Source organism: Pseudomonas sp. Tri1, from assembly GCF_017968885.1.
GTDB lineage: Bacteria > Pseudomonadota > Gammaproteobacteria > Pseudomonadales > Pseudomonadaceae > Aquipseudomonas.
This window is the reverse complement of the sequence record NZ_CP072913.1, coordinates 1,304,819-1,533,038: the sequence shown is the minus strand read 5'-3', so window position 1 is coordinate 1,533,038 and position 228,220 is coordinate 1,304,819. Positions and strand designations below refer to the sequence as shown.

223 protein-coding genes, 2 tRNA genes and 2 pseudogenes (2 of these 227 cut by a window edge) are annotated in these 228,220 nt (G+C 60.7%); 89 read left to right on the top strand and 138 right to left on the bottom strand.

The window, feature by feature from the left end; all coding sequences use genetic code 11:
* A protein-coding gene (gene emhB / locus J9870_RS06810; protein ID WP_210643232.1) for an efflux RND transporter permease subunit EmhB crosses the window boundary here: on the top strand, positions 1-374 show its 3' portion. Its footprint begins 2,791 nt before the window's first position; 374 of the gene's 3,165 nt are visible here — the last part of the coding sequence; its start codon lies off the left edge, out of view; it ends in the stop codon at positions 372-374.
* Positions 371-1,828, top strand: coding sequence for an AdeC/AdeK/OprM family multidrug efflux complex outer membrane factor (locus tag J9870_RS06805; protein ID WP_210643231.1), 1,458 nt, complete (start codon positions 371-373; stop codon positions 1,826-1,828). Before emhB ends, J9870_RS06805 begins: the two co-directional genes overlap by 4 nt.
* 76 nt (positions 1,829-1,904) lie before the next feature.
* Here the strand turns inward: J9870_RS06805 and J9870_RS06800 are convergent, their stop codons facing one another.
* Positions 1,905-2,255, bottom strand: a complete 351-nt coding sequence (locus J9870_RS06800) for a DUF6124 family protein (protein ID WP_210643230.1) — start codon at positions 2,253-2,255, stop codon at positions 1,905-1,907.
* Between the two features lie 442 nt (positions 2,256-2,697).
* On the opposite strand from J9870_RS06800, the gene J9870_RS29670 reads away from it, so the two are divergent.
* Both J9870_RS29670 and J9870_RS06795 read left to right on the top strand, forming a co-directional pair.
* Complete coding sequence (locus tag J9870_RS29670) at positions 2,698-2,826, top strand: hypothetical protein (RefSeq protein WP_281728957.1); 129 nt, start codon at positions 2,698-2,700, stop codon at positions 2,824-2,826.
* An 888-nt stretch (positions 2,827-3,714) separates the two neighbouring features.
* Positions 3,715-4,968: an OprD family porin gene (locus J9870_RS06795; RefSeq protein ID WP_210643229.1), complete on the top strand. Its 1,254-nt coding sequence runs from the start codon at positions 3,715-3,717 to the stop codon at positions 4,966-4,968.
* Between the two features lie 399 nt (positions 4,969-5,367).
* On the opposite strand, the gene pcaC is transcribed toward J9870_RS06795, so the two are convergent.
* The 11 genes from pcaC to pcaR all read right to left on the bottom strand — a co-directional run bounded on the left by pcaC (position 5,368) and on the right by pcaR (position 16,256).
* The gene (gene pcaC, locus J9870_RS06790) at positions 5,368-5,760 is read right to left on the bottom strand and encodes a 4-carboxymuconolactone decarboxylase (RefSeq protein ID WP_011059667.1); all 393 of its coding nucleotides are present in this window, start codon (positions 5,758-5,760) and stop codon (positions 5,368-5,370) included.
* Between the two features lie 10 nt (positions 5,761-5,770).
* Positions 5,771-6,571 (bottom strand): 3-oxoadipate enol-lactonase, encoded by an 801-nt coding sequence (pcaD, locus tag J9870_RS06785; protein WP_210643228.1) that lies wholly within the window; start codon positions 6,569-6,571, stop codon positions 5,771-5,773.
* 12 nt (positions 6,572-6,583) lie between these two features.
* Positions 6,584-7,948: a 3-carboxy-cis,cis-muconate cycloisomerase gene (locus J9870_RS06780; RefSeq protein ID WP_210643227.1), complete on the bottom strand. Its 1,365-nt coding sequence runs from the start codon at positions 7,946-7,948 to the stop codon at positions 6,584-6,586.
* A 45-nt stretch (positions 7,949-7,993) separates the two neighbouring features.
* Positions 7,994-9,289 carry an MFS family transporter gene (locus J9870_RS06775; protein WP_210643226.1) on the bottom strand — a complete coding sequence of 432 codons (1,296 nt, stop codon included), beginning with the start codon at positions 9,287-9,289 and terminating at the stop codon, positions 7,994-7,996.
* 189 nt (positions 9,290-9,478) lie between these two features.
* Positions 9,479-10,045: a protocatechuate 3,4-dioxygenase subunit alpha gene (pcaG, locus tag J9870_RS06770; RefSeq protein ID WP_210643225.1), complete on the bottom strand. Its 567-nt coding sequence runs from the start codon at positions 10,043-10,045 to the stop codon at positions 9,479-9,481.
* A 1-nt stretch (position 10,046) separates the two neighbouring features.
* The gene (gene pcaH, locus J9870_RS06765) at positions 10,047-10,751 is read right to left on the bottom strand and encodes a protocatechuate 3,4-dioxygenase subunit beta (RefSeq protein ID WP_210643224.1); all 705 of its coding nucleotides are present in this window, start codon (positions 10,749-10,751) and stop codon (positions 10,047-10,049) included.
* Positions 10,752-10,788: 37 nt separating this feature from the next.
* Complete coding sequence (gene pcaF, locus J9870_RS06760) at positions 10,789-11,994, bottom strand: 3-oxoadipyl-CoA thiolase (RefSeq protein WP_210645126.1); 1,206 nt, start codon at positions 11,992-11,994, stop codon at positions 10,789-10,791.
* Positions 11,991-12,773, bottom strand: a complete 783-nt coding sequence (locus tag J9870_RS06755; protein WP_210645124.1) for a CoA-transferase subunit beta — start codon at positions 12,771-12,773, stop codon at positions 11,991-11,993. Before J9870_RS06755 ends, pcaF begins: the two co-directional genes overlap by 4 nt.
* Positions 12,770-13,627 (bottom strand): CoA transferase subunit A, encoded by an 858-nt coding sequence (locus J9870_RS06750; RefSeq protein ID WP_210643223.1) that lies wholly within the window; start codon positions 13,625-13,627, stop codon positions 12,770-12,772. The genes J9870_RS06755 and J9870_RS06750 overlap by 4 nt, the downstream gene beginning before the upstream one ends.
* Before the next feature lie 284 nt (positions 13,628-13,911).
* A complete protein-coding gene (locus J9870_RS06745) occupies positions 13,912-15,258 on the bottom strand; it encodes an MFS transporter (RefSeq protein WP_210643222.1) in 1,347 nt (448 codons plus the stop codon).
* 155 nt (positions 15,259-15,413) lie between these two features.
* Positions 15,414-16,256: a pca regulon transcriptional regulator PcaR gene (pcaR, locus tag J9870_RS06740; RefSeq protein ID WP_210643221.1), complete on the bottom strand. Its 843-nt coding sequence runs from the start codon at positions 16,254-16,256 to the stop codon at positions 15,414-15,416.
* Between the two features lie 598 nt (positions 16,257-16,854).
* Between pcaR and J9870_RS06735 the strand changes: the two genes are divergently transcribed.
* Positions 16,855-17,055 (top strand): hypothetical protein, encoded by a 201-nt coding sequence (locus tag J9870_RS06735; protein ID WP_003184509.1) that lies wholly within the window; start codon positions 16,855-16,857, stop codon positions 17,053-17,055.
* A gap of 364 nt (positions 17,056-17,419) precedes the next feature.
* Complete coding sequence (locus J9870_RS06730; RefSeq protein ID WP_109755785.1) at positions 17,420-18,895, top strand: inorganic phosphate transporter; 1,476 nt, start codon at positions 17,420-17,422, stop codon at positions 18,893-18,895.
* A 249-nt stretch (positions 18,896-19,144) separates the two neighbouring features.
* On the opposite strand, the gene ccoM is transcribed toward J9870_RS06730, so the two are convergent.
* The 3 genes from ccoM to J9870_RS06720 form a co-directional block, all read right to left on the bottom strand.
* Positions 19,145-19,261, bottom strand: a complete 117-nt coding sequence (gene ccoM / locus J9870_RS29665; RefSeq protein WP_281728956.1) for a cytochrome c oxidase subunit CcoM — start codon at positions 19,259-19,261, stop codon at positions 19,145-19,147.
* 145 nt (positions 19,262-19,406) lie between these two features.
* Entirely contained in the window at positions 19,407-19,568 is a 162-nt protein-coding gene (locus tag J9870_RS06725; RefSeq protein ID WP_210643220.1) for a hypothetical protein, read from the bottom strand.
* Positions 19,569-19,662: 94 nt separating this feature from the next.
* A complete protein-coding gene (locus tag J9870_RS06720; RefSeq protein WP_210643219.1) occupies positions 19,663-20,004 on the bottom strand; it encodes an aspartate-semialdehyde dehydrogenase in 342 nt (113 codons plus the stop codon).
* A gap of 249 nt (positions 20,005-20,253) precedes the next feature.
* Between J9870_RS06720 and rapA the strand changes: the two genes are divergently transcribed.
* The gene (gene rapA, locus J9870_RS06715; protein WP_210643218.1) at positions 20,254-23,100 is read left to right on the top strand and encodes an RNA polymerase-associated protein RapA; all 2,847 of its coding nucleotides are present in this window, start codon (positions 20,254-20,256) and stop codon (positions 23,098-23,100) included.
* Between the two features lie 150 nt (positions 23,101-23,250).
* Here the strand turns inward: rapA and J9870_RS06710 are convergent, their stop codons facing one another.
* The 4 genes from J9870_RS06710 to J9870_RS06695 form a co-directional block, all read right to left on the bottom strand.
* Complete coding sequence (locus J9870_RS06710) at positions 23,251-24,093, bottom strand: cache domain-containing protein (protein WP_210643217.1); 843 nt, start codon at positions 24,091-24,093, stop codon at positions 23,251-23,253.
* A 283-nt stretch (positions 24,094-24,376) separates the two neighbouring features.
* On the bottom strand, positions 24,377-25,252 hold the full coding sequence (locus J9870_RS06705) for an ATPase (RefSeq protein ID WP_210643216.1): 876 nt from the start codon (positions 25,250-25,252) through the stop codon (positions 24,377-24,379).
* A gap of 107 nt (positions 25,253-25,359) precedes the next feature.
* On the bottom strand, positions 25,360-26,352 hold the full coding sequence (locus tag J9870_RS06700) for an NAD-dependent epimerase/dehydratase family protein (RefSeq protein ID WP_210643215.1): 993 nt from the start codon (positions 26,350-26,352) through the stop codon (positions 25,360-25,362).
* An 86-nt stretch (positions 26,353-26,438) separates the two neighbouring features.
* Positions 26,439-27,338, bottom strand: a complete 900-nt coding sequence (locus J9870_RS06695; RefSeq protein WP_210643214.1) for a LysR family transcriptional regulator ArgP — start codon at positions 27,336-27,338, stop codon at positions 26,439-26,441.
* A 98-nt stretch (positions 27,339-27,436) separates the two neighbouring features.
* On the opposite strand from J9870_RS06695, the gene J9870_RS06690 reads away from it, so the two are divergent.
* The 4 genes from J9870_RS06690 (at position 27,437) to J9870_RS06675 (ending at position 32,785) form a co-directional block, all read left to right on the top strand.
* Positions 27,437-28,039, top strand: coding sequence for a LysE/ArgO family amino acid transporter (locus tag J9870_RS06690; RefSeq protein ID WP_210643213.1), 603 nt, complete (start codon positions 27,437-27,439; stop codon positions 28,037-28,039).
* Between the two features lie 175 nt (positions 28,040-28,214).
* The gene (locus tag J9870_RS06685) at positions 28,215-28,811 is read left to right on the top strand and encodes a Fe-Mn family superoxide dismutase (RefSeq protein WP_210643212.1); all 597 of its coding nucleotides are present in this window, start codon (positions 28,215-28,217) and stop codon (positions 28,809-28,811) included.
* A 305-nt stretch (positions 28,812-29,116) separates the two neighbouring features.
* Positions 29,117-31,168 (top strand): bifunctional diguanylate cyclase/phosphodiesterase, encoded by a 2,052-nt coding sequence (locus J9870_RS06680; RefSeq protein WP_210643211.1) that lies wholly within the window; start codon positions 29,117-29,119, stop codon positions 31,166-31,168.
* Between the two features lie 273 nt (positions 31,169-31,441).
* On the top strand, positions 31,442-32,785 hold the full coding sequence (locus J9870_RS06675; protein ID WP_210643210.1) for an imelysin family protein: 1,344 nt from the start codon (positions 31,442-31,444) through the stop codon (positions 32,783-32,785).
* A 298-nt stretch (positions 32,786-33,083) separates the two neighbouring features.
* Here J9870_RS06675 and J9870_RS06670 read toward each other — a convergent pair whose 3' ends face one another.
* The 4 genes from J9870_RS06670 to J9870_RS06655 all read right to left on the bottom strand — a co-directional run bounded on the left by J9870_RS06670 (position 33,084) and on the right by J9870_RS06655 (position 35,660).
* Complete coding sequence (locus J9870_RS06670; RefSeq protein ID WP_210643209.1) at positions 33,084-34,319, bottom strand: RNA polymerase sigma factor; 1,236 nt, start codon at positions 34,317-34,319, stop codon at positions 33,084-33,086.
* Complete coding sequence (locus tag J9870_RS06665) at positions 34,319-34,795, bottom strand: SRPBCC family protein (RefSeq protein WP_210643208.1); 477 nt, start codon at positions 34,793-34,795, stop codon at positions 34,319-34,321. Before J9870_RS06665 ends, J9870_RS06670 begins: the two co-directional genes overlap by 1 nt.
* 27 nt (positions 34,796-34,822) lie before the next feature.
* Positions 34,823-35,167: a YciI family protein gene (locus tag J9870_RS06660; RefSeq protein ID WP_210643207.1), complete on the bottom strand. Its 345-nt coding sequence runs from the start codon at positions 35,165-35,167 to the stop codon at positions 34,823-34,825.
* 67 nt (positions 35,168-35,234) lie between these two features.
* A complete protein-coding gene (locus tag J9870_RS06655; RefSeq protein WP_210643206.1) occupies positions 35,235-35,660 on the bottom strand; it encodes a nuclear transport factor 2 family protein in 426 nt (141 codons plus the stop codon).
* Positions 35,661-35,802: 142 nt separating this feature from the next.
* Here J9870_RS06655 and J9870_RS06650 point away from each other — a divergent pair, with 142 nt between their 5' ends.
* On the top strand, positions 35,803-36,288 hold the full coding sequence (locus tag J9870_RS06650) for a GNAT family N-acetyltransferase (RefSeq protein WP_210643205.1): 486 nt from the start codon (positions 35,803-35,805) through the stop codon (positions 36,286-36,288).
* A gap of 128 nt (positions 36,289-36,416) precedes the next feature.
* On the opposite strand, the gene J9870_RS06645 is transcribed toward J9870_RS06650, so the two are convergent.
* Positions 36,417-36,905 carry a GyrI-like domain-containing protein gene (locus J9870_RS06645; RefSeq protein ID WP_210643204.1) on the bottom strand — a complete coding sequence of 163 codons (489 nt, stop codon included), beginning with the start codon at positions 36,903-36,905 and terminating at the stop codon, positions 36,417-36,419.
* Positions 36,906-36,983: 78 nt separating this feature from the next.
* Positions 36,984-37,646 (bottom strand): LysE family transporter, encoded by a 663-nt coding sequence (locus J9870_RS06640; RefSeq protein ID WP_210643203.1) that lies wholly within the window; start codon positions 37,644-37,646, stop codon positions 36,984-36,986.
* A 208-nt stretch (positions 37,647-37,854) separates the two neighbouring features.
* Here J9870_RS06640 and alaC point away from each other — a divergent pair, with 208 nt between their 5' ends.
* Entirely contained in the window at positions 37,855-39,072 is a 1,218-nt protein-coding gene (gene alaC, locus J9870_RS06635) for an alanine transaminase (protein WP_210643202.1), read from the top strand.
* Between the two features lie 138 nt (positions 39,073-39,210).
* Here alaC and J9870_RS06630 read toward each other — a convergent pair whose 3' ends face one another.
* Together J9870_RS06630 and J9870_RS06625 are read right to left on the bottom strand one after the other, a co-directional pair.
* Positions 39,211-40,563, bottom strand: a complete 1,353-nt coding sequence (locus J9870_RS06630) for a GntP family permease (protein WP_210643201.1) — start codon at positions 40,561-40,563, stop codon at positions 39,211-39,213.
* Between the two features lie 91 nt (positions 40,564-40,654).
* Positions 40,655-41,188, bottom strand: a complete 534-nt coding sequence (locus J9870_RS06625; protein ID WP_135844080.1) for a gluconokinase — start codon at positions 41,186-41,188, stop codon at positions 40,655-40,657.
* A 215-nt stretch (positions 41,189-41,403) separates the two neighbouring features.
* On the opposite strand from J9870_RS06625, the gene J9870_RS06620 reads away from it, so the two are divergent.
* From J9870_RS06620 to J9870_RS06610, 3 genes are all read left to right on the top strand, one after another.
* Complete coding sequence (locus tag J9870_RS06620; RefSeq protein ID WP_210643200.1) at positions 41,404-42,435, top strand: LacI family DNA-binding transcriptional regulator; 1,032 nt, start codon at positions 41,404-41,406, stop codon at positions 42,433-42,435.
* Between the two features lie 158 nt (positions 42,436-42,593).
* Positions 42,594-43,148 (top strand): hypothetical protein, encoded by a 555-nt coding sequence (locus tag J9870_RS06615; protein ID WP_210643199.1) that lies wholly within the window; start codon positions 42,594-42,596, stop codon positions 43,146-43,148.
* Positions 43,149-43,447: 299 nt separating this feature from the next.
* Positions 43,448-43,852, top strand: coding sequence for a GNAT family N-acetyltransferase (locus tag J9870_RS06610; RefSeq protein ID WP_210643198.1), 405 nt, complete (start codon positions 43,448-43,450; stop codon positions 43,850-43,852).
* Between the two features lie 126 nt (positions 43,853-43,978).
* Here the strand turns inward: J9870_RS06610 and def are convergent, their stop codons facing one another.
* From def to J9870_RS06595, 3 genes are all read right to left on the bottom strand, one after another.
* A complete protein-coding gene (def, locus tag J9870_RS06605; RefSeq protein ID WP_210643197.1) occupies positions 43,979-44,518 on the bottom strand; it encodes a peptide deformylase in 540 nt (179 codons plus the stop codon).
* Positions 44,515-45,465 carry a YihY/virulence factor BrkB family protein gene (locus J9870_RS06600; protein ID WP_210643196.1) on the bottom strand — a complete coding sequence of 317 codons (951 nt, stop codon included), beginning with the start codon at positions 45,463-45,465 and terminating at the stop codon, positions 44,515-44,517. The genes def and J9870_RS06600 overlap by 4 nt, the downstream gene beginning before the upstream one ends.
* A 175-nt stretch (positions 45,466-45,640) precedes the next feature.
* A complete protein-coding gene (locus J9870_RS06595) occupies positions 45,641-45,832 on the bottom strand; it encodes a CsbD family protein (protein WP_210643195.1) in 192 nt (63 codons plus the stop codon).
* A 195-nt stretch (positions 45,833-46,027) separates the two neighbouring features.
* Here J9870_RS06595 and J9870_RS06590 point away from each other — a divergent pair, with 195 nt between their 5' ends.
* Positions 46,028-46,405 (top strand): hypothetical protein, encoded by a 378-nt coding sequence (locus tag J9870_RS06590; protein WP_030139341.1) that lies wholly within the window; start codon positions 46,028-46,030, stop codon positions 46,403-46,405.
* Positions 46,406-46,629: 224 nt separating this feature from the next.
* Here the strand turns inward: J9870_RS06590 and fadD1 are convergent, their stop codons facing one another.
* Together fadD1 and fadD2 are read right to left on the bottom strand one after the other, a co-directional pair.
* Entirely contained in the window at positions 46,630-48,321 is a 1,692-nt protein-coding gene (gene fadD1 / locus J9870_RS06585) for a long-chain-fatty-acid--CoA ligase FadD1 (protein ID WP_210643194.1), read from the bottom strand.
* 366 nt (positions 48,322-48,687) lie between these two features.
* A complete protein-coding gene (fadD2, locus tag J9870_RS06580; protein WP_210643193.1) occupies positions 48,688-50,376 on the bottom strand; it encodes a long-chain-fatty-acid--CoA ligase FadD2 in 1,689 nt (562 codons plus the stop codon).
* A gap of 235 nt (positions 50,377-50,611) precedes the next feature.
* On the opposite strand from fadD2, the gene J9870_RS06575 reads away from it, so the two are divergent.
* Both J9870_RS06575 and J9870_RS06570 read left to right on the top strand, forming a co-directional pair.
* On the top strand, positions 50,612-51,556 hold the full coding sequence (locus tag J9870_RS06575) for an alpha/beta hydrolase (protein ID WP_210643192.1): 945 nt from the start codon (positions 50,612-50,614) through the stop codon (positions 51,554-51,556).
* A 41-nt stretch (positions 51,557-51,597) separates the two neighbouring features.
* Positions 51,598-52,068, top strand: coding sequence for a MaoC family dehydratase (locus tag J9870_RS06570; RefSeq protein WP_003184579.1), 471 nt, complete (start codon positions 51,598-51,600; stop codon positions 52,066-52,068).
* 146 nt (positions 52,069-52,214) lie between these two features.
* Here J9870_RS06570 and J9870_RS06565 read toward each other — a convergent pair whose 3' ends face one another.
* The 4 genes from J9870_RS06565 to J9870_RS06550 all read right to left on the bottom strand — a co-directional run bounded on the left by J9870_RS06565 (position 52,215) and on the right by J9870_RS06550 (position 55,983).
* Positions 52,215-53,075: an HlyD family secretion protein gene (locus tag J9870_RS06565; protein WP_210643191.1), complete on the bottom strand. Its 861-nt coding sequence runs from the start codon at positions 53,073-53,075 to the stop codon at positions 52,215-52,217.
* A 9-nt stretch (positions 53,076-53,084) separates the two neighbouring features.
* Positions 53,085-53,291 carry a DUF1656 domain-containing protein gene (locus J9870_RS06560; protein WP_003198565.1) on the bottom strand — a complete coding sequence of 69 codons (207 nt, stop codon included), beginning with the start codon at positions 53,289-53,291 and terminating at the stop codon, positions 53,085-53,087.
* Entirely contained in the window at positions 53,278-55,278 is a 2,001-nt protein-coding gene (locus J9870_RS06555) for an FUSC family protein (protein ID WP_210643190.1), read from the bottom strand. Before J9870_RS06555 ends, J9870_RS06560 begins: the two co-directional genes overlap by 14 nt.
* 237 nt (positions 55,279-55,515) lie before the next feature.
* The gene (locus J9870_RS06550) at positions 55,516-55,983 is read right to left on the bottom strand and encodes a PA2169 family four-helix-bundle protein (RefSeq protein ID WP_210643189.1); all 468 of its coding nucleotides are present in this window, start codon (positions 55,981-55,983) and stop codon (positions 55,516-55,518) included.
* A 206-nt stretch (positions 55,984-56,189) separates the two neighbouring features.
* Between J9870_RS06550 and J9870_RS06545 the strand changes: the two genes are divergently transcribed.
* Together J9870_RS06545 and J9870_RS06540 are read left to right on the top strand one after the other, a co-directional pair.
* Positions 56,190-56,426, top strand: coding sequence for a DUF3820 family protein (locus tag J9870_RS06545; RefSeq protein WP_025212254.1), 237 nt, complete (start codon positions 56,190-56,192; stop codon positions 56,424-56,426).
* Positions 56,427-56,444: 18 nt separating this feature from the next.
* Entirely contained in the window at positions 56,445-57,632 is a 1,188-nt protein-coding gene (locus J9870_RS06540; RefSeq protein ID WP_210643188.1) for an aminotransferase class V-fold PLP-dependent enzyme, read from the top strand.
* 103 nt (positions 57,633-57,735) lie between these two features.
* Here J9870_RS06540 and J9870_RS06535 read toward each other — a convergent pair whose 3' ends face one another.
* The 3 genes from J9870_RS06535 to zwf are packed head-to-tail and all read right to left on the bottom strand — an operon-like array spanning position 57,736 to position 60,588.
* Complete coding sequence (locus J9870_RS06535; RefSeq protein ID WP_210643187.1) at positions 57,736-58,401, bottom strand: bifunctional 4-hydroxy-2-oxoglutarate aldolase/2-dehydro-3-deoxy-phosphogluconate aldolase; 666 nt, start codon at positions 58,399-58,401, stop codon at positions 57,736-57,738.
* 17 nt (positions 58,402-58,418) lie between these two features.
* On the bottom strand, positions 58,419-59,132 hold the full coding sequence (gene pgl, locus J9870_RS06530; protein WP_210643186.1) for a 6-phosphogluconolactonase: 714 nt from the start codon (positions 59,130-59,132) through the stop codon (positions 58,419-58,421).
* Positions 59,119-60,588 (bottom strand): glucose-6-phosphate dehydrogenase, encoded by a 1,470-nt coding sequence (gene zwf, locus J9870_RS06525; protein WP_210643185.1) that lies wholly within the window; start codon positions 60,586-60,588, stop codon positions 59,119-59,121. Before zwf ends, pgl begins: the two co-directional genes overlap by 14 nt.
* Before the next feature lie 196 nt (positions 60,589-60,784).
* On the opposite strand from zwf, the gene J9870_RS06520 reads away from it, so the two are divergent.
* Positions 60,785-61,645: a MurR/RpiR family transcriptional regulator gene (locus J9870_RS06520; protein ID WP_171061416.1), complete on the top strand. Its 861-nt coding sequence runs from the start codon at positions 60,785-60,787 to the stop codon at positions 61,643-61,645.
* Positions 61,646-61,803: 158 nt separating this feature from the next.
* Here the strand turns inward: J9870_RS06520 and J9870_RS06515 are convergent, their stop codons facing one another.
* The 11 genes from J9870_RS06515 to edd all read right to left on the bottom strand — a co-directional run bounded on the left by J9870_RS06515 (position 61,804) and on the right by edd (position 75,539).
* Entirely contained in the window at positions 61,804-62,658 is an 855-nt protein-coding gene (locus J9870_RS06515; protein ID WP_210643184.1) for a D-hexose-6-phosphate mutarotase, read from the bottom strand.
* Positions 62,659-62,893: 235 nt separating this feature from the next.
* The gene (locus tag J9870_RS06510) at positions 62,894-64,240 is read right to left on the bottom strand and encodes a carbohydrate porin (protein ID WP_210643183.1); all 1,347 of its coding nucleotides are present in this window, start codon (positions 64,238-64,240) and stop codon (positions 62,894-62,896) included.
* Between the two features lie 162 nt (positions 64,241-64,402).
* Complete coding sequence (gene ugpC / locus J9870_RS06505) at positions 64,403-65,563, bottom strand: sn-glycerol-3-phosphate ABC transporter ATP-binding protein UgpC (protein WP_210643182.1); 1,161 nt, start codon at positions 65,561-65,563, stop codon at positions 64,403-64,405.
* Between the two features lie 2 nt (positions 65,564-65,565).
* Positions 65,566-66,411 (bottom strand): carbohydrate ABC transporter permease, encoded by an 846-nt coding sequence (locus J9870_RS06500; RefSeq protein WP_210643181.1) that lies wholly within the window; start codon positions 66,409-66,411, stop codon positions 65,566-65,568.
* The gene (locus J9870_RS06495) at positions 66,404-67,312 is read right to left on the bottom strand and encodes a sugar ABC transporter permease (RefSeq protein WP_210643180.1); all 909 of its coding nucleotides are present in this window, start codon (positions 67,310-67,312) and stop codon (positions 66,404-66,406) included. Before J9870_RS06495 ends, J9870_RS06500 begins: the two co-directional genes overlap by 8 nt.
* A 152-nt stretch (positions 67,313-67,464) precedes the next feature.
* The gene (locus tag J9870_RS06490; protein WP_210643179.1) at positions 67,465-68,766 is read right to left on the bottom strand and encodes an ABC transporter substrate-binding protein; all 1,302 of its coding nucleotides are present in this window, start codon (positions 68,764-68,766) and stop codon (positions 67,465-67,467) included.
* 116 nt (positions 68,767-68,882) lie between these two features.
* Positions 68,883-70,142, bottom strand: coding sequence for an AGE family epimerase/isomerase (locus tag J9870_RS06485; RefSeq protein ID WP_210643178.1), 1,260 nt, complete (start codon positions 70,140-70,142; stop codon positions 68,883-68,885).
* A 246-nt stretch (positions 70,143-70,388) separates the two neighbouring features.
* Complete coding sequence (locus tag J9870_RS06480; RefSeq protein ID WP_210643177.1) at positions 70,389-71,858, bottom strand: ATP-binding protein; 1,470 nt, start codon at positions 71,856-71,858, stop codon at positions 70,389-70,391.
* Complete coding sequence (locus J9870_RS06475) at positions 71,848-72,579, bottom strand: response regulator transcription factor (RefSeq protein ID WP_135844055.1); 732 nt, start codon at positions 72,577-72,579, stop codon at positions 71,848-71,850. The genes J9870_RS06480 and J9870_RS06475 overlap by 11 nt, the downstream gene beginning before the upstream one ends.
* A gap of 177 nt (positions 72,580-72,756) precedes the next feature.
* The gene (locus tag J9870_RS06470; protein WP_210643176.1) at positions 72,757-73,716 is read right to left on the bottom strand and encodes a glucokinase; all 960 of its coding nucleotides are present in this window, start codon (positions 73,714-73,716) and stop codon (positions 72,757-72,759) included.
* Entirely contained in the window at positions 73,713-75,539 is a 1,827-nt protein-coding gene (edd, locus tag J9870_RS06465; RefSeq protein WP_210643175.1) for a phosphogluconate dehydratase, read from the bottom strand. Before edd ends, J9870_RS06470 begins: the two co-directional genes overlap by 4 nt.
* A gap of 219 nt (positions 75,540-75,758) precedes the next feature.
* Here edd and gap point away from each other — a divergent pair, with 219 nt between their 5' ends.
* The 7 genes from gap (at position 75,759) to J9870_RS06430 (ending at position 83,878) form a co-directional block, all read left to right on the top strand.
* Positions 75,759-76,760 (top strand): type I glyceraldehyde-3-phosphate dehydrogenase, encoded by a 1,002-nt coding sequence (gene gap / locus J9870_RS06460; protein WP_210643174.1) that lies wholly within the window; start codon positions 75,759-75,761, stop codon positions 76,758-76,760.
* A gap of 201 nt (positions 76,761-76,961) precedes the next feature.
* Entirely contained in the window at positions 76,962-77,486 is a 525-nt protein-coding gene (locus tag J9870_RS06455) for an RNA polymerase sigma factor (protein WP_210643173.1), read from the top strand.
* Between the two features lie 86 nt (positions 77,487-77,572).
* Positions 77,573-78,535, top strand: coding sequence for a FecR domain-containing protein (locus tag J9870_RS06450; RefSeq protein WP_210643172.1), 963 nt, complete (start codon positions 77,573-77,575; stop codon positions 78,533-78,535).
* Between the two features lie 119 nt (positions 78,536-78,654).
* Entirely contained in the window at positions 78,655-81,249 is a 2,595-nt protein-coding gene (locus tag J9870_RS06445; RefSeq protein WP_210643171.1) for a TonB-dependent receptor, read from the top strand.
* A gap of 82 nt (positions 81,250-81,331) precedes the next feature.
* On the top strand, positions 81,332-81,922 hold the full coding sequence (locus J9870_RS06440) for a biliverdin-producing heme oxygenase (RefSeq protein ID WP_210643170.1): 591 nt from the start codon (positions 81,332-81,334) through the stop codon (positions 81,920-81,922).
* Between the two features lie 133 nt (positions 81,923-82,055).
* On the top strand, positions 82,056-82,475 hold the full coding sequence (locus tag J9870_RS06435; RefSeq protein WP_210643169.1) for a YbaN family protein: 420 nt from the start codon (positions 82,056-82,058) through the stop codon (positions 82,473-82,475).
* Between the two features lie 56 nt (positions 82,476-82,531).
* On the top strand, positions 82,532-83,878 hold the full coding sequence (locus J9870_RS06430; RefSeq protein WP_210643168.1) for a CoA transferase: 1,347 nt from the start codon (positions 82,532-82,534) through the stop codon (positions 83,876-83,878).
* 110 nt (positions 83,879-83,988) lie between these two features.
* Here J9870_RS06430 and arcD (J9870_RS06425) read toward each other — a convergent pair whose 3' ends face one another.
* Positions 83,989-85,416 carry an arginine-ornithine antiporter gene (gene arcD / locus J9870_RS06425; protein WP_210643167.1) on the bottom strand — a complete coding sequence of 476 codons (1,428 nt, stop codon included), beginning with the start codon at positions 85,414-85,416 and terminating at the stop codon, positions 83,989-83,991.
* A 381-nt stretch (positions 85,417-85,797) separates the two neighbouring features.
* Between arcD (J9870_RS06425) and arcD (J9870_RS06420) the strand changes: the two genes are divergently transcribed.
* The 6 genes from arcD (J9870_RS06420) (at position 85,798) to J9870_RS06395 (ending at position 91,537) form a co-directional block, all read left to right on the top strand.
* Positions 85,798-87,225: an arginine-ornithine antiporter gene (gene arcD, locus J9870_RS06420; protein WP_210643166.1), complete on the top strand. Its 1,428-nt coding sequence runs from the start codon at positions 85,798-85,800 to the stop codon at positions 87,223-87,225.
* Between the two features lie 33 nt (positions 87,226-87,258).
* Complete coding sequence (arcA, locus tag J9870_RS06415) at positions 87,259-88,515, top strand: arginine deiminase (RefSeq protein WP_210643165.1); 1,257 nt, start codon at positions 87,259-87,261, stop codon at positions 88,513-88,515.
* 84 nt (positions 88,516-88,599) lie between these two features.
* Positions 88,600-89,610, top strand: a complete 1,011-nt coding sequence (locus J9870_RS06410; RefSeq protein ID WP_210643164.1) for an ornithine carbamoyltransferase — start codon at positions 88,600-88,602, stop codon at positions 89,608-89,610.
* 165 nt (positions 89,611-89,775) lie between these two features.
* On the top strand, positions 89,776-90,705 hold the full coding sequence (gene arcC / locus J9870_RS06405) for a carbamate kinase (RefSeq protein ID WP_210643163.1): 930 nt from the start codon (positions 89,776-89,778) through the stop codon (positions 90,703-90,705).
* Positions 90,706-90,769: 64 nt separating this feature from the next.
* Complete coding sequence (locus J9870_RS06400) at positions 90,770-91,129, top strand: DUF5064 family protein (protein WP_210643162.1); 360 nt, start codon at positions 90,770-90,772, stop codon at positions 91,127-91,129.
* 231 nt (positions 91,130-91,360) lie between these two features.
* Positions 91,361-91,537 (top strand): hypothetical protein, encoded by a 177-nt coding sequence (locus J9870_RS06395; protein ID WP_210643161.1) that lies wholly within the window; start codon positions 91,361-91,363, stop codon positions 91,535-91,537.
* Between the two features lie 7 nt (positions 91,538-91,544).
* Here J9870_RS06395 and J9870_RS06390 read toward each other — a convergent pair whose 3' ends face one another.
* Positions 91,545-92,438 (bottom strand): helix-turn-helix domain-containing protein, encoded by an 894-nt coding sequence (locus tag J9870_RS06390; RefSeq protein WP_210643160.1) that lies wholly within the window; start codon positions 92,436-92,438, stop codon positions 91,545-91,547.
* Positions 92,439-92,602: 164 nt separating this feature from the next.
* Between J9870_RS06390 and pobA the strand changes: the two genes are divergently transcribed.
* Together pobA and J9870_RS06380 are read left to right on the top strand one after the other, a co-directional pair.
* On the top strand, positions 92,603-93,793 hold the full coding sequence (pobA, locus tag J9870_RS06385; protein WP_210643159.1) for a 4-hydroxybenzoate 3-monooxygenase: 1,191 nt from the start codon (positions 92,603-92,605) through the stop codon (positions 93,791-93,793).
* A 51-nt stretch (positions 93,794-93,844) separates the two neighbouring features.
* Complete coding sequence (locus tag J9870_RS06380) at positions 93,845-95,380, top strand: MDR family MFS transporter (protein ID WP_210643158.1); 1,536 nt, start codon at positions 93,845-93,847, stop codon at positions 95,378-95,380.
* A gap of 45 nt (positions 95,381-95,425) precedes the next feature.
* Here the strand turns inward: J9870_RS06380 and J9870_RS06375 are convergent, their stop codons facing one another.
* A complete protein-coding gene (locus J9870_RS06375; RefSeq protein ID WP_210643157.1) occupies positions 95,426-96,775 on the bottom strand; it encodes an MFS transporter in 1,350 nt (449 codons plus the stop codon).
* Between the two features lie 366 nt (positions 96,776-97,141).
* Here J9870_RS06375 and J9870_RS06370 point away from each other — a divergent pair, with 366 nt between their 5' ends.
* The gene (locus J9870_RS06370) at positions 97,142-99,319 is read left to right on the top strand and encodes a hypothetical protein (RefSeq protein ID WP_210643156.1); all 2,178 of its coding nucleotides are present in this window, start codon (positions 97,142-97,144) and stop codon (positions 99,317-99,319) included.
* Between the two features lie 299 nt (positions 99,320-99,618).
* Here the strand turns inward: J9870_RS06370 and J9870_RS06365 are convergent, their stop codons facing one another.
* Entirely contained in the window at positions 99,619-99,924 is a 306-nt protein-coding gene (locus J9870_RS06365) for a DUF2288 domain-containing protein (protein WP_210643155.1), read from the bottom strand.
* A gap of 339 nt (positions 99,925-100,263) precedes the next feature.
* On the opposite strand from J9870_RS06365, the gene J9870_RS06360 reads away from it, so the two are divergent.
* From J9870_RS06360 to J9870_RS06320, 9 genes are all read left to right on the top strand, one after another.
* Positions 100,264-101,391, top strand: a complete 1,128-nt coding sequence (locus J9870_RS06360) for a branched-chain amino acid ABC transporter substrate-binding protein (RefSeq protein ID WP_210643154.1) — start codon at positions 100,264-100,266, stop codon at positions 101,389-101,391.
* A gap of 230 nt (positions 101,392-101,621) precedes the next feature.
* Positions 101,622-102,545: a high-affinity branched-chain amino acid ABC transporter permease LivH gene (livH, locus tag J9870_RS06355; protein ID WP_210643153.1), complete on the top strand. Its 924-nt coding sequence runs from the start codon at positions 101,622-101,624 to the stop codon at positions 102,543-102,545.
* Entirely contained in the window at positions 102,542-103,798 is a 1,257-nt protein-coding gene (locus J9870_RS06350) for a high-affinity branched-chain amino acid ABC transporter permease LivM (protein WP_210643152.1), read from the top strand. The genes livH and J9870_RS06350 overlap by 4 nt, the downstream gene beginning before the upstream one ends.
* On the top strand, positions 103,795-104,562 hold the full coding sequence (gene livG, locus J9870_RS06345; protein WP_025212221.1) for a high-affinity branched-chain amino acid ABC transporter ATP-binding protein LivG: 768 nt from the start codon (positions 103,795-103,797) through the stop codon (positions 104,560-104,562). The genes J9870_RS06350 and livG overlap by 4 nt, the downstream gene beginning before the upstream one ends.
* A complete protein-coding gene (locus J9870_RS06340) occupies positions 104,563-105,264 on the top strand; it encodes an ABC transporter ATP-binding protein (RefSeq protein WP_063322663.1) in 702 nt (233 codons plus the stop codon). It abuts the gene before it with no gap.
* A gap of 234 nt (positions 105,265-105,498) precedes the next feature.
* The gene (locus J9870_RS06335; RefSeq protein WP_210643151.1) at positions 105,499-105,804 is read left to right on the top strand and encodes a DUF2282 domain-containing protein; all 306 of its coding nucleotides are present in this window, start codon (positions 105,499-105,501) and stop codon (positions 105,802-105,804) included.
* Positions 105,805-105,829: 25 nt separating this feature from the next.
* Positions 105,830-106,699, top strand: a complete 870-nt coding sequence (locus tag J9870_RS06330; RefSeq protein WP_210643150.1) for a DUF692 domain-containing protein — start codon at positions 105,830-105,832, stop codon at positions 106,697-106,699.
* Complete coding sequence (locus J9870_RS06325; RefSeq protein WP_210643149.1) at positions 106,696-107,466, top strand: DNA-binding domain-containing protein; 771 nt, start codon at positions 106,696-106,698, stop codon at positions 107,464-107,466. The genes J9870_RS06330 and J9870_RS06325 overlap by 4 nt, the downstream gene beginning before the upstream one ends.
* Entirely contained in the window at positions 107,463-107,939 is a 477-nt protein-coding gene (locus tag J9870_RS06320; RefSeq protein ID WP_210643148.1) for a DoxX family protein, read from the top strand. The genes J9870_RS06325 and J9870_RS06320 overlap by 4 nt, the downstream gene beginning before the upstream one ends.
* Positions 107,940-108,075: 136 nt before the next feature.
* Here J9870_RS06320 and J9870_RS06315 read toward each other — a convergent pair whose 3' ends face one another.
* The gene (locus tag J9870_RS06315) at positions 108,076-109,005 is read right to left on the bottom strand and encodes a LysR family transcriptional regulator (protein WP_210643147.1); all 930 of its coding nucleotides are present in this window, start codon (positions 109,003-109,005) and stop codon (positions 108,076-108,078) included.
* A 104-nt stretch (positions 109,006-109,109) separates the two neighbouring features.
* Between J9870_RS06315 and J9870_RS06310 the strand changes: the two genes are divergently transcribed.
* The 3 genes from J9870_RS06310 (at position 109,110) to J9870_RS06300 (ending at position 112,132) form a co-directional block, all read left to right on the top strand.
* Positions 109,110-109,709: a short chain dehydrogenase gene (locus tag J9870_RS06310; protein ID WP_210643146.1), complete on the top strand. Its 600-nt coding sequence runs from the start codon at positions 109,110-109,112 to the stop codon at positions 109,707-109,709.
* A gap of 61 nt (positions 109,710-109,770) precedes the next feature.
* Positions 109,771-110,445, top strand: a complete 675-nt coding sequence (locus tag J9870_RS06305; RefSeq protein ID WP_210645122.1) for a hypothetical protein — start codon at positions 109,771-109,773, stop codon at positions 110,443-110,445.
* 73 nt (positions 110,446-110,518) lie between these two features.
* A complete protein-coding gene (locus J9870_RS06300) occupies positions 110,519-112,132 on the top strand; it encodes an NAD(P)/FAD-dependent oxidoreductase (RefSeq protein ID WP_210643145.1) in 1,614 nt (537 codons plus the stop codon).
* 174 nt (positions 112,133-112,306) lie between these two features.
* Here the strand turns inward: J9870_RS06300 and J9870_RS06295 are convergent, their stop codons facing one another.
* Positions 112,307-113,401 carry a PLP-dependent cysteine synthase family protein gene (locus tag J9870_RS06295; RefSeq protein ID WP_210643144.1) on the bottom strand — a complete coding sequence of 365 codons (1,095 nt, stop codon included), beginning with the start codon at positions 113,399-113,401 and terminating at the stop codon, positions 112,307-112,309.
* Between the two features lie 268 nt (positions 113,402-113,669).
* Between J9870_RS06295 and nhaA the strand changes: the two genes are divergently transcribed.
* Complete coding sequence (gene nhaA / locus J9870_RS06290) at positions 113,670-114,857, top strand: Na+/H+ antiporter NhaA (RefSeq protein ID WP_210643143.1); 1,188 nt, start codon at positions 113,670-113,672, stop codon at positions 114,855-114,857.
* A 124-nt stretch (positions 114,858-114,981) separates the two neighbouring features.
* Here the strand turns inward: nhaA and J9870_RS06285 are convergent, their stop codons facing one another.
* Positions 114,982-115,446: a glycine zipper 2TM domain-containing protein gene (locus J9870_RS06285; RefSeq protein ID WP_063322674.1), complete on the bottom strand. Its 465-nt coding sequence runs from the start codon at positions 115,444-115,446 to the stop codon at positions 114,982-114,984.
* A gap of 170 nt (positions 115,447-115,616) precedes the next feature.
* Between J9870_RS06285 and J9870_RS06280 the strand changes: the two genes are divergently transcribed.
* Positions 115,617-115,898, top strand: coding sequence for a hypothetical protein (locus J9870_RS06280; RefSeq protein ID WP_210643142.1), 282 nt, complete (start codon positions 115,617-115,619; stop codon positions 115,896-115,898).
* Here J9870_RS06280 and pdxH read toward each other — a convergent pair.
* The 4 genes from pdxH to dinG form a co-directional block, all read right to left on the bottom strand.
* A complete protein-coding gene (pdxH, locus tag J9870_RS06275) occupies positions 115,846-116,493 on the bottom strand; it encodes a pyridoxamine 5'-phosphate oxidase (RefSeq protein ID WP_210643141.1) in 648 nt (215 codons plus the stop codon). The two genes, J9870_RS06280 and pdxH, sit on opposite strands and share 53 nt — an antisense overlap.
* A 24-nt stretch (positions 116,494-116,517) precedes the next feature.
* Positions 116,518-117,630 (bottom strand): OmpA family protein, encoded by a 1,113-nt coding sequence (locus J9870_RS06270; protein WP_210643140.1) that lies wholly within the window; start codon positions 117,628-117,630, stop codon positions 116,518-116,520.
* A 119-nt stretch (positions 117,631-117,749) separates the two neighbouring features.
* The gene (locus J9870_RS06265) at positions 117,750-118,895 is read right to left on the bottom strand and encodes a serine hydrolase domain-containing protein (protein WP_210643139.1); all 1,146 of its coding nucleotides are present in this window, start codon (positions 118,893-118,895) and stop codon (positions 117,750-117,752) included.
* Positions 118,896-119,047: 152 nt separating this feature from the next.
* Positions 119,048-121,192 (bottom strand): ATP-dependent DNA helicase DinG, encoded by a 2,145-nt coding sequence (dinG, locus tag J9870_RS06260; protein ID WP_210643138.1) that lies wholly within the window; start codon positions 121,190-121,192, stop codon positions 119,048-119,050.
* A 99-nt stretch (positions 121,193-121,291) separates the two neighbouring features.
* Between dinG and J9870_RS06255 the strand changes: the two genes are divergently transcribed.
* Positions 121,292-121,756, top strand: a complete 465-nt coding sequence (locus J9870_RS06255; RefSeq protein WP_210643137.1) for a CopD family protein — start codon at positions 121,292-121,294, stop codon at positions 121,754-121,756.
* A gap of 124 nt (positions 121,757-121,880) precedes the next feature.
* On the opposite strand, the gene J9870_RS06250 is transcribed toward J9870_RS06255, so the two are convergent.
* From J9870_RS06250 to J9870_RS06235, 4 genes are all read right to left on the bottom strand, one after another.
* The gene (locus tag J9870_RS06250; protein WP_210643136.1) at positions 121,881-122,639 is read right to left on the bottom strand and encodes a collagen-like protein; all 759 of its coding nucleotides are present in this window, start codon (positions 122,637-122,639) and stop codon (positions 121,881-121,883) included.
* A complete protein-coding gene (locus J9870_RS06245; RefSeq protein WP_210643135.1) occupies positions 122,632-122,904 on the bottom strand; it encodes a DUF1145 domain-containing protein in 273 nt (90 codons plus the stop codon). Before J9870_RS06245 ends, J9870_RS06250 begins: the two co-directional genes overlap by 8 nt.
* 144 nt (positions 122,905-123,048) lie before the next feature.
* On the bottom strand, positions 123,049-123,774 hold the full coding sequence (locus J9870_RS06240; RefSeq protein WP_210643134.1) for an OmpA family protein: 726 nt from the start codon (positions 123,772-123,774) through the stop codon (positions 123,049-123,051).
* A 90-nt stretch (positions 123,775-123,864) separates the two neighbouring features.
* On the bottom strand, positions 123,865-124,560 hold the full coding sequence (locus J9870_RS06235; protein ID WP_210643133.1) for an OmpA family protein: 696 nt from the start codon (positions 124,558-124,560) through the stop codon (positions 123,865-123,867).
* A gap of 192 nt (positions 124,561-124,752) precedes the next feature.
* On the opposite strand from J9870_RS06235, the gene J9870_RS06230 reads away from it, so the two are divergent.
* From J9870_RS06230 to J9870_RS06215, 4 genes are all read left to right on the top strand, one after another.
* A complete protein-coding gene (locus J9870_RS06230) occupies positions 124,753-125,250 on the top strand; it encodes a DUF6231 family protein (protein ID WP_210643132.1) in 498 nt (165 codons plus the stop codon).
* Positions 125,251-125,264: 14 nt separating this feature from the next.
* Complete coding sequence (locus J9870_RS06225) at positions 125,265-125,741, top strand: YchJ family protein (protein WP_210643131.1); 477 nt, start codon at positions 125,265-125,267, stop codon at positions 125,739-125,741.
* Positions 125,742-125,809: 68 nt separating this feature from the next.
* Positions 125,810-126,295 carry an LEA type 2 family protein gene (locus tag J9870_RS06220; protein ID WP_210643130.1) on the top strand — a complete coding sequence of 162 codons (486 nt, stop codon included), beginning with the start codon at positions 125,810-125,812 and terminating at the stop codon, positions 126,293-126,295.
* Positions 126,296-126,300: 5 nt separating this feature from the next.
* The gene (locus tag J9870_RS06215; RefSeq protein WP_034154967.1) at positions 126,301-126,504 is read left to right on the top strand and encodes an SEC-C metal-binding domain-containing protein; all 204 of its coding nucleotides are present in this window, start codon (positions 126,301-126,303) and stop codon (positions 126,502-126,504) included.
* 146 nt (positions 126,505-126,650) lie between these two features.
* Here the strand turns inward: J9870_RS06215 and J9870_RS06210 are convergent, their stop codons facing one another.
* Positions 126,651-127,208 (bottom strand): cysteine hydrolase family protein, encoded by a 558-nt coding sequence (locus J9870_RS06210; RefSeq protein ID WP_210645120.1) that lies wholly within the window; start codon positions 127,206-127,208, stop codon positions 126,651-126,653.
* Between the two features lie 198 nt (positions 127,209-127,406).
* Here J9870_RS06210 and J9870_RS06205 point away from each other — a divergent pair, with 198 nt between their 5' ends.
* The 10 genes from J9870_RS06205 (at position 127,407) to pdeM (ending at position 140,563) form a co-directional block, all read left to right on the top strand.
* The gene (locus J9870_RS06205) at positions 127,407-129,857 is read left to right on the top strand and encodes a penicillin acylase family protein (protein WP_210643129.1); all 2,451 of its coding nucleotides are present in this window, start codon (positions 127,407-127,409) and stop codon (positions 129,855-129,857) included.
* Between the two features lie 139 nt (positions 129,858-129,996).
* Entirely contained in the window at positions 129,997-131,022 is a 1,026-nt protein-coding gene (locus J9870_RS06200; protein ID WP_210643128.1) for a ligase-associated DNA damage response exonuclease, read from the top strand.
* Entirely contained in the window at positions 131,019-132,707 is a 1,689-nt protein-coding gene (locus J9870_RS06195; RefSeq protein ID WP_210643127.1) for an ATP-dependent DNA ligase, read from the top strand. Before J9870_RS06200 ends, J9870_RS06195 begins: the two co-directional genes overlap by 4 nt.
* Positions 132,708-132,966: 259 nt before the next feature.
* Positions 132,967-133,749 (top strand): transporter substrate-binding domain-containing protein, encoded by a 783-nt coding sequence (locus J9870_RS06190; RefSeq protein ID WP_210643126.1) that lies wholly within the window; start codon positions 132,967-132,969, stop codon positions 133,747-133,749.
* A gap of 57 nt (positions 133,750-133,806) precedes the next feature.
* Positions 133,807-134,535 (top strand): ABC transporter permease, encoded by a 729-nt coding sequence (locus tag J9870_RS06185; RefSeq protein WP_025212190.1) that lies wholly within the window; start codon positions 133,807-133,809, stop codon positions 134,533-134,535.
* Entirely contained in the window at positions 134,532-135,242 is a 711-nt protein-coding gene (locus tag J9870_RS06180; protein ID WP_210643125.1) for an ABC transporter permease, read from the top strand. The genes J9870_RS06185 and J9870_RS06180 overlap by 4 nt, the downstream gene beginning before the upstream one ends.
* 27 nt (positions 135,243-135,269) lie before the next feature.
* Positions 135,270-136,388, top strand: a complete 1,119-nt coding sequence (locus tag J9870_RS06175; RefSeq protein ID WP_210643124.1) for a succinylglutamate desuccinylase/aspartoacylase family protein — start codon at positions 135,270-135,272, stop codon at positions 136,386-136,388.
* A 13-nt stretch (positions 136,389-136,401) separates the two neighbouring features.
* Positions 136,402-137,166, top strand: a complete 765-nt coding sequence (locus tag J9870_RS06170; protein ID WP_210643123.1) for an ATP-binding cassette domain-containing protein — start codon at positions 136,402-136,404, stop codon at positions 137,164-137,166.
* Positions 137,167-137,420: 254 nt separating this feature from the next.
* Complete coding sequence (locus tag J9870_RS06165) at positions 137,421-139,907, top strand: ligase-associated DNA damage response DEXH box helicase (protein WP_210643122.1); 2,487 nt, start codon at positions 137,421-137,423, stop codon at positions 139,905-139,907.
* Positions 139,907-140,563, top strand: a complete 657-nt coding sequence (pdeM, locus tag J9870_RS06160) for a ligase-associated DNA damage response endonuclease PdeM (RefSeq protein ID WP_210643121.1) — start codon at positions 139,907-139,909, stop codon at positions 140,561-140,563. Before J9870_RS06165 ends, pdeM begins: the two co-directional genes overlap by 1 nt.
* A 25-nt stretch (positions 140,564-140,588) precedes the next feature.
* Here the strand turns inward: pdeM and J9870_RS06155 are convergent, their stop codons facing one another.
* On the bottom strand, positions 140,589-140,804 hold the full coding sequence (locus tag J9870_RS06155; protein WP_210643120.1) for a hypothetical protein: 216 nt from the start codon (positions 140,802-140,804) through the stop codon (positions 140,589-140,591).
* Positions 140,805-140,903: 99 nt separating this feature from the next.
* Entirely contained in the window at positions 140,904-141,470 is a 567-nt protein-coding gene (dcd, locus tag J9870_RS06150) for a dCTP deaminase (protein ID WP_003184751.1), read from the bottom strand.
* A gap of 354 nt (positions 141,471-141,824) precedes the next feature.
* Between dcd and J9870_RS06145 the strand changes: the two genes are divergently transcribed.
* On the top strand, positions 141,825-142,034 hold the full coding sequence (locus tag J9870_RS06145) for a cold-shock protein (RefSeq protein ID WP_002554837.1): 210 nt from the start codon (positions 141,825-141,827) through the stop codon (positions 142,032-142,034).
* A 190-nt stretch (positions 142,035-142,224) separates the two neighbouring features.
* On the opposite strand, the gene J9870_RS06140 is transcribed toward J9870_RS06145, so the two are convergent.
* Positions 142,225-143,232, bottom strand: coding sequence for a DUF481 domain-containing protein (locus tag J9870_RS06140; RefSeq protein WP_210643119.1), 1,008 nt, complete (start codon positions 143,230-143,232; stop codon positions 142,225-142,227).
* Between the two features lie 154 nt (positions 143,233-143,386).
* Here J9870_RS06140 and J9870_RS06135 point away from each other — a divergent pair, with 154 nt between their 5' ends.
* The 4 genes from J9870_RS06135 to J9870_RS06120 all read left to right on the top strand — a co-directional run bounded on the left by J9870_RS06135 (position 143,387) and on the right by J9870_RS06120 (position 148,160).
* Positions 143,387-143,740, top strand: a complete 354-nt coding sequence (locus tag J9870_RS06135; RefSeq protein WP_210643118.1) for an MGMT family protein — start codon at positions 143,387-143,389, stop codon at positions 143,738-143,740.
* 44 nt (positions 143,741-143,784) lie between these two features.
* Complete coding sequence (locus J9870_RS06130; RefSeq protein WP_210643117.1) at positions 143,785-145,344, top strand: AmpG family muropeptide MFS transporter; 1,560 nt, start codon at positions 143,785-143,787, stop codon at positions 145,342-145,344.
* 129 nt (positions 145,345-145,473) lie between these two features.
* Positions 145,474-147,189, top strand: coding sequence for a proline--tRNA ligase (locus tag J9870_RS06125; protein WP_210643116.1), 1,716 nt, complete (start codon positions 145,474-145,476; stop codon positions 147,187-147,189).
* A gap of 17 nt (positions 147,190-147,206) precedes the next feature.
* A complete protein-coding gene (locus tag J9870_RS06120; RefSeq protein WP_210643115.1) occupies positions 147,207-148,160 on the top strand; it encodes a hypothetical protein in 954 nt (317 codons plus the stop codon).
* 75 nt (positions 148,161-148,235) lie between these two features.
* Here the strand turns inward: J9870_RS06120 and dinB are convergent, their stop codons facing one another.
* Entirely contained in the window at positions 148,236-149,297 is a 1,062-nt protein-coding gene (gene dinB, locus J9870_RS06115) for a DNA polymerase IV (RefSeq protein ID WP_210643114.1), read from the bottom strand.
* 282 nt (positions 149,298-149,579) lie between these two features.
* Between dinB and J9870_RS06110 the strand changes: the two genes are divergently transcribed.
* From J9870_RS06110 to J9870_RS06095, 4 genes and pseudogenes are all read left to right on the top strand, one after another.
* Positions 149,580-149,656 (top strand) — tRNA-Met (locus J9870_RS06110).
* A gap of 207 nt (positions 149,657-149,863) precedes the next feature.
* Positions 149,864-149,940 (top strand) — tRNA-Met (locus J9870_RS06105).
* A gap of 151 nt (positions 149,941-150,091) precedes the next feature.
* Positions 150,092-152,733: pseudogene (gene mprF / locus J9870_RS06100) on the top strand (bifunctional lysylphosphatidylglycerol flippase/synthetase MprF).
* Complete coding sequence (locus J9870_RS06095) at positions 152,733-154,022, top strand: virulence factor family protein (protein ID WP_210643113.1); 1,290 nt, start codon at positions 152,733-152,735, stop codon at positions 154,020-154,022. The pseudogene mprF and the gene J9870_RS06095 overlap by 1 nt, the downstream one beginning before the upstream one ends.
* A gap of 259 nt (positions 154,023-154,281) precedes the next feature.
* On the opposite strand, the gene J9870_RS06090 is transcribed toward J9870_RS06095, so the two are convergent.
* On the bottom strand, positions 154,282-156,183 hold the full coding sequence (locus J9870_RS06090; protein WP_210643112.1) for a potassium transporter Kup: 1,902 nt from the start codon (positions 156,181-156,183) through the stop codon (positions 154,282-154,284).
* Between the two features lie 277 nt (positions 156,184-156,460).
* Here J9870_RS06090 and rimO point away from each other — a divergent pair, with 277 nt between their 5' ends.
* The 5 genes from rimO to tsaA all read left to right on the top strand — a co-directional run bounded on the left by rimO (position 156,461) and on the right by tsaA (position 160,631).
* Complete coding sequence (gene rimO, locus J9870_RS06085) at positions 156,461-157,801, top strand: 30S ribosomal protein S12 methylthiotransferase RimO (protein ID WP_014336847.1); 1,341 nt, start codon at positions 156,461-156,463, stop codon at positions 157,799-157,801.
* A gap of 177 nt (positions 157,802-157,978) precedes the next feature.
* A complete protein-coding gene (locus J9870_RS06080; protein WP_210643111.1) occupies positions 157,979-158,452 on the top strand; it encodes a GNAT family N-acetyltransferase in 474 nt (157 codons plus the stop codon).
* A gap of 82 nt (positions 158,453-158,534) precedes the next feature.
* On the top strand, positions 158,535-159,245 hold the full coding sequence (locus J9870_RS06075) for an rRNA pseudouridine synthase (protein WP_210643110.1): 711 nt from the start codon (positions 158,535-158,537) through the stop codon (positions 159,243-159,245).
* A gap of 57 nt (positions 159,246-159,302) precedes the next feature.
* Positions 159,303-159,764: a DUF1456 family protein gene (locus J9870_RS06070; protein WP_014336844.1), complete on the top strand. Its 462-nt coding sequence runs from the start codon at positions 159,303-159,305 to the stop codon at positions 159,762-159,764.
* A gap of 168 nt (positions 159,765-159,932) precedes the next feature.
* Positions 159,933-160,631 (top strand): tRNA (N6-threonylcarbamoyladenosine(37)-N6)-methyltransferase TrmO, encoded by a 699-nt coding sequence (gene tsaA, locus J9870_RS06065; protein ID WP_210643109.1) that lies wholly within the window; start codon positions 159,933-159,935, stop codon positions 160,629-160,631.
* Between the two features lie 203 nt (positions 160,632-160,834).
* On the opposite strand, the gene fpr is transcribed toward tsaA, so the two are convergent.
* Positions 160,835-161,614: a ferredoxin-NADP reductase gene (fpr, locus tag J9870_RS06060; protein ID WP_003198368.1), complete on the bottom strand. Its 780-nt coding sequence runs from the start codon at positions 161,612-161,614 to the stop codon at positions 160,835-160,837.
* 122 nt (positions 161,615-161,736) lie between these two features.
* Between fpr and J9870_RS06055 the strand changes: the two genes are divergently transcribed.
* Complete coding sequence (locus J9870_RS06055) at positions 161,737-162,663, top strand: LysR family transcriptional regulator (RefSeq protein WP_210643108.1); 927 nt, start codon at positions 161,737-161,739, stop codon at positions 162,661-162,663.
* Positions 162,664-162,667: 4 nt separating this feature from the next.
* Here J9870_RS06055 and J9870_RS06050 read toward each other — a convergent pair whose 3' ends face one another.
* The 3 genes from J9870_RS06050 to J9870_RS06040 all read right to left on the bottom strand — a co-directional run bounded on the left by J9870_RS06050 (position 162,668) and on the right by J9870_RS06040 (position 164,716).
* The gene (locus tag J9870_RS06050) at positions 162,668-163,030 is read right to left on the bottom strand and encodes a diacylglycerol kinase (RefSeq protein WP_210643107.1); all 363 of its coding nucleotides are present in this window, start codon (positions 163,028-163,030) and stop codon (positions 162,668-162,670) included.
* Between the two features lie 71 nt (positions 163,031-163,101).
* Complete coding sequence (erdR, locus tag J9870_RS06045) at positions 163,102-163,755, bottom strand: response regulator transcription factor ErdR (RefSeq protein ID WP_210643106.1); 654 nt, start codon at positions 163,753-163,755, stop codon at positions 163,102-163,104.
* Positions 163,756-163,969: 214 nt separating this feature from the next.
* Complete coding sequence (locus J9870_RS06040) at positions 163,970-164,716, bottom strand: tRNA-uridine aminocarboxypropyltransferase (protein ID WP_210643105.1); 747 nt, start codon at positions 164,714-164,716, stop codon at positions 163,970-163,972.
* A gap of 182 nt (positions 164,717-164,898) precedes the next feature.
* Between J9870_RS06040 and J9870_RS06035 the strand changes: the two genes are divergently transcribed.
* Positions 164,899-165,321 (top strand): quorum-sensing-regulated virulence factor family protein, encoded by a 423-nt coding sequence (locus tag J9870_RS06035; RefSeq protein WP_210643104.1) that lies wholly within the window; start codon positions 164,899-164,901, stop codon positions 165,319-165,321.
* Here the strand turns inward: J9870_RS06035 and J9870_RS06030 are convergent, their stop codons facing one another.
* Positions 165,322-165,516 carry a hypothetical protein gene (locus J9870_RS06030; protein ID WP_210643103.1) on the bottom strand — a complete coding sequence of 65 codons (195 nt, stop codon included), beginning with the start codon at positions 165,514-165,516 and terminating at the stop codon, positions 165,322-165,324. It abuts the gene before it with no gap.
* 135 nt (positions 165,517-165,651) lie between these two features.
* Between J9870_RS06030 and J9870_RS06025 the strand changes: the two genes are divergently transcribed.
* Entirely contained in the window at positions 165,652-165,867 is a 216-nt protein-coding gene (locus J9870_RS06025) for a hypothetical protein (protein WP_210643102.1), read from the top strand.
* Positions 165,868-165,942: 75 nt separating this feature from the next.
* Positions 165,943-167,061 carry a TIGR00730 family Rossman fold protein gene (locus tag J9870_RS06020; protein WP_210643101.1) on the top strand — a complete coding sequence of 373 codons (1,119 nt, stop codon included), beginning with the start codon at positions 165,943-165,945 and terminating at the stop codon, positions 167,059-167,061.
* A 46-nt stretch (positions 167,062-167,107) separates the two neighbouring features.
* Here the strand turns inward: J9870_RS06020 and recX are convergent, their stop codons facing one another.
* The 39 genes from recX to J9870_RS05825 form a co-directional block, all read right to left on the bottom strand.
* Positions 167,108-167,575: a recombination regulator RecX gene (gene recX / locus J9870_RS06015; RefSeq protein ID WP_210643100.1), complete on the bottom strand. Its 468-nt coding sequence runs from the start codon at positions 167,573-167,575 to the stop codon at positions 167,108-167,110.
* Positions 167,576-167,583: 8 nt separating this feature from the next.
* Positions 167,584-168,636, bottom strand: a complete 1,053-nt coding sequence (gene recA, locus J9870_RS06010) for a recombinase RecA (protein WP_003198351.1) — start codon at positions 168,634-168,636, stop codon at positions 167,584-167,586.
* Between the two features lie 83 nt (positions 168,637-168,719).
* Positions 168,720-169,220 (bottom strand): CinA family protein, encoded by a 501-nt coding sequence (locus J9870_RS06005; RefSeq protein WP_210643099.1) that lies wholly within the window; start codon positions 169,218-169,220, stop codon positions 168,720-168,722.
* Positions 169,221-169,290: 70 nt separating this feature from the next.
* The gene (locus tag J9870_RS06000) at positions 169,291-169,827 is read right to left on the bottom strand and encodes a lysis system i-spanin subunit Rz (RefSeq protein WP_210643098.1); all 537 of its coding nucleotides are present in this window, start codon (positions 169,825-169,827) and stop codon (positions 169,291-169,293) included.
* Complete coding sequence (locus tag J9870_RS05995; protein ID WP_210645119.1) at positions 169,809-170,372, bottom strand: glycoside hydrolase family 19 protein; 564 nt, start codon at positions 170,370-170,372, stop codon at positions 169,809-169,811. Before J9870_RS05995 ends, J9870_RS06000 begins: the two co-directional genes overlap by 19 nt.
* Before the next feature lie 22 nt (positions 170,373-170,394).
* Entirely contained in the window at positions 170,395-170,835 is a 441-nt protein-coding gene (locus J9870_RS05990; protein ID WP_210643097.1) for a phage tail assembly chaperone, read from the bottom strand.
* 7 nt (positions 170,836-170,842) lie between these two features.
* The gene (locus J9870_RS05985; protein ID WP_210643096.1) at positions 170,843-171,754 is read right to left on the bottom strand and encodes a phage tail protein; all 912 of its coding nucleotides are present in this window, start codon (positions 171,752-171,754) and stop codon (positions 170,843-170,845) included.
* Positions 171,755-171,865: 111 nt separating this feature from the next.
* Positions 171,866-172,426: a tail fiber assembly protein gene (locus tag J9870_RS05980; protein WP_210643095.1), complete on the bottom strand. Its 561-nt coding sequence runs from the start codon at positions 172,424-172,426 to the stop codon at positions 171,866-171,868.
* Between the two features lie 7 nt (positions 172,427-172,433).
* Complete coding sequence (locus J9870_RS05975; protein WP_210643094.1) at positions 172,434-173,528, bottom strand: phage tail protein; 1,095 nt, start codon at positions 173,526-173,528, stop codon at positions 172,434-172,436.
* A gap of 10 nt (positions 173,529-173,538) precedes the next feature.
* Positions 173,539-174,138 carry a putative phage tail protein gene (locus tag J9870_RS05970; RefSeq protein ID WP_210643093.1) on the bottom strand — a complete coding sequence of 200 codons (600 nt, stop codon included), beginning with the start codon at positions 174,136-174,138 and terminating at the stop codon, positions 173,539-173,541.
* The gene (locus J9870_RS05965) at positions 174,126-175,166 is read right to left on the bottom strand and encodes a baseplate J/gp47 family protein (protein ID WP_210643092.1); all 1,041 of its coding nucleotides are present in this window, start codon (positions 175,164-175,166) and stop codon (positions 174,126-174,128) included. Before J9870_RS05965 ends, J9870_RS05970 begins: the two co-directional genes overlap by 13 nt.
* The gene (locus J9870_RS05960) at positions 175,156-175,554 is read right to left on the bottom strand and encodes a phage GP46 family protein (RefSeq protein WP_210643091.1); all 399 of its coding nucleotides are present in this window, start codon (positions 175,552-175,554) and stop codon (positions 175,156-175,158) included. The genes J9870_RS05965 and J9870_RS05960 overlap by 11 nt, the downstream gene beginning before the upstream one ends.
* Positions 175,554-176,063 (bottom strand): phage baseplate assembly protein, encoded by a 510-nt coding sequence (locus tag J9870_RS05955; protein WP_210643090.1) that lies wholly within the window; start codon positions 176,061-176,063, stop codon positions 175,554-175,556. Before J9870_RS05955 ends, J9870_RS05960 begins: the two co-directional genes overlap by 1 nt.
* Before the next feature lie 263 nt (positions 176,064-176,326).
* Positions 176,327-177,367 carry a phage baseplate assembly protein gene (locus J9870_RS05950; protein WP_210643089.1) on the bottom strand — a complete coding sequence of 347 codons (1,041 nt, stop codon included), beginning with the start codon at positions 177,365-177,367 and terminating at the stop codon, positions 176,327-176,329.
* Positions 177,368-177,370: 3 nt separating this feature from the next.
* Entirely contained in the window at positions 177,371-178,609 is a 1,239-nt protein-coding gene (locus J9870_RS05945; protein ID WP_210643088.1) for a DNA circularization N-terminal domain-containing protein, read from the bottom strand.
* Positions 178,596-180,170, bottom strand: coding sequence for a phage tail protein (locus J9870_RS05940; protein ID WP_210643087.1), 1,575 nt, complete (start codon positions 180,168-180,170; stop codon positions 178,596-178,598). The genes J9870_RS05945 and J9870_RS05940 overlap by 14 nt, the downstream gene beginning before the upstream one ends.
* A 130-nt stretch (positions 180,171-180,300) precedes the next feature.
* Positions 180,301-180,597 (bottom strand): phage tail assembly protein, encoded by a 297-nt coding sequence (locus J9870_RS05935; RefSeq protein ID WP_003198316.1) that lies wholly within the window; start codon positions 180,595-180,597, stop codon positions 180,301-180,303.
* Positions 180,594-180,941, bottom strand: coding sequence for a phage tail tube protein (locus tag J9870_RS05930; RefSeq protein ID WP_134923017.1), 348 nt, complete (start codon positions 180,939-180,941; stop codon positions 180,594-180,596). The genes J9870_RS05935 and J9870_RS05930 overlap by 4 nt, the downstream gene beginning before the upstream one ends.
* Positions 180,942-181,007: 66 nt before the next feature.
* On the bottom strand, positions 181,008-182,504 hold the full coding sequence (locus tag J9870_RS05925; RefSeq protein ID WP_210643086.1) for a phage tail sheath subtilisin-like domain-containing protein: 1,497 nt from the start codon (positions 182,502-182,504) through the stop codon (positions 181,008-181,010).
* On the bottom strand, positions 182,504-182,686 hold the full coding sequence (locus J9870_RS05920) for a DUF2635 domain-containing protein (RefSeq protein ID WP_039594435.1): 183 nt from the start codon (positions 182,684-182,686) through the stop codon (positions 182,504-182,506). Before J9870_RS05920 ends, J9870_RS05925 begins: the two co-directional genes overlap by 1 nt.
* Positions 182,683-183,249 carry a hypothetical protein gene (locus J9870_RS05915; protein WP_210643085.1) on the bottom strand — a complete coding sequence of 189 codons (567 nt, stop codon included), beginning with the start codon at positions 183,247-183,249 and terminating at the stop codon, positions 182,683-182,685. The genes J9870_RS05920 and J9870_RS05915 overlap by 4 nt, the downstream gene beginning before the upstream one ends.
* 159 nt (positions 183,250-183,408) lie before the next feature.
* A complete protein-coding gene (locus J9870_RS05910) occupies positions 183,409-184,425 on the bottom strand; it encodes a contractile injection system protein, VgrG/Pvc8 family (RefSeq protein ID WP_210643084.1) in 1,017 nt (338 codons plus the stop codon).
* A gap of 9 nt (positions 184,426-184,434) precedes the next feature.
* Positions 184,435-184,647 (bottom strand): tail protein X, encoded by a 213-nt coding sequence (locus J9870_RS05905; RefSeq protein WP_210643083.1) that lies wholly within the window; start codon positions 184,645-184,647, stop codon positions 184,435-184,437.
* A complete protein-coding gene (locus J9870_RS05900) occupies positions 184,640-185,023 on the bottom strand; it encodes a phage tail protein (RefSeq protein ID WP_210643082.1) in 384 nt (127 codons plus the stop codon). The genes J9870_RS05905 and J9870_RS05900 overlap by 8 nt, the downstream gene beginning before the upstream one ends.
* On the bottom strand, positions 185,023-187,080 hold the full coding sequence (locus J9870_RS05895) for a phage tail tape measure protein (RefSeq protein WP_210643081.1): 2,058 nt from the start codon (positions 187,078-187,080) through the stop codon (positions 185,023-185,025). Before J9870_RS05895 ends, J9870_RS05900 begins: the two co-directional genes overlap by 1 nt.
* A gap of 128 nt (positions 187,081-187,208) precedes the next feature.
* Positions 187,209-187,775, bottom strand: coding sequence for a phage tail assembly protein (locus tag J9870_RS05890; RefSeq protein ID WP_210643080.1), 567 nt, complete (start codon positions 187,773-187,775; stop codon positions 187,209-187,211).
* A gap of 183 nt (positions 187,776-187,958) precedes the next feature.
* The gene (locus J9870_RS05885; RefSeq protein ID WP_135843954.1) at positions 187,959-188,465 is read right to left on the bottom strand and encodes a phage major tail tube protein; all 507 of its coding nucleotides are present in this window, start codon (positions 188,463-188,465) and stop codon (positions 187,959-187,961) included.
* Complete coding sequence (locus J9870_RS05880) at positions 188,465-189,631, bottom strand: phage tail protein (protein WP_072387869.1); 1,167 nt, start codon at positions 189,629-189,631, stop codon at positions 188,465-188,467. The genes J9870_RS05885 and J9870_RS05880 overlap by 1 nt, the downstream gene beginning before the upstream one ends.
* A gap of 2 nt (positions 189,632-189,633) precedes the next feature.
* Complete coding sequence (locus tag J9870_RS05875) at positions 189,634-189,843, bottom strand: hypothetical protein (protein WP_210643079.1); 210 nt, start codon at positions 189,841-189,843, stop codon at positions 189,634-189,636.
* Between the two features lie 89 nt (positions 189,844-189,932).
* Positions 189,933-190,337, bottom strand: coding sequence for a phage tail assembly chaperone (locus J9870_RS05870; RefSeq protein WP_246883081.1), 405 nt, complete (start codon positions 190,335-190,337; stop codon positions 189,933-189,935).
* A gap of 10 nt (positions 190,338-190,347) precedes the next feature.
* Entirely contained in the window at positions 190,348-192,459 is a 2,112-nt protein-coding gene (locus J9870_RS29410; RefSeq protein WP_246883080.1) for a phage tail protein, read from the bottom strand.
* Positions 192,460-193,095 carry a phage tail protein I gene (locus J9870_RS05860; protein WP_210643077.1) on the bottom strand — a complete coding sequence of 212 codons (636 nt, stop codon included), beginning with the start codon at positions 193,093-193,095 and terminating at the stop codon, positions 192,460-192,462.
* A complete protein-coding gene (locus J9870_RS05855; protein ID WP_210643076.1) occupies positions 193,092-194,087 on the bottom strand; it encodes a baseplate J/gp47 family protein in 996 nt (331 codons plus the stop codon). The genes J9870_RS05860 and J9870_RS05855 overlap by 4 nt, the downstream gene beginning before the upstream one ends.
* On the bottom strand, positions 194,084-194,416 hold the full coding sequence (locus J9870_RS05850; RefSeq protein ID WP_210643075.1) for a phage baseplate protein: 333 nt from the start codon (positions 194,414-194,416) through the stop codon (positions 194,084-194,086). The genes J9870_RS05855 and J9870_RS05850 overlap by 4 nt, the downstream gene beginning before the upstream one ends.
* 10 nt (positions 194,417-194,426) lie before the next feature.
* Positions 194,427-195,038 carry a phage baseplate assembly protein V gene (locus J9870_RS05845; protein ID WP_210643074.1) on the bottom strand — a complete coding sequence of 204 codons (612 nt, stop codon included), beginning with the start codon at positions 195,036-195,038 and terminating at the stop codon, positions 194,427-194,429.
* Positions 195,039-195,041: 3 nt separating this feature from the next.
* Positions 195,042-195,554, bottom strand: a complete 513-nt coding sequence (locus J9870_RS05840) for a hypothetical protein (RefSeq protein WP_210643073.1) — start codon at positions 195,552-195,554, stop codon at positions 195,042-195,044.
* Positions 195,555-195,590: 36 nt separating this feature from the next.
* Entirely contained in the window at positions 195,591-195,941 is a 351-nt protein-coding gene (locus tag J9870_RS05835) for a phage holin family protein (RefSeq protein WP_123342521.1), read from the bottom strand.
* A gap of 90 nt (positions 195,942-196,031) precedes the next feature.
* Positions 196,032-196,451: a tail fiber assembly protein gene (locus J9870_RS05830; RefSeq protein ID WP_210643072.1), complete on the bottom strand. Its 420-nt coding sequence runs from the start codon at positions 196,449-196,451 to the stop codon at positions 196,032-196,034.
* 511 nt (positions 196,452-196,962) lie between these two features.
* Complete coding sequence (locus J9870_RS05825) at positions 196,963-197,697, bottom strand: XRE family transcriptional regulator (protein WP_210645117.1); 735 nt, start codon at positions 197,695-197,697, stop codon at positions 196,963-196,965.
* A 753-nt stretch (positions 197,698-198,450) separates the two neighbouring features.
* On the opposite strand from J9870_RS05825, the gene J9870_RS05820 reads away from it, so the two are divergent.
* The 3 genes from J9870_RS05820 (at position 198,451) to fdxA (ending at position 202,578) form a co-directional block, all read left to right on the top strand.
* A complete protein-coding gene (locus tag J9870_RS05820) occupies positions 198,451-198,807 on the top strand; it encodes a DUF6124 family protein (RefSeq protein WP_210643071.1) in 357 nt (118 codons plus the stop codon).
* A gap of 738 nt (positions 198,808-199,545) precedes the next feature.
* On the top strand, positions 199,546-202,113 hold the full coding sequence (mutS, locus tag J9870_RS05815) for a DNA mismatch repair protein MutS (RefSeq protein WP_210643070.1): 2,568 nt from the start codon (positions 199,546-199,548) through the stop codon (positions 202,111-202,113).
* A 141-nt stretch (positions 202,114-202,254) separates the two neighbouring features.
* Positions 202,255-202,578 carry a ferredoxin FdxA gene (gene fdxA, locus J9870_RS05810; protein WP_210643069.1) on the top strand — a complete coding sequence of 108 codons (324 nt, stop codon included), beginning with the start codon at positions 202,255-202,257 and terminating at the stop codon, positions 202,576-202,578.
* A gap of 490 nt (positions 202,579-203,068) precedes the next feature.
* Here fdxA and rpoS read toward each other — a convergent pair whose 3' ends face one another.
* The 8 genes from rpoS to J9870_RS05770 all read right to left on the bottom strand — a co-directional run bounded on the left by rpoS (position 203,069) and on the right by J9870_RS05770 (position 210,210).
* Positions 203,069-204,076 carry an RNA polymerase sigma factor RpoS gene (rpoS, locus tag J9870_RS05805; RefSeq protein ID WP_003198289.1) on the bottom strand — a complete coding sequence of 336 codons (1,008 nt, stop codon included), beginning with the start codon at positions 204,074-204,076 and terminating at the stop codon, positions 203,069-203,071.
* Between the two features lie 106 nt (positions 204,077-204,182).
* Positions 204,183-205,031 (bottom strand): peptidoglycan DD-metalloendopeptidase family protein, encoded by an 849-nt coding sequence (locus J9870_RS05800; protein ID WP_210643068.1) that lies wholly within the window; start codon positions 205,029-205,031, stop codon positions 204,183-204,185.
* Between the two features lie 226 nt (positions 205,032-205,257).
* Positions 205,258-205,893, bottom strand: coding sequence for a protein-L-isoaspartate(D-aspartate) O-methyltransferase (locus J9870_RS05795; protein WP_170862085.1), 636 nt, complete (start codon positions 205,891-205,893; stop codon positions 205,258-205,260).
* 41 nt (positions 205,894-205,934) lie between these two features.
* Entirely contained in the window at positions 205,935-206,684 is a 750-nt protein-coding gene (surE, locus tag J9870_RS05790) for a 5'/3'-nucleotidase SurE (RefSeq protein WP_210643067.1), read from the bottom strand.
* Complete coding sequence (gene truD / locus J9870_RS05785; RefSeq protein ID WP_210643066.1) at positions 206,672-207,730, bottom strand: tRNA pseudouridine(13) synthase TruD; 1,059 nt, start codon at positions 207,728-207,730, stop codon at positions 206,672-206,674. The genes surE and truD overlap by 13 nt, the downstream gene beginning before the upstream one ends.
* Positions 207,727-208,200 (bottom strand): 2-C-methyl-D-erythritol 2,4-cyclodiphosphate synthase, encoded by a 474-nt coding sequence (gene ispF, locus J9870_RS05780; RefSeq protein WP_063322748.1) that lies wholly within the window; start codon positions 208,198-208,200, stop codon positions 207,727-207,729. The genes truD and ispF overlap by 4 nt, the downstream gene beginning before the upstream one ends.
* A gap of 43 nt (positions 208,201-208,243) precedes the next feature.
* A complete protein-coding gene (fghA, locus tag J9870_RS05775; RefSeq protein WP_210643065.1) occupies positions 208,244-209,089 on the bottom strand; it encodes an S-formylglutathione hydrolase in 846 nt (281 codons plus the stop codon).
* 8 nt (positions 209,090-209,097) lie between these two features.
* Positions 209,098-210,210 (bottom strand): S-(hydroxymethyl)glutathione dehydrogenase/class III alcohol dehydrogenase, encoded by a 1,113-nt coding sequence (locus J9870_RS05770; RefSeq protein WP_135843934.1) that lies wholly within the window; start codon positions 210,208-210,210, stop codon positions 209,098-209,100.
* Between the two features lie 107 nt (positions 210,211-210,317).
* On the opposite strand from J9870_RS05770, the gene J9870_RS05765 reads away from it, so the two are divergent.
* Positions 210,318-211,214 (top strand): LysR substrate-binding domain-containing protein, encoded by an 897-nt coding sequence (locus J9870_RS05765; RefSeq protein ID WP_210643064.1) that lies wholly within the window; start codon positions 210,318-210,320, stop codon positions 211,212-211,214.
* A gap of 166 nt (positions 211,215-211,380) precedes the next feature.
* On the opposite strand, the gene ispD is transcribed toward J9870_RS05765, so the two are convergent.
* The 15 genes and pseudogenes from ispD to bamA all read right to left on the bottom strand — a co-directional run.
* Positions 211,381-212,088, bottom strand: coding sequence for a 2-C-methyl-D-erythritol 4-phosphate cytidylyltransferase (ispD, locus tag J9870_RS05760; protein WP_210643063.1), 708 nt, complete (start codon positions 212,086-212,088; stop codon positions 211,381-211,383).
* Positions 212,085-212,363 carry a cell division protein FtsB gene (gene ftsB, locus J9870_RS05755; protein WP_025212129.1) on the bottom strand — a complete coding sequence of 93 codons (279 nt, stop codon included), beginning with the start codon at positions 212,361-212,363 and terminating at the stop codon, positions 212,085-212,087. Before ftsB ends, ispD begins: the two co-directional genes overlap by 4 nt.
* Positions 212,364-212,534: 171 nt before the next feature.
* Positions 212,535-213,824, bottom strand: a complete 1,290-nt coding sequence (gene eno / locus J9870_RS05750) for a phosphopyruvate hydratase (protein ID WP_210643062.1) — start codon at positions 213,822-213,824, stop codon at positions 212,535-212,537.
* Positions 213,825-213,978: 154 nt separating this feature from the next.
* Positions 213,979-214,824 (bottom strand): 3-deoxy-8-phosphooctulonate synthase, encoded by an 846-nt coding sequence (kdsA, locus tag J9870_RS05745; protein WP_003198268.1) that lies wholly within the window; start codon positions 214,822-214,824, stop codon positions 213,979-213,981.
* Between the two features lie 4 nt (positions 214,825-214,828).
* Positions 214,829-216,460, bottom strand: a complete 1,632-nt coding sequence (locus tag J9870_RS05740; RefSeq protein ID WP_210643061.1) for a CTP synthase — start codon at positions 216,458-216,460, stop codon at positions 214,829-214,831.
* Between the two features lie 274 nt (positions 216,461-216,734).
* Positions 216,735-218,062: pseudogene (gene tilS, locus J9870_RS05735) on the bottom strand (tRNA lysidine(34) synthetase TilS).
* Positions 218,063-218,196: 134 nt separating this feature from the next.
* Positions 218,197-219,144 (bottom strand): acetyl-CoA carboxylase carboxyltransferase subunit alpha, encoded by a 948-nt coding sequence (locus J9870_RS05730; RefSeq protein WP_210643060.1) that lies wholly within the window; start codon positions 219,142-219,144, stop codon positions 218,197-218,199.
* Between the two features lie 149 nt (positions 219,145-219,293).
* A complete protein-coding gene (dnaE, locus tag J9870_RS05725) occupies positions 219,294-222,815 on the bottom strand; it encodes a DNA polymerase III subunit alpha (RefSeq protein ID WP_210643059.1) in 3,522 nt (1,173 codons plus the stop codon).
* A 146-nt stretch (positions 222,816-222,961) separates the two neighbouring features.
* The gene (gene rnhB, locus J9870_RS05720) at positions 222,962-223,621 is read right to left on the bottom strand and encodes a ribonuclease HII (RefSeq protein ID WP_210643058.1); all 660 of its coding nucleotides are present in this window, start codon (positions 223,619-223,621) and stop codon (positions 222,962-222,964) included.
* Positions 223,618-224,748: a lipid-A-disaccharide synthase gene (lpxB, locus tag J9870_RS05715; protein WP_210643057.1), complete on the bottom strand. Its 1,131-nt coding sequence runs from the start codon at positions 224,746-224,748 to the stop codon at positions 223,618-223,620. Before lpxB ends, rnhB begins: the two co-directional genes overlap by 4 nt.
* 2 nt (positions 224,749-224,750) lie before the next feature.
* Positions 224,751-225,527: an acyl-ACP--UDP-N-acetylglucosamine O-acyltransferase gene (gene lpxA, locus J9870_RS05710; RefSeq protein ID WP_210643056.1), complete on the bottom strand. Its 777-nt coding sequence runs from the start codon at positions 225,525-225,527 to the stop codon at positions 224,751-224,753.
* On the bottom strand, positions 225,524-225,964 hold the full coding sequence (fabZ, locus tag J9870_RS05705) for a 3-hydroxyacyl-ACP dehydratase FabZ (RefSeq protein WP_003184897.1): 441 nt from the start codon (positions 225,962-225,964) through the stop codon (positions 225,524-225,526). Before fabZ ends, lpxA begins: the two co-directional genes overlap by 4 nt.
* Positions 225,965-226,069: 105 nt before the next feature.
* Positions 226,070-227,125 (bottom strand): UDP-3-O-(3-hydroxymyristoyl)glucosamine N-acyltransferase, encoded by a 1,056-nt coding sequence (gene lpxD, locus J9870_RS05700; protein WP_210643055.1) that lies wholly within the window; start codon positions 227,123-227,125, stop codon positions 226,070-226,072.
* 3 nt (positions 227,126-227,128) lie between these two features.
* The gene (locus J9870_RS05695) at positions 227,129-227,632 is read right to left on the bottom strand and encodes an OmpH family outer membrane protein (RefSeq protein WP_024779019.1); all 504 of its coding nucleotides are present in this window, start codon (positions 227,630-227,632) and stop codon (positions 227,129-227,131) included.
* 45 nt (positions 227,633-227,677) lie between these two features.
* Positions 227,678-228,220, bottom strand: partial view of an outer membrane protein assembly factor BamA gene (gene bamA / locus J9870_RS05690; protein ID WP_210643054.1) — the 3' portion only. 1,833 nt of this gene lie beyond the right edge of the window; the window shows 543 of its 2,376 coding nt (coding positions 1,834-2,376); its start codon lies beyond the right edge, outside the window — the gene reads right to left on this strand; its stop codon occupies positions 227,678-227,680.

Below are 228,220 nucleotides of genomic sequence, written 5' to 3'. Positions count from 1 at the left end.
AGGTAGGCTTGTTGACGACCATCGGTTTGGCGGCGAAAAACGCCATCCTGATCGTGGAATTCGCCAAGGAACTCCACGAACAGGGCCGAACCCTGGTGGAAGCCGCCATCGAAGCCTGTAGGATGCGTTTGCGACCGATCATCATGACCTCCCTGGCGTTCATCCTCGGCGTGGTCCCACTGGCGATTTCCACCGGTGCCGGCTCGGGCAGCCAGCACGCCATCGGTACGGGCGTGATCGGCGGCATGTTGACCGCTACGATCCTGGCTATTTTCTGGGTACCGTTGTTCTTCGTGACCGTGTCGTCGATTGGCCGCCGCAAAAATGCCGACCAGGATGACACTTCTGAAACTTCTAAAGAGGCTGGCCAATGAGCAAGTCGCTCCTTTCCCTGACCATCGCCGCCATCGTGCTCAGCGGTTGCTCGCTGATCCCCGATTATCAGCGGCCCGAAACACCGGTCGCGGCGCAATACCCGCAAGGCCCGGCCTACGAAGCGGCCAAGGCCCCGGGCCAGGCCGCCGCCGAGCAGGGCTGGAAACAGTTTTTCCATGATCCGGCACTGCAACAGCTGATCCAGGTCGCCCTGGAAAACAACCGCGACCTGCGGGTCGCGGCGCTGAACATCGATGCCTACGCCGCGCAATACCGCATCCAGCGGGCGGACCTGTTCCCGGCGGTCTCGGCCACCGGTTCGGCCAGCCGTCAGCGGGTGCCGGCGCGCGCGTCGCAAACCGGTGAAGCAGCCATCAGCAGCTCCTACTCGGCCACCCTGGGCATCAGTTCCTATGAGCTGGACCTGTTCGGCCGGGTTCGCAGCCTGAGCGAACAAGCGCTGCAAAGCTACTTCGCCACCGAAGAAGCCCGCCGTAGCACCCAGATCAGCCTGGTGGCCAACGTGGCCAACGCCTACCTGACCTGGCAGGCCGACAAGGAACTGCTCAAGCTGACCCAGGAAACCCTGGGAGCCTACGACCAAAGCCTCAAGCTGACCTCGCGCAGCGCCGAGGTCGGCGTGGCCTCGGCCCTGGACCTGAGCCAGGCGCGCACGGCGGTAGAAAACGCCCGCGTGCAATTGGCGCGCTACACCCGCCAGGTCGCCCAGGATGAAAACAGCCTGACCCTGCTGCTGGGCACCAACCTGCCGGCCAACCTGAACACAAAACCGCTCAGCGATGACCTGCTCAGCGAAGTACCGGCCGGGTTGCCATCTGACCTGCTGCAACGTCGTCCGGACATCCTCCAGGCCGAACGCAACCTGCTGGCCGCCAACGCCAACATCGGCGCCGCGCGGGCCGCGTTCTTCCCGAGCATCAGCCTGACGGCCAACGCCGGCACCTTGAGCCCGGACCTGTCCGGCCTGTTCAAGGGCGGCTCGGGCACCTGGACCTTCGCCCCGCAAATCAACCTGCCGATCTTCAACGCCGGCAGCCTGCGGGCGAGCCTGGATTACGCCAAAATCCAGAAAGACATCAACGTCGCCAATTACGAGAAGGCCATTCAGACGGCATTCCAGGAAGTCTCCGACGGCCTGGCCGCACGCCGGACCTACAACGAACAGTTGCAGGCCCAGACCGCCTACGTTGCCTCCAACCAGGACTACTACCGCCTGGCCGAGCGCCGCTACCGCATCGGCGTCGACAGCAACCTGACCTTCCTCGACGCCCAACGCCAGCTGTTCAGCGCCCAACAATCGCTGATCACCGACCGCCTTTCGCAATTGACCAGCGAGGTCAATTTGTATAAGGCACTGGGGGGCGGCTGGAATGCCGATACCGGTAAGAACGAACCGGTGAAAGAAGAAGCGCCAGAGACGAAGCTGTTCTGATAGATGCCTGAACGCTGAACATGAAGCCCACCGAAAGGTGGGCTTTTTGTTTGTGCGTGTTTTAACAGCGACTGGGTTAACGCAGGTCGACGATATCCAGCGCTCGATTGGCCAACAACTCACTCAATTCAATCATCTGTGCCACGCCTAGTGCGACATGCCGCCGAGAGCCTTTCAGATCGAACGCCAGGTCGCTGACCATGGCACTGGCCGAGGCCAGGGTTTCGCTGAGGTTCGCCAGTAGACACTCGGTGTCGAGGGTATCGATGACAGTGAAAACTTGAGTTGAGGTTTTGGGTTTGGGATCAGGGTGGGTGCCCAGATGGTAATCGAGTGCTCGGTCTGCGGCCTCTTGGAGCTTTTCTGGATCGGGGTCGTTGTAGGGGAAGGTGCTCTCTGACGGCGAAGAAGGGTGATGTTTTTTCATAACGGCGCTCCTGCATCAATTGGATGCCCGAAACGTTGGGTCCGGGCGCTGGCGCCTAACAAATTCGGCGGGCTTGCAGTCCCGGTCGCTGGATGGGCAGCGACACGAACAAGCTAGAGATGCCGCTTCCGAGCAGCAACCTTAAAACCTCGTCGGAAAAATCGCCGCGTCTGTCAGACCGGCCACAAAACTTGTGGGAGCGAGCTTGCTCGCGATGGCGGCCTGACAGCCGGCCTGAATGTTGTTGACTGAGTACATATCCGTTTTCGCGATAACGGCGACTTATGGTTTCGCTTTTACAGCGACTCACTTTCGAAAAGCGCGGAAGCCGGCCCAGTCGAAAGTAAGCAAAGCGCTTCTGCCCCACCACTCGGTGCCTCGCCTAGGCTCGGCATGCCCGCACTCCGGCATTGCTCCGTGGGCCCGCCGCGAAGGGCCATCCATGGCCCAGCGCGGCTACCTCGGCATCCATGCCGAGGTGCCCACTGCGCAATGCCTGCGTGCGGCCATCGTGGTTAACGGGGCGCCCGAGATCAACGTCCACCACGAGGCGGCCTTAGAGCCGACCTGATTCTTGGTGGGACCGCGTTTCTCCTGTGGGAGCGGGCTTGAACGCGAAGAGGCCAGCACATCCAACATCGCCGCAAACTGACCCTACACTATCGCGAGCAGGCTCGCTCCCACATAGGTTTGCGGGTGTTCACAACATTCGCACACGATACAAAAACCTGTGGGAGCGAGCTTGCTCGCGATGACGCCAGCACATCCAACACCACCACAAACTGACCCTCCGCTATCGCGAGCAGGCTCGCTCCCACAATGGGATCGGAGTACGACCGGGAGAACTAGGCCGGCTGTCAGGCCGCCTCGCGGTGGACGTTGATCTCGGGCGCCCCGTTAACCACGATGGCCGAACGCAGGCATTGTGGAGTGGGCATCCCGGCATGGATGCCGGGATAGCCGCGCTGGGCCATGGATGGCCCTTCGCGGCGGGCCCACGGAGCAATGCCGGAGTGAGGGCACACCGAGCCTAGGCGAGGTGCCGAGTGGTGGGGCAGAAGCGCTTTGGTTACTTTCGCGCTTTTCGAAAGTGACTCGCCGTAAGGGCGAAACCCTAAGTCGCCGTTACCGCGAAAACGGATATGTACTCAGTCAACAAGAGCAAGGCCAACTGACAGGCCGCCATCGCGAGCAAGCTCGCTCCCACAGGTTCTTCATCCAGCCAATCGGCCTTTTTTTGCCGTTCGATAATCGCCCAAAACCCGCAAACAGCAATTGAACCGATCCCAGGCGGCCCTTCACCATCGCTCGCACAAAACTAATAACAACAGGTTCGACGCCATGCCCACACGCCCTACTTCGTCCGGCTGATCAACAGAGCGCCCAGATCCACCGCACCGTCTGCAACCCAAGGTTGCGGCAACGACTCGCTTCGCCCACAACAATTAGAGACACGCCCATGAAACCCACACAGCACTTGTTCCCCAGCCTCATTGCCGTAGCCCTGACCAGTACCGCCCTGCCCGTCCTGGCCGCAGAGTCGGGGTTTGTCGAAGATGCTAAAGCCACGCTGAACCTGCGCAACTTCTACTTCAACCGCAACTTCACCAACTCGAATGCCACCCAGGGCAAAGCCGAGGAATGGACGCAGAGTTTCATCCTCGACGCCAAGTCTGGCTTCACCCAGGGCACGGTCGGCTTCGGTGTCGATGTGCTGGGCATGTACTCGGTCAAGCTTGATGGTGGTCGCGGCACCGCCGGCACCCAGTTGCTGCCCGTGCATGACGACGGTCGCCCTGCCGATGACTTCGGTCGCCTGGGCGTGGCCCTCAAGGCCAAGGTATCGAAGACTGAGCTGAAGGTCGGCGAATGGATGCCGGTGCTACCGATCCTGCGCTCCGACGACGGTCGTTCCCTGCCACAAACCTTCCGTGGCGGCCAGGTCACCTCCACGGAAATCAGCGGCCTGACCCTGTACGGTGGTCAGTTCCGCGCCAACAGCCCGCGCAACGACGCGAGCATGGAAGACATGTCAATGAACGGCCGTGGCGCGTTCACCTCCGACCGTTTCAACTTTGGCGGCGGCGAATATGCCTTCAACGAAAAGCGTACCCAGGTCGGCGTCTGGTATTCGGAACTGTCCGACATCTACCAGCAACAATACTTCAACCTGACCCACAGCCAGCCCATCGGCGACTGGACCCTGGGCGCCAACCTTGGCTACTTCATCGGCAAGGAAGACGGCAGCGCCCTGGCCGGCGACCTGGACAACAAAACCGCGTTCGCCCTGCTCTCGGCCAAATACGGTGGCAACACCTTCTACGTCGGCCTGCAGAAAGTCAGCGGCGATGATGCCTGGATGCGCGTCAACGGCACCAGCGGCGGCACCCTGGCCAACGACAGCTACAACTCCAGCTACGACAACGCCAAGGAAAAATCCTGGCAACTGCGCCATGACTTCAACTTCGCCGCCGTCGGCGTGCCGGGCTTGACCCTGATGAACCGCTATATCAGCGGCGACAACGTGCACACCGCCACGGTTGACGATGGCAAGGAATGGGGCCGGGAAAGTGAGCTGGCTTATACCGTGCAGAGCGGTGTGCTGAAGAGTCTGAATGTGAAGTGGCGTAACTCGACGATGCGCCGGGATTACGGCACCAATGAGTTCGATGAAAACCGGTTGATCGTCAGCTATCCGATCAGCTTGCTGTAAAAACCAACATGGGTGGAGGCTGTACCGGTGTGGGAGCGAGCTTGCTCGCGATGGCGTCATCTCATTCAAGATCGATGCAAGATGACCCAGCGCTTTCGCGAGCAAGCTCGCTCCCACAGGGGATTTTTGGGGTGGATGCAGATCCGGTGACCAGATCAATGTGGGAGCGAGCCTGCTCGCGATGACGTCATCACATTCAACATCGTCGCAAGCTGACCCAGCGCTTTCGCGAGCAAGCTCGCTCCCACATGGGATTTTTGGGGTGGATGCAGATCCGGTGACCAGATCAATGTGGGAGCGAGCCTGCTCGCGATGACGTCATCACATTCAACATCGTCGCAAGCTGACCCAGCGCTTTCGCGAGCAAGCTCGCTCCCACAGGGGATTTGTGGGTGGATGTTAAGACCGTGATTCGATACCCAGTTCGTCCCACACCGATTCGGCCAGGTGGAAGGTGGCGTTGGCCGCCGGAATGCCGCAGTAGATAGCGCTCTGCATGATCACTTCCTTGATCTCGCTGCGGCTCACGCCGTTGTTGGCGGCGGCGCGTAAATGCAGTTTGAGTTCTTCGTTGCGGTTCATGCCGATCAGCATGGCAATGGTAATCAGGCTGCGGGTATGGCGCGGCAGGCCCGGGCGGGTCCAGATGTCGCCCCAGGCATGGCGGGTAATCATTTCCTGGAATTCGCTGTTGAACTCAGTCAGGGCATTGAGGCTACGGTCAACGTGGGCATCGCCCAGCACCGCGCGGCGCACTTGCATGCCTTCGTCGTAACGTTGTTTCTCGTCCACAGAAAACTCCTCAGGCGCGGCCAGAATCAAGCAGGAAATCCAGCACCCGCGCGCTGAACGCGGCGCCGGCCTGGACATTGGACAGGTGCGCGGCGTAGAACTCGGCGTACTCGGCACCGCTGACCCGCTCCTGGATAAAGTGCCCACCCGACGGCGGCGTCACGGCATCTTCGGTGCCAGCGATCACCAACAGCGGTACGCGGATCGACGACAGTTGCTCGCGAAAATCGGCATCACGCACCGCTGCACAGTTGGCCGCATAACCCTGGGGCGAAGTGGCGGCGAGCATGTCGGTGATTTTTTTCGCCGTCGCAGGCTGCGCCTCGGCAAAGTCGGGGGTAAACCAACGGGCAATCGAGGCATCGCGCAACGCTACCATCGCGGCCTGGCCATCACGCAGCACGGCTTCGATGCGTGGGTTCCACACCGAGGGATCGCCGATCTTGGCGGCAGTGTTGCACACCACCAGTTTGTGTAGCCGCTCACCGGCATTGATCCCCAGCCATTGGCCGATCAACCCGCCCATGGACAAACCACAGAAATGCACCTTGTCGATGTTCAACTGATCAAGCATCGCCAGCACATCGCGCCCCAGTTGTTCGATGCTGTACGGTCCTTCGGTGACCAGCGACTGGCCATGGCCGCGGGTGTCGAAGCGCAACACACGAAAGTGTTCGCTGAAGGCCGGGACCTGTGGGTCCCACATGTGCAGGTCGGTGCCCAGGGAGTTGGAGAGCACCAGCACCGGGGCGTCTTGCGGCCCGTCCAATCGGTAATTCAGATCGCCTTCGGCGAGTTTGACGAATCCCACAACAATCTCCTTTCAGGCGTTCAAGGCAAGGTGTTCGGCCACCGCCCGGGCGACCCAGGTCTGGGCCTGGCCGAGGTAGTGGGCGGGGTTGAGTAGATGATCGATTTCGGCGGCGGACAGCTGCGCGGTGACCTGGGGTTCATCCCCCAGCACGGCGCGCAAATGCCGTTGCTCGGCCACCGCGCGCTTGCAACATTGCTCCAACAGATGATGCGCAGTGTCACGCCCGACACGCTGGGCCAGGACGATGCTCACCGCTTCGGCCAGCACCAACCCCTGGGTCAGTTCCAGGTTGCGGGCCATGCGCGCTGCGTCGACTTCCAGCCCATCAGCCAACAACCGCGCCTGTTGCAGGGCACCGGATACCAGGCAGCAGATCTCCGGCAAGGTTTCCCATTCGGCGTGCCACAGGCCCAGGCTGCGCTCATGTTCCTGAGGCATGGCGCTGAACAACGTCGACAACAAACCAGGCACCCGCGTCGCCGCGCCGATCAGCACCGCCGCGCCCACTGGATTGCGCTTGTGCGGCATGGTCGAGGAACCGCCCTTGCCCGGCGCCGACGGTTCGAAGGCTTCGCCGGCCTCGGTTTGCATCAATAGGCTGATGTCGCGCCCCAACTTGCCCAAGCTGCCGGCGATCAAACCCAGCACCGAACCGAACTCCACCAGACGATCGCGCTGGGTGTGCCACGGCTGTTCCGGCAGGCTCAGTTGCAGCTCGGCAGCCAAGGCTTCGGCGATGGGCAGGGCCTGCTCACCCAATGCGGCGAGCGTTCCGGAGGCGCCACCAAATTGCAGCACCAGCAAGCGCGGCTTGAGCTCTTTCAGACGTTGGCGGCTGCGAGTGATCGCCCCCAGCCAACCGGCGATTTTCATCCCCAGTGTCACCGGCGTGGCATGCTGCAGCCAGGTGCGCCCGGCCAGCGGCGTGGCAGCGTAACGTTCGGCTTGGCGGGCCAGGGTGACGGCCAGTTGCGCCAGCTCGTCCTCGATCAGCGTCAAGGCTTGGCGCAGTTGCAGTACCAGCCCGCTGTCCATCACGTCCTGGCTGGTAGCGCCCAGGTGCACATAGCGCTCGGCTTCGGCGTCCTCGCTGGCGATGCGCTTGCCCAACGCCTTGACCAAGGGGATCGCCGAATTGCCGGCGCTGGCAATCGCTTCGCCCAACGCCGAAAAATCGTACAACTGGGCACGACAGGCATTCTCGATCGGCGCCACCGCGCGCTGGGGAATCAATCCCACCCGCGCCTCGGCCCGAGCCAATGCCGCCTCGACATCCAGCATAGCCTGGACCCGGCCCGCATCGCAGAACACCTCGCGCATGTCGCGGGCGGTGAAGTAGGCATCGAACAGCTGATTGCCCGGTCGTTCGCTCATAAACAGTCCTTGGGTGCGCCGGCCTTACGGCCCGGCGCGGTTGGTTCAAAGGTCGTGATGCAAATACGCCGGTTGCTTGGGCAGGCGCAGGCTGAACAGGAATGCCACCACCATCATCACCGTGACATACCAGTAAAAGGCGTTTTCCATGCCTTGGGCTTTCAAGCTCAGGGCAACCCACTCGGCCGAACCACCAAAAATCGCATTCGCCACCGCGTAGGCCAACCCTACGCCCAGCGCCCGCACTTCGGGGGGAAACATCTCGGCTTTTACCAGACCGCTGATGGAGGTGTAGAAACTGACGATCGCCAGCGCCAACGTGATCAGGATAAATGCCAGAAATGGGCTGCTGATGCTTTTGAGAGTCAGCAGGATCGGCACTGTGCACAACGCACCCAGGGCACCGAACCAGAGCATGGAATTACGTCGGCCGATCTTGTCCGCCAGCATGCCGAACAGCGGCTGCATGCACATATAGAGGAACAACGCGCCGGTCATGATGTAGCTGGCGGTCTTGGCGTGCAGGCCGGCGGTGTTCACCAGGTATTTCTGCATGTAAGTGGTGAAGGTGTAGAAAATCAGCGAACCGCCGGCGGTGTAACCCAGTACGGTGATGAACGCCGCCTTGTGGTTGCGAAACAGCGCGGCGATGCTACCGGCATCCTTGTTCTCGCGCATTTCCTTGCTGCTGGTTTCCTTCAGGGAGCGACGCAGGAACAAGGAAATCAATGCGGCCACGGCGCCCACCGCGAACGGGATCCGCCAGCCGTAGGCGCGCAGTTCGTCTTCGTTGAGGAATTGTTGCAGGACCACCACCAGCGACACCGCCAGCAGTTGCCCGCCGATCAACGTCACATACTGGAACGAGGCAAAAAAGCCGCGCTGGCCCTTGAGGGCGACTTCGCTCATGTAGGTGGCCGTGGTGCCGTATTCGCCGCCCACCGACAGGCCTTGCAGCAAACGCGCGAGCAACAGCAGCACTGGCGCCCAGACGCCGATGTCCTTGTAAGTGGGCAGGCAGGCGATGAGTAACGAGCCGAAGCACATCATCAGCACCGAAATCATCATCGAGTTCTTGCGCCCGTGACGATCCGCCACCCGACCGAAAATCCAGCCACCGATGGGCCGCATCAGGAATCCGGCGGCGAACACGCCCGCGGTGTTGACCAGTTGCACCGTGGGGTTGTCCGACGGAAAAAACGCCGGCGCGAAATAGATCGCGCAGAACGCATAGACGTAGAAGTCGAACCATTCGACCAGGTTACCGGATGAGGCGCCGACGATGGCGAAGATGCGTTTGCTGCGTTCTTCGCCGGTGTAGTGACTGATTGGGATAGCCATGGGTTACTCACTCGTTGGGGACTTAACAAAGTCTAGACACACTTCGTAACAGCCCCGTTCCACAGTTTGTGTTGCCTGTGGCGCAGCCATGTGGGAGCGAGCCTGCTCGCGATGAAGGCAGCTATTCAAAATGGATGCAAGCTGACCCACCGCTATCGCGAGCAAACTCGCTCCCACAGGTGTAATCACTCAATAATCGAAGAACACCGTCTCGGCATCGGTGCCCTGCAGGACCACGTTCCACTGATACACACCCGAAGCATCGGGCTTGCTCACAATAGTGGCGCGACGTTCCTCAGGCACACAGGCCAGCAGCGGGTCGCTTTCGTTGGCCTGTTCGCCATCGAAGTAAATGCGTGTCAGCAGATGCTTGACCAGCCCGCGGGCAAACACCAGCACCACCAGGTGCGGTGCCTGGGTCGTGCCACCCAGTCCCGGCACGGTGCCCGGCTTGATGGTGGTGAACCGAAAGCGCCCTTCGGCGTCCACCGGCACCCGGCCGAAGCCTTCGAAGTTCGGATCCAGGGGTTTGTCCTGATCGTCTTCAGGGTGGGCGTATTTACCGGCGGCGTTGGCCTGCCAGACTTCCAGCATGGCGTCGTTGACGAACTGGCCATTGCCGTCGATTACCTGCCCGGTGATCGCCACGCGCTGGCCAAGGGTTTGGGCGACGGTCAGGTCTTCGCGGTTCAGCCAGGTCAGGCCAATGTGGTAATAGGGGCCAACGGTGTGGGACGTGGTGGCGGTAAGCGTCATCTTATTTCTCCATCGGCGTGGCATCGCGGCCGCGCAAAACGATGTCCCAGCGATAACCGAGGGCGTAATGAGGGACGGTTTTTTCCAAGTCGAAACTGGCGATCAGGCGTTCCTTGGCGCGAGTGTCCGGTACGCAGTTGTAGATCGGGTCGTAAGCCAGCAGCGGGTCCCCGGGGAAATACATCTGCGTCACCAGGCGCGTCAGAATACTCGGCCCGAACAGCGAGAAATGGATATGCGCTGGGCGCCAGGCATTGTGATGGTTGCCCCACGGATAGGCGCCGGGCTTGATGGTCTGGAACTGATACCAACCGTCAGCATCGGTGACGGTACGGCCGGTGCCAGTGAAGTTCGGGTCCAGCGGCGCGTCGTGGTTGTCGCGGTCATGGTTGTAGCGCCCGGCGGCGTTGGCCTGCCAGATCTCCACCAGGATGCCCGGCACGGGCTGACCGTGCTCATCCAGCACGCGTCCGTGGATAATGATCCGCTCCCCCTGTGGCTCGCCGGCATGCTGGGCGGTCAGGTCGTTGTCCTTTTCCTGCACGCGGTCGGCGCCTATGGTCGGACCGGTGATTTCCGACAGCGAGTGAGGCAGATACACCAACGGCTTGGACGGCGAGCGCAGGTTGGTGGACTGGTACGGTGGGTGCAAATACTCCGGCTGAGTGCCCGCTTGGGGGCGACGATAACCAGGCTTGTCAGTCATGCAGCGTTCCTCGGTTTCTTATTAGTAGAACGACGGGTCAGACGCGTTCGATCGCCAGCGCCAGCCCTTGGCCGACACCGACACACATGGTCGCCAGGCCTTTTTTGCCGCCGGTCTTTTCCAGATGATGCAGCGCCGTCAGCACCAGCCGCGCCCCGCTCATGCCCAACGGGTGGCCGAGGGCAATGGCGCCGCCGTTCGGGTTGACCTGTGGCGCATCGTCCGCCAGACCCAGCTCGCGCAGCACCGCCAAGCCTTGGCTGGCAAAAGCTTCATTGAGTTCGATCACATCGAAATCGGCGACCGCCAGCCCCAGGCGTTCAGTGAGCTTGCGCACCGCAGGTACCGGGCCGATGCCCATCACCCGAGGAGCCACGCCGGCACTGGCCATGCCCAGCACTTTGCCTCGCGGCGTCAGGCCATGTTTCTTGACCGCTTCGGCGGACGCCAGGATCAACGCGGCCGCCCCATCGTTGACGCCCGAGGCGTTGCCAGCCGTAACGGTCTTCTCCGGGCCGTTGACCGGCTTGAGCTTGCTCAAGATCTCCAGCGTAGTGTCGGCGCGAGGGTGTTCGTCCTGCTCGACCACGGTTTCGCCTTTCTTGTGGGCGATGCGCACCGGCACGATTTCCTCGGCGAAAAATCCTGCGGCCTGAGCCACCGCCGTGCGCTGTTGGCTGCGCAAGGCGAAAGCGTCCTGGTCGGCGCGAGACACGGCGTAATCATCGGCCACGTTGTCCGCTGTCTGCGGCATCGCATCCATACCGTACTGGGCTTTCATCAATGGGTTGATGAAGCGCCAGCCAATGGTGGTGTCTTCCAGTTTCATGTTGCGCGAGAACGCCGCGTCGGCCTTGCCCATCACGAACGGCGCGCGGGACATCGACTCCACACCGCCAGCGATAGCCAATTCCATTTCGCCGCTGGCGATGGCGCGGAACGCCGTACCGATGGCGTCCATACCCGAGGCACAGAGGCGGTTGAGGGTCACGCCGGGAATGCTCTGCGGCAAGCCCGCCAGCAACAGCGCCATACGCGCTACGTTGCGGTTGTCTTCGCCAGCCTGGTTGGCGCAGCCGAGGAACACCTCGTCCACGGCATTCCAGTCCACCGACGGGTTACGCTCCATCAGCGCCTTGATCGGCACGGCCGCCAGGTCATCGGCGCGCACGGCGGACAAGCCGCCGCCGAACCGGCCAATGGGGGTTCGAATCGCATCACAGATATAAACGTCACGCATCAGGCTTCTCCCGGTGCCTGGCCATGGGCCTTGGCAGTGCGAGCCTCCAGATCGCGCAGTGCGCGCAGCTCCAGTTCGGTCGGCTCGGCGGTGGTTTGCACCTGGTCGGCGAAACGAATCGCCCATCCGGTGGCGGCTATGACTTGCTCGCGGGTCACGCCCGGGTGCAGCGCAGTGACCACGAATTCGTGAGTGCCGGCTTCCGGTTCCATAATGCACAGGTCGGTGATGATACCCACCGGACCAGCACCCGGCAGGCCCAGGCGCTTACGGGAATCACCGCCCTCGCCGTGCCCGACCGAGGTGATGAAATCCAGTTTGTCGACAAATGAACGCGCCGACTGCTTGAGGATGATCAATACGCTCTTGGCCGAACCGGCGATTTCCGGCGCGCCACCGGCGCCCGGCAAGCGGACTTTCGGCTGATGGTAGTCGCCCACCACCGTGGTGTTGATGTTGCCGAACCGGTCGACCTGGGCCGCGCCGAGGAAACCGACGTCGATGCGCCCGCCCTGCAACCAGTAGCGAAAAATCTCACCGGTGGGTACGACAGTGTCCGCGGTTTCCGCCAGTTCACCGTCACCGATGGACAGCGGCAGTACGCTGGGCTTGGCACCAATCGGACCGGACTCGTAGATCAGGACCACATCCGGCGCCGAAGTCAGCCGTGCCAGATTGGCCGCTTTCGACGGCAGGCCGATACCCACGAAGCAAACGGCGTTGTTCTTCAACCGACGGGCCGCGGCAACGGTCATCATTTCATTGGTGGAGTACGTCATTATTTCGCCTCCGAAGCGGCTGCCAGTCTGGCCTGGAACTCACTGAAGTCTTTAGTGCCGTGGATGTATTCGTTGATCCACGCGGTAAAGGTCTCACGATCCCGGGCGATGGGGTCCCACGCTTGGTAGAAACGATTGTCACGTTCGGTGTAGCCGTGGGCGTAGGACGGATGCGCGCCGCCCGGGACGTGGCAGACCGCGCTCAAGGCCCAGGTCGGCAGCACGCAGGCGTTCATCGGCGCGTTCAGGTCGTCGACGATTTCCTCCACAGTGACGATGCAGCGCTTGGCGGCCAGGGCCGCTTCTTTCTGCACACCGAGAATGCCCCACAGCAGCACGTTGCCCTTGCGGTCGGCTTTTTGGGCGTGGATCACTGTGATGTCCGGGCGCACCGAAGGCACAGCGGCCAGGACTTCACCGGTGAAAGGACAAGTCACGCTTTTGATCAGCGGGTTGACCTTCGGCAGGTCAGAGCCGGCGTAGGCCCGCAGCACCGCGAACGGTAGGCCAGAGGCCCCGGCAACGTAGGCATTGGCCAGGTCGGCGTGGCTGTGTTCCTCGATCTCCAGAGGGTGCGGCCATTGCTTCTCTACCGCATCGCGCAGACGGTGCAACGAACCCACGCCAGGGTTGCCACCCCAGGAAAAAATCAACTTGCGAGCACAGCCGGCGCCGATCAACTGGTCGTAGATCAGGTCAGGCGTCATCCGAACCAGGGTCAGATCTTTCTTGCCCTGACGAATGATTTCATGACCCGCCGCCGTCGGAATCAGGTGAGTAAAGCCTTCGAGCGCGACGGTATCGCCGTCGTTGACGAATTGCTTCACCGCGTCGTGCAGCGAAAGGATTTCAGCCATGGGGCAGGCTCCCGTTTTTCAGTAGACCGACATGAAGAAAAAGGCGCGAGGTTAAGCGCCGGAGTGACTGAAGATTAAGCTGCGGAAAAAGACCAAACAATCCGATAATCGACTGAGTGTTCGTTTATCGAACAGATTGTTGTTTGGCTATCGATTCCCTCGAACACGCAGAACACCTGTGGGAGCGAGCTTGCTCGCGATGGCGGTCAGTCAGCACCAGATAGGTTGACTGACACACCGCTATCGCGAGCAAGCTCGCTCCCACAAGGGATCATGTTCCCGCCTCAGGTCGCATCCGCATGGCTGACCATGCCCTTGATCACCACCGCAGTGGTCGCCAGCGCAGCCGGGATCACCAGGGCGGTCAGGACCTGTTCGAAGTTCCAGCCCAGGCCTAGCAAGGTCGCGCCCATCCAGGCGCCGAGGATCGCGCCGAAACGACCAATGCCCAGCATCCACGACACACCCGTGGCCCGCCCTTGGGTTGGATAGAAACGCGCCGCCAGGGACGGCATCGCCGATTGCGCGCCGTTGACGCACATGCCGGCCACCAGCACCAGGGTGGCAAGCAAGGTAATGTTGCCCAGGCTCTGCCCTACCGCGTAGGCAAATATCCCGGCCATCAAATAGAAAAGTCCGATGACCTTGTGCGGATTGAACCGGTCCATCGCCCAACCCACCCCGACGGCGCTCAACACACCACCAAATTGGAACAACGCACCGATAAACGCCGCCTGCTCCATGCTCGCGCCGCTGTCGCGCATCAGGGTCGGCAGCCAGCTGGTCAGTAGGTAAACAATCACCAGGCCCATGAAATAGGTCAGCCACAGCAACAAGGTACCGGCGCTGTAGGTGCCGGAGAAGATCACTGCCAGCACGTTGCGGGCCTTCACGGTTTTCTGTTCCGGCACGCTGAAGCTCGCTGCTTGGGCGATGGCGGCCGGGTCAATCGGCGCCAGGGCCTTGCGCACTTTGTCGGTGCCACGATTGCGCACCACCAGATAACGCGCCGACTCCGGCAGCCACAACAACAGAGCGACCGCCAGGATCAACGGCAGGATCCCGCCGATCAGCAACAGGCTGTGCCAGCCGAACGCCGGGATCAGCTTGGCGGAGATGAACCCGCCACCGGCCATGCCCAGGTTGAAGCCGCAGAACATGCTGGTCACCAGCAGGGATTTCTTACGCTCCGGGGTGTATTCCGACAGTAAGGTGGTGGCGTTCGGCATTCCGGCGCCCAACCCCAGGCCGGTGAGGAAGCGCAACACCAACAATTGATCGACGCTGGTGCTATAGGCCGACGCCAGGCTGAACGCGCCAAACAGCAGGACCGCGCCCACCAGTACGACTTTTCGTCCGAAGCGGTCAGCCAAGGGGCCGGAACCCAGCGCACCGAAGACCATGCCGATCAGCGCGGCACTCATCACCGGGCCAAGACTGGCGCGATCGATACCCCAATCCTGGGACAGGGCCGGGGCGATGAAGCCCATGGCCGCTGTGTCGAGGCCGTCGAGGAAGACAATAAGGAAGCAGAGAATCACCACCCGCCACTGGTAACGCGAGATAGGCTGGGCATTGATAAAGGATTGCACATCGAGGCAGTTGCCTACGGAGGTCTGGGGCTGGTTCATTTTATTTTTATTCCACGCGAAAAACGCAGGCGAACGGGATCGCCATCCGGTCGAGCCTGGCTCGATTCACGCCGGATGACGCTGGCGCGACATTAATGAGGCGCGACAAACACCGTCAATTCCGCGGAGCCGACTCTGTGCGTTTATCGAACAGCTTAAGTGAACAGCTGCGCGCTCAAGTCGCGGCTTGCCGCCAGCAGGCCTGGCAGGAAGCGCTGCTCCAACTCGCTGCGGCTGACCCGACCGGCATGGGTACTGACGTTCAGCGCCGCCACTACCTGGCCGGAAGCGTCATACACCGGCACGGCAATCGAACGCAGGCCCTGCTCCAGTTCCTGGTCGACGATGCACCAGCCTTGCTGCCGGACTTGTTGCAGGCATTCGAGCAATGCCTCGGGCGTGTGCAGGGTCCGACTGGTCTTGGCCTGCAAGTCAGCGTGGTCGAGGTAATCACGCAGCGAGGCGTCGTCCAGGGCGGCCAGAAGTATCCTGCCCATTGACGTGCAATAGGCCGGCAGGCGCCCGCCGACCGAGAGGTCCACGGAAATCAGTCGCTGGGTGGTGGCCGATCGGGCGATATAGAGGATATCGTCGCCTTCGAGCGTCGCCATGTTGCAAGCCTCATGCAACTGTTCGCTCATGCGGTCCAGGTACGGCTGGGCAGAAACGGCCAAGGGTGTCGATGACAGATAAGCGTGACCGAGGGTCAGCACTTTGGGCAACAGAGAATAGGTTCGTCCGTCAGTCGTGGCGTAGCCGAGCTTGATCAAGGTATGCAGGCAACGCCTGACGGCGGCGCGGGGGATTTCCGTGCGGTGGCTGATCTGGGCGATCGTCAGGTGCCGCTTGCGCTCCTGGAACGCCTGGACCACCGCCAGCCCCCGGGCCAGGGACGTCATGAAGTCCGGGTCACCGGTCAGGGCCTGGATTCGCTTGGCCGGCGAGGCGACGATTGGAGGCGCTACTGATGCGAAGGCGTTGCGCAGTTGGTCGTTCATGTCTGGTCCTTCCCGGCGAATGACGGCTATTACAAGCGGTTGCCCAATGGACAGACAAGGGCTTGGCCGCCAAGATCGTTCGATTATCGAACCAGCAACCGATAATCGCAATCAGGCTGATCTGCGTAACAATCCACATCGCCTGCCGAGACGACTCGATAAAAAGTTGAAGATCTTCCAGGCGGTTTGACTTGAACACAGTGCACCGGATATTGAACTTGTCACCTTTGATGGCGTCAGCATACCGGCACTTGTCGGATAGGTCCTGTAACCTAACGGCCATAAGTTGCGCATACAAAACATGGATTCACACAACAACGGATACTTTTAGTTTTTCCCGGTAGTGTTCTTCAAGTGGACCGCTATAATGCACTTCAGTGACGCAACGGCCAATCGACCGTTCTCGTCCGCAGGCACTGCGCTTATCCCGCAGTGTCAGCAACAGGTGCCCGAAGCCCCTTAAAGGCCGCTTCCCCTGTATTGGCAACAACACGAAGCCCTGATGCTACGTCAGCTGTCAGCTCTGGTGCCGTGGCCGTCTGCGTGTCTACCATGCAGTGCGTATCACCGGATGCATTTCAATTTATTAGGTAAAACTGTGACGAAAGACGAACTGCGCGCGGAACTTGAGCGCCAGGAACAACGTTACAAGGAAGTTTACGGCGGGGAAGTCACCACCTACGCCGCGCAGCCTGAACCAGAACGCAAACCCTGGCGTAAACGCGCCACCGTTCAGGACCAGGCATTCACCCAGGAACTTCAGAAAATGGAAAAAGAACTTAAAGCCGAAGAGCAGTGACGCTTTAGGCTTGATGTTCTTGTGAAGCGGTATCCGGCCAACACCCTGGCCGGAAGCCGAGACTGGACGCCCGTCATGAGCGGGCCGCCCTCTCCTCCGTCAATGGTCGAGGAATGGTCATTGCCGAACTTTTTTCAGATATTTCATACAACCACCTGAGGCCTCCACCAGCTTCGGGACGATCTTGCCGTTCGCGCTTTCCACCCCGGAATCAATGGGTTGCAAGCCCCTCCGAGAACCTCGGTCCAGAGGGCTTCTTACAAATTATTTCGTTGAAGAATGTTACCGATGAGCAGGCAATGCATCGATTGCCATGGTTTTCTGGCATAATCGCGCCCCCTTACGACCGGGTCAGAAAACCTTCATGATCGATTTATTCAGCGGACTGGATGCTTGGGTGCTTGTGAGCCTCTTGCTCGCCCTGGCTTTTGTCCTCGCCTTCGAGTTCATCAACGGCTTTCATGACACCGCTAACGCGGTTGCCACTGTTATCTACACCAAAGCCATGCCGCCTCATCTGGCGGTGTTCTTTTCCGGTGTGTTCAATTTCCTCGGTGTACTGCTGGGTGGCGTGGGAGTGGCGTATGCCATCGTCCATCTGCTACCCGTGGAGCTGCTGATCAATGTGAACACCGGACACGGGCTGGCCATGGTGTTTTCGCTGCTCGCAGCGGCCATCACCTGGAACCTGGGCACTTGGTACTTCGGTATCCCGGCTTCCAGTTCCCACACGCTGATCGGCTCGATTCTCGGGGTCGGCCTGGCCAATGCGTTGATCAACGATATTCCGTTGGCCGACGGGGTGAATTGGCAGAAGGCGATCGATATCGGTGCCTCCCTGGTGTTCTCGCCAATGGCCGGTTTCCTGATTGCCGCCCTGGTGCTGATCGGCCTGAAATGGTGGCGCCCGCTGTCGAAGATGCACAAGACGCCGGAACAGCGCCGCAAGATCGACGATAAAAAGCACCCGCCGTTCTGGAACCGCCTGGTGCTGGTGATCTCGGCCATGGCCGTCAGCTTCGTCCACGGCTCCAACGATGGTCAGAAAGGCATCGGCCTGATCATGCTGGTGCTGATCGGTATCGTGCCTTCACAGTTCGTACTCGACCTGAGCAGCACCACCTATCAGATCGAGCGAACCCGCGATGCGACCTTGCACCTGAGCCAGTTCTACCAGCGCAACAGCGAATCGCTGGGTGAATTCCTGGCGTTGGGCAAAAGCGTGGAAGGCGATCTGCCGGAAAAATTCCGTTGCAACCCGCAGCAGACCGAACCCACCATTGACGCCCTGCTCAGCACCCTCAAAGGTGTGGCGGATTACCATTCGCTGCCTTCGGAAAGCCGTATCGAAGTACGTCGCTACCTGCTCTGCCTGGACGACACAGCGAAGAAAGTCGGCAAGTTGCCAGGCCTGGCCGCCCGTGAGAAAGACGACCTGAACAAGCTGCGCAAGGACCTGACCGGCACCACCGAATACGCCCCGTTCTGGGTGATCCTGGCGGTCGCCCTGGCGCTGGGCCTGGGCACCATGGTCGGCTGGAAGCGTGTGGTGCTCACCATCGGTGAGAAGATCGGCAAGCAAGGCATGACCTACGCCCAGGGCATGTCAGCCCAGATCACCACCGCGTGCATGATCGGCATGGCGAACATTTTCAGCCTGCCGGTCTCCACCACCCACGTACTGTCCTCGGGCGTGGCCGGCACCATGGTCGCCAACAAGAGCGGCCTGCAAGGTGGCACCGTGCGTAACATCCTGCTGGCCTGGGTGCTGACCCTGCCGGCAACGGTGGCACTGTCGGCCGGGTTGTTCTGGCTGGCGTCCAAAGCCCTGGGTAGCTGATTCCCACGGTTTACAAAGAAGGTGCGATCCTTGCGGGTCGCACCTTTTTTTTGCCCAAACACCCGACAACTGTGGGAGCGAGCTTGCTCGCGATAGCGGCGTGTCAGCCACTATATACATTGGCTGACTGACGCCATCGCGAGCAAGCTCGCTCCCACATGGTTTTATGTGGAACAGAAAAAATCGCAAAAAAAAAGGGCGACCGAAGTCGCCCAAAATGCCTTGCGTGCTCGTTGTCGCTGGAAAGACCTACGGCTTTTTGCGCTTGTGCGCGTCTCTCCAGATAAATAATCCAAAAACCGCGAAAAATACGAACATGAGGCCGACCGTCAACACTCCGGCAAACACCACATTATCGAAAAACATGACTAGCCTCCTGGTCTTGCCCCTGTTGCGATGGGTTCAAGTTAACCAATCAGGCCTGGATGAAAATTGACCGGGGTCAATAACGCCCGCAACGGGGCGCAAAGGTGGGGGAATAACTGATCTGCATCAATGGATCGAGGGGGGTTCAGCGTTTTTTCGGTTTGTTTTTCGACTTTTTCTTGGGTTTGCCCAAAGGCATCGCTTGCTCGAAAGCCAGGCGGACTTCGTTGAGGCGTTTTTCGTTGAGGTCGTGAACGCGCTTGGCGCGCTCAGCGTTGAGGTCGATCAGTTTGTCGTCTTGGCTCATGGCGTGTCGGCATCGTGCAGTGAAGTGCGGATGCGCCCATGATGCGGGCTGTTGACGACGTTGACCAGCCTGCGTACGTCGGCAAACGCCTGAATCAGATCTGGATATCGACCCACAGGCCCTGGCGCGACTCTTCTTCCATCAGCGGCACCACCGGTACGGTGTTATCGGCATTGAGTTCGGTACCCGGTACGGCCAGGTGCTCTTCGGGGTCCTCATCGGCTTCGCGGTGGCGCTTGTCGCGCTCCTGTCGACGACGCTGTTCCTCGCGCAGCAGCAGCGCGGCCTCTTCTGGATCACGATTTTGCAGGTCGATAGTGCTTTCATTGGAGCTTTGCTGCACCGGGACCACGGGCGGTATATCCGGTCGCTGGCGGATCGGATCCTGTTGAGCCGTAATGGGGACGGCGCTCAAAGGAAGCATGGGTGGCAACATAAAGGTCTCCTGTCTTCAGGTTGTCGGCTGCAGTAATGGCGACTTGAACCGCCGGTCTGAAACTTGTGACCCAGTTGGCATTGCAGCAATAGCCAGGGCCGAGCTTGTTTGATCGCTGAACAAACTTAAGTTCCGTGCCACCGGGTGACGAATCAGCCCCTATGCCAGCATAGTGCGTACGTAAATCCTTTGGTCTGAGGGATCATTCCGTTAAGATAACCGGCTTTTTCAAGGCGGGAGTCAGGCAGCATGGCGCAGCAGTATCAACCGGGGCAACGCTGGATCAGTGACAGCGAAGCCGAGCTGGGTTTAGGCACCGTTCTGGCACAGGACGGCCGCTTGTTGACCGTGCTCTACCCGGCCACTGGCGACACTCGCCAGTACGCGCTACGGAATGCGCCCCTCACCCGTGTACGGTTTTCGCCGGGCGATGTGATCACTCACTTCGAAGGCTGGAAAATGACCGTGCGCGAAGTCGATGATGTCGACGGGCTGCTGGTCTACCACGGTCTCAACGGGCAGAACGAAGTCGTCACCCTGCCGGAAACCCAGCTCTCGAACTTTATCCAGTTCCGCCTGGCCAGCGACCGTCTGTTCGCCGGCCAGATCGACCCACTGGCCTGGTTTTCCCTGCGCTACCACACCTTGGAACACACCAGCCGCCAGTTGCAGTCTTCGCTCTGGGGCCTGGGTGGTGTCCGTGCCCAGCCGATCGCCCACCAGTTGCACATTGCCCGTGAAGTGGCCGACCGCATTGCACCGCGGGTGTTGCTGGCGGACGAAGTCGGCTTGGGCAAGACCATCGAAGCCGGCCTGGTGATCCACCGCCAACTGCTGTCCGGCCGCGCCAATCGCGTACTGATCCTGGTGCCGGAAAACCTTCAGCATCAGTGGCTGGTGGAAATGCGTCGGCGGTTCAACCTGCAAGTCGCGCTGTTCGACGAAGAACGCTTCATCGAAAGCGATGCCAGCAACCCGTTCGAAGACACCCAGTTGGCCCTGGTGGCGCTGGAGTGGCTGGTGGACGACGAGAAGGCCCAGGACGCGCTGTTCGCCGCCGGCTGGGACCTGATGGTGGTCGACGAAGCCCACCACCTGGTTTGGCACGAGGATCAGGTCAGCCCGCAATACGCCCTGGTCGAACAGCTTGCCGAGACGATCCCCGGCGTGCTGCTGCTAACCGCAACCCCGGAACAACTGGGCCAGGACAGCCACTTCGCCCGTCTGCGCCTGCTGGACCCGAACCGCTTCCATGACCTGCAGGCCTTCCGTGCCGAGAGCGAAAATTATCGCCCGGTGGCCGAAGCCGTGCAGGAGTTGTTGGACAAGGGCCGTCTCTCGCCCGAAGCCCACAAGACCATCCACGGCTTCCTGGGCAACGAAGGCGAAGCGTTGCTGACTGCCGTCAACGACGGCGATGTCGAAGCCAGCGCCCGCCTGGTCCGCGAACTGCTGGACCGCCATGGCACTGGCCGCGTGCTGTTTCGCAATACCCGGGCCGCGGTGCAAGGCTTCCCGGAGCGCAAGCTGCACGCCTACCCGCTGCCATGCCCGGATGAATACCTCGAGCTACCGTTGGGCGATCACGCCGAGCTGTACCCGGAAGTCAGCTTCCAGGCCCAGCCGGACGCCAGCGAAGAAGAACGCTGGTGGCGTTTCGACCCGCGGGTCGAGTGGCTGATCGACACCCTGAAGATGCTCAAGCGCACCAAAGTGCTGGTGATCTGCGCCCATGCCGAAACCGCCATGGACCTGGAAGACGCCCTGCGCGTGCGTTCCGGCATCCCGGCCACGGTGTTCCATGAAGGCATGAACATCCTGGAGCGCGACCGCGCGGCAGCCTATTTCGCTGACGAAGAATTCGGCGCCCAGGTGCTGATCTGCTCGGAAATCGGCAGTGAAGGCCGCAACTTCCAGTTCGCCCATCACTTGGTGCTGTTCGACCTGCCGTCCCACCCGGACTTGCTGGAGCAGCGCATCGGCCGTCTGGACCGAATCGGCCAGAAACACACCATCGAACTGCATGTGCCTTACCTGGAAACCAGCCCCCAAGCGCGCTTGTTCCAGTGGTATCACGAAGCCCTGAACGCCTTCCTCAACACCTGCCCGACCGGCAACGCCTTGCAGCATCAGTTCGGCCCACGCCTGCTGCCGCTGCTGGAAGAAGCCGACGATGGCCAGTGGCAAGCGCTGATCGACGAAGCCCGCACCGAACGCGAACGCCTGGAAGCCGAGCTGCACACCGGTCGCGACCGTCTGCTGGAGCTCAACTCCGGCGGTGCGGGTGAAGGCGATGCACTGGTGGAGGCGATTCTCGAGCAGGACGACCAGTTCGCCCTGCCGATCTACATGGAAACCCTGTTCGACGCCTTCGGCATCGACAGCGAGGACCATTCGGAAAACGCGCTGATCCTCAAGCCGAGCGAAAAAATGCTCGACGCCAGCTTCCCGCTGGGCGACGACGAAGGCGTGACCATTACCTACGACCGCAACCAGGCACTGTCTCGCGAAGACATGCAGTTCATCACCTGGGAGCACCCGATGGTGCAGGGCGGCATGGACCTGGTGCTGTCCGGTTCCATGGGCAACACCGCCGTGGCGCTGATCAAGAACAAGGCCCTCAAGCCGGGCACCGTGTTGCTGGAACTGCTCTACGTCAGTGAAGTGGTAGCCCCACGCTCACTGCAACTGGGCCGCTACCTGCCACCGGCCGCTCTGCGCTGCCTGCTGGACGCCAACGGCAACGACCTGGCCGCCCGGGTCTCGTTCGAAACCCTGAACGACCAACTCGAAAGCGTGCCCCGTGCCAGCGCCAACAAGTTCATCCAGGCCCAGCGCGATCAGCTCACGCCACGGATCAATGCTGGTGAGGAAAAGATCGCCCCGCGTCACGCTGAACGCGTGGCCGAGGCCCAGCGTCGCCTGGCCGCTGACACCGACGAAGAACTGGCGCGCCTGACCGCCCTGCAAGCGGTCAACCCGACTGTGCGCGACAGCGAACTGGTGGCCCTGCGCCAACAGCGCGAGCAAGGCCTGGCAATGCTTGAGAAGGCGGCGCTGCGCTTGGAAGCGATTCGGGTATTGGTGGCGGGCTGATTGCCTTGGCAACCTAACAAGAGGCCCGCAGCGATGCGGGCTTTTTTGTGGAAAGCTGCCGAACACAGAACTGTTTAGGCCGGGGACATGGACAACTGTGGCGAGGGGATTCATCCCCTCGCCACAAGTACACGCGCCTCAGTGTCAGGCTCAAGGGCTGTAATACCCCACCGCCACTAAAAAATGCCCGACTTTCTTCAAGTAAGCGTGCTTGTCCTCGACCTTGCCGGTCACCGGGTTCTTCCAGCGATACTCGTACTCCCCCTCATCCTGTTTGCCGATCATGGCCAGGATCGGCTCGCCCACCGGCTTGCCATCCGGGTCCTTGACCTTGGCGAAATCGGTATTGATCAACCGCAGGTTGGTGCCGTGGCCGACATAGCGCCGGGTATTGAGGTCTACGACGAAGACATACAGGTCATCCTGCAGGTAACCGCCCTTGAGGGAATTGATTGCGGTCAGCGTGGCCTTCTCGTTCTTCGACAAGTCGCTCGAAGCCTTGCCCAACAGCGCCCTGGCCTGTTCGGCTGAGGCCCGTGGCAAGTAGTAGCCGACGGCCAGGATCCGTTCACCGACCCGCTGGAAATACACATGCTTGCGCTCGACCTTGCCGTCGGCCCAGTTCTGCCAGCGATACTCGGCCTGCTGGATGCCACTGGCTTCAGGGGTTTTCAGGGCGTCCTTGAAGGCTTTGCGCAAGTCCGGCCCCAGCACCTCGGAGACGTCTCGACCTATCAACGCCGAAGAGGGACCGCCGCTGGCGAGCATGACACCCTGGGTATCCACCACGAACACGTAGCGGTCCTTGTCGACGAACTCCCCTTGGCGGCTGAAGGCGGCAAACGCTTTGTCACCGTTGTCGTGGTAATAGGCCAGGGCCTTTTCCAGCAGTGCCCGGGCCGCCTGGCCATCGTCAGGTGTCGCGGCGTGAACCGGTGCCAACCCCAGCACAAGCATTGCACCTAGCCAGGCCATCTTATGCAAAAACCCCATACGTGCGCCCCTCGTTCTTGTTGGTGTTTCAAGAGCGTAGACGGCGTGGGGTGATGTGGGAGCATTCAGGGGATTGCTGGCGCGCGGCATATGGAAAATCGAGTGAGCTCAGCCCATATCTGACTGTCAGGCCGCCATCACGAGCAGGCTCGCTCCCACACTGGATCTTCAGCGAACCCAAATCTTGAGTTATCAAAGATCAAATGTGGGAGCGAGCCTGCTCGCGATAGCCGACCGTCAATCACCACCTTCAGCGAGCGTTAGACCGCTATCCACAGGTATGTCATTGAGCCCGGCTGCTCAACTGCTGCTGCAAATACTGGATCTGCGATTGCAGGGTATTGATGTTGCGGGTGACCTGACCACGGAAGGCGTCGAACTCGGCCGTGTTGCCGCCCTTGTCCTGCTGGCTCTTGAGCACGATCACTTCCTGCTCCAGGCGGTCGATGGCAGAGTTGGAGGTGGCTCTTTTCAGGGCGGTGATGTCGGCACCGATGCTCTTGAGCTGGGCATCCAGGGCACCACTCTCGCCCTGGTTTTTCAGGACGGAAACTTCCGCCGCCAGCGCCTTGACCTGGGCTTGGAGGTCCTTATTGGAAGCTTGCAACTGAGTGCTGGCGTTCTGCTGTTCAGTGGTCTGGGCAATGAGCTGGGCCAGCTCCTTGTCCAGGTCGGCGGACGGACCGAACGCGCCTTGCAGCTGTTTGTGCTGCTCCAGCAATTTGCTGTCGAATTGCCGAGCTTGATCCTGCAGCTTGTTGTCCAGCTGTTTGATCTGCAATTTCAAGGCTTCACTGTCGCTCATCACATTGGACTGGCCAGCAACGACCTTGCCGGAAATGTCCTGCAAGCGTCCCGCCGCATCCTCACTGATCCGGGCGAAGCTTTCCTGGGTGGCTACCAGTTGCTGTTCCATCAGCGAAATCTGCTGGAAGCTCCACCAGGCCAGGAAACCGAACGCACACAGCAATGCGCCGACCAATGCCCACAGTGGCCCGGTGCTGGGCCCCTTGACCTTCGCCGCGGCAACGGGCGCCGGGCGCGCTTGCACATGAGGCTGGCGGTTGGGCAAAAAGTCATCGTCATCGGGAATGTCGGCTCGCATCCGCAGGCTCGGTACATCATCGAAGTCGTCGTTGGCATCGTTACGCATGGGCATGGGTTCAACCTTTGGGAAACCGGTGATGGCTTGATGCGGCGAGTATAACCCCCTCGCCCGCCGCACCGATTGACCCCGAACATGGCACTCGGTTCATGACGGACCGATCAGTGGGCATTTTGGACCCTCCACCAGGCGCAGAATTCATCGAGGGCGGCCCACAAGCTGACCTGTGGATCGTAGTCGAGATAATGCCGGGCCCGGCTGATGTCCAGGGTGAAATTTTTGTTCATGACCTGCATGCCCAGACGCGTCAGCGTCGGTTCGGGGCGACCTGGCCATACTTTGCAGAACCCCTCGTTCAGGGCGGCGATGCTGTAGGCCAAGCCGTAGGAACGATAACGCCTGACCTGTGGGACTTCCATCTGTCGCATCACGTAATTGACCACATCCCACAACGGAACCGGCACCCCGTTGCTGATGTTGTAGGCCTTGCCCAAGGCGGCACCCGTGGCCAGCAAGCCGCTGAACAGCGCTTCGTTGAGGTTCTGCACACTGGTGAAGTCCACTTTGTTCAACCCGTTGCCGACAATGGCCAGTCGGCCCTTGCGCTGCATTTTCAACAAGCGCGGGAAAATGCTCATGTCGCCGGCACCGGTTACGAAACGCGGGCGCAGGGCCAGCACTTCAAGGCCAAACTCCTGGGCACCGAAGACCTTCTGCTCGGCCAGGTACTTGGTCGCGGCGTAAGGATGCTTGAAGCGCTTGGGTACTTGTTCTTCCGTCAGCCCGAGGTGGTCACGGCCATCAAAGTAAATGGAGGGCGACGACAAATGAACCAGGCGCCGGACCTTCTGTTTGAGACAAGCCTCGACGATATTTTCCGTGACCTGGACATTGCCCTGGTGAAAATCCTGATAGCGCCCCCAAAGCCCCACGGCACCGGCGCAATGCACCACGGCATCAACGTCCAGGCACAGATCGCGAGCCAGCAACGGATCGCTCAGATCCCCCTGCATGAACTGCGCACCGCGACGCACCAGATGCTCCACGCTCTCGGCCCGGCGACCGTTGACCCGTACATCCAGGCCCTGCTCCAGGGCGAAACGCGCAAAGCGCCCGCCAATGAAGCCGCTCGCGCCGGTGACCAGAATTTTCATGAATGCTCCTAAGAAGTGCAGTTACGAGCCTCAAGCTACAACCTGCAAATTAATCTGTGCGCTGCTTATTACCTGCAGCTTGACGTCTATTGCGGCTCCCAAGGCACCAGCCATTGCCGGGAGGAGCGGATCAACTGTTCGGTCAATAAACCGAGCAACTGCCCGCCATTGCGCCAATAATGCCAGTACAGCGGCACATCAATCGGTTTATCTGCCAACAGTTCCACCAGTTCGCCTCGCTCCAGTTGCCCACGCACTTGCAGCTCCGGCGCCAGCCCCCAGCCGAGTCCGACCTCAGCAAGACGGATAAATCCTTCGGACGACGGGCACAGGTGGTGTTCGAAACCGCCCTCCACCCCCAAGGACGCAAGGTAGCGGTGCTGCAGGAAATCATCCGGGCCAAATACCAGTGCCGGCGTGCTGGCCAGCTGATCGGCGCGCACCCCATCGGGGAAGTGCCTGGCGATGAACGCCGGGCTGGCCAGGGCCCGATAACGCATGGCCCCCAGTAGTACGCTGCGGGCACCGGCCACAGGGCGCTCACTGGCACAGACGCACGCCGCCACTTCGCCGGCGCGCATGCGCTTGAGGCCGACGTTCTGGTCTTCCACCACCAAGTCGAGCAACAGATGCTGCTCGGCGCAAAAATCGCCCACAGCCGCCGCCCACCAGGTCGCCAGGCTGTCGGCATTCAGGGCGATGCGTAAGCGTTCGGGCAAACCCTCTTCATCCAGCGCTGGCACCAGGCTTTGCAGGTCACGCTCCAACAGACGCACCTGTTGCACATGGTTGAGCAAGCGGCGACCGATTTCGGTCGGCGCAGGCGGCGTAGCACGCACCAATACGGGCTGACCGACCCGCGCCTCGAGCAGCTTGATCCGCTGGGAAATAGCCGATTGCGACAGCCCCAGCACCTGGGCGGCCCGCTCGAAACCGGCTTGCTCGACGACCGCCGCCAGGGCGGAAAGCAATTTGTAATCGAACATCAGTTTTCCTAATGAGCAATCAGCAGGATTGGTTTTTCTTATACAGCTTCCCACCAGAGAATGACCAGCATTCAAGCATCGACGGGGGAGTAAAAAACATGTGGCAAAGCTACGTTAACGGACTGCTGGTGGCACTTGGACTGATCATGGCTATCGGCGCGCAGAACGCGTTTGTGCTAGCACAGAGCCTGCGCCGCGAGCATCACCTGCCGGTGGCCGCACTGTGCGTCACCTTTGATGCGCTGTTGGTGGCCGCCGGCGTGTTCGGGCTGGCGACCCTGCTGGCTCAGAGCCCGTTGCTGCTGTCGATCGCACGCTGGGGCGGCGCGGCATTCCTGCTCTGGTATGGCAGCCTGGCGCTGCGTCGGGCCTGTTCGAATCAGAGCTTGCAACAGGACGGAAAACAGGTCGTGCGCTCGCTACGGGCAGTACTGCTCAGCGCACTGGCGGTGACGCTCCTCAATCCTCATGTGTACCTGGACACCGTGCTGCTGATCGGTTCCCTCGGTGCCCAGCAAAGCGTGCCTGGGGCTTATGTCGTCGGTGCGGCCAGCGCCTCGCTGCTGTGGTTCTTCACCCTCGCCCTTGGCGCCGCATGGCTGGCTCCGTGGCTGGCCCGGCCAAGCACCTGGCGGATACTGGACGTACTGGTGGCGGTGATGATGTTTACCGTCGCGCTGCAGTTGATCGTCTCGGGTTGATTATTCCAAACCGCTCTGGAACCTCTATCCCACACAGTTGTTGCGTGGTTATGCCGCACCCCCGGTGCTATGATCCGACTCCTGCGCCGCAAAGAGTACAAACTCCCCGGCGCTAGTCTGGCCGCCCGTGATCGGCCTTGCGCTCACCGCAACTGACCTGATTAGGAGAATCACCATGGCTTTCGAATTGCCGCCGCTGCCCTATCCACACGACGCACTGGCGCCGCACATCTCCAAAGAAACTCTGGAGTTTCACCACGACAAGCACCACAACACCTACGTCGTGAACCTGAACAACCTGGTGCCTGGCACCGAGTTCGAAGGCAAGACCCTGGAAGAAATCGTCAAGACTTCCTCGGGCGGTATCTTCAACAACGCCGCTCAGGTCTGGAACCACACCTTCTACTGGAACTGCCTGGCGCCAAACGCTGGCGGTCAACCAACCGGCGCACTGGCTGAAGCCATCAACAACGCCTTCGGTTCGTTCGACAAGTTCAAGGAAGAGTTCAGCAAAACCTCCATCGGCACCTTCGGTTCCGGCTGGGGCTGGCTGGTGAAGAAAGCTGACGGTTCCCTGGCCCTGGCCAGCACCATTGGCGCCGGCAACCCGCTGACCAGCGGCGACACCCCGCTGCTGACCTGCGACGTGTGGGAACACGCTTATTACATCGACTACCGTAACCTTCGTCCAAAATACGTCGAAGCGTTCTGGAACCTGGTCAACTGGAAATTCGTGGCCGAGCAGTTCGAAGGCAAGACCTTCACCGCTTAAGTCCCGATGCCAGACAAAAGAACCCGGCGCCTTGCCGGGTTTTTTTTACCTTATACCCCGTGGTCGACCATCGATTCCGAAGCATGGCCTCACATCTGAAACCCAACAAAAAATCCCGCCAGGCCTCAAGTTGCGGCCCTTCCCAACCGACATAATGACCGTAGAGCAATAGCTCGGAAAAAACTGTGGATCAGCCAGGCATCAGACGAAAACCCTTGTGTTTGATTGTCCCTTTGACTGACATCACAGGATTGCCAATACTCATGGCAACTTGACGCTACCCGCACGGAACAAGGAACCCCTCTTTGAAGCTGGAACTCAAGAACAGCTTGTCTGTGAAGTTGCTCCGGGTCGTGCTCCTCTCGGCATTGATCGTTGGCATGGTCTTGAGCTGTGCGCAGATCGTGTTCGATGCCTACAAAACCGACCGGGCCGTGGCCAGCGACGCCCAGCGGATTCTCGATATGTTCCGCGACCCTTCGACCCAAGCTGTCTACAGCCTGGACCGGGAAATGGGCATGCAAGTGATCGAGGGACTGTTCCAGGACGACGCCGTGCGCATGGCCTCCATCGGCCACCCTCGCGAAACCATGCTCGCCGAAAAGACCCGCCCCTTGCAGAAGTCCGAAAGCCGCTGGCTGACCGACCTGATCCTGGGCAAGGAGCGCACGTTCACCACGCAATTGGTGGGACGCGGCCCCTACAGTGAATATTACGGCGACCTGAGCATTACCCTCGACACCGCCACCTACGGCCAGAGTTTCATCGTCAACTCCGTGATCATCTTCATATCCGGGATGCTACGAGCCCTGGCCATGGGCCTGGTCCTGTACCTGGTCTACCACTGGATGCTGACCAAGCCGCTGTCGCGAATCATTGAACACCTGACCGAAATCAATCCCGACCGCCCCAGCGAGCACAAGATCCCGCAGCTCAAAGGGCACGAGAGAAACGAGCTGGGCCTGTGGATCAATACCGCCAACCAGCTGCTCGAATCCATCGAGCGCAACACGCACCTGCGCCACGAAGCGGAAAACAGCCTGCTGCGCATGGCTCAATACGACTTCCTCACCGGCCTGCCAAACCGTCAACAGTTGCAACAGCAACTGGACAAGATCCTGGTGGACGCCGGACGCCTGCAACGGCGGGTGGCGGTGCTGTGTGTAGGGCTGGATGATTTCAAGGGCATCAACGAACAGTTCAGCTATCAGACCGGCGACCAGTTGCTGCTGGCCCTGGCGGACCGGTTGCGGGCCCATAGCGGACGTCTCGGTGCCCTGGCGCGACTGGGAGGCGACCAGTTCGCCCTGGTCCAGGCCGACATCGAGCAGCCTTATGAAGCCGCCGAGCTGGCCCAAAGCATCCTGGATGACCTGGAGGCGCCGTTCGTCATCGACGATCAGCAAATCCGCCTGCGGGCCACCATTGGCATCACTCTCTTCCCTGAAGACGGCGACAGCACCGAGAAGCTGTTGCAGAAAGCCGAGCAGACCATGACCCTGGCCAAGGCCCGCTCGCGCAATCGCTACCAGTTCTACATTGCCAGCGTCGACAGTGAAATGCGCCGCCGTCGCGAATTGGAGAAAGACCTGCGCGAGGCCCTGGCCCGTGAACAGTTCACGCTGGTCTACCAACCGCAAATCAGCTACCGCGACCTGCGCGTGGTGGGCATCGAAGCCCTGATCCGCTGGCATCATCCCGAACACGGCCTCGTGCCGCCGGACCTGTTCATTCCCCTGGCCGAGCAGAACGGCACCATCATCGCCATCGGTGAATGGGTACTGGACCAGGCCTGCAAACAGTTACGCGAATGGCACGACCAGGGCTTCGTCGACCTGCGCATGGCGGTCAACCTGTCGACGGTGCAACTGCACCACGCCGAACTGCCGCGGGTGGTGAACAATCTCTTGCAGATGTACCGTTTGCCGCCGCGCAGCCTGGAGCTGGAAGTCACCGAAACCGGCCTGATGGAAGATATCACCACCGCCGCCCAGCACTTGCTGAGCCTGCGCCGCTCCGGCGCGCTGATCGCCATCGATGACTTCGGGACCGGTTATTCGTCCCTGAGTTACCTCAAGAGCCTGCCGCTGGACAAGATCAAGATCGACAAGAGCTTCGTCCAGGACCTGCTCGATGACGAGGACGACGCGACCATCGTTCGGGCCATCATCCAGTTGGGCAAGAGCCTGGGAATGCAGGTGATCGCCGAAGGCGTCGAGACGGTCGAGCAAGAGGCCTACATCATCGCCGAGGGCTGTCACGAAGGTCAGGGCTATTACTACAGCAAACCGCTGCCGGCACGGGAGTTGGGCATTTATCTGAAGCAGGCGCAGCGCAGCAAGGTCTCCATCATCTGAGTTTCCCCCCCTTGGTTTTCACGCCTCTGTAGGAGCTGGCAAAGCCTGCGATCCTAGGATTGTTCCCTTGAGACTCAAGCGCTTGGGGAAAGATCGCCGCCTCGCTTCGCGAGTCAGCTCCTACAGACGCCGCTCAAAGCGGTGATCTGAATTATTAAATAAGAAATATTTACAGCTACAACCCTTTACACATAATGCAAATCTTTCGCATTATGTCGCAGCTTTGCGCACCTCGCGCCTGTCCCATCCAATTACCGAAGCAGGATGTTCGCCATGATTCGTATGCCTCTGGCCACCGCCAGTCTGCTGGCCATTGCTATTTCCCTCGCCGGTTGCGGCGAAGGCAAAGACAAGGCCGCCGCGCCGCAGGCGCCAACGCCAGCCGCCAGCACTGCGGCGCCGGCCGCACCGGCTGCCAGCGGCAAAATTGACGAAACCGCTGCCAAGGCCGTTGTCGCGCACTACGCCGAAATCGTCTATGCCGTCTACAGCGATGCCGAATCCACCGCGAAAACCCTGCAAACCGCCGTCGACGCGTTCCTGGCCAAGCCGAACGCCGAGACCCTGAAAGCCGCCCGGGCTGCCTGGGTCGCCGCCCGCGTGCCTTACCTGCAGAGCGAAGTGTTCCGCTTCGGTAACACCATCATCGACGATTGGGAAGGCCAGGTGAACGCCTGGCCCCTGGACGAAGGCCTGATCGATTACGTCGACAAATCCTATGAGCACGCCCTGGGTAACCCGGGTGCTACCGCCAACATCATCGCCAACACCGAAGTCCAGGTTGGCGAAGACAAGGTCGACGTGAAAGACATCACCCCGGAAAAACTCGCCAGCCTCAACGAGCTGGGCGGTTCCGAGGCGAACGTCGCCACCGGCTACCACGCCATCGAATTCCTGCTGTGGGGCCAGGACCTCAACGGCACCGGCCCTGGCGCGGGCAACCGCCCGGCTTCGGACTACCTGCAAGGCGCTGGCGCCACGGGCGGCCACAACGACCGTCGTCGTGCCTACCTCAAGTCCGTGACCCAATTGCTGGTCAGCGACCTGGAAGAAATGGTCGGCAACTGGAAGCCGAACGTGGCTGACAACTACCGCGCCACCCTGGAAGCCGAACCGGCCGAAAGCGGCCTGCGCAAAATGCTGTTCGGCATGGGTAGCCTGTCCCTGGGTGAACTGGCGGGCGAACGCATGAAGGTGTCCCTGGAAGCCAACTCGCCAGAAGACGAGCAAGACTGCTTCAGCGACAACACCCACAACTCGCACTTCTACGATGCCAAGGGCGTGCGCAACGTCTACCTGGGTGAATACACCCGCGTCGACGGTACCAAGATGACCGGCGCCAGCCTGTCGTCCCTGGTGGCCAAGGCCGACCCTGCTGCCGATACCGCGCTCAAGGCCGATCTGGCCGACACCGAAGCCAAGATCCAGGTCATGGTCGATCACGCCAACAAGGGTGAGCACTACGACCAACTGATCGCCGCTGGCAACACTGCCGGTAACCAGATCGTACGCGATGCCATCGCCGCACTGGTCAAGCAGACCGGTTCGATCGAACAGGCTGCGGGCAAACTGGGCATCAGCGACCTGAACCCGGACAACGCTGATCACGAGTTCTGATCAACGTGGGCTGACTGGCGCGGATTAATCCAGTCAGTCAGCCACAAAAACCTGTGGGAGCGAGCCTGCTCGCGATAAGGGCATGTCAGCCAACATCGATGTTGGCTGATCCAGCGCTATCGCGAGCAAGCTCGCTCCCACAGTTGATTTCGGCTGTTCAAAAATGTGATGCCAACCATTATTCCCTGTGGGAGCGAGCCTGCTCGCGATGGAGGCATGTCAGCCAACATCGATGTGATTGATCCACCGCTATCGCGAACAAGCCCGCTTCCACGGGAGTTCGTCGCTTGGTGGCTCATCACGCCAACCCCGCAAGTCGCCCCTCGATAAACCGCCGTTCCGGCAATTGCTGCGTCAGCTCAAGCGCACGGCGATACGCCGACCTCGCCTCGTCCAATCGTCCCAACTGCCGACAGAATTCTGCCCGTGCCGCGTAGGCCAGGTGATAGTCGAGCAATTCACCACGCCCCAAGATCGCATCGACCAGGCGCAACCCTGCTTGCGGGCCATCGCGTTTGGCCATGGCAGCGGCACGATTGAGTTCGATCACCGGCGATGGCATGGCACGCAGCAGCACGTCATAGAGCCCGACGATCTGCGGCCAGTCGGTGTCCTGCGCCGTCGGCGCTTCGGCATGCACCGCGGCAATCGCCGCTTGCAGGCAATAAGGCCCGAACCGTCGGGTACTCAGAGCGGCTTCCACCAAGGCACAACCTTCGGCAATCATTTCGGCGTCCCACAGGGAACGGTCCTGCTCATCCAGCAGAATCAGCTCACCGGTTGTGGAGGTTCGCGCTCGGCGCCGGGACTCGTGCAGCAGCATCAACGCCAGCAAGCCCATGACCTCGGCTTCGGGCAACAGCTCCATCAACAGTCGCCCGAGGCGGATCGCTTCGCGGGTCAGTTCTTCGCGGGTCAGCTCAATGCCCATGGACGCCGAATAACCTTCGTTGAATACCAGGTAAATCACCCGTAACACACTGTCCAGTCGATCAGGCAACTCCGCCCGGGAGGGCACTTGATAAGGAATCTTTGCATCACGAATTTTCGCCTTGGCCCGCACGATGCGCTGGGCGATGGCCGCCGGGGCGGCAAGGAACGCCCGGGCGATTTCCTCGGTGGTCAGATCGCACACTTCCCGCAGCGTCAGTGGCACCTGGGCATCGGCGGCCAGGGCCGGGTGGCAACAGGTGAAAATCAGCCGCAGACGATCGTCTTCCACGTCTTCGTCACTCCAATCGCTCTGCTCCAGCTCTTGCAGTTGGGCGATCAGCAGCGGCTGGGCCGCGTTGAATCGCGCCCGTCGACGCAAACTGTCGATGGCCTTGAAGCGCCCGGCAGACACCAGCCACGCCCGCGGGTTATCCGGCACACCGTCGCGTTGCCAGCGCTCGACCGCAATGAAGAACGCCTCGTGCAAGGCTTCCTCTGCCAGGTCGAAATCCCCCAGCAGACGAATCAGCGTCGCCAGGATCCGTCGCGAGTCTTGCCGATACACCTGCTCGACCCGCGCCTTGACCTCTTCGGCCGACATCAGTCGGGCATGCCTTGGGTCACCAGGGCTTCCAGCCGGTCCAGGCTTTGCCCCCAGCCATCATGGAAGCCCATGGCCTCGTGGGCCTGGCGGTCTTCTTCGTTCCAATGCAAGGCGCGAGCGGTATAGAGGGTTTTACCGCCCTGCTCCTCAAGCAGCACTTCGGCGGTCATGAAGGCTTTGCCTGAAGGTATCCAGCCGGGCACGAACGCATCGGTAAATACCAGACGGCGCGGGGCGACGATTTCCAGGAACACGCCCATGGTCGGGTATTCGCTACCGTCGGGAGCGCGCATCAGCGTGCGAAACTGGCCGCCGACCCAAAGATCCATTTCGCACTCCGGCGTGGTCATGCCGTGGGGCCCCCACCATTGGACCAGTAGGGTCGGCTCGGTCCAGGCACGGAAAATCTTCTGGCGCGGGGCATCGATCACCCGGCTGATGGATAACTCGAAAGGCGCAGGCTTGAGGTTCATGGATGGAATCCTGTTTGTGATTATTGTTCAGGGGTTCAGTTGGCGTACGGGACGGACTTCGACGCAGCCGACCCGGGCTGCCGGAATGTGGCCGGCGACCTGGATGGCTTCGTTCAAGTCCTTGGCGTCGATCAGGTAGAAGCCCGCCAGTTGCTCCTTGGTTTCGGCGAACGGACCGTCGGTGATGGACAACTTACCGCCGCGCATGCGCACCGTGGTGGCGGTCTGCACCGACTCCAAGGCCTCGGCGGCAAGCATTCGCCCGCTGCCCTGGATCGACTCGGCATAGGCCATGCACTCGGCATCTTCCGGGCTGTCCGGTGAGCTGTGCAGCAGCTGTTCGTTGCTATAGACAAGGCATAAATACTTCATGGAAAGCTCCGTGATCGAACTGATCAACTATGGACGGCTGCAAGACGCTTGGCGAAAAAACCGACGATCAGGGTTGCAGGTCGAACAGTGTCGTACCGGCCATCGGGTCGAACGGTGCGGACCAGTGCTCATGAACGATCTTCCAGTGCCCGGCTACCCGTTGGTAGCAAGCCGTCACGCGCATCCAGCAGGCCTGCTCCTCACCTTTGTCGTTGGTGCCGCCGCAATAAGCCAGCCAATGGGCGAAGGCGATGTTGTCGGCAGGGGTGATCTTGAGTTCATGGAAATCGAACTTGTGCGGGCCGGGGCACATTTGCATGCAGTCCTGCCAGTGTTTGCGGTAGGCGGTCTTGCCCTTGAATTGCAGGGCCTGGATGGCATCGAAGGAGACGATGTGCTCATCGTAAAGCGCCATGACCTTTTCGATGTCCTTGGACATGACCGCCTGGCGATAAGTGTCGATCAGGGTCCGGATTTCGGTTTCAGTGCTCATGATGATTCTCCGCGTTTTTTTGTTGAAGACACCCTTGGTCGTTTGGAGAAACGGCGAATCGACAACCAAACAAAAATAATTCAAGCAAAGAAATTCGCTAGAATTCCAGGCCCATCCCGTCGACAGACACCGGACGTTTTTTGTGACCGCTCAGTTGGTACCTTACGAAGCGCTCACCACGCTTCAACGCAAGCAGGTCGAAGCCATCGAAATCACCCCCGAACAGGTCAGGTTCGCCGGCGATATCCATGGTGCGCTGCATATGCTGCTGTCCAGGCCTGGCCCGGGGGTCAAGGGCTTCGCGCTGTTGGCTGACGACGTGCCAGTGGCGTTCCTGCTGCTCAAGCGCCCGCCAGTACTACCCGCCTGGGCCAATGAGCACAGCGCCACCCTGCACGCGCTGCAAGTCGACTATCGGGCCCAGGGCAAGGGGTACGGCAAGGCCTGCCTGCAGGCGCTGCCCGACGTGGCCCGCGCGATCTGGCCGGAAATCAGGGGGCTGGAGCTTTCGGTCGACGCCGATAATGATTCGGCCATTGGCTTGTACACCCGGTTGGGCTGGGTCGACAGCGGCGAGGCGTACAAGGGGCGCGTTGCCTATGAGCGGCGAATGGGGTTGGTGTTCTAGAGTCTCAATGGTCAACGCGCCCCAATGCGGGAGCGAGCCTGCTCGCGAAAGGGTCGTTCGGCATGCACATTGCTGAATGTGCCGCAGCCATCGCGAGCAAGCTCGCTCCCACAGGGAATCTGCGTTGGTCAGCTCGGCTCGAGGGGTATCCAGATCTCCAAGGTGCCTTCGCCAGTCTTGGGATTGAAGTCTTCGCTATAGCGCTCGAATTCCGGCGCCTGCGCAGCGGTGTGGCCGGAACGCGGCAACCACACCTTCCAGATGTACTGGAACGTGTCCGGCAGGCTTTTCAACGGGCCTTTGTGTTCGAACACCGCGTAGTACCCAGGCTGGATTTCGATCCAGCGGTATCGTTCAGGCAGGTCGTCGAGCCGACTGATTTCCACCCCGGCGATGTAGTCGAACCCGCCCTTCCCGTCTGCATTGCAACACACACCGTAGGTCACCTCATCTTTCTGCCCTGGCACCTTGCCGAGCCAGGGCAAAAACTTTTCCCAGAGCAGCGGGATGTCCTGGGCGGTTTCCTGGGTAAAACTGGCGCCAAAACCGGCGATGAGCTGAAAGCGTCCGTGTTCAAAGCGTGGTTCGGCTGCGTTACCGCGTTCGTGCTTTTCCATGCGTCAACACTCCGGAAAACGTGAAGTCGGGCTTGGCAGTATAGAAGCCAAACCGTGATTGCCAGGCCGTTTCGCTTATCAGAATCCAGGCAGCGCCGTCGTAGCGGCTTTTCCGACAAACTCGTTGTACCCAGAAACAATCACATAGACAGCGAAATAACAGAAGATCGCCGCCGATGCCCAATAGGAATAACGCAGCAGCTTATCCCCCAGCAACTTGCCACCCTGGGTTGCCGCCAGGCACAGGGCTGCGCACCACAGCAGCCCGGCGCAAAGAAAACCGCTGAGGAACAGTGCCGAGCTGAGCAAGGTTCCGCCGCCCGATCGAGCAATGAGTGTGCCGCCTACAGCGGCGAACCACAGAATGGCACTGGGCGATGACATGGCCAGGAAAATCCCGCGAAAGAACTCCTGCCGTGAAGAATTGCCCTGAATTTCACCCGCCTGCGCCAGCACCGCGCTGTGATAGATCGCCGAGTGGATCATTTTTGCCGCGAAATACAGCAGCAGCACCGAACCACCGATCCACAGCACCCAGCGCACCGCTTCGTATTGCAGCAGCACGGTCATGCCGGCCAAGGCCAGGACGGCGTAGATCAGATCCCCCACGCAAGTGCCCAGGCCCAGGGCGAAGCCCTGGAAATAGCCGCGCTGCATCGCCAGGGTGATCATCGCGATATTGGCCACGCCAATGTCCAGGCACAGGGAGAGGCTCAGCAAGAAACCGCTGGAAAATTCCATCATCATTCCGTTCGAGTTTTGGCTATGGCGAATTGAGGCGCCCGCAGGCGTGGATAAGGTCGCACGTGCGCCTCGACAGTGTCATCGAAAATAGTTCAGCGCCGCTACTGGACAATTGGCTATTTGCCCCTTTATCTTGCGCCGCAGGCCACCGCAGTGGCCAACGTCGCTCGGACGGTTCCGGGCGCTCACGTATCTCGAGGCAACAATGGCCGAACAAGGTTCGCCGCGCCGCTTTGCGCGTATCGATAGACTCCCCCCGTATGTATTCAATATCACTGCCGAGCTGAAGATGGCTGCGCGTCGGCGCGGCGAAGACATCATCGACTTGAGCATGGGTAACCCCGACGGTGCCACCCCCCCGCACATCGTGGAAAAACTGGTTACCGTCGCCCAGCGTGAAGACACCCACGGCTATTCCACCTCCAAAGGCATCCCGCGCCTGCGCCGCGCCATTTCGCGCTGGTACAAGGATCGCTACGAAGTGGACATCGACCCGGAAACCGAGGCCATCGTCACCATCGGTTCCAAGGAAGGCCTGGCACACCTGATGCTGGCGACCCTGGACCAGGGTGACACGGTGCTGGTGCCCAACCCCAGCTACCCGATCCACATCTACGGCGCAGTAATCGCCGGCGCCCAGGTACGTTCGGTACCGCTGGTGCCCGGTGTGGATTTCTTCGACGAACTGGAGCGGGCCATTCGCGGCTCGATTCCCAAGCCAAAAATGATGATTTTAGGCTTTCCGTCCAACCCGACCGCGCAGTGCGTGGAGCTGGACTTCTTCGAGCGGGTCATCGCCCTGGCCAAGCAGTACGACGTGCTGGTGATCCACGACCTGGCCTACGCCGACATCGTCTACGACGGCTGGAAAGCCCCGTCGATCATGCAGGTGCCCGGCGCGAAAGACATTGCCGTGGAGTTCTTCACCCTGTCCAAGAGCTACAACATGGCCGGCTGGCGCATCGGTTTCATGGTGGGCAACCCGGAACTGGTCAACGCCCTGGCGCGAATCAAGAGCTACCACGACTACGGCACCTTCACCCCGCTGCAGGTGGCCGCCATTGCCGCCCTTGAAGGCGACCAGCAATGCGTGCGTGACATCGCCGAGCAATACCGCCAGCGGCGCAATGTGCTGGTCAAGGGCCTGCATGAACTGGGCTGGATGGTGGAAAACCCCAAGGCGTCGATGTACGTCTGGGCCAAGATCCCCGAGGCCTATGCCCATCTGGGCTCACTGGAGTTCGCCAAGAAGCTGTTGGCCGAAGCCAAGGTCTGCGTCTCGCCGGGGGTTGGGTTCGGGGAATATGGGGATGATCACGTGCGCTTTGCGCTGATCGAAAACCAGGACCGGATCCGCCAGGCTGTCCGTGGGATCCGCGGGATGTTTCGGGCCGATGGGTTGATACAAAAACCTGGCGCCTGACACCAAACCAGGCTGATCGCCAGAAACCAATGTGGGAGCGAGCTTGCTCGCGATAGCGGTATAACAGTCAGCGAAGGTATCGACTGTCAGTCCGCCATCGCGAGCAAGCTCGCTCCCACAGTTGTTATGGGGTGTTTTTTAGACCACCAGCGACAGCAGCAGGATAAAGATCAAGCCCACCACGGACAGGATGGTTTCCATCGCGGTCCAGGTCTTGAAGGTTTCCGCCACGGTCATGTTGAAGTACTGCTTGACCAGCCAGAAGCCCGCATCGTTGACGTGAGACAGGATCAACGAACCGGCACCGGTCGCCAAGACCAGCAGCTCACGGTTCACACCCGGCATCATCCCCACCACCGGCACCACGATCCCGGCACCGGTAATGGTCGCCACCGTCGCCGAACCGGTAGCAATGCGGATCACCGCCGCCACCAGCCAGGCCAGCAGGATCGGGGAAATCTGTGCACTCACGGCCATGTGCCCGATCACGTCGCCCACGCCGCTGGTCACCAGCATCTGCTTGAAGCCACCACCGGCACCGATGATCAAGATGATCGCGGCGGTCGGCGCAAGGCTCGCATCCAGCCATTTGAGCATCTGGCTGGAACCAATGCCCTGCTTGTAGCCGAAGGTATACAGCGACAGCAGCAACGCCAACAGCAGCGCGGAAATCGGATGCCCGATCAAGTCCATGAGCGTGCGGAAGAAATTGCCGTCCGGCAGCACAACGTCAGCGAAGGTCTTGAGCAGCATCAGGAACACCGGCAGCAGCACGGTGATCAGGGTGATGGAGAAGCTCGGCAAAACGGCGGAATCGTTCTCACGCGCCAGTTGATCCACCAACTCCTGATTAGGATGACCAGGGATGTGCTTGGCGATGAACGTACCGAAAATCGGCCCGGCGATAATGGCCGTTGGCAGCGCCACAATCAGACCGTAAAGAATGGTTTTACCGATGTCGGCACCGAACACGCCAATCGCCAGCAACGGCCCCGGGTGCGGTGGCACCAGGCCGTGGACCGCGGAAAGCCCCGCCAGCAGCGGGATACCGATCTTGATAATCGAAACACCGGTGCGGCGCGCGACGATGAACACCAGCGGGATCAGCAGCACGAAGCCGATTTCGAAGAACAGCGGAATGCCCACCAGGAACGCGGCGAACATCATGGCCCACTGCACTTTATCTTTGCCGAAAGCACGGATCAGGGTCTGGGCGATCTGATCGGCCCCGCCCGATTCGGCCATCATTTTGCCGAGCATGGTGCCCAGCGCGAGGATGATGCCGACAAAGCCCAATACTCCACCGAAGCCGTCCTGGAACGCCTTGATGATGGTGCCGATCGGCATGCCCGACGTCAGGCCGAGAAAGGCGGCGGCGATAGTCAGCGCAATGAACGGGTGGAGCTTGAATTTGGTGATGAGGACGATGAGTCCAATCACCGTGACCACTGCATCGAGCAGTAGAAACGACTCGTGGGACATGCCAAACATGGGGGGTGTCTCCTGATTTGTTGTTGTTATTGAAGCAGTTATTTGTGAGCCATCGGGACAGCGCTATCTTTCTGGCGCAAATTTTTCAAACTCAACTCGCCAGCTTCAAACCATGGTCCAACCACCAGACGTAAGCCTGATGAGCCAATTCATCGACGCTGTGGCTGGAGGCGTCCAGAGCCAGGGTCAGGGGCTCGCCGACAGGGGATTGAAGGGTGGCAAACTGGCTGTCGATCAAGGTCGACGGCATGAAATGGCCGGGCCGATGGGAAACCCGGTCGGCGGCCACCTCGGGGGTCAATTCAAGAAACACGAAGCCCAGGCCAGGCAAGGCACTGCGCAGACGCTCGCGATAACTGTGCTTGAGGGCCGAGCAGGTCAGCACCGGGCGCTCGCCCAGGGCATCGACGCGGCGCAACTCATCGCACAGGCTGTCGAGCCAGCCGGCACGGTCGTCGTCGTTCAAGGGGATACCGGCGCTCATCTTCTGGATGTTGGCCGCAGGGTGGAAAGTGTCGCCTTCGATGGCGGTGGCGCCGCTCAACTGGCACAGGGCCTGGCTGACGCAAGTTTTGCCGCAACCGGCAACGCCCATGATGACCAGGGCGGTGATGGGATTATTCATGTAACACCTCAGCGCGCAGACAGCGCTACCTTTGCCAGTTATGACACCGCAGCAAAAGCAGAAGTTGCCGACGCCTTCTTGTCATTTTTGTGGTTGCAGCATGTTCGTTCACGACGACAACGGACGGGGCTCAGGCAAACCCCACTCACGCATTTGCAGACGCGTCGAGACAGCGCTACCTTAGTGCCTTGATTTTTGTTTGGCAAGCCGCCCTGATGACCGTCCCTAAAAACGATAAGAATACTCGCACCACCGGCCGCCCTACGCTCAACGAAGTCGCACGCTTGGCCGGTGTCAGCCCCATCACCGCCTCCCGTGCCCTGCGTGGCGTCAGCACCGTCGCCACCGAGCTGGTGGAAAAAGTCCGTCAGGCCGCCGTGGAGCTCAACTACGTCGTCAACCCCGCTGCCCGTGCCCTGGCTTCGGCCCAGAGCCATTCGGTGGTGGTGCTGGTGCCGTCGTTGTCCAACCTGTTGTTCATCGACACCCTGGAAGCCATTCATCGGGTGCTGCGCCCCAAGGGCTTCGAAGTGGTGATCGGTAACTACCACTACTCCCGCGACGAAGAAGAAGACCTGCTGCGCAACTACATGGCCTATCAGCCCCGTGGTTTGTTGCTGACCGGTTTCGACCGCACCGAAAGCGCCCGACGCATGATCGAGGCCAGCAACATTCCCTGCGTATACATGATGGAACTGGACCCCGGCGCGGGCCTTAATTGCGTCGGGTTTTCCCAGCTCAAGGCTGGTGAGACGGCGGCCGAGCACTTGATTTCCAAGGGGCGCAAGCGCCTGGCCTACATCGGCGCGCAACTGGATCAGCGCACCTTGCTACGCGGCGAAGGCTTTCGTCGTGCCCTGCAGAACGTCGGGTTGTACGATCCGGACCTGGAAGTGCTGACACCGCGTCCCTCATCGGTGGGCCTGGGCGGCGAACTGTTCCTGCAACTGCTGGCCAGCCATCCGGACGTCGATGCGATTTTCTTCGGCAACGATGACCTGGCCCACGGCGCCCTGCTCGAAGCGTTGCGCTGTGGCATCAAGATCCCCGAGCGCGTCTCGATCCTTGGCTTCAACGACCTGCCCGCCTCGGCCCACATGGTGCCGCGCCTGAGCAGTATCAGTACCCCACGGGAAGCCATCGGTCGTCGTGCCGCGGAACAGATGCTGACGTTGATGGCCGGTAACCGCATTGCGCAGCCGGTGGTGGACATGGGCTTTGAACTCAAGGTTCGCGAAAGTACCTGAGCCTCCACGCTCAAGCGGTCGATCCATGCCGTCCGACGGCAAGAGTTGGCCGCCAGGCTCGCCCTCCTCGGGCCCAGCCCCTTGGAATCCGTGGCCTGCGGCGACGGCATGGGAATTGCTCCTGCCCATCGCTCAGTCATTACCTACAGGTACCCATCATGTTGGTCAGTGCCAAACAACAATCGATGATCTTGCCGCTCAAACGCCCGGGCGAGGATCCCACCGCCGAAGCCGCCAGCGGCCTGCAAAGTGCTGCGTTGCAGGCATTGCGCGATAACGTCCAGGCCCAGGCCAGCCAAGGCAGCGCCAAAGTCGAGGATTCCTTCACCCGACGAGCCACGCAACAGGTCAATGCGAGCACCGCCATCAGCGACAATGTCGACGAGGCGTTCGCCAAGACCCGCGTGCAACTGCAGACCGTGGCATCGTCAGCGTCTGAAGACACCACGACGCTTGGCGGCTCCGCGACGGCAGAATTCAAGGACTACATGAGCAAGACGCCTGAAGAGCGCCTGCGCGACAGCATCCTTGAAGAAATGGGCATTACCGAGCAAGAGTTCGAGGCGATGCCACCCGAGAAGCAAATGGCGGTCAACCAGGAGATTGCCCAGCGCATGCAGGACAAGTCGGCGATGGCTCAGGTCGAGAAGGCCCAGCAAAGCCACACGAGCGACAAAGACCCGTCTGTGGACAAGTTCCTCGCCTCTCTCTGAGCTTGCCAGCGATAGAATGTGCAGCGGGTTTGAGCCGGGGTTACAGCCCCAGCTCAAACCCGGGGCCAACCAAGGCAGTACCGGTTCAATGACCGAACAGGTTCACCTTCTTGGTTTTTTTGTCGGCGCGCTTTTCATCAGCGGTCTTCGCCGGCTTTTTCTTTGCCGCTTTTTTTGAATCCATGCCTTTGGCCATGATACGTACTCCAGTCATACGGGATGTGAAGTCAGGTATACACCTATCGCCGTGCCTGCGTTCTTTTATAATCGCCCTCCCCTTGCCCCTCGCGACCCCTGCCATGGCCGAAATCCACTACTCACAGCTCGAAGCACCGCTGTGGCCGCTGATGAACAAGTTCTATCGCGCCCACCAATCCTCGATGAAAGCAGTGCGGGAGGCGCAGTTGTGGGTGGCGCGGCGGGATGAAATCGTCGCGGCGCTGTGTTTGCGACCGGTATCGGGCGGGCATTGGTTGACGGGGTTGTTCGTCGACCCGGCATGCCGCGCACAGGGCATCGCCGCGCGGTTGATCGCCGAAGCGGTGAAAGGCGTGAATGAGCCAGTCTGGCTGTTCTGCCACCCGGATTTGCGCGGCTTTTATGAGCGGCGCGGTTTCAGCTTCGACCCCGAATTGCCCTATGCGATGGCCGAGCGCCTGAGCCGGTATGCGCGTAGCAAGCCGATGATTGCGATGGGGTTATGAAGTGCAGCCCAGATCCCCGTGGGAGCGAGCTTGCTCGCGATAGCGGTGTGTCAGCCACCAGTGATGCGATTGAGCCGACGCCATCGCGAGCAAGCTCGCTCCCACAAGGGTTGAGTCAGCTAGGCGTTAGTCATCCGCTGTCGGATCCAGATCCGGAAACATCACCTCGGTAAACCCGAACTTGCTGAAATCGGTAATCCGCGACGGGTACAACCGCCCAATCAGGTGATCGCACTCATGCTGTACCACGCGAGCATGAAAACCTGAAGCGGTGCGCACGACCGGCTCGCCCTTTGGATCGAAACCTTCGTAGCGAATGTGCTGGTAGCGCTCGACCGCCCCGCGCAGGCCCGGCACCGACAGGCAGCCTTCGAAGCCCTCCTCCATCAGTGGGCTTAGCGGGGTAATCAGTGGATTGATCAGGATGGTCTGGGGCACGGCTTCGGCGTCGGGATAACGCTCGCTGTGCTCGAAGCCAAAGATAACCAGCTGCAGGTCAACTCCGATCTGCGGCGCTGCCAGACCGACGCCGCCGACGCTTTCCATGGTCTGGAACATATCGTCGATCAACTGCCACAACTCTGGGCTGTCAAACATTTCCGTTGGCACCGGCGGGGCGATGCGCAGCAGGCGTTCGTCGCCCATTTTCAGGATTTCGCGAATCATGGTCGGGCTTCGTCAGGGTGGGGATGGGGAATGGAATGGTCGCGGCCCAGGCCCGACACATGTTGTTTTTCGTGCTCGCCCGCGCTCTTTTCGCCCGGGTTCTTGCCCTCGGCGGACATGTGCTCGATCACCGCGTTCATTTCCGCGCCGAGCAACAGCACCGCCGAAGAAATATAGAAGTACAGCAGCAACACAATGATCGCGCCGATACTGCCATACATGGCGTTGTAGTTGGCAAAGGTCTTGACGTAGAACGCAAAGCCCAGGGAAGCGACAATCCACACCACCACGGCCAGCACCGAGCCCGGCGTGATGAAGCGAAATTCCTGTTTCACGTCGGGCATCACGTAGTAGATCAACGCCACGGCCACCATCATCAAAATCACGATCACCGGCCAGCGCACAATCGTCCAGAGCGTGACGATAAACTCCTCCAGCCCGACCTGGGCCGCAATCCAACCCATCACTTGCGGCCCGAGCACCATCAACGCAGCAGCGGCCAGCAGCATGCCAGCGATGCCGATGGTGTAGAAAATCGACAGTGGAAAACGCTTCCAGGCCGGCCGGCCCTCGACCACATCGTAGGCGGCATTCATCGCGCTCATCATCAACCGGACACCAGCCGAAGCCGTCCATAACGCAATGACGATACCCACCGACAACAACCCGCCCTTGGATTGCTGGAGCTGGTCTATTACCGGATTGACCTGTTCCAGGGCCTGGGGCGGCAGCACCAGTTCCGATTGCAGGCGCAGCCAGGAAAAGAAGTCCGGCAGGTGCAGGAAACCAATCAGCGCGATCAGGAAAAGGATGAAGGGGAACAGCGAAAACAGCATCTGGTAAGCCAACGCCGAGGCGTAGGTCGACATCTCGTCGTCGAGAAACTCGGTCACGGTGCGCATCATCACACGATGCAAGGGCAAGCCTTTCAAGGCCGGGAACATCATGTGCGTCTCCTTTCACCGCAAAAAAGGAAGGTCGCCTGGCGACTCACGGGGTTGCTATCCAAGACAAAAGTAACCTGTTTGGCGACTTTGGAACAATTTCCCCGGTGCAAGTTCGAGCCGACATGAAAACGGCCATCCGCGGATGGCCGTTCCAATCGTTTTTTCAACAGGCCAGTTATGCCTCGTTAACGCCTTTCTTGACTGCATCCTTGACCTTGCCCACGGTTTGCTGGGCCTCACCTTTTTTCTCCTGGACCACGCCCTCGGCGCGCATGCGGTCATTGTCGGTGGCCTTGCCGACGCCTTGCTTGATGTTACCGACGGCTTCGTTGGCAACGCCCTTCACTTTATCGCTCGTGCTACCCATGATGTCTCTCCTGTGAACAACGGTACGAAAAGTCATTACATAAGGGTTGACCGAGGCCGTTTGCGGGGAGTTTCATTTTTTCAGCAGCGCATTTCATCGTCAGATGCAGGTTGCGCTTTATGTTTGCCGATCCACCCCCGAGAATGCCCCACGTATTCAGGCTGCGGCCTGAGGCTCCAATCCCGTAGGAACGTTATGAAACTCGATAAAAAGCAGGCCATCGCCCGCAGAAACCAGGAACTGGGCGGCGCCGTACTGGGCGTCAATAACTGCCACTTCAGCGAATTGAACCGCAACCGCAACATCTTCTGGTTCGATATCCCGGTGGCACGCCTGGCCATCGGTCAGTACGAATGGATTCATCTGTTGCTGCACACACCGGCCACCGATGAGCTGCTGCATTTGAAAGTGCCCACGGTGTTCCTGCGCGAGAAAATGGAAGGCCTGGAAGTACGCAACCAGGGCAAACGCAAGGCCGCCCTGAGCCTGGAACTGAGCGCCGATAAAGACTCGTACCTGCAGGACATGCGGCCCGGTGGCACCAACCTGGATTTTGCACAGTTCAGGCTGTAACCCGATTTCCAAGGACCAAAACGCTCTCTGTAGCGAAGGGATTTGTCCCGGCGGGGTTACGAAGCGGCCCCACGGTTCGTCAGCCACTGCGATGTGCCAGACAGGATGCAGGGATTGCTGCGCAACCCAGCGGGGATAAATCTCCTCGCCACAGGTTTTGTGCTTGGCAAGGCGATCCGCATAAAAAAGCCCCGCGTTCGCGGGGCTTTTGGTTTGTTGCGGTCTTACTTCTTCAGGCCCAGCTTCCTGAGCTCTTCATCTCGCAACTCGCGCCGCAGGATCTTGCCCACGTTGGTGGTCGGCAACGCGTCGCGAAACTCTACGGCCTTGGGCACTTTGTAGCCGGTGACGTTGGCACGCATATGCTCCATCACTTGCTCCTTGGTGAGCGTGACACCCGGCCGGGCAACGATGAAGATCTTGATCGCCTCGCCGGATTTTTCGTCCGGTACGCCGATGGCCGCGCATTGCAGCACCCCTGGCAGGGTTGCCAGCACGTCTTCCAATTCGTTGGGGTACACGTTGAAACCGGAGATCAGGATCATGTCTTTCTTGCGATCGACGATGCGCATGTAGCCATCCGGCTGGATCACCGCGATATCACCGGTCTTGAGCCAGCCTTCGCTGTCGAGGATCTCGTCGGTGGCGTCCTGGCGCTGCCAGTAGCCCTTCATGACCTGCGGACCTTTCACACACAGTTCACCGATTTCGCCCAATGGCTGTTCGACGCCTGCGTCATCGATCACCTTGCACAGCGTCGATGGCACCGGAATGCCGATGGTGCCGATCTGGATATTCTGGATCGGGTTGACGGTGGCCACCGGGCTGGTTTCAGTCATGCCATAGCCTTCGCAGATCGGGCAGCCGGTCACTGCTTTCCAACGCTCAGCCGCGGCCAGTTGCAGGGCCATGCCGCCGGACAAGGTGACTTTCAGCGCCGAGAAATCCAGCTTACGGAAAGCTTCGTTGTTGCACAGGGCCACGAACAGGGTGTTGAGGCCAACGAAACCACTGAACTTCCACTTCGACAGCTCCTTGACCATCGCCGGCAGGTCACGCGGATTGCTGATCAGGATGTTGTGGTTGCCGATCAGCATCATCGCCATGCAATGGAAGGTGAAGGCGTAGATATGGTAAAGCGGCAGCGGCGTGATCAGCACTTCGCAACCTTCGTTGAGGTTGGAGCCCATCAGCGCCTTGCACTGCAACATGTTCGCCACCAGGTTGCGGTGGGTGAGCATCGCGCCCTTGGCCACGCCGGTGGTGCCGCCGGTGTACTGCAGCACCGCCACATCGTCACTGGTGGGGTTGGCTTCGCTCACGGGCTGGCCGTGCCCCTTGCTCAGCACATCGTTGAACTTGATGGCCTTGGGCAGGTGATAGGCCGGGACCATTTTCTTGACGTACTTGATCACGCTGTTGATCAACAGGCGCTTGAACGGCGACAGCAGGTCGGCGACTTCGGTGACGATGACATGCTTGACGCTCGTCTTGGGCACCACGTTCTCGGCCAGGTGCGCCATGTTCGCCAGGCAAACCAGTGCCTTGGCGCCGGAGTCGTTGAACTGGTGTTCCATTTCCCGCGCGGTGTACAGCGGGTTGGTGTTGACCACGATGAGGCCGGCGCGGATCGCCCCGAACACGGCCACCGGGTACTGCAGAACGTTGGGCAATTGCACGGCGATTCGATCGCCCGGCTGTAAATCGGTATGCTGTTGCAAATACGCGGCAAAGGCACCGGACAATTCGTACAGTTCACCGTAGGTGATTGTCTTGCCGAGGTTGCTGAATGCCGGCTTGTCGGCAAAGCGTTGGCAGGACTGCTTCAACACCGCCTGAATATTCGGATACTCATCTGGATTGATGTCGGCAGCAATCCCAGCTGGGTACTTATCCTTCCAAAAGTCTTCAATCATGGAAGCCCACTCCTCAGCAACGCGAATTTCTCACCGCATTTGATGCGATTATTATTGGTGTGTTTATTGGTGAATCTGGCTTGAATCAAGGCCGAGAAGTCACAAAAGCGCGCCGAGAGTAGCAGCTTTGCCAAGGGTCGCCTAGAGCCAAAATCAGCCCCTACAGTCACAAACATGACTTAAGAATATTTCATGGTCATTTTTAGAGTAAAAATTCTAAGCTCCTGCTAAATCCCCCTGAATACACAAAAAACTGTGGGAGCGAGCTTGCTCGCGATGGCGGTGTATCAGTCACATCTCTGGTCACTGACATAACCGCCATCGCGAGCAAGCTCGCTCCCACAGAGTTTCCATAAGGCCAACGCCTCAAGCGATATCGCGCAACTCCCGCCGCAGAATCTTGCCTACCGGGGTCATCGGTAGCGTTTCGCGCAACACGATGTGCTTGGGTACCTTGTAGCCGGTGAAGTTTTCCTTGCAGTAGGCCTTGAGCTCCTCGAGGCTGATGCCCGCCTCGCGTGCCACCACAAACAGTTTCACCGCCTCCCCCGAACGTTCATCCGGCACACCGATTACCGCGCAGTTGGCGACTTTCGGGTGGGCCATCACCACGTCTTCGATCTCGTTGGGGTACACGTTGAAACCCGAGACGATGATCATGTCTTTCTTGCGATCGACAATGCGCACAAAACCATCCGGGTCGATCACCGCGATGTCTCCGGATTTGAACCAGCCCTCGCTGTCCAGAACTTCGGCCGTGGCTTCAGGCTTGTTCCAATAGCCTTTCATGATCTGCGGGCCCTTGATGCACAGTTCGCCGCGCTCGCCGAAGGGTTGCTCGACACCATCATCGCTGATCACTTTCATGAGCGTACCCGGCACCGGCAACCCCACTGTGCCCAGCCGGGACCTGCCGCCGTAAGGATTGGCGCAGGCCACCGGCGAGGTTTCGGTCAGGCCATAACCTTCGGCGATGCTGCAACCGGTGATTTGCTCCCAGCGCTCGGCCGTGGCCTTGATCAGCGCAGTACCGCCGGAGTTGGTGACCTTGAGGTTAGAGAAATCCAGGGTCTTGAAATCCGGATGGTCCATCAACGCCACGAACAGTGTGTTGAGTCCCAGCAACACCGAGAAACGCCAGTTCTTCAGCTCCTTGATGAAGCCTGCGATGTCCCGCGGGTTGGTGATCAGCACATTGTGGTTGCCGGTGACCATCATGCACATGCAGTTCGCCGTAAACGCATAGATGTGGTACAGCGGCAGCGGCGCGATCATCACCTCCTGGCCTTCGCGCAGCAAGGGGTGGCCGTCGTCGCCGAGCTGACCCAGGCACGCACGGGTCTGTTGCATGTTGGCCACCAGGTTGCCATGGGTCAGCATCGCCCCCTTCGCCAAGCCGGTGGTACCGCCGGTGTATTGCAGCACCGCAATGTCATCGAGGCTGACCTTCAGCGGCTTGATCCCATGGCCGCGCCCCAGGCGCAAGGCGCTCTTGAAAGAAACGGCCTGGGGTAATGAATAGTCCGGGACCATCTTCTTGACCTTGCTGATCACCGTATTGACCAGCCAGCCCTTGGCGGTGGGCATCAAGTCGCCCATCCTGGCTTCGATCAGGTATTGCAGGTCCGTGTCGGGTAGCACCTCCTGGACCTTCTGCCCGAACAGGTTCATGTACACCAGCGCCCGGGCGCCGGAGTCCTTGAACTGGTGGCGCATTTCCCGAGGGGTGTACAACGGGTTGGTATTGACCACGATCAGACCGGCGCGCAAGGCCCCGAACACGGCAATCGGATATTGCAGGACATTGGGCATCTGCACCGCGATACGGTCGCCGGGAACCAGATCGGTGTGGGCTTGCAGGTAGCCGGCGAAGGCGGCGCTGTAGCGCTCGAGCTGGGCATACGTGAGGGTCACACCCATGTTGCTGAACGCCGGCCGATCGGCAAATTTCTTACAGGAACGCTCGAACACCTCGATCACCGACTTATAGGCCCCCAGGTCTATCTCCGAGGGCACGCCGGCCGGGCGTTTGTCATTCCAGAAATCAGGCTGCATTGTTTTTGTCCTCTTTACCTGAGCGTATCCGGGCCGCTTCTGTGTCACTTGCAGAGGCGGAGCTCTTGGGACACTAGCAGCTATGGCCCATCAGGCAAATATGGCGACCTGCGTCATAGATTGTGTGAATCTTCCTGCCTCGGCGTAGCCTGATCAGACGAGACGCAACGGATGGGCTATACAATGCAGCAACACTGCGCACGCCTCTGTGATGCTCCTGGGTAAAGGAATCGACATGATCCACCAAACGTTCATGCTGACCGCGACCGACCACAGCCACCTGTTCGTCAATCAGTGGTTGCCCGAAACCGAGCCTGAAGCGCTGATCATGCTGGCCCACGGTATGGCCGAACACAGCGGGCGCTATGGGCGCCTGGCCCAGGCCCTGTGCGCTGAAGGCTACGGCGTCTATGCCCCAGACTTGCGCGGCCACGGCAAAACCGGTGAAAAAGCGATTCTCGGCCACTTTGCGGACGAAGACGGCTGGACCAAAGTGGTGGGCGATCTGGCCAATCTTAACCAGCACATCGGCCAGCAACATCCCGAAATACCCATCGTGTTGCTGGGTCATAGCATGGGCAGCTACATCGCCCAGGGTTACCTGCTTCACCACAGTGCCAGCCTGCATGGGGCGATTCTCAGTGGTTCCAATTTCCAGCCGGTGGCGCTTTATCGCGCTGCTCGCCTGATCGCCCGCTTCGAACGCTGGCGCCAGGGTGCCACGGGGCGCAGCGCCTTGATCGAGTGGCTGTCGTTCGGCAGTTTCAACAAAAAATTCAAACCGACACGTACCGCCTTCGACTGGCTCAGCCGTGACCCGGACGAAGTCGACAAATATGTCCGCGACCCGCTGTGCGGCTTTCGCTGCACCAATCAGTTGTGGATCGACCTGCTCGGCGGCTTGCAGCAAATCAGCAAAGCGTCCAATCTCGCCCAGATCGATCCAGGCCTGCCGCTGCTGGTAATCGGCGGCGAATGTGATCCGGTGAGCGAAGGCGAGCGTCTGAAGGATCTGGCCGACGCCCTGCGCGAGGCCGGCAGCCGGTACCTGCAATTGACGATTTATCCGCAGGCCCGGCACGAACTGTTCAATGAGACCAACCGCGACGAAGTGACGGCCGACGTACTCGCCTGGATTGCCCAGGCCCTGAGCCACAAGCGGCCGCCGCGCAGCGAGTAGATTTTCAGCGTTTTCCTTTATCCTCACAGGATTTGAGACAGATGACCCAGGTTACCAACATTCCTTACGAAGCCCTCGAAGTCGGCCAGACCGCCAGCTACAGCAAAACCGTCGAAGAGCGCGATATCCAGCTGTTCGCCGCCATGTCGGGCGACCACAACCCGGTGCACCTGGACGCCGAATTCGCGGCGGCGAGCATGTTCAAGGAGCGTATTGCCCACGGTATGTTCAGCGGTGCGCTGATCAGCGCGGCAGTGGCCTGCGAGTTGCCTGGGCCAGGAACCATCTACATCGGCCAGCAGATGAGCTTCCAGAAACCGGTGAAAATTGGCGACACCCTGACCGTGCGCCTGGAGATCCTGGAAAAACTGCCGAAGTTTCGTGTGCGTATCGCCACGCGTGTGTTCAACCAGCGCGATGAGTTGGTGGTGGATGGCGAGGCGGAAATCCTTGCGCCGCGCAAGCAACAGACCGTGACCTTGCCGACGTTGCCGGCGATTACTGTCGGCTGAAGATCGTTCCCACGCTCTGCGTGGGAATGCATCCTGTGACGCTCTGCGTCACCTTCCAAGAGCGGAACGCGGAGTGTCCCTGGCGACATTCCCACGCAGAGCGTGGGAACGATCGACAATCAAAAGATCGCAGCCCTCGGCAGCGCCTACAGGTCTTCACGCACCTGAACACTCGCCGTCATCCCCGCACTCAGGCTCACTCCTTGCGGCACCCCGTCCAGTTTGATTCGCACCGGAATCCGCTGGGCCAGGCGCACCCAGTTGAAGGTCGGCTCGACCTCTGCCAGTAATTGCGCATCTGGGTTGGTATTACGGTCGGTGATACCGCGGCTGATGCTTTCGACGTGGCCTTCCAGTGCATGGTCGGCGCTCATCAGCCAGACTTTGACCGGGTCGCCCACGCGAATCCTCGCAAGCTTGGTTTCTTCGAAATAGGCCTGCACATAAAACGTCGAATCGTCGATCAGCGCCATGACTGGCTGCCCGGCATTCACGTAGTTGCCTTCGGCCAGGCGCAGGTTGGTGATGTGACCGCTGCGTGGAGCCAGGACCTGGCTGCGAGCCAGGTTGAGCTCGGCGACCTTGGCCTCGGCCTGGGCCTCACGCAATTCGCCCCGGGCAATACCGGCGTTGATCTGCGCGTTTTCCCGTAGCTCGGCACTGATGGCCTGGGGCCCCAGGGCGGCGCGGCGACTCGCTTCATGTTCACGCAGGCTCAATTGCTGCTGACGGGTCTGGACCACCGCCCGGGCTTTCTCCAGCGCGGCCTCGAAACGCTCGCGGTCGATGCTGAGCAATAAGTCGCCAGCCTTGACCGCCTGGTTATCCACAGCCTTGAGCTCGCGCACCCAACCCGAGACGTCGGGTGCGATCACCACCACATCGGCGCGGATTCGCGCATCGCGGGTCCAGGGCGTGAGCATGTAGTACTGCCACAAATGAAACCCGGCGAAGATCGCCACAGCCACCACGCCCAGCGTAATGGCGACACGTACGGAGGTACGCATGTTCAACTCCTATAGCGGCCCGAGGACCACGGTAATAACAGTCAGGACACAGACATACAGGGCGCAGTCGAACAACGCTTCATGCCAGATCCAGCGCCCGGCCGGCACAAGGCTGAGCAACAGGCGCAGCGCACCGGTCACCAGCAACGCCAGCACCACGTAAATCAGGAACGGGCTGAGCAACACCCCGCCGATCGACCACTCACGCAAGCCCATGGCTGTGCTCCTGTCGTTCAGGTTCATGCTGGCGACACCAGGCGTGCCAGCTGTTTTGCAATTGCAACACCGCGCCTTGGGCCAGTTTCAATGCATCACCGGGCGGCTGCGCCGACAACACCTGCAAAAATTCAGTGCTCGCTGGGGCCAGTGCATCAGCCTGGCTACCGACCGGGCCTTGCTCGAGCACCTGCTGCAGCGCTTCGAAATAGCGGCGTTGAGCCTGGCTATCGGGCAATTGGGCGACAGCCAGGCTCAGACGTAAATGCAGTAGCTCGTCGCCAACGTCCAGGCCTAACAATCCGTCGTCCCAACGGCTGCGAGCCGGTACCGGCAGCTCGGGATAGTGTCGTGCCAGTTGCAACAACCGGTCAGCCATGCGCCCGCCAAACCAGCTCTCGGCCCCGCGCAGATTGCGGTGGGTCAGCCGCACCAGGTCGTCGAGGGTCGCGGCCAGCAAACGACGACTGTGCCAAGCCGGATCGCGCAGAATCAGCAGATTGAACGCCAGCACCGCCGAACCGACACCGATCATCATCGCCTGGGCATTATTGAAGAATGCCGCGACGTCGTACTTCATGGCATTGAGCGGCGAGATCAGCACGACAAAATGCAGGCAGAACGACGTGGCCGTGGCGAATATCTGTGGCTTGGCCATGCCCAGTGCCCCGAAAAACAATGGCACGCCCATGGCCATGCAGAGCATCGCGAAGCTGCTCCACTGCGGCAGCACGATCTCACCGATCACAAACGCCGTCGGCACCGCCAAGAGAATGCCGCGCAGGAAGCTCATGCCAATCTGCGCACCGTTTTCGCGACTGGCAAACAGGCTGCACACCACGCAGGTAAGCACCAATGCGCCCGAGGCGGCGGGCCAGGCAGTCGCCAGCCAGAAACAGGCGACCGCCAGGAACGCCAAGGCGCTGCGGGCACCGAACACCATGGCCAGGGACAGATCACGGTGAGGCGTCAAGGTACGTGGAGGGTCCGCCGCCTCTGTACCCTCTTGCACAGCCGTCAGCGCAGCGCAGGCGGCCAGGGCGGTATCGAGCAATAAAGCGAAACGGGCCAGGCAATAACTTTGCGCCGAGCTGATCAGGGGATCGTGAGATGCATCCCATACCCGCGGGCGCAAGGCTTGCAGGGTCGTGCTGTCGGCGTCGAGGGCTTGCTGCACCTCGTTCATCCACGGCTGAAGGGCCTCGGCCTCTTCGGGGGCGAGCTGTTTCCACTGCCGACGCACCGAGCGGGAAATGCGCAGCAGCATCAGCAATTTCTGGCTCAAGCCACTGATGGCGCGGGCCCGCTGCCGGCCAAGGCTGCCTTCGAACCAGGCATGTTCACGCTGGGCATCCACCGCGACGATCTTGCCAAGGATTTCCAACAGCCCTTTACGGGCCTGGGCGTCGCCAGCCAGGGTGGCACGGGCTGCCTGCATGCCGCTCTGCCAGGCGGCACGGGCCTGACCGGCCAATTGCCGCTCGACCCGCAACGGCCAGAGCAAGGCGCTGGCAGCCGTGGCACAGACAATCCCCAGGCTGATCTCAGTACAACGCGCCACGGCCTGATCGAACACCCCCAGCGGATGAGAAATAGCCGGTAATGCGATGATCGCCACCGTGTAGCCGGCCAGCACAAATGAGTAGGACCAGGCGCTGCGCAACAGTGTGGAACAGGCCGTGCACAGGCCCAGCCACAGCGCCAGCGCCAGCAGGAACAACCAGGGCGCCTGGGCGAACAGGCCCATGAACACCACCGACATGACCGTACCCACCAACGTACCTAGCAGGCGCGCCAGCCCCTTCTGCACCACCATCCCGGACAGCGGCTGGGCCACGATGAACGCCGTCATCAGCGCCCATGACGGCTGCTCCAGCCCCCAGCGCAACGCCAGCCACAGCGCCAGTCCGCCGCCAAGCACGGTCTTGATGGCGAACTGCACAGCGAGGCGGTCGGGGGCGAACAAGGCCTGGAAGGTTATGGGCACGCGAGAAACTCTTATGGAGACGCTGTAACGATAGATGCAATAAAGACGGATGAACGGACGCAATTATTAGCTAGCTACCTAACTGAGTCCAGAGGTGATTTTTGATGGATTTCACAACACACTGTTGTGGCAACGGGATTTATCCCCTCGCCACAGCAGTGCTCAACTTCAATCTGATTTGCCTCCCACAAAAAAACGCCAGGCAAGCTGGCGTTTTTTTGCATCCGGACCCGTTGTTTAACTGGCTTTGCGCGCCTGGTTGCGCAGCGCCTTGACCTGGTCATGGTTGCGTTGCACGCCATGGTACTGACGCTCTACCAGGTCACGAATGCCCACCAGGTTGTGCTTGTTGATCTTCTCCAGGGCTTCCTTGTAGGCCTTCAGCGCATGGTCTTCACCGCGCTCGGCTTCGTTGAGCACCGCTTCTTCGCCCTTGCCGGTGAACATGGCTTTCACGTCCACCCAACGGCGGTGCAGGTCACCGGCTACGCTGGTAGAAGTTTCCGGATCACCACCCAGCGCGCGAACGGCCGCTTGCAGTTCGGTTGCGGCAGCGGCGCAATCAGCGGCGCGCTGGACGAACAGAGTCTTGAGCTCAGGGTGCTTGATGTCTTCAGCGCAAGTCTTGAAACCTTCCTGGCCATCTTTGCTGGTCTCGATCAGGTCGTTCAGGACGGAGATGGATTCTTTATTGATGTCGGTCATTTTTCAATTCCTTTGCTTGGTGAATAAAAAACCTGCAAGGAATATTGCATCGGCCGTGCCAGCCCCAACCAAAAAACAAAATCATTAAAAATCAATAAGTTACAAAAACATATAAAAACTGTATCCGCGTTATTTGCATGATCTGTCATTTGGCCTGCATGCAGAATGCCTGTATTTTCCAAGCTGTTTGAATCAAGACGATTGCCATGAACCCGGAAAAGCTCGAACTGCTGGTCACGCGCCAGATGCCCTTTGGTAAATACAAGGGGCGAATCCTCGCCGACCTCCCCGGCCAATACCTGAACTGGTTCGCCCGCGAAGGCTTTCCCCACGGAGAACTGGGCGGTCTGCTGGCACTTATGCAGGAAATCGACCATAACGGCCTGTCGGATCTGCTCGACCCTTTGCGCGCCAAACACGGCAAACCCAAGCCTCGCCACTAATTGATTGAGCCTGCGTCCATGCCCGAAAACACCCTGCGCGCCCACGATGAAGCTTTCTGGCAGACCTACGCCGGCCGCTATGAGGTCGACACCGAGGGACCGCTCAATCTGGAAAACGGCTATTTCGGCCGTATGTCACGGACCGTGGTCGAGGAATACCAGCGCAATATCGCATTCATCAACCGCAGCAACTCGGTGTACGTACGCCAGCATTTCGACCGGGAACATGACGATGCGATTCGCCGCCAAGTGGCGCAGCTGGTCCGCGTTCCCCCCAACAGCGTGGCGATGGCCACCAGTGCGGTGGACGCCCTGCAATCGCTGATTCGCAACTACAACAAGCTCAAGCCGGGCGATCAGGTGCTGATCTGTGATTTGGAATACGCGTCGGTCAAAAGCGCGATGCGCTGGCTGGCTCGACAGCGTGGTGCAGAGGTGATCGAACTGGTCCACTCGCACCCCGCCAGCCTTGAAAGCCTGGTGGGCAGCTACCGCAACGCGTTCATTCGCCACCCTCGCGTGAAGCTGATGGCGCTGACCTACGTCAACCACCTCACTGGGCTGGTGATGCCGGTCCAGGCCATTGCCGAGACCGCTGATGAGTTTGACGTCGATATCATTCTCGACGGCGCCCATGCCCTGGGCCAGATCGACTTCGACCTGAAAAAACTCGGCATCCAGTTCGCGGGGTTCAACCTACAGAAGTGGATCGGCGGGCCTCTGGCCCTCGGGTTCTTGTACATAGATCCGCAGCGGCTGGCCGACATCGACCCGGACATGGACGAAGGGCATTATCCCGCCACCGATATCCGCTCGCGCACGCCCCACAGCACGCCAAACATCCCGGCCTTACTGACACTGCCGCTGGTGTTCGAGGAACACTATGCCCTGGGCGGCGCTTCGGCCAAGGGCGCGCGACTCAACTATCTGCGGGACCTGTGGGTGAGCACTGTGCGTGAAGTGCCGGGTATCGAAGTCATGACCCCGGACGATCCGAACCTGTACTGCGGCATCACGTCAATGCGCTTCACCGCCCATACCGACCAGCAGGCGATGGCCGATCGATTGCTCGATGACTATGGGATCTTCACCGTGGTGCGCCATACGAGTGTCGGGCCATGCATTCGCATTACACCGGGGCTGACCACCCTGGCGAGCGATATTGAGCGGTTGACCGAAGCACTGATCGCCTTGAGCCGAACATAATTAGGTCCAGTGTTCGGACTAAAACCCGGGGCAAAAAAAAACGGCGCGCCGACCAAGCGCACCGTAAAGCCGTAGAACACCCAACGAGGTTTCGGTAAAGCAATCAGTCCAGCAGCGCCAGTGCCTCGGCGGTGCATTCCTGGATGCGGCCCCAGTCGCCGTTCTTGATCCACTCCGGATCAAGCATCCAGCTGCCGCCCACGCACATCACGTTTTTCAACGCCATGTAGCTCTTGATGTTGGCCGGGCTCACGCCGCCGGTCGGGCAGAATTTCACTTCACCGAATGGGCCGCCCAGGGCCTTGATAGCCGCGACGCCGCCACTGACTTCCGCCGGGAACAATTTGAAGCGGCGATAGCCCAGGCCGTAGCCTTCCATGATGCCGGAGGCGTTGCTGATGCCCGGCAGCAATGGGATCGGGCTGCCAACGCTGGCCTCGAGCAGGTCACGGGTGATGCCTGGGGTGACGATGAACTGCGAACCCGCGGCTTCAGCGGCGGCCAGCATGTGGCGGTCGAGTACGGTGCCAGCACCGGTCACCAGTTCAGGACGCTGCTCGCGCAGGACCTGGATAGCCTTGAGGCCATACTGGGAACGCAAGGTCACTTCCAGCGCCGTCAGGCCACCGGCAGCCAGGGCATCGGCCAGCGGCAGGATGTCCTGTTCGCGGGCGATGGTGATCACCGGCAGGATCCGCGCCTTGGCGCAGAGGCTGTCGATCAGGGTAACTTTGTCCGCCATGGAAACGGTCGGGGATGGGTTTGTCATAGCGGCTGATCCTTGGTTCATGGGCACCAGTAAATCTCTAGCGTGGGTTGCAAAAACGCGCGGATCGGCATTTCGGCGACATCGTCACCCGCCACCGCAGCGTTCAGAGTGGTCAATTTCGACTGACCGGAAATCGACAGCACTTTGTGTTGCGCCGAAGCCAGCAAGGCGCGGCTCATGGTCAAGCGCTGGTGCGGCACGGTCGGCGCCAGCATCGGCCAGCAACGGCGAGCACCGTTGGCATCCAGGGCTTGGGCGAGGTTCGGGCTGTCGGGGAACAGCGAGGCGGTGTGCCCGTCATCGCCCATGCCCAATACCAATACGTCGATTGGCGGCAGCTCGGCCAGCAAGCGATCAGCCTGTTCGGCCGCCGCATCCAGGTTGGCGCTGGCGCTGTAAAGGCTGAGGAATTGAGCCTTGGCTGCTGCACCTTGCAGTAGATAGCGCTTGAGCAGGCCGGCGTTGCTGTCGGCATGTTCGACCGGCACCCAGCGTTCGTCGGCCAGGCTCACCACCACTTTCGACCAGTCCAGCGCCTGTTTTGCCAGGCTCTGGAAGAACGCCACTGGGCTACGCCCGCCGGACACCACCAGGACAGCCGTGCCACGCGCATCGAGCGCAGCACGCAGTTGCTCGGCCACTTTCAACGCCAAGCCTTCAGCCAGCAGCACTGGGCTTTTGAATTCCAGGGCGCTGACGCCCTGTGGCAGTTTCAATTCAGATATCGCCATACCATGACCTCCCATCCCGCGTGATCAGTGCAATAGAGCTCATCGGCCCCCAGGACCCGGCCGCATACGGCTTGGGCGCATCGCCGGACTTCTTCCACCCGGCGATCAACTGGTCACACCACGTCCACGCGGCTTCAATTTCATCTTTACGGACAAACAGGTTCTGATTGCCGTTCATGACTTCCAGCAACAACCGCTCGTAGGCATCGGGGATCCGTGCGCTGCGATAGGTGTCGGAAAAGTTGAGTTGCAACGGACCGCTGCGCAATTGCATGCCCTTGTCCAGGCCTTGCTCCTTGGTCATCACCCGCAGGGAAATCCCTTCGTCCGGTTGCAGGCGGATGATCAGCTTGTTGCTGATCTGCAGGCGCTGCTCTGGGGCGAAGATGTAGTGGGACGGTTCCTTGAAGTGAATGACGATCTGCGACAGCTTCTGCGGCATGCGCTTGCCGGTACGCAGGTAAAACGGCACCCCGGCCCAACGCCAGTTGCGAATGTCGGCGCGCAGGGCGACGAAGGTTTCGGTGTCGCTCTGGGTATTGGAGTTGGGCTCTTCGAGGTAGCCCGGTACCGCCTTGCCTTCACTGTGGCCGGCGATGTATTGGCCCCGCACCACCTGGGTGGTCAGGCCTTCCGGGCTGATCGGCGCCAGGGCCTTGAGCACCTTGACCTTCTCGTCCCGAATGCTGTCGGCGGACAAGTCGGCCGGCGGATCCATGGCGATCAGGCACAGCAACTGCAGCAAGTGGTTCTGGATCATGTCCCGCAGCTGGCCGGCCTTGTCGAAATAGCCCCAGCGGCCTTCGATGCCGACTTTCTCGGCCACGGTGATTTCCACGTGGGAAATGTAATTCTGGTTCCACTGGGTTTCGAACAGGCTGTTGGCGAACCGCAGTGCGATCAGGTTCTGTACCGTCTCTTTGCCCAAGTAGTGGTCGATGCGATAGGTGCGGTTTTCCGGGAAAAACTGCGCCACGGCGTCGTTGACCTTGCGCGAGGACTCCAGGTCCGAACCGATGGGTTTTTCCAGCACGACCCGGGTGTTTTCGCTCAAGCCGACCTTCGCCAGGTTCTCGCAAATCGCGCCGTAGACCGCCGCTGGAGTGGCAAAATAGGCAATGACCTGTTGCGCCGAACCGGCCAGTTCGGCCAGGGCGACGTAATCGTCGGCCTTGAGGAAATCCACGTGCAGGTAAGTCAGGCGCGCCAGGAAGCGCTCGACCACGGCTTCGTTCAGGTCCTTCTCACCCACGTAGCGGCGCAGTTCAGCGGCGATGAACGCCAGGTGCTGCTGCGCGCTGCCGGGTTCACGGGCCAGGGCGATGATCCGCGTATCCTCATGCAGCAGGTCCGCGCCATCGAGTTGATAAAGGGCAGGAAAAAGCTTGCGCAAGGCCAGATCGCCCAACGCACCGAACAAGGCAAATGTGCACGGTTCAACCGTAATCGAAGGCATGATGTTTGTTCTTTTATCAAGTTAAGCTACAAATACCTTTTTTCAAGGTATCACTCAAGGAAAAATGTAGTAATAACCACAACATTTTTCGAAAATTCCGATTCCGAGTGGTGGTCCGTCAGAGCCATCAGTAGGATAGGCCACCGCAAAGGGTCGTATCAAAGACCCGTCTTTCTAGGAATCTTGTATGGACCGCGTGCGAAATTTACTGGAGCAGATCCAGAGTCGCCTTGAAGACCTGAACAAGGCCGAACGCAAGGTGGCCGAGGTGATCCTGCTCAACCCACAGCAGGCTACCCGTTTCAGCATCGCTGCCCTCGCCCAGGCCGCGTCGGTCAGCGAGCCTACGGTCAACCGTTTCTGCCGTTCATTCGGCGTCAGCGGCTACCCGGAACTCAAGCTGCAACTGGCCCAGAGCCTGGCCAGCGGCGCCGCTTACGTCAGCCGTGCGGTAGAGGCCGATGACAATCCGGAAGCTTACACCCGGAAAATCTTTGGCAGTGCCATTGCCTCGTTGGACAGCGCCTGCCAGGCCCTTGATCCCAACCTGATCAGCCGCGCCGTCGATTTGCTGATCCAGGCCCGACAGATCCACTTCTTCGGCCTCGGTGCCTCGGCCCCGGTGGCGCTGGATGCCCAGCATAAATTTTTCCGTTTCAATCTCGCGGTGACGGCCCACGCCGATGTACTGATGCAACGCATGATCGCGTCGGTGGCCCATACCGGCGAGCTGTTCGTGATCATTTCCTACACCGGCCGTACCCGTGAGCTGGTGGAAGTGGCGCGCATCGCCCGAGAAAACGGCGCTTCAGTACTGGGACTGACCGCCGAAGGCTCGCCGCTCGCCAAAGCCAGCACCCTGAGCCTGAATATTCCACTGCCCGAAGACACCGATATCTATATGCCGATGACCTCGCGGATCATCCAGCTCACTGTGCTGGATGTGCTCGCCACCGGCATGACCCTGCGCCGGGGCGTGGACTTCCAACCGCATTTGCGCAAGATCAAGGAAAGCCTGAATGCCAGCCGGTATCCGGTGGGGGATGAGTTCAACTGACTCGACCTTGGTATCTTGTCGCCTGATAAACCGCTATCGCGAGCAAGCTCGCTCCCACATTGGTTTTGCATTGGATACACATGTTGTGTCTATCCAGATCCCATTGTGGGAGCGTGCTTGCTCGCGATGGGGCCAGCAGCAACACTCCAGATCCTGAACTAAGCCCCCATCCACGCCTGCAAACTCAAATGCGCCCGCTCCCCCGGCGCCAGGCACAAGCTGTCGGTGCCGCCACTGGCGGCTTCGACGCAGACGAACTCGCTGACCTCATCCCAACTCACCCCCAGCAATGGCCGGGCGCCGGGATGCCAGACCACGGTGTCGGCACTGTCGCCGGTATCGATGCGCAATTCGCGCTGCCAGGCATGGTCTTTGAGTTGCAATTCCCCTTCGTGCTGGAACACCCGCTGACAACCGCCCTCGAGCCGCAACTCGCCCTCCTGCTGGCAAGTCTCACGGCTGAGCTGATCGTAACCTTGCGCACCTTCAAGCCCAGACAGCGCTACCTCACCGATGTCACCGATACGCCAGTAGGCGTGCAAGGCCTGGCTCAACTGGCACGGCAGGCTGTCTTGATGCTCGGTGCTCAAGCGTAATTCCATGCGTTCGCCCAGGTCGGCATGCAGGTCGACCTGCCAATCGCACAACTGCAATTGCCAATGCAGGTGCACGCCTTCGTCATCACTGCGGCTGTCGAGCAGCTTCCAATCGATCAACCGCGCCCAACCATGGGACGGCCAGGCGTTTTCGCTCGGATGGCGGCCATACCACGGCCAGCACACCGGCACCCCACCGCGTATTGCGCCGACATGCGGCCACTTGGCTGCACACCATAGCCAGGGCTTCTGGCCGCGCGGCTGAAAGTGCAGCAACTGCGCACCTTGGCGACTGAACACCGCCTGGCACAGCGGATGATCGATCACCAGCACATCGCGCTGTCGATAGCGCTCCCACGCAAACACCGGGCGCTCGCGCAAGGATCTGAAAAAGCGTTGTAGCGGATGCTCATGCATAGGCCGCGGTCCTGGAAATCATGGAACTCTCAATTGATGCGACAGTTTTGTGGCGAGGGGATTTATCCCACAGGCCTGCGGGAGCAAAGCTTGCTCGCGATGCAGGCGGCTCGGTGCCCTGGAAGACTGCGTCATCTTCATCGCGGGCAAGCCTTGCTCCCACACCCCAAAAAAAGCGGACAGCCTTGGCCATCCGCAAATATGCGCACATAGAGGGGAGCTTATCGCAACAGCGTTAGAACACCGACTGAATTTTCAGGCCGGCCACCAGCGCGTTGTCGACTTCATCCACACCGCCTGGGTGAGTGATGTATTGCAGGTTGGGACGTACGGTCAGCCAGTTGGTCACGTGAACACCATAGTTGAGCTCGTAGTTGTACTCAGTGGTACGCAGCGGCGCGAACAGTGGATCGTTGTAGTCGGTGACGCCATTGGCAGCGTTGGTCAGCTCAGCGTTTTTCTTCACGTCATCGTTGACATGGATACGGGAAAAACCGATGCCGATGTCATCTTTAGGACGTGCATCGAACGGCCCCTTGTACACGAACATCAACGACTGGTAGTTGTCGACGAAGTTGGTGTCCTTGTCATGGAAAGTGGCGTTCGCCGCAATGTTCAGACCGCGCGAAGCATCACCGTTGTGGGTGGTGAGTTGCTGCTGCGCGACGAACCAGTAACCGTGCTTGCTGTTGTGGCTGCGATAGGCATTACCGGTGGTCGCGGCATCATCGCCGTTGTCATCTTCACGGACGTCATTGGCATCGGCCGTGCTCTTGTAGTAACCGACACGGTATTCGCCCGGCAGGCTATTGACCTTCGGCGACCAGACCAGCTCGACCGGGATGACGGTACCCTTGGTACCACTGCCGCTGAGCTTGAAGCCGTTGCCGTGCTCCAGTTGCGACGGGTTCTGGTTGTATGCACCGATCTGCGCATAGAACTCAGGCGTGATGTTGTACTTCACGCGAAGCGCGGCCTGCATGACCGGCCAGTTGTACCAGATGCCGGTCGCCCAGTTACCCGCCTGGGAGCCACAGAAGGCCAGGTTCTGGAACTCGCAAGGGAAGGTGTTGAAGTCTTCGCCTTCACCGAAGTAACCGGCCTTGACGTCCAGTTTGCCGTCGAGGAACTGGTGCTTGATCCACAATTGGGTCAGACGGACCATGTGGCCACGACCGTAGACTTCCTGGGAAGAACTCAAGGTGCCGGCACGCGGGTCGCCGACACGGTCGTTGGAGATGTTCTCGCCATTACGATTGGTGAGTTGGATCTTGGCCTGGGTGTTATCCCAGCCCCACAGCTTTTCCAGGTCCAACGCCACGCCCAGACCAAACTGGTCGGAGTAACGCGCCGTCTTGTCGTTGTTGTAGCCGCCATGCAGGTTGGCGCCCATTTCGCCGACGTAGTCAGCCTTGATGTCGATACCTTGCTCGATCAGCTTGGTCCGTTCGCCACCCCAGTCACCCGTCATCCACTGCGAGTCGGCGCTGAACGCGTCGGCCGCGTGTGCACTACCGGCCAGCATCATCGCCGCAACGGCTGACAACTGGCAGATAAGCTGGGCATTGTTTTTCTTCTTCATCCCTACATCCTCGTCTTTATTGTTATTAACTGTTTTTATCTAACGCGGTTTACAACGATTGCGATGGATGTCCCCATCCACCGCATACTCCTTTTTTCTGGGGGCGGACTTGTGCGACTGACACTCCGCCATCGCGAGCAAGCTCGCTCCCACATTCGTTCTTCATCGACCCTTGAATTGCGCCACGTTGGCGCTCCGGGCGTCGACTTGCGGCTGGCCTGCCACACCCAGGCGCTCGCCGGACTTGGCGTCGAACAGCAGCACTTTCGACGGATCGAATTGCAGCGTCAGGGTTTCCCCCGGCTGTGGTGCCACGTCCGGCGCCAGGCGGCAGCAGACCTTGGTGTCATTGAGGTTGACGAACACCAAGGTGTCCGGACCGGTGGGCTCGGTAACCTGGACCTCGGCGCGAATGGTCGGCAAACCATTGGCCTCGTTGCCCGCCAGCGCAATCTGTTCCGGGCGCAGGCCAAGGATCACTTCGCGGTCTTCCAGGCCAGCGTCCTGCATGCCCATTGGCAGCTCGCAGCGGGCCTGGCCGCTGTCGAGCAGCGCCAGCAGGCGACCGTCCTTGCGTTGCAGGCGCAGAGGGATGAAGTTCATCGGCGGCGAACCGATGAAGCTCGCCACGAACAGGTTGGCCGGGTTGTTGTAGATCTCTTTCGGCGTGCCGAACTGCTGGATGATCCCGTCCTTCATCACCGCCACTTTGTCGCCCAGGGTCATGGCTTCGATCTGGTCGTGGGTCACGTACACCGTGGTGGTCTTCAAGCGCTGGTGCATCAGTTTCATTTCGGTGCGCATCTCGACCCGCAGCTTGGCGTCGAGGTTGGACAGCGGTTCGTCGAACAGGTAGATCTTCGGCCGCCGCGCCAGTGCCCGGCCCATGGCCACGCGCTGTTGCTGGCCGCCGGAGAGTTCGCCAGGCTTGCGGTTGAGCAGGTGCTCGATCTGCAACAGCTTGGCCACGCGGGTGACTTCTTCGTCGATGGCGGACTGGCTCATCTTGCGGATTTTCAGACCGAATTCGATGTTCTCGCGCACGCTCATGGTCGGGTACAGCGCGTAGGACTGGAACACCATGGCGATGTCGCGATCCTTCGGGCTCATGCCGCTGACATCCTGGTCACCGATCATGATCGCGCCACCGGTGATGGTCTCGAGACCGGCGATGCAGTTCATCAGCGTCGACTTGCCGCAGCCCGAAGGGCCGACGAGGATCAGGAACTCACCGTCCTTGATCGACAACTCGATGTTCTTCAGGGTGTCCGGCAGGCCGGCACCATAGGTCTTGTTTACATTGCGAAGTTCGAGCGTTGCCATGATTACCCCTTGACTGCGCCGGCCGTGAGGCCGCGCACGAAATACTTGCCTGCGACCACATAGACCAGCAGGGTCGGCAGCCCGGCGATCATCGCCGCCGCCATATCAACGTTGTATTCCTTGGCCCCGGTACTGGTGTTGACCAAGTTGTTCAGCGCCACCGTGATGGGCTGCGAATCACCGCTGGAGAACACCACGCCGAACAGGAAGTCGTTCCAGATCTGCGTGAACTGCCAGATCAGGCAAACCATGATGATCGGGGTGGACATCGGCAGGATGATCCGCCGGAAGATGGTGAAGAAACCCGCACCGTCCAGCCGCGCAGCCTTGACCAGCGCATCGGGAATGCTGACGTAGTAGTTACGGAAGAACAGCGTAGTGAACGCCAGGCCATAGACCACGTGCACGAACACCAGGCCGGTGGTGGTACTGGCCAGGCCCATCTTGCCGAGGGTGAACGAAGCCGGCAGCAGGACGGTCTGGAACGGCAGGAAGCAACCGAACAGCAACAGCCCGAAGAACAATTGCGAACCGCGGAAGCGCCACATCGACAACACGTAGCCGTTCAACGCACCGATAGCGGTAGAGATCACGACCGCTGGCACGGTGATCTTGATCGAGTTCCAGAAGTAGCCGTCGACCGTAGCCCAGGCCTTGACCCAGCCGATGCCGCTGACCACGGTCGGCCAGCTCAGCAGGTTGCCGGTGTTGATGTCTTCCGGTGTCTTGAAGCTGGTCAACAACATGACCACCAACGGCACCAGGTACAGCAATACAGCGAGGATCAGGACCGCGTAGATCGCGATTCGACTCAGGCTGATGGAAGGTTTGGCAGCGAGACTAGTCATGACGCTTGGTCCTCAGCTCGGAGTACAGGTAAGGCACGATGATTGCGAGAATCGCACCGAGCATCAGAATCGCACTGGCCGAGCCCATGCCCATCTGGCCACGACTGAAGGTGAAGGAATACATGAACATGGCTGGCAGGTCGGAGGAATAGCCCGGGCCGCCGGCCGTCATCGCCGCCACCAGGTCGAAACTCTTGATCGCGATGTGAGCCAGGATCATCACGGCACTGAAGAACACCGGACGCAGGCTCGGCAGCACCACTTTCCAGTAGATGCGCGGCATGCTCGCGCCATCGATCTGCGCGGCACGGATGATCGATTGATCAACCCCGCGCAGGCCAGCCAGGAACATCGCCATGATGAAACCCGAGGCCTGCCACACTGCCGCGATCACCAGGCAATACACCACACGATCCGGGTCGATCAGCCAGTCCAGACGGAAGCCTTCCCAGCCCCAGTCACGCAGTAATTTGTCCAGGCCCATGCCCGGGTTGAGCAACCATTTCCAGGCCGTACCGGTGACGATCATCGAAAGCGCCATCGGGTACAGGTAAATGGTGCGGATAAAACCTTCACGACGAATACGCTGGTCAAGAAACACCGCCAGCAGCACGCCGATCACCAGGGTGATGCCGATGAACATGCCGCCAAAGAGCGCCAGGTTCTTGCTCGCCACCCACCAACGGTCGTTCTCCATCAGTCGCGCGTATTGCGCCAGACCTGCCCACTTGTAGGTCGGCAAAAAGGTCGAGGTGGTGAACGACAGGACGAACGTCCACAAGATATAGCCGTAGAAGCCCACCAGTACGATGAACATGCTCGGCGCCAGCACCAGTTTTGGTAGCCAGCGCTGCAATGCATCGAACGGCGAGGCCTTGCTGAACACAGCAACAGAACTCATGGGAAGATCCAGTACAAAGGGTAATGATTACAAGGGCATTCCCTTGTGGGAGCGAGCTTGCTCGCGATGACGGTATGCCAGTGACTCAACTGCTGCCTGACACTCCGCCATCGCGAGCGAATGCGCTCCCACACAAGGGACCACGGTGCTAATTACTTGGCTGACTGCACCGCTGCGCCAAGTTTCTTGGCAGCATCGGCAGGATCGGCTTTCGGGTCGTTGATGTAGTTGGTCACCACGTCAAAGAACGCACCCTGTACCGCCAGCGTGGTCGCCATGTTGTGCGCCATGCTCGGTTGCAGGCCGCCGGTCTTGGCGTCCGCCAGGAAGTCCTTGGCGGCGGTCTGGGCGCAGGAATCGAAGCCATACTTGGCCATGTCGCCGAGCATGTCGTTGCGCACCGGGATCGAGCCCTTGTTGATGCTGAAGACCTTCTGGAAGTTCTCGCCCAGCACGACCTTGGCGATATCCTGCTGGCCAGCGGCTGTGCCTTTGTCCTTCTGCTTGAACACCGCCAGGGAGTCGATGTTGTAGGTAAAGGCCTTGTCAGTGCCCGGGAAAGCTACGCACTGGTAGTCCTTGCCGGCGACTTTCTTCGCGGCAGTCCACTCGCTCTTGGCCCAGTCACCCATGATCTGCATGCCGGCCTTGCCGTTGATGACCTTGGCCGCTTCCAGGTTCCAGTCCTGGCCCTTGCCGTCGGCGTCCATATAGGTCGCGACTTTCTTCAGCTCGGTCAGCGCCTTGACCATTTCCGGACCGGTCAGGGCCTTGTTGTCGAGATCGACCAGAGCCTTTTTGTAGCCATCAGCGCCCATGACCGAGAGCACCACGGCTTCGAACACAGTGCTGTCCTGCCATGGCTGGCCACCGTGGGCGAGCGCAATGAAGCCCGCGGCCTTGAGTTTGTCGCCGGCGGCGTAGAATTCTTCGAGGGTGGTCGGGGCTTTTTCGATGCCGGCTTTCTTGAAGACTTCCGGGTTGATCCACAGCCAGTTGACGCGGTGAATGTTCACCGGCACGGCAACGTAGTCACCTTCGTACTTCACGGTATCGGAGACTTTCTTATCGAGCAGGCTGTCCCACTTCTCAGCTTTGGCAACGTCTTTCAAGACATCGGTGTCGAGCAGCCCGGTGGACGCCCATTCCTGGATGTCCGGCCCCTTGATCTGGGCGACACCCGGTGGGTTGCCGGCCACGGCACGGCTCTTGAGCACGGTCATGGCAGTGGAACCGCCACCACCGGCGACAGCGCCGTCCTTCCAGGTAAAGCCGTCTTTCTCTACCTGGGCCTTGAGCACATCGACCGCGGCTTTTTCGCCACCCGACGTCCACCAGTGGACGACTTCCACGGAACCTTTGGATTCGGCGGCAAGAGCGCTGACAGGGAATGCTGCGACGGGAAGCAGGGAAGCAAGAGAAATGACAGTAGCGAGGCGAGAAATCGCATTCATCTAGAAGTACCTTTCTTGTTGTTATGCATGCAAGTCTGGTGCTTGCGCTGCATGGATTCTAAACAGGGGAAATCCCTTCGCAGGTAACGAAGGGACGCGTAAATGTCACGACATGGTTACACAGGCGCCGGACTGGAAAGTTTCGCCAGGGCCGTGGCCATGCTCGGTGCCAGTGGCAAGCGCGGAATCAGCACTGCCTGCCAGGCGTGATACAGGTCCGGCTTGCCCGGCCAGATGTCGGCGCTGGGGCGGTTTTGCGGGTCGAGTTCGTGATGCCAGCTGCCGTTGCAGCGGTCGATGAAGTGTTTGTCACAGAACTCCCAGAAGCGCCGGTACCAGGCTTCGTACTTCGCCTCGTCGGTGCGCTTGAGCAGGGCGCTGGCAGCCGCCGCCGCTTCAGCGTGGACCCAATGCAGGCGATGGCGAACCACGGCGCGGTTGTCCCAGTCCAGGGTGTAGACAATACCGGGCGCGCCATCGACGTCCCAGCCATGGCGACAGTTCTGGTCAAAGAGTTTTTGTGCATCCTGGGCCAGCCAGCCAGGGGTCAACATGCCGATCTGCACCCGCGCCGCTTCGAGATGCAGCAGCAGGCGCGCCCATTCGAAACCATGGCCGGGGGTGGTGCCGTAGGGGCGAAAACCGTCGGCGGGATTGTCGTGGTTGTACTCACGCAACGGCTGCCACTGGCGGTCGAAATGCTCCACCACCAGGTAGTCGTTGGCGGCGGCATGGCCGTGGATCACGCGCTCGACGATGTGCAGGGCGCGGGCCAGCCAGCGAGGATCGTCGGTGGCATCGGCCAGGGCCAGGAAGGCTTCGGTGGCGTGCATGTTGCTGTTGGCGCCGCGGTAGGCCTCTTCGACGCTCCAGTCGCGGTTGAAGGACTCGCGCAGGGCGCCCTCTTCTTCGCTCCAGAAATGCGTGTCGATGATCCGCACCGCTTCGTCCAGCAACGCCTGGGCGCCAGGACGCTGGGCCACCACCGCGGAACTCGCGGCCAGGGCAACGAACGCATGCAGGTAGGCAGCCTTGTCGGCGCCGTCCTCATCGGGCCGCGTGGTGGCAAACCAGCCACCGTACTCGGCGTCCCGCAGGGGGCCGTTGAGGGCCTGGATACCGTGGTCCACCAGCTCGGCGAACCCCGGCAAGCCCTGGATGTGGGCCATGGCGAAGCTATGGGTCATGCGCGCGGTGTTCATGGTTTCGGCCCGGGCAGCGGCCGGCAGGTGACCATGCTCGTCCAGGTTGCCAAAGCCATCCGGCAGCTTCGATGCCTTGGCGAACGCCAGCAGGCGCAAGCCTTCGGCGGCGAGCCACTGCTGGTGGGCAGGAGCGTTCAGCCAACTGCTGAAGGCCGGTTGAAAGGTGTCCATCGGGCTTACCTTTTTTGTTGTTTTGACGCAGGGAGTCTAAACAAGGGATGGCGAGGGGCAGGTAACGAAAGGGACGAGTTATGTCACCGAGTTGTGACATTCACTTGAGAGATATGTTGCGACTGATGGCGTCATCGCGAGCAGGCTCGCTCCCACATTGAGCGTCAGGGCGTACACAACTTTTGTGTCCGCCACCGCCCCCTGTGGGAGCGAGTTTGCTCGCGATGAACGATAACGCGGGTCCGGCTAATCCACACTGCGAGGCAACTGCAACGTCACCCGCAACCCACCCTCACGCAGGTTCTGCAGGCTCACCTCCCCCCCATGGCTGTGGGCAATGTTGCGGGCGATGCCCAGGCCCAGGCCATAGCCCTGCTGTTGCCCGGCCAGGCGGAAGTGCGGTTCGAAGACTTGTTCCAGGCGCTGTTCCGGCACACCCGGCCCTTCGTCATCGACATGCAGGATGAACGCGGTTTCATCGTCGTCGATGTGCAGGTGGGCGTTTTGCCCATACTTCAAGGCGTTGTCGATCAGGTTGCCGATGCAGCGCTTGAGAGCCAGCGGTTTGCCGGGATACGGTGCCAGCGCCCGGCCATCCTGGGTCACCCGACCGTTGCCGTTGGGCGCCAGGTAGGGTTCGACCAGGCAATCGAGCACATGATTGAGATCCACTGGCTCGATGTTTTCGTGAATGTCAGTGTCCTTGACGCATTGCAACGCGCCTTTGACCAACAACTCCAGTTCGTCCAGGTCGCGACCGAACTTGGCTTGCAGGTTTTCGTCCTCCAGCAGTTCGACCCGCAAGCGCAGCCGAGTGATCGGTGTGCGCAAGTCGTGGGAAATCGCGCTGAACAATTGGCTGCGTTCGGTCAGGTAGCGGCTGATACGCTCACGCATGGCATTGAACGCCCGGCCCACCTCCACCACTTCGCTGCCGCCACCCTCGGCCACCGGTTCCACTTCGGCACCCAGGGACATGTCCCGCGCCGCCCGGGCCAAACGCTTGAGAGGCCGGCTCTGCCAGTGCACCAGCAAACCGATGAACAGCAACAACAGGCTACTGGTGAGCACGATGAAACCGACCTGTTGCTTGGGCAGGTCTTGCTCTTCGAGGCTGGTGTAGGGCTCGGGCAGCAACGAGGCGATGTACAGCCATTCGCCCGGCGCCATCTGAATCTGTGTGACCAGCACCGGCGGATTCACCGGTTCCAGGGTCAAGGCATAGTGGGCCCACGAACGCGGCAGTTCATCGAGCTTGAGCCCGGCGTTGAAAATCCGCAGGTCGTCGGGGCTGACAAAATTGACGGAGATATCGGCGTTGTTGCCCAGGGACCGGCGCAGCACATCGTCCACCGCCTTGAGCACCGCCAGCTTGCGCGGCGTGATCGGCAGCACGTCCATGCCCAGGGGCTTATCGTTGAGCGTCACGACAAACCGCGTACCGCCCATGCTGCGTAGTTGATCCAGCACCAATGGCCGGTAAGCCACCGGCAGCGAACGCAAATAACTGACGCTGGCAGTCATCGAGTGGGCCAGGCTGCGGGCGCTGGTGACCAGGCCTTCGAGCTGGGTGGCGCGCAGTTGCGAGACCCAGATCAGGCTGGACAGGGTCTGGGCAAAGAGCACCACCAGCAAGGTCAGCAACAGCATCCGTCCCAGCAGCGAACGCGGCACTGGCACCCGCCGAGCGACTTTCTTGATCCAGTCAATGACCATTGCTGGCAACCACACTGGCCGCCAGTTGATAGCCACTGCCGCGCACCGTTCGGATCAGCCGCGGTGGCTTGTCAGTGTCGCGCAGGCGCTGGCGCAGGCGACTGACCGCCATGTCGACGATCCGATCCAGGGGCATCAGATCACGACCACGGGTCGCATTGCCGATGGTGTCGCGGTCGAGGATTTCCTGGGGATGGTCGAGAAACAGCTTGAGCAGAGCGAAATCGGCACCGGAGAGAATCACCTCTTCGCCGTCGGTGTGGAACAGCCGATGGCTGACCATGTCCAGTCGCCACTCGTCGAAGGCCAACACCTCGCCGCCGGAGCGCTCCTGACCGAACTGCGCCCGGCGCAGCAGAGCCTTGATGCGCGCCTGCAACTCGCGGGGACTGAAGGGCTTGCCCAGGTAATCATCGGCGCCCAATTCAAGGCCGATGACCCGGTCGGCCTCGTCGGAACTGGCAGTGAGCATGATGATCGGCACATGGGCCTGGCGGGGGTGCTGGCGAACCCAGCGACAAAGGCTGAAACCGTCCTCGTCCGGCAGCATCACGTCGAGGATCACCAGGTCGCTCGGCGCCTCGTTCAGGGCCTGGCGAAAGCCGGCGCCATCGGGCGTGGTGCGCACCTGGAAACCCGCACGGCTGAGGTAAGTGTCCAGCAGTTCGCGAATCTCCTGGTCATCGTCGACCAACAAAATCGATTTGTTCACTGAACTCACGGGCCTCGTCCTTGTTGTTTGGATTGGGGCGATTATGCCTGATGGATGAGGACTACAAACACACGACAAAAAACCTGTGGGAGCGAGCGTGCTCGCGATAGCGGTGTATCAGTCAACATCAATGGCGACTGACACTCCGTCATCGCGAGCAAGCTCGCTCCCACAGGGGATCACATTTCAAACTGGAGTCGATTGCTCCAACGCCACACCCGCGCCCATCAGGCCGGAGTATGGCGCGGTCACCAGCCAGACCGGAATGCCCTTGAAGTAACCGCTCATGCAGCCCTTGTCGGCGAAGCAGCGGGCGAAGCCACTTTCCAGGAAAAAATCGGCGAACCGCGGAACCACCCCGCCGACGATGTAGACACCGCCGCGGCCACCCAGCGTCAGCACATTGTTGCCGGCCACGCGCCCCAGCCAACAGCAGAACTGCTCAAGCACTTCCAAAGCGATGGGGTCGCCGGCAAGGCCAGCTGCGGTGATGGATTCCGGGGTATCGAGTACCGGCACATGGCCGTCCACCGCGCAGATGGCCCGGTACACCCGCGGCAAACCGCTGCCGCTCAGGGCGGTTTCGGCACTGACGTGGCCGATTTCGTTGTAGATGTGCTGCCAGAGCTGGGTTTCCCGTGGGCTGCTCATGGGCAGGTCGACATGGCCGCCCTCCCCCGGCAACGCCGCGAAACGGCCCTCACCCAGGTCCAGCAACGTACCGACGCCCAACCCGGTGCCCGGGCCGATCACCACCGCCGGGCGCATTGGCTCCGGAGTGCCTTCGCAGACGACCCGGTATTCATCGGGACGCAAACACGTCATGCCCAGGGCCATGGCCGAGAAGTCATTGACCAGCAGCAGCTTCTCCACCTGCAGGGTCTCGCAGAACGCCAGGTTGCTCAGGCGCCAGTGATTGTTGGTGAAACGAAACTCATCGCCGCTCACCGGGCCTGCCACCGACAGGCACACCGAACCAATGGCGCCCGGTTTCATGCCCAAGCCGCTCAGATACACCTTGATGGCGTCTTCGGGGCAGGCGTAATCCGCCGTAGCCAGCACCTGGATGTTTTCCAGGTTGTGGTTCTTCCACAACGCGAAACGTGCGTTGGTCCCACCGATATCACCGACCAAAGCCAGTTTCAATTAAGCGTCTCCAGGGCAGAAGTGAAGGCGCTGGCGCCCTGCTCTGCCGAGCTGAAGGCCATGCGCATGAAACCGAACAGCTCACGACCGGTGCCAATGTTGTTGCCCAACAGGCCCTTGGCAGGTGTGCGCGCGGCGAACTCTTCGGCGTCCACCTTCAACTCCAAGGTGCCTTTGACGCCATCGACGCGGATGATATCGCCCTCCTGCACCCGGGCCAACGCACCGCCGACATAAGCTTCGGGGCTGACGTGAATAGCCGCCGGGATTTTCCCCGATGCGCCGGACATGCGCCCATCGGTCACCAGTGCCACTTTGAAGCCACGGTCCTGCAATACGCCGAGGAACGGCGTCATCTTGTGCAGCTCGGGCATGCCGTTGGAACGCGGCCCCTGGAAGCGCATCACCGCGACAAAATCCTTCTCCAGCAGGCCGGCCTTGAATGCATCGGCCAGGTCCTGCTGATCCTGGAACACCATCGCCGGCGCTTCGACGATCTGGTTTTCCAGGGCCACGGCGGAAACCTTCATCACCCCGCGCCCCAGGTTACCTTCCATCACTCGCAGGCCACCTTCGGAGGAGAACGCGCGGGCCACTGGACGCAGGATGTTTTCGTCGAGGCTTTCGATCGGGCCGTCGCGCCACACCAGCTCGCCATCCTCCAGGAACGGTTCCTGGGTGTAGCGGCTCAGGCCGTGACCGAGCACAGTGTTGACGTTTTCGTGGAGCAAACCGGCTTCCAGCAGTTCGCGGATCAGGAACGACATACCGCCGGCTGCCTGGAAGTGGTTGATGTCGGCTTTGCCGTTCGGGTAGACGTGACTCAAGGTCGGCACCACCTCGGAAAGGTCGGCCATGTCCTGCCAGGTCAACTGGATGCCTGCCGCCATGGCGATGGCCGGCATGTGCAGCGTGTGATTGGTGGAGCCGCCGGTGGCATGCAGTGCGACGATGGAGTTGACCAGCGACCGTTCGTCGACGATCTCACCGATGGGCATGAAATTGCCGCTCTGCTTGGTCAGGCGCGTGACCTGGAACGCCGCCTCACGGGTCAGGGCGTCGCGCAGCGGGGTGTTCGGGTTGACGAACGAGGCGCCCGGCAAGTGCAGGCCCATCACTTCCATCAGCAACTGGTTGGTGTTGGCGGTGCCATAGAACGTGCAGGTGCCCGGGCTGTGGTAGGACTTCATCTCCGACTCCAGCAGCTCCTCGCGGGTCGCCTTGCCTTCGGCATAGCGCTGGCGCACGTCGGCTTTCTGCTTGTTGGAGATACCCGAGACCATCGGCCCACCGGGCACGAAGATCGTAGGCAAGTGACCGAAGCGCAGCGCGCCCATCATCAGGCCCGGCACGATCTTGTCGCAGATACCGAGCATCAGCGCGCCATCGAACATGTTGTGGGACAACGCCACTGCCGTGGACAACGCGATCACCTCACGGCTCGGCAAACTCAGTTCCATCCCCGCCTCGCCCTGGGTGACGCCGTCGCACATGGCCGGCGTGCCTCCGGCGAACTGGCCGACCGAGCCGATCTCGCGCAGGGCTTTCTTGATCTGTTCGGGGAAGGTTTCGTAGGGCTGGTGGGCCGAGAGCATGTCGTTATAGGACGAGACAATGGCGATGTTGGCGGCGTTCATCATCCGCAGGTGATGTTTGTCTTCGGTGCCGCAACCGGCCACGCCGTGGGCGAAGTTGGCGCACTGCAGCTTACCGCGCATCGGGCCGTCGCTGGCCGCACCGCGAATCAATGCAAGGTAAGCCTCACGCGTGGCGCGGCTGCGGGCGATAAGCCGTTCGGTGACCTCAAGAACGCGGGGATGCATGTGTAGAACTCCAGGCTAACGGGTGTGGCGACCTGATTGTCTATGCTGGTCAAAAGCCCGATGTGCGTTGGGCGACAGACGGTTTCTTGACCACTCGGACCAGTTGATTCAGGTCACTCGTTGTAGATAAAACAAAATATTGCCACTAAAAAGGCTTGTTTTCTATTTTTATGCGAATAATCTTGTAATTCCAACAACAAATCGACGGCGGCGCAGTTAATGACTCTTCGAATCGCAATCAATGGTTTTGGCCGCATCGGCCGCAACGTCCTCCGAGCACTGTATACCCAAGGCTATCGTCGCGACCTGCAGATCGTCGCCATCAATGACCTGGGCGACAGTGCAATCAATGCTCATCTGCTCAAGTTCGACACCGTCCACGGCACCTTCGATGCCGAGGTACAGCATGACCACGAGAGCCTGACGGTCAATGGCGACCGCATCTCGGTCAGTGCCATCCGCAACCCGGCCGAACTGCCTTGGGCCGCTGAAAAAATCGACGTCGTGTTCGAATGCACCGGCCTGTTCACCGACCGCTCCAAGGCTGCGGCCCATATCAGCGCCGGCGCGCGCAAGGTGATCATTTCGGCCCCGGCCAAGGGTGCCGATGCCACCGTGGTGTATGGCGTGAACCACGACATCCTGCGCCAGTCCCACCAGATCATTTCCAACGCCTCGTGCACCACCAACTGCCTAGCCCCGGTGGCCCAGGTGCTGCACCGCGAGCTGGGCATCGAAAGTGGCTTGATGACCACCATCCACGCCTACACCAATGACCAGAACCTGACCGACGTCTACCACACCGACCCGTACCGCGCACGTTCGGCCACCCAGAACATGATCCCGAGCAAGACCGGCGCCGCCGAGGCGGTGGGCCTGGTGCTGCCGGAACTGGCGGGCAAGCTGACCGGCATGGCCGTACGTGTACCGGTGATCAACGTGTCCCTGGTTGACCTCACTGTGCAGCTCAAGCGCGAAGCGTCGGCCGAAGAAGTCAACGAACTGCTGCGCCAGGCCAGCCAGCACTCGAAGATCCTCGGCTACAACACCCTGCCGCTGGTCTCCAGTGATTTCAACCACAACCCGCTGTCGTCGATCTTCGACGCCAACCACACCAAGGCCAGCGGCAAGCTGCTCAAGGTACTGGCCTGGTATGACAACGAATGGGGCTTCTCCAACCGCATGCTCGATAACTGCCTGGCGTTGTGTAACGCCGAGTAACCCGCAGATCAATTGAGCTTTTTTGTGGGAGCGAGCTTGCTCGCGATAGCGTCCGGTCAGGCTGCATCATCGTTGACCAGTCCACCGCTATCGCGAGCAAGCGCGCTCCCACAGGGTTTACGCTCGTGAAATGAATGAAGGCTTGACCATCGAGCAAGATGACAATAATTATCATCTACTCACACCGGATCGGGCCCAACCGTGAGTCAATCGCGCTTCCATCACGTCTTCCTCGCGCAGCGCCTGCCGCTGCTGCGCACCCTCGAGCGAATGGTCAACAACCCCAGCACCGCTGAAGACCTGCTCCAGGAAACCTACCTGCGCGTCACCCGCGCACTGGGTGAACGCACGGTCGAGCACCTCGAACCTTTCGTCTTCCAGACCGCCCGCAACCTGGCGCTGGATCATTTGCGTGCGCGGCGTATCCAGTCCCGGACCCTAGTGGACGACGTACCGCTGGAGGTCGTCCAGAATGTGGTCGCCCCCCAGAGCAGTACCGAAGACGCCGCCCATGCCGAGCAGATGCTCGAACGGCTGAACATCAGCCTGCAGACGCTGAGCCCGCGCCAGCAACAGATCTTCATCCTCAACCGCTTGCATGGTCACAGTTACCAGGACATCGCCGAACGACTGGGCGTGTCATTGAGCACCGTGCAAAAGGAACTGAGGTTGATCATGGCGATCTGTGTGGGTGTGGCCGAACGCAACCACGAGGGTAAGTCATAAGCTTCACGCCGCACGCTACGCACAGACTTGCCACCTACTGCTTGCGGCTTGTAGCTTGTTACCGCCGCCAATATCGAGAACCCACCGTGACGGACAATCACCGCGCCCCTGAGCCCGCTTCGGCGCAGGACACCGCCCATGCCATGGAGCAGGCGCTGGACTGGCTGATCCTGCTCGACAACCCCAGCCAGGAGCAGACCCACCAGTTCCAGGCCTGGCTGGCGGCCGACCCGCGCCATGGCGAAGCGTTCGCCCGGGCCAAGGCGATCTGGGACGGCCCACAGGTGATTGCAAGCGCCCGGCAGCTTGAAGCCCAACCGCCAATCACGGCACTGTCACGCCTGCGCGCCCACTGGAAACCCCTGGCCAGCGCCGCCGTGCTGTTGCTGAGCCTGTTCAACTTCAGCGACCTGCCTTTGCATTTCCAGGCCGATCACCTGACCGTGGTCGGTGAACGCCAGCGCCTGCAATTGGAGGATGGTTCCAAGGTCCTGCTCAACACCGATTCGGCGTTTTCCAGCACGTTCAACGAACAGCGGCATGTGGCCCGGCTGTACAAGGGCGAAGCGCTTTTTGAAGTGCCGGGCAATCGCAACCTGCCGCTGGAGATCGATGCCGGCCCGGTCACCGCCAGCGTCAGCGACACCACCTTGGCGGTGCGCTACCTCGACGGCGTGGCCCAGGTCCAGGTCCAGCGCGGCGACGTCGACCTGCGGGCCCACCGCAACGACACCCACGTACGGCTGTCGGCCGGGGAAAGCATCCGCATCGGCCCCAACGGCTTCGACCACCCGGTCCAGCTCGATGCCGACACGGACCTGGCCTGGGTCCAGGGTCGACTGGTGTTCAAGAACAGGCCGCTGAGCCAGGTATTGGCCGAACTGCAGCGCTACTACCCGGGCTGGATCATCAACAACAACCAGCAGTTGGCCAACGTCGCCGTGACCGGCAACTACCGCCTCGACCAACCGCTGGACGTGGTTCGTTCACTGGCACACATCACCTCGGCGCGCCTTCAGGAATTCCCGGCGCTGATGATCCTGAATTAAATGAGAATTATTTTTACTCGATAGCCTGTGCTGATTCGTCTCGTTATAGCCAATGCAATTGATTCGCATCTCCAGATGCCAATCTGCACCTATAACAGATGCGACACGGAGCGCTATCGATGTCCTCTCGCCTTACTCGCCGGTTCCTTGCCCCTTCTTGCACGCTGTCGTTACTGACTGCGGCCATCCTGATGGCCGGTACCGCGCCGTCCACCCTGGCCGCCACCGCCGAACAACCACCTGCGCGCAACATCGGCGACTACACCTTTGCCATCGCCCAGCAACCGCTGGTGTCGGCCTTGAACGCGTTCACTGCCATCACCGGTTGGCAGGTGGGCCTGCCGGCAGAGCTGGGCGAAGGCGTCACCTCGCCGGGCGTGAACGGCTCGCTGCCACCCGAGAAAGCCCTGGAGCGCTTGCTGGCAGGAACTCAGTTGGGCTACCGCAAGCTCGGCAACAACAGCATCGTCCTGGAAAGGCGCAGCACTGCCGGGGTGTTGAACCTGTCGCAGGTGACCATCAGCGCCACCCGCCAGGAACAGGCCATCACCAGCGTGCCGAGCACCGTCACCGTCCATGACCGCCAGGAACTGGACCGCAACAACGTCAACACCCTCAAGGACCTGGTGCGTTATGAGCCCGGCGTTTCGGTGGGTGGCGCGGGCCAGCGCGGCGGCATCAGCGGCTATAACATTCGCGGGATCGACGGTAACCGGATCCTGACTCAGGTCGACGGCGTGGAAATCCCTGGTGGTTTCTTCAACGGCCCCTACGCCAAGACCCAGCGCAACTACGTCGACCCGGAAATCATCAAGCGTGTCGAGATTTTGCGCGGCCCGGCCTCGGTGCTCTACGGCAGCAACGCCATCGGCGGTGCCGTGAGCTATTTCACCCTGGATCCGGACGACATCATCAAGCCGGGCAAGGACGTCGGTGCCCGGCTGAAGACCGGCTACAGTTCCGCCGACGAAAGCTGGCTCAAGTCCGCCACGGTCGCCGGGCGCAGCGGGCAGTTCGACGGCCTGTTGCACTACAGCCAGCGCGACGGCCATGAAACCCAATCCTACGGCAACGACAACGGCACCGGTCTGGACCGCACCGCAGCCAACCCGGAGGATGTACGCGCCAACAATGTGCTGGCCAAGCTCGGCTGGAACTACAACGACGACGCGCGCCTGGGACTGGTCTACGAGAAATACAAGGACGACCGCGACACCGATCTGAAAAGCGCCTATGGCGGCCCCTACTCCAACGGCCAGCCGGCCATTCCCACCTCGGTGCTGCCCGGCGGCATGTACCAGTGGCGCACCGGCAACGACACCATCAGCCGCGAGCGTTTCGGCCTCGAACACAGCTTCGCCCTCGACAGCCTGCTGGCCGATCACATGAAGTGGAGTCTGAACCACCAGATCGCCAAGACCGATCAGAGCACCGCCGAGTTCTACTTCCCGATCACCCGCCAGGTGCTGCGCACCCGGGAAACCCTCTACGAAGAAAAACAGTGGGTCTTCGACGCGCAACTGGACAAGGCCTTCAGCATCGCCGACACCGATCACGCGCTGACCTACGGCACCACGATCAAGCAACAGAAAGTCACCGGTTCGCGCAGCGGCAACGGCGTGTGCCTGGCGGTTGGCGTAGGTTGCTCCGCGGTTGGCGCCATCAGCACCCGAGACGTGCTGGCAAAGGTCAGTGATTTCCCGGACCCGACCATCAACACCTACAGCCTGTTCGCCCAGGACCAGATCAGTTGGGACCGCTGGACCTTCACGCCGGGCCTGCGCTACGACTACACCCGGCTCAAGCCGCACCTGACCGAGGAATTCCTCGACGCCGTGGACCCCACCGGCGGTGGCGCAGTCAGCGGCAAGAACAAGACCTGGCATCGCGTCTCGCCCAAGTTCGGCCTGACCTATGCCCTGAGCGATGAGTACACCTGGTACGGCCAGTACGCCGAAGGCTTCCGCACGCCGACCGCCAAAGCTTTGTACGGTCGTTTCGACAACCCCAGCGCCGGCTATAGCGTGGAACCCAACCCAGATCTGGAACCGGAAAAAAGCAAAAGCTACGAGACCGGCCTGAAGGGCCGTTTCGATTCTGGTTCGTTCGATGTGGCGGTGTTCTACAACAAGTACCGCGATTTCATCAACGAGGACGCCATCACTCCCGGCGCCGACCAGTTGACCTTCCAGAGCAATAACATCAAGCACGCGACCATCAAGGGTGCCGAGGTCCGGGGCCGCCTGAACCTGGACCTGTTTGGCGCGCCTCAAGGCTTGTATACCCAAGGTTCGGTGGCCTACGCCTACGGCCGCAACGCCGACACCGGCGAGCCGCTCAACAGCGTCAACCCGCTGACCGGCGTGTTCGGCCTGGGATACGACCAGGACCACTACGGCACTTTACTCAGCTGGACACTGGTGAAGAAAAAGGATCGCGTCGACGACAGCAATTTCAACTCGCCGGACGGCGTCAGCAGCCAGTTCAAGACCCCGGGCTTCGGCATTCTCGACCTGACCGGCTTCTACAAGGTGACCGACGACATCACCGTCAGCGGCGGCCTCTACAACCTCACCGACAAGAAGTACTGGCTGTGGGATGACGTGCGCGGCTACGACAGCGTCGGCGAAGCGGCGGTGCTGAGCCCCGCCAACCTCGATCGCCTGACGGCGCCGGGACGTAACTTCGCGGTCAACCTGATCTGGGATATCTGACTCGACTGCTCAGCCAACACAAATACCTGTGGCGAGGGGATCCATCCCATCGCCACAATGCTTTCATCCTAAGGAATACCCCATGAATACTCAGCCTTGCGCTCTACGCTCCCAACGCCTGAACCAGATCACCCACGAGCCCCACAGCAGGCTCGACGCGCTGGTCAAGGCCCACGCTCCGTTCGAAACCCGGGCCAGCTTCGCCCGCTTCGTCGTGGCCCAATACCTGTTCCAATCGGAGCTGGTGGCGCTGTACAACGACGCCGAGTTGTCCACCCTGATCCCCGACCTGCCGGCCCGTTGCCGGGCAGAAGCGGCCAAGGCGGATTTGGCAGACCTGGACACCGAAGTCCCCGCGCCAGTGGCCGGTGCGGTGAAAAACCCGACCAAGGCCCAGGCGTTGGGCTGGCTGTTCGTCTCAGAGGGTTCCAAACTCGGCGCCGCGTTCCTGATCAAGCGCGCCGTGGGCCTGGGACTCAGCGAAACCTTCGGCGCCCGCCACCTGGCAGAACCGGCGGGCGGTCGCGCCGAAGGCTGGAAAACCTTCACCCGCACCCTCGACGGCCTGGCCTTCAGCGAACAGCAGGAAGCCGAAGCAGATAAAGGCGCGCTGGATGCGTTCAACCGGTTTACGGTGTTGCTAGAGCACGCCTATGCAGCGGAGTTGGCCTAACGGTCACCACTGACCCAGTGGGAGCGAGCTTGCTCGCGACAGCGGTACATCAGCCGACAATTATGGAGCCTGACACTCCGTCATCGCGAGCAAGTTTGCTCCCACAGGGGAAAGTACAGGCAGAACAAAAGACATGAGCCGCACGCCTACGAAACTCACCCAACTGCTCTTCGCCCTGCTCGCCTACACCAGCCTGGCCATCGGCCTGGTCGCCCTCATCGTGCCAGGCCTGCCGACGACCGAGTTCATTCTCCTGGCCGCCTGGGCCGCGACCCGCAGTTCGCCGCGCCTGAGCGCCTGGTTGGAGCGCCACTGGCTGTTCGGGCCAATGTTGTACAACTGGCGCAACGGCAAAGTCATCCCACGGCGAGCCAAGGTCGGTGCTACCGTCAGCATGCTGGTCTGTGCCGGGTTGATGCTGCTGATGCTCGACCACGGCTGGCCGGTTTACCTGGCGCTCACGGGCATGGCCCTGGGCAATCTGTGGATCTGGTCCCGCCCGGAACAGGTGCAGGCCGCTTGTGGCGCAAGCTTGCAGCCGCTGGACCGCTAAGCGGCCCCCACTCGATTTTTGAACTATGATCGCCCTCTCGTACTGGAGGGCTTTCGATGACAGATCTGCTCACGTCCATGCAAGCCACACTCAGCTTGCCCACGACTCCGATCCCCTTCACCGGCGAAGGTGCCCTGCCCTCGGCGTTCGCTGTCACGGAGCTGGCCTGCGCCAGTATCGCCGTGGCCGGCCAGGCTGCCGCTGAACTGATTCACCAGCAAACCGGTCGCTTGCCGCCCCTTGAGGTCGACCGGCGCCTGGCCTCGTTCTGGTTCTCCACCACCCTGCGCCCGCTCGGTTGGAGCGTGCCGCCCATGTGGGACCCGGTGGCCGGCGACTACGCCAGCGCCGATGGCTGGATTCGCCTGCACACCAACGCACCTCACCACCGCCAGGCCGCCGAAAAAGTCCTCGGCACGTGCATCGACCGCACCGACATGGCGAGCAAAGTGGCCCGCTGGAACAAGGCCGAACTGGAACAAGCGATAGTCGACGCCGGCGGTTGCGCCGCCCAGATGCGTTCCTGGCAGGCTTGGCAGGCGCATCCCCAAGGCCTGGCGGTAAATGCCGAGCCGCTGGTGCAGTTCAGTGAAAGCGCCGATGAACAGCACAAGCCCTGGCTCGGGTCCGTGGCCCGGCCGCTGGCCGGCCTCAAGGTACTGGACCTGACCCGCGTGCTGGCCGGGCCCATTGCCAGCCGCTTCCTGGCCGGCCTGGGGGCCGATGTCTTACGCATTGACCCACCGACGTGGAACGAACCCGGTGTGGTGCCGGAAGTCACGCTCGGCAAACGCTGCGCCCGTCTCGACTTGCATCAACCCAACGACCGCGCTGCGTTCGAAGCCTTGCTCAAGGACGCCGACATTCTCTTGCACGGCTATCGCGCAGACGCCCTGGAACGTCTGGGCTACAGCGCCGAGCAACGGCGGAAAATGGCCCCTGGGCTGATCGATATCAGCCTCAACGCCTATGGCTGGAGCGGCCCGTGGCAGAACCGACGCGGCTTCGACAGCCTGGTGCAGATGAGCAGCGGCATTGCCGAAGCCGGCATGGGCTGGAAACAGACCGACAAACCGACTCCGCTGCCGGTGCAGGCGCTGGACCATGGCACCGGGTACCTGATGGCGGCCAGCGCCCTCGTGCTCTTGTCCCGACGGCTGGTGAGCGGCCAGGGCGGCTCGGCACGCTTGTCACTGGCGCGCACGGCAAAGCTGTTGATCGAGCGTGGCGCGGGGGACACAACCCCATTGCGAGCCGAGGACGACGATGATCAGGGACTGGTGGTCGAGCAGACACCCTGGGGACCAGCCCATCGACTTCAGGTGCCCTTGAAAATTACCGGGACGCCGCTGCAATGGACCTTACCGGCGGCTGAACTGGGTGCACATCGCGCACGGTGGTGACGTTCAATCGTCCGCGCGGACAAAGTTCAATGCCAGCTAAGCACCGGCCCCTGCGGCGAGGGAGCAAGCTCCCTCGCCACAAAAAGATCGCCTCAACATCGCAGTAAGCCTCACAGCGCCAAAAACCCACCGTACAACCCATAAGCCGCCAAGCCCGCCCCGACCATCACGCACGCAAAAACGCCTTTTTCCACATGGGTGAACAACGGCTGCCGCTGCTCGCGCTTGGCCTGGGCAAACAGGATGACGCCCGGCGCATACAACAGCGCCGACAGCAGCAGGTATTTCACTCCACCGGCATACAGCAGCCACACCGCATAGCACAGCGCCACGCCGCCGATGCACAGGTCCTTCATGCGCCGGGCCGACGCCTGCCCATAGGTTTCGCCCCGCGCGCAGAGCAACACCGCGTAGGCTGCCGACCACAGGTACGGCACCAGGATCATCGATGACGCAAGGTAGATCAGGCTGGTGTAGGTGCCTGCGGAAAACAGGGTGATCAACAAAAACAGCTGGATCATTCCATTGGTCAGCCACAGCGCATTGACCGGCGCATGGTTGGCATTCTCCTTGGTCAGGAACGCGGGCATGGTCTTGTCCCGGGCGGTGGCGTAGAGAATTTCCGCGCATAGCAACGCCCAGGACAGCAGCGCGCCGAGCAGCGATACCGCCAATCCCACACTGATCAGCAACGCGCCCCACGGCCCGACAATATGCTCCAGGACGCCAGCCAAGGATGGGTTCTGCAGTTGTGCCAGTTCAGGCTGGCTCATGACCCCCAGGGACAACACATTCACCAGCACCAGCAGCGCCAACACCCCGAGGAATCCAATCACCGTTGCACGCCCTACGTCAGCACGCTTTTCTGCTCGCGCCGAATACACACTGGCGCCTTCGATACCGATGAACACGAACACCGTCACCAGCATCATGTGCCGCACCTGGTTCATCACGCTGCCCAGGTCCGGGCTCAGCGCACCCCAGATATCGCGGGTGAAAATCTCGGCCTCGAAGGCCACGGCGGCCATGACGACGAACATCAACAGCGGCACGACCTTGGCGATGGTGGTCACCAGGTTGATGAACGCCGCCTCCTTGATTCCACGCAGCACCAGGAAATGCACGGCCCACAGCAGCAACGAGGCACATGCAATGGCCACTGGCGTGTTGCCCTGGCCGAACACCGGAAAGAAGTAACCCAGGGTGCTGAATAACAGGACGAAGTAACCAACGTTGCCCATCCAGGCGCTGATCCAGTAGCCCCAGGCCGATGAAAACCCTATGTAGTCGCCGAACCCGGCCTTGGCGTAGGCGTATACGCCCGAGTCCAGTTCCGGCTTGCGGTTGGCCAGGGTCTGGAACACGAAGGCCAGGGCCAGCATGCCCACCGCCGTGATTGCCCAACCGATCAGCACGGCACCGACATCGGCCCGGGCCGCCATGTTTTGCGGCAGGGAAAAGATCCCGCCGCCAATCATCGAACCCACCACCAACGCGATCAATGCGCCGAGTCGTAGTTTAAGCATCGGCTGCGCCATGTGTACTCGCTAAGAATTAAGTAGAGGAAGCGTCATAATTTTATTGAATAACGCCACTAAGCAAGGCCCGGATTACTGCCCGACATTTATCTGAAACACCGTTATGTTAAGGCCGCTATTTTTCTAGATGACCAATGCTTTCTAAATACTTGCCTATTGGTGGAAACCAACTAGGGTCAACTTCCCACCCCCGAAAAACGGCCACTTCCTGGGGACAACCGTCCATGGGACGGTCCTGTTCGACCACGTTCAATATTTGAAGCTTGATCGACAACTCATTTATCAGCAACGAATTGTTGCCAGCAACTGATCCAGATCAGATGCCTAAGTTTCAAATGGACTTAGTCTGGCAACTCTCTTCTCCTGCATTGGAATCACACAATGTCTGATACCCCCGCAAAACTTCGATTGGGCGCGCTGGTCGCGCTGGTGGTCGGTTCGATGATCGGCGGTGGAATCTTTTCCCTGCCACAAAACATGGCGGCCAGTGCCGATGTCGGTGCCGTGCTGATCGGCTGGGCGATTACCGCCGTCGGCATGCTGACCCTGGCGTTCGTGTTTCAGACCCTGGCCAACCGCAAACCCGATCTGGACAGCGGTGTGTATGCCTATGCCAAGGCCGGTTTTGGCGACTACATGGGTTTCTCGTCGGCCTGGGGTTACTGGATCAGCGCCTGGCTGGGCAACGTCGGTTACTTCGTCCTGTTGTTCAGCACCCTGGGCTACTTCTTTCCGGTCTTTGGTGAGGGCAATACCGTCGCAGCGGTGATCGGCTCCTCGGTGTTGCTATGGGCCGTGCACTTTCTGGTACTGCGGGGCATCAGGGAGGCAGCGTTCATCAACCTGGTGACGACCATCGCCAAGGTCGTGCCACTGGTGCTGTTTGTGCTGATCGCGGTATTCGCCTTCAAACTCGATATTTTTACCGCCGACATCTGGGGCCTGAAGAACCCGGACCTGGGCAGCGTGCTGAATCAGGTGCGCAACATGATGCTGGTCACCGTGTGGGTATTCATCGGCATTGAAGGCGCGAGCATCTTCTCCGCCCGCGCTGAAAAACGCACGGACGTGGGCAAGGCCACCGTCATCGGCTTCATCACCGTGCTGCTGTTCCTGGTGCTGGTGAACGTGCTGTCGCTGGGGATCATGACCCAGCCGGAACTGGCGAAACTGCAAAACCCGTCGATGGCCGCCGTGCTCGAGCACGTGGTTGGCCACTGGGGCGCGGTGCTGGTCAGCGTCGGCCTGATCATCTCGCTGCTTGGCGCCCTGCTGTCCTGGGTGCTGCTGTGCGCCGAGATCATGTTCGTCGCCGCCAAGGACCACACCATGCCCGAGTTCCTGCGCCGGGAGAACGCCAATCACGTACCGGCCAACGCCCTGTGGCTGACCAACGCGATGGTCCAGCTGTTTCTGATCGTCACCCTGTTCTCGGCCAGCACTTATCTGTCGCTGATCTACCTCGCCACCTCGATGATCCTGGTGCCCTACCTGTGGTCGGCGGCCTACGCAGTGCTGTTGGCAGTACGCGGCGAGACCTATGAAAACGCCCTGGCCGAACGGCGCAAGGACCTGGTCATCGGCGCCATCGCCCTGATTTACGCGATGTGGTTGCTGTATGCCGGCGGGGTCAAGTACCTGCTGCTCTCCGCCCTGCTCTACGCCCCTGGCGCGATCCTGTTCGCCAAGGCCAAGCGCGAGCTGGGCAAACCGATTTTCACCTCTGTCGAGAAGCTGATTTTCGCCGCAGTGATCGCAGGCGCCCTGGTAGCGGCCTATGGGCTCTACGACGGCTTCCTGACCTTGTAACTGACTGATGGTTTTATCTGGAGGATCTTTGTAATGACCACGGAAAAAGTGAAATACGGCGTCCATTCCGAAGCCGGTAAATTACGTAAAGTCCTGGTGTGTTCCCCAGGCCTGGCCCATCAACGGTTGACGCCGAACAACTGCGACGAACTGCTGTTCGACGACGTGCTGTGGGTCAACCAGGCCAAGCGCGACCATTTCGATTTCGTCACCAAGATGCGCGAGCGTGGTGTCGATGTGCTGGAAATGCACAACCTGTTGACCGACATCGTTGCCATCCCTGAGGCCCTGGACTGGATCCTGCAACGCAAGATCACCGCCAATTCGGTGGGCATCGGCTTGGTGCATGAAGTCGACTCTTGGCTACGCAGCCTGGAGCCACGCCACATTGCCGAGTTCCTGATCGGCGGCGTCTCGGCCGATGACCTGCCGGACAGCTTCGGTGGCAAGACCATCCAGATGTTCCGCGACTTCCTCGGGCATTCCAGTTTCATCCTGCCGCCGCTGCCCAACACCCAGTTCACCCGTGACACCACCTGCTGGATCTACGGCGGCGTGACGCTGAACCCGATGTATTGGCCAGCGCGCCGCCAGGAAACCCTGCTGGCCAGCGCCATCTACAAATTCCACCCCGAGTTCACCCAGGCTGACTTCCAGATCTGGTACGGCGACCCCGACCAGGATCACGGCAGCGCCACCCTCGAAGGCGGCGACGTGATGCCCATCGGCAACGGCGTGGTGCTGATCGGCATGGGCGAGCGTTCGTCGCGCCAGGCCATTGGTCAATTGGCGCTGAACCTGTTCAAGCACAACGCCGTGGAACGGGTGATCGTCGCTGGCCTGCCGAAGTCCCGGGCAGCCATGCATCTGGACACCGTGTTCAGCTTCTGCGACCGCGACCTGGTGACGATTTTCCCTGAAGTGGTGAGCCAGATCGTCGCGTTCTCCCTGCGCCCCGACGAGAGCAAGCCCGGCGGCATCGACGTGCGTCGCGAGGAAGGCAGCTTCCTCGATACCGTGGCCGCGGCCCTCAAGTTGCCGGCACTGCGGGTGGTGGAAACCGGCGGAAACAGCTTCGCCGCCGAACGCGAACAATGGGACGACGGCAACAACGTGGTGGCCCTGGAACCGGGCGTGGTGATCGGCTACGACCGTAACACCTACACCAATACCCTGCTGCGCAAGGCTGGGGTGGAAGTCATCACCATCAGCGCCGCCGAACTGGGCCGAGGCCGTGGCGGCGGCCATTGCATGACCTGCCCGATCGTTCGTGACCCGATCGACTACTGACCTTCAAGCCTGGGTCGTTGCCGCTTTGCATCCCAAGGCAGAAAACGACCCAGGGGATAACCGAAACCCAAGGAGATCCACATCATGGCTTTCAACATGCGCAACCGCAGCCTGCTGAGTTTGATGCACCACACCCCTCGCGAGCTGCACTACTTGCTGGACTTGTCCCGCGACCTCAAGCGCGCCAAATACACCGGCACCGAGCGTCCACACCTGCAAGGCAAGAACATCGCGCTGATCTTCGAGAAAACCTCGACCCGCACCCGCTGCGCCTTCGAAGTCGCGGCCCATGACCAGGGCGCCCACGTCACCTACATCGATCCGGTGTCGTCGCAGATCGGCCACAAGGAAAGCATGAAAGACACCGCCCGGGTGCTGGGGCGGATGTTCGACGCCATCGAATACCGTGGCTTCGAGCAAGAGATCGTCGAGGAACTCGCCCACTTCGCCGGGGTGCCAGTGTTCAACGGCCTGACCGCCGAATTCCACCCCACCCAAATGATCGCCGACACCCTGACCATGCGCGAGCACAGCGATAAGCCGCTGCATGACATCAGCTATGCCTACCTGGGCGACGCGCGCTACAACATGGGTAATTCACTGCTGATGATCGGCGCCAAGCTGGGCATGGACGTGCGCATCGGTGCACCGAAAGCACTCTGGCCGCATCAGGACTTCATCGACCAGTGCCAGGCTTTCGCCGCCGAAAGTGGCGCGCGCATCACCATCACCGAAGATCCGAAGGAAGCCGTCAAGGGCGTGGACTTCATCCACACTGACATCTGGGTGTCCATGGGCGAGCCAGTGGAAGCCTGGGACGAGCGCATCGAGCAACTGCTGCCGTACCAGGTCAACGCACAGATGATGAAGGCCTCGGGCAACCCCCGGGTGAAATTCATGCACTGTCTGCCGGCGTTCCATAACAGCGAAACCAAGGTCGGCAAGGACATCGCCGCGCGCTATCCGAACCTGGCCAATGGCGTGGAGGTGACCGAAGAGGTCTTTGAATCCCCGGCCAACATCGCCTTCGAGCAGGCGGAGAACCGCATGCATACCATCAAGGCGATCCTGGTATCGGCGCTGGCGGATATCTGAATACCGCCCGCTCCCATGCTGAAGTGCTCTTCACTGTGGGAGCGAGCTTGCTCGCGATGGCGGAATGTCCGCTTGCATTGATGTTGGATGTGCCGCCGTCATCGCGGGCAAGCTGGTTCCCACAGGAGACTGCGGAATTCGCTCATTTTTTGAAAGGACAACACCATGCGCATCGTCGTTGCCTTGGGCGGTAACGCCCTCCTGCGTCGGGGTGAACCCATGACCGCAGACAACCAACGCATCAATATCCGCACCGCGACCGAACAGATCGCGAAAATCCACCCTGGCAACGAGCTGGTCATCGCCCACGGTAACGGCCCGCAAGTCGGCCTGCTCTCGCTGCAAGCGGCGGCCTACACCTCGGTCACGCCCTATCCGCTGGATGTGCTTGGCGCCGAAACCGAAGGCATGATCGGCTACATCATCGAACAAGAACTGGGCAACCTGCTGGACGTCGACGTGCCGTTCGCCACGCTGCTGACCCAGGTCGAAGTGGACGGCAACGACCCGGCCTTCCAGAAACCCAGCAAGCCCATCGGCCCGGTCTACAGTAAAGTGGAGGCGCAGAAACTCGCCGCCGAGAAAGGCTGGGCCATCGCGCCGGACGGTGACAAGTTTCGTCGAGTGGTCGCCAGCCCGCGGCCCAAACGCATCTTTGAAATCCGCCCGATCAAGTGGCTACTGGAAAAAGGCAGCATTGTGATCTGCGCCGGCGGCGGTGGTATCCCGACGATGTACGACGCCAACGGCAAGCTGCAAGGCGTGGAAGCGGTGATTGACAAGGACCTGTGCTCGGCACTGCTGGCCGAACAACTGGAGAGCGATCTGCTGGTGATCGCCACCGACGTCAATGCGGCCTTCATCGACTTCGGCAAACCGACTCAGAAAGCCATCGCCCAGGCCCACCCCGATGCCATGGAGAAACTCGGTTTCGCTGCCGGTTCCATGGGGCCGAAGGTACAGGCCGCCTGCGAATTCGCCCGCAACACTGGTAAGGTCGCGGTGATCGGCTCACTCTCGGACATCGACGCCATCGTCCAGGGCAGCGCCGGCACCCGCATCAGCACGGCGACACCGGGCATCGCTTATCGATAACAGGAAACTTGCGGGGTGGATTCAGGGTCTGCCCTACTCACATGTATTCGAAGGAGAGTCGTTTATGGCCATGTTCGAGCCCGGTCACCTGCACATGGAGCGCCACGCGCTGAACAAGGAAGACTTCAGCTACAACTTGTGCATCGACTACGAGGTTGCACAGGACCCCAAGGAAGGCACCGGCATGTCGTTCCGTGTGCATGGCTCGGTCGAAGACAAACCCTTGGACGAGACCTTTTTCCTGGCCAAGGACCAAGCCTTCGACTTCGCCCGCCACGCCACACGCATTGCCCAGAAATACGGCCTGCCCAAAAGCGCCAGCATCGGTTCGATGCACAAGTACTACGACGAAATGTTCGAAGACGTGCGCCAGCAACTGGACGTCAAGCCGGGGGATCCGATGAAGCCTGAACACCTGGCGTAACCCGGTTAAAAGACCCCAATCCCCTGTGGGAGCGAGCTTGCTCGCGATAGCGGTAGATCAGTCGACACGCACGGTGACTGACCCGCCTTCATCGCGAGCAAGCTCGCTTCCACAGGGGGTATCAGCGTTCTGAATATCGGGTTACATCCCGTACCTGTTTGACTGGCAACTCATCTGCGCTGACCTATGCTCAATGTAGTACCCAAGGGTATTCGTTCAGAGGTCACCGCCATGAACATCAAAATAAAAAGACGCCTCGCCATCTTCGTCACCTGCGCCGCCACATTGGCGCTGTATGGCACCGCGGCCTATCGGGTCGAGCAGGCCAGGCAACTGCCCCGTGAATTCGCCAGTTGCAACTTCGAACGTTGCATCCCCCACAGCGCGACCCTGAACGCATTGCGCTAAAGCGTATTCAGTCGTCCTGTGGGTCGGTCTTGAGCCGGTCGCGGAAGGCCTTGGGCGAGATTCCAACACGTCGGCGAAATAACCGGGTGAAGTTGGTCGGGTCGGAAAACCCGAGCATTTCGGAAATCTCGTAAATGGTCAGGCCGGTATAGGTCAATAAACGCTTGGCTTCGAGCAACTGACGCTCATGCATGATCTGCAGAGCCGGTTGCCCCGCCAGTTCGCGGCAAGTGCCGTTGAGGTGCGACACGGAAATACCCAGGCGGTGGGCCAGGTCTTCGACCTTGACGTGCTGACGGTAGGTTTCCTCCACCAACTGAATGAAACCGTTGAGGTATTCCCGTGCCCGTTGCGGACGCTGGGTCGAGGTGCGCCGCTGCATCACCTGGCGGCTGACCCAGACCATGATCACGCTGACCAGAGCATGCATCAACATTTCCCGGGCCGGCTGATGGCCGACGTATTCGGCTTGCAAGGCACTGAACAGGCTGTTGAGGTAGACGGCGTTTTCACCCGCCGGGTAACTGCCGGCCTGGGCCAGGATGTTGACCGAATGCCCCAGCTGCGCCTGCAAGTGCGTCACCAACGGTGCCGCCAGGGTCACCACGTAACCTTCCACATCCTCGGAAAACCGAAAGCCATGCACCGACAGCGGCGGCAGGATCTGCACCGCCGGTTCAGTGAGTTGGGTGCGCTGACCCTCGATTTCCAGCTCTGCCTGGCCCTTGAAGACAAACAACAGCTGGCACAGGTCAGCATGCCGATGGGGTTTGATTTCCCACTGGTGCTCGCGGCTGCGCTTGGAAATGGTTTCGCAATGCAGCAGGTCTGGCGTCGGCCAATCCTGGCTCTCGCCATAAAGCTTGAACACCGGGATCGAAGGCAAGTCAGGTTTTTTCATAACAAAGATCGGCCTGGGGTTGCGGGCGATAATCGCACCGATTGGCAGAAAGTACAGGTATCGGCTCAGTTTTCCCCTTCAATTGACAGGCCAGCAAGCGAAAAATGCAAGCACCCCAATCAACACCGACCCTGGTCGTGTGCTTCGTGCGAGCCATAACAACAATGAAAACCCTCAAAACCCAAGTTGCCATTATCGGCGCCGGCCCTTCTGGCCTGCTACTCGGCCAGTTGCTACACAACGCCGGCATCGACACCGTCATCCTCGAACGCCAGACCCCGGACTATGTGCTGGGCCGCATCCGCGCCGGTGTGCTGGAGCAAGGCATGGTCGAACTGTTGCGCCAGGCCGGCGTCGGCCAGCGCATGGACGCCGAGGGCCTGCCCCATGACGGCTTTGAGCTGGTGCTCAATGATCGTCGGGTGCACATTGACCTCAAAGGGCTGAGCGGCGGCAAAAACGTCATGGTCTACGGTCAGACCGAAGTGACCCGTGACTTGATGGCCGCCCGAGAGGCGACCGGGGCCCGCACGTTGTATCAGGTCAATAGCGCCCAACCCCACGACATGCAAACCGACCAGCCTTTCGTGACCTTCGAGCACCAGGGCGAAACCTGGCGCCTGGACTGCGACTACATCGCCGGGTGTGACGGTTTCCATGGTGTGGCACGGCAATCGATTCCGGCGGAAAAACTGAAAGTCTTCGAGCGGGTCTACCCGTTTGGCTGGCTTGGCGTCCTGGCCGACACGCCGCCGGTGCACGACGAACTGGTCTACGCCCGTCACGAACGCGGTTTTGCCCTGTGCAGCATGCGCTCCAAGACCCGCACCCGTTATTACCTGCAAGTGCCCGTCGAGGAACAAGTGGCCGACTGGCCGGACGAGCGCTTCTGGGACGAACTGAAAAACCGCCTGCCTGCCGATCTGGCAAAAGCGCTGGTGACCGGTCCGTCCATCGAGAAAAGCATCGCGCCGCTGCGCAGCTTCGTGGTCGAGCCCATGCAATACGGGCGGATGTTCCTGGTAGGCGATGCGGCCCACATCGTCCCGCCTACCGGCGCCAAGGGCCTGAACCTGGCCGCCAGCGATGTCAGCACGCTGTTCAACATTCTGCTCAAGGTCTACCGCGAGGGCCGTGTGGATTTGCTGGAAAAATATTCCGCCATCTGCCTGCGGCGCGTCTGGAAAGCCGAACGTTTCTCCTGGTGGATGACCTCGATGCTACACCGCTTCGACGACGACGCCTTCAACCAGCGCATCAGCGAAGCGGAGCTGGAATATTTCGTCGACTCCGAGGCCGGTCGCAAAACCATTGCGGAAAATTACGTCGGACTTCCTTACGAGGCTATCGAATAGCCGCCTATCGACTTAAACTGCGGGCTTCGTCCCATTCGTCGCCCTGGCGTGATGCCCGCAGGTTCTGTCGTGACCCAGCTCAATACCCTCCAAGCCCCAAAACCGGCCATCCGCAGCGTGCTGGTGGCCCTGATGCTGGCGATTTTCCTAGGAGCCCTGGACCAGACCATCGTCGCCGTCTCGATGCCGGCCATCTCTGCACAATTCAAGGATGTCGGCCTGCTGGCCTGGGTGATTTCCGGCTACATGGTCGCCATGACCGTGGCCGTGCCGATCTACGGCAAGCTCGGCGACCTGTACGGCCGACGCCCGCTGATGCTGTTCGGCATGGGGCTGTTCACCCTGGCCTCGCTGTTTTGTGGCCTGGCACAAAACATGGAGCAACTGGTGCTGGCGCGGATTCTCCAGGGCATCGGTGCCGGCGGCATGATTTCCGTAAGCCAGGCAATCATCGGCGACATCGTGCCGCCACGCGAGCGTGGCCGCTATCAGGGGTATTTCAGCGGTATGTACGCACTGGCCAGCGTGGCCGGGCCGGTGCTGGGCGGCTACATGACCGAATACCTGTCATGGCGCTGGGTATTTCTGATCAACCTGCCGCTGGGCCTGGCGGCCTGGTGGGTGGCCCGCCGCGCCCTGGTCGGGCTGGCGGTGCCGCAACGCACGCCGCTCATCGATTACCTGGGCACCGTGTTGCTGATCATCGGCCTGACCGCCTTGCTGCTGGGCATCACCCAGGTCGGCCAGGGTCTTGCCTGGCACAGCCACGAAGTACTCGGGCTGCTGGGTTGCGCGGTGGTGGCGTTGGCAATGTTCGTCTGGCATGAGCGCCGCGCCGCGGAGCCACTGCTGCCGATGCACCTGTTCGTCAACCGTAGCGCGGTGTTGTGCTGGTGCACGGTATTCTTCACCAGTTTCCAGGCAATCTCCCTGACGGTGCTGGTGCCGTTGCGCTTCCAGAGCGTGACCGGCGCCGGGGCCGACAGCGCGGCGCTGCATTTGCTGCCGCTGGCGATGGGGTTGCCCATGGGGGCATATTTCGCGGGGCGCCGCACCTCGGTCACGGGACGCTACAAACCGATGATCCTGAGCGGCGCCCTGCTCTTTCCGTTCGCCATCCTCGGCCTGGCTCTCACCTCGCCCGCCACGTTCTGGCTCAGCAGCCTGTTCATGCTGCTCTGTGGCATTGCCTCGGGCATGCAGTTCCCCACTTCGCTGGTGGGTTCGCAGAATTCGGTGCAACAACGGGACATTGGCGTCGCCACCAGCACCACCAACCTGTTCCGCTCTCTCGGCGGGGCAGTGGGCGTGTCACTGATGTCAGCGTTGCTGCTGGCCCTGCTGCAGGATTCAAGCTTCGCCCAACTTGCCGGTTCGTCGCTGATCGGCGAAGGACATTCCGGCAATGTGTTGCTCGATGGCCTGAACGCCGCTCCTGGGGAAGCACAGAACGTCTTGCGCCAGGCGCTGCAGACAACGTTCCGGCACTTGCTGCTGATCAGCGCGGCGGTGTCGGTGCTAGGGCTGGCAGCGGCTGTGGCGATGCCCAATCGCCTGTTGCGTGGGCGGGATGAGAAGGTTGGATAACCCCCCTCGCCCCAAACGTGCTCACAGCAGCCTGATCTGGAGCGATCAGGCTGTCGCCACCACACCCTCCGGCTCCACCGCCGCACTCATACCCTCCTTCATCCGCCTGGCATCACGCACGAAACAACGCGAGGCCAGGAACAGGAACACCATGGTCAGGAACAGCCCCACCGGGATCAGGTACATCGCATCGTGCAGGCCGATGGCCTTGAACGCTTCGGTCATCTGGTCGACGCCTGCCGCAGCCATGGCCGTGCGAGCGAAGTAATCGGACAAGCCACCCACCACCACCGGCCCCAGGCCGCCGCCGAGCAAGTACAGCCCGGCAAAATACAACGCCATCGCCGTGGCGCGCAGGCGCGGCTCCACCACGTCCTGGATCGCGGTGTAGACGCAGGTGTAAAAGTTATAGGCAAACAGCCAACCGACGCTGAACACCGCCACGAACACGCCGATTTCAATGCGCCCGGCATGCAGTGCCCACGCCGTGGTGACCGTCGAAATCGCCAGGCTGAACGCTGCGAACAGCAGGCGGCCGTTGGGCACGCGCTGGTGGATTTTGTCCGCGACCCAGCCGCCAAGGGTGAGCCCGAACAACCCCGTTACACCCACCATGATCCCGGTCGCCACGGCCGCCTCATGCAGCGGCATCAAGAAGTAACGCTGCAACATTGGCACCAGGAACGAGTTGCAGGCATAGGTCGCGAAGTTGAAGCACAGCCCGGCCAGGACCAGCCACAGGAAGGTGGGAATCGCCAGCACCCGGCGGATCGGCCGGTCGACCTTCTCCTGTGACACCTGCACGGTTTCTGCCGCGCCGCGCTTGGGTTCCTTGATGAAGAACATGAACAACGCCAGCACCAACCCGGGCACCGCCGCGATAAAGAACGGCGCGCGCCAACTGTCGAACGCCTTGACCATCGCGCCGATGGTAAAGAACGCCAGCAGCAACCCGATCGGCAGGCCCAGCATGAAGATACCCATGGCCCGCGCCCGACGATGGGCCGGGAACAGATCGCCGATCAGCGAGTTGGCCGCCGGCGCATAACTGGCTTCACCGATCCCTATGCCCATGCGCACCAGCAGAAAAGCCCAGAAACTGCCCACCAGGCCATTGACCGCCGTCAGCGCGCTCCAGGTCGCCAGGCCCCAGCCCATCAACTTGCTGCGCGAACCGGTATCGGCCAGGCGCCCCAGCGGCAACCCGGCGATGGCGTAGACGATGGTGAAGGCGGTGCCGATGATGCCGATCTGGAAGTCGCTGAGGCTCCATTCCATACGGATCGGCTCGATGATGATCGCCGGAATGGTGCGGTCGAAGAAGTTGAACAGGTTGGCCAGAAACAGCAGGAACAGAATGCGCCAGGCATTCGCCGCTTGGGTCGAGTTCTGCATGGGTCCGTCTCTTTATTGTTATGGGGGCAACGGCGAGGCATCCGAGCCCGAAGTCTGCAATCTAGACAGCACCGCGCGGACTGTCTCCAATCATTCGCAAGGCTGATACCCGACCATGGCGAGCGGCGTGTTTATTGATAGCGGTCAACTTCCTGTAACAATTGCCATCATTTCGCCCGTTCTTGATTAAAGATCGTCCCCCAGTGGCCGATTCAACCTATCAGGAAAGAATCTCTCGAGCGGCGCTCAGGCTATGGCCCTGGACGCTCGGACCGACCTTCGCGCCATCCAAGGACGCGAGCTCCCATCCGCGATGGTTCGATGACAGCGCTCGTCGAACCACCCAGTTCAGGCATATGGCGCACAATGACTTCCAAAAAAACAGCCACGGCGGTATCCGATCTGACCCTGAGCCCGGCCGCCAACGGCCCTGAAGTCTCGAAACCCTCGAGCAGCTCGCGTCCCCTCTCGACTCAGCAGTATCTGTACTTCACCGAAACCAACACCGACCGGATCCTCGACAACCTCGATGGCCTGCGCGACGCGGTGTTCCCGCGACCGCCCCATCTGGTGGAGGACGAGAGCGATCGCGCCCAGCAGGAATTCCCGTCGGTGTGCCTGATCGGCCTGGGGCGCTGCGGCTCCAACATCGCCCTGGACGTGGCGGAGCTGGTGTACAACGCCCGCAAGTTCTACCTCAACGAATTCAACGCCGAAGACAAGGCCTACAGCGACAAGGGCTACAGCCCCGCGCAGTGGATCCGCAACAACCTGCGCCTGGGCACCAGCAAGGCCAGCAAACCGGTATTCCTGGTGGAGCCGCTGGTGATGCTCGGCGACCTGGACAAGGACATTGCCGGGCGTATCCGTTTCTCGCGCAAGGGCGAGAAAAGCGGCTTTTTGCGTGACTACAGCAAGATGAAAATCATGGACCTCTCGGAAGTCCACGCCGGTGGCGCCGGTAACGCGCCGATCCTGGGCCAATACCTGGCCAAGATCATCCTGAACAAGGACACCCAACGGTTCTCCAGCCCCGACTGGAAAATGATCCACTCGTACCTGATCGACAGCTGCGGCATCAAGGCCAACCAGTCGCGCCTGTACTTCTCGATCTTCAGTGCCGGCGGCGGTACCGGTTCGGGCATGGCCTCGGAGTTCGGCCTGGCCCAGCAGTACTCGTACATGAACAAGACGTTCGACACCAAGCCAATGGACGAGCATGACAGCAAGAGCGGTCATTCCTTCGTCTTCGAACCGATCTTCACCAGCGGCATCTGCGTGCTGCCGAACATTTCCGACCACCGCAGCGAAATGTCCGAAGCGTTACACATCAACGCCGGACGCCTGCTGTGCAAATACCTGTCGGAAGAATGGGATTTCTCGTACAACTTCGCCAACGAAGACAGCAGCGAAGCCAGCGTGATGGGCCGTATCCGCCCATGGAACGCGATGATGCTGATTTCCAACGACATCATGCGCTACGCCGAAGAGAGCGATGACGGCAACATCCAGAACATTGATGTCAATGCTATGGAAAAGCACGCCAACCAGTACATCTCCCAGCAGATCTTCAACATCCTGACGGCCCAGGCCGTGACCACCGACTACGACCAGAACTACTTCCGGCGTGCCGGCATCGACATTGGCGAAACCATTCGCCTGGACGCCAACGACCTGTTCATGAGCCTGGCCGGCCCGGTGGCAATTGCCTACGCCGAATCCGTTGTCCCGGAAACCCCGGCCCCCAGCGGCGACAAGTTCAAGGTGTTCGAGAAAGAACCACCGCGCCTGAACATCGACGACCTGTTCTTCCGCTCCATCGACCTGCCGCACTTCAACAAAGTCACCCAGGCCATCGAAGGCATCAGCCTGTTGCCGATCGAATCCAAGCGCTACCGGGCCTCGCTGGAGCAGTACAAGAACTCCGGCTACGACGCGGCGGCCCTGCATGACCTGCACTTCTTCAAGAACTGCTCGTCGGTGGTGTCCATCGTTTCCTTGCCCAAGGACTACAAGCTGTCCTACATGGACCTGAACCGGCTCAAGACCCACCTCAACAGCCTGTTCCCCAACACCACCCTCAAGCGTTACGCATTGGTAATTGGCGCGTCGGCCAACCTGTCGCTGACCACCCTGATCGCCAAGAGCCCGTGCCTGTCGGATGACTTCCTGACTCTGATCGTCGCCTTCATCAAACGCTGCTTCGCCCGCACCCCGTATCGCTTCGACGACACCCTGGACAACTCGATCCTGGACTTCATCATCAATGAAGACTTCGACGAACAACGGATCGACGACCTGCTCAACGAATTCGAAAACCCGGCGAAGATCCTCGACACCAACTGGTACGCGATCAAGCCGATGTACGAGAAGAAATACCGCGAGCTGATCAACGATAAGGACAAGTTCGTCTCGATCAACGATATCCGCCTGTCCCGCGATTGCGTGAAGAAAGCCATCAAGTACCTGCGCGAGATCTACCGTCATCGCATTGGCAAGACCAAGGTCATTTCCTTGAATAACCATACTGGCAGGACTTACTGAGGGTAGGCGCGACACCGCGTCGCCCCAATCGCGAGCAAGCTCGCTCCCACAGTGGACCGCGTTCCTTCAGGCAAAACGCGATCAACTGTGGGAGCGAGCTTGCTCGCGATAGCGGTATTGAATACAGCACCGAGACAACATCCAGAAACAATTAACCAGCCCCATGGCCGGCCCAGAAACTGTTCCCGTTACGTATACGTCACCCACCCCTGTGGCGTTTCGCCACGGCAGGACGCCATCACGCTACTCGCCTACACACTTTCAGCGGATAAAAAACTCGAACCAAGTTGGTGCACCAATCAGTTCGACGCCCTTTCCTGGATCATAATCCATGGCGAAACCACCACCGCCCAAAGCAGCGGATCACGTTCCAGAAAATCCAGCGCCCGCGTTTCAGACAGCTTGGCGACCTGCTCGGCGGCCAGCCAGGCGGCGACTTTGGTACCTTCGTCCTGGGCCACGGCCTCGGCTGCGGCGATCAAATCCAGTGCTGGGTCGACCCACAATAGGGCACCCTTGGCAAAGAACGGCTCCAGCTCTTTCCAGGTGATGGATGCGGTTTCACCAAGCAGTTTGGCATAGAGGGTGCTAGGTTCTTGATTCATGGGACCTGTCCGGAAAAGAAATCGGCGCGAATGATAACGTCGGTGGTCTGGCAGAAAAACCCGGTAGCAATTGGAGTACCGATTGAAAAGCGCAGGAAAGCCAAGGATTGCCGATTTGACCGGACAACCCCCGCCGCCATTCTGTCTTTTTCTTTCAATTAAGCGACACCCTCAGGTTTTGCCCCCAAGCGCCAGCTTCCCTTGCCAACAATCGGCGCTCTACACTGTACCGGTACAGTTGCCGGGGGCATTTTCCGCGAGGATATCCAAGATATCTGACCCGGTTCTGCTGCTACGGCGCCAGGACTATAAAAACTACAACAGCATGAGTGGAGCACTATGACTAAGGCTACTAAGCAGATTTCCAAACTGTTTGCCGCTATGGTTCTGGCCGGGGTTGCCAGCCATTCGTTCGCCGCCGACACCATCAAGATCGGCATCGCCGGCCCAAAAACCGGCCCTGTAGCCCAATACGGCGACATGCAGTTCAGTGGCGCCAAGATGGCCATCGAACAGATCAACGCCAAGGGCGGCGTCGACGGCAAGAAACTTGAAGCCGTTGAATACGATGACGCCTGTGATCCAAAACAAGCGGTCGCGGTCGCGAACAAAGTCGTCAACGACGGCGTCAAGTTCGTGGTCGGCCACCTGTGCTCCAGCTCCACCCAGCCGGCTTCGGACATCTATGAAGACGAAGGCGTGGTCATGATCACCCCGGCCGCTACCAGCCCGGACATCACCGCTCGCGGCTACAAGATGATCTTCCGCACCATCGGCCTGGACAGCGCCCAAGGCCCTGCGGCCGGCAACTACATCGCCGACCACGTCAAGCCGAAGATCGTTGCGGTCCTGCACGACAAGCAGCAGTACGGTGAAGGCATCGCCAGCGCCGTGAAGAAAACCCTCGAAGGCAAAGGCGTGAAAGTGGCCGTCTTCGAAGGCGTGAACGCCGGCGACAAAGATTTCTCCTCGATGATCGCCAAGCTCAAGCAAGCCAACGTCGACTTCGTCTACTACGGCGGCTACCACCCGGAGCTGGGCCTGATCCTGCGTCAATCCCAGGAAAAAGGCCTGAAGGCCAAGTTCATGGGTCCGGAAGGCGTGGGTAACGACTCGATCTCGCAAATCGCCAAGGATGCTTCCGAAGGCCTGCTGGTGACCCTGCCGAAATCTTTCGACCAGGACCCTGCCAACATTGCCCTGGCTGACGCCTTCAAGGCCAAGAAAGAAGACCCGAGCGGTCCGTTCGTGTTCCCGTCCTACTCCGCAGTGACCGTGATCGCCGACGCCATCAAGGCTGCCAAGAGCGAAGACGCAGGCAAAGTGGCCGAAGCCATCCACGCCGGCACCTTCAAGACCCCTACCGGTGACCTGAGCTTTGATGCGAAGGGCGACCTGAAGGACTTCAAGTTCGTGGTCTACGAGTGGCATTTCGGCAAACCTAAAACCGAAGCTTCGCCTCAGTAAGGCCTGGCCTGACTGACTGCCAATAAAGCCCACGGCGTGCCGTGGGCTTTGTTTTAAATGTATTGGGCCGCGCTGGCGTGATCCGCCAGTCTCCCCACCTGAAAATCTCAAAACCGTCATCAGCGGTTCGCTGGCAAACCTCGTGCTCGAAGTGGATGCAGATCCGCGGGGCCCGGGCGGGAAAATGACTCCACCAGTGAAATGCGTATCAGGTTTTTAGGAGCGCTGTAATGCCTGACATCTATCACTTCTTCCAGCAGCTGGTTAACGGCCTGACCGTTGGCAGCACGTATGCCCTGATCGCCATCGGCTATACGATGGTCTACGGCATCATTGGAATGATCAACTTCGCCCACGGCGAGGTATACATGATCGGCTCCTACGTGGCGTTCATCGCCATCGCCGGGCTGAGCATGATGGGACTCGACAGTGTCCCGTTGTTGATGACCGCGGCCTTCATCGCGAGCATCGTGGTCACCAGTTCGTATGGCTACAGCATCGAACGAATCGCGTACCGGCCCCTGCGCGGCAGCAACCGCCTGATCCCGTTGATTTCCGCCATCGGTATGTCGATCTTCCTGCAGAACACGGTACTGCTTTCGCAAGACTCCAAGGACAAATCCATTCCCAACCTGATTCCGGGCAACTTTTCCATCGGGCCAGGTGGGGCACATGAAGTGCTGATTTCCTACATGCAAATCGTGGTGTTCGTGGTGACCCTGGTCGCCATGCTCGGCCTGACGCTGTTCATCTCCCGTTCCCGCCTGGGCCGCGCCTGCCGCGCCTGCGCCGAGGACATCAAGATGGCCAACCTGCTGGGCATCAACACCAACAACATCATCGCCCTGACCTTCGTCATCGGTGCGGCCCTGGCGGCCGTCGCCGCGGTGCTGTTGAGCATGCAATACGGCGTGATCAACCCCAACGCCGGTTTCCTCGTGGGCCTTAAAGCCTTCACCGCCGCAGTTCTGGGCGGCATCGGCAGCATCCCCGGCGCGATGCTCGGCGGGCTGGTGCTGGGCGTGGCGGAAGCCTTTGGCGCCGACATCTTCGGCGACCAGTACAAGGACGTCGTGGCGTTCGGCTTGTTGGTTCTGGTTCTGTTATTCCGGCCGACCGGCATCCTGGGCCGTCCGGAGGTTGAGAAAGTATGACTAGGCATCTCAAATCGGCGCTCTTCAGCGCCCTGCTGGTCTGGGCCGTGGCCTACCCGGTACTCGGTCTGAAATTGACCATCGTCGGCATCAACCTGGAAGTGCACGGCACCAGCCCGGCCATCCTGGCGACCATCGCCGTGTGTTCGCTGCTGATGTTCCTGCGGGTGCTGTTCAGCACGCAGATCAGCGCCATGTGGAAGTCGTCGCCCGGCCTGCCGGTGATCCCGACCAAGGCCAGCAACTTCCTGACCCTGCCGAGCACCCAGCGCTGGATCGTGCTGGCACTGATCGTCGTGGCACTGATCTGGCCATTCTTCGGCTCCCGCGGCGCGGTGGACATCGCCACGCTGATCCTGATCTACGTGATGCTTGGCCTGGGCCTGAACATCGTGGTCGGCCTGGCCGGCCTGCTGGACCTGGGTTACGTCGGTTTCTACGCCGTCGGGGCCTACAGTTATGCGCTGCTGTCCCATTACTTCGGCCTGAGCTTCTGGATCTGCCTGCCCATCGCCGGGATGATGGCTGCCACCTTCGGTTTCCTGCTGGGCTTCCCAGTGCTGCGCTTGCGCGGTGACTACCTGGCAATCGTGACCCTGGGTTTTGGCGAGATCATTCGCCTGTTCCTGCGCAACCTGACCGATATCACCGGCGGCCCGAACGGCATCAGCAACATCGAGAAGCCGACGTTCTTCGGCCTGACCTTCGAGCGCAAAGCCGCTGAAGGCCTGCAGACCTTCCACGAGTACTTCGGCCTGGAATACAACTCGATCAACAAGGTGATTTTCCTCTACCTGGTTGCCCTGTTGCTGGCCCTGGCAGCGCTGTTTGTCATCAACCGCCTGCTGCGCATGCCCATTGGGCGCGCGTGGGAAGCGTTGCGTGAAGACGAAATTGCCTGCCGTGCCCTGGGCCTCAATCCTACCGTGATCAAGCTGTCGGCCTTCACCCTTGGTGCCGCGTTCGCCGGTTTTGCCGGCAGTTTCTTCGCCGCCCGCCAGGGCCTGGTGACGCCGGAGTCCTTCACTTTCATCGAGTCGGCCATCATCCTCGCCATCGTCGTGTTGGGCGGGATGGGCTCGCAGCTGGGCGTGATCCTGGCGGCGATCGTGATGATCCTGTTGCCGGAAATGATGCGTGAGTTCAGCGAATACCGCATGTTGATGTTCGGCGCCTTGATGGTGCTGATGATGATCTGGCGTCCTCAAGGTCTGCTGCCTATGCAACGCCCCCACATGGAGCTGCGCAAATGAGCCGCGAGATCCTGAAAGTCGAAAACTTGAGCATGCGCTTCGGCGGCTTGCTGGCGGTCAACGGCGTGGCCCTGACCGTGAAAGAGAAACAAGTGGTGGCATTGATCGGGCCGAACGGCGCGGGCAAGACCACCGTGTTCAACTGCCTGACCGGTTTCTACCAGCCCACCGGCGGCACCATCCTGCTGGACGGCGAGCCGATCCAGGGCCTGCCCGGCCACCACATCGCCCGCAAGGGTGTGGTACGGACCTTCCAGAACGTGCGGCTGTTCAAGGACATGACGGCGGTCGAGAACCTGCTGATCGCCCAGCATCGTCACCTGAACACCAACTTTTTTGCCGGCCTGTTCAAGACCCCGGCGTTCCGCAAAAGCGAACGCGAGGCGATGGAGTACGCCGAGTACTGGCTGGAGAAGGTCAACCTCAAGGAGTTCGCCAACCGAACCGCCGGTACCCTGGCCTACGGTCAGCAACGACGCCTGGAAATCGCCCGGTGCATGATGACCCGTCCGCGGATCCTCATGCTCGACGAACCGGCCGCCGGCCTGAACCCGAAGGAAACCGAAGACCTCAAAGCCCTGATCGGCGTGCTGCGTGAGGAGCACAACGTCACCGTGCTGCTGATTGAGCACGACATGAAGCTGGTCATGAGCATTTCCGACCACATCGTCGTGATCAACCAAGGCACACCGCTGGCCGATGGCTCGCCGGAACAGATCCGCGACAATCCTGAAGTGATCAAAGCCTACCTGGGGGAAGCGTAAATGCTGCAGTTCGAAAACGTTTCCACCTTCTACGGCAAGATCCAGGCCCTGCACAGCGTCAACGTCGAAGTCCGCCAGGGCGAGATCGTGACCCTGATCGGTGCCAACGGCGCCGGCAAATCCACCCTGCTGATGACGCTCTGCGGTTCGCCCCAGGCCCACAGTGGCAGCATCCGCTACATGGGTGAGGAACTGGTGGGCCAGGACTCGTCACACATCATGCGCAAGAGCATTGCCGTGGTGCCGGAAGGCCGTCGGGTATTTGCCCGACTGACCGTGGAAGAAAACCTCGCCATGGGCGGATTTTTCACCGACAAGGGCGACTATCAGGAACAAATGGACAAGGTGCTGCACCTTTTCCCACGCCTGAAAGAACGCTTTACCCAGCGCGGCGGCACCATGTCCGGCGGCGAACAGCAAATGCTCGCCATCGGCCGTGCGTTGATGAGCAAGCCCAAGCTGCTGCTGCTCGACGAACCTTCGTTGGGCCTGGCGCCGATCATCATCCAGCAGATCTTCGACATCATCGAACAGCTGCGCAAGGATGGTGTGACGGTGTTCCTGGTAGAGCAGAACGCCAACCAGGCGCTGAAAATCGCCGACCGCGCGTACGTACTGGAAAACGGTCGCGTGGTGATGCAAGGCACCGGTGAAGCCCTGCTGACCGACCCGAAAGTGCGCGAGGCGTACCTGGGCGGTTGAGTCTGTAGCAGTAAAAAAACGGCCTTCGGGCCGTTTTTTTTGCCTGGATTTCAAGCAAACACAACGGTGATGAGAGGACACATTTGTGGCGAGGGGATTATCCCCTCGCCACAATGAACTTGAAGGCAAAATAAAAAAATCGCCCCCCGCTGTAACACTTCCCCACACCCCTTCTCTAGTTCAGCAGACCGGCGCTAACGCCGGTTCATTTCCCTGAAGAACTGGAGAATCACCATGACTGCTTCGACCCGCACCCTGTCCGCCACCGCCCTGGTCCTGGCCCTGGGTTCTGCCCTGAGCATGACAGCCGTCTCGACCGCCCATGCAGCCGACGACAACATGGAAAAATGCTTCGGCGTCGCCCTCAAAGGCATGAACAACTGCGCCGCCGGTGCTGGTACCACCTGCGCAGGCACCGCAAAAATGGATTATCAGGGCAACGCTTGGAAATCGGTCCCTAAAGGCACCTGCACCACCCTCGAAAGCAAGACCTCCCCCACCGGTTTTGGCCAGCTCCAAGCGTTCAAAGCCAAGTCCTGATCGCACCTGCCCAAGGCCTGCCACCATGTCCAATGCGCTTTTTCTCGCCACTGATACCCGATTGCCGCCAAGGGCGGGGCTGGGGCTCAAGGCCGAGCATTTCCATGAAGTACTCCAGACCCAACCGGACCTGGGCTTCTTCGAAGTGCACGCGGAAAACTACATGGTGGCCGGCGGGCCGTTTCATCACTACCTGGGGCGGATACGCGAACAGTACCCACTGTCGCTGCACGGCGTCGGCCTGTCGATCGGTGGCGAAGGGCCGCTGGATGTCGCGCATTTGCGACGCCTGGCCACACTGATCGAACGTTATCAGCCCCAATCCTTTTCCGAACACCTGGCTTGGTCCAGCCACGGCCCGGTGTTCCTCAATGACTTGCTGCCCCTGGCCTACGACCAGGCGAGCCTCGACCGCGTCTGCGAACACGTCGATCAGGTGCAGGCCAGCCTCAAATGCAGGCTGTTGCTGGAAAACCCGGCCACTTATCTGGCGTTCGAGGAATCGACCCTCGACGAGCCTCACTTTATTGGCGAAGTGATTCGTCGCACCGGCTGCGGTCTGTTATTGGATGTGAATAACGTCTACGTCTCTGCCATCAACCACAGCCGAGATCCGCAGGCCTACCTCGACGCCCTGCCCTTGCAGGCCACCGGTGAGATTCATCTGGCCGGGTTTGCCGAAGACACCGACAGCCTCGGCGAGCGCCTGCTGATAGACGATCACGGCGCGCCCATCGCCAATGAAGTCTGGCAGCTGTATCGCAAGGCACTGGAGCGGACCGGACCAGTTGCCACCCTGATCGAGCGAGACAACCACATTCCTGCATTGGCGGTGCTGCTGGCTGAAGCACGCCAGGCTGAGCGACTGTTAAGCGCCGCCGGAGCTCGGCCATGAGCCGCCAGAGCGAATTCGCCGCAGCGCTGCTCGCCCCGCACCAGGCCTGTCCGCCGGGCCTGATCAGCGCCAATGGCGCCGATCCCGAGAGCCGCCTCGCGGTGTACCGCAACAACGTGCTCAGCTCATTGATCAATGCCCTGGCCGACAACTATCCGGTGGTGGCGAAATTGGTGGGTGAGGAGTTTTTCCGGGGCATGGCCGGTGTCTACGTTCAATCGGCGCCACCGCAAAGTCCGATCATGAGCGCCTACGGCGCCGATTTTGCCGGCTTCATCGAACGTTTCGAACCCGCCGCCTGCGTGCCCTATCTCGCGGACGTGGCTCGCCTGGAGCGGCTGCAAGTCGAGGCCGGGCATGCAGCCGACGCCCAGCCCATGAGCGCGGAACGCGTTGTGAAGGTGCTGTCCTGCCCCACGCTTGCAGCGCAGTTGAAGATCGGCTTTCACCCATCGTTGCGCCTGCTGCAATCAACCTTCGCGGTGGTCACTATCTGGGCTGCCCATCAGCAGGAACCTCCCGTAGCGTTCGAGCCGTATTCCGCCCAGAACGCTCTGGTGCTGCGCAATGGCCTCGACCTGGAAGTGCTCGCGATCAGTCACGGTGCTCATGGCTTCATCACCTCCCTGCAACAGGGCCTACCCCTGACAGCGGCCATCGAGGCTGCAATCGAGCACTACCCCGACCTTGACCTGGAACACATTCTGGCGGGGCTCATCCGCCACCAGGCCATCACTGATCTCCTACCCGAACAGGCATCCCAATGACCGCCCTGATTGCTGGTTTCATTCAATGGCTGGAAAAAATCCCCCACAGCCTGATCGCCTTTATTGCGCGGTTCTCCATCGCCGCAGTGTTCTGGAAATCCGGCCAGACCAAAATCGAAGGCCTGGCCATTGACCTGTTCGAGGGTACCTTCCAGATCGGCCTGCCGCATCTGGCGGACTCGACCATCCCACTGTTCAAAAGCGAATACGCCCTGCCGCTGCTGTCGCCCGAGCTGGCGGCGCATCTGGCGGCCGCTGCCGAACATATCTTCCCGGTGTTGATACTGTTTGGCCTGGCAACACGCTTCTCGGCGATGGCCCTGCTGGGCATGACGTTGACCATTCAGCTGTTTGTCTATCCGGACGCCTATCCGACCCATGGCACCTGGGCGGCGGTATTGCTCTACCTGATGGCTCGCGGACCGGGGGTAGTGTCCATTGACCATCTGATCGCCAAACGCTACGCCCACTGATTGCAACTGGAATCTCCTGTGGGAGCGAGCTTGCTCGCGATAGCGGTGGGTCAGCTTGCACAAATGCCGGATGTGCCACCGCCTTCGCGAGCAAGCTCGCTCCCATAGAGATCTTGGGTGTTCATGAGTCTTGTGTTCAGCGCAGGCCCACTGTGGGAGCGAGCCGATCCAACGCCTCGCCACTGCGCTTGAACCAATCGATCAAGTAATCGGCCAGCACCTGGGTGCGCTTGGGCAATCCGCCCTGGTACGGATGCACCAGGTACATCGGCATACGCCGGGTCTGGTAATCGCGCAGCACCCAGCGCAGGCGTCCGTCAGCCAACTCTTCATGCAGCAGGTATGACGGCAACCGGGCGATTCCGGCACCGGCCAGGGCAGCTTTTTTCAACAGGCTGTAGTGGTTGCTGGCGAACGGCCCCGACACACGGACCCGCAACAGTTCGTGTTGCTGGTGATAAAGCCATTCTTCCCGCCCGCTGTAGTGGCTGTTGAGCAGGCAGCGGTGCTCGGCCAGGGCCTGAGGAGTTTCGGGCTCGCCATAATGTTGAAGATAGGCCGGGCTGGCGCAGGTCATTTCGTGCCAGGCCAGCAGCGGGCGGGCCACCAATCGCTCATCGATGGCGGCGTCAGAACGAATCGCCAGGTCGAAGCCATCGCGAGTCAGATCGCGATAACCATTGTTGAGCTCCAGTTCGATTTGCACATCGGGATAGGTGCGTGCGAACTCCATCAACAAACCTTCAAAGAACGTTTCTCCCAGCGAAACCGGAACCGTCATCCGCACCGGCCCGGAAATGTCGTCCTTCAACCGAGCCAATGCCTGACGCGCCCTTTCCACCTGTACCAACAGCGCCTGGGCCTGAGGCAACAACGCCGCGCCAGCCGCCGTGAGGCTCAAGCGGCGTGTGGTGCGCTGCAGCAATACCACGCAGAACCGGCTCTCCAACAAGCTGATGCGTTTGGACAACTGCCCCTTGCTACAGCCCAACTGCTGGGCCGCCAGGGTGAAACTGCCGGCCTCCATCAACACCGCAAACGCCGCCAGGTCATCCATCTCGCTCATCGGATTGTTTCCAAATGAAAACCAAAGGTTGCCTATTAGCACGATTATTAATGAAAAGAACCCCTCTAGACTGAAAACTCATTCAACCCATTGAGGAACAGCCCATGAAAATCCTGTTGATCGGCGCCAACGGCACCATTGGTTCGGCCATTGCCGACGAACTGTCGCCGCGCCACGAAATCGTGCGGATTGGCCGCCACAGCGGTGAATTGCACGTGGATATCAGCGACAGCGCCTCGATCCGAGCCCTGTTCGAAAAGACTGGACGCTTCGATGCCCTGGTCTGCGCAGCGGGCAATGTCACCTTTGCGCCCCTGGGCGAGATGACCGAAGACAGCTTCGCCCTGGGCTTGAAAGACAAGCTGATGGGCCAGGTCAACCTGCTGCTGATCGGCCGCGAATTCGCCAACGACGGCGCATCCTTCACTTTTACCACTGGCGTGCTCAGCCACGACCCGATCAAGAGCGGTGCGTCGGCAGCCCTGGTCAACGGCGCCCTGGACAGTTTCGTGCGTGCCGCGGCAATCGAGTTGCCACGAGGCTTGCGCGTCAACTCGGTGAGCCCGAACGTGTTGCTCGAAGCCATGGACAAATACGCGCCTTACTTCCGCGGCTACAAACCGGTGCCCGCCGCCGATGTCGCATTGGCCTACGCCAAGAGTGTCGAAGGCCTACAAACCGGTCAGACCTTTCACGTGGGCTGACACCCCTTGTGATGCAGGATCAGTCTGAGTAACGTGGCGGCACTTGTCTGGAGACCCAATGATGCGTGCCGCCCGCTCCCTGCTGTTTGTCGCCCTCCTGCCGCTGTTCGCCGGCTGCCAATTGCTCGACGCCCCGCGTCAGAGCGCCTCCCACGCCGGTCAGACGCGCATGCAGGGCGAACTCACGGCGGCCGAGGGCAAGCTGGTGTTCCAGCCGTGCCAGGAACAGCGCCGCTACATCGTCAACGACAGCGGTGGCACCAGCGTGCTGCAGCAAGCCGCGAGCCTGGCCGACGAGCGGGGCAAGCTGTTTGCCGACGTGCGCGGCCGTATCGTCTCCAGCACAGCGGCCGGTACCGACAGCCAGTTGGACGTGGAGCAGCTGTATCGCCTGGAGCGCTCAGGCACCGCGTGCGATGACGGAAATTTCAGACTGTTGATCCTGCGCGCCGCCGGCCATGGCCCCGAGTGGAACCTCAAGGCCAGCGGCAAGGGCCTGGTGCTCGAACGCGAGGGCCAGCCACCCCTGGCGGTGCCGTACATGGAGGAGCAGTTGGGTGACGGCCGCTTCAACCTCAGCACCGAAGCCAATGGCCAGAAGGTCGAGCTCTGGGTCACCCCCCAGCGCTGCGTCGACAACGTGAACGGCAGCGTGCAACACATGAGCGCCGAACTGCGGGTCAACGGTCAGGTCCAGCGCGGCTGCGCCTACTTTGGCGGTGCGCGCAACGACTGATTCGCAGGTTTTGGCTTATAATCGCCGGTTCACGCCCTGACGCAGTTGTGCGTCCCGCGAACCGGATCCCCTCATGTTACGAATCACCGAACTCAAGCTGCCAATCGACCATCCCGAAGAAGACCTACGCCCAGCCATCGTGCAGCGCCTGGGTATCGCCAGCGATGATCTGCTCGATTTCACCTTGTTCAAGCGCAGCTACGACGCGCGCAAAAAATCCTCCGAACTGTGCTTTATCTACACCATCGACCTGACGGTGCGCGATGAAGCCAGCGTGCTGCGCAAGTTCGTCGATGACCGTAACGTCAACGAAGCACCGGATGTCAGCTACAACGTGGTCGGCCAGGCTCCGGCCGACCTGAGCGAACGGCCGATCGTGGTCGGCTTCGGCCCGTGCGGAATCTTCGCCGCCATGTTGCTGGCACAGATGGGCTTCAAGCCGATCATCCTCGAACGCGGCCCGGAAGTGCGCCAGCGCACCAAGGACACCTGGGGCCTGTGGCGCAAAAGCGTGCTCAACCCTGAGTCCAACGTGCAGTTCGGCGAAGGTGGCGCGGGGACGTTTTCCGACGGCAAGCTCTACAGCCAGATCAAGGATCCGAAGTTCCTCGGTCGCAAGGTCCTGCACGAGTTCGTCAAGGCCGGCGCACCGGAAGAAATCCTCTACGTCAGCAAACCGCACATCGGTACGTTCCGCCTGACAGGCGTAGTGGAAAACATGCGTGAGCAAATCCGCGCCCTGGGCGGTGAAGTGCGCTTCCAGCAGCGCGTCACCGATGTGCTGATCGAGGACGGCCAGTTGGTCGGCGTCGAACTGGCCAGCGGTGAACGGATTCATTCCAGGCATGTGATCCTGGCCCTGGGCCACAGCGCCCGGGACACCTTCCGCATGCTCCACAGCCGCGGCGTGTACATGGAAGCCAAGCCGTTCTCGGTAGGTTTCCGTATCGAACACCCGCAATCGCTGATCGACAGCGCGCGCTTGGGCAAGTACGCCGGCCACCCGAAGCTCGGCGCCGCCGATTACAAACTGGTGCACCACGCCAAGAACGGTCGCTCGGTGTACAGCTTCTGCATGTGCCCGGGCGGTACTGTGGTAGCCGCGACCTCCGAGCCGAACCGCGTCGTGACCAACGGCATGAGCCAATATTCACGCAACGAGCGCAACGCCAACTCCGGCATCGTCGTTGGCATCACCCCGGAAGTCGATTATCCGGGCGGCCCGCTGGCGGGGATCGAGTTGCAGGAGCGCCTGGAGTCCCACGCGTTCGTGCTCGGCGGCAGCAACTACGAGGCCCCGGCGCAACTGGTGGGCGACTTCATCGCCGGCAAGCCGTCCACGGCACTGGGTAGCGTCGAACCGTCCTACAAGCCTGGCGTCTCCCTGGGCGACCTGGCCCAGGCCCTGCCGGACTTCGCCATCGAAGCCATCCGCGAAGCCCTGCCGGCGTTCGAGAAGCAGATTCGCGGTTATTCGCTGCACGACGCGGTGCTGACCGGGATCGAAACCCGTACCTCGTCGCCCCTGCGCATTACCCGCGACGAAACGCTGCAGAGCCTGAACGTCAAGGGCTTGTTCCCGGCCGGCGAAGGCGCCGGTTATGCAGGCGGCATCCTGTCGGCGGGCGTGGACGGGATCCGGATTGCCGAGGCGGTGGCGCGAGATATCCTCGGTCTCGAAGCCTGACAGAGCCCCCTTCCGGGGCCAATGCTGTTCACTCAAGGCAGGATTTTCCTAAGTGAACAGCACGACCCTGTGGGAGCGAGCTTGCTCGCGATGGCGGCCAGGCATTCAACATAGATGTTGACTGATCCACCGCTATAGCGAGCAAGCTCGCTCCCACGAGGGATCCAGGTGTTTTCAGATATTCGCTCGCAACACACTCTCCGGCAACGCCTCGCCCCGCTCCACACTCGCCGCTACGATGTCCATCAACCCACTCAACTCATAGCCCTGGGCCTTGAGCCACGCCGGATCGTAATAAGTCGTGGCATAGCGCTCGCCGCCGTCGCACAAAATCGCGACGATCGACCCCGACTCCCCCGCTTGCACCATCTGCCTGGCGGCAATCAGCGCGCCGACCAGGTTGGTACCGCTGGAACCACCGACCCGTCGTCCCAGGCGCCCGGCCAGGTAATGCATGGCCGCCAGTGACAGCGCGTCCGGAACCTTGACCATCGCATCGATGACTTTGGGCAAAAACGACGCCTCGACCCGTGGCCGGCCGATGCCTTCGATTCGCGAGCCGCAATCCAGGCGCAGGCTGGCATCGCCGCTGCGGTAGTAGTCGAAGAACACCGAACGCTCGGCGTCGGCACACAGCACACGGGTGCCGTGCTGGCGATAACGCACGTAGCGCCCCAGGGTGGCCGTGGTACCGCCGGTGCCGGGGCTGGAAATCAGCCAGCTTGGCTCCGGATGCCGCTCGAAGCGCATCTGCTGGAAGATCGATTCGGCAATGTTGTTATTGGCCCGCCAGTCCGTGGCGCGTTCGGCATAGGTGAACTGGTCGATGAAGTGACCGTCATGCTCGCGGGCCAGGCGTTCAGACTCAGCGTAGATCTGTGTCGGATCGTCCACCAGATGGCTCTGGCCGCCATAGAAGGCAATCTGTGCGATTTTTTCCCTGGAGGTGGTCGCCGGCATCACTGCAATGAACGGCAGGCCCAGCAGCCGGGCAAAGTACGCCTCCGAAATGGCTGTCGAACCGCTGGACGCCTCGATCACCGGCGCCCCGGGCTTGAGCCAACCGTTACACAACGCATAGAGAAACAGCGAGCGCGCCAACCGGTGCTTGAGGCTGCCAGTGGGATGACTGGACTCATCCTTGAAGTACAGCTCGATGCCCGGCAGGCCTGGCAGTGGCAGTGGAATCAGGTGGGTATCGGCACTGCGCTGGAAGTCAGCCTCAATGATGCGAATCGCTTCGCGCGCCCACTGGCGGTGGTCGTTCATGGTGTGTTCTCACTGGATCGGTTCGACGCGGGAAACCTGGCGGTCATACAGGCGCGACTTTGGTCTCGGAAAAACCAGTCACAAGCTTAGGAAAAAACCGACATCGCGCACAGGTACAGCTAAGGTCCAATATGCGCCGTAACTGCCCGACCGCGCCTTACAGGCGTTGTAACGTCATATAACAAAAAAGAATATAACTTTTGTTTTAACAACTAACCGTACGGGTTAGGGTGTGCCATCTTTTTGATTCGATGAATGGAGAGCGATCGTGGCTCTACGTAATTCTCTGACACGTTTTTTCCAGCTGGAGGCTGCCAGCGGCCTGCTACTGATCGCCGCTGCCGTGCTGGCCCTGGCCATCAATAATTCACCCCTTTCCTGGCTGTACAACGGCCTGCTGGATACGCCGGTGGTTGCTCAGGTCGGGGCACTGAAGATCGCCAAACCCCTGTTGCTGTGGATCAACGACGGCCTGATGGCGATGTTCTTCCTGCTCATCGGCCTCGAAGTCAAGCGGGAGGTCCTCGGCGGGCAACTGTCGAAACCGTCGCAAATCGTCTTGCCCGGCGCGGCAGCGATTGGCGGCATGGTGGTGCCGGCACTGATCTACTGGTTCCTCAACCGCGACAATCCCCCCGCCCTCGCCGGCTGGGCGATTCCGACGGCCACCGACATCGCCTTCGCCCTCGGCGTGCTGGCCCTGCTCGGCAAGCGGGTGCCGGTGTCGCTCAAGCTGTTCCTGATGACCCTGGCGATCATCGACGACCTGGGCGCCATTATCATCATCGCGATCTTTTACTCCGGCGCCCTGTCCAGTCTGTCGCTCATATTGGCGGCAGCCTGCATCGCCGCGCTGGTGGCGTTGAACCGGATGGGCGTGGTCAAGCTCGGCCCTTACATGGTCATAGGCCTGATTCTGTGGGTCTGCGTGCTCAAGAGCGGTGTCCATGCCACCCTGGCGGGGGTGACCCTGGCGTTCTGCATTCCGCTGCAGACGAAAAATGCCGAAACCTCACCGCTGCTGACCCTGGAACATGCCCTGCATCCCTGGGTGGCCTACGGCATCCTGCCGCTGTTCGCCTTCGCCAACGCCGGCCTGTCCCTGAGCGGCGTCACCGTCGAGAGCTTCACTCATCACGTACCGATGGGTATCGCTATCGGCCTGCTGCTGGGCAAGACCGTCGGCGTATTCGGCCTGACCTGGCTGGCCGTGAAGATCGGCATCGCCAGCCTGCCCACGGGTGCCAACTGGGGACAGGTACTGGGCGTGGCGATCCTGTGCGGTATCGGGTTCACCATGAGCCTGTTCGTCGGCTCCCTGGCGTTCGAGCCGGGTGTGAGTGACTACGCCGGCATGGACCGGATGGGGATCCTCACCGGTTCGATATTGGCGGCGTTGTTGGGTTACGCGGTGACAGCGGCGGCCAGTCGCAAGCAGCCTGCATTGCCGAGCTGATTCCTGGTTGCCTGAGGGGGGTGTATATCCATTGCTGCGCTAACGGATATACACACCAGTCTCCCAAAAAAAACGGCGCTTTCCATTCCCGGAAAAAGCGCCGCTCTCTCTTACCCACTCCCGCTTAGTGCGATACGCGACTCGTGCCACCCACAGTGGAAATACGAACCCGCTCACCCACACGGAACACCTCGTTTTCCTGAACCTGCTGCACATAGGCACGCATGCTGCCGTCGTCTTCGCGAACGGTGATTTCCACACCCTGGGTGCGAGTCAGGCCTTCTTCAGTAGCGGAGCCGATCAGGCCACCGGCCACAGCGCCGATCACCGCGGCGACGATGCTGCCACGACCGCCACCGATGGCGCTACCGCCCACACCACCGACCACTGCACCGGCCGCACCGCCGATTGGGGTCTTGGTGCCTTCGATCTTGACCGGACGCAGGGCTTCGATGGTCCCCATACGAATCGTCTGCACGCGACGCGCTTCGTCACGGGAGTAGGAGTCACCGGTCAGGCTCGACTGACAGCCAGTGAGCAACATCGCCATCGTGGAAAAAGAAGCAACCAGCAAAACAGACTTACGCATAGCATCAACTCCAAAAGACAGGTATTCATTAAACTCCGCAGCTTGACGCCTGTCACGGCCCCGCCGGGATAAAATTGGTTTCATTCAGGTGCAATACAGGCGCGCCCGAAAAATCCCTCTCACAGTAGCGCCAATTTCCGATATCTGCGTCACCGACCCAAGGATTTTTCATGGATTATTTCATCATAGTCGCCACCACCGTGGCCGGTCTGTACTTCCACTGGTGGCTGTATGTGCGCATCAAGCGCTGGGTGGACCGCGACCTGGCGCTGTCGTTGGCGGGGCAGGATGAGCAGAAAAAAACCTACATGCTGCAACAACTGGCCCGCGCCCGGGAGCAAGGCATCAAGCGCCGGGACCTGCAGCAATGGCTGCAAACCGCTGCTGCAGGTTATCGCGCTAAGGCGCCAGACGCTCGCGAACCCAGTCCGCCCCTTGCAGGCGGTAGTTGAGGCGATCGTGCAGGCGGCTCGGGCGACCTTGCCAGAATTCAATGCGCTCGGGCAGCAGACGATAACCGCCCCAATGCTCAGGGCAATGTGGTTGATTGTCGCTGAAGCGTTGTTCCGTGGCCTTGAGCAAGTCTTCCAGCTCACCGCGACCGGCAATCACCCGGCTCTGGGGCGAGGCCCAGGCACCGAGACGGCTGCCCAGTGGCCGCACTTGGTAATAGGCGTCCGACTCCTGCGCCGTGACCTTTACCACTTTGCCCTCGATGCGCACCTGGCGCTCCAGGGTCGGCCAGAAAAACGTCATGGCCGCGAAGGGATTGCCTGCCAGCTGCTGGCCCTTGGCGCTGTCGTAATTGGTGAAAAACGTGAAGCCCTGGGCGTCCAGTCCTTTGAGCAGCAGGATTCGGCAATGAGGGCGCCCTTCGGCATCCACTGTCGCCAGGGTCATGGCATTGGCCTCCACCGGGGCCTGCTCGGTTTTCACCGCATCGGCGAACCATTGGTGGAACAGCGCGAACGGCTCGGCCGGGGCTTGCGCCTCGGTCAGGCCATCGCGGGTGTAATCGCGGCGCATATCAGCCAGCGCTTGGGTCATGGCGCGTTCCTTGTGGTTAGCCCATCACTGCTTGGGAGTATCGGCGGCCGCGACTTTCTTGGTATCGGTGGCGGCTTTGGCCGGTTGAGGTTTCTTCGCCGCGGGCGCTTTGGTCGCAGCTTTCTTCGCAGGAGCCTTGGCGACGGTCTTTTTGGCTGGAGCTTTTTTGGTGGCCGTGGTCGCGGCTTTTTTAGCTACAGGCGCTGGAGCGGGGGCGACAGGTTTCACGTCTTGGGCCGCCACCAGCGTCATTGGCGCAGGGGCCGGCATGTTGTACTTGCTCAGCAGCGCAACCATGGTGTTTGCCGGTGTCACCAGCAATTCCACGCGACGGTTCAAGGCACGGCCTTCCACGCTATCGTTGGCCGCACGGGGTGCGACCGCGCCCATGCCGCGCAGCATCAGGCGATCACGTTGCAAGCCGCTGAGACGGAAAATCGCCGCCACGGACTGGGCACGCTCCTGGCTGAGTTTCAGGTTGGCTGGCGCAGCGCCGGAAGTGTCGGCGTGACCAAGAATCAGCACGGCGGTTTTCGGGTCGGCTTCGAGGACCTTGGCAACGCGAGTGAACGGGCCAAGGGTCACTGGGAGCAACATCGCAGGGCGGTCAGGGTTGAAAGAGCTATCCACTGGCGCGGTCACCACCAGCACATTGTCGCGGCGCTCAAGCTCAAGCTTGCTGTCCTTGATAGCGGTGCGCAATTTCGGCTCGTAATCGTCAAGCCAGGCCTGGGTGACTTTCGGGTCGGGCATTGGCACTGCCTTGGCGGTTTCCTGATCCTTGCCGCCGAACGGCCACCACCACTTGCCGTTGCTTTCGGCTTCAGCCTTGGCGACGTTCGCCGGTGCCTGGGCTTCAGGCTTGGCTTGAGGTTTGATTTCGTCTTTCTTGGCAACGTCGGCGGCGTCATCGGAGGAGAACGGCCACCACCAGTGGGTGGCACTCTCGGCCTTGACCTGTGGCGCGACGGCTGCCGGCTTCAGGGGCGCCGCTGGCGCCGCATCTTTAGTCGCAACCTTGTCGGAGGCCCCGAACGGCCACCAGCTACTGCCGTTCTCGGCATCATTTTGTGGGGTTTGTGCGCAACCGGTAATAGCGAAGCACAGCGCCAGAGCGAGGGTTTTATTCGATGACATTGGATATCCACAAAATAATGTAAATGAAAAAACAAAAGGCCATGTTCGGGCCGCATAAACAGACGCTTGGAAACTGAAAAGGACACGAGGTTCCTGTGCCCGCCGCCTTCAATGGCGTTTTACAGACAAGTGGCAAGCACCCTCGCAAGGTTCTGCGCGCGCGGATCCATCAACACATAAGGCCCGAGTGTGTTGGTCACGAAGCCAAAAGCCACATCCTGTTCCGGATCGGCAAACCCGGTAGAGCCTCCCGCCCCCGGATGACCGAATGCCCGTGGGCCAAGGCCGTAGGTCGCGTTCGGAACATCCGGCTGATCGAGCATGCAACCCAGGCCGAAACGGGTCCGGGTCAACAGTGTCTTGTCCTCGCCGAGGCTGTGCTGGCGAGTCAGTTCGTCGAGCATTTCGCCTTCCAGCAGGCTGCCGTCCAACAGACCGGCGTAGAACCCGGCCAGGCTCCGCGCATTGCCGTGGCCGTTGGCCGCCGGTTGCTGCATGCGTCGCCACTCCGGCTTGTTGGTGCTGGTCATGATCGATGGCGGGTTGGTGAAGGCCCGGGTGGTCATGGCCGTGGGTTCGCGCATCGTCACCTGCAGCAGGCGCTGGGCCGCCGCATCACCAACGTTGCCTTTGCCACGGGCAATGTGGGCCACGCGATGAAACTCCTCATCGGCCAGGCCTACGTGGAAATCCAGGCCCAATGGCTTGGCGACCCGGGCCACGATGGACTCCCCTGGGCCACGTCCATCGGCCCGACGCAGCAGCTCACCGATCAGCCAACCGTAGGTGATCGCGGCGTAGCCGTGGCCCTCGCCCGGCGTCCACCAAGGTGTTTCAGCGGCCAGGGCATCGACCATGGTTTGCCAGTCATACAGTGCTTCGGGCGGCAGCAATTCACGCAGCGCCGGCAATCCAGCCTGATGGCATAGCAGCTGGCGCAGGGTGATGGATTGCTTGCCGGCTGCGGCAAATTCCGGCCAATAGCGGGCGACCGGGGCATCCAGCTGCAACTTGCCCTCGGCCACCAATTGCAAGGCTGTGACAGCGGTAAACGTCTTGGTGCAGGAAAACAGATTGGCGATGGTGTCGCTGTGCCAGGCTTCGCTGCCATCCTTGTCAGCGGTACCGGCCCACAGGTCGACCACGGTCCGGCCAGCGACTTGAATGCACAACGCCGCGCCACGCTCCTGGGGATCATCGAACAGCGCCGCGAAGGCTTCACGCACCGCCTCGAACTGAAGCTCATAATGGCCTTGAATCTGCACCCGCAACTCCTTTGAAACAAACACTTTTTAAAGTGCTGGCATTGTTTCAGCCATTCAGGCTTTTGGGAACCGCCGCAAGACGGCTGACCGGACTGGTACTGGCCTTTGTGGCGAGGGAGCAAGCGCCCTCGCCACTGCAAGTCATGCACCTATCAGGAAATCTCCCGCCGAAACGGCGGCAGCGCGTTGAGGATCGCCTTGCCATAGCGTTGGGTCACCAGCCGCCGGTCGAGCAAGGTGATGGTGCCGCGGTCCTCTTCGGTCCGCAGCAATCGGCCACAGGCCTGGACCAGTTTCAGCGAAGCGTCCGGCACCGAGATTTCCATGAACGGGTTGCCGCCACGGGCTTCGATCCACTCAGCCAGCGCGGCTTCCACCGGATCGTCAGGGACGGAGAACGGGATCTTGGCGATCACCACGTGTTCACAATAGGCACCGGGCAAATCCACGCCTTCGGCAAAACTCGCCAGGCCGAACAGCACACTGGAATCCCCGCCGTCGACCCGCGCCTTGTGCTTGTTCAGGGTTTCCTGCTTCGACAGGTTGCCCTGGATGAACACCTGTTTGCGCCAGTCACGGTCAAGCCCATCGAACACGTCCTGCATCTGTTTGCGCGAGGAAAACAGCACCAGGGTGCCCCGCGAGCCTTCTACCAGTTCCGGTAGGTCGCGGATGATCGCCGCAGTGTGGGCAGCAGCATCCCGTGGATCGGCCTTGAGATCCGGCACTCGCAGCACACCGGCGTCAGCATGGTGGAACGGGCTCGGAACCACGGCGGTCACGGCTTTCTTCGGCAAGCCGGCCCGCATGCGGAAGCGGTCGAACGTGCCCAGGGCAGTCAGCGTCGCGGACGTCACCAGCGCGCCATAGGCCACGTTCCACAGGTTGCGACGCAGCATTTCCGCCGCCAGGATCGGGCTGGCATTGACCTCGATGTCGAACAGCGAACCGCTTTCGGCCAAGGTCAGCCAACGCGCCATCGGCGGGTTGTCTTCCGGATCCTCGGCGGTGAAGGCCGTCCACAGCTCCCAGTTGCCCTGGGAGCGGGACAACAGACTGCCGAACAGCGGATACCATTCCTCGGCCTGGTTGCTGGCGATGCCGATGTTGACCTCGCCATCCATGCCCTCCTTGAGCAGGTCGGTCAGGCGGGTGAAGAGATCGGTCAGGCGGGCGAAGCCTTTCTTGAGCTCAATGCCCATTTCGCGCATGTGCTCGGGGATCACCCCACCGACGAAACGATGGCGTGGCCGCTCGCGGCCTTCGACGTCTTCGCCGGGCTTGAAATCGGCCACTTGCTCGCAAGCGGTGAACATGAACTGCTGGTTGGTCTTGATTTCCCGCGCCAGCTCCGGCACTTGCTCGATGAACTTGCCCAGGTCTCCCGGCAACGGATGCTGGGCCAACAGTTTGGTGAGGTTCTTGGCGGTGGTTTCCAGCCAGTCAGCGGTGGAACGCAGCCGGGTGTAATGGGCGAAATGGCCGATAGCCTTGTCCGGCAGGTGGTGACCTTCGTCGAACACGTAGATCGTGTCTCGCGGGTCCGGCAGCACCGCGCCTCCACCCAGGGCCAGGTCGGCCAGCACCATGTCGTGGTTGGTGACGATGACGTCGACCTTGCCCATGCCTTCGCGAGCCTTGTAGAAAGCACACTGGCCGAAGTTGGGGCAATGACGGTTGGTGCACTGGCTATGATCGGTGGTCAGGCGAGACCAGTCGGCGTCTTCCAGGGCCGTGGACCAGCTGTCGCGGTCGCCGTCCCACTTATTGCCGGCCAATTTCTCGATCATGCTGGTAAACAGCTTCTGGCTGGCCTCATCGACCTCGATCTTGAAGCCTTCTTCCTCGAACAGCTGGGCCGTGGCGGTCTGCGCCTGGCCTTCCTGCAGTAGCATGTCGAGCTTGGACAGGCACATGTAGCGCCCACGCCCCTTGGCCAGCGCAAAGCTGAAATTCAGCCCGCTGTTGCGCATCAGGTCGGGCAAGTCCTTGTAGACGATCTGTTCTTGCAGGGCGACGGTAGCGGTGGCAATCACCAAGCGCTTGCCAGCGGCCTTGGCGGTGGGAATCGCCGCCAGGCTGTAGGCCACGGTCTTGCCAGTACCGGTGCCGGCCTCCACCGCCACCACGGCGGGCTCGCCACTGCGCCGGCCTTCGTCGTCGGTGTCGATGTCACCCAGGACTTTTGCCACTTCGGCAATCATCAGGCGCTGGCCATATCGCGGCTTGAGGCTCTTGGCTTCGAGAAAACGCGAATAGGCGCCCTGGATCGTGGTTTTGAGTTCGGTGCTGATCATGAATGGTCGGGCGCTAAAAACGCTGGATAAATTTTCAGTGGTTCGGATCGGCGGCTATCATACCCCGCTAATGAATCCTGCGCAGAACGGAGTAACTCAATGACACCCTTTGCCCTCGTCTACACCCTGCACTTGCTGGCGGCCCTGGTTTGGGTCGGCGGCATGTTCTTCGCCTGGGTGGTCCTGCGCCCCGCCGCTATGACGGCCCTTGAAGGCCCTGCCCGACTCAAGTTGTGGCTAGAAGTGTTTCAGCGTTTTTTCGTTTGGGTCTGGGTGGCGGTAGTGCTTTTGCCGATCAGCGGTGTCGGCCTGATCCACGTGCGCTTTGCCGGTTTCGAAACCGCGCCGCGTTATGTGCAGGTCATGATGGGCTTGTATGTGGTGATGACCGCGCTGTTTATCCGTATCCAGGGGCTACAGTTGCCGGCCTTGCGTAGTGCGGTGACGGCCCAGGACTGGCCGGCGGGTGCGGCGGTGCTGGGGAAGATTCGCAAACTGGTGGGGATCAATCTGTTGATCGGCTTACTGGTGGTGGCCATTGGCGCTGCGCGGCCGATGTTCTAAAAGTTGCACAAGGCCCTGTGGGAGCGAGCTTGCTCGCGATAGCGGTGGATCAATTCAGCCTTTATATGACTGACAAACCGCAATCGCGAGCAAGCTCGCTCCCACATCAGGCTCCGTCAAACACTTAGAACCGCTGCACCGTCACCGCCCCCGCCGCGCCGGCAGGCCCCGGCTGGCCGGCGGCGCCAGGCCGACCGCTCTTGCCGCCGTCGGCCGTATAGACGAGACAGCCCTTGGCCTTGCCCCCGGCCCCCGGTTTGCCACCGGGCCCCGCCGCACCACCCGCACCACCGTCCACCACCACCTTGATCTGTTCGGCGGGATACGCACGGGGTACTTCGAGGCGCACCAGCGCACCGGCGGCCCCAGGCTGCCCATCGCTGCCATTACTGCCGTCAGCACCGCGGCCGGCCGAACCCCAGGTGCAACCCGGAGCCTTGCCATTGGCGCCGTCCAGGCCGACGAAACCCGGCGCACCGGTACCGCCGCGGGCATCCACCGACAACAGCGGCGCGTTCAAGGCACTGAAACGCAGGTTGAGATTGCGCCCCGGCCGGGCCGCCTTGGTATAGGTGCCCGGCGCGCCCCGGGAAGTGATCTGGCTGCCGTCGGCCAATTCAGCCTGGGCGACTTTCATTTCCAGGGCCTGTTGCGCCGGCACGATGGCGATCCGCGCCTCGCGCCCCAGGTGCAGTTGGCCAATGGACAACTCAGTGACATTGGAAGGCACCAGCAAGGTGCCGTAATCGGCCACATCCAGCCGTTCCAGGGTCAAGGTACTGGTGGTATTGGGCAGGCGCATGAGCGAGTGGCTTTCTACCTGGAGCACTTGAGCCGAAGCCCATGGGCAGACGAATGCGACGAGCAGACACAATTTACGCATGAGAAGCCTCTGGCGCGGTCGGGATGGTTTGCAGATGGAAGATGCCAAACAGCAGCACTCGCAGGCGATCGCGGCCAGGCGAAGGGCGGCCACGAAAACTGGCCCTGAACAACAACAGCTCCAGCAAATGCACCGCCAGTAGCAGCGCTGCGGCAAAGTTGACCAGCAGATGCAGTGGATGGACGAACGGTAGGATCAGGTTGACCAGCACCACCAACCAGAACAGTAGGGTCAGTAAACGCCCCAGCCCCCAAAACACCTTCATACGCCCCCCGATGAGTATTATTCTTTGGCCGCACAGTAACGGCTTGCGCGCAGGATAAGCCAGAGGGCGAGGAAAATTTAATTTAGCACCGGCCAGCGACCGTCGAACCGCCCTCCTCGCGACCCGACGGCTCTGGCTCAGGGCTCAACGCTGGATATGCAGCTCGACCCGACGGTTCTGCGCCCGCCCTTCGTCAGTCTCATTATCGGCCACCGGCTCACTTTCACCCTTGCCTTCGCTGGTGAGCTTGTCCGGGGCCAGCCCCTGGGTCAGCAGATACTCTACGACGCTGCTGGCGCGCCGCTCGGACAACCCCTGATTATAGGCGTCGGTACCGACGCTGTCGGTGTGGCCTACCACGCGAATGCTGACGACATTGGCATGGCTCAATTTGCCCATTAGTCCATCGAGTTGGCTTCGCGCAGCGGCGGTGAGATCGGACTTGTCGAAATCGAACAGCACCTTGCCGGCATCGTTGAGGGTGATCACTTCAGTGGCCGGCGCTTCAGGTTCGACCGGCGGGGCGCTGGCCGGGTATTGCGGCAGCGGGCAACCGTGATGCTCGACCGGGGTATTGGCCGGCGTGTCGGGACACCGGTCACGGCGGTCGAACACACCGTCGTCATCTTCATCGCCATCCTGGGCGTAACAGACCAAACCACCGCCCAAAAGCCCCAGAGCGGCGCCACCGGCAGCCCAGCCACTGCTTTCAATGGCTCCCAGCCCGCCGCCGACAAGGCCGCCAATCAGGCTGCAGATTGGCCAGGTGCGTTGATTGAGGGGAGCGCTGCCATCGCTGTGAGTGGCACAACCGGACAACAGACTGCTCGCGAGCAGTACCGGCAAGGCTGCCCTGATTAGAACGTTCATAGGGAATGCTCCTGTGTCACCGGCCCATACCGGTCACACAGGAGTAAAGACCCGCATCCGCGACTGTACAAGCCGCGGATGACAAGGGTTTCAGCGATTTATCTTGATTTCCGTGCGGCGGTTCAGCGCGCGACCATCGGCGGTTTTGTTGTCAGCCACCGGCTGGCTCTCACCGGCGCCGGACACCGAGACGAAGCTGGCGCTAGGCACACCTTGCTGGACCAGGTATTGCACCACCGAATTGGCCCGTTTTTCCGACAGTTTCTGGTTATAGGCATCGCTGCCGACGCTGTCGGTATGACCCGTGACCCGCAGTTGCGCAGTAGACGTTTCCTGCTTGAGCCGGGTCGCAACGCCGCTCAGAATCTCCTTGTCAGCCGGGGTCAGCGTGGCTTTGTTGAACTCAAAGTGCACGTCGCGGATCACGATGGTCTCTTCCTTGACCACTGCCGGTTCTTCAACCACCGGCGCCGGGGCGGGCGGCGGGCAGCCGTCGGCATCGACCTGCACACCCTTCGGTGTGCCTGGGCACTTGTCGCGACTGTCCGGCACACCATCGCCATCTTCGTCGCCGTCACCATGAGCCCAGCACCAACCCGCCGCCACAGTGCCGGCCACCAACGCTCCGGGGCCGATCCAGGAACTGCTTTCGATGGCGCCCAATCCAGCGCCGACGACGCCACCGGTGGCCGCACAGATCGGCCAGTCGGTTTTCTGCAAACCTGCGCAACCAGTCAACACACTGGTTAGCAGAACCAGGGGTAACGCTGTCCGAACTATGCTCATTGGGTTTTCTCCTTGAGGGATCGGCTTTGCGCCGATTCAAGGGAGTAAAGACCCGAGTTCGGATCTGCGCCAGCCTCAAGCAATCCTGGATTTCGCCCCGTATTTGCGGCAGTTCGACACGTTTAGGCGCAAACCGCTCTAGGCCATGCTGTCCGGGCAGGCTATCGTGATGCTTCTGACTGAGGAACTTCGATGACCGTTGCCATTTCTTCGCGCACACCCCAGCAAGCCCTGGCTGCCGTGCTTGATCGCTATGCCCCGCAAAAACTGTTGTTGATCGGTGCCAGCAGCTTTCCCGCACTCGAAGCCTTCCAGCAGGCGCACCCTGACACCGAAGTGGTCCATGCCACCCCCGGCACGCTGCCGGCGGACGTCGCGGCGCGACGTTTTGACCTGGCCCTGGCGCTCGATTGCCTGGAGCATTTGCCCAAGCGCGACGGTCTGAACCTGTTGGGTGGCATCCGCAATCTCAATGCCAGCCGTATCGCGGTGCTGGCAGATCTCAACGCCTGCGGCTGGCAGGAGACGGACTTTTTCTCCCTGGCCCTGCAAGCGAGCGAGCGATTCCAGCGCGAGGAGCAGGTGCTGACCCTGTTTACCTACGATCTGCTTGAATACAAACAAGTCCCCGACTGGCTCAACTCACGCTTTTGGGCCAACCCGGAAAACTTTGGAAAATACTGGTGGTAGCCGTGAACACAAGTATGCACACAACCATTTGCCCCTGCGGCAGTGGCAACCCATTGGACGCCTGCTGCGGCCATTATCACGACGGTCACCCGGCACCTTGCGCCGAAGCCTTGATGCGCTCGCGCTATAGCGCCTACGTGCTGGGGTTGGTGGATTATCTAGTGGCCACTACCCTTCCCGCCCAACAGGCCGGCCTCGATCGCCTGTCCATCAGCGAGTGGAGTGCCAAAAGCACCTGGCTGGGACTGGAGGTAGAGAGCAGCGAAGTGTTCGGGGGCCAACCGGAACACGCCTTCGTGACCTTCACGGCGCGTTGGCACGACGGTCAGGGCGAACATAGCCACCGCGAACAGTCCTCGTTCGTGCAGAATGACGGGCGTTGGTACTTCATCGACCCGACCGTGCCGGTCAAGACCGGACGCAATGACAGCTGCCCGTGCGGCAGCGGGCATAAATTCAAGAAGTGCTGTGCAGGCTACTTCACGCGTTGATATCGGAATCGTCCGACGCTCGTCCGCTTGCCAGCGGGCTAGACTGGGGATAAACCAGAGGCACGGACATGACCCCACCATCACTCTTGCTGCGCATCACCTGCCTGCTGCTGTTCGTCGGGCTCGGCGGCTGCGCGTCCTGGTGGGGTGAAGAAGCCCCTGAGCCACAAGTGCATCTGGTCAAGGTCGAGGTGGTGCGGGCCCGGTTGCTGGAGCAGAAGTTCATGCTGCACTTTCGCGTCGACAACCCTGCCGACAACGACCTGACCGTGCGCGGCCTGACCTACCGCATCCACCTGGGCGACCTGCTGCTGACCGAAGGTGAGCACGAACACTGGTTTACCGTGCCCCCCAAACAAAGCGCCTATTTCAAGGTGCCTATCCGTACCAACCTGTGGCCGCAGGTACGGGAGGTGGTAAAACTGCTTGAGAAACCCCGCCAGCAGATTCCCTATCGTCTGGAAGGTGAGCTGGAAACCGGATTATTCATCGCTCACTACGTGCACCTGGAGCGCAATGGCGTGATAATCGCCGCCGATTTTATTGCGGAGTAACCCCGATGACCCAACAACCTCACGTTCACGGCCCTGATTGCAACCACGACCACGACCATCACCACGAGCATGATCACGGCCACGTCCATGGCCCGAACTGCGGCCACGCTCACCAGGAGCCAGTGCGCAACGCGCTGAAGGATGTCGGCCGCAACGACCCTTGCCCATGCGGCAATGGCAAGAAATTCAAGAAATGCCACGGGGCTTGAGGGTTCGGGCGGAAAATCTCTTCGCCTGCTAGACCGCCATCGCGAGCAAGCTCGCTCCCACATTGATCCGCGGCGATCACCCCATATCGTCTCGCCGCAAACCTCTGTGGGAGCGAGCTTGCTCGCGATGAGGCCGGCACTTTCTATCAGCCCGCCTCCAGAATCCGCCGCACACTGACCACCGTTGCATACTCCCCATGCAAGTTGCCCAGCGACATGGCATGCACCTCGGCAGCCGAGCGGGCATTGCCGAAATAATCGGCCTTGTCGAAGGTAAAGCAGGCGTCCTCGGCCACCCAGGTGTCGAATCCCAGATTGCCGGCTGTGCGCGCCGTGGACTCTACCGAGTTGTTCGTCGCCACACCGACGATCACCAATTGCCCGATCCCGGCCTTACGCAGGTTCTCTTCCAGACGGGTACCACTAAACGCATCAGGCACTTGCTTGTGAATCAGCCCTTCACCGGCCATCGGCTCGAATCGTTGTTGAACCTCCACGCCCGACTGCCCTGGCCAGAACACCGAGTCCGGTGAGCGGGACAGATGGTGGACGTGAATCACCGGTCGCGCCGAATGTCGCCAGAGCGCCAGCAATTCCAACATGCGCAGCTCCGCCTCGGGATTGTTGCGAGAGCCGAGCCTGGGATGAAGAATGCCTTTCTGTTGATCGATGAGAATCAGCGCAGCGTTTTTCTGTAGCTCCATGCCGGTTATTCCACAGCTCGTCATTAGGTTTTCGTACTTGAGCATCACCGCTTCCTACAGGCAAGCCCTATCCGGAACTGTGCCCCCAGGCTTTGATCGCCAAATCAACAAATAACCTCGTCCCCGCTTGCGCCGCCTCCTCCCGCTCACTAACGTAGCGCCTTTATTGCCGCTACCCCCTCCCGCAGGAGCTTTGCCATGGCCTCGCCAGCCTCTATTTCTTTCATTCCCCGGCTCGGCGTCGCCGCCGCAGTGGCCAGTGCGCTCGGTTTGAGCGGTTGCCAGGCCTGGAACACCCAGGACACTGTTGCGCCCACTTCCGGCGTGCAGCCACTCAAGGGGCTGGCCCAGAACGTGTCGGTTCGACGCAATGCCATGGGCATGCCGCTGATCGAGAGCAACAGCTTCCACGACGCCCTGTTCACCCTCGGCTACGTCCACGCCAGCGATCGCATCACGCAGATGGTGACCCTGCGCCTGCTGGCCCAGGGTCGGTTGGCGGAAATGTCCGGTGCCGAGCGCCTGGACGTCGACCGCTACATGCGCGCAGTCAACCTGAAGAAAAACGCCGATGAGCTGTACAAGGCATCCTCGCCACGGCTCAAGCGCTTCTTCGAAGTCTATGCCCGTGGCGTGAACGCCTACCTGTTCCGCTACCGCGACAAGTTGCCGTCGGACCTGGCCGCCACCGGCTACAAACCCGAATACTGGAAACCGGAAGACTCGGCGCTGATGTTCTGCCTGCTGAACTTCAGCCAGTCGGCCAACCTGCCGGAAGAAATCGCCAGCCTGGTGCTGGCCCAGACAGTCACCAACGACAAACTCGCCTGGCTGAGCCCGTCTTATCCGGACGAGCAACTGCCCATGGCCGAAGCCGACAAACTCCAGGGTATCCGGCTCAACGGTCAAGTCCCGGGCCTGAACGAGATCAGCAAGGCCACCGAGCAGTTGGCCGGACTGAACCTGTTGAGTGAGGCATCTTCGAGCAACTGGGCCATCGCTGCGCAACGCAGCCGCAGCGGCAAGAGCCTGCTGGCCAGCGACAGCCATGGACCATTGAATACCTCGTCGCTGTGGACGCCCGTACAGATCCGTGCGCCCAAGTACCAGGCGGCCGGGGTTTCCGTAGCGGGCATCCCAATGATTCTGGCGGGCTTCAACGGCAAAGTGGCTTGGAGCATGACCAGCGTACTGGGGGACAACCAGGACCTGTTCCTGGAAAAAATCCGCCGCCAGGGCAATGGCCTGTCCTACGAGGTCAACGGCAAATGGCAGCCGGTGACGGTGCGCAACGAAACCTACTTCATCAAGGGTCAACGGTCGATTCGTGAAGCGGTGTTTGAGACCCGACACGGCCCGCTGCTCAACAGCGCCCAAGGCCCGGCCATGGCCAACGGTTTTGGTCTGGCGTTGCAGACCCCAAGCTTTACCGACGACAAGACCCTGGACGCGTTCTTCGACCTGTCCCGGGCGCAGAACGTCGAGAAAGCCTCTGATGCCAGCCGGGAAATCCGCGCCATGGCGGTGAACATGGTATTTGCCGACGCCAACCATATCGGCTGGCAAGTCACCGGTCGCTACCCCAACCGCCGCGAAGGCGAAGGCCTGTTGCCGTCACCGGGCTGGGACGGTCGCTACGATTGGGACGGTTACGCCGACCCGATGCTGCATCCCTACGACCAGGACCCGGCCCAGGGCTGGCTCGGCACCGCCAACCAAAGGGTCATTCCCCACGGCTACGGCATGCAGTTGTCCAACTCCTGGAGCGCACCGGAGCGTGGCGAGCGCCTGGCCGAACTGGCTGGCGCGGGCAAGCACGACACCCGCAGCCTGACCGCCATGCAATATGACCAGACCACGACATTCGCGGCCAAGCTCAAGAAAGTCTTTGAGGCCCCGGGCATGTCCCAACCGCTCAAACAGGCGATCGAAGCCCTGCCGGCGGCTGACCGGGCCAAGGCCCGCGAGGCTTATACCCGCTTGATGGCGTTCGATGGCCGGCTCAGCCCGACCTCTGCCGACGCAGCGATCTACGAGCTGTTCCTGCAGGAAAGCATGAAACAGATTTTCCTCGACGAGCTGGGCCCGCAGAGCAGCCCGGCGTGGAAAGCGCTGGTCGCCAACGGCCAATTGTCCTACTCGGCCCAGGCCGATCATCTGTTGGGTCGCGAAGACAGCCCGTTCTGGGATGACGTGCGTACACCGCAGAAGGAAGACAAGGCCGTCATCCTGGCCCGCAGCCTGGCCGCGACCATCAGCGCCGGTGATAGCCAGTTGGGCGCAGATCACAAGGCCTGGCAATGGGGCAAGCTGCACCACTACGCCTGGAAAAACAGCAGCGGCCAGATCGTGCGCGGCCCGGTGTCAGCCGGGGGCGACGCGACCACGCTGAACATCGCGGCGTTCGCCTGGGGCCAGGATTTCACCAGCACCCTGGCGCCTGCGACGCGCTTTATCGTGGACTTCGGCCAGCCCGAACCGTTGATGATCCAGGGAGGCAACGGCCAGTCTGACAACCCGGCCAGCCCGAACTACATCAATGGCATCGATCCGTGGATCAAGGGGCAATATCAGAACCTGCCCTTGCAACCGCAGAACTTTGATCGGGCGTATGGCAAGATGCGCTTGACCCTGGTGCCGGGCAAATAGGCGGTCCCCTGTGGCGAGTGGATTTATTCCCTCGCCACAGGAGTCCATCCTGTCACCTGATTCTGCCCCGCCAAAACCCGATAGAACTTCTCCCCTCGCCCTCGCCTCTACCTGACAAGCCCATCGCCCCGGTGACTGCATGGATCTTGTCATTGCCCGCCCCGAAGGCCTGTACTGTCCGCCTGGAGATTTCTACATCGACCCCTGGCGCCCGGTAGAACGCTCGGTTATCACCCACGCCCACGGCGACCATGCCCGAAGCGGCAACCAACACTACCTGGCAGCGGCACCCGGCGAAGGCATCCTGCGTTCACGGCTCGGCCAGGACATCGACCTGCAAACCCTGTCCTATGGCGAGCGCCTGCGGCATCACAGCGTGACCTTGAGTTTTCACCCCGCCGGCCATGTGCTGGGTTCGGCCCAGGTGCGCCTGGAATACCAGGGTGAAGTCTGGGTAGCGTCGGGGGATTACAAAGTCGAGCCTGACGGTACCTGCACACCGTTCGAACCGGTGAAATGCCATACCTTTATCACCGAATCCACCTTCGGCCTGCCGATCTACCGTTGGCAGCCACAGGCGCAGATCTTCGACGAAATCAACCAGTGGTGGAGTGGCAACATCGCTGCCGGCCGAGCCAGCGTGCTGTTCTGTTATTCCTTCGGCAAGGCCCAGCGGATCCTCCACGGGATCGACGCAAGCCTTGGACCGATCCTGGCCCACGGCGCGGTAGAACCGTTGAATCGGGTCTATCGCGAGGCCGGGGTTGATCTGCCGCCGACGATCTATGCCGGCGATGTAAAAAAGAACGATCCGCTCATGAGCCAGGCGCTGGTGATCGCCCCACCCTCTGCCGGCGGCAGCTCCTGGATGCGTCGTTTCGGCGACTACAGCGATGCCTTTGCCAGCGGCTGGATGCGCTTGCGCGGCACACGGCGGCGGCGTGGCGTGGACCGCGGGTTCGTGCTGTCCGACCACGCCGACTGGCCGGGCCTGCTTTGGGCCATCGAACAGACGGGCGCCGAGCGAGTCATGGTCACCCACGGCTCCGTCGCCGTGCTGGTGCGCCACTTGTGCGAGCAAGGCCTCGACGCCCAGGGTTTCACCACCGAATACGGTGACGATGAAGAAGAACTCACCACCGACACCGGCCAGGAGGCGTCATGAAAGCCTTCGCCGAGTTGTACGCCGAACTGGACGCCACCACGTCCAGCAATGCCAAGCTGGCCGCCATGCAGGCCTACTTCACCAAGGCTATGCCCCAGGACGCAGCTTGGGCTGTGTATTTCCTGTCCGGCGGCCGCCCACGCCAGCTGGTACCGGTGAAAATCCTGCGGGAGCTGGCGGTGCAGGTGTCCGGGTTGTCATTGTGGTTGTTCGAAGAGAGCTATCAAGCCGTGGGCGACCTGGCCGAAACCATTTCGCTGGTATTGCCGCCGTCGCCCCACAGTTCCAACGAAGGCCTGGCAGTGTGGATCGAGGAGAAGCTGCTGCCCTTGCGCGGCGAGTCGCCCGAGGTGCTGGCGGTGCGGTTGCCGGCGTTGTGGGCGCAACTCGACCGGCCAAGTCTGATGCTCTGTATCAAGCTCATCACCGGCAGCTTCCGCGTCGGAGTGTCCAAACTGCTGGTAACCCGGGCCCTGGCCGGGATGGCCGGACTGGACAGCAAGCGAGTGGCCCAGCGGCTGGTGGGCTACACCGACCTGTCCCATCGTCCAACCGCCGCCAGCTACCTCAAGCTGATCGCTGCCGAATCCACGGACGAACATGCCCAGCGCGGCGGCCAGCCGTACCCGTTCTTCCTGGCCCATGCATTAGCGCAACCGGTGGAGCAGTTTGGCGCGTTGCTGGGGCCTGCCAGTGACTGGCAAGTGGAATGGAAGTGGGACGGAATCCGGTCCCAGGTGGTCAAGCGCGATGGTCATTTATGGATCTGGTCCCGGGGCGAGGAACTGGTCACCGAACGCTTCCCCGAATTGCACTCACTGGCGCAAACCCTGCCCGACGGTACGGTGATCGACGGAGAAATCGTCGTGTGGAAAACCTCGCAACCCATCACCGAGGACGCCTTCGATCCGAATACGCCGCTGCAGCCGGCCGTGCAACCTTTCGCCCTGTTGCAGCAGCGCATCGGGCGCAAGACCCTGGGCAAGAAAATCCTCGAGGACGCGCCCGTGGTGGTGATGGCCTACGACCTGCTGGAATGGCAAGGCGAGGACTGGCGCAGCCGTCCCCAGGCCGAACGCCGTGAACAACTGGAAGCGCTGATTGCCCGCGCCCATAGCCCGGTACTGTTGCGATCGCCGATCGTTACCGGCCCGGATTGGTTCGACCTTGCCCGGCAACGCGAAGCGTCTCGCAGCCTCGGTGTCGAAGGCATGATGCTCAAGGCCCGCGATGCCCTGTACGGCGTCGGTCGGACCAAGGACATGGGCGTGTGGTGGAAGTGGAAGATCGATCCGTTCAGTGTCGACGCAGTGTTGATCTACGCCCAACGCGGCCACGGCCGGCGCGCCAGCCTCTACAGCGACTACACCTTCGCCGTGTGGGACAACCCGCCGGGCAGTCGCGAACGCAGCCTGGTGCCATTCGCCAAGGCGTATTCGGGGCTGACCGATGAAGAAATGCGCCAGGTCGACAGCATCGTGCGCAAGACCACCGTGGAAAAATTCGGCCCGGTGAGCAGTGTCACGCCGACCCTGGTATTCGAGCTGGGCTTCGAGGGCATCGCCCTGTCCAAGCGCCACAAGAGTGGGATTGCGGTACGGTTTCCGCGGATGCTGCGCTGGCGCCAGGACAAAAACGTCGAAGAGGCCGACACATTGGCGACGCTCCAGGATCTACTGAAGTAAATACACGGTCATTACCACAGACACATCCCCTCCACCTGAGAATGCCAACGCACAGCTCGCTCTATCCTGGTGCGTCTTTTGAGGTACGCTCGTACCCGCGCACCAACACGTTCCGTTGCCTGACGCCGAAGCTTTTAAAACACTTGTTCGGCACTCTGGTTCGGAAATTGCTACCTTTATGCCGTCATACCGTTCTCGCCTTCACCGGTAACAATACTTACGCGCCACAAGCGCTCATATTGGTTTTAGGGATTGAATAATGAAAAAAGCACTGCTGACCCTTTCTGCACTGGCGTTGTGCATGGCCGCCGGCGTCGCCACGGCCAAGGAATACAAGGAACTGCGTTTTGGTGTCGACCCCTCCTACGCCCCGTTTGAATCCAAGGCCGCCGACGGCAGCCTGGTCGGTTTCGACATTGACCTGGGCAATGCGATCTGCGCGGAACTGAAGGTCAAATGCAAATGGGTCGAAAGCGATTTCGACGGCATGATCCCGGGCCTGAAAGCCAATAAGTTCGACGGCGTGATCTCTTCCATGACCGTGACCCCGGCCCGCGAAAAAGTCATCGACTTCTCCAGCGAGCTGTTCTCCGGCCCGACGGCGTATGTGTTCAAGAAAGGTTCAGGCTTGAGCGAAGACGTTGCCTCGCTCAAAGGCAAAACCGTCGGCTACGAGCAAGGCACCATCCAGGAAGCCTACGCCAAAGCCGTGCTGGACAAGGCCGGCGTCAAGACCCAGGCCTACCAGAACCAGGACCAGGTCTATTCCGACCTGACCTCCGGCCGCCTCGACGCAGCGATCCAGGACATGCTGCAAGCCGAGCTGGGCTTCCTGAAATCGCCAAAAGGCGAAGGCTATGAAATCAGCAAGCCGGTGGACAGCGAATTGCTGCCGGCCAAGACCGCCGTCGGTATCAAGAAAGGTAACACCGAGCTGAAGGCTCTTTTGGACAAAGGTATCAAAGCGTTACACGATGACGGCACCTACGCCACCATCCAGAAAAAACACTTTGGCGATCTGAATCTGTACAGCGGCAAATAATGCGCTGCGCCCATCCGGTCTCGGATGGGCGCTTTTTTCCTGCCAAAGGCCTCTTCCATGTTCGAACAACTCCTACAAAATCTGGGGCTCTCCGCCTTCAGCCTGCAGGGCTTTGGCCCGTTGCTGATGCAAGGCACCTGGATGACCATCAAGCTATCGGCCCTGTCCTTGCTGCTGAGCGTCTTGCTCGGCCTGCTGGGCGCCAGCGCCAAGCTGTCCAGCGTCAAACTGCTGCGAATCCCTGCCCAGCTCTACACCACGCTGATTCGCGGCGTGCCGGACCTGGTGCTGATGCTGCTGATTTTCTACAGCCTGCAGACCTGGCTGACCTCTTTTACCGACTTCATGGAATGGGAATACATCGAAATCGACCCATTCGGTGCCGGGGTGATCACCCTGGGCTTCATCTATGGCGCGTACTTCACTGAAACCTTTCGCGGCGCGATCCTTGCGGTGCCCAGGGGCCAGGTCGAAGCCGCCACCGCGTATGGCCTCAAGCGTGGCCAGCGCTTTCGCTTCGTGGTATTTCCGCAAATGATGCGTTTTGCCCTACCAGGCATCGGCAACAACTGGATGGTGATGCTCAAGGCCACCGCGCTGGTGTCGATCATCGGCCTGGCCGACCTGGTCAAGGCGGCCCAGGATGCGGGCAAGAGCACCTACCAACTGTTTTATTTCCTGGTACTGGCGGCGCTGATCTACCTGCTGATCACCAGCGCGTCCAACTTCATCCTGCGCTGGCTTGAACGCCGCTACGCCGCCGGAGCCCGGGAGGCGGTGCGATGATCGAACTTCTGCAAGAATACTGGCGGCCATTCCTTTACAGCGACGGCGTCAATGTCACGGGCCTGGCGATGACCCTATGGCTGCTCAGCGCCTCGCTGTTGATCGGCTTCCTGGTGTCGATCCCACTGTCCATCGCCCGGGTTTCGCCCAAGGTCTACGTACGCTGGCCGGTGCAGTTCTACACTTACCTGTTCCGCGGCACGCCGCTCTATATCCAGCTGCTGATCTGTTACACCGGCATCTACAGCATCGCGGCGGTGCGCGCCCAGCCATTGCTCGACAGTTTCTTTCGCGACGCGATGAACTGCACGATCCTGGCCTTTGCCCTGAACACCTGCGCCTACACCACGGAGATTTTCGCCGGGGCGATTCGCAGCATGAACCATGGCGAAGTCGAAGCGGCCAAGGCCTATGGCCTGACCGGCTGGAAGTTGTACACCTACGTGATCATGCCGTCGGCGCTGCGCCGTTCGCTGCCGTACTACAGCAACGAAGTGATCCTGATGTTGCACTCGACGACCGTGGCGTTCACCGCTACCGTTCCTGATGTGCTGAAAGTTGCCCGGGACGCCAACTCGGCGACATTCCTGACGTTCCAGTCGTTCGGCATCGCCGCGTTGATCTACCTGACCGTCACCTTTGCACTGGTGGGCCTCTTCCGCCTTGCCGAACGCCGTTGGCTGGCCTTTCTCGGGCCGAACCACTAGGGCTTCTGTTCCAGGACACACAAGCAAATGCGCCACCAGATTCATGACCTGCTGGCCCCGCTGCCGGGGACCGCACGCAAGATCCACAGCTTTCACTTCGGCCCGGAAAATGCCGTCGGCAAAATCTATATCCAATCGTCCCTGCACGCCGATGAACTGCCCGGCATGCTGGTGGCCTGGCACCTCAAGCAGCGCCTGGCCGAACTCGAGGCCTCGGGCCATCTGCGGTACGAGATCGTGCTGGTGCCTGTCGCCAACCCCATCGGCCTTGAACAAGTGCTGATGGATGTGCCCCTGGGCCGCTATGAAATGGAGAGCGGGCAGAATTTCAACCGGCGCTTCATCGACCTGAGCGAAGAGATCGGCAACGAGATCGAAGAGCTGCTCACCGACGATCCGCAGTGCAACCTGATGCTGATCCGCACCAGCCTGCGCGACGCCCTCAACCGGCAGACCGCCAACACGCAACTGCAATCCCAACGCCTGGTCCTGCAACGCCTGGCCTGCGACGCCGACATGGTGCTGGACCTGCATTGCGACTTCGAAGCCGTGGCCCACCTCTACACCACGCCCGAAGCCTGGCCGCAGGTCGAGCCACTGGCGCGCTACATCGGTGCCGAGGCCTGCTTGCTGGCGACCGATTCAGGTGGCCAGTCGTTCGATGAATGCTTCACGCTGCTCTGGTGGCAACTTAAGGAACGTTTCGGCGAACGCTTCGAGATTCCCCTGGGCAGCTTTTCGGTCACGGTGGAATTACGTGGCCAGGGTGACGTCAATCACGGCTTGGCGAGCCTCGACTGCCAGGCACTGATCGAATACCTGATCCGCTTCGGCGCCATCGACGGCGAACCCATGCCCCTGCCCGACCTACCCTACCCGGCCACGCCGTTGGCCGGCGTAGAACCGGTGGCGACGCCCGTGGGTGGACTGCTGGTCTACAGCGCCCTGCCCGGCGAGTACCTGGAGGCGGGGCAACTGGTGGCGCAGATCATTGACCCGATCAACGACACTGTCACCCCTGTTCATTGCCGTAATGCCGGGCTGATGTACGCCCGCTCGTTACGCCGCATGGCGACTGCCGGCATGGTGATCGCCCATGTCGCCGGCGCCGAAGCCTACCGCAGCGGCTACCTACTTTCGCCTTGAGGATGCATGTTCCATGTACAAACTGACCATCGAAGACCTGCATAAAAGCTATGGCGAACATCAGGTGCTCAAAGGCGTGTCGCTCAAGGCCAAGACCGGCGACGTCATCAGCCTGATCGGCGCCAGCGGCTCGGGCAAAAGTACTTTTTTACGCTGTATCAACTTTCTCGAACAACCCAACGACGGCGCCATGAGCCTGGATGGACAGTCGATCCGGATGATCAAGGACCGCCACGGCATGCGCGTGGCCGACGACGATGAGCTGCAACGCATCCGCACGCGCCTGGCCATGGTGTTCCAGCACTTCAACCTGTGGAGCCACATGACCGTGCTGGAAAACATCACCATGGCGCCACGCCGGGTGTTGGGTATCAGCAAACAGGAAGCCGACGACCGTGCTCGTCGCTACCTCGACAAGGTCGGCCTGCCGGCGCGGGTCGCCGAGCAATACCCGGCGTTCCTTTCCGGCGGTCAGCAACAGCGCGTGGCCATTGCCCGCGCGCTGGCGATGGAGCCGGAGGTGATGCTGTTCGACGAACCCACCTCGGCCCTGGACCCGGAACTGGTGGGTGAGGTGTTGAAAGTGATCCAGGGCCTGGCCGAAGAAGGCCGGACCATGATCATGGTGACCCACGAAATGAGCTTCGCCCGCAAAGTCTCGAACCAGGTGCTGTTCCTGCACCAGGGCCTGGTGGAAGAAGAAGGTGCGCCAGAAGACGTACTGGGTAATCCCACGAGTGAGCGGCTCAAGCAGTTTCTCAGTGGCAACCTGAAATAAAGACAGACTGCTTTCTGTGACGAGGGGGCTCGCTCACGCGGGGGTCGATCGAAGAGTGTTCGACACAGAAATACCTGTGGGAGCGAGCTTGCTCGCGATAGCGGTAGACCAGCCGCCATCGACGTTGCCTGACCTGGCCCTATCGCGAGCAAGCTCGCTCCCACAGTGGTCTGTGCCCGGCCAGTCGATCAGATAAACCTTTCATCTCTCGCCGTGGTCACTGAAGAAGGACTTTCAGGACGCACGCGGCAGGCATGGCGACATCCAACAACTTCGCAAACCAGTGGTTCAGCGCCCGCGGCTGGAAGCCGTTCGCCTTTCAGAAGCAGGTGTGGACCGCGGTCAAGCGGGGGGAATCCGGGCTGTTGCATGCCAGCACCGGGGCCGGCAAGACCTACGCGGTATGGTTCGCAGCCCTCAACCGTTTCGCCCGCCCCGCCACACCGCCGGATAAACCACGCAAACGCAAACCGCCGGCCGAACCGCTGACCATCCTGTGGATCACGCCAATGCGCGCACTGGCCGCCGACACCGGCAAGGCTCTTGAAGCGCCGCTGGAGGAGCTGCACCTGCCTTGGAGCGTCGGCCTGCGCACCGGCGATACCAGCGCCAGCGAACGCGCTCGCCAAGGCCGGCGCCTGCCCACCGCCCTGATCACCACCCCCGAAAGCCTGACCCTGATGCTTGCCCGGGCCGACGCGCAAACAGCCGTCTCGACCCTGCGCATGGTCGTGGTGGATGAATGGCATGAGTTGCTCGGCCACAAGCGTGGTGTGCAATTGCAGTTGGCCCTGGCTCGCTTGCGGTGCTGGCACCCCGATCTCATCGTCTGGGGCGTGTCCGCCACGCTGGGGAACCAGACCCACGCCGAGCAAGTATTGATTCCACAAGGCAACGGGATCAGCGTGCAAGGCGCCAATGCGAAGGCGCTGCGGGTCGATACACTGCTGCCTCCCACCCTCGAGCGCTTTCCGTGGGCGGGGCATATCGGCCTGAAGATGCTGCCCCAGGTCGTGGCTGAAATCGACGCCAGCAGCAGTTGCCTGGTTTTCACCAACACCCGGGCACAATCGGAAATCTGGTACCAGGCCCTCCTCGAAGCGCGCCCGGACTGGGCCGGACTGATCGCGCTGCACCACAGCTCATTGTCCCGGGATACCCGCGACTGGGTGGAGCGTGCGCTCAAGGACGGACAACTCAAAGCGGTGGTCTGCACCTCCAGCCTCGACCTGGGGGTGGACTTTCTGCCGGTCGAGCGGGTGCTGCAAATTGGTTCGGCCAAGGGCGTGGCACGCCTGATGCAGCGCGCCGGGCGCTCAGGTCACGCGCCGGGGCGGACCTCGCGGGTGACTCTGGTGCCGACCCACAGCCTGGAATTGATCGAAGCCGCCGCCGCACAGGATGCCGTGGCCCAACGACGCATCGAACCCCGCGAATCGCCCCGCAAGCCCTTGGATGTATTGGTCCAGCATCTGGTCAGCATGGCCCTGGGCGGCGGCTTCGTGCCCGATGAACTGTTTCGGGAAGTGCGCGGCGCCTGGGCCTACCACGACCTCAACGACGCCGAATGGGCCTGGGCCCTGGCTTTCGTACGTCATGGCGGCCTGTCCTTGACCGCCTACCCTGACTACCGACGGGTCGAGCCGGACGAACACGGGATCTGGCGCGTGCCCGACGCACGCCTGGCTCGCCGCCACCGCATGAGCATCGGCACCATCGTCAGCGATGCCAGCCTGCAATTGAAGTTCTGGAGCAAGGGCGGGGGCGGCAAGACCTTGGGCAGCGTGGAAGAAGGCTTCATCGCCCGCCTGCGACCTGGCGACGGTTTTCTGTTCGCCGGACGGCTGCTGGAATTGGTCCGGGTCGAAGACATGACCGCTTACGTGCGTCGCAGTCAGGCCAAAAAGGCCGCCGTACCGCGCTGGAACGGTGGACGCATGCCGCTTTCCAACGAACTGGCGGCCGCGATGATAACGCGCCTCAGCGAGGCCGCCGCAGGACGTTTCGAGGGCCCGGAGATGCAGGCCGTACAACCCTTGTTATTGACCCAGCAACATTGGTCCGGCCTGCCCACGCAAAGCACGTTGTTGGCTGAGGCGCTCAAATCCCGGGAAGGCTGGCACCTGTTCCTGTATCCGTTCGCCGGGCGCCAGGTGCATCTGGGCTTGGCCAGCCTGCTGGCCTGGCGCGTCAGCCAGCAGCAACCGCTGACCTTTTCCATCGCAGTCAACGACTACGGCCTGGAATTGCTCAGCGCCACGCCGGTGGATTGGTCGCAACACCTGGGCCCGGCACTATTGAGCGCCGACCGCCTGCTGGCCGACGTGCTCGCGAGCCTGAATGCCGGGGAACTGGCCCTGCGACGCTTTCGCGAAATCGCCCGCATCGCCGGGCTGGTATTTGCCGGTTACCCCGGCGCACCGAAAAGTACTCGGCAAGTCCAGGCCTCCAGCGGGTTGTTCTTCCAGGTGTTCAAGCAATACGACGCCGACAATTTGCTGCTGGCCCAGGCAGCAGAGGAAGTCTTGCGTGAAGAATTGGATATTCGACGACTGGAGCAGACCTTGGAACGCCTTAGCACCTTGAAACTGGACCTGCATGTCATCAAACGCCCTACCCCGCTGGGGTTCCCCTTGCTGGTGGAGCGCTTCAGGGAAAGCATGAGTTCGGAAAAGCTCGCCGATCGCATCCGGCGGATGGTCACTGAACTGGAAAAAACTGCCGACCGGGGTGGCGCCTGATGCCTGCGCCTTACCCCGTCAACCTGGCCGGCGAAGAACTCTGGCTGCTGCCGCAAAAAGCCGTGTACTGGCCAGCCCAGGAAACCCTGATGGTGGCGGATGTCCACTTTGGCAAGGCCGCCGCTTACCGTAGCCTCGGTCAACCAGTGCCCCATGGCACCACCGCCAGCAATATCGCGGTGCTGGACACGCTACTGGCAAACCTGGCCTGTCGACAGCTGATTTTTCTCGGGGACTTTCTCCACGGTCCCGGCTCTAACGCACCGGGCACCTTGCAGGCTCTTTCCGATTGGCGCGACCGACATCAGCACCTGGCCATGACGCTGATTCGCGGTAACCACGACAAGCGCGCCGGCGACCCACCACCAGAGCTGAATATCCGCGTTGTGCCGGAGCCTTTGCTACTGGGTCCGTTCGCCGTGCAGCACGAGCCCAACCCGCATCCAAGCCGCCATGTACTGGCCGGTCATGTGCATCCGGTTTATCACCTAAACGGCAAAGGTCGGCAACGCCTGCGCCTGGCGTGCTTCCGGCTGGGCAGCGAAATAAGCCTGTTACCCGCCTTCGGTGCGTTCACAGGCGGCTATCGGGTCGATCAGGACAATCACTGCAGGATATTCGTCATCGGCGACAACGAAATATGGCCCGTCAACTGAAACCAGGCAACGGGCGAGCATTTCGTCAGGCAACAGGCGCAGGAGGCGGCTCGTCCGGCAGGGTCGGTTCGCCGGGCTCAGTGGGTTCGTTGGGTTGTTCGTTGGGGGTATCGGGATCAGGCTGGCCGGGGATGCCGCCCGCCGCTTCGGCAGGATGGGCCAGCAATGACCAAGCCATGACGCCGATCTGATTGGGCTCAAGCTTTGCCAGTTCGGCACTGATTCGCGGATCGATCTTCATAGAGCAACTCCTGGGCGAAGCCCGTCGCGCTGACGCAAAAACGGGCAGTACACGCAATAGAGTGTCTGCCCGCCCAGGAATTCCAACTGTTCGTCAGAATCAGGTACGCGGTAGCGTCACGCCGCGCTGACCCTGGTACTTGCCACCCCGATCCTTGTAGGACACTTCACACTCTTCGTCGGATTCAAGGAACAACATCTGTGCCACACCCTCGTTGGCGTAGATTTTCGCCGGCAGGGTCGTGGTGTTGGAGAACTCCAGGGTCACGTGGCCTTCCCACTCGGGTTCCAGCGGCGTGACGTTGACGATGATGCCGCAGCGAGCGTAAGTGCTTTTGCCCAGGCAGATGGTCAGTACGTTGCGCGGAATCCGGAAGTACTCGACGGTGCGGGCCAGGGCGAATGAGTTCGGCGGGATGATGCACACGTCACTCTTGACGTCGACGAAGCTCTTCTCGTCGAAGTTCTTCGGGTCGACGGTAGCCGAGTTGATGTTGGTGAACACCTTGAATTCATCGGCGCAGCGCACGTCGTAGCCGTAGCTGGAGACACCGAAGGAAATCAGCCGGTCGGCGCCTTCGCCACGCATCTGACGCTCGACGAAGGGCTCGATCATGCCGTGCTCTTGCGCCATGCGGCGAATCCACTTGTCCGATTTGATGCTCATGGCGGTTTCCTGAAATAGCGAGGTGGAAAAAATACGTCCGGCATCTTACCGGGGCGCGAGGCCGGGTTCAAAGCGTGGGACGCAAATCTCGCCGATCCGCCTTGATTTCCGGTCCCTGACGGCAATACCCCACGCCGCCAGTCACTAAATCCGAGAAACCTTCGCAAAGACCATTGGCACGTTCCGGAAAAAGGGTTAAGGTGGCGCCACTGTGCTGCTTGTGTCACTGAGAATCTCTACACGATATGTTGAATTTCGATCCAACCATCTACAAGAATTTTTCCTGCTCTTTGCACTCAGTCTCGGCCAGGGTTCTTCCTGAGTCGCAGTTATCTTTGTTCAAGGAGTTACACCATGTCTAATCGCCAAACTGGTACCGTTAAGTGGTTCAACGATGAAAAAGGCTTCGGCTTCATCACCCCACAATCCGGTGACGACCTGTTTGTTCACTTCAAAGCTATCCAATCCGACGGCTTCAAAAGCCTGAAAGAAGGCCAACAGGTTTCTTTCATCGCTACCCGCGGTCAGAAAGGCATGCAAGCTGAAGAAGTTCAAGTTATCTAACTTGTCCTTGCTTTAGTAAAAAGCCCCGCCCTCAAAAGCGGGGCTTTTTTGTGCCTGTCAGTTTTTTGCGCGCACAAAAAAACTGTGGGAGCGACTTGCTCGCGATAGCGGTATGCCAGTCAACATTAATGTGACTGATTTACCCCTATCACGAGCCAGTCGCTCCCACAGATTTGTTACTGGCCCGGGATTACCAGGTCACGCCAAATCCAGCCGTGTAACGGGTCTTGCTCAAGTCGCTGTCTTCGGTGCCCTCAATGACGTCTTTCTCGGCCTTGAGGTTGAGTGACGCCCAATCGGTGACCTTGTAGCGCAGCCCGACCTCTGCGTCGTAGGCATAGTCCGCGACATCAGACAACGGCTTGCCCACTTCGCCATTGGTGAAGAACTCGACGCGCTTGCCAATCAGGTAGCGGTTGTAGTCCCACTTCATGGCCACGGAATAGAAGTTGTCCTTGCCGCCATCGCGATACTCGTAATCGGTGCGGTTGAGCAACGAGCCCAGCGAGAACGCGCCCAATTCGTCATCCCAGAACTGGTAGCCCGGACCGGTCCCCACCACACGCTGGCGCGCCAGGTCTTCGACTTTGTCGCGCTTGTAGTTCAGACGACCTTGCCAAAACCATTTGTCAGTGAAAAACCGATCGAGGGAATACTCCAGCCGCCAGTTGTCGGCGGAAACCACATCGTCCTGGAATTCACGGTTGTATTCGCCTTCGGCGGTATGTCGCCATCTGCCATGGCGAGCAGAGGTCTTGAAGTCGATGTCGTAATCATCGGTATCGTTTTCCGCACGCTGGTAATCCAGCGCGGCATCGATATTGCCCTTCCAGACCAGATCCTCGACCACCGGCTTGGGCTTGAGGATTTGCTGGATACTGGCCAGTTCGACGGTCTTGGGCGCATCGCCGTTGGCCAGGGTGACCTTGCCATCCTCGGCGGCATGCAGGGCCTTGGCTTTCTCGCCGGTATAGGCATCCTGCTTGACCAAGAGCTGCTGGTCGCTCTCCAGGGTCTTGACCTGTTTCCAATCAATGGGAACCGCACCGGCGTAATCGGTCTGGATCAGCAGCTTGCCGCCATCGAAAACGGTAATCTTGCCACTGAGTTTGTCCCCATTCTTCAACCAGACAGTGTCGGCGAGCAATGGCGTGGAAGCGCTGGCAACAGCCAGGCATAGCAGGGTTCTAGACAACATAAGCGATAAAGGGCTCAAGTTTGCGGTGAAAAGGCGGCATTATCCCCCAGGATGACACCTCAGCAAGGACTGACCCGCGTATGGATGATGAGTTCATTTCTCAATCAACCTTGTAGGAATTAATCTACAGACGGACACCCGAGGAAGCCCTAACGTGACTGACACCCCTGCGGATACCGAGAACGCCGCCCAAATCCGCCGCACCACCCTTTACCTGACCCTGGCACAGGTGCCGGCGGGCAAGGTCGTCACCTATGGCCAACTCGCCGAAATGGCCGGCCTGGGCCGTGCGGCGCGCTGGGTCGGGCGGACCCTCAGTCAGTTACCGAATGACACCAAGCTGCCCTGGCACAGGGTACTGGCTGCCGGCGGTCGGATAAGCCTGCCCGCGGGCAGCGCCTCAGGGGACGAACAGCGCGCACGCCTGCGCATGGAAGGCATCAGTGTCCTGAACAATCGTGTTGATATTCAGCGCCATGGCTGGCGCCCGGTAGAGCACAGCGGTTAGAGTGCGCGCTTTGTTTTCGCAATTTTTGAGGCAGACTCCAGCCCATGCCCCGTAAAACCTGGCGCGCCGCCCTCGCCGCCTATGCCAGTCCCTCGACGCTCGTGCTGTTGCTGCTTGGCTTCGCCGCCGGCTTGCCCTACATGCTGGTGTTTTCCACGCTTTCGGTCTGGTTGCGCGAAGCCGGCGTGGCCCGTGAAACCATTGGCTACGCAAGCCTGATCGGCCTGGCGTATGCCTTTAAGTGGGTCTGGTCGCCACTGCTCGACCAATGGCGCCTGCCGCTGCTGGGCAAACTCGGGCGCCGTCGCTCATGGCTGGTGCTCTCCCAGGGCCTTGTGATCCTTGGTCTGATCGGCATGGGCTTCTGCGATCCGCAAAAACACCTGTCATGGTTGATTGCCATCGCGGTGATCGTGGCCTTCGCCTCGGCCACCCAGGACATCGCCGTCGACGCCTATCGCCTGGAGATCGCCGACGACACCCGCCAGGCAGCGCTCGCTGCCAGCTACATGTCCGGTTACCGCATCGCCGCCCTGCTGGCCACCGCCGGCGCCCTGTTCTTCGCCGAAGGCTTTGGCTCCACCGGTTTCAACTATAAACACTCCGCCTGGGCCGGTACTTACCTGCTGTTCGGCGTGTTGATGGTCCCGGCTCTGCTCACCTCGCTGTTCATGCGTGAACCGCCGGTGCCGCTGCGCACTCAATTACAGGCCGGACGCTACTCGTTCGCTCATCAGCTGGCATCGGTGTTTGTGCTGATCATCCTGTTGGTATCGGTACCGGCGATGTTCACCCAGCTCTACAACACCGATTTCGCCAGCGTGTTGTTCGAAGGCGTCAGCCTGCTCGACCTGTTGCTTCAGGATCGCGCCTTCCTGCGCGCCATTCTCTATATCCTCCTCACGGCCATGTGCCTGTCGGCCATGGGCCGCCGAGGGCTGGCGCCGGTGCTGACGCCAGTCAACGACTTCATCCTGCGCTACCGCTGGCAAGCCTTGCTGCTGCTCGGACTGATCGCGACCTACCGGATGTCGGACACGGTCATGGGCGTCATGGCCAACGTGTTCTACATCGACCAAGGCTTCACCAAGGACCAGATCGCCAGCGTCAGCAAGATTTTCGGGCTGATCATGACCCTCGTCGGCGCCGGCATGGGTGGCTTGCTGATCGTGCGCTTCGGCATCCTGCCGATCCTGTTCATCGGCGGCGTCGCCTCGGCCGGCACCAACATTCTCTTCCTGATGCTCACCGACATGGGCGCCAACGTGAAGATGCTGATTGTCACCATTTCCCTGGACAACTTCAGCTCCGGCCTGGCCACCTCGGCGTTCGTCGCCTACCTATCAAGCCTGACCAACCTGAAGTTCTCCGCCACCCAATACGCCCTGCTCAGCTCGATCATGCTGTTGCTGCCACGCTTGATCGGCGGCTATTCAGGGGTGATGGTGGAGAAGTTCGGCTACCACAACTTCTTCCTGATCACCGCCCTGCTTGGCGTTCCAACCCTGCTCCTGATTGCCCTGCACTGGTTCCAGGAGAACCGCCGCCAAGGCTCGACAGCGAACACGGAACCGACGCCGACCCGCCCCGCGGAAGAGTCGTAGGAAAATTCAGCAGGCGCCGACGAAACCGGCGCCTGCATCCGGCAACCGGCCACGCGCCTGTACGCCAGGGCATCTCGCCCGTACAATGCTCCGTCACTTCTCGTCATCAGCAACCGACAACGGCCAACCATGCGCACCAGTCAATATTTGCTCGCCACACAGAAAGAAACACCTTCCGACGCCGTCGTGATCAGCCATCAGTTGATGCTGCGTGCCGGCATGATCCGCAAACTCGCTTCGGGCCTGTACACCTGGCTGCCGATGGGTTTGCGAGTGATGCGCAAGGTGGAAGCCATCGTTCGCGAAGAGATGGACGCCGCGGGCTCCCTGGAAGTGTTGATGCCGGGCACCCAACCGGCCGAGCTGTGGCAGGAATCGGGGCGCTGGGAAGAATACGGTCCTGAATTGCTGCGCATCAAAGATCGCCACGGTCGCGACTTCTGTGCAGGCCCGACTCACGAAGAAGTGATCACCGACCTGATGCGCAACGAGTTGAGCAGCTACAAGCAGCTGCCGATCAACCTGTACCAGATCCAGACCAAATTCCGTGACGAGATCCGTCCACGCTTCGGCCTGATGCGCGGTCGCGAATTCATCATGAAGGACGCTTACTCGTTCCACACCGACCTGGCTTCGCTGCAAGTCACCTACGACCGCATGCACCAGGCGTACTGCAACGTGTTCACCCGCCTGGGCCTGAAATTCCGCCCGGTTGAAGCCGACAACGGCTCGATTGGCGGCGCCGGCTCCCACGAATTCCACGTACTGGCCGAGTCCGGCGAAGACGATATCGTGTTCAGCAACGGCTCCGATTATGCGGCAAACATCGAGAAGGCCGAAGCCGTGCCTCGGGAAACCTCCCGGGCCGCGCCGAGCGAAGAACTGCGCCTGGTGGACACACCGAACGCCAAGACCATCGCCCAACTGGTGGAAGGCTACAACCTGCCAATCGAGCGCACTATCAAGACCCTGATCGTGCGAGCCGAAGAGGAAGGCAAGCTGATTGCCCTGATCATCCGTGGCGATCACGAGCTGAACGAAATCAAGGCCGCCAACCAACCCGGCGTCGCCAGTCCACTGGTCATGGCCAGCGAAGCCGAACTGCGCGACGCCATCGGCGCCGGTGCCGGCTCCCTCGGCCCGCTGAACCTGCCATTGCCAATCATCATCGACCGTTCGGTGGAACTGATGAGCGACTTCGCCATCGGCGCCAACGTCGACGACAAGCACTATTTCGGCGTGAACTGGGAGCGCGACCTGCCGGTTCCAACCGTCGCGGACCTGCGCAACGTCGTGGCCGGCGATCCGAGCCCGGACGGCAAGGGCACCTTGGAAATCAAGCGCGGCATCGAAGTCGGGCACATCTTCCAGCTGGGCAACAAGTACAGCAAGGCGATGAAGTGCGAAGTGCTGGGCGAGAACGGCAAGCCGGTCACCCTGGAAATGGGTTGCTACGGCATCGGCGTTTCCCGCGTAGTGGCTGCCGCCATCGAGCAGAACAACGACGAAAAAGGCATCATCTGGAGCGACACGCTGGCGCCGTTCCAGGTTGCCCTGGTGCCGCTGCGCTACGAGACCGACCTGGTGCGTGAAGCCACCGACAAGCTCTACGCCGAACTGACGGCGGCCGGCTTCGAAGTGTTGCTGGACGACCGCGACAAGAAAACCAGCCCCGGCATCAAGTTCGCGGACATGGAACTGATCGGCATCCCGCACCGGATCGTCGTCAGTGACCGTGGCCTGGCCGAAGGCAACCTGGAATACAAGAGCCGCACCGAGGCCGAGCCGCAAGCACTGCCGGTCGCCGACGTGTTGTCTTTCCTCCAGGCCCGTATCCGCCGCTGACACCAGATAGAGACGTCATGTTCAAGCGAAACACCTTAGGCCTCGGTGGCGCCGCCTTGTGCGGCGCCCTGCTGGTCAGCGGCTGCGCCAACCAAATGTCGCAACGCAGCGAGCACGAAGAGCGGGTCGAGCGCAAACTGCTCGACCATAGCCTGCAGATCGATGTGGGCGAACCCAAGGTGCTCGACCTGCCGCAGCGCCGTATACGGATCAATGAACAAAAGACTTTCGAAGTCACTGAGTTCGAGGTCACTCGCCGTTACGATCGCTACACACCGTATCAACCTTGGCGCGAGATTTACGAGATCCCCCTTGGCGCGGTGGCGGTGGTGGCCGGCGTTGGCGCGAACGTGGTCAATGTGTTCGCCCTTGGCAGCTTGCCAGACACGGTCACCCGCGACTGGATCAGCTACGGTTTCGCCGGGCTCAACCCGTTCATGAACGTACCGTCCCATGGCCGGGCCCAGCAGAACCTGGCGGGCATCGACGAAGTCCAGCGCGACAAGCGCACGGAACACTCGAGCCTGCCTTGGAGCGAACGCCCGGTGGAGGTCAAGGCCGCCCGACAGACCTTCGAACTGAGCACCGATCGCAATGGCGTGCTGCGCTTGAACCTGCTCGAAAGCCCGTTCGCCGAGCAGGACCTGAGCCAATTCGGCAAATTGCAGATCAGCGTGACGGACGCCCAGGATGAGGTCCACACCGACTCGTCCCTGAGCATCAGCAGCACCTTGCGCAGCAAGCTGTTGGAAGCCCATGCATTGATCTACGACGACCTGGAAGACGACGAAGTGAGCCAGTGGGTTCACCGGGTCAAGCGCCTGTCGGAGCTGGGGCTTGAAGAAGAGGCCAGCGAGCTGGAACAGAGCCTGATCGAACTGACCCGCAATGATCCAGAGTTGCAGAGCGAGTTCATGAAGGCGCTGACCAAGGATGGCGGTCGATTGGTGGCGGATCCTGGCGCGAACTAGCAGCAAAACCTTGTGGCGCGGGAGCTTGTTTCCTCGCCACAAGAACCGGGCAAATCCTTCATATATGTAGCGCCCTCACCGCTCAAACAACTCCAACTGCTCGAACCCACCGCGTAAATCTTCCAGCCGCACCCCAATTCCCAATAACCGTACCGGCTTGCCGCCACGGTTGAACGCCTGGGTCAACAACAACTGATAGCTGCCCAGGTCCCGCCCTGCCCCGGCCTGTTCCAGGGTGGTCTGGGTGAAATCGTGGAACTTCACTTTGACGAACGGCTTGCCAGGGCGATAGCTGCTGTCGATCCGCGCCATGCGCCCACTGAGGGTTTGCATCAGTTCCGGAAGTTTTTCGAGGCAACTCACCAGATCGGGCAGGTCAACGTCGTAAGTGTTTTCCACGCTGATGGACTGTCGCCGACTGTCGTTGTGCACCAGACGCTCATCGATCCCCCGAGCCAGGCTCCAGAGTCGCTCACCGAAACTGCCGAACTCGCGCACCAGCGCCAGCTTGTCCCACTGCCGCAGCTGCTGGCAGTCAACAATACCGAGCCTGTTCAGCTTGTCGGCGGTGACCTTGCCCACACCGTGGAGCTTGCTCACCGGCAGGGCCGAGACGAAATCTTCCACCTGGTCCGGGGTGATGACGAACAGGCCATTGGGCTTTTTCCAGTCGCTGGCGATCTTGGCCAGGAACTTGTTCGGCGCGACGCCGGCAGACACAGTGATGTGCAACTGATTGGAAACCCGCCGGCGAATGTCCTGGGCGATGCGAGTGGCGCTGCCACCGAAATGCGCGCTGGCCGAGACATCCAGATAAGCCTCGTCCAAGGACAGCGGCTCGATCAAGTCGGTGTAATCGCTGAAAATCGTATGAATTTCCTTCGACGCTTCCCGGTAGGCATCCATCCGCGGCTTGACGATGGTCAGGTCCGGGCAAAGCTTCAAGGCGTGGCCGGAGGACATGGCCGAGCGCACGCCATAGGCCCGCGCCTCATAATTACAGGTCGCGATCACGCCGCGTCGATCCGCCGAACCACCCACCGCCAGGGGTTTGCCGGCCAGCCGAGGGTCATCGCGCATTTCGATAGCGGCATAGAAACAGTCACAGTCGACGTGGATGATTTTACGTTGCGTCATAAAGAAGCGGAGCGTGCGACGAATCGGGTCACCAGTATCGCACCCGAACCTGTATATAGCACCAGTAGTTTGAAAGATCCTTCGCTGACGCCAGAAGGTGCCTACATAAATTTATTTATTCAATCGCGATGAATCATCCGATAGAGCGCCAGCCCTTGCCAGGCCTGCGTCACAGCGTTGTCACAATGCCTTATACCGTGGCTAAGCACTTGAACCGGAACAGGTTTTTATGGCATCAGGGTTGACAGCCACGCGATTCTCTGTAGAATGCCGCCACACAGACGCGGGATGGAGCAGTCTGGTAGCTCGTCGGGCTCATAACCCGAAGGTCGTCGGTTCAAATCCGGCTCCCGCAACCAAATATCAAAAAAGGCTACTCGAAAGAGTGGCCTTTTTTGTGCGCGCCTGTTTTGCCACGAAGACGGTCGCAGCACTCGCCGAGGTGAAAGCTGTAGGACAATTTCCTTTTGATTTCGCGCATTTACACAGATTGGCCGTTTATTTGATCCCATTACCTTTTAACGGTTGACACTCATGCGTTCGCCTGTAGAATGCCGCCACACAGACGCGGGATGGAGCAGTCTGGTAGCTCGTCGGGCTCATAACCCGAAGGTCGTCGGTTCAAATCCGGCTCCCGCAACCAAATATCAAGAAAGGCTGCTCGAAAGAGTGGCCTTTTTTGTGTCTGGCAAAAAAGACTACATTACAAAGATTTTGTAATTATTTTCCTCCGCAGGGATTGGTAACTTGGCTGGATACCCCCATCCTGTCGCGCATAGCTCAAGAGGTGATTGATGCGCGCCCACTCGTCTGACCCGCAAGACCCTGTTACTGCGACACAACCGATCAAGGCCGAACGATTGCGCTGGCTGGATCGGATCAGTCAATACCGCCAGTCTATTGGGCTCGCGGTCACGTTGCTGCTGTTTGCGATTGCCTTGATTGCCTGCCGCCACTTACTGAGCGAGCTTGATCTTTACGCCCTGCACGATTCGATTCTGGAAGTGCCACGACCGGCCCTGCTCGGTGCGATAGCTGCCACAGTGGCCGGGTTCATCATTCTCCTGGGCTATGAATGGTCCGCCAGCCGTTATGCCGGGGTCACACTGCCGCCACAGACCATGGTCCTGGGTGGGTTCACCGCATTTGCCATCGGCAACGCCATCGGCCTGTCGCTGCTGTCGGGCGGTTCGGTTCGCTACCGTCTGTATGCCCGCCATGGCCTGGGGGCATCGGATGTAGCCCACATGACCTTGTTCGCCAGCCTGTCCCTGGGCTGCGCGCTGCCCCCTTGGCTGCCTTGGCAACCCTCAGCAACTTGCCTGCCGCCTCTGCGGCACTGCATTTGCCGGCCACGTTGCTGGGGGCGATTGCCGTAGCAGTGTTGTTGCTGACTTGCGTGCTGGCCATCGGCATCTATCGTAGGCGCCTGCCAGAGCAGCCCTATCGCGATGCCCTTCTGGTCAAGGCCGGGCGCCGCACGCTGCGGATGCCGGGGCGACGCCTGACGTTCCTGCAATTGGTCATCACCGCACTGGACGTCGCAGCCGCCGCCACAGTGCTGTATCTGTTGCTGCCCGAAGCGCCGCCATTCGGTGCCTTCCTCCTGGTGTACCTATTGGCGCTGGCCGCCGGCGTACTCAGTCATGTGCCTGGCGGGGTCGGGGTGTTCGAAGCGATCCTGCTCGCCGCGTTTGCCGACAAGCTGGGGGCCGCACCACTGGCCGCCGCGCTGCTGTTGTATCGCTTGATCTACGTATTGCTGCCGATGCTGGTGGCTTGTGTACTGCTGCTGATCAACGAGGCGCAACGGCTGTTCCAGACACGCCAGACCCTGCGGGTAGCGTCGGGTTTCGCAGCACCGATCCTGGCAGTGCTGGTATTCCTTTCGGGCGTGGTGCTGCTGTTTTCCGGTGTGACACCGGAAATCGACACCCGCCTGGAGCACATCGGCTTCCTGATCCCTCATCGACTGGTGGACGCTTCGCACTTCGGTGCCAGCCTGGTGGGCGTGCTGTGCCTGTTGCTCGCCCAAGGCCTGCGCCGTCGCCTCTCGGCCGCCTGGATGCTGACCACCATTTTGCTGCTGGTGGGCGCCCTGCTCTCGCTGCTCAAGGGTTTTGACTGGGAAGAAGCCACGCTGCTGACCCTGACGGCCGCCCTGCTGGCGGTGTTCCGGCGATCCTTCTATCGTCCAAGTCGCCTGACCGAACTGCCGTTTTCCCCGCTGTTCCTGATTGCCAGCCTTTGCGTGCTCGGCGCGTCGATCTGGCTGCTGCTGTTTGCTTATCAGGACGTGCCCTATAGCCATCAACTCTGGTGGCAGTTCACCCTCGACGCGGACGCCCCTCGTGGCTTGCGCTCGCTGCTGGGGGCTGCGGTGCTGCTGGTGGTGGTGTCCCTGACCTGGTTGCTGCGCACCGCGCGGCCGGTGATCCATTTGCCGACGGCAGAAGAGCTGGAACGGGCCAAGACGATCCTCATGGCGTCTTCGCAACCCGACGGCGGCCTGGCCCTGACCGGTGACAAGGCATTGCTGTTTCACCCCAATGACGAAGCCTTTCTGATGTATGCCCGCCGTGGTCGCAGCCTGGTGGCGTTGTACGACCCGATCGGCCCCACCCAGCAACGGGCTGAAATGATCTGGCAGTTCCGCGACCTGTGCGACATCCACCATGCCCGTCCGGTGTTCTATCAGGTGCGCGCGGAGAACCTGCCGTACTACATGGATATCGGTCTGACGGCGATCAAGCTGGGTGAAGAAGCACGGGTCGACCTCAAGCGCTTTGATCTCGAGGCCAAGGGCAAAGAGATGAAGGACTTGCGCTACACCTGGAATCGCGGCACCCGTGATGGCCTGTCGCTGGAAATCCACGAGCCGGGCCAGGCGCCGATGGATGAGCTCAAGGTCATTTCCGATGCCTGGCTGACCGGCAAGAACGTGCGCGAGAAAGGCTTCTCCCTGGGTCGTTTCAGCGATGACTACCTCAAGCACTTTCGTATCGCGGTGATCCGTTTCGAAGGCCGCCCGGTCGCATTCGCCAACCTGCTGGAAACCCACAGCCATGATCTGGCCAGCCTCGACCTGATGCGCGCCCACCCCGAAGCCCCGAAGCTGACCATGGAGTTCATGATGGTCGGCCTCATCCAACATTATAAGAACCATGACTACGCCCGTTTCAGCCTGGGCATGGTCCCACTGTCGGGCCTGCAGCCGCGGCGTGGCGCGCCGCTGACCCAGCGCCTAGGCTCGATGGTGTTCCGCCGTGGCGAGCAGCTCTACAACTTCCAGGGGCTGCGCCGCTTCAAAGATAAATTCCAGCCTGACTGGGAACCTCGTTACATGGCCGTGCCCGCCGGACTTGATCCGCTGGTGGCGCTGGCCGATACCGCCGCCCTGATTGCAGGCGGCCTGACTGGATTGGTGAAACGCTGATGATGCAACGCTCCTGGCGATACGTAGTGGCCGCCCTGCTGGTGCTGGCGGTGATTCTCGGTGGCGGCTATTGGTACTGGAACCGCCCGGCCCCGCAACCCGTCCTGGAACAACTGGCACCCGCCGATGGCGTAGCGATGACCCGGGTCATCCCTGGCACCAAGCCGCGTGCCCAGGTACTGGTGGCGGTCAATGAAGACCAGAAGCTCAGCGACACCCAGTTGACGACCCTCAGCCGCAGCGGCTCGGCGCAGATCGTCCAGGTGATCCTGCCCAAGGACTGCATGCTGCAAGGTCGCGCCCTGCAGGCCGGTCTGCGGCAGCTCCAGGGGCCGGCTACGCTGGTCAGCGGCATCGGCCCAGGCGCCGTGCTGGCCTGGCGCTGGTTGGCCGAGCAGAAAGATGACAAGGCCAAGGCCGTTTCGGTGGACCTGGCCCTGGAAAAACCCGGCTGTACCCACCTGCTGCCCAAAAGTGCCGCCCATGGCCACTGGCTGGTGGCGTGGAACGATAACCCTGACGACACCAGTGCCGGTTTCGTACGGGATCAGAAAAATGCCGAAACCAGCATCAGCGACTACGACATCAACCTGCCGCAGGTGCTGAACAACGAACTGCGCAAAATCCTCGTGGGTACCGACAAAGCCAAAGGCGGCCTGAGCATTCCGGTGGTGGAAGTCCCTGCCAGCCAGGCACGGGACACCGTGACCCTGTTCCTCTCCGGTGACGGTGGCTGGCGGGACCTGGACCGTGACGTGGCCGATGAAATGGCCAAGATCGGCTACCCGGTGGTCGGCATCGACACCCTGCGCTACTACTGGCAGCACAAGAGCCCGGAACAGAGTGCAGTGGACCTCGCCGAACTGATGCAGCACTACCGCCAGATCTGGGGCACCAAGCGCTTCATCCTGACCGGCTACTCCTTCGGCGCCGACGTACTGCCAGCCATCTACAACCGCTTGCCAGCCACCGAACAACAGCGGGTCGACGCGATCATCCTGCTGGCCTTTGCCCGCACCGGCAGCTTCGAGATCGAGGTTGAAGGCTGGCTCGGCAACGCCGGCACCGAAGCCGCCACCGGCCCGGAAATGGCCAAGCTGCCGGCCGACAAAGTGGTGTGCATCTACGGAGGCGAAGAAGCCGACGAAAGTGGCTGCACCGACAAGACCGCCGTGGGCGAAGCCATCAAACTGCCTGGCGGCCACCACTTCGACGAAAACTACCCGGCCCTGGCCAAGCGCTTGATCGATGAGATCAACAAGCGCCAGAACAAGCCTGCCGACCAGTGACCTGATGCAGGCATGACAAAAAGCCCCGGCAGCCTTGGTTGCCGGGGCTTTTTTATGCGGGCCTGGCTTCACATATGCCCCCTTTGTGGGAGCGAGCTTGCTCGCGATGACGGCAGCACCGTCAACATCACCGTCAACTGACCCACAGCTATCGCGAGCAAGCTCGCCCCCCACAAGGGCTTCACTCTGGCATCAGTATTCGTACCACCCACAAAAAAGCCCCCGTCACCACCAGGCAACGAGGGCTTTTTGTTCAGACTTACATTTCGACCTGCGTTCCCAACTCAATCACCCGGTTCAGCGGCAGATTGAAGAAGCGCAGATTGCCATTGGCGTTCTTCAGCATGAAGGCGAACAGTATCTCGCGCCAGCGGGCCATGCCCTCAAGCTTGGAGGCAATGACGGTCTCGCGACTGAGGAAGTAGGTGGTGCGCATCGGACTGAAGTCCAGGTCATCCAGATGGCAGAGCTTGAGCGCCTGCGGAACGTCCGGCTCGTCGGTAAAACCGAAGTGCAGGATCACCCGGAAGAAACCTTCGCCGTAGGCATCCACCTCGAAACGCCGTTGCGGCGGTACCCGGGGGATGTCTTCGTATACTACCGTCAGCAGCACCACTTGCTCATGCAACACCTGGTTGTGCAGCAGGTTGTGCAACAGAGCGTGAGGCACGGCGTCCGAGCGTGCAGTCAGGAACACGGCGGTGCCCTGTACGCGATGGGGTGGTTGTACGCGAATACTGCTGATGAAGATCGGCAAGGGCAACGCGCCTTCGTCCAGGCGCTCCACCAGCAATTGCTTGCCGCGCTTCCAGGTGGTCATCAGCACAAACAAGGCGATACCGGCGATGACCGGGAAAGCGCCGCCCTGAACGATCTTCGGTACGTTGGCGGCAAAGTACAAGCCGTCCACCAACAGGAAACCGACCAACACCGGCACCGCCAGCAACGGTGGCCACTTCCACAACAGCAGCATGACCGCCGAGACCAGGATCGTGGTCATCAGCATGGTACCGGTCACCGCCACGCCATAGGCCGAAGCCAATGCGCCGGAAGATTCGAAACCCAGCACCAGCAACACCACGCCGACCATCAGCGACCAGTTCACCGCGCCGATGTAGATCTGGCCCTGCTCGGCGCTGGAGGTGTGCTGAATGTACATGCGCGGGATGTAGCCGAGCTGGATCGCCTGGCGTGTCAGGGAGAACGCGCCGGAAATCACCGCTTGCGAGGCAATCACCGTGGCCAGGGTCGACAGACCCACCAGCGGAATCAGCGCCCAGCTCGGTGCCAACAGATAGAACGGGTTGCGCGCCGCTTCCGGGTCACCCAGCAACAACGCGCCCTGACCGAAATAATTGAGTACCAGCGCCGGCAGCACCAGGATGAACCAGGCCCGTGCAATGGGTTTGCGCCCGAAGTGGCCCATGTCAGCGTACAGCGCTTCGGCACCGGTCAGCGCCAGCACCACAGCGCCGAGGATCGCCACGCCCATGCCCGAGTGGTCGACAAAGAAACGCACGGCCCACATCGGATTCAACGCCTGTAACACTTCCGGGTGCTGGCTAACACCGTAGACACCGAGGGCGCCGAGCACCAGGAACCAAGTCACCATGATCGGGCCGAACAGGATGCCGATCCGCGCGGTGCCATGGCGCTGGATGATAAAGAGCCCCACCAACACCACCAATGACAGCGGCACAACCCAATGATCGATCCCTTCAAACGCCAGACCAACGCCTTCGATCGCCGAGAGCACGGAAATCGCCGGCGTGATCATGCTGTCGCCATAGAACAACGCCGCGCCGATCAAGCCGCAGACCACCAGCAACTTGCGTAACCTCGCCCGTCCCGCCGCTGCCCGCCGCGCCAGCGCGGTGAGCGCCATGATCCCACCCTCTCCCTGGTTGTCGGCGCGCAGGACGAACATCATGTACTTGATCGACACGACCCAGATCAGTGACCAGAAAATCAGCGACAGGATGCCCAGCACCCCATCGTGGTTGACGGGCACACCATAGGCGCCGGAAAACACCTCTTTGAGGGTGTACAACGGGCTCGTGCCGATGTCGCCATAAACCACTCCGACCGCCGCGACCAGCATGCTCAGCGGCTTCGCTGCCGAATGCTCGGCACCCGCCGCCTGACTACTTGCATGACCCATCCAACACTCCTGATTCCCAAACCTGTCTTCTTCAACGAAGCCCTATGCTTTGTGATGCAGCATGCGCTGTTTTTTTACATGTCGTTACAGGTGTTTTATTGACTGTAAAAATCACTGAAGCGCAAAGGCGCGAAGCATAGCGCAGCACTCGTCGTATTTCCCGGTATAAAGCTGGTCAAGCAGCCCAGCCACAGATAGAATTGCGCACTTTTTGATCAGAGGCGCGCCAGGCGCCCTGTCTCGGCAAGAGACGATCCCCCTTACACCGAGGTTAGACATGTCCACCACTACCGCGCCAGCCAATCCGAAGGTTGGCTTCGTATCCCTGGGTTGCCCGAAGGCTCTGGTCGACTCCGAGCGCATCCTGACCCAACTGCGCATGGAAGGCTATGACGTTGTGTCCACCTATCAGGACGCCGACGTGGTGGTGGTCAACACCTGTGGCTTCATCGATTCGGCCAAGGCCGAGTCCCTGGAAGTGATCGGCGAAGCCATCAAGGAAAACGGCAAGGTCATCGTCACCGGCTGCATGGGTGTGGAAGAAGGCAACATCCGCAACGTGCACCCCAGCGTATTGTCCGTGACCGGTCCGCAGCAGTACGAACAGGTGGTCAACGCCGTGCACGAGGTGGTGCCACCGCGTCAGGACCACAACCCGCTGATCGACCTGGTGCCGCCACAAGGTATCAAGCTGACCCCGCGCCACTACGCCTACCTGAAGATTTCCGAAGGCTGCAACCACAGCTGCAGCTTCTGCATCATCCCGTCGATGCGCGGCAAACTGGTAAGCCGCCCGGTGGGCGATGTGCTCGACGAGGCCCAGCGCCTGGTCAAGGCCGGTGTCAAGGAACTGCTGGTGATCTCCCAGGACACCAGCGCCTATGGCGTCGACGTGAAATACCGCACCGGTTTCTGGAACGGCGCGCCGGTGAAAACCCGCATGACCGAACTGTGCGAGGCCCTCAGCACCCTCGGCGTCTGGGTCCGCCTGCATTACGTCTACCCGTACCCGCATGTCGACGAACTGATCCCACTGATGGCCGCTGGCAAGATCCTGCCGTACCTGGACATCCCGTTCCAGCACGCCAGCCCGAAGGTCCTCAAGGCCATGAAGCGCCCGGCGTTCGAAGACAAGACCCTGGCCCGCATCAAGAACTGGCGTGAAATCTGCCCGGACCTGATCATCCGTTCGACCTTCATCGTTGGCTTCCCCGGTGAAACCGAAGAAGACTTCCAGTACCTGTTGGATTGGCTGACCGAAGCCCAGCTCGACCGCGTCGGCTGCTTCCAGTACTCCCCTGTCGAAGGCGCACCGGCCAACGACCTGGACCTGGACGTGGTGCCGGACGACGTCAAGCAGGACCGTTGGGAGCGCTTCATGGCGCACCAGCAAGCCATCAGCTCGGCTCGCCTGCAAATGCGCATCGGCCGCGAAATCGAAGTGCTGGTGGATGAAGTGGACGAGCAAGGCGCCGTGGGTCGTTGCTTCTTCGACGCCCCGGAAATCGACGGCAACGTGTTCATCGACAACGGCAGCAACCTCAAGCCGGGCGACAAGGTCTGGTGCAAAGTGACCGACGCCGACGAGTACGATTTGTGGGCTGAACAGATCGGTTGATCTGGACATGCCACAGCCGCTCTTTGTGGCGAGGGGATTTATCCCCTCGCCACAGTTCCGTGCTTACAGCCATTAACTCGCCCACCTCGAAAAATTAAAAAGCCCTGCCTTGCGACAAGATGCGGGGCTTTTTTACGGCTATCGTATGGAGATATTCAGCACAAGGAACAGGCGGACATGCGCCAGCATTCGGTCATCCACACACCGAAATCCAGCGATTACCAGGAACTGACCCGCGTCTGGGAGGCTTCGGTGCGGGCCACCCACGACTTTCTGCCGGACAGCTATATCGAGCTGCTGAAAAACCTCGTGCTCAACCGTTACCTCGATGCGGTGATGCTCATTTGCACCCGCGACACTCGCCAGCGGATCACCGGTTTCGCCGGCGTCGCGGCCGGCAAGATCGAGATGCTGTTCATTGACCCGCAACACCGTGGCCAGGGCCTGGGCAAGCAACTGCTGCGCTACGCCATGGAACACCTGAATGCCGATCAACTGGACGTCAACGAACAGAACCCACAGGCCCTGGGTTTCTACCTCAAGCAGGGGTTCGAAGTGGTTGGGCGTTCGGCGCGGGACGGCATGAACCAGCCTTACCCCCTGTTGCACATGCGCTACAAACAGCCCGACCTGAAGGCCCGACGCGGCTAAAAGCCACACGAGGCAAATGGACCCGCGATTAACCGGCGCCAGGCAGGTACAATGCCCACCCTCTTTTTGTTACGGCCCTGTCATGACTGACCCGATTCGTCTCTCCAAACGCCTCATCGAACTCGTCGGCTGTTCCCGTCGGGAGGCTGAGTTGTTCATTGAGGGCGGCTGGGTCACCGTGGATGGCGAAGTGATCGATGAACCGCAGTTCAAGGTCACTACCCAGAAAGTCGAACTCGACCCCGAGGCCAAGGCCACAGCACCGGAGCCGGTGACTCTCCTGCTGAACGTCCCGGCGGGCATGGATGTGGACACCGCGATGGCCTCCCTTGGGCCACAGACCCTGAGCGACGAACACCGCTTCGGCAAGCGACCGCTCAAGGGCCACTTCCTGCGCCTGACCGCCAGTGCCGACTTGCAGGCCAACGCCAGCGGGCTGCTGGTGTTCACCCAGGACTGGAAGATCTTGCGCAAGCTCACCGCCGACGCCGCCAAGATCGAGCAGGAATACGTGGTCGAAGTTGAAGGCGAAATGGTCGCCCATGGTCTCAACCGCCTGAACCATGGCCTGACCTACAAGGGCAAGGAGCTGCCAGCGGTCAAGGCCAGCTGGCAGAACGAGAACCGCTTGCGCTTTGCCATGAAAAACCCGCAACCGGGCGTAATCGCGCTGTTTTGCCAGGCGGTCGGCCTCAAGGTGGTCGCCATTCGCCGCATTCGCATCGGCGGCGTGTCCATCGGCAAGGTGCCGCTGGGCCAGTGGCGCTACCTGTCCACCAAAGAGAAATTCTAATTTTCCGGCGCCGCACCGAGCTGGGGCGCCCATTGCCGATTGATCAGGATTGCACACATGATTCACAACGACGTACTGCGCAGCGTGCGCTACATGCTCGACATCAGCGACAAGAAAGTCATCGAGATCATCAAGCTGGGTGGCCTGGACGTCTCTCTGGCGGACCTGACGGGCTACCTCAAGAAGGACGAGGAAGAAGGCTTCGTGTTCTGTCCTGACGAGGTCATGGCGCATTTTCTCGATGGCCTGGTGATCTTCAAGCGTGGCAAGGACGAAAGCCGTCCGCCGCAGCCGATCGAAGTGCCAGTGACCAACAACATCATCCTCAAGAAGCTGCGGGTGGCCTTCGAGTTGAAGGAAGACGACATGCACGCCATTCTCAAGGCCGCCGAATTCCCGGTGTCCAAGCCGGAACTGAGCGCGCTGTTCCGCAAATTCGGGCATACCAACTACCGCCCGTGTGGCGACCAGTTGCTGCGCAACTTCCTCAAGGGCCTGACGCTGCGCGTGCGCGGCTGACTTTCCCTGGTCGCCCTGATCGTTCCCACGCTCTGCGTGGGAACGCAGCCTGGGACGCTCCGAGTCCCCAAAAGCGTAACGCGGAGCGTCACTAGAGGCGCTCCCACGCAGAGCGTGGGGGACGATCGATCTACTATCATCCCATCTACCTCTTTTCGATCCCAACCCATGACCTACAACGTCTCCCCCATCGGCTTCGTTCGCTCCTGCTTCAAGGAGAAGTTCGCCATCCCCCGCCAACCGCAACTGGCCCCGGCCGCGCGCGGCGTGCTGGAACTGGTGGCGCCGTTCGACCAGGGTGATGCGGTACAGGGGTTGGAGCAGGTCAGTCACATCTGGCTGCTATTTCTGTTCCATCAGGCCCTGGAAGACAAGCCACGCTTGAAAGTCCGTCCGCCGCGCCTGGGCGGCAATAAGTCCATGGGGGTATTCGCCACCCGCGCCACCCACCGTCCCAACGGCATCGGCCAGTCGGTGGTGAAGCTGGAACGGGTCGAAGCCGCACGCCTGTGGATCTCGGGCATCGATTTGCTGGATGGCACGCCTGTGCTGGACATCAAGCCCTACGTCCCCTACGCCGACATCATCGATTCGGCGTCCAACAACATCGCCAGTGCCGCGCCTGAGCTGATCCCTGTGCAATGGGCGGATACCGCCCTGCTGCAAGCCCAAGAGCACGCCTCGCGCCTGCAAGAGCCCTTGGTGGCGCTGATTGAACAATGCCTGGCCCAAGACCCACGCCCGGCGTACCAGACTCCTACAGCCGAGCGAGAATATGGCGCGCAGTTCTGGGACCTGGACGTTCGCTGGCATTACCCGCAGCCGGGGTTGATCCGGGTGTTGGAAGTCGTTCCTGCGGTTAAATAAAACCCGGAAACGAAAAAGCCCGCGCGGCCTTCATCAGGCGGCGCGGGCTTTTTTGTGGGCTAACTGTTGGATCGAGTCGCTGCCATCGCGAGCAAGCTCGCTCCCACACTTGATCTGGGTTGCTCACAAGATATGACTGAATACAAACCCTGTGGGAGTGAGCTTGCTCGCGATGGCGATCTATCAGTCGCCACAAATACAGCTTACTTCTCTACAAACGCCCGCTCGATCAGGTAGTCACCCGGCTCACGCATACGCGGCGAAACGGTCAGGCCGAAGCTGTTGAGCACTTCGCTGGTCTCGTCGAGCATGCTCGGGCTGCCGCACAACATGGCGCGGTCGTCCTGCGGGTTGATCGGCGGCAGGCCGATGTCGCGGAACAGCTTGCCGCTGCGCATCAGGTCGGTCAGGCGACCTTCGTTCTCGAACGGTTCGCGTGTCACGGTCGGGTAGTAGATCAGCTTTTCACGCAGCGCTTCGCCGAAGAACTCGTTCTGCGGCAAGTGCTCGGTGATGAATTCGCGGTAGGCGACTTCGTTGACGTAACGCACGCCGTGGCACAGGATCACTTTTTCGAAACGCTCGTAGGTTTCCGGATCCTGGATAACGCTCATGAACGGCGCCAGGCCGGTGCCGGTGCTGAGCAGGTACAAATGCTTGCCAGGCTTGAGGTCGTCCAACACCAGCGTGCCTGTAGGCTTCTTGCTGATGATGATCTCGTCGCCTTCCTTCAGGTGTTGCAACTGGGAAGTCAGCGGACCGTCAGGTACCTTGATGCTGAAGAACTCCAGATGCTCTTCCCAGTTCGGGCTGGCAATCGAGTAAGCGCGCATGAGCGGGCGGCCGTTGGGCTGTTGCAGGCCGATCATCACGAACTGGCCGTTCTCAAAGCGCAGGCCCGGATCGCGGGTGCACTTGAAGCTGAACAGAGTGTCGTTCCAGTGATGAACACTGAGGACACGCTCGTGGTTCATGTTGCTCATGTACGGTGACTCCTGGGGAATGATGCCTGCGTCGTTAATTTGCGCAATTGCATCGCATTCTAATGGCGGCGACAATATCTGTTAAATGGATTATTAAGATAAGGGTTATCGGTTATATCGATATGCGATTTACTCTCCGTCAACTTCAAGTCTTCGTCGCCGTCGCTCAGCAAGAGAGTGTGTCCCGTGCTGCGGGCCTGCTCAATCTGTCACAGTCGGCCGCCAGCACCTCCATCACCGAACTGGAGCGCCAATCCAGTTGCCAGTTGTTCGACCGCGCCGGCAAACGCCTGAGCCTCAACGCCCTGGGCAAACAGCTGTTGCCCCAGGCCGTGGCGCTGCTGGACCAGGCCAAGGAGATCGAAGACCTGCTCAATGGCAAGTCCGGTTTCGGCTCACTGGCGGTCGGAGCCACGCTGACCATCGGCAATTACCTGGCGACCCTGTTGATCGGCGGCTTCATGCAGCGCCATCCGGAAAGCCAAGTGAAGCTGCACGTGCAGAACACTGCCAATATCGTGCACCAGGTTGCCCACTATGAAATTGATCTGGGTCTAATCGAAGGTGACTGCAGCCATCCAGACATCGAGGTGCAAAGCTGGGTCGAGGACGAACTGGTGGTGTTCTGCGCACCGCAACACCCGCTGGCCAAGCGCGGCCACGCGACCATGGAGGAACTGACTCATGAAGCGTGGATTCTCCGGGAACAAGGTTCCGGCACACGCCTGACCTTCGACCAAGCCATGCGCCACCATCGCAGCGCGCTGAACATCCGCCTGGAGCTGGAACACACCGAAGCCATCAAGCGAGCCGTGGAGTCGGGCTTGGGGATCGGCTGCATCTCACGCCTGGCCCTGCGCGACGCCTTCCGCCGCGGCAGCCTTGTCGCGGTGGAAACCCCGGACATGGACCTGGCGCGGCAGTTTTATTTCATCTGGCATAAACAGAAATATCAGACATCGGCCATGCGCGAATTCCTCGAACTGTGCCGAGCCTTCACCGCCGGGGTGCAGCGCAGCGACGAAATCGTGCTGCCGGCCATAGCCTGATGGGTTAAAGCAAAATCACGCCCCACACCAACGCAATCATCGTCAGGGCGACGAGTTGGGCAGCACTGCCCATGTCCTTGGCGTTTTTCGACAATGGGTGCAATTCCAGGGAGATGCGGTCGATAGCCGCCTCCACCGCCGAGTTGAGCAACTCCACGATCAGCGCCAGCAGGCAGACCGCAATCAGCAGCGCCTGCTCGACACGGCTGACATTCAGAAAGAACGACAACGGAACCAGGACAACGTTGAGCAGGACCAGCTGGCGGAACGCTGCTTCGCCGACAAAAGCGGCACGCAGCCCGTCCAAGGAATAGCCAGAGGCATTGAGGATGCGTTTCAGGCCGGTTTGGCCTTTAAAAGGTGACATAGAGTAGGCAACTGATCGAAAGGAGTGGAGAAGCTAATTCAAACCCAGTCAAAAAAGCGTGAACAAACGCACTAAGGCTGCGGTGAAATTGACTCAAGTTGTTGCAACAGCAAGGCCGCCTGGGTCCGGGTTCGCACATTCAGCTTACGAAAAATCGCCGTGACATGGGCCTTGATGGTGGCTTCCGAAACGTTCAGCTCGTAGGCGATCTGCTTGTTCAGCAAGCCTTCGCAGACCATGGTCAACACCCGGAACTGCTGCGGCGTGAGGCTGGCCAGGCCTTCGCTGGCGGCCTTGGCTTCCGCGGATACGCTGACCGCTTCGAACGCCTGGGGCGGCCAGGATACGTCGCCATTGAGCACGGTTTTCACCGCCTGCTGGATATTTTCCAAGGAGCTGGATTTAGGAATGAATCCACTGGCGCCAAATTCGCGGGCCTTGACCATCACCGAAGCTTCTTCCTGGGCCGAAACCATCACCACGGGGATCTGCGGATATTGGCCACGTAACAGCACCAATCCTGAAAAACCGTATGCACCCGGCATGTTCAAGTCCAGCAGTACCAGGTCCCAGTCGGCCTTTTCGGTCAAGCGGGCTTCCAGCTCCGCGATACTGGCCACCTCCGTCAGCCGGACATCCGGGCCCAGGCCCAGGGTCACTGCCTGACGCAACGCGCTGCGAAAGAGCGGGTGGTCATCGGCAATCAGGATTTCGTATGTGGCCATTTTTAAAATGATCCTGTTTTTTAATGGCAGGCCCGATGCATTCGCGCCTCGCCAAAACAACTCAAGACACCGCCAAACAGCGATATCCACAGGGGCAGGTTCAACGCCAAACACAGCGTCTCAAACTTGGGCCGCACCCTGGTCGGCGCCAAGCATGCCCAGCGAAGCCGGGGTGGTCAAGCAGCACGGCCGGTACCGTGTGCAGTATGGGCCACTATTGGGCCAATACTGCGTGCGCCTTACGGATAAAGGGTTGCAACTCGGCGTGAGCCGGGGTCGATACATTCAGCTCCTGCTGGCATTTGGCGCCCAGGTAGTGCTGGCTGAACACATCGAAATAGGCATCCAGGGCCGAGGCCGCGTCGCTGTCCCCTGCCAGCTCCAGACACAACGCCGCCACTTCGGCGGTGCACAGGTGCTCACTGCGGGTAGAACGGCGCAAGCGATAGCGCGACAGCTTGTCGGGCAGCAGGCTGAGGATCGGCAAGCGATCAAAGTACGGGCTTTTGCGGAAAATCTTGCGCGCCTCCGTCCAGGTCGCGTCCAGTAGAATGAACAGCGGACGCTTGCCATGCTCGAGATCGACTGTGTGGGTGACCCGCGACGGCTCGACGTATTCACCGGGAAACACCAGGTACGGCTGCCATTGCGGGTCATTGAGCAGCGCCAGCAGTTGCTCGTCGACTTCGGTACGCGACCAGATGAACGCGTGATTGTCGCGCACCACGTCGGCAATCAGCCAACCGGTGTTGCTCGGCTTGAACACTTCCTTGTTGGTCATGATCAGGCAAACCCCGGAACGGGTCTCGACGCTCGGTCGCCAGGCGCACAGGCAATGGCTTTCGATCACCCGGCAAGCGCTGCAACGGGGCGCACGCCAGCCACGGGCCTGGATCGGCTTGATACCTTCATCGATGCGCTGGTCGCGCAGGCGAGCTACGGCGTTAGGGGCATGTTTCATCGTGGGCGACGCCGACAGACAGGAAAACTCACAAACAACACTCGGGCAAGGCAATGAATGCCGGCAGTCTACCAGAGCCTGCAAGCCTGTACCGCTCGCCCAGGCTCCCCTATAATTTCCCGCCACTGAACGCACAGTCATGTGATCGGTCGAACCACCAGTCACTGAACCAGGAGAGTTTCATGCTGCGCCTTATCGTCCCTACCGTTGCCGTGTTGCTGGCGACGTCCCTCAGCGCTCAGGCTGCCTCGCTGAAAGAACTCGAACTGAACAAGATGTTGCAGAACGTGGCCACGCAAAGCAGCATTGGTACGCCACGGGCGATCAATGAAGACATTCTCGACCAGGGTTATACCGTCGAAGGCACCGAGCTGATCAATCACCTGAGCGTACAAAGCAGCCATGCCCAGAAAATGCGCGCTGACCCCAAGGCCGTGTATTTTCAGTTGGGCTCCACGGTGTGCACCAATCCAGGCTTCCGCAAGCTGATGGCCAAGGGCGCAACCATGCGCTACGAGTTCACCGAAGTTAAAACCAACCGTCCGGTCGCGACCGAACGCTTCCAGGAATCGGACTGCCCGAAACCGGCCAAGACCAAGAAGTAATCAACCCGAGCGTGCGCGCCGCTGCTCATCGTCGGCGCGCAGTTCCGCCACCAGCGCCTGCAAATAACGCGAGCGCCAGGTCCGGCCTTCCAGCCGTCGGCAGCATTCCTCTTCAAGACTTACCTGATTGGCCTGAGCCGCTTCCAACAACGTCAGGTATAACTGCCTGTCGAGTTCCAGAGTTACCCTGTTCATCTCTCCCGCCTCCATGCCCTATCCACATCAGTCCATCGCGTGGCGCCCAGCCCTGAACGCCGAATTGCATTGGCACGCTTGTTATCAGTAAATCAGAGCGGCACGTAGCCAGTCGCTAATCTGACGAGCGGTGGGATGTTTCAGCGGTTGCCAACGGTCACTTTTGAGCGCCATGATCAAGACTGCGAAGATCAGCTAGATTCAGAAGTATCTTTTGTCATCGGGCAGAACGAGGCTGCCCTGCCAGCACCTTGCCGTGTGGTTGTTTTTTATCCAAGGGAAAAACGGAACCTGTTGGATGGCTTGATCGCTTTGCTGCAGACCGCGTCGAGCCAAGTCGAACGTCCATGACAACGACACATGGAGTGTCGTGGCCCCGACGAATCTCTCGTTCGGGCCGGGGTTCTGTTAAGAAGGAGAAGTTGAATGCCTTATAAACCGAATGACCTGCTCAGTCGTCATTTTGAGAACCATGGCCACGACCTCACACGCAAGGTCGAAGAGCAACTCAACCTGGTCTCCCCCAACAGCCCCAACCTCCCCATCTACCGTGACATGATCCTGACCGTGCTGCGCATGGCCCAGGAAGACCACAATCGCTGGAATGCCAAGATCACCCTGCAGGCACTGCGGGAACTGGAACATGCGTTCCGCACGCTCGAACAGTTCAAGGGCCGACGCAAGGTCACAGTCTTCGGCTCGGCCCGCACCCCCATCGAACACCCACTGTATGGCTTGGCTCGAGAGCTGGGGGCGGCCCTGGCCCGTTCGGACATGATGGTCATCACCGGCGCCGGCGGTGGCATCATGGCTGCAGCTCATGAAGGTGCGGGACGGGAGCACAGCCTTGGGTTCAATATCACCCTACCCTTCGAACAGCACGCAAACCCGACCGTCGAAGGCACGCCGAACCTGCTGCCGTTCCACTTTTTCTTCACCCGCAAACTGTTCTTCGTCAAGGAGGCCGACGCACTGGTGCTCTGCCCCGGTGGTTTTGGCACCCTTGACGAAGCGTTGGAAGTCCTGACGCTGGTACAAACCGGCAAGAGCCCTCTGGTACCTGTGGTATTGCTGGACGTCCCTGGGGGCAAGTTCTGGCAAGGCGCCCTGAACTTCATCCGCGAGCAGTTGGAGGAAAACCGCTACATCCTGCCCACAGACATGAAACTGATGCGCCTGGTGTACAACGCCGAAGAGGCCGTGGAAGAGATCAACCAGTTCTACCGCAATTTCCACTCCAGCCGCTGGCTCAAGCACCAGTTCGTGATCCGTATGAATCACAAGCTCAATGAACAGGCGCTGCAGCAGATGCAGGTGGCATTTGCCGACCTCTGCCTGAGCGACTGTTTTCATCAACATGACTACAGTGGCGAGGAGCACGACGAAGCCCAGTTCAGTCATTTGACCCGACTGGCGTTTACCTTCAACGCCCGCGATCACGGTCGCCTGAGGGAACTGGTGGACTACATCAACCTGCCGGAAAACTGGGCCCAGCCCACACCCGAACCCCGCCCCCTCAGCTGGGAGCCGATCAAGGTAACCTGAGACCATAAAAAAACGGCCCGCTATCGAAATAGCGGGCCGTTTTTGTTCAATCATCCATACTGCGGCCGCTGAACAAACGGTTGATCATTTCCATGGAGTACCCTCGATACGCCAGGAAACGCCCTTGCTTGGCACGCTCTCGTGCATCGATGGGCAAATGCCCTGAGAATTTGCGACGCCAGGTGTCTGCCAGTTGCTCCTGCCAATCGATACCACTTTCGCGCAGGGCCAGTTCGATATCCGGGCGTTGCAAGCCCCGTTGGCCGAGTTCCTCACGAATTCGTAACGGACCATAACCGGAGCGGGCCCGATAAGAGACAAAACTCTCAAGGTAGCGGGCTTCCGATAACAGGCCCTCTTCCGTCAAACGGTCGAGAGCCGTGTCGATCAACTCATCGGGAGCACCGCGCTGACGCAACTTACGCGTCAGCTCGACCCGACCGTGCTCGCGCCTGGCGAGCAGGTCCATCGCGGTTCGTCGCACCGCGACGAGGGTATCGAGTACGACGGTCATCGAATCAATCAGATGTCAGCGTCAGCCAGGTCGTCTGCAGTCTCGCGATTGGCCACCGACTTGACGTCTGCCACTGGGCTCAGCAGCTTGTCGCGCAATTGCTTCTCGAGGGCCGCAGCAACTTCCGGGTTGTCCGCCAGGAACTTGGCCGAGTTGGCCTTGCCCTGACCGATCTTGGTGCCGTTGTAGGCATACCAGGCGCCGGATTTTTCGACGAAACCGTGCAACACACCCAGGTCGATCATCTCGCCATTGAGGTAGATGCCCTTGCCATAAAGAATCTGGAACTCAGCCTGGCGGAACGGCGAAGCCACCTTGTTCTTCACGACCTTGACGCGGGTTTCGCTGCCGACAACCTCATCACCTTCTTTCACCGCGCCAGTACGGCGGATGTCCAGGCGGACCGAGGCGTAGAACTTCAGCGCGTTACCACCGGTGGTGGTTTCCGGGCTGCCGAACATCACGCCGATCTTCATACGGATCTGGTTGATGAAGATCACCAGGCAGTTGGCGTTCTTGATGTTACCGGTGATCTTGCGCAGGGCCTGGGACATCAGGCGAGCCTGGAGGCCCACGTGCATGTCGCCCATTTCACCTTCGATTTCAGCTTTGGGTACCAGCGCCGCCACGGAGTCGACGATGATCACGTCAACCGCATTGGAACGCACCAGCATGTCGGTGATTTCCAGGGCCTGCTCACCGGTGTCCGGCTGGGAAACCAGCAGGTCATCGACGTTGACCCCCAGTTTACCGGCGTATTCCGGGTCCAGAGCGTGTTCGGCGTCGACGAAGGCGCAGGTCGCGCCGGCTTTTTGGGCCTGGGCGATCACGGACAAGGTCAATGTGGTTTTACCGGACGACTCAGGACCGTAGATTTCAACGATACGGCCTTTTGGCAGGCCGCCGATGCCGAGTGCGATGTCCAGGCCCAGGGAGCCGGTGGAGATGGAAGGAATAGCCTGACGGTCCTGATCGCCCATACGCATTACGGCACCCTTGCCGAATTGACGTTCGATCTGACCCAAGGCCGCAGCCAAGGCTTTCTTCTTGTTGTCGTCCATTAAAGTCCTCACGTAATCAATAAGGCCTGACGGCCAACACCTGTATAAGTAGCCAGTATTATTCCACAGCGATTGAGGATCGCCTACCCCTGATTTGAGATTTCTCCAGCGGCATGCTGCAACAGCCCCTCTAGCGCGGCCTTCACCGTTTGTCGGCGGACTTCGTCGCGGTTGCCCGGAAAGAATCGCTGCTCGCTGATGACGGTTTCGCCAACGCCCCAGGCCAGCCACACCGTGCCCACCGGTTTGTTCGGCGAACCACCGTCCGGCCCCGCCACGCCGCTGACTGCCACGGCAAAACGCGCCAGGCTCTTGTGCTGGGCACCGCGCACCATGGCCTCGACCACCTCGCGGCTGACCGCCCCCACCGTCTCGAACAATTCGGCCGGCACGTTCAATTGCTGGGTTTTCTGGCGATTGGAATAGGTGACGAAACCGGCCTCGAACCAGGCCGAACTCCCGGGAATCCGGGTGATTGCCTCGGCAATCCCGCCGCCGGTGCAGGACTCGGCCGTGGTCACATGGGCATTGAGCACCTGCAGACGCCTGCCCAGTTCAGCGGCCAGTTCGGTAATGTCGTCCATGATGCTCTCCTGATTCGACGCAATGGGGCCTACCGTACACGAGCAGCCGAAGCTTGCAAGGCTCGCCGGATTACCGACCCAACGCTCTGATATAGGCCTGACAGGCCTGCAAGGCAATCAATCCGCGATCACCGGCGTCGGTGATGGCGATAATTCGTTGAGCATGCGCCGGGTCAAGTCGGGCTCTCGCGCCTCCATGAACCACGCCGCTGGCGCTGGTGGTGGCAGGCACTGCACAGCCGGCGGCAGCATCATCGGCGTCGAGGAGGACTGACAGCCGGACATCGGCAGTAGCAAGGCGATCGCGCAGGCGATCCTGGTCACGTTGGGCATCGCTCAAGGCTCGGTAATGGGTTTGTTCGCTGGTGGAGAGTTGCTGCTCCAGGGCCAGGCGTTTGTCGTGCTCGGCCTTTTGTTGCAAGGCAGTCGCCTGGGTTATTTGATTCAGCGTTGTGGCCTGGGACTGCGCCAGTTGCGCCAGTTGTTGGCCATAACGCCAATCCTGGACCCGCCATGCCAGCGCCGCCGGGCCACCCGCCAACAGCGCCAGCAACATCAGGACAACGAGGGTGCGGGAAGAAAATGGCATCAGGTCGAAGGCTGACATAACACCGCCCTCGCCCGTTCCCAGAGTTGCAGGCGATCCTCCAACCCGTTCAAACCGCCGTTGATACGGCGGGTGATGGTGTTGAACTGATCGCGGTCGGCCAGTTCGTTCAAGCCGTTTTGCTCCCAGAACCATGCAGCGGACTCCGCGGCCCATTGCGGTTGCTCCAGCAGCTCCGGCAACGCCAGCAGACGGTCATCACCAAACAGGCCAAGACTGCAACGTAGATAGTTGTCGTGGCCGGTCATTTGAATCAGTCCGCGACCACGATACTTCTGACCATCACCGTCGGCCTGGGGCGAATTGCCCAGGCGAGCGGCCAATGATCCTGTGTCGTATTTGCTGAGATATTGATCACCGCCGAGCTCGCGCACATAGCGCAGCTGCCCGGACTCATGGCCGACCTGCGCTAGAAATGCGGCGATGCGTTTAGGCGTGTCTATATGGTGGCGGGCCATAGCGTTGTTAAGCGCGGAAACAAAAACGCCCGCATGGGAGCGGGCGTTGGGCATGATTTTGATGAGTTGCTGTTGGGTAACATCCATACTCAGACCATCGAAAACAGGGTTATTGAAGGTGCTTGGCCAGCCAGGGCGGCGCGACTGGACGACGTCCAGCAGCAGGGAAAAACTCATCCTGCGGCCAGTCCCTGAGGTCACGGCGATAAGCCTGGAGTTCTGTGTATTGCGTCTGGTCCAGAGTTGTAGCGCCTCCGTCATCCATTTCGTCGCGATCCCGGATTACCAGGCGGTCGGTAATGGAGAGCTGCGCATCACGCCAACTTTTTTCGCTGGCCACTTGTAGCGCAGACCTATCAACCGGTAGATCCGAAAGCATCGGTCGCCCCCTAACGTCCGGCTCGATACATTTATTTAAAAAAGGCGCTGCAAACAACTCTCGGTAGACCTCCTCGGAGATTTCAATCGCATCCTCCGGAAAGTTTTTAAAATGGTCAACGGAGTTATAAAAGCCCCCCGTGGACGGAGCATAAAAAATCAACATATTCATTCCTCTATCAATAGCCGACCGCGCGCCACACCCCAGTCCAATTTGAGTAGGCTCCGTTATAGTCCCGCCCATAAAGTCTGAACTGGCTCAGCGAACCGATGGACACTCCAAATGAAGCACAGGTGGGTCCCCCGTCCGTCACCACAATATTCCTCACCGCATTGGGGAACGACATCGGGAACGTTACGAGAACCCCGTTGGCATCGGCGCCACTGGAGGAAACTCCCCATTGCTCGATGACGTAGCCTGTTGGGCTCGTAGTATCGGGAATTCGTTTCCAACCATTGGGCTGCAACGATGACGAGGACATGGCCGAATACTTCAACGCCACGGTTCCGCCTATCAAACGCCATTGGCTATTGATTTTGATGAACTCCGCTGTCTCGCCAAATCCAATACTGATCGGCCCCTGCGCTCCATTCGACGCGCCTAGGACATCAGCAGCGGACACCGTCGAAACAGTTACAACTCCAGTCCCTGCATTGACAATCTTGAGTGTGGCGCCATGCAGGATTCCCGTCGTAACCGGCAGTTTGGCGGTGACCGGCGTATTGCTAGCAAAACTGACAACGCCCCCCACATCCGAGAGTGTCAGTGAGGCGCTGCTGCTATAAACATTGAACCCGGCATATTGCACTCCACTGCGAACCACAAACTCCGTGATCGCAACGGCTTTATCATTATTGAATTGCGGGGCAGTCAGGAACAATCCACTGCCCCTTAAAGCCATGAGCAATTGATTGTAAATGTCTTCCGACGGCGCTATTCCGGCGGCTTGAATAACATTAAGCAACTCTTGCGTGACGCCATTACCCCAACTGGCGGGGATCAGTGATCCCGGCGTACCTGTCAAGGGATCTTCATCTACGAACCGGCCATTCACCAGGCCTGCACTGGGCACACTTTTTGGATAATCCAACTTTTCGCTCCTGACTGACCTGCGATCAAAATGAAGGCGATACAAAGCCTCACCGTTAATGCGCAGTGGCACGATAAATTAAGGAAGTTTTGATGACTTACCCTAGGTGGCTTAAGTGGCAGGCTCAGGCATGGCAGGCCACTTGATATCGATTGGAAAACCGACCTGATGCTGGATACGATTCAATTCAACGCTATAGAGCTTCCATTCCATCAGCGCCAGTTGTTCCTGGTCGCTCGCATCGCCGATGTCTTCGGCGTATTGCAGGGGCGCTATACGCAGAACTGCTTCGCGAAGAAGAGCATCCCGCTGGACCAAAACCTGGGCCTTGAGGTCGCTCAACTGTGACTCAGCGTCGAACTGCCAGGTATCGTTTTTCCAGATATGGTAGTTGCCCGGCCAGGGTTCAATTGTGAATGCTGCCGGCAACTCTCCAAGTTCGTTCCAGCTCTGCTGACCGCCATCTTCCTTGCGATAAACCAAACCACGATGATCAACCACTTCTCGAGGAACGTTATTCACCAGTGCCCACGTACGGCCCTTTTCAGGCGAAGGTAGCTCAAAGGAAATTTCGACGGCATTGCTAGGGATCTGAACGCCAATACCCGGCGTTACGGAAAACTCCACGGGCCCGGACAATGCGCCGGCTCTATCGAATAGATAATAAAACACAGACACCTCAGATTAGTTTTATGCGCGCGGGAAAGGCGATGTTGCGCGGGCGGGACTTGAAGGAGTAGAGCAACGTATTGGCCGTATCCATCTGGTAAGAGGTCCCGACAGGAAATATCGGACCACCGTTTACCAAGTCTGCGACGACTTTGATTTCTTCGCGGGTATTGACACCGAATCCGGTAAGGCTATCGGACCATCTCGATCCCATCGCACCGGCGCCTTGTGCCCCAAACGCAAGGGAATGCACAGTGCCGGGTTGAAAGGTCCCCATCGTCCGTCCGGGATCCACAGAGCGCCCTTCGTCCAGGATTCGCAGGAACTCCCCCCGCCCTTCCGGCGCACGAAACGTGAGTGCGCCATCACCGGAACTCCATTTGCCTTCATTGCCTTCCCGAGTAGCCTCGGTACCGAGCATTCCGGACTGTTGAGCGTGATCCCAGAGCCAAGGCCATTCAGCACGCTTCATGACTGTGCCATTTAGCGCACCGTAACCTCCCGGACTCAGTTGGATAGTCGTTTCAAAAAACGGGCGCCCCAAAGGCGTGTTGTCAAACCGACCTATCGGCCACCAGCTTCCGGCACCGTCACTGCGCAAATGCCACCAGTCACCACTGCCCATCAATATGAGAAACGGATAACCAGCGGCCGAAAGATGGGTGTGGAACTTGATTCGATCCGTGCCGGCGGCCTGAACTACAAGACGATTACCACTGTTGTCCAGGCGCCGAATGAAGACATCTTGAACACCCAGTCCGACGTTGGACGAGGGCAATCCGATCGTAGTGGCGCCAGCAGTGGCGTCAATCAATACGAGACCAAGCTCATTTGCCGTCAGCGCTTTCGATAGGGCCAGTCGCGTGATGACCGAACGCACAGGGGTGGTCGTACCGATAATCTTCTGAACGGCCTTGAAAAGCTGATTGGTGTCCGCTTCGGATGGCGCCATGTCGGCGCCAGAAATCACCCCCAGAATTTCCTGTGTGACGCTGTTGCCCCACACAGCAGGGATCAGGGATCCCGGCGAGCCTTCAACGGGGTTTTCATCGACGAACTTCCCATTCACCAATCCGGCGCTGGGCACACTCTTCGGATAATCCATCTTTTACTCCTTAGTCATAATTGATATGCACCCGCGTATGCGCCGGTGCACTGCGATGAATCAGGCACTCCAGAGCCGATCCCGGATTGACGCCAAACCGTTCCCCCCAATAGCTCGCACCAAACCGCCGCCCCAACAGCAGCCGGCCGCCGGTGTTGAGGGTCCACATGAATTGCGCCTGCCAGGTGCCGAAGTGGGCCTCGCCGAAACGGGCGCGGCCCATGCGGGGGGCCTTGAGCTCGGTGATGGTGGCGTTGGGGTAGCCCTGGCTCCTGGCGATTTCCACGTAATAGGCGATGGCCTGGCTGCCCACTGCCAACAACCGCCGACGCACCGCCAAACGGCGATCGTCATACAGCGGTGTGGCGCCTAGGCACGGGTCGGGCAGGTTCATCACCCGCTCCCAGTCCGGCACCAGCTCACTCACTCCCGCCGGGTCCATTTCGTGGAGCAGGTCGGCGGCGCGGGCGTCGAGGCGAGCCAGTTCCTGGGCGATGCCTCCCAGCACTTCGTCCAGTTCCGGCACGCGCTCCGGGTCCCACGCCGGGCCGCTGGGCAGCAAGCTGCGCAGTTGGGCCTGGTACTGTTCGGCGGTTCTTATTCCAGCCATACGCAGCCCCCGAAGGTCAGCAGTTGATTGCTGGCCGCAACCACATCGGCGCTCGGCGCAGTGAGTTTGTGATCGGTTTCGCCGGTAGCACTGCTGATGGCTTCGGCGATGTGGGTCAGCAGCAAGGTTTCGCCGAGGCCGGCTTCGCGGTTATGCAAGTCGCGCAGCTGGGCTTCGATGGCCGCGCGCACGGCGCTGGTGTCCGGGGTGATGCGCAACCGGTAGGTCACGGGTACCTGGGTCGGCGCCAGCACATGCACCTCAGCGGTCACCGGGCGTAGCGGTTCGATATAGGCGCGGACTTCCTCCAGTTGCTCGGCATTGGGAATCGGCTGCGGGTCGTCGTCACGCATGACGAACAGGCCCACGGTGCCAGGGCCCAAATAGCTGCCGCGACACCAGGCGCGGGTGATACCGGGGCATTCCAGGGCCCAGGTTTCATAGTCCTGGGCCGAGCCGCCGTGGGGGATGATGCGGTAGGAACGGATCACCCTCGCTCGCAGGGATTCGAGGCTTTCCCGGGCGACACCGCCGGTCAGCCCTGGGGCCAGCACGGTGAAGCTGCTGCCGATGCCGAGGATCGGTTGAACGGGCGTCAGCACCAGGCCGGTGTCGGCGTTGCCCAGGCTGCCAGCGTCCAGCGCGGCAATAGTGGTGCTGTTCAGGCCGTTGCTGGTGGTGCGGGCGCTGGTCACCTTGTAGGTCCGGCCATCGCTGGATTGCAGCAGCGTGTCGACGTCCAGCACCGCACCCGCTGAGGCAGTGAAGCTGACGCTGCCGCTGGCGACCTGGGCCGCTTTGCGCGCCTGGTTCAGGCGCAGGGCGGCGATGCGTTCCAGGGTCGATTCGTCGGCCTTGTCCGGCAGGATCTGCTCAGCGATCCAGTCCAGGTAGCCACACAGGCCATAGGCGGCGCCGCCAAGAGTGCGGGCCAACACTTGGGCATCGGACTGGCGCAGCGAATCGCTGGCCAGGTCGCTTTGGGCGCGTTTGATCAGCACCGGCAGCGAAGGGGTTTCAAACGGCATAGGTCACCTGCCAACTGTTATCAGGGTTGATGTCCAGGCGCTCGCCATCGGCCAGGGTCAGGACTGTGCGCAGATTCAAGCGCTGGGCGTCGAGGCGTTCGCTGATGATGTCGATGGCGCGGCAGTGGCCGTCGTCGATCAGCCATTGCAGGGCTTCGCGAGCGTAGAACTCGGCGTCGAGTTGGGTCTGGCGGGTCAGCTTGACCCGGCGCAACAGCCACAGCCGCGAGCCGATGCGGTCGTCGGCGACGGTAGGGAAGGTGTCGCCCCACCAGCCGAAACGCTCCTCGTCATCGACCGCATCGTCGTCAGCAGCGCGGCGCCAGGTGAACAGGCTGATCAGCACCGAGCGGGTCAGCGCGGCGTGAAGGTTCTGGCTGATGAACATCACTGGCCTCCCGTTGGCGCGGCGGTCTGAGCGTTGCCGGCCTGTACGCCACCATGCACATGCTTGATCTGGCTGATGCCGGCGGCGATCTGATCGCCCTGGGAAACGAGTTTGCCGGTGTGGTTGATGACCGGGCTGTCGATGTTCACCGCGCTGCTGGCACGAATGTTCAGGGTCGCGGTGTCGATGTCGATGACGCGGCCACGCTTGAAGTGGATCTTGTCGCCCTCGTCGGTGTAGATCGCCACTTCGCCAGGGGCCAGGGCCTTGAGGCGGAAACGACGGTCGGCGACCACCAGCACCACGGCATGGGAGCGGTCACCGCCCAGGAACGTGGCGATGCCCTCGGCACCGGCCAGTGGGTTGCTGGTGAAGCCGTAGGGTTCGAAGTGCTCCATGTCGTCGTTCACTTCGCCGGCGGTGAGGCGCATTTGCAGCGATTGCAACTTGGTGGCCGAATTGGCGAGCACGACGGTGCCGCGCGCCAGGAGGCGGGTCAGTAGGCTCATTGGGTTTCCTTGAGAATCGGGGACTTGAACGCAGTGTTCGGATCAACCTCTCTATTGGCTGCGCTGCCGCCATCGCGAGCAAGCTCGCTCCCACAAGGATTTGCGGTGGGCAGGAACTTGGAGGTGGTCTCGAAATACTGTGGGAGCGAGCTTGCTCGCGATGGCGGCAGCACATCCAACATCGATACAAGCTGACCCACCGCTTTCGCGAGCAAGCTCGCTCCCACAGGGGTTGTGCAGTGGCCGAGGGGTTGGCGTTGGCCTCAGGTATTGGGTGGCGTCGGGTTGGCGTCGAAGGTATGGGGCGGGGCGACTTGCAAGGTGGTGATGGAGCCTTGGGCGGACAGCGAGTACGTCACTTTGGAAATCAGCATGTCGCTGTCAAACCCCAGCACCGGATCGATCACCCGCACCAGGGTGTTATGCCGCCACAAGTCGCCATTGGCCTGGCGCCAGCCTTGCACGCGGTAGGTGGTGGTCAGGGCCTTGCCGGTGCGAATCGCGCTTTCCCAGTCGGCCCGTTGCTGGGCCAGTTCGAAGGTCAACTGCGCGCTTTCGCTGATCACCGTCACCCGCTTGCGCTGGAAGCTCAGGTCCGTGGCGGTGCCGGAGACTTCGCTCACCGCCGCCCCGCTCTGCTGGTCGTTGCCCTTGTGCTGGCCGATGACCCGGTATTCGGAGAACACCTGGCTGTAGTCCATCGGTGCATTGCCAGAGAGAATGTTCTTGCCCAGCTCCAACACATCACTGGCCCTCCCGCCGCTGCCGGGTTTGGCCAGTAGCACACGTCCTTGTGCGTCGTCAGTGGAAAACACCCGAAACAACGTCAGCAAACGGTCGATGGATTGAAAGACCGTTTCCCCCGGCACGATGCTGTGTTCACTCAAGCGCGCGGTTTCCGGAATTTCGCTGATCACCCCCACGCCATATTGAGAAGCCAGGGCCTGGACAATGCTCAGCACCGTCTGCCCGCGCCATTGGCTCGGGCGATTGATCGCCGCGCAATCCACCAGGTCCTGGGTCTTCGAACCACCTTCGATGCTCAGGCTGATCTGGCGTGCGTCATAGCTGACCGGAGCCTTGAACACATAGCCGCTGAGCACCAGGTCGGCACCGATGCGCACCTGGCATTCATCGCCCGGCCGAATCGGAACCGATTGCGTCTGCCCCGGCCATTGCCAGGTGATGTCGAGTTTGAACGTGCGGAACTGGCGCTCCAGGTCCGCACTGATTTCCACGCTTTTCCAGCCGCCGTAATCCAGCCCGCCGACGGTGAGCGAGACGGTGTTATCGTGCTCATTCATGGCTTACTCCCCCGAGACTTTCAGGTCGTTGGGCGGCAGGAAACCCGGATGAGCCACGCCGTTGCGCTGGGTCACCTCGGCCACCCGGGTGGCATCGGCAAATTGCTGATACGCCACCACCAACGCCGGCAGGCTTTGCTTGAACGACAGGTTGATCAGCCTTACGCCCGACGACGCTACCGCCGTCAGGTGCGCGGCCATTTGCTGGCGCAGGTTGTTCAGGGCCTGGTAGTGATCCGGATCGGCCTTGAGCGAGGCTTGCCAGATGGCCTCGTTGAGGGCATCGCGCAACGCCAGCACATCATCGGCCACCGGCACGTCCCGACGCTGGACCGGTTGCACCGCCTGTTGCGCCACCGAGGGTGTAGCGCCCAACTTGACCACCGGTGTCGCCACCGGCATCGCCGCAATCCATTGCGCGGCCTGTACCAGCAGTGTGTCCTGCACCAGATCGGCCACAGCCTGGGCCGCCGCCGTGGTGTCCTTACCGGTGGTGAGCTTGGGTGCATCGGCCTTGCGAATCGCCTCGACCTGTTGCGACACGCTGGCAATTACGCCGCGATAACCGTCACGGGCAAAGTCCTTCAGTTCCCGGATGTCACCCAGCAACCCCTTGAACTCGGCCGCCACGTCCTTGGGCAGCTCTTTCACCGCCTTGACCAGATCGCTGAGTTGCCGATAGGTCTCGATCAACGGCTTGAGCTCCTGCTCGATCACACCGAAGACCTCCTTGAGGCTGTTGCGCAGATCAGCGATGCCGATTCGTGCGGCCTTGATCAAGGTCATGGCGTCCTCGAAGCGCCGCACCGCCGAACCGAGGAAGCTGTCGGCCGAGACCAGCAGCAGTTTCTGGCTGTTGATCGCGGCCGAGGGGAATTGCAGCGCCTGGTCGGGGTAGAACTTCAGGGCGAAGGTCACCAGCCCGCCGTCCTGGCGGGTGTGGGTCATGTCACACTCGCCGACCTTGACCTGCAGGCGCCCCAACCACGGATGCACCAGTTCGCCGCTGCCCTGCTCCAAAGCCTTGAGCAGTTTGTCACGCTGCTCCAGGCAGTCGGGACCGACGATGAACGCGGTCAACTCATGAATCTTCGCCTGCTGGCCGAGCCCTTCGAAAAACGGCCGGTCGCGCTGTGGATATTCATGCAACTGGCCCTTGTGGCCGACCGGGGTTTTCGCCTGATCGACCCAGAACCCGACGCCGCGAAACGACGCCGGCAACAAACGATCACGCCAGCTCATTGGAACCTCCTGTGGACAGTGAGCGGTATCCGATGCGCGAACTTACCGCCAGGGCCGGCTGATTGGTCTGTGGTGGATCGGCGCGCAACCCGGCCGGTGCATTTTCAAAGCGCACGGTCAGGCCACCTTCGAGCTGCGTGCGATTGTTCGCGGCGCTTTGTTGCACCAGGGCACTGGAGGTTTGCGGCAACGCACCCGGCGCCAATGCGGTTTTCGCCGGCAGGTTGCCCAGCGCTGGCGCAAGGTTGGAAGACAGGCCCGCAGGCGGCTCACTGGCCCCGCCAAAAAACGCCGGTGCCAGCTTACCCTTGCCTTCGGCATTGGTCTGGCGCTGCGCCTCGGTCAGTCCTTCGACCTTACCGGTGAACGTGGTGATGATTTCACCGAAGCCGCCGTTAAAGAACGCCTTGATCGGCGCGATCACGCCCTGCAGCTCGTCCCACCATTGAGTGAACCACTCACCCACCGGCCCCCACTGTTTGATGAGGCCCTCGATGGGCGACCAGTCGAACAAACCACTGAACACCGCCAGCATGATCGACACTTGATTGCGAATGCCCTCCCAGATCCCGGCGAAGACTTCACCGATCGTGCCCCAGTTGGCCATGATCAACCCCAGCGGCGTCCAGTCGAACAGGCCTTTCAAGGCGTCCATCACCGGCACGGTCAGGGCCTTGAGCAAGTCCCAGATCGCGGCGAACAGCCCGCTCAGGGGCGTCCAGTTGGCGATGATCAACCCCAAGGGAGACCAGGCGAACAACGTTTGCATAAAGCCGATGATGGGTGTTGCCGCCGCCACAATCACGTTCCAGAGCGCGCCAAAAAAACTGCTGATCGGCCCCCAGTGGCTGATCACCTGCCCCAGCGGAGTGAAAGCGAACATCGTCTTGAAGAACTCGACCATCGGCATAACGATCGGCGCCAGCCTCTGCCAGAGCCCGGCGAAGAACGCCGAGATCGGCGTCCAGTGGGCGATGATCATGCCTGCCGCCAAGGCGATGCCCATGGCAATCAAGCCAATAGGGTTCATCTTCAAGGCCAGGTTGACCACCTCCAGGGCTTGGCTCGCACCGCTGACTGCCGTCTGGATCGCGTTGAACGCCACCACGCCAGTCGCCAGGCCCTGCACCAGTTGCGGGTTGTCCTGCAGCACCTGGGCCACACCAGTGACCATCGGCTGCAAGCTGGCCGCTACCGCATTGACCGCCGGCCCCAGGGCCGAGCCGAACTGCACCGACACATTGCTGATGGAAGTCTTCAATCCATCCAGGCTCTGTGCCGCCACACGCGGCGCTTCAGGTGCCTTCAAGCTGCTGGCCGCCACGTTCGCCGCGCCCACTTCACCTTTGAAAGCCTCTGCTGACTGGAGCCCCTCCACGAATGGCTTGGCCAGGCCGCCGTCCGGGAGCAGCGCGGAAATATCCAGGCTGCCCAGGCCAGTGGCATTGAGGTTCTGCTTGAAGCTCGCGACCTTCGCTCGAAGGTTGGCGAGCTTGGGTGACAGCTCGTCGATGCCAGTCAGCAGCAGCGCTTTTTTCTCTACCTTTTGTGTGTCTGCCATCACTGCACCTGCTGCATCGCATTGATCCGTTGCGCGTGCTCCAGGGATTCGCGGAGCACATCCAGTGGCCTGGCCATCATCTGTTCGGGGTCAACCTTCCAGAACCAGGCCAGGTCATAGGCGGCGGCGATCAGGTCGCCGATGGCTGCGACGCCGCACTCATGAAAAAACTCGCGACGGCCCAGCTCAGCGCGTTGAGGTCTGCCAAATCCAACTGGTTGACCGACGACGGCGGGATGCCGGCGCAGACTGCGATGTATTTGGCCGCGACATCCATGTCCAGGCTCACTTCCTCGCTCTTGTCGATCTTGTACGGCAGTGCCTTGATCGCCCGCACCTCTTGCACCGTCGGACGGCGCAGGGTCAGTTCGCTCACAGGCTCGCCGTGGGCCTCGATGGCCACGCGCAGCGTCACGACATCACTCATTGCCAGGTCCCCTTGATGCCTTCGAACTTCAGTTCGATGGTGGCGTCGTCGCCCTTGGACACCGGCTCTTCCACCAGGTAGGCGCCGGCCAGCACGTAGACCTTGCCGTTGTTGAATTCGCAGGTAACGGTCATGTCGGTGCCGGCCACCAGTTGCTTGAGCGGAAAGTCCGCGGTGTGCAGCGCCGTTACCTTGAAGGACGGGGCGAGGTCGGTTTCCTTGTAGAAACCCGGTACGACGGTTTCGCGTTTGGTGAACATCAGTGGCGCTTCGCAGCCGCCGTTGATGGTCAATTGAGCGCCGTCCACTTTGACGTAGCAGGTGCCCGCAATCAGTTGACCCATGGTGTTTCTCCCTTCAATAAAAAGCCCACGCGAAGTGGGCTGAGTTCATACGATTGAGCGCGACCTTCAGGCGGCATCGTCGTACTGCAGGCGGAATTGGTTGAGCAGCGCGAACACCCGCAGGCCATTGATGTAATCCGGCGGGAACAGCACGTTGACCCGGCTCGGGTCCTGGCTGTCGCGCTCGACGATCAAGTGCTCGGCGAACAGCTCGGCATTTTCCACGTGGCCTTCCAGCTCGAGCTTGGCGTACTGGGCGATCAGCTCACCGCGAATCGTGCTCGGGGTCACGATGGGTTGGCCGGCGCCAAACCGGGTCCCGTCGGAGGCCAGTTTGTGGCGACCGTACTTGCTGGTGATCACGCTTTGCAGGCGGCGCACGATGAACGCCGACTGGTGCATGGTTTCGCTGTCCAGGTAGGAGTTGTCAGCCTGGCCAAAGGCATTTTTCTGATAGGTCGTGATGGAACGCTGGATACGTACATAACCGCCTTCGTAGTAAGCGGTGGCGATACCGTAGTTGAGCAGCGACTGCCGCTCGGTCAGAGTGAAACGTTCGCTGGCCGGAGCCGGATCCAGGCCCGGCAGGCTGCCGCTCTGGGTCGGACGGCTGGCGTCGGCGGAGATGAACACCGCAGTGCGGGCGGCCAACGCGGCGGCCTGGACCCAGAACGGTTGCGGCACGCCCAGCTCCAAGGCCTGGATGGTCATGTGCTGGTCGTTGCGCGCCTGACCGGCCGCCACCAGGGTGCCGATGGTACCGCGCTTGGCGCTGTAGACATGGCCGAACAACTGCTTGGCCCAGGACCAGCGACCGGTGCTGTCGTCCATGACCGCTTGCCAGGTGTTGAGGCTCGACAGGTCGGACCAGGGCATGGCGATGAACTCGAACGGCTCGTCGCCCAGGGCCGCAACAGCAGCAGTCTGGTCCGGCACACCGGCGCCGCCGGCCATCGCAGTGATGGCCGTGGTCAGGCCTGCCGGGGTGTCTTCGCCGTTGCTTTTGCCCAGGCGATTGAACTGCAGGCTGATGTCGTTGCCGCTGGCGCCGGTCCATTTGGCGCTGAGAGTGACGACACCTTCGGCGGCCGCAGCGGTTACCGGGAGGTCGGCGGCGGCGTTGATTTTCAAGGCCAGCGCGGTGGCGGCTTGAGCTGCCGTTGCACCATTGACGATGGCCGCCTGGACGCGCACGCCACCCACGTAAAGGTTGAGCACGCCGCTTTCGGTGGCGGTACCGGTGAGGGTCAGCACGCCCTGTGCGACAGAACCCTCGGTGTTGTGCAGTGGCAGGCACCAGATTTCACCGAGCGGGTCGGTCTTGCGCCAGGTCTCGTACATCGAGGCGAGCATCGAGCCCTGCCCGCCGATGTTCTTGGCCAGCGCGACGCTGGACACCAGCACCAGTTTGCCGACTTCGGCCGGGGCGATGTTGTCGTTGACCTGGGCGACGATCAACCGGCGCATGGCCGACGACGCGCTATTGGCGGCCGAGTTGTCCATTTCGGCGTAGAACAGCGGAACACGAATGTCCGCGGGAATGTTGCTGAATCCGATCGCCATTATTTGGCTCCCTGTGGTTTTGCCGCTTTCACGGTTTTGGTGGTGATATCGCCATCGGCCAGACGACGACGCCACCAGGCGTTGTCCGGCACTTCACGGCCTTCGAGGGGCAACAGATCGCCCGCTTCCGGGTCCGGTACGGCACGGCCCGGGGCCGGCAGCACGGTGATGCGTTTGCTCATGGGGTTACGTCTCCAGAGAAGGTCAGTTCCACGCGCCCATCAGGGCCGGGACGTTTCAGGTTGGGGTCCGCCGGGTCGATGGCATCGACCTGCACGGTGGCCCCGGTAAAGGACGACAAGCCGTCCAGTTCACGCTCGTGCCAGCTTTCGGCAGGCTGGCTCGCCAGGTTGCGGCCCAGCTGGAACTCGGCGAAAAAGCGCAGCCGGTACGACACACGGCTGCTGTTGATGGATATCAGCTCGCCACCGTCGTATTCGATGCCGGTGTAGTCGCCACCGGGTTTGAACCCCACCAGTGCACGCCACAGCTCGGCCCGCAGGTCGTGCAACTGATCCAGCGCTGTTGTCGCGTCGGTGGAGTCGAGTACCAGGGTCACTTCGAAGCGGTCGCGGATCGCTTGCCGGGTGGCGTTTTGCGCAGTGTTCGCAATGGCCAGATCGTTGATCGGCGCTACGTAGGCGCAGGGGGGTTGCAAGGTAGCGAGGTCAGCGCCCGCAGCCACGCGATTGGCGAGCGCAGGGCATTGCTCACGCAGCTGCGTGAGGATCGGCGTGATCTTCATGGAGGGCTCCAGTGATATGAAAGGCGCAGGCAGTCGGAAAACTGTGGGAGCGAGCTTGCTCGCGATAACGATCTGACATTCGAAATTGAAGTCGACTGACACGCCGCTATCGCGAGCAAGCTCGCTCGCACAGGGTTCGCGGTGTTTGGGGGAGTGGCGTCAGGCCCTGGCATCCAGGCAGGTTGCATCAATCTCGCAGCGGTAGCTTTTTTCCCGGTCGCCGCTGGCGGTGACTTTGTCGATCGACCAGCGACCGCGCATGAAGTCCGGCCAGGAAGGGTCCAACAGCACGATGCCTTCGGCGGACAATCCCGGGTTGCCAGGACAGCCAATCTTTACCTTGAGGGCCTCGCGCATCATCCGGCGTACCTCGCCTTCACCGGCGGCGCGGGCATCGTCTGCGCTCTGGAAACGTTGGCGCAGGGTCTTGAACGGCGCGAGGCCGCTCTGCTCGACACGCACTTTTCCGGCCGCCGCGTCCCACCAACTGGTCTTGCAGCCCTGGTATTTCGCCCGGGCAGTTTCTTCCAGCTTGGCCGAGATAAAGGCGTTATCCCCCGGGCGATTATTGGTGGTCACCGACAGCTTTATTTCTGGAAGAACCTTGCCCGACAACGATTTCGCCTGACCGCGCCGAGCCAGCACATACAACTCGTTGATCGGCTTGGCGACGGCGTCATAACGGTGGGCCAGGCGCGTCAGGAAACCCATGTCGGTTTCGTTGGACTGGTCGATGTGTTCGATTTTTATCAGCGACAGGTCCGGCGCGACACGGGGGGAAAAGCCGTGCCTGCTGGTCAATTGCCGAAACAGCGCACCCAAGGTCGTCGGCCCATGGCTGACGGATCGGCGTTGCTTGAACCCGGTCTGGTCCGCCGCGCTGAACGGCGCGGCCATAGCCACCAGAACCAGTTGCAGGGGAAACAGCATCGGCGTGCGTCGGGTGATGACGAACTCGCCTTTATCCACCAGTCCCGACTCCAGATAACCGACCCGCAGACCGATTTTCCCACCCAGGCTAGGCAACCCTTCAAGCCCGTCCAGGCTGATCGTCAGCGTCAGTTGATCAGACTCGATCCCTGCCGCGTCGACGTGCGTCCACTTGAGCAAGCGTTCGTTGAGCAGTGCCGCGTTCGCACCGTAAATTTCCACCGCTGGTGTGAAACCCAGTGACATGTTGCCTCCTTAATCCCAGGCCGAAACCGGTGTGGGTGCGACAGGCTTGAGATCCACTTCCGGCAGGACCACCCATACCCCGGCCGGCAAGACCGGGCCCCATTCGGCCAGCGTCGGATTGAGCAGCCAGAGCGCCTCTTCGGTGGCATCGTCACAACGCTCCAACTCGCGGTACAGCAACAGATTCACCGAATCACCGGCGATGCTTCGAACCCTACGCATTGGCGAACTCCGTTAATTCAATCACCCAGCCGACCACCATCGCGGTGCCGTCATCAATGATCTCGGTCTGGGTTTCCGTCACTTTGTTGATCTGCCACAAGCCCCAGTTGCGACCAATGCCATCAACCAACGGCACCGGAACGCGTTGCGCCTGCAATGCCCGCAGTTCATCGAGGCGGTCCATGGCAATCGAGTACATCGACTTGCCTGTGATCGTCAGCCCTTGCAGGCCCTGGCCGACCTGACTGGACTTGGGTTTGCTGGTGAGGATGTCGATGCTCTTCCAGCCGCCGTCCGAGGTGCGTACCAGGGAGTGATAGGCGAAGTTTCTGGACAGGCCGAAAATGAAACTGCCCAGTGCCATTTGTTGACGCATCACGTACCTCCGTCGGTCAGGGCCGCGTCACTGCGCATGGCGAGTGTGTTGGGCATGGTCGTTAAGCCGAATTGGCCCGAGAGCTGTTGCACCACCAGGTTGGCCAACTGACTGGCGCTGGCCTGGTCCTGGCCGTTGATGTAGATGTTTGCGGTCATGGTGTTCTGTGCCGTGGAGGTCTGGGCATCGGTCAGCGCTTTGGCGGCCTGGTCCGGAGGGGGAAGCCTGTCGGCGGGCGTGGCGAGTTGGTCACCCAGCCAGGAGCCCGACTCCCTACCAATCCAGCTGCCTGCCAGTCCGCCGACGACCGCGCCGAGCGCTCCGCCAATGGCAGTGCCGATGACGGGGGCGAAAAAGGTACCGATAGTGGCGCCCGCGGTGGCCCCAGCCGAAGCCCCCGCCCAACCTCCGCCAGCGGTTCCGAGGCCAGCGCCGATCATCCGAGCGTCGCCGCTCATCGCGCCTTCGACCACCTCGGGGGCGGCACTCAGCGCGAACGCCCCGGGCATAAAGCGGGTGACCGAGCGCAGCGAAGCACTCACGCCGCCCAGGGAACTGCTGGCACTCACCCCAGCCCCAACGCTCGCGGTCCCCAATACACGCTTGGCCGCTTGGTTGCTCAGCTCATCCGTGACCGCCTTGAGCAACGCACTCACCAACGGTTTGATCGCTGCGGCAACCAGCACAATTGCAGCGGTGGCTTTAGGTGAGGACTCAGCCAATTCACTCATGCCATCGGCCAGCGAACCCAACGCCTGAAGCGAGCTATCCGCCACGGGCGCCAGGGCATCGCCCGTGGCAACCGACAGACGATCAGCACGTGCGCCCAAGACATTCCACTGGCCTTGCTGGGTATTCGACAGCGCCAACGCGTCCTGCCTTACCGAACCCTTATTCCCCAACTGCGACGTGGCATATTGGGCCGGGTCTTTCACTTGTCCGAAGGCTTCATTCACATCGGCAAGTTTCTGCGCCATGCGCAGCACCGCTTCATCCCCACTGCCAAACAGCGAAGAAGCAAGGGCCGAGCGCTTTTCAGCCGGCTGCGCGTTCAAGGCCGCAAGCACCGTCATCACCGTGCCAGACGTCGTGTCCTTGTCACGCAAGCCGCTCGCCACCGCGTTCGGCTCCAGGCCCAGTTGCTTCCAGGCCGCTTGCTCGGTGGCAGAGGCCTGATCCCCCTTGCCCAGGGCAGTCGTGAAGTTATCAAGCGCCACGCCGGCTTCAGCCTGTTGCGTGCCGGTATTGAGCAATGCCGCCGTCAACGCTGCCGCTTGCGCGGGAGCCAGGCCCGCCGTCGTCGCAGCCGCACCGTCACGCTGCAAGACGGCGCCGATGTCTCCCGGTTTCGCTCCACCGGGGATCTTGCTCAACTGGTTGATGGCATCCGCCAGGTCAAAGGCTTGAGCGCCGCTGAGCTTCATGGAGGTGCGCCAGCCGACCATCATCTCGGCGACTTCCATGGCCGATTTTCTGAACGCCGATGCAGTGACGCCAACATCACTGGCAAAGTGCAACAGTTCGAACTGTCGGTCCGATGCATTGGGCAGATCGCGACCGATGCCAGCACTGGCTGCCAGGCTTTCGATTCTCACCAGGTCAACCGCTTTGGTCCCACCGGCCGCCACCAGCGGTGCGCGGGCGATCTGCTGAGTCGGCTCAGCCATCTCTGCAATCTGACGAGGGGTAAACTGGGTGGCCAGCTTCAGATCGGCCAGGGCCGAATCCATCGCTATCGCCGGTTTGAGCAGCGCCGGTGGTTCGATACCGCCACTGAGCTTGCCCTTGGGCTCATTGGCCGACTCACTCTTGGCGCTGGCGCCCATCGTTTGGGAGAACAATCGTTGTGCCGACAGCTTCACGGTCAGCGACTCGATCGCCGTGGTCAGCAGCCCGAGCTTGAGCCCGAGCGTTTCCAGCGCCAGATCGAGGCTCGACAGCTGATCCCTGGCGAACGCGCCTTGTGCCGACACGCCACTGGTGAGGTTGGTATTACCGAACGCCAACCCACTCTCATTGAAGGCTGCGTATTTGAGCGAATATCTATCGTCCGCCATCCCGCTCTACTCCTGTTTCACGCCAAGGCGAGTGATCGCGATGTCGTAACGGCGCAAGGCCTTGCCGGCGTCCCACTCCAGAATCTCCGCCTCACTTACCGGGTAAATGAGCGGCACCACATCGAGGATTACTTCGATGTCGCGCTCCGAAAGTAGTCCGCCGGTTTGTTTAAAAAATCGTCGATGCGCACCTGAAGTTGCGTCCAGTCGGGCACGCTCAGCAGGTCCAGATCGGGAATCATCAGGCCGGTGCAATGGGCGGTGATGAACTCGGCGCGCTCCTTGGCCGTCTTCAGTTTCTTCATCGCCTTGGTCGCACGCAGCACCGGCATTTCCAACGTCAGCGACGTCAGGCTGCGGCCCGCCACGTTCAGCGGCTGCAGCAGTTGCACCTGGTCGGGGTCGGCCTGTGGGTCATCCAAAAAGTAGGACGCCGGGCGCGTGGACATGTCGTGCACGTACTGGGCAATGCTGACGTAGTCCGGACGCTTGAGCTGATCCAGCTCCTTGGTCGACAGGCCGGTGGCCAGTTTGGCCAGTTCGAAAAACTGCTCGTCTTCATCATCGCCGGCACGGGCCAGGGCGTCTTTCTGCGCCGCGTAGAACAAGGGTTTGAGTGGGAGCTGCTCGATCTGCGACTCGTCGTCAGCGGTGATCGGCGACAGCAGGACGTGAACAGGAGGCGTCCAGGGCATGAAGTGAATTCCTTGGTGGGTACTGGGAAGGTGTGTGCAATGCCGGTAAATCGAGCCGCGCCACCTGTGGGAGCGAGCTTGCTCGCGATGGCGGTGAGTCAGACAACATCGATGCTGACTGAGCCCACGCTATCGCGAGCAAGCTCGCTCCCACAGGGTTTTGTTCAGCCGGCTGGCTGGTGTTTAAGGCAACAACACCGCACGACGCGCATCACCGAGGATGTCGACGCCGTTGAGCACGAACTTCTGGGTGCGCACGTCGATGTCGATCACCGGGACGCCGTTTTCCAGACGGTTGTAGGTGCGGCAGGACAGCTCAAGGTTGGTCTTGGGCTTCTCGGTCATTTTCAGCGGGGTTTCCTCGAGGGATTTCAACTTGCCACCGACCGTGTGGTAGGTGAACCAGGTGTTGCCATCCTGATCCTGGCCAGCTTCACGCACGTTCAGCAGAATGTCGTCGCCCACGCTCACGCCTAGCGCCAGCATGATTTCCGGGCCGAGGCCTTGCAGCGTCAGCTTGGCCGTCAGCACCTTGCCGCCCTTGGCCATTTCTTCGCCAATGAAACGGCCGCCACGCATCTCTTCCATCTCGAATTCGATCTTCGGCGGAGTGAAATCTTCCACCGTCGCCGACAACGGCAGGCCTTGCAGGGTGGCCGCGATGGCCTGTCTTACGCGGTTGGTAAACATTAGAGAACGTCCTCCAGGAACTGCTCGATGATTTCATCGCGGGCATTGAGTTGATAAATCATGTGTTCGTTCGGCGCATAGCGGCCGTAGTCGATGACCACGTACCAGGTGCCGTTCTTGTACTTCTCGACGCTGTTCAATTCCGGGTGCAGGTACACACTGCCGCCGGGGATGGTTTCGTCGGCAACCAGGGTTTGCAGCCAGTCGTTGATGCGCTTGACCTCCTGGTCCATGAACGACTTGGTCAGGTTCTTGGCCATGGCTTTCTGGCCGGCCTTCACCAGCTTGCGGCTGATGGCATCTTCCAGGCCGACGTAGCTGATGAACTTGCCGGTGATGGAGCGGTTACCCAACAGCGAGAAGCCGCCGAGGATGGTGCGGGCGTAGTAGCTGACGCCGTAGCGGTTGAGCAGATCGCCCTCGGTGGACGTGTCGAGGATGTTGTATTCGACGGTGCGCGAAACATCTTCGGCATAGGTGACCTGGTTACCCGGGCTCTCCCACTGCTTGACCTTGGCCAGCGCGGCGATGGCCAGGCTCGACGGCGCCAGGAAGACGTTTTTCTTCGCCGCTTTCGAGTAGACCGCCGGCATGTTGTGCACCACCAGGCAACGGTCGAAACCCAGGTCCGCGCCGCCCAGCTCCTGGCTATAAGTCACTTGATCAGCGACCGAGGCATCCTTGCCGTCGAGCACCACACGCGCCTTGATGCGCTTGCCGAACGAGGCAAACTCGCTGGCCACCGCCTTGGTGCCGGTGAAGCCCGGCGCGCCGATGATGGTCAGGTCTTCGGCAACGCCACTCAACGCCGCCAGGCCCAGTTTGCGACCGGTCTGCGCCTCGATGCCGCCGATCACATTGTTCTGCGTGTCGGCCAGCGTCGCGCCTTCCTCGACAATGACCACGTAGACCGGCACCTTGACCACTTTGAGGATCTGGTAGACCGCCTGGAACAGCGTGCCCGCCTCGGCACCGGTCGGGTCCAACTGGGCCTGGGTGGTGAAGCTGTTGATGCGGAACGGGGTGTTTTTCGGAATCAGCGGGTTGGCGTTCGGCGCAGTGCCGACCAGCCCGATGACGTTGTCACCCAGGCCACCCATGGCCTCGGGAGATTCAGTGGCATTGACGGTAATGCCGTTGTGCTCGAAGTTCAAAACCTCAGCCATGGTTATTCAGCCTTTTTGGTTGTGGCCTTTTTGGCCGGGGTAGATGCAGAAGCCGCTTCGGCGACCTCGGTTTTTTTCAGTTCCAGACGACCAGCGCTGCGCAAGGCATTGGCCTCGACGTCGAGCAGGTCGAGTTCCTGGCCGACGCTCGACCAGTGCCCGCCGCCGGAGGGGAATGGGAGGAGTACGGTGTAGGTTTGGCGTGGTGCCATTTGTGTTTCTCCAGATATGAAAAAACCCCTTGAGGAAGGGGCTGTCGGGTTTTGGATGGGTAAGAAAACGCCCCGTCGGTGCGGGGCGTTTATTGGATTTGATCGGCGATCCAAGAAGGTGCGATGGGCCGAAATTCATCGCTGGGGAAAGTCGCTGTTTGCGGCCAATCCCGAAGCGCCTGACGGTAGGCAAGCAGTTCCGGGAATTGCTTCACCGTCAGCGTAGGCGCCACGCCTAAATCCTGTTCGTCACGGTGACGTGTAACCAACCATTCGGTGGCACCCAACTCAAAATTGCGCCATACCCGTTCGACCTCGGCTTGCTCGGTAGAGGTCTGCAGCGAGGGTGGGGAAAACTCCCCGTCGATGATGGCCCAACCTGGTCGCACATCGGATGGACAGACTTGCCACAATAAGTCCGGGTGGAAACGTTCAGAGGGGTCGAGGTCGGTAGTTTCAACCACCGACCCGTTTTCAATTCTTGCCCACAACATACAACTCTCCTCAATAGGTGATGAACACACAACCATCGGCACCGGCCTGAGATCGAGTCCCGATTCTGCCGCCCCCTCCCATACCGGGCTGCGTCAGCGTGGTAGTGTCAACGGCGGCAAAAATGCTCTCTCCGCCCCCTCCAGCACCGCCAATCGCGCCATTAGACGCCGCATTACGCACCGGTGGATTCCCGGCACCTAGCGTACCGTTGAAGTCGCCGCCAGAGCCGTAGCCAGCGCCAGCACCGCCAATCACCAGCCCACCTGCGCCGCCTGTTGCCGAGCAATACGTACCGAAGGAAGAAGAACCACCTGGATTGCCTACCGTGTTGGCAGCGGTCACGTAGGCGCCTCCCGCCCCCACGGTCACCGTGACTGTTGAGCCGGGCGTGACAGAGACGAGTCGCTTGCTGATCCCACCTGAGCCGCCACCACCCGCACCGGTGTCCAGTGTCCCGAAGGCGCCGCTTCCACCGCCACCACGAACCTCAGCGAAAACCTTCCAGACATTTGCTGGCACCGTCCACTGAAAGGTGCCAGCGGTTTTGTAATAGACCTTGCCGCGATAAGGCAGATGGACACTTTGCGCGATTTCATTCCAAACCGGCGGTTCCCCGGCGGTAACCTTGTGACCGACATATACCCTCGTCGGGCCGGTTGCATTGAGGTTGATAATTGCCAGAAATGTCTTATAGCTGGACGTGAGATAACCACCGCCGACAAGCACCGTCATGGAGGTACCGCCAACACCGCTGGTTTCTGGCGGGCCACCAATAGATGCCTCGGGATGCCCCAGCGTGAACGCCCGATAGAGCCCGGGCTTGATCTCAGCCGAAAAATCGGTAATCAGGGGGATTCTCGCTGCATCCGGGCCAAGTCCGTATGTGTCCAGAACAGTCCGAACCCGTTCAACCGAAGTCACATGCTCCCAGGGCGTCCAAGCACCGGCAGAATTGCGTGTACGCATGCAACCGACCGGGACGGTGTTACTCACCAGGGAGTCCCACCATTGGGTCGCCATATTGGAGCTGCCACGCTCCATATGGAAAATCGTCCCGTTTGGGATGACCGCCGAGGTTCCATCCATCATCGGTTTAGTACCCGTAGAGGTACTGGAAATCATATAAACGCCGGTTAGCACGATGTCGTCGATGCTACCCGTATAGTTGAATCCGGAAGAACCCAGGCCAAACTGGGCCATGATTCCGCGCACGGCAGCAGACGTAGCAATCCTGGTACTGTTGTCAGTTCCCAATACCGTTGGGGCCGTTGGCGCACCCGAAAAAGCCGGCGAATTGAGGGGCGCAAACCCCTGAGTCACGTTCTGAAAAGTCAGCGCCGTGGTACCCAGCACAATCACACCATCGGTAATCAACTGCCAGATCGTATTGGCAAGCGTCGTCCCTTCCTCCACCGAGACAATCAATCCCGAGGTAACCTCGGCACTCGCATCGGCATCCTTCGCACGAACCCATGCGCTGTTTGCAGCGACATAGATGCCGTTGTCTTTCGCCAAGGTCTGGGATTTAACAAGCACCCGATCTCCAGCGATCACGGCAACACCATCGATCGTCTGCGCACCACTCAAGACAATATTGGCCGTCGTCGCCACCCGCACAGATTGCTTTCTGTCGAGCTTGGCCAGCTCATCAGCGACGTAGCTGGCAACCCAGGCCCGCGTCGCCTTGACCACCGTGTCGTCAATCAGCAACGTCACCAACTCAGCATTGCTGGTCTCGAAAATCGAGCGGATATAAAACTCTTTGCCCGAACCGGAAGTCGCCAACACCGGCTTGAAAGACTCCGGATATTTGACAATCGCATACAGGATCCCGGTATCGGTCCAGATACCGGCCTCACGCACATACCAGCCGCCCACGTCGGACGGGATGGTGACCTCAGCCAGCAACCAGCTCGGGTTTTGCTCATCCTGGAACAGCGCATTGAGCGACCCGCGCCAGACTTCACGTTTAAGCGCCGTGGCGGTTGCGGCTGGGTTGTAGACCGTGCCACCGCCGTCGCCGACGGAAATCTGCGACAGCTTGATCGGTGTGCCCGCCGCCTTGCAGGCGGTTTCGTAGGCGATCCCCGCATCGGTGAGCAGGGTGTAGTAGTCGGCCATTTAGGACCCCTGTGGATAAATAGTGGAGGTTTCGACGGTGTAGAGCGCGGCGGCCATGAAGGCCTGGCCCGAGGCTTCCAGCCCTTGGATGACGATCGGATAAACCGTGGTCAGCTCACCGCACAGCGTGGCGGCGCCGATAACGTGACGGCCGAAGGCACTCAAGCCAACGGAAACCATCAGGGTGTCGCGCTCGCTTTTGGCGTCGGCCAAGCGGCGGTCGAGACGGGCGTCGATGGTTTCGCTGTAGGGTTGTTCGGTAAACGCCCTGACAGAAAAACTGTAGGGCGGGCCGGCTGGCGTTTGCTCATACCAGGCCCGCACTTCAGGCATCAGTTGCAAACCCTTGGCAGCGTTTTCCAGCGCTTTTCGCGTTCCAGCTTGCCGTGCGGTGGGCCAGGCGAGTTCAACCGTCAGGCGCTTTTCAGCCTCGGGTGCTGTCGTGCTCCACTCGCTGACTCCGCGATCCGCCGCCAGATACGGCAGAAACGCGAAAGGCGTGGCCGCCGGGTTCATCAACTCAGGAAACGGCGGATCGATACGCTCGAGCAACCGGGCGAACCCCAGATCGAGCGCCCTTTCCAGCGCCGAGCTGTTGGCCGGCAACAGGCTTGGGCGAGGTGTGTCGTCACTCATAACGTATCCACCTCGACCTCGACGCCCGTACAGTACGGGGCTTGGAAAGCCGTCGTCACAATCGGTGCAAGCGGTTCGAGAATCTGCAGCTGAACCGCGCCCGCGCTGTGCAGCGTGTAGTCGATCCAGCTCGGGTCCACCCGACCTTCCAGGCGATGACAGGCCTCGGCGTACGCCTGCAGTTGCTGCTCGGCAGCGACCTTGGTCAAACCCGAATCCGGACCGGCATTGATCTTCGCCACGACGCGGATTTTGTAGGGTTTGATTTGCGCGGCCTGGACGATGACCAGGTCGGTTTCCGGTCGCACATCAGGTCGAGCGAAATGCTGGCGAACGCCCTCGATCAGCGCCTCGGACGGTGTGCCATTGCCCTCTCGGGACAGCACCGTGACCGTGACTTCACCCGGGGCGGTGCGGCGTCCGTTGCCGTCCTTGATCTGCGCCGCGTATCCATCCGGGTCGAAGGTATAGGTGACCGTCACCACGCCCGCTGCGGCGTTTTCCACCTTCACGGCAGGCCGTTCGCCCAGGATGAAGATCTCCCGCCGATACTGCATGCGCGAGCCAGCCGCCGGGGCATGGGGCGCCAGGTAGTAGCGCAAGCGGGCGTCATCATCGCTCTCGTAGACCGGTGGAATGGGCGGGAACGCCGCCGGGTCGCCGGGATCGAGCAACTGCCGCTCAAGGCCCATGTCCGCGAGGCGCGCATCGAGGTTGGTGCCAGTGGCCCACCACGCCAACATCTGCTTGATGCGGGCGTTGTATTTGCGTTCGTGGGTTTGCAGCCGGACACAGAACGCCTCAAGGGCCAGGGTCAGCAATTCGCTTTCGTTTTCCAGGCTGTCCACCAGCTTGGCCGCGCTCTCGGGAGAGCGTGCGCCGACGTACTCGACCACGAAGGTCTTGAATTCGGCGAGCAGGTCCTCGAACGCTTCGACGGTGACGATGGCCGGTTCGGCCAACTGGTTCTGGCCGGGTATCAACATGCTCATGTCACCACCTCGAAAGTCTGTTTGCGGTTTTTCCAGGTGCCGGCGAAGCGCAACAACAAGCCGGCGCCGTGTCGGCTGGCGACAATGACCTGCGGCTCGAAATCACCGATACCGTTTTCCTGGTTGTAAAAGGCCTGGGCCGCGTGGTTCTGGGCAAGAATCAGCAAGTCGTCGCCGAGGTTCTGCCCCAGCAACTGCGTGAGTGCGCAGCCATATAACGGGCGCTTCTGGCGAGTGCCCAACGGCGTGGTCAAGGCACGGGTGGCGCGCTGCACGAACTGCAGCCAGTCGTCGACCGTGGCGCCGGTGTTTCTATCGATTCCGATCATGGGAAGGCCTTTATGCGGTACTGATGACGCGTCCTTGGTGATCCACCACCGGGCCGCTCAAATGCACACCGGAAGCGTCGAGCCGCAGGCCGACGGCGCCCAGGTGCAATTCAATGGCCTCGGGCGTCATCGCCAATCTCGACGGGCCAATGCTCAATTCGAGGGATTCACGGGAACCGGTGAATGTCGCTGGGCCGTTTTGCCAATGCAGGACATGACTGGCATGGTCGTAGCCGTTTTCCGTACCGTCCTGATAGAGGCGACGCGTCAACGTGGCCTGGGTCGAGACAGGCGGGAACTGACCGCCGTTGAGGCCGAACAACGCCACCGCCTGCCCGCCGCTCTCGCCGCCGCCATGGTTCAGCAACAGGCACTGCTCACCCACGGACGGAATCCGCGACTCGCTCTGGGCGCCGGCACTCGGGTTGAAAAAGCGGATCGCCGGGGTCAGCAAGCCGCCATGGCTGACCTTGCAAGTGTTGCTGGCCGCATCGACTTCCTGGCAAACACCGATACGGCAGAAACTCTCCGCACGCCGATGCAAGTCCTCCAGCTCGGTTTCCATCTCGGCCAGACGCTCGATGATCGGCCCCAGATGCATCCGTAACAGCGCATCAAACATGGGTCATTCCTCGAGTGCGGTGTATTGAGCCGGGTCGTCGATGTTCGACACTTCCCAGGTACGAGCAAATTTCGGGATGCCCAGCGGGTCCTCCAGCAGCGTCGGGCCGAGGTACAGGGTTTGGGTAAATGAAAGGGTCCAGGCCGTATACGCCCGTGCTGGGTTGATGAACGTGGACGGGAGGCTATCGATCTCCGTGGGCAGATCGCATTGATCCCCCGACAGTCCCCAGCGGTTATCCACGACCAGGTGTTTCAGCTCTCCGGCCAGATCGCACGCCTCCCATCCCGCAACGGCCATGACCACCTGCAGGGAAACCGTCAGGACATGGGCGATACGCCCGTCGTTGGCGCGGTTGCCTGACGCATCACGCTCAATGGCAATCAGCACCCAGGGTTGGTCGTCGGTGCCATCGAAATCCCGGGGGCTGCCGATTTTCAAAGTGGGGTAAGTGGCGCGCAGCGTCTGGGCAATGGCGGCGAACAGCTGCGACGGTTTTTCGATAAGGACGGGCATTGATCGCCTCCTTGTGTATGGATCAACGATGGCGATTCATGGCTGGTCGGGCGGAACGTCCCGCGGTGGCACTTCGCAAACGCCAATCCGCTTGGCGACCCAGCGTTCGTAAAGACCGATCGCCACATCGGCACCGGCCATGGCGGTCAGGCAACCCAGGGCGCAAGCACTCCAGATCGACATACCGAGGGCATACAACAACATGGTTGCCGAAACCCCACAGACCACGCAGGCACCGGAGCGCAGCACCACGCGGCGCAGCAACGGCCAGCCGCGGGCGCCCTCCTTGTCAGCACGCCACATCTCGCCGGACACCCCACCCACCAGGGCGAGCACGATGACCAGCCAGATCGGCATGTCCAGCAACGCTTGTTGCTCGTTTGTCATGTCACGCCTCCTGGGGGGTGATGGATGAGGGTTTGGAAGGCAGTGCAAAAAGCCCGGCACTGAACCGAGCTTTTCAAAAAGACACTCCGTTCAGGGCAACTCCGGCCAAACAATGCTCAGTGGGAAAGCGGGTTGTTTATTGACCTGAGTGAAGGCGACGCAGTACTCCTTGAAGGCAATCAAGTAAGCCTGCTCGGCAGCGGTAGCGACGCCCAGATCGACTTTGAATTGCAATCCCGAAGACGCCACGCGGGTCACGACGCTGTCGAGCCGCCTGGCTTTCTCATTACGCATCTGCTCTGCAAGAGCAGTCTGTGGCCAAGGGAAACCGGAGTTAAACGACCAGACCCCATCAGTGTTGACCGCGATGTAGTCATAATCGACCTCCGCGCTGGAAGTGCCGGTAACGTCAATCCAAAGTTGGTCTGCTGGGAATTCCTCAGAGATCGGATTGACGGTTTCGTAGATGTTGTCGACTTTGCCGCCCACAACACGTGCGTATTTTTTCATGCTCATATCCTTATTTATTGCCGACACTCCGGCACTCTTCGATCTGCCTGCTTCAGATAGGCATTCCAAAAAGCCCGGCAATGAACCGGGCTTTTCAGTAATGCGCTCCTTCGCCTTCCTTGACCAATGGCCAGAAGGAAGTTGATCTTTCGGCGCGACTGGCGCGGTACGGATCCATTCAAATTGTTCCTCCGACCGCGGTCCCTGCCCGCCGGATAACTGCTTCTGGTGCTTTACGCTGCACACCCGGGTCAGTTGCCAACCCTCTGAACCGTTAAGGCCGGTTCATCGCTGCCTGTTGGTGGAACTAAAGAGCTTTGTTGCCAGCCGCTTTGTCGAGCGGCTTGGACACAGAATATGCATGGATGCATATACAGTCAATGCGTAAATGCATTTATTTATGCACTGCGGATGCACTGACGCATCGATAGCCAGTAAACACAGGGGGCAGAGGATTTTCAGAGGCGAAAAAAAACCCGCACGGCGGCGGGTTTTATCTGACAGGGAGGGGTTAACGGGCGTACATGCCCCACCAGAAGACGTGGCCGAGGATGACGATTTGCTCGTCCTGCATTTCCTGGAAGGTGTAGTCCTCATCCGGATGCTCGTCGCGGTTGAAGCTACGCAGGCGGATGCCAGTGGGCAGGCGGTAAAGCTGCTTCACCCGCAGTTGGCCGTTGTGGTTGATGGCATAGAGGTCGCCGTCGACGATGTCGCCGATCCCGCACTTGCCTGCGTTCACCCCGACCGTAGCCCCGTCGCGCAGCACTGGCAACATGCTGTTGCCGCGCACCGTCACGCATTTGGCCTGGTCGAACTGCACGCCGTTATGGCGCAGGCTACGCTTGCCAAAGCGCAGGCTAGAGCGCTCGCTTTCCTCGATGACGAATCTTCCTGATCCAGCAGCCAATTCAACCTCACGCAGAAAAGGAACCGACACCTCGTCTTCCTCGACGGGAGTATCGTCATCCCACAGGCTTATGTCCTTGAGTTCGGAATGCGGCTCGTCACGACGCGCATTGCCGGCAGGCACAACGTCCGCGCGCCCGCGCAACTGGTCGGTGCTCACGGCGAAGTATTCGGCAATCTTCGAGATGTGTTTATCCGAAGGATCGACGATCTTGCCGCTGAGGATCCGCGAGAGAGTGGACTGAGGCACGCCGGTACGACGGTGAAGCTCCGTGGGGGAGATCCCGTGCTGATCGAGCAATGCTCTTAATACGGTAGAAACGTTGCGTTTTTGCATAACGCGCATGATGCTTGTTCTTTTTGCAGAAGACAAATGCTGTTTTGCATAAGCGTGCATATCGACGACGAAGTGCTTCCCTCCAACATCAACGCAAGCTGAACCACCGCTATCGCGAGCAAGCTCGCTCCCACAGGGGATTTGGGGTGCATGCGATGTCTGTGAACACCTCGGTAAAACTGTGGGAGCGGGCTTGCTCGCGAAGACGGCGGTACATTCAACGCCGATGCAAGCTGTAAGCAGCACTCTCGCTGGCTGCGTAGGGCGACCAACTTTTGTGAGCGCTTCGCGCTCAAGCGGGAGCAAGCTCCCTCGCCACGGATTCAATTCAACGCTCAAGTGAACGGTGTTGCGACCAAGCGTCATGTCTTCCGAGACTTGGGAAATTTCCCCTACAACCTCGTGAGAAACGGCCCAACCCTGCGTCCTTCAAATGTGCGACACGAGGCTACGTCGCCTTGCGCCTCTGCCTACAACTACGCCAGAATCCGCCGGCTTGTCCACCTTGGATCCCATCGGTACTTTTGATCCTGTCACTGCCCATCAGTGATCGGGTTTAGTAGCCCGGCATTCCAAGACGAACATTGCTCTATTCAGCCAGGTATTTCTTACCTACGCTCAATGGTAGCTGTGCGCAGGGCGCCCTCGGGCGCGCCGGTTTCTTGGATCCCCGGTCTACTAACCTGCGTACAGCTGCCGCCCATCTCGTTTAGTAGCGGATCGGTAGTGGCTCCAACTTAAGGATCCAAGACTATGACCAAACCAACTCCGAATCCCCCTGAAAAAGACCATACATCCCGCAGCCAATCGGCCAACGCCAAGAAACTCGACGACGCGGCCACTCGTGCCCTGGACTATTACCTCAAACCCAAAGCCGACAAAGAAACTGGCTACACACCCGACACCCTTTTCGTCATCGCCCCTAACATCGACGCCGAATGCCTGCTCGCCAACCTCAGCGAAACCCTGGCCTCGGCCAACGCCATGGTCAGTGATCTGGCGTTCGATATGGAGGGCTCGCGACGGCATATCGCGCTAGGGGTCCAGCAAATGATCGAGCTGAGCCAGTTGCTGGCGAATCGAGCATTGGATGTGGTTGAGGTGAGGTAAGCATTCATGATGCAAGCCGAGACCTAAGAGAAGCCCGAGTAATCACTGTGTGCGAGCTTGCTCGCGATAGCGGGAGTCCAGTGACAACTAAGTTGTATTGGCTGCCGTCATCGCGAGCAAGCTCGCTCCCACAATTGGATCGGCGTACAGCCAGAGAACCAGGCCGGCTGTCAGACCGCCTTCGCGAGCAGGCTCGCTCCCACAGAGGAAACGCGAACCCACCAAGAGCCAGGTCGGCTGTCAGGCCGCCTTCGCGAGCAGGCTCGCTCCCACAGGAGAAACGCGAACCCACCAAGAACCAGGTCGGCTATCAGGCCGCCTCGCGGTGGACGTTGATCTCGGCGCCCCATTAACCACGCTGGCTGAACGAAGGTATTGCGCAGTGGGCAACCCGGCATGGATGCCGGGTTAGCCGCGCTGGGCCATGGATGGCCCTTCGCGGCGGCCCACGGAGCAATGCCTTCGTTCAGGCATGCCGAGCCTAAGCGAGGCACCGAGTGGTGGGGCAGAAGCGTTTTGGTTACTTTTGCGCGTCTCAAAAGTGACCCGCTGTAAGAGCGGAACCGTCAGCAGCCGTTACCGCAGCAACGGATATACACCCAATCCCAAAACACTCATCCCTGGGTCCCCCCCGACCACCCATGTTAACCTTGCGCCCATCGCGGAAAAGCCGGGCCAATGCCCCTCCTTTTGCCCCACACCTTTCAACGAGCTTCCCTGACACCCATGAATACAGCCGTGAACGACCTGTCCTCCCACACGCCCATGATGCAGCAATACTGGCGCCTGAAGAACCAGCACCCCGATCAGCTGATGTTCTACCGCATGGGCGACTTCTACGAGATCTTCTACGAGGATGCGAAGAAGGCCGCCAAGCTGTTGGACATCACCCTGACGGCGCGTGGGCAATCGGCAGGCATGGCAATTCCGATGTGTGGGATTCCTTACCACGCGGCGGAAGGTTACCTGGCGAAGCTGGTCAAACTCGGCGAATCGGTGGTGATTTGCGAACAAGTCGGCGACCCGGCCACCAGCAAAGGGCCAGTGGAACGCCAAGTCGTCCGGATCATCACCCCGGGCACGGTCAGTGACGAAGCCTTGCTGGATGAACGCCGGGACAACCTGATCGCCGCAGTCCTGGGCGATGAGCGCCTGTTCGGCCTGGCGGTGCTGGACATCACTAGCGGCAATTTCTCGGTGCTGGAAATCAAGGGCTGGGAAAACCTGCTGGCGGAACTGGAGCGAGTCAACCCGGTAGAGCTGTTGATCCCGGATGACTGGCCCAAAGACCTGCCGGCAGAAAAACGCCGTGGCGTGCGGCGTCGGGCGCCGTGGGATTTTGAGCGCGACTCGGCGCTGAAAAGTCTCTGCCAACAGTTTTCCACCCAGGACCTCAAGGGCTTTGGCTGCGAAAACCTGACCCTGGCCATCGGCGCCGCCGGTTGCCTGCTGGCCTACGCCAAGGAAACCCAGCGCACCGCCCTGCCCCACTTGCGCAGCCTGCGCCACGAACGCCTGGATGACACGGTGGTGCTGGATGGTGCGAGCCGTCGCAACCTGGAACTGGACACCAACCTGGCCGGCGGCCGCGACAATACCCTGCAGTCGGTGGTCGATCGCTGCCAGACTGCCATGGGCAGCCGCCTGCTCACCCGCTGGCTGAACCGTCCGCTGCGGGACCTGACGGTACTGCTGGCACGTCAGTCCTCCATTACCTGCTTGCTGGATCGCTATCGCTTCGAGCAGTTGCAACCACAGCTCAAGGAAATCGGTGACATCGAGCGGATCCTCGCCCGTATCGGCCTGCGCAACGCCCGTCCCCGCGACCTGGCGCGCCTGCGCGATGCCCTCGGTGCCCTGCCCGAGCTGCAAGTGGCAATGACCGACCTCGAAGCACCGCACCTGCAGCAACTGGCGCGCACCACCAGCACCTACCCGGAGCTGGCTGCGCTGCTGGAAAAAGCCATTATCGATAACCCACCGGCAGTGATCCGTGACGGTGGCGTGCTGAAAACCGGCTACGACGCCGAACTCGACGAGTTGCAATCGCTGAGCGAGAACGCCGGCCAGTTCCTGATCGACCTCGAAGCCCGGGAAAAAGCCCGCACCGGCCTGGCCAACCTCAAGGTCGGCTACAACCGCATCCACGGTTATTTCATCGAGTTGCCGAGCAAGCAGGCCGAACAGGCCCCGGCCGACTACGTTCGTCGCCAGACCCTCAAGGGTGCCGAGCGCTTCATCACCCCGGAGCTCAAGGCGTTCGAAGACAAGGCGCTGTCAGCCAAGAGCCGCGCCCTGGCCCGGGAAAAGATGCTCTATGAAGCACTGCTTGAGGATCTGATCAGCCAACTGCCGCCGTTGCAGGACACCGCCGGCGCCCTGGCGGAACTGGACGTGCTGAGCAACCTGGCCGAGCGTGCGCTGAACCTGGACCTCAACTGCCCACGCTTCGTCAGCGAGCCGTGCATGCGCATCAGCCAGGGTCGTCACCCGGTCGTCGAGCAGGTATTGACCACGCCGTTCGTGGCCAACGACCTGAGCCTGGACGACAACACCCGCATGCTGGTGATCACCGGTCCGAACATGGGCGGTAAATCCACCTACATGCGCCAGACTGCCTTGATCGTACTGCTGGCCCATATCGGCAGCTTCGTACCGGCGGCGAGCTGCGAATTGTCCCTGGTGGACCGGATCTTCACCCGGATCGGCTCCAGCGATGACCTGGCCGGTGGGCGCTCGACCTTCATGGTGGAGATGAGCGAAACCGCGAACATCCTGCACAACGCCACCGAACGCAGCCTGGTGCTGATGGACGAAGTCGGACGCGGTACCAGCACCTTCGACGGCCTGTCCCTGGCCTGGGCGGCGGCCGAACGGCTGGCGCACTTGCGAGCCTACACACTGTTCGCCACCCATTACTTCGAGCTGACGGTTCTGCCGGAAAGCCAGCCGCTGGTCGCCAACGTGCATCTCAACGCCACCGAGCACAACGAACGCATCGTATTCCTGCACCATGTGCTGCCCGGCCCGGCCAGCCAGAGCTACGGCCTGGCGGTGGCGCAGCTGGCCGGCGTGCCGAGCGAAGTGATCAGCCGAGCCCGCGAGCATCTGAGCCGCCTGGAAACCACCAGCCTGCCCCACGAAGCGCCGCGCCCGACCAAGGGCAAACCGAGCGCCCCGCAGCAAAGCGACCTGTTCGCCAGCCTGCCGCATCCGGTGCTCGATGAACTGGCCAAGCTCGATCTGGACGACCTGACTCCACGTCGGGCGCTGGATTTACTCTATACATTGAAGACACGGATCTAACGCACAGGCTTTCAAGCTGTTAGAATCTCGCGCGGTTTGGGATGCTGCGGGCTATTAGCCTGGTTCGCAGACTATCCTCCCGAACCTGGCGACCCCACCGTGAAGGGGCTCCGCTGCCGCCGCCTGAGGAGAGAATTAGAAATGACCTTCGTCGTCACCGACAACTGCATCAAGTGCAAGTACACCGACTGCGTAGAAGTCTGTCCGGTGGACTGCTTTTACGAAGGCCCGAACTTCCTGGTCATTCACCCGGACGAGTGCATCGACTGCGCCCTGTGTGAACCGGAATGCCCGGCAAATGCCATTTTCTCGGAGGACGAAGTGCCGGCCGGCATGGAGAACTTCATCGAGCTGAACGCCGAGCTGGCGGACATCTGGCCGAACATCACCGAGAGGAAAGATGCCCTGCCGGACGCCGCAGAGTGGGATGGCAAGCCTGGCAAGATCGCAGACCTCGAACGCTGATCGTTCCTGCGCTCATCGAAAAGGCCCCTTGCGGGCCTTTTTGCTTTTCCGGATAAGAAATCGCGGGCAAAAAAAAGGGGCGGTTTGACCCGCCCACATTTTTTCCCTAATCCCTTTGATCCTTTTCATCGTCCTGATGAATCGCGTCCTGCGATGTCCTTCCTTCCCCATCGTCCTTGACGGGTGTGTCTGTCCGTCGACACAGGACTGATATTAGTATTTTCCCAGGCGAGTGCAACGCGGCTGATACAGGTGGCTTGTTCTGTCACGCTACGTTCATCAACAAATTTCCTTTATAAATCATATAAGTACAAAAATATCACGGCTCTTATAGCTGTCTGTCCCGCCATTGGGAAACCGATCGCTTACGCAACACTAGGCAAAGGCTTACAAGCTGAATCTCAAATAGAGCAAAACTGGAAAGCAGCCACCGCAGAAACGAAAAAGCCCCGAACCAGTCGGGGCTTTTCCTGCTGCGCTTACGTTCGAGTTACTGAAACAGCGACTCGCTCGACAAGCCATTTTTCTCCAGGATCTCCCGGAGACGCTTGAGACCTTCAACCTGGATCTGCCTGACCCGCTCACGGGTCAAACCAATCTCCAAGCCTACATCTTCAAGGGTACTGCTTTCATGACCGCGCAAGCCGAAGCGGCGAATGACCACTTCCCGTTGCTTGTCCGTGAGTTCCGAAAGCCACTGGTCGATGCTCTGGGACAAGTCATCGTCCTGGAGCAGCTCGCACGGGTCGGTGGGGCGATCATCGGTCAGGGTGTCCAGCAGGGTCTTGTCCGAATCCGGCCCCAGCGAGACGTCTACCGAAGAGACCCGCTCGTTGAGCCCAAGCATGCGCTTGACCTCACCTACCGGTTTTTCCAGCAGGTTGGCGATTTCTTCGGGTGAAGGTTCATGGTCGAGTTTTTGGGTCAACTCACGGGCGGCCCGCAGGTAGACGTTCAGCTCCTTGACCACATGAATCGGCAACCGGATGGTCCGGGTCTGATTCATGATCGCCCGTTCGATGGTCTGCCGGATCCACCAGGTGGCGTAGGTTGAAAAACGGAAGCCTCGCTCGGGGTCGAATTTCTCGACCGCGCGAATCAAGCCCAGGTTGCCCTCTTCGATCAGATCCAGCAGCGAAAGCCCGCGATTGACGTAGCGTCGGGCGATTTTCACCACCAGGCGCAGGTTACTTTCAATCATGCGTTTTCGACCGGCCGGGTCGCCACTTTGCGAAAGACGCGCAAAATGAACTTCTTCCTCGGGGGAGAGCAACGGCGAGAAACCGATTTCGTTAAGGTATAGCTGAGTGGCGTCGAGCGCCCGGGTGTAATCGATGTACTTATGTTGTTTAAGTGAAGCGGAGTGTTTGGATTTGGCACGAACGGAAGGTGGAGTCGCCCCTTCATCATTCGACATCGAATCCATAGCGATGCCGGTCTCCATAAGGAGAACCTCATCGTCGATGTCAAACTCCGGCACTTCTTTACTGAGAGCCATTGTTATAGTCCTTTGGTGAGTTCGACCTCAAGCTCAAGCGACGCCTTTATCCTTGGCAACGCTGGAGCCTGTTCCCTCTACGTGACGGAACAGGCTGACAATCAAATCAACGACGTGGCAGGAATTGCAGCGGATCTACAGGCTTACCTTGTCGGCGAATCTCAAAGTGCAGTTTCACCCGGTCCGTTCCCGTTGATCCCATTTCGGCAATTGTCTGTCCGACCTTGACCTGCTGCCCCTCCCGAACCAACAGCCTGCGGTTGTGACCGTAGGCACTGACGTAGGTATCGCTGTGTTTGATGATCACGAGTTCGCCGTAGCCCCTCAAACCACTCCCGGCGTACACAACCGTGCCATCAGACGCGGCTAAAACAGGCTGTCCCAAATCCCCGGCGATATCAATTCCTTTATTCAAACTACCGTTTGAAGAGAATTTTCCAATGAGAACGCCATTAGAAGGCCATCCCCAGCCTGTCGGGGCGGGACCCGCTGGAGGCATCGGAGCAGGGGTCGGTTTGCTCGCGACGGACGGTACTGTCGCCGTTGCAGCCCCCGCCGGCCGGCGAATGACTGTGGTTTTACTCGACGACGACGCCGACGAATCCGACTGCGTGACGACGGCGGTGGGTGTTGAACCACTACGGCCATCGAAGCGAATTGTCTGACCTGGATGAATCGTATAAGGCGCAGGAATGTTGTTGCGCGCCGCGAGGGCCTTGTAGTCCCAGCCGTAGCGAAAAGCGATGGAAAACAGCGTATCGCCGCGACGGACTACATACTGACCGGTCGTTACTGTAGGACGTTGCGGCGCCGCATTGTTATTGCGATCGACTACCCGGACATTACCCGACGGTGTACTGGAACAACCGACCAGCAAGGTGCTCAAGACAAGGCCAGTCACCAGGCGCTGAAAGCTCGTGATACCCATACGCTGCGCAATGACTGTGAGACTCACCCGCCGCTCCCTTTGTGGTGGCTGAAAAATTGGAAACTGCCTGTCCAGGCAGAGGTATTACACATATAGCTGGCCATGACCGCGCCTCTATCCAGTACGCGCGAAAGGCTGCCGCACACGTTTGCTCGACACCGTTGAGCGCTGTTTAACAAATCAATGCTTAACCCATCGGTGCCGCTGTAAGACACAACCCATGCCACGGAATTCAGCGTCTGTTTATAAATGCTCAGGCCAACGGCCCGTTGAGCAATGGCACAAACCGCACGGCTCCGAGAACGTGTCGTGAAAACCCGTGTTCTTCCCGCACGATCAACATCAACTGCTGGACCTCGCCTGCGCCCACCGGAATCACCAGTCGCCCACCGGGGGCGAGCTGATCCAGCAAGGCCTGGGGTACATCGGTGGCCACGGCAGTCACAATGATGCCGTTATAAGGTGCCAAGGCCGGCCAGCCTTCCCACCCATCGCCCCAGCGAAACACCACGTTGCGCAGGTTCAGTTCGACCAGACGCTCCTTGGCGCGGTCTTGCAGCACCTTGATTCGTTCTACCGAGAACACCCGCTCCACCAGTTGCGACAACACCGCCGTCTGGTAACCCGACCCCGTGCCGATCTCCATGACCTTGTCCAGCGGCCCCGCCTCCAGTAGCAACTCACTCATGCGAGCCACCATATAAGGCTGGGAAATGGTCTGGTTGTGGCCGATCGGCAAGGCAGTGTCTTCATAGGCGCGATGAGCCAGGGCTTCATCGACGAACAAATGCCGTGGTGTGCGGCGAATCACCTCCAACACCTGGGCGTTGGACAGGCCTTCTTCATAAAGCCGCTGGATCAGGCGCTCGCGGGTGCGTTGGGAGGTCATGCCAATCCCGCGGCGCAGCATATCGTCTTGCTCACGAGCCATCAGCGCAGCCCCTCCAGCCAGCCATCGAGGTTTCGAAAGGCATCGTTGAAGGTGCGATCGAGCTGCAAAGGCGTGATCGAGACATAACCTTGCATCACCGCATGGAAATCAGTGCCCGGCCCACCATCCTCGGCATCCCCGGCGGCGGCGATCCAATAACCGGCCTTGCCCCGCGGATCGACCACGTGCATGGGCTTGGCGGCGCGAGCGCGATGGCCCAGGCGCGTCAGTTGGATGCCACGGATATGATCGAGTGGCAGGTTCGGGATATTTACGTTCAGCACCGTACGCGGTGGCAGCTCCAGCTCGCCATGGGCTTGCACCAATTTACGGGCGAAGTAGGCGGCGGTAGGCAAGTTATCGACCTGGCGCGAAACAAACGAAAAGGCAAACGACGGTTGTGCCAGGAAGCGGCCTTCCAGGGCGGCGGCGACCGTACCGGAATACAGCACGTCATCCCCCAGGTTGGCGCCCAGGTTGATGCCCGACACCACCATGTCCGGCGCACGCTCCAGCAACCCGTTGATACCCAGGTGCACGCAATCGGTCGGTGTGCCGTTGAGGCTGATGAAACCGTTATCCAGATAGCAGGGGTGCAAAGGACGGTCGAGCGTCAGCGAGCTGCTGGCGCCGCTTTTGTCCTGGTCCGGGGCGATGACTACGCACTCGGCAAAATCCGCCAGCGCAGCATAAAGCGCGGCAAGACCGGGTGCAGTCACCCCGTCGTCGTTAGAAATCAGAATACGCATGGGCTGTCCGTCTGCCCCACCGGCACCAGATCGACGAGTTCGCGCACCAAGACAGTGGCGAAACATCCGGCCGGCAGGACGAATTCCAGTTGCAGAATGTCAGGCTCGGGATAATGCCACGACAGCCCGCCAATGGGCAGTCGCAGGATGCGACGTTCGTGACTCATTCCCGCGTTTATCAACCAGTCGCGCAAATCGGCTTCACCCTCGGCAACGGCCTGTTCCAGCTCAAAAGTCGCGCCGGCGGCAGGTGAAGGCCCCTCTCCCCACTGCGGCCCGGTCGGGTGCAAGTCGAGAATCGCCAGGCGCGGATCGCTGCATTCAGCCTCGCCGGCCGGGAAAAAGCTGCGGCTGTCGGTGAAGGCCAGCAAGTCACCCACCTGCGCCTGCAGCCAGGTACCGTCGGCCACTCGCGCCGCCAGCACCCGGTTGAACAGAAAACTGCGGGCCGTTGACAGCAAGCGCGAGCGCACGTTGCGCTGTTCCGGCAAGGCCTTGCGCACCGCCCAGGCCCGGGCATCGACGACGTTGCCGCCGTCATGCCCGAACCGCTGGGCGCCGAAATAGTTGGGGATACCCTGGCGAGCAATCTGTTGCAACCGCGCATCGATAGCTGCGGTGTCGCCCTTGAACTGGGTCAGGCGCAGGGTGAAGCCATTGGCCGAATGCGCGCCGCGCTGCAGTTTGCGTCTGTGGCGTCCGGTCTTGAGGATCTTCAGTGTGTCGTTCTCTGCCGCCGACAGGTCCGGGTCGGCCTTGCCTGGCAATTGGACGCTGAACCATTGGCGGGTAAGGGCCTGGCGGTCCTTGAGCCCGGCGTAGCTGACAGTGCGCAATGGCACGCCAGCGGCCTTGGCGATTCGTCGAGCGGCCTCTTCGGTGTTCAAGCCGCGTTTTTCAACCCAGATCCACAAGTGCTCGCCATCGCCGGTCAACGGGATATCCAGCACTTCATCGACCTGGAAATCCTCAGCGGTGGCCTTGAGTACCGCACTACCCAGCGGTTCACCGTAGGCGCGCGGGCCCAATAGTTCCAATTCAGTCATGGGCGCAGCAACAAGGCGACGGAGTGGACGGCAATGCCTTCTTCGCGACCGACGAAACCCAGTTTCTCGGTGGTGGTGGCTTTCACGTTCACTTGGTCCAACTCAACTTGAAGATCCTCGGCAATCAGCTGGCGCATCGCTTCGATGTGGGGGGCCATTTTGGGCGCCTGGGCCACGATGGTGTTATCGACGTTGCCCACCTTCCAGCCCTTGGCGTGGATCAGCGAGACAACATGCCGCAACAGAGCGCGGCTGTCAGCGCCCTTGAATTGCGGGTCGGTATCGGGAAAGTGCTTGCCGATGTCACCCAGGGCAGCCGCGCCGAGCAAGGCATCGCTCAAGGCGTGCAGCAGGACATCACCGTCAGAATGCGCGAGCAGCCCGAAGCCGTGTGCGATACGCACGCCGCCCAGAGTTATAAAGTCGCCTTCAGCGAAACGGTGAACATCGTAGCCGTGGCCAATACGCATAAAAAAACGCCCCGATTTTAGTCAGGGCGTGATTCTACCTGCATTAGGCGTTTAGAGCGCGTGCATGATGCTGCAAGTGGTCATCAATGAAGCTGGCGATGAAGAAGTAGCTGTGGTCGTAGCCCGGTTGCAGGCGCAACTCCAGCGGATGACCCGCGACCTTGGCAGCTTGCTGCAGGGCTTCGGGCTTGAGCTGGCTGGCCAGGAAATCATCGCGATCGCCCTGATCCACCAGCAGTGGCAGCTTCTCGCCGGCTTCGGCGATCAGGGCGCAGGCATCCCATTCGCGCCATTTCGAGCGGTCTTCCCCCAGGTAACGGGAGAAGGCTTTCTGGCCCCAAGGGCAATCCGTCGGATTGTTGATCGGCGAAAAGGCCGACACCGAACGATAGCGCCCCGGGTTGCGCAAGGCGCAAACCAACGCGCCATGGCCGCCCATGGAATGACCACTGATGCCGCGTTTATCCGAGGCGGGAAAATGCGCTTCGACCAACTGCGGCAGTTCCTGCACCACGTAGTCATGCATCCGATAGTGCCGGGCCCAAGGATCCTGCGTGGCGTTCAGATAAAAGCCCGCACCCAGGCCAAAGTCCCAGGCACCGTCTGGATCGCCCGGCACATCGGCGCCACGGGGGCTGGTGTCGGGCGCGACAATGATCAGCCCCAACTCGGCGGCCATGCGCTGGGCACCGGCCTTTTGCATGAAGTTTTCGTCGGTGCAGGTCAGCCCGGACAACCAATAAAGCACCGGCAACTTGCCGCCCTGCTCGGCTTGCGGCGGCAGGTACACGGCAAAGACCATGTCACACCCGAGCACTTCAGAACGGTGCCGGTAACGCTTGTGCCAGCCGCCGAAGCTTTTCTGGCAAGAAATGTTTTCAAGGCTCATGACCGACCTCAGAAATGGATGACGGTGCGGATGCTCTTGCCTTCATGCATCAGGTCGAACGCCTTGTTGATATCTTCCAGGCCCATGGTGTGGGTGATGAAGGTATCCAGCGGGATCTCGCCCTTCTCGGCCATTTCCACGTAGCTAGGCAACTCGCTGCGACCGCGCACGCCGCCAAATGCCGAACCGCGCCAGACGCGGCCGGTTACCAATTGGAATGGACGAGTGGAGATTTCCTGGCCGGCACCGGCGACGCCGATGATCACCGACTCGCCCCACCCCTTGTGGCAGCATTCCAGCGCAGCACGCATCAGTTGGACATTGCCGATGCATTCAAAGGAAAAGTCCACGCCGCCGTCAGTCATGTCGACGATGACTTCCTGGATCGGACGATCGAAGTCTTTCGGGTTGACGCAATCGGTGGCGCCCAGTTGCTTGGCGATTTCGAACTTGGCCGGGTTGATATCAATGGCGATGATGCGCGAGGCCTTGGCCTTCACCGCACCAATCACCGCCGACAGGCCGATGCCGCCCAGGCCGAAGATCGCCACGGTGTCACCCGGCTTGACCTTGGCCGTGTTGATCACCGCACCAATACCGGTGGTGACGCCACAACCCAGCAGGCAGACTTTTTCCAGCGGGGCTTCCTTTGGAATCTTCGCGACGGAGATTTCCGGCAGCACGGTGTATTCGGAGAACGTCGAGGTGCCCATGTAGTGGAAAATCGTCTCGCCCTTGTAGGAAAAACGCGAAGTGCCGTCCGGCATCAGGCCTTTGCCTTGGGTAGCGCGAATCGCCTGGCACAGGTTGGTCTTGCCTGACTTACAGAATTTGCACTGACCGCATTCCGGCGTGTACAGCGGAATCACATGGTCACCCACCGCGACCGACGTCACGCCTTCACCGATGGCTTCGACAATCGCGCCGCCTTCATGGCCGAGGATCGACGGGAAGATCCCCTCTGGATCAGCGCCCGACAGGGTGTAGGCGTCGGTGTGGCAGACACCGGAAGCCACCACGCGCAACAGCACTTCGCCCGCCTTGGGCATGGCGACGTCGACTTCAACGATTTCCAGGGGTTTCTTGGCCTCGAAGGCAACGGCAGCGCGCGACTTGATCATCCGGATTCTCCAGCAAATAAAAACAAGACCGGGAGTGTAATCCTCCGCCGGACGATGAATAATCCAACCAAAAGCAAAACATTATTGCTGTACAGGGATAATCACCTATGTCCGACAATCGCTGGGAAGGAATCGACGAGTTCGTCGCCGTGGCCGAATGCAGTCAATTCACCGCAGCTGCCGAACGCCTCGGAGTTTCGTCTTCCCATATCAGTCGACAAATCGTACGACTGGAAGAACGTCTACAGACACGCCTGCTCTATCGCAGCACCCGCCGGGTCACCCTGACCGAGGCCGGGCAGACCTTTTTGCAACATTGCCAACGCCTGCAGGATGGCCGCGAGGAAGCGTTGCGAGCGGTGGGTGATCTCACCAGCGAACCCAAGGGCATGCTGCGCATGACTTGTGCCGTAGCCTATGGCGAGCGCTTCATCGTGCCGCTGGTGACGCGGTTCATGGGGCTTTATCCACAGTTGCGAGTAGACATCGAGCTGAGCAACCGCCCTTTGGACCTGGTGCACGAGGGCCTGGACCTGGCGATTCGCCTGGGCCGCTTGCAGGACTCACGCCTGGTTGCCACCCGCCTCGCGCCGCGACGCATGTACCTGTGCGCCTCACCGTCCTATCTGGAACGCTACGGTCGGCCCCATAGTCTGTCGGAATTGAGCCGTCACAATTGCCTGGTCGGCAGTTCCGATATCTGGCAACTGGAGCAGAACGGGCGGGAATTTTCCCAGCGCGTACAAGGAAACTGGCGCTGCAACAGTGGGCAAGCAGTATTGGATGCGGCGCTGCAAGGCGTGGGGTTGTGTCAACTGCCGGATTATTACGTGCTGGAACATCTGCACAGCGGCGCGCTGATATCGCTGCTGGAGGCTCATCAGCCGCCGAATACGGCGGTGTGGGCGTTGTACCCGCAGCAGCGGCATCTATCGCCCAAGGTGCGCAAGTTGGTGGATTATTTGAAGGAAGGGTTGGCGCAGCGGCCGGAGTATCGGGGGTGACAGGTTTTTTTTGTCGTCTGGGGTGACGCTATCGCGAGCAAGCTCGCTCCCACAGGGGTTATCGTCGAATGATGGGCAAGTGTTCACACCAGTCCATTGTGGGTGCGAGCTTGCTCGCGATGGTGTCGGCCCAGGCAATGATGTTCTAACAGAAAATCGATCCGACTTAATGCCGATTCGCCCAGCGCTGGCGCAACCACTCCAGATCTTCCGGCCGGGTGACCTTGATGTTATCGGCACGCCCTTCGATCAACCGCGGTGCCTGCCCGGCCCATTCCATGGCGGACGCTTCATCGGTAATCAGTGCATCTGCCACCAGGCTGTCAGCCAGGGCCCGATGCAAGGCACCGAGACGAAACATCTGCGGCGTATAGGCCTGCCAGATCACGCTGCGATCAACGGTTTCCAGCACACGCCCCTGCTTGTCGGCACGTTTGAGGGTATCGCGCGCCGGGACGGCCAGCAGGCCGCCGACCGGATCGTTCGCCAACTCGCTGAGCAAGGTATCCAGGTCATCCCGGGCCAGGTTGGGCCGGGCGGCGTCATGTACCAACACCCAATCGTAATCGTCGGCCCCCTGCTCGTGCAGATGCAGCAAGGCATTGAGCACTGAATCGCAACGCTGCTGGCCGCCGTCCACGCGCTGGATGCGCGGGTCGCTGGCACAGGCCAGGGTCGGCCAGTAAGGATCATCGTGGGCAACGCTGACCACTACGCCTTTAACGGTCGGGTGATCGAGGAAACAGCCAAGGCTGTGTTCGAGAATTGTGCGCCCGCCCAGTTGCAAGTATTGCTTGGGACGGTCCGCGGCCATACGGGCACCGACGCCCGCGGCAGGAATCACGACCCAGAAGGCCGGCAAACGGATACTCATTGGGCCAACTGGTAGAGGGTTTCACCCTCCTTGACCATGCCCAGTTCATGGCGAGCCCGCTCTTCAACGGTCTCCATGCCTTTTTTCAACTCACTGACCTCGGCGTCCATCACCCGATTACGCTCCAGCAACGCTTCGTTTTCCGCGTGCTGATCGGCTATTTGCTGAGTCAGGTCGGCCACTTGCGCCAGACTGCCATTGCCCACCCACAGGCGGTACTGCAGGCCAGCCAGCAACAGGAGCAAGACAAGAAACAACCAATTGGGACTGCGCATCGAATATCAGGTATCCAGTGAAAAAAGACAGCCATGCCAAACTTTGAAACGTCTGATAGCACGAAGCCTGGAAAAACCAGGCTTGTGCTTGATAAGGCATCAGATTAGAGGCAAAACCGTCGCCAGGGCGACCTTTTCGACATAATCCGCTGTCTTTTTACCATTTACCGCTTAACCGCGAAACTCGGCGCGACCGTTGTACTTGGCCTTGCCGCTCAACTGCTCTTCGATACGCAGCAGTTGGTTGTACTTGGAAACGCGGTCGGAACGGCACAGCGAACCGGTCTTGATCTGGCCCGCCGCAGTGCCCACGGCCAGGTCGGCAATGGTCGAGTCTTCGGTTTCGCCGGAGCGGTGGGAGATTACAGCCGTGTAGCCGGCGGCCTTGGCCATCTGGATGGCTTCCAGGGTTTCGGTCAGGGTGCCGATCTGGTTGAACTTGATCAGGATCGAGTTGGCGATCTTCTTGTCGATGCCTTCTTTCAGGATCTTGGTGTTGGTCACGAACAGGTCGTCGCCCACCAGCTGGGTCTTCTCGCCGATCTTGTCGGTGAGGATTTTCCAGCCAGCCCAGTCGGACTCGTCCAGGCCGTCTTCGATGGAGATGATCGGGTAACGCTCGGTCAGGCCCTTGAGGTAGTCGGCGAAACCTTCGGCGGTGAACACCTGGCCTTCGCCAGACAGGTTGTACTTGCCGTCTTCGAAGAACTCACTGGCAGCGCAGTCCAGGGCCAGGGTCACGTCGGTACCCAGCTTGTAGCCAGCGTTGGCCACAGCTTCGGAGATCACTTTCAGCGCGTCTTCGTTGGAGGCCAGGTTCGGTGCGAAACCGCCTTCGTCGCCAACGGCGGTGCTCAGGCCACGGGCCTTCAGCACGGCTTTGAGGTGATGGAAAATCTCGGTGCCCATGCGCAGGCCTTCGGAGAAGGTCTTGGCGCCAACCGGCTGAACCATGAATTCCTGGATGTCGACGTTGTTATCAGCGTGCTCGCCACCGTTGATGATGTTCATCATCGGCACCGGCATCGAGTAGACACCCGGGGTACCGTTGAGGTTGGCGATGTGGGCGTACAACGGCAGGTCCTGGTCCTGGGCAGCAGCCTTGGCAGCGGCCAGGGATACGGCGAGGATCGCGTTGGCACCCAGGGTGGCTTTGTTCTCGGTACCGTCGAGCTTGATCATCGCGTGATCGAGGGCTTTCTGGTCGGCAGGATCCTTGCCCAGCAACAGGTCGCGGATCGGACCGTTGATGTTGGCGACGGCTTTGAGCACGCCCTTGCCCAGGTAACGACTCTTGTCGCCATCACGCAGCTCCAGCGCTTCGCGCGAGCCAGTGGAAGCACCGGACGGCGCGCAGGCGCTACCGATGATGCCGTTGTCGAGAAGCACGTCCGCTTCGACAGTGGGGTTGCCACGGGAGTCGAGAACTTCACGACCTTTGATGTCGACGATTTTTGCCATTGTTGTAAACACTCCAAAGTTGACGAAAACGACGCAGCGAGAGGAAATCTTTTACCGTCGGCGGGTATAGAGCAGCGGGCAGGCTCGCCGACGATAACGCCCGGCCCGCAGGCCAGAGCGTTTATCGAGCGGTACTTTACCGGAGAAAATCGCGTTACGCGGTTTCTATCGTCGGAAAACTCTTGACCAGTTCGTCCAATGCCTTGAGCTGAGACAGGAAAGGTTCCAGCTTGTTCAGGCGCAAGGCGCAAGGGCCGTCGCACTTGGCGTTGTCCGGGTCCGGGTGAGCTTCGAGGAACAGGCCGGCCAGGGATTGGCTGATACCAGCCTTGGCCAGATCGGTCACCTGGGCACGACGACCGCCGGCGGAATCGGAACGACCGCCAGGCATCTGCAGGGCGTGCGTCACGTCGAAGAACACCGGGTATTCGAACTGCTTCATGATGCCGAAGCCGAGCATGTCCACTACCAGGTTGTTGTAGCCGAAGCTCGAACCACGCTCGCAGAGGATCAACTGGTCATTGCCGGCCTCTTCACACTTGCTCAGGATGTGTTTCATTTCCTGGGGCGCGAGGAACTGGGCTTTCTTGATGTTGATCACCGCACCGGTCTTGGCCATCGCGACCACCAGGTCGGTCTGGCGCGACAGGAAGGCCGGCAGTTGGATGATGTCGCAGACCTCGGCCACGACTGCGGCCTGGGCCGGCTCGTGGACGTCGGTGATGATCGGCACGCCAAAGGCTTGCTTGATGTCCTGGAAGATCCGCATGCCTTCTTCCAGGCCAGGGCCACGGTAGGAGGTCACGGACGAACGGTTGGCCTTGTCGAAGCTGGCCTTGAAGACGTAAGGGATACCCAGCTTCTGGGTGACCTTCACGTATTCCTCGCAGACCTGCATCGCCATGTCACGGCTTTCCAGTACGTTCATGCCACCGAACAGCACCATGGGCTTGTCGTTGGCAATCTCGATGTCGCCGACGCGAATGATCTTCTGGGCCATCGTTTTATGCCTTTTTCTGGTGTTGAGCCAAAGCGGCTTTCACGAAACCACTGAACAGTGGATGACCGTCCCGTGGCGTCGAGGTGAACTCGGGGTGGAACTGGCAGGCGACGAACCACGGATGATCCGGCGCCTCGACCACTTCCACCAGCGCGCCATCACCGGAGCGACCGGAGATTTTCAGGCCGGCCTCGATCAGTTGCGGCAGCAGGTTGTTGTTCACTTCGTAGCGATGACGGTGACGCTCGACGATCACGTCCTTGGCATAGCATTGATGCACCAGGGAACCGGCTTCGAGCAGGCAATCCTGGGCGCCGAGGCGCATGGTGCCGCCAAGGTCGGAGGCTTCGGTGCGGATTTCCACGGCGCCGGTGGCATCTTCCCACTCGGTGATCAGACCCACGACCGGATGGCCGCTGGCGCGATCGAATTCGGTGGAGTTGGCGTCCTTCCAGCCCAGCACGTTACGGGCGAACTCGATGACGGCCACTTGCATGCCCAGGCAGATACCCAGGTAAGGCACCTTGTTTTCGCGAGCGTATTGCACGGCAGTGATCTTGCCTTCCACGCCCCGCAGGCCGAAACCGCCAGGCACGAGGATCGCATCGGCACCCTCGAGCAGGCCGGTGCCCTGGTTCTCGATGTCTTCGGAATCGATGTAGCGCAGGTTGACCTTGGTGCGGTTGCTGATGCCGGCGTGACTCATCGCCTCGATCAGCGACTTGTAGGCGTCCAGCAGTTCCATGTACTTGCCGACCATGGCGATGGTGACTTCGTGTTCCGGGTTGAGCTTGGCATCGACCACCGCTTCCCACTCGGACAGATCGGCGCCAGCGCATTGCAGGCCGAAACGCTCGACGACGAAATCGTCCAGGCCCTGGGAGTGCAGGATGCCCGGGATCTTGTAGATGGTGTCGGCGTCTTCCAGGCCGATCACCGCACGCTCTTCAACGTTGGTGAACTGGGCGATCTTGCGACGCGAGGAGATGTCGATCGGGTGATCGGAGCGGCAGATCAGCACGTCCGGCTGCAGGCCGATGGAACGCAGTTCCTTGACCGAGTGCTGGGTTGGCTTGGTCTTGGTTTCGCCAGCAGTGGCGATGTACGGAACCAGCGTCAGGTGCATCAGCATCGCGCGCTTGGCGCCGATTTCGAAACGCAACTGGCGGATGGCTTCGAGGAACGGCTGGGACTCGATGTCGCCCACGGTACCGCCGATCTCGACCATCGCCACGTCGGCATCGCCGGCACCCTTGATGATGCGGCGCTTGATTTCGTCGGTGATGTGCGGGATGACCTGGATGGTCGCGCCCAGGTAATCACCACGGCGCTCCTTGCGCAGCACGTGTTCGTAGACACGGCCGGTGGTGAAGTTGTTGTTCTGGGTCATGGTCGTGCGGATGAACCGCTCGTAGTGGCCCAGGTCCAGGTCGGTCTCGGCGCCGTCGTGGGTGACGAACACTTCACCGTGCTGGAACGGGCTCATGGTGCCCGGGTCGACGTTGATGTACGGGTCCAGCTTGAGCATGGTGACCTTAAGTCCCCGCGCCTCCAGGATGGCCGCCAATGAAGCCGAGGCAATGCCTTTCCCCAATGAAGAAACAACACCGCCCGTGACGAATATGTAGCGCGTCATGAAAAACCCTAGAAGTCTGCGTTAAAGCGGTCCGAGCCGCCGGGGAAAGCGAAGGAAGGCCGAAGCCCCCGATCACCTGCATTAATCACAGTGCACCTTTCAAAAAAACCGCCGCGTTGGGACAGACCGGAAGTGAAATCACCGGTACGTTGCTCGCTACACATTTTTTGGAATCGCCCAGCAAAGACTGCTTGGTAATCGGCAACTCCTGCAATTCAGGCGAATCCACAGAAGTTGTATCAAGAAGGGAGCGTAGTCTACCGGAAAGCCCCTTTCAGCTCAAACCCAGATCTTGGCTTCCTGGCTGCCAGTTCAATTGCCAACTGCCATCACCGGCTCCATCGAGCCCCGCCAGATTGGCCACGGCCAACAATTGCTCGCCCCGATACAGCAGCGGCAATCGACCGCGAACGAATGCCGGCACAGCGCTTTCGTTGAGCAAACGCTTGAGATCCCGATGACCGCGCCCCGACAATTCCATCACTTCACCGCCTTGACGATAGCGCACGCAAAGTGGCCCCGCCGGCGCCTTGCCGCTGAACATGACCTGGCCATTGCCCGGCAAGCACAACGGTAGCGCGGGATCGGTCCATTGGACGGTACCTGCAACCGAACGCAACCAGTGGTCGGATAACCACCAGACCCGCCCACCGGCCCGGTGCAACTCACCGCCGGCCAGCCGCCAGATCGGCCGGGCATCATTTCCCGCATCGCGCAACGAATCCCAGCCAACCCAGTGATCGCTGTCGGGCTGCTCCGTCAACACGGCCAGCCAATGGCTCAATGCATTGCGCTGGCGGGCCGGCGACAATGCCCGCAAAGGTGCCAGCGCGAGAGATGGCAAGCCCAGCCAGTCGAACGCGCCCGGGGCGTGGCGCCAGCCAGATCGATCCGCGCCAGGTCGTCCAGCAAGCCCTGGGCGTCGCCCATGTGCGCGGCGCTGCGCGCCAGGGTCACCGCTGCCTGGGGCCACTGCTCGGTCAATACCGGAAACACCCGCTGGCGCAGGTAATTGCGCGCGTACTGGTGATCGTCGTTGGAAGGGTCCTCAATCCAGCTCAAGCCTTGTTGCCTCGCATAGGCTTGCAGCTCCGCCCGGGACACATCGAGCAAGGGTCGCAGCAAGTGCCCCTGGCCCAAAGGACGCTGCCTGGGCATCGCCGACAAGCCCCTCACCCCTGCCCCACGCAACAAACGAAACAACAGGGTTTCAGCCTGATCGTCGCGGTGCTGGCCTGTGAGCAGCACTTCATTGTTGTGCAGTGCCGCCACGAAGGCACCATAACGCGCCTCCCGGGCGGCGCGCTCGACGCTGGCGCCGGGTTGGACTTGCACGCTCACTACTTCAAGCGGCACCCCAAGGGCCTTACAGACCGAGCGACAATGGTCCGGCCATGCATCGGCCACAGCCTGGAGGCCATGATGGACGTGGATAGCACTCAGGGGCGGCAGGGTTTGGGTCTTTGCGAGGGACGCGAGCAGGTGCAGCAGGACGGTGGAATCGAGGCCGCCGGAGAAGGCGATGCGCCAGGTCGCGGCGTTGCGCCAGGGGGATAGCAGTGTGAGGAGCCGGGTTGGCAGTTCAATCCTGGGCTGATTCATAGAAACTGGCCTCCACACAAATCAATGTGGGAGCGAGCTTGCTCGCGATGGCGGAGTATCAGTCAACTTATCTGTTGAATGTTAAACCGTTATCGCGAGCAAGCTCGCTCCCACACAGGGGTACAGCGCTTGAATCAGAGGCCGTAGCTCATCAACCGCTCATAGCGGCGAGCCAGCAGCGCATCGTTGTCGAATTTCTTCAGCATCGACAACTGCGATGTCAGCTCGGCACGAATCAGCGCCGCAGCCGCAGCCGGGTCGCGGTGGGCGCCGCCGACTGGCTCGTTGATCACTTTATCCACAATGCCCAGGCCTTTGAGGCGCTCGGCGGTGATGCCCATGGCTTCCGCGGCGTCCGGCGCCTTCTCGGCGGTTTTCCACAGGATCGACGCACAGCCTTCCGGCGAGATCACCGCATAAGTGGAATATTGCAGCATGTTCAGTTGGTCGCAGACGCCGATGGCCAATGCACCGCCAGAACCGCCTTCGCCGATCACGGTGGCGATGATCGGGGTTTTCAGGCGTGCCATGACGCGCAGGTTCCAGGCAATCGCTTCGCTCTGGTTACGCTCTTCGGCATCGATGCCCGGATAAGCACCCGGCGTATCGATGAAGGTCAGGATCGGCATTTTGAAGCGCTCGGCCATTTCCATCAGGCGGCAAGCCTTGCGGTAGCCTTCCGGACGCGGCATGCCGAAGTTGCGGCGTACCTTCTCGCGCACTTCGCGGCCTTTCTGATGACCGATAACCATCACCGGCTGGTCGTCCAGACGGGCAACACCGCCAACGATGGCGGCGTCGTCGGAGAAGTGACGGTCGCCATGCAACTCATCGAACTCGGTAAAGATGTGCTCGATGTAGTCCAGGGTGTAGGGACGACGCGGGTGACGCGCCAGGCGGGCGATCTGCCAGCTGGTCAGCTTGCCGAAGATGTCTTCGGTCAGCGTGCGGCTTTTGTCTTGCAGACGAGAGATTTCATCGCCGATATTCAGCGAATTGTCATTACCGACCAAGCGCAACTCTTCGATCTTGGCTTGCAGGTCGGCGATCGGCTGTTCGAAATCTAGAAAATTCGGGTTCATAGGCGTCCGTCTTGGGTCGACGTCCAAGAGAGCTTGGGCCGGCCGGTTGTCTATTCGCGCCTACCTTAAGGGAGAGGCGCGTTCAGGTCGAGATTAAAAATTCGGGTCGAGATCAGGGGCATTCCGGTTTCAAGAGTGGCCCCTGGCCGTCAACGGTATTGGAGGAAGACGTTGTCTTTGCCGAACTGGTCACGCAAGGCTTGAATCAACGCATCCGCCGGATCGATTCGCCAGCCTTCGCCGAACTGCAGCACAGCCTTGGCGTCGGGGCGCACGTACTCCATGGTGATCGGGCAAGCACCGCGATGGCGCTTGAACAACTCGCCCAGCCAACGTAGCTGATCGCCCTTGAGGTCCTGGGTCTGCAACTTCAGGCGCAGGCTCTCGGCCAGGTTGGTACGGGCATCCTCCATGCTCATCACCCGCTTGACCCGCAGCCGCAGGCCACCGGAAAAGTCATCGTTGCTGACCTCGCCTTCCACCACCACCATCGCGTCGGTCTGCAACAGCGACTGCGCCGAGTGGAACGCATCGGCGAACAATGACGCCTCGATGCGCCCGGAGCGGTCGTCGAGGGTGATGAAGCCCATCTTGTCACCCTTTTTATTCTTCATCACCCGCAGGGCAATGATCATACCGGCGACGGTTTGTGTGTCACGCGCCGGCTTGAGATCAATGATGCGCTGGCGAGCGAAGCGGCGGATCTCGCCTTCGTATTCGTCGATCGGGTGCCCGGTCAGGTAGAGGCCCAAGGTGTCTTTCTCACCTTTGAGGCGCTCCTTGAGGGTCAGCTCCTTGGCCTTGCGATGATTGCCATAGACATCGGCGTCCTCCTCGACGAACAGCCCGCCAAACAGGTCGGCGTGGCCACTGTCGTGGGTGCGGGCAGTCTGTTCGGCGGCCTTGATCGCTTCTTCCATGGCCGCCAGCAACACCGCGCGGTTGCGGTCGATGTTGGCCTGGTAGGCCTTGGGCTCGTCCTGGAAGTACGGACCCAGACGGTCCAGCGCGCCACTGCGGATCAAGCCGTCGAGGGTGCGCTTGTTGATACGCTTGAGGTCGACCCGCGCACAGAAATCGAACAGGTCCTTGAACGGCCCGTCCTGGCGCGCCTCGGTGATAGCCTCCACCGGTCCTTCACCGACGCCTTTGATCGCACCCAGCCCATAGATGATGCGGCCTTCGTCGTTGACCGTGAACTTGAACTCCGAAGCGTTCACGTCCGGTGCGTCGAGGCGCAACTTCATGGTCCGCACTTCTTCGATCAAGGTCACGACCTTGTCGGTGTTGTGCATATCCGCCGACAGTACCGCGGCCATGAACGGCGCCGGGTAATGGGCCTTCAGCCACGCAGTCTGGTACGACACCAGGCCATAGGCGGCGGAGTGGGACTTGTTGAAGCCGTAGCCGGCGAACTTTTCCACCAGGTCGAAAATGTTACCGGCCAGGTCCGCATCGATGCCGTTGTTCGCACAACCCTCGATGAAACCACCGCGCTGCTTGGCCATTTCCTCGGGCTTTTTCTTACCCATGGCCCGACGCAGCATGTCCGCACCGCCGAGGGTATAGCCAGCCATCACCTGGGCAATCTGCATCACCTGTTCTTGGTACAGGATGATGCCGTACGTGGGGGCCAGCACCGGCTTGAGGCCGTCGTACTGGTAGTCCGGATGCGGGTACGCCAGCTCGGCGCGACCGTGCTTACGGTTGATGAAGTCGTCCACCATGCCTGACTGCAGCGGGCCCGGACGGAACAGGGCCACGAGTGCGATCAGGTCTTCCAGGCAGTCGGGCTTGAGCTTTTTGATCAGCTCTTTCATGCCCCGGGATTCAAGCTGGAATACGGCCGTGGTTTCGGCTTTTTGCAACAGGCTATAGGTCGGTTTGTCATCCAGCGGGATGAAGGCGATGTCCAGCGGCTCTTCGCCGACCTTGGCCCGGTCACGGTTGATGGTTTTCAGTGCCCAGTCGATGATCGTCAGGGTCCGCAGACCGAGGAAGTCGAACTTCACCAGGCCCGCCGCCTCGACGTCATCCTTGTCGAACTGGGTAACCAGGCCGTCGCCCTCTTCGTCGCAATAGATCGGCGAGAAGTCCGTCAGCTTGGTCGGCGCGATGACCACGCCCCCGGCGTGCTTGCCGACGTTACGCACCACGCCTTCGAGCTTGCGCGCCATTTCCCAGATTTCCGCGGCTTCTTCATCGACCTTGATGAAGTCCCGCAGGATTTCTTCCTGTTCGTAGGCTTTTTCCAGGGTCATGCCGACTTCGAACGGAATCATCTTCGACAGACGATCCGCCAGGCCATAGGACTTACCCTGGACCCGCGCCACGTCGCGCACCACAGCCTTGGCGGCCATGGAACCGAAGGTGATGATCTGGCTCACCGCGTTGCGACCGTACTTCTCGGCCACGTAATCGATCACCCGGTCGCGGCCGTCCATGCAGAAGTCGACGTCGAAGTCGGGCATGGAAACCCGTTCCGGGTTGAGGAAACGTTCGAACAGCAGGTCATATTCCAGCGGGTCGAGGTCGGTGATCTTCTGCACGTAGGCCACCAGCGACCCGGCGCCCGACCCACGGCCAGGGCCCACCGGCACGCCGTTGTTCTTGGCCCACTGGATGAAGTCCATCACGATCAGGAAGTAACCGGGGAACCCCATCTGGATGATGATATCCAGCTCGAAATTCAACCGGTCGATATAAACCTGGCGCTTGGCTTCGTAATCTTCGGTGGTGTCCTTGGGTAGCAGGACGCTAAGGCGCTCGTCGAGGCCGTCGAAGGACACCTTGCGGAAATACTCGTCGATGGTCATGCCATCGGGAATCGGGAAGTTGGGCAGGAAGTGCTTGCCCAGCTTCACTTCGATGTTGCAGCGCTTGGCGATCTCGACGGTGTTTTCCAGCGCCTCGGGCAGGTCGCTGAACAACTCGGCCATTTCCTCGGCGCTCTTGAGGTATTGCTGGTCGCTGTAATTCTTCGGGCGACGCGGGTCGTCGAGGGCCCGGCCCTCACCGATGCAGACACGGGTCTCGTGGGCTTCGAAATCTTCCTGCTTGATGAAGCGCACATCGTTGGTCGCCACCAGCGGCGCCCCAATCTTGTCGGCCAGGGCTACGGCGGCGTGCAGGTGCTCTTCGTCGTTGGGACGGTTGGTGCGCTGCACTTCGATATAGAAGCGATCCGGGAACACCGCCATCCAGTCGCGGGCCAGGGTCTCGGCTTCTTCCGGATTGCCGCTGAGCAGGGCCAGGCCGATCTCACCTTCCTTGGCCGCCGACAGCATGATCAAGCCTTCGCTCGCTTCGGCCACCCACTCACGCTCGATAATGATCGAACCGTTGCGTTGACCATCGATAAAGCCGCGGGAGATCAGCTCGGTGAGGTTGCGGTAACCCAAGGCATTCATCACCAACAGGCTGATGCGACTCAACGGTGCGTCCGGGTCCTTGTTCGACAGCCACAGGTCGGCACCGCAGATCGGCTTGATCCCGGCACCCATCGCAGCCTTGTAGAACTTGACCAGCGAGCACATGTTGTTCTGGTCAGTGACCGCCACGGCAGGCATGTTCATGCCCACCAGGGTCTTGACCAGGGGCTTGATCCGCACCAGGCCGTCGACCAGGGAGTATTCAGTGTGCAGGCGTAGATGAACGAATGAAGCCGGCATAGTGATCCTGCGTTAAGTCATGAAAACAACAAGGCCCGGATTGTACCGGGCCTTGGGTAAAACATCAGCCATGAGCATCCTGCCAAGCGAATGTGCACATTACTTTTGTGGCGAGATGATTTATCCCCTCCCCACACAAGTCGACATCAAGAGACCGTAGCCTGATTACCTACGATCAAACCCTCACGCGCTTCATAAGCCAACCGCACCGGTGCGAACGAACGCCGATGGATCGGCGTTGGCCCCAGGCGCGCCAGGGCTTCCAGATGAACGGGGGTCGGGTAGCCCTTGTGGCCGCCGATGCCATAACCCGGGTAGATCAACTCGAAGGCGCTCATTTCCCGGTCGCGACTGACCTTGGCCAGGATCGAGGCCGCCGCAATGGCCGGCACCTTGCCATCGCCCTGGATGACCGCTTCGGCGCGCATCGACAATTTCGGGCAGCGGTTGCCGTCGATCATCGCCAGTTTCGGCGTGATGTGCAGGCCTTGTACGGCACGCTGCATGGCGAGCATGGTTGCATGCAGGATATTCAGTTCGTCGATTTCTTCGACTTCGGCCCGGGCGATGCACCAGCTCAGGGCCTTTTCGCAGATCTCGTCGTAGAGTTTTTCACGACGGGCCTCGGTGAGCTTCTTGGAATCGTTGAGTCCCAGGATTGGCCGGTTCGGGTCGAGAATCACCGCCGCCGTCACCACCGCACCGCACAATGGGCCGCGACCCACCTCATCGACACCGGCCACCAACTCTTCGACTTCGGCGACCAGATTGAAGTCCAGGCCCATCTGCTGCTTCGAATGACTCATTGTTTTGCGCCAATCAGGTTCAGCACCGCGTCTGCTGCCTGGTTGGAGGCATCACGACGCAAAGTGCGGTGGATTTCGTCAAAGCCACGGGTCTGTTCCTGGCCGCCGTCGATCAACGGCGCAAGCGTGTTGGCCAGCGCATCAGCGGTCGCCTCGTCCTGCAGCAACTCCGGCACCAGCAAGCGCTGGGCCAACAGGTTCGGCAAAGAGATGTAAGGGCTCTTGACCATACGCTTGAGGATCCAGAATGTCAGCGGTGCCAGGCGATAGGCGACCACCATCGGGCGTTTATACAACAACGCCTCAAGGGTAGCAGTGCCGGAGGCAATCAACACCGCATCGCAAGCCGCCAACGCTTCATGGGAATGGCCATCGAGCAACGTCACCGGCAAATCGCGACCGACCAAAAGCTCTTCAAGCTGGGCCCGACGCGGCGCACTGGCACACGGCAGGACAAATCGCACATCGGGGCGCATAGCCCGCAGGCACTGCGCCGCGTCGAAAAACACCCCACCCAGACGGCTCACTTCGCCGCCCCGGCTGCCGGGCATCAAGGCCACCAGCGGCCCTTCGGGCAGGCCCAACGCCTGGCGAGCGGCTGCGCGGTCGGCTTCCAGGGGAATGGTATCGGCCAGGGTGTGCCCGACAAACCGCACCGGTACGCCCTTCTCTTCGTAGAACCGGGCCTCGAACGGCAGCAGCGTCAACATCAGGTCGCAGCCTTCGCGAATCTTCAGTACCCGCTTCTGCCGCCAGGCCCAGACCGACGGACTGACGTAGTGCACGGTCTTGATGCCGGCCTGACGCAACTTGAGTTCAATGTTGAGGGTGAAATCCGGCGCATCGATGCCGATGAACACATCTGGCTTTTCGTCGATCAGGGTCTGGATCAGCTTCTTGCGCCGGGCCAGCAACTCACGCAAGCGACCGAGCACTTCCACCAGCCCCATGACCGACAAACGTTCCATCGGGAAATAAGACGCCAGCCCCTCGGCCTCCATCAACGGCCCGCCGACTCCGATGAATTCGACCGCGGGATGCTGCGCCTTGAGCGCCCGCATCAGACCAGCGCCCAGAATGTCACCGGAAGCCTCTCCCGCCACCAGCGCAATACGCAAGTTAGCCATGATTAGCGAGTGATGCCGCGGGTCGAAGACTGGATGGAGTCACGGAATATCGCGACTTCCGGGAACTGCAGCGATGCCTCGGCCAATTCGGCGAGCGCTTGCTCGACCGTCAGGCCCTGGCGATACACCACCTTGTAGGCGCGACGCAACGCGGTAATCGCCTCTTCGCTGAAGCCACGACGGCGCATGCCCTCGAAGTTCATGCTGCGGGCTTCGGCCGGGTTACCGAACACGGTGACATAGGCCGGGACGTCCTTGCCGATGGCGGTGCCCATCCCGGAAAAACTGTGGGCGCCAATATGGCAATACTGGTGCACCAGGGTGAAACCCGAGAGGATCGCCCAGTCGTCCACGTGCACATGGCCCGCCAGGGCGGTGTTGTTGACCAGGATGCAATGGTTACCGATCACACTGTCATGGCCGATGTGGGCGTAGGCCATGATCAGGTTGTGGTCGCCCAAGGTCGTTTCGGAACGATCCTGAACGGTGCCACGGTGAATCGTCACGCCTTCGCGGATCACGTTGTGATCGCCAATGACCAGGCGGGTTTCTTCACCTTTGTACTTGAGATCGGGCGTGTCCTCGCCTACCGAAGAAAACTGGTAGATGCGATTGTGACGACCGATCCGGGTCGGTCCCTTGAGCACTACGTGAGGACCGATCACCGTACCCTCGCCGATTTCCACACCTGCGCCGATGATCGACCACGGGCCGACCTCGACATCGGCGGCCAGGACGGCCGTCGGATCGATGATTGCGCGAGGGTCAATCAAACTCATAGTTTGCGTTCCGCACAGATGATTTCAGCGGAGCAGACCGGCTTGCCATCGACCGAAGCCTGGCATTCGAACTTCCAGATCTGGCGCTTGCAGCTGATGAACTTGGCCTCGAGGATCAATTGATCGCCCGGGGTGACCGGCTGGCGGAAACGCAATTTGTCGGAACCGACAAAGTAGTAAAGCGTGCCGTCGGCCGGCTTTACGTCGAGCATTTTGAAACCAAGGATCCCGGCAGCCTGAGCCATCGCTTCGATGATCAACACGCCCGGCATGATTGGATGCGCGGGGAAGTGACCATTGAAGAACGGTTCGTTGATGCTGACATTCTTGTAGGCGCGAATGCGCTTGCCTTCAACGTCCAGGTCCACTACCCGATCCACCAGCAGGAACGGGTAACGGTGAGGCAGGTATTCGCGAATCTCGTTGATGTCCATCATTTCGGAGGGAAGCCTATGTAAAGATTGGGAGCGCACGAGTGACGCGCACTCCGCTAGCAAATCAAGGAGCCCTAACGGCTGTGCACACTTGATATGGAAATGGTATCAGCCATCTGATGAAGCATTACCGTCAGGGGTCACGTCCCCTACACGCTTTTCCACCTGTCGTAGACGTCGCGCGATGTCATCGAGCTGACGAATACGGGCCGCGCTCTTGCGCCATTCGGCCGCCGGCTGCATCGCCGTACCGGAAGAATAGGCACCCGGCTCGGTAATCGAGTGGGTCACCATGGTCATCCCGGTCAGGAATACGTTGTCACAGATATCGATATGTCCCACCAACCCCACGCCACCGGCGAGCATGCAGTGCTTGCCGATTTTGGTGCTGCCGGAAATACCCACGCAGGCGGCCATGGCGGTGTGGTCACCGACCTGGACGTTGTGGGCGATCTGGATCTGGTTGTCGAGCTTGACGCCATTGCCAATGACCGTATCGGCCAGCGCACCACGGTCGATCGCCGTGTTGACGCCGATCTCCACATCGTCGCCAACAGTGACGCCACCAATCTGGGCGATCTTTTGCCAGATGCCTTTCTCGTTGGCAAAACCGAACCCTTCACCGCCCAGCACCGCGCCAGACTGGATCACCACCCGCTTGCCGATGCGCACATCGTGGTACAGGGTGACCCGTGGCGCCAGCCAGCCGCCTTCGCCAATCTCGCTGCGCGCGCCGATAAAGCAATGGGCGCCCAGCGTGACACCGGCGCCGATGCGGGCCGCGCTTTCGATGACCACGAACGGGCCGATGCTGGCCGAGGGATCAACCACCGCATCCGCTGCGATCACGGCGCTGGGATGGATACCGGCCGCCGACTTGGGCTTGGGATCGAACAGATGGGAAATGCGGGCATACGCCAGGTACGGATCGGGCACGATCAGGGCATCGCCGGCAAACCCTTCGGCATCAGCGGCCTTGAGCAACAGCGCGGCAGCCCGGCTGTCGGCCAGGTACTTGCGGTATTGGGGATTTGCCAGAAAGCTCAACTGAGCTGGGCCAGCCTCTTGCAAAGTGGCTAGCCCAGTAATTGTCTTCTGTGGGTCACCACGCAGGGTGGCGCCCAGGAACTCGGCCAACTGGCCGAGCTTGATAGTCGCAGTCATGGATTACTTCAGCTGATTCATGCGCTCGATAACTTGGCGCGTGATGTCGTACTGAGGCTTGACATCAATCACTGCACCACGCTCGAACACCAGGTCAAAACCACCTTTCTTGATGACTTCTTCCACAGCACTGTCGAGTTTCGGCTTGAGCTGCTTGAGCATTTCACGGTCAGCAACGGCTTTGGCTTCATTCAGTTCCTTGGACTGGAACTGGAAGTCACGGGCCTTTTGCTTGAATTCCAGCTCCAGACGCTCGCGCTCACCCTGGGCCATCTTGTCACCACCGGCTACCAGGCGGTCCTGGATACCCTTGGCACTGCTTTCCAGGCTCTTGAGCTTGGTCAGTTGCGGACCGAATTTTTTCTCGGCATCCACCGCGTATTTCTTTGCCGCATCGGATTCGAGCAGGGCCATCTGATAGTTCAGCACCGCGATCTTCATGTCGGCAAAAGCCGGACCTGCGACCAGTACGGTCGCCAGGAGAACCAATTGAGTCAACTTACGCACGATGTACTCCTACAAAATCCATTGTCGTTATCTTGGGTCAGACGCTTAGAACGTCTGGCCGAGGGAGAATTGGAACACTTGAGTTTCAGCGTCATCCGGTTTCTTGATCGGCATCGCCAACGCGAAGCTCAAAGGACCCAGCGCGGTGACCCAGGTCACGCCTACACCCACGGAACTGGCCATATTGCTCAGGCTGATATCGTTGCACTGAGTATTGGACTTGCTGCCGTTGGCGTTGGTGGTGTCACTGCACTTGGAGTCGAATACGTTACCTACGTCCCAGAATACCGAGGTACGCAGGGAGCGTTGATCCTTGACGAACGGCATCGGGAACAGGATTTCGGCGCCGCCCTGGATGAGCACGTTGCCGCCGAATGGAAGCGGATCCTGGTCCGGGTCGGCGATCGTGCCCGGGTTGGTGCCGCGGCTTGGGGTACTGCGCGGGCCCAGGGTGCTGTCCTTGAAGCCACGTACCGAGTTGAAGCCACCGGCATAGTAGTTCTCGTAGAACGGCAGGCCGTCGGTCGAACCGTAACCATCACCATACCCGAGTTCGGTGTGCAGGCGCATGGTGTAGGTGTCAGTCAG

Bases quoted from the DNA above. Each gene is read 5' to 3' on its own strand.
- J9870_RS06805 (WP_210643231.1), top strand. From the start codon at position 371: ATGAGCAAGTCGCTCCTTTCCCTGACCATCGCCGCCATCGTGCTCAGC.
- J9870_RS06800 (WP_210643230.1), bottom strand. From the start codon at position 2,255: ATGAAAAAACATCACCCTTCTTCGCCGTCAGAGAGCACCTTCCCCTAC.
- J9870_RS29670 (WP_281728957.1), top strand. From the start codon at position 2,698: ATGGCCCAGCGCGGCTACCTCGGCATCCATGCCGAGGTGCCCACTGCG.
- J9870_RS06795 (WP_210643229.1), top strand. From the start codon at position 3,715: ATGAAACCCACACAGCACTTGTTCCCCAGCCTCATTGCCGTAGCCCTG.
- J9870_RS06780 (WP_210643227.1), bottom strand. From the start codon at position 7,948: ATGAGCGAACGACCGGGCAATCAGCTGTTCGATGCCTACTTCACCGCC.
- J9870_RS06775 (WP_210643226.1), bottom strand. From the start codon at position 9,289: ATGGCTATCCCAATCAGTCACTACACCGGCGAAGAACGCAGCAAACGC.
- pcaG (WP_210643225.1), bottom strand. From the start codon at position 10,045: ATGACGCTTACCGCCACCACGTCCCACACCGTTGGCCCCTATTACCAC.
- pcaH (WP_210643224.1), bottom strand. From the start codon at position 10,751: ATGACTGACAAGCCTGGTTATCGTCGCCCCCAAGCGGGCACTCAGCCG.
- J9870_RS06750 (WP_210643223.1), bottom strand. From the start codon at position 13,627: ATGGCTGAAATCCTTTCGCTGCACGACGCGGTGAAGCAATTCGTCAAC.
- J9870_RS06745 (WP_210643222.1), bottom strand. From the start codon at position 15,258: ATGAACCAGCCCCAGACCTCCGTAGGCAACTGCCTCGATGTGCAATCC.
- pcaR (WP_210643221.1), bottom strand. From the start codon at position 16,256: ATGAACGACCAACTGCGCAACGCCTTCGCATCAGTAGCGCCTCCAATC.
- J9870_RS06730 (WP_109755785.1), top strand. From the start codon at position 17,420: ATGATCGATTTATTCAGCGGACTGGATGCTTGGGTGCTTGTGAGCCTC.
- ccoM (WP_281728956.1), bottom strand. From the start codon at position 19,261: ATGTTTTTCGATAATGTGGTGTTTGCCGGAGTGTTGACGGTCGGCCTC.
- J9870_RS06725 (WP_210643220.1), bottom strand. From the start codon at position 19,568: ATGAGCCAAGACGACAAACTGATCGACCTCAACGCTGAGCGCGCCAAG.
- J9870_RS06720 (WP_210643219.1), bottom strand. From the start codon at position 20,004: ATGTTGCCACCCATGCTTCCTTTGAGCGCCGTCCCCATTACGGCTCAA.
- rapA (WP_210643218.1), top strand. From the start codon at position 20,254: ATGGCGCAGCAGTATCAACCGGGGCAACGCTGGATCAGTGACAGCGAA.
- J9870_RS06710 (WP_210643217.1), bottom strand. From the start codon at position 24,093: ATGGGGTTTTTGCATAAGATGGCCTGGCTAGGTGCAATGCTTGTGCTG.
- J9870_RS06705 (WP_210643216.1), bottom strand. From the start codon at position 25,252: ATGCCCATGCGTAACGATGCCAACGACGACTTCGATGATGTACCGAGC.
- J9870_RS06700 (WP_210643215.1), bottom strand. From the start codon at position 26,352: ATGAAAATTCTGGTCACCGGCGCGAGCGGCTTCATTGGCGGGCGCTTT.
- J9870_RS06695 (WP_210643214.1), bottom strand. From the start codon at position 27,338: ATGTTCGATTACAAATTGCTTTCCGCCCTGGCGGCGGTCGTCGAGCAA.
- J9870_RS06690 (WP_210643213.1), top strand. From the start codon at position 27,437: ATGTGGCAAAGCTACGTTAACGGACTGCTGGTGGCACTTGGACTGATC.
- J9870_RS06685 (WP_210643212.1), top strand. From the start codon at position 28,215: ATGGCTTTCGAATTGCCGCCGCTGCCCTATCCACACGACGCACTGGCG.
- J9870_RS06675 (WP_210643210.1), top strand. From the start codon at position 31,442: ATGATTCGTATGCCTCTGGCCACCGCCAGTCTGCTGGCCATTGCTATT.
- J9870_RS06670 (WP_210643209.1), bottom strand. From the start codon at position 34,319: ATGTCGGCCGAAGAGGTCAAGGCGCGGGTCGAGCAGGTGTATCGGCAA.
- J9870_RS06665 (WP_210643208.1), bottom strand. From the start codon at position 34,795: ATGAACCTCAAGCCTGCGCCTTTCGAGTTATCCATCAGCCGGGTGATC.
- J9870_RS06660 (WP_210643207.1), bottom strand. From the start codon at position 35,167: ATGAAGTATTTATGCCTTGTCTATAGCAACGAACAGCTGCTGCACAGC.
- J9870_RS06655 (WP_210643206.1), bottom strand. From the start codon at position 35,660: ATGAGCACTGAAACCGAAATCCGGACCCTGATCGACACTTATCGCCAG.
- J9870_RS06645 (WP_210643204.1), bottom strand. From the start codon at position 36,905: ATGGAAAAGCACGAACGCGGTAACGCAGCCGAACCACGCTTTGAACAC.
- J9870_RS06640 (WP_210643203.1), bottom strand. From the start codon at position 37,646: ATGGAATTTTCCAGCGGTTTCTTGCTGAGCCTCTCCCTGTGCCTGGAC.
- alaC (WP_210643202.1), top strand. From the start codon at position 37,855: ATGGCCGAACAAGGTTCGCCGCGCCGCTTTGCGCGTATCGATAGACTC.
- J9870_RS06630 (WP_210643201.1), bottom strand. From the start codon at position 40,563: ATGTTTGGCATGTCCCACGAGTCGTTTCTACTGCTCGATGCAGTGGTC.
- J9870_RS06625 (WP_135844080.1), bottom strand. From the start codon at position 41,188: ATGAATAATCCCATCACCGCCCTGGTCATCATGGGCGTTGCCGGTTGC.
- J9870_RS06620 (WP_210643200.1), top strand. From the start codon at position 41,404: ATGACCGTCCCTAAAAACGATAAGAATACTCGCACCACCGGCCGCCCT.
- J9870_RS06615 (WP_210643199.1), top strand. From the start codon at position 42,594: ATGTTGGTCAGTGCCAAACAACAATCGATGATCTTGCCGCTCAAACGC.
- J9870_RS06610 (WP_210643198.1), top strand. From the start codon at position 43,448: ATGGCCGAAATCCACTACTCACAGCTCGAAGCACCGCTGTGGCCGCTG.
- def (WP_210643197.1), bottom strand. From the start codon at position 44,518: ATGATTCGCGAAATCCTGAAAATGGGCGACGAACGCCTGCTGCGCATC.
- J9870_RS06600 (WP_210643196.1), bottom strand. From the start codon at position 45,465: ATGATGTTCCCGGCCTTGAAAGGCTTGCCCTTGCATCGTGTGATGATG.
- J9870_RS06595 (WP_210643195.1), bottom strand. From the start codon at position 45,832: ATGGGTAGCACGAGCGATAAAGTGAAGGGCGTTGCCAACGAAGCCGTC.
- J9870_RS06590 (WP_030139341.1), top strand. From the start codon at position 46,028: ATGAAACTCGATAAAAAGCAGGCCATCGCCCGCAGAAACCAGGAACTG.
- fadD1 (WP_210643194.1), bottom strand. From the start codon at position 48,321: ATGATTGAAGACTTTTGGAAGGATAAGTACCCAGCTGGGATTGCTGCC.
- fadD2 (WP_210643193.1), bottom strand. From the start codon at position 50,376: ATGCAGCCTGATTTCTGGAATGACAAACGCCCGGCCGGCGTGCCCTCG.
- J9870_RS06575 (WP_210643192.1), top strand. From the start codon at position 50,612: ATGATCCACCAAACGTTCATGCTGACCGCGACCGACCACAGCCACCTG.
- J9870_RS06570 (WP_003184579.1), top strand. From the start codon at position 51,598: ATGACCCAGGTTACCAACATTCCTTACGAAGCCCTCGAAGTCGGCCAG.
- J9870_RS06565 (WP_210643191.1), bottom strand. From the start codon at position 53,075: ATGCGTACCTCCGTACGTGTCGCCATTACGCTGGGCGTGGTGGCTGTG.
- J9870_RS06560 (WP_003198565.1), bottom strand. From the start codon at position 53,291: ATGGGCTTGCGTGAGTGGTCGATCGGCGGGGTGTTGCTCAGCCCGTTC.
- J9870_RS06550 (WP_210643189.1), bottom strand. From the start codon at position 55,983: ATGACCGACATCAATAAAGAATCCATCTCCGTCCTGAACGACCTGATC.
- J9870_RS06545 (WP_025212254.1), top strand. From the start codon at position 56,190: ATGAACCCGGAAAAGCTCGAACTGCTGGTCACGCGCCAGATGCCCTTT.
- J9870_RS06540 (WP_210643188.1), top strand. From the start codon at position 56,445: ATGCCCGAAAACACCCTGCGCGCCCACGATGAAGCTTTCTGGCAGACC.
- J9870_RS06535 (WP_210643187.1), bottom strand. From the start codon at position 58,401: ATGACAAACCCATCCCCGACCGTTTCCATGGCGGACAAAGTTACCCTG.
- pgl (WP_210643186.1), bottom strand. From the start codon at position 59,132: ATGGCGATATCTGAATTGAAACTGCCACAGGGCGTCAGCGCCCTGGAA.
- zwf (WP_210643185.1), bottom strand. From the start codon at position 60,588: ATGCCTTCGATTACGGTTGAACCGTGCACATTTGCCTTGTTCGGTGCG.
- J9870_RS06515 (WP_210643184.1), bottom strand. From the start codon at position 62,658: ATGCATGAGCATCCGCTACAACGCTTTTTCAGATCCTTGCGCGAGCGC.
- J9870_RS06510 (WP_210643183.1), bottom strand. From the start codon at position 64,240: ATGAAGAAGAAAAACAATGCCCAGCTTATCTGCCAGTTGTCAGCCGTT.
- ugpC (WP_210643182.1), bottom strand. From the start codon at position 65,563: ATGGCAACGCTCGAACTTCGCAATGTAAACAAGACCTATGGTGCCGGC.
- J9870_RS06500 (WP_210643181.1), bottom strand. From the start codon at position 66,411: ATGACTAGTCTCGCTGCCAAACCTTCCATCAGCCTGAGTCGAATCGCG.
- J9870_RS06495 (WP_210643180.1), bottom strand. From the start codon at position 67,312: ATGAGTTCTGTTGCTGTGTTCAGCAAGGCCTCGCCGTTCGATGCATTG.
- J9870_RS06490 (WP_210643179.1), bottom strand. From the start codon at position 68,766: ATGAATGCGATTTCTCGCCTCGCTACTGTCATTTCTCTTGCTTCCCTG.
- J9870_RS06485 (WP_210643178.1), bottom strand. From the start codon at position 70,142: ATGGACACCTTTCAACCGGCCTTCAGCAGTTGGCTGAACGCTCCTGCC.
- J9870_RS06480 (WP_210643177.1), bottom strand. From the start codon at position 71,858: ATGGTCATTGACTGGATCAAGAAAGTCGCTCGGCGGGTGCCAGTGCCG.
- edd (WP_210643175.1), bottom strand. From the start codon at position 75,539: ATGCATCCCCGCGTTCTTGAGGTCACCGAACGGCTTATCGCCCGCAGC.
- gap (WP_210643174.1), top strand. From the start codon at position 75,759: ATGACTCTTCGAATCGCAATCAATGGTTTTGGCCGCATCGGCCGCAAC.
- J9870_RS06445 (WP_210643171.1), top strand. From the start codon at position 78,655: ATGTCCTCTCGCCTTACTCGCCGGTTCCTTGCCCCTTCTTGCACGCTG.
- J9870_RS06440 (WP_210643170.1), top strand. From the start codon at position 81,332: ATGAATACTCAGCCTTGCGCTCTACGCTCCCAACGCCTGAACCAGATC.
- J9870_RS06435 (WP_210643169.1), top strand. From the start codon at position 82,056: ATGAGCCGCACGCCTACGAAACTCACCCAACTGCTCTTCGCCCTGCTC.
- J9870_RS06430 (WP_210643168.1), top strand. From the start codon at position 82,532: ATGACAGATCTGCTCACGTCCATGCAAGCCACACTCAGCTTGCCCACG.
- arcD (WP_210643167.1), bottom strand. From the start codon at position 85,416: ATGGCGCAGCCGATGCTTAAACTACGACTCGGCGCATTGATCGCGTTG.
- arcD (WP_210643166.1), top strand. From the start codon at position 85,798: ATGTCTGATACCCCCGCAAAACTTCGATTGGGCGCGCTGGTCGCGCTG.
- arcA (WP_210643165.1), top strand. From the start codon at position 87,259: ATGACCACGGAAAAAGTGAAATACGGCGTCCATTCCGAAGCCGGTAAA.
- J9870_RS06410 (WP_210643164.1), top strand. From the start codon at position 88,600: ATGGCTTTCAACATGCGCAACCGCAGCCTGCTGAGTTTGATGCACCAC.
- arcC (WP_210643163.1), top strand. From the start codon at position 89,776: ATGCGCATCGTCGTTGCCTTGGGCGGTAACGCCCTCCTGCGTCGGGGT.
- J9870_RS06400 (WP_210643162.1), top strand. From the start codon at position 90,770: ATGGCCATGTTCGAGCCCGGTCACCTGCACATGGAGCGCCACGCGCTG.
- J9870_RS06395 (WP_210643161.1), top strand. From the start codon at position 91,361: ATGAACATCAAAATAAAAAGACGCCTCGCCATCTTCGTCACCTGCGCC.
- J9870_RS06390 (WP_210643160.1), bottom strand. From the start codon at position 92,438: ATGAAAAAACCTGACTTGCCTTCGATCCCGGTGTTCAAGCTTTATGGC.
- pobA (WP_210643159.1), top strand. From the start codon at position 92,603: ATGAAAACCCTCAAAACCCAAGTTGCCATTATCGGCGCCGGCCCTTCT.
- J9870_RS06380 (WP_210643158.1), top strand. From the start codon at position 93,845: ATGCCCGCAGGTTCTGTCGTGACCCAGCTCAATACCCTCCAAGCCCCA.
- J9870_RS06375 (WP_210643157.1), bottom strand. From the start codon at position 96,775: ATGCAGAACTCGACCCAAGCGGCGAATGCCTGGCGCATTCTGTTCCTG.
- J9870_RS06370 (WP_210643156.1), top strand. From the start codon at position 97,142: ATGACTTCCAAAAAAACAGCCACGGCGGTATCCGATCTGACCCTGAGC.
- J9870_RS06365 (WP_210643155.1), bottom strand. From the start codon at position 99,924: ATGAATCAAGAACCTAGCACCCTCTATGCCAAACTGCTTGGTGAAACC.
- J9870_RS06360 (WP_210643154.1), top strand. From the start codon at position 100,264: ATGACTAAGGCTACTAAGCAGATTTCCAAACTGTTTGCCGCTATGGTT.
- livH (WP_210643153.1), top strand. From the start codon at position 101,622: ATGCCTGACATCTATCACTTCTTCCAGCAGCTGGTTAACGGCCTGACC.
- J9870_RS06350 (WP_210643152.1), top strand. From the start codon at position 102,542: ATGACTAGGCATCTCAAATCGGCGCTCTTCAGCGCCCTGCTGGTCTGG.
- livG (WP_025212221.1), top strand. From the start codon at position 103,795: ATGAGCCGCGAGATCCTGAAAGTCGAAAACTTGAGCATGCGCTTCGGC.
- J9870_RS06340 (WP_063322663.1), top strand. From the start codon at position 104,563: ATGCTGCAGTTCGAAAACGTTTCCACCTTCTACGGCAAGATCCAGGCC.
- J9870_RS06335 (WP_210643151.1), top strand. From the start codon at position 105,499: ATGACTGCTTCGACCCGCACCCTGTCCGCCACCGCCCTGGTCCTGGCC.
- J9870_RS06330 (WP_210643150.1), top strand. From the start codon at position 105,830: ATGTCCAATGCGCTTTTTCTCGCCACTGATACCCGATTGCCGCCAAGG.
- J9870_RS06325 (WP_210643149.1), top strand. From the start codon at position 106,696: ATGAGCCGCCAGAGCGAATTCGCCGCAGCGCTGCTCGCCCCGCACCAG.
- J9870_RS06320 (WP_210643148.1), top strand. From the start codon at position 107,463: ATGACCGCCCTGATTGCTGGTTTCATTCAATGGCTGGAAAAAATCCCC.
- J9870_RS06315 (WP_210643147.1), bottom strand. From the start codon at position 109,005: ATGAGCGAGATGGATGACCTGGCGGCGTTTGCGGTGTTGATGGAGGCC.
- J9870_RS06310 (WP_210643146.1), top strand. From the start codon at position 109,110: ATGAAAATCCTGTTGATCGGCGCCAACGGCACCATTGGTTCGGCCATT.
- J9870_RS06305 (WP_210645122.1), top strand. From the start codon at position 109,771: ATGCGTGCCGCCCGCTCCCTGCTGTTTGTCGCCCTCCTGCCGCTGTTC.
- J9870_RS06300 (WP_210643145.1), top strand. From the start codon at position 110,519: ATGTTACGAATCACCGAACTCAAGCTGCCAATCGACCATCCCGAAGAA.
- J9870_RS06295 (WP_210643144.1), bottom strand. From the start codon at position 113,401: ATGAACGACCACCGCCAGTGGGCGCGCGAAGCGATTCGCATCATTGAG.
- J9870_RS06285 (WP_063322674.1), bottom strand. From the start codon at position 115,446: ATGCGTAAGTCTGTTTTGCTGGTTGCTTCTTTTTCCACGATGGCGATG.
- J9870_RS06280 (WP_210643142.1), top strand. From the start codon at position 115,617: ATGGATTATTTCATCATAGTCGCCACCACCGTGGCCGGTCTGTACTTC.
- pdxH (WP_210643141.1), bottom strand. From the start codon at position 116,493: ATGACCCAAGCGCTGGCTGATATGCGCCGCGATTACACCCGCGATGGC.
- J9870_RS06270 (WP_210643140.1), bottom strand. From the start codon at position 117,630: ATGTCATCGAATAAAACCCTCGCTCTGGCGCTGTGCTTCGCTATTACC.
- dinG (WP_210643138.1), bottom strand. From the start codon at position 121,192: ATGATCAGCACCGAACTCAAAACCACGATCCAGGGCGCCTATTCGCGT.
- J9870_RS06255 (WP_210643137.1), top strand. From the start codon at position 121,292: ATGACACCCTTTGCCCTCGTCTACACCCTGCACTTGCTGGCGGCCCTG.
- J9870_RS06250 (WP_210643136.1), bottom strand. From the start codon at position 122,639: ATGCGTAAATTGTGTCTGCTCGTCGCATTCGTCTGCCCATGGGCTTCG.
- J9870_RS06245 (WP_210643135.1), bottom strand. From the start codon at position 122,904: ATGAAGGTGTTTTGGGGGCTGGGGCGTTTACTGACCCTACTGTTCTGG.
- J9870_RS06240 (WP_210643134.1), bottom strand. From the start codon at position 123,774: ATGAACGTTCTAATCAGGGCAGCCTTGCCGGTACTGCTCGCGAGCAGT.
- J9870_RS06235 (WP_210643133.1), bottom strand. From the start codon at position 124,560: ATGAGCATAGTTCGGACAGCGTTACCCCTGGTTCTGCTAACCAGTGTG.
- J9870_RS06230 (WP_210643132.1), top strand. From the start codon at position 124,753: ATGACCGTTGCCATTTCTTCGCGCACACCCCAGCAAGCCCTGGCTGCC.
- J9870_RS06225 (WP_210643131.1), top strand. From the start codon at position 125,265: ATGCACACAACCATTTGCCCCTGCGGCAGTGGCAACCCATTGGACGCC.
- J9870_RS06220 (WP_210643130.1), top strand. From the start codon at position 125,810: ATGACCCCACCATCACTCTTGCTGCGCATCACCTGCCTGCTGCTGTTC.
- J9870_RS06215 (WP_034154967.1), top strand. From the start codon at position 126,301: ATGACCCAACAACCTCACGTTCACGGCCCTGATTGCAACCACGACCAC.
- J9870_RS06210 (WP_210645120.1), bottom strand. From the start codon at position 127,208: ATGGAGCTACAGAAAAACGCTGCGCTGATTCTCATCGATCAACAGAAA.
- J9870_RS06205 (WP_210643129.1), top strand. From the start codon at position 127,407: ATGGCCTCGCCAGCCTCTATTTCTTTCATTCCCCGGCTCGGCGTCGCC.
- J9870_RS06200 (WP_210643128.1), top strand. From the start codon at position 129,997: ATGGATCTTGTCATTGCCCGCCCCGAAGGCCTGTACTGTCCGCCTGGA.
- J9870_RS06195 (WP_210643127.1), top strand. From the start codon at position 131,019: ATGAAAGCCTTCGCCGAGTTGTACGCCGAACTGGACGCCACCACGTCC.
- J9870_RS06190 (WP_210643126.1), top strand. From the start codon at position 132,967: ATGAAAAAAGCACTGCTGACCCTTTCTGCACTGGCGTTGTGCATGGCC.
- J9870_RS06185 (WP_025212190.1), top strand. From the start codon at position 133,807: ATGTTCGAACAACTCCTACAAAATCTGGGGCTCTCCGCCTTCAGCCTG.
- J9870_RS06180 (WP_210643125.1), top strand. From the start codon at position 134,532: ATGATCGAACTTCTGCAAGAATACTGGCGGCCATTCCTTTACAGCGAC.
- J9870_RS06175 (WP_210643124.1), top strand. From the start codon at position 135,270: ATGCGCCACCAGATTCATGACCTGCTGGCCCCGCTGCCGGGGACCGCA.
- J9870_RS06170 (WP_210643123.1), top strand. From the start codon at position 136,402: ATGTACAAACTGACCATCGAAGACCTGCATAAAAGCTATGGCGAACAT.
- J9870_RS06165 (WP_210643122.1), top strand. From the start codon at position 137,421: ATGGCGACATCCAACAACTTCGCAAACCAGTGGTTCAGCGCCCGCGGC.
- pdeM (WP_210643121.1), top strand. From the start codon at position 139,907: ATGCCTGCGCCTTACCCCGTCAACCTGGCCGGCGAAGAACTCTGGCTG.
- J9870_RS06155 (WP_210643120.1), bottom strand. From the start codon at position 140,804: ATGAAGATCGATCCGCGAATCAGTGCCGAACTGGCAAAGCTTGAGCCC.
- dcd (WP_003184751.1), bottom strand. From the start codon at position 141,470: ATGAGCATCAAATCGGACAAGTGGATTCGCCGCATGGCGCAAGAGCAC.
- J9870_RS06145 (WP_002554837.1), top strand. From the start codon at position 141,825: ATGTCTAATCGCCAAACTGGTACCGTTAAGTGGTTCAACGATGAAAAA.
- J9870_RS06140 (WP_210643119.1), bottom strand. From the start codon at position 143,232: ATGTTGTCTAGAACCCTGCTATGCCTGGCTGTTGCCAGCGCTTCCACG.
- J9870_RS06130 (WP_210643117.1), top strand. From the start codon at position 143,785: ATGCCCCGTAAAACCTGGCGCGCCGCCCTCGCCGCCTATGCCAGTCCC.
- J9870_RS06125 (WP_210643116.1), top strand. From the start codon at position 145,474: ATGCGCACCAGTCAATATTTGCTCGCCACACAGAAAGAAACACCTTCC.
- J9870_RS06120 (WP_210643115.1), top strand. From the start codon at position 147,207: ATGTTCAAGCGAAACACCTTAGGCCTCGGTGGCGCCGCCTTGTGCGGC.
- dinB (WP_210643114.1), bottom strand. From the start codon at position 149,297: ATGACGCAACGTAAAATCATCCACGTCGACTGTGACTGTTTCTATGCC.
- J9870_RS06095 (WP_210643113.1), top strand. From the start codon at position 152,733: ATGATGCAACGCTCCTGGCGATACGTAGTGGCCGCCCTGCTGGTGCTG.
- J9870_RS06090 (WP_210643112.1), bottom strand. From the start codon at position 156,183: ATGGGTCATGCAAGTAGTCAGGCGGCGGGTGCCGAGCATTCGGCAGCG.
- rimO (WP_014336847.1), top strand. From the start codon at position 156,461: ATGTCCACCACTACCGCGCCAGCCAATCCGAAGGTTGGCTTCGTATCC.
- J9870_RS06080 (WP_210643111.1), top strand. From the start codon at position 157,979: ATGCGCCAGCATTCGGTCATCCACACACCGAAATCCAGCGATTACCAG.
- J9870_RS06075 (WP_210643110.1), top strand. From the start codon at position 158,535: ATGACTGACCCGATTCGTCTCTCCAAACGCCTCATCGAACTCGTCGGC.
- J9870_RS06070 (WP_014336844.1), top strand. From the start codon at position 159,303: ATGATTCACAACGACGTACTGCGCAGCGTGCGCTACATGCTCGACATC.
- tsaA (WP_210643109.1), top strand. From the start codon at position 159,933: ATGACCTACAACGTCTCCCCCATCGGCTTCGTTCGCTCCTGCTTCAAG.
- fpr (WP_003198368.1), bottom strand. From the start codon at position 161,614: ATGAGCAACATGAACCACGAGCGTGTCCTCAGTGTTCATCACTGGAAC.
- J9870_RS06055 (WP_210643108.1), top strand. From the start codon at position 161,737: ATGCGATTTACTCTCCGTCAACTTCAAGTCTTCGTCGCCGTCGCTCAG.
- J9870_RS06050 (WP_210643107.1), bottom strand. From the start codon at position 163,030: ATGTCACCTTTTAAAGGCCAAACCGGCCTGAAACGCATCCTCAATGCC.
- erdR (WP_210643106.1), bottom strand. From the start codon at position 163,755: ATGGCCACATACGAAATCCTGATTGCCGATGACCACCCGCTCTTTCGC.
- J9870_RS06040 (WP_210643105.1), bottom strand. From the start codon at position 164,716: ATGAAACATGCCCCTAACGCCGTAGCTCGCCTGCGCGACCAGCGCATC.
- J9870_RS06035 (WP_210643104.1), top strand. From the start codon at position 164,899: ATGCTGCGCCTTATCGTCCCTACCGTTGCCGTGTTGCTGGCGACGTCC.
- J9870_RS06030 (WP_210643103.1), bottom strand. From the start codon at position 165,516: ATGAACAGGGTAACTCTGGAACTCGACAGGCAGTTATACCTGACGTTG.
- J9870_RS06025 (WP_210643102.1), top strand. From the start codon at position 165,652: ATGTTTCAGCGGTTGCCAACGGTCACTTTTGAGCGCCATGATCAAGAC.
- J9870_RS06020 (WP_210643101.1), top strand. From the start codon at position 165,943: ATGCCTTATAAACCGAATGACCTGCTCAGTCGTCATTTTGAGAACCAT.
- recX (WP_210643100.1), bottom strand. From the start codon at position 167,575: ATGACCGTCGTACTCGATACCCTCGTCGCGGTGCGACGAACCGCGATG.
- recA (WP_003198351.1), bottom strand. From the start codon at position 168,636: ATGGACGACAACAAGAAGAAAGCCTTGGCTGCGGCCTTGGGTCAGATC.
- J9870_RS06005 (WP_210643099.1), bottom strand. From the start codon at position 169,220: ATGGACGACATTACCGAACTGGCCGCTGAACTGGGCAGGCGTCTGCAG.
- J9870_RS06000 (WP_210643098.1), bottom strand. From the start codon at position 169,827: ATGTCAGCCTTCGACCTGATGCCATTTTCTTCCCGCACCCTCGTTGTC.
- J9870_RS05995 (WP_210645119.1), bottom strand. From the start codon at position 170,372: ATGGATGTTACCCAACAGCAACTCATCAAAATCATGCCCAACGCCCGC.
- J9870_RS05990 (WP_210643097.1), bottom strand. From the start codon at position 170,835: ATGAATATGTTGATTTTTTATGCTCCGTCCACGGGGGGCTTTTATAAC.
- J9870_RS05975 (WP_210643094.1), bottom strand. From the start codon at position 173,528: ATGGATTATCCGAAGAGTGTGCCCAGCGCCGGATTGGTGAATGGGAAG.
- J9870_RS05970 (WP_210643093.1), bottom strand. From the start codon at position 174,138: ATGGCTGGAATAAGAACCGCCGAACAGTACCAGGCCCAACTGCGCAGC.
- J9870_RS05965 (WP_210643092.1), bottom strand. From the start codon at position 175,166: ATGCCGTTTGAAACCCCTTCGCTGCCGGTGCTGATCAAACGCGCCCAA.
- J9870_RS05960 (WP_210643091.1), bottom strand. From the start codon at position 175,554: ATGTTCATCAGCCAGAACCTTCACGCCGCGCTGACCCGCTCGGTGCTG.
- J9870_RS05955 (WP_210643090.1), bottom strand. From the start codon at position 176,063: ATGAGCCTACTGACCCGCCTCCTGGCGCGCGGCACCGTCGTGCTCGCC.
- J9870_RS05950 (WP_210643089.1), bottom strand. From the start codon at position 177,367: ATGAATGAGCACGATAACACCGTCTCGCTCACCGTCGGCGGGCTGGAT.
- J9870_RS05945 (WP_210643088.1), bottom strand. From the start codon at position 178,609: ATGAGCTGGCGTGATCGTTTGTTGCCGGCGTCGTTTCGCGGCGTCGGG.
- J9870_RS05940 (WP_210643087.1), bottom strand. From the start codon at position 180,170: ATGGCAGACACACAAAAGGTAGAGAAAAAAGCGCTGCTGCTGACTGGC.
- J9870_RS05935 (WP_003198316.1), bottom strand. From the start codon at position 180,597: ATGAGTGATGTCGTGACGCTGCGCGTGGCCATCGAGGCCCACGGCGAG.
- J9870_RS05930 (WP_134923017.1), bottom strand. From the start codon at position 180,941: ATGGGTCAACTGATTGCGGGCACCTGCTACGTCAAAGTGGACGGCGCT.
- J9870_RS05925 (WP_210643086.1), bottom strand. From the start codon at position 182,504: ATGGCGATCGGATTCAGCAACATTCCCGCGGACATTCGTGTTCCGCTG.
- J9870_RS05920 (WP_039594435.1), bottom strand. From the start codon at position 182,686: ATGAGCAAACGCATCACCGTGCTGCCGGCCCCGGGCCGTGCCGTACCG.
- J9870_RS05915 (WP_210643085.1), bottom strand. From the start codon at position 183,249: ATGAAGATCACGCCGATCCTCACGCAGCTGCGTGAGCAATGCCCTGCG.
- J9870_RS05910 (WP_210643084.1), bottom strand. From the start codon at position 184,425: ATGTCACTGGGTTTCACACCAGCGGTGGAAATTTACGGTGCGAACGCG.
- J9870_RS05905 (WP_210643083.1), bottom strand. From the start codon at position 184,647: ATGCGTAGGGTTCGAAGCATCGCCGGTGATTCGGTGAATCTGTTGCTG.
- J9870_RS05900 (WP_210643082.1), bottom strand. From the start codon at position 185,023: ATGCGTCAACAAATGGCACTGGGCAGTTTCATTTTCGGCCTGTCCAGA.
- J9870_RS05895 (WP_210643081.1), bottom strand. From the start codon at position 187,080: ATGGCGGACGATAGATATTCGCTCAAATACGCAGCCTTCAATGAGAGT.
- J9870_RS05890 (WP_210643080.1), bottom strand. From the start codon at position 187,775: ATGCCCTGGACGCCTCCTGTTCACGTCCTGCTGTCGCCGATCACCGCT.
- J9870_RS05885 (WP_135843954.1), bottom strand. From the start codon at position 188,465: ATGTTTACCAACCGCGTAAGACAGGCCATCGCGGCCACCCTGCAAGGC.
- J9870_RS05880 (WP_072387869.1), bottom strand. From the start codon at position 189,631: ATGGCTGAGGTTTTGAACTTCGAGCACAACGGCATTACCGTCAATGCC.
- J9870_RS05875 (WP_210643079.1), bottom strand. From the start codon at position 189,843: ATGGCACCACGCCAAACCTACACCGTACTCCTCCCATTCCCCTCCGGC.
- J9870_RS05870 (WP_246883081.1), bottom strand. From the start codon at position 190,337: ATGTTGTGGGCAAGAATTGAAAACGGGTCGGTGGTTGAAACTACCGAC.
- J9870_RS29410 (WP_246883080.1), bottom strand. From the start codon at position 192,459: ATGGCCGACTACTACACCCTGCTCACCGATGCGGGGATCGCCTACGAA.
- J9870_RS05860 (WP_210643077.1), bottom strand. From the start codon at position 193,095: ATGAGTGACGACACACCTCGCCCAAGCCTGTTGCCGGCCAACAGCTCG.
- J9870_RS05855 (WP_210643076.1), bottom strand. From the start codon at position 194,087: ATGAGCATGTTGATACCCGGCCAGAACCAGTTGGCCGAACCGGCCATC.
- J9870_RS05850 (WP_210643075.1), bottom strand. From the start codon at position 194,416: ATGATCGGAATCGATAGAAACACCGGCGCCACGGTCGACGACTGGCTG.
- J9870_RS05845 (WP_210643074.1), bottom strand. From the start codon at position 195,038: ATGTTTGATGCGCTGTTACGGATGCATCTGGGGCCGATCATCGAGCGT.
- J9870_RS05840 (WP_210643073.1), bottom strand. From the start codon at position 195,554: ATGCCCGTCCTTATCGAAAAACCGTCGCAGCTGTTCGCCGCCATTGCC.
- J9870_RS05835 (WP_123342521.1), bottom strand. From the start codon at position 195,941: ATGACAAACGAGCAACAAGCGTTGCTGGACATGCCGATCTGGCTGGTC.
- J9870_RS05830 (WP_210643072.1), bottom strand. From the start codon at position 196,451: ATGAAAAAATACGCACGTGTTGTGGGCGGCAAAGTCGACAACATCTAC.
- J9870_RS05825 (WP_210645117.1), bottom strand. From the start codon at position 197,697: ATGCAAAAACGCAACGTTTCTACCGTATTAAGAGCATTGCTCGATCAG.
- J9870_RS05820 (WP_210643071.1), top strand. From the start codon at position 198,451: ATGACCAAACCAACTCCGAATCCCCCTGAAAAAGACCATACATCCCGC.
- fdxA (WP_210643069.1), top strand. From the start codon at position 202,255: ATGACCTTCGTCGTCACCGACAACTGCATCAAGTGCAAGTACACCGAC.
- rpoS (WP_003198289.1), bottom strand. From the start codon at position 204,076: ATGGCTCTCAGTAAAGAAGTGCCGGAGTTTGACATCGACGATGAGGTT.
- J9870_RS05795 (WP_170862085.1), bottom strand. From the start codon at position 205,893: ATGACCTCCCAACGCACCCGCGAGCGCCTGATCCAGCGGCTTTATGAA.
- surE (WP_210643067.1), bottom strand. From the start codon at position 206,684: ATGCGTATTCTGATTTCTAACGACGACGGGGTGACTGCACCCGGTCTT.
- truD (WP_210643066.1), bottom strand. From the start codon at position 207,730: ATGACTGAATTGGAACTATTGGGCCCGCGCGCCTACGGTGAACCGCTG.
- ispF (WP_063322748.1), bottom strand. From the start codon at position 208,200: ATGCGTATTGGCCACGGCTACGATGTTCACCGTTTCGCTGAAGGCGAC.
- fghA (WP_210643065.1), bottom strand. From the start codon at position 209,089: ATGAGCCTTGAAAACATTTCTTGCCAGAAAAGCTTCGGCGGCTGGCAC.
- J9870_RS05770 (WP_135843934.1), bottom strand. From the start codon at position 210,210: ATGATCAAGTCGCGCGCTGCCGTTGCCTTCGAGGCCAAGAAACCCCTG.
- J9870_RS05765 (WP_210643064.1), top strand. From the start codon at position 210,318: ATGTCCGACAATCGCTGGGAAGGAATCGACGAGTTCGTCGCCGTGGCC.
- ispD (WP_210643063.1), bottom strand. From the start codon at position 212,088: ATGAGTATCCGTTTGCCGGCCTTCTGGGTCGTGATTCCTGCCGCGGGC.
- ftsB (WP_025212129.1), bottom strand. From the start codon at position 212,363: ATGCGCAGTCCCAATTGGTTGTTTCTTGTCTTGCTCCTGTTGCTGGCT.
- eno (WP_210643062.1), bottom strand. From the start codon at position 213,824: ATGGCAAAAATCGTCGACATCAAAGGTCGTGAAGTTCTCGACTCCCGT.
- kdsA (WP_003198268.1), bottom strand. From the start codon at position 214,824: ATGGCCCAGAAGATCATTCGCGTCGGCGACATCGAGATTGCCAACGAC.
- J9870_RS05740 (WP_210643061.1), bottom strand. From the start codon at position 216,460: ATGACGCGCTACATATTCGTCACGGGCGGTGTTGTTTCTTCATTGGGG.
- J9870_RS05730 (WP_210643060.1), bottom strand. From the start codon at position 219,144: ATGAACCCGAATTTTCTAGATTTCGAACAGCCGATCGCCGACCTGCAA.
- dnaE (WP_210643059.1), bottom strand. From the start codon at position 222,815: ATGCCGGCTTCATTCGTTCATCTACGCCTGCACACTGAATACTCCCTG.
- rnhB (WP_210643058.1), bottom strand. From the start codon at position 223,621: ATGAGTCATTCGAAGCAGCAGATGGGCCTGGACTTCAATCTGGTCGCC.
- lpxB (WP_210643057.1), bottom strand. From the start codon at position 224,748: ATGGCTAACTTGCGTATTGCGCTGGTGGCGGGAGAGGCTTCCGGTGAC.
- lpxA (WP_210643056.1), bottom strand. From the start codon at position 225,527: ATGAGTTTGATTGACCCTCGCGCAATCATCGATCCGACGGCCGTCCTG.
- fabZ (WP_003184897.1), bottom strand. From the start codon at position 225,964: ATGATGGACATCAACGAGATTCGCGAATACCTGCCTCACCGTTACCCG.
- lpxD (WP_210643055.1), bottom strand. From the start codon at position 227,125: ATGACTGCGACTATCAAGCTCGGCCAGTTGGCCGAGTTCCTGGGCGCC.